The 230,686-nt window shown below is 43.9% G+C and carries 254 protein-coding genes, 1 other RNA gene, 5 pseudogenes and 3 riboswitches (2 of these 263 cut by a window edge); of the genes and pseudogenes, 217 read left to right on the forward strand and 43 right to left on the reverse strand.

From position 1 onward, the window contains the following. The 11 genes from nusB to spo0A all read left to right on the forward strand — a co-directional run. On the forward strand, window positions 1-374 hold the 3' portion of the coding sequence (gene nusB / locus H7F27_RS08860) for a transcription antitermination factor NusB (RefSeq protein ID WP_024122013.1). It extends 22 nt beyond the left edge of the window; only the last 374 of its 396 coding nucleotides appear in the window; its start codon lies beyond the left edge, outside the window; it ends in the stop codon at window positions 372-374. A gap of 11 nt (window positions 375-385) precedes the next feature. Further along, window positions 386-1,237 (forward strand): bifunctional methylenetetrahydrofolate dehydrogenase/methenyltetrahydrofolate cyclohydrolase FolD, encoded by an 852-nt coding sequence (gene folD / locus H7F27_RS08865; protein ID WP_024122012.1) that lies wholly within the window; start codon window positions 386-388, stop codon window positions 1,235-1,237. Window positions 1,238-1,375: 138 nt separating this feature from the next. After that, the gene (gene xseA / locus H7F27_RS08870; protein ID WP_024122011.1) at window positions 1,376-2,722 is read left to right on the forward strand and encodes an exodeoxyribonuclease VII large subunit; all 1,347 of its coding nucleotides are present in this window, start codon (window positions 1,376-1,378) and stop codon (window positions 2,720-2,722) included. Continuing rightward, a complete protein-coding gene (locus H7F27_RS08875; RefSeq protein ID WP_024122010.1) occupies window positions 2,719-2,973 on the forward strand; it encodes an exodeoxyribonuclease VII small subunit in 255 nt (84 codons plus the stop codon). Before xseA ends, H7F27_RS08875 begins: the two co-directional genes overlap by 4 nt. Further along, window positions 2,963-3,853, forward strand: a complete 891-nt coding sequence (locus H7F27_RS08880) for a polyprenyl synthetase family protein (RefSeq protein ID WP_185848839.1) — start codon at window positions 2,963-2,965, stop codon at window positions 3,851-3,853. The genes H7F27_RS08875 and H7F27_RS08880 overlap by 11 nt, the downstream gene beginning before the upstream one ends. A 177-nt stretch (window positions 3,854-4,030) precedes the next feature. Continuing rightward, entirely contained in the window at window positions 4,031-5,932 is a 1,902-nt protein-coding gene (dxs, locus tag H7F27_RS08885; protein ID WP_024122007.1) for a 1-deoxy-D-xylulose-5-phosphate synthase, read from the forward strand. Next, a complete protein-coding gene (locus H7F27_RS08890) occupies window positions 5,929-6,774 on the forward strand; it encodes a TlyA family RNA methyltransferase (protein ID WP_024122006.1) in 846 nt (281 codons plus the stop codon). Before dxs ends, H7F27_RS08890 begins: the two co-directional genes overlap by 4 nt. Before the next feature lie 96 nt (window positions 6,775-6,870). Next, window positions 6,871-7,320 carry an arginine repressor ArgR gene (gene argR / locus H7F27_RS08895; RefSeq protein WP_010334883.1) on the forward strand — a complete coding sequence of 150 codons (450 nt, stop codon included), beginning with the start codon at window positions 6,871-6,873 and terminating at the stop codon, window positions 7,318-7,320. Window positions 7,321-7,355: 35 nt separating this feature from the next. Further along, complete coding sequence (recN, locus tag H7F27_RS08900) at window positions 7,356-9,086, forward strand: DNA repair protein RecN (RefSeq protein ID WP_101861022.1); 1,731 nt, start codon at window positions 7,356-7,358, stop codon at window positions 9,084-9,086. Window positions 9,087-9,260: 174 nt separating this feature from the next. After that, on the forward strand, window positions 9,261-10,538 hold the full coding sequence (gene spoIVB, locus H7F27_RS08905) for a SpoIVB peptidase (RefSeq protein ID WP_101861021.1): 1,278 nt from the start codon (window positions 9,261-9,263) through the stop codon (window positions 10,536-10,538). 275 nt (window positions 10,539-10,813) lie between these two features. After that, window positions 10,814-11,617, forward strand: coding sequence for a sporulation transcription factor Spo0A (gene spo0A, locus H7F27_RS08910; protein ID WP_010334880.1), 804 nt, complete (start codon window positions 10,814-10,816; stop codon window positions 11,615-11,617). 563 nt (window positions 11,618-12,180) lie between these two features. Here the strand turns inward: spo0A and H7F27_RS08915 are convergent. Both H7F27_RS08915 and H7F27_RS08920 read right to left on the reverse strand, forming a co-directional pair. Then, entirely contained in the window at window positions 12,181-13,299 is a 1,119-nt protein-coding gene (locus H7F27_RS08915; RefSeq protein WP_103672295.1) for an NADH-dependent flavin oxidoreductase, read from the reverse strand. Window positions 13,300-13,371: 72 nt separating this feature from the next. After that, on the reverse strand, window positions 13,372-13,506 hold the full coding sequence (locus H7F27_RS08920) for a hypothetical protein (RefSeq protein WP_024122000.1): 135 nt from the start codon (window positions 13,504-13,506) through the stop codon (window positions 13,372-13,374). 328 nt (window positions 13,507-13,834) lie between these two features. On the opposite strand from H7F27_RS08920, the gene H7F27_RS08925 reads away from it, so the two are divergent. From H7F27_RS08925 to prpB, 9 genes are all read left to right on the forward strand, one after another. Next, complete coding sequence (locus tag H7F27_RS08925) at window positions 13,835-14,125, forward strand: hypothetical protein (RefSeq protein ID WP_024121999.1); 291 nt, start codon at window positions 13,835-13,837, stop codon at window positions 14,123-14,125. A 22-nt stretch (window positions 14,126-14,147) separates the two neighbouring features. Beyond that, window positions 14,148-14,768 carry an N-acetylmuramoyl-L-alanine amidase family protein gene (locus H7F27_RS08930; RefSeq protein ID WP_095713255.1) on the forward strand — a complete coding sequence of 207 codons (621 nt, stop codon included), beginning with the start codon at window positions 14,148-14,150 and terminating at the stop codon, window positions 14,766-14,768. Window positions 14,769-14,857: 89 nt separating this feature from the next. Then, the gene (locus tag H7F27_RS08935; protein ID WP_185848840.1) at window positions 14,858-15,601 is read left to right on the forward strand and encodes a glycerophosphodiester phosphodiesterase; all 744 of its coding nucleotides are present in this window, start codon (window positions 14,858-14,860) and stop codon (window positions 15,599-15,601) included. Window positions 15,602-15,724: 123 nt separating this feature from the next. Continuing rightward, window positions 15,725-16,906 carry an acetyl-CoA C-acetyltransferase gene (locus tag H7F27_RS08940; protein ID WP_095713253.1) on the forward strand — a complete coding sequence of 394 codons (1,182 nt, stop codon included), beginning with the start codon at window positions 15,725-15,727 and terminating at the stop codon, window positions 16,904-16,906. A gap of 25 nt (window positions 16,907-16,931) precedes the next feature. Continuing rightward, on the forward strand, window positions 16,932-17,798 hold the full coding sequence (locus H7F27_RS08945; protein WP_185848841.1) for a 3-hydroxybutyryl-CoA dehydrogenase: 867 nt from the start codon (window positions 16,932-16,934) through the stop codon (window positions 17,796-17,798). 28 nt (window positions 17,799-17,826) lie between these two features. Continuing rightward, the gene (locus H7F27_RS08950; protein ID WP_024121994.1) at window positions 17,827-18,966 is read left to right on the forward strand and encodes an acyl-CoA dehydrogenase; all 1,140 of its coding nucleotides are present in this window, start codon (window positions 17,827-17,829) and stop codon (window positions 18,964-18,966) included. A gap of 31 nt (window positions 18,967-18,997) precedes the next feature. Further along, window positions 18,998-20,122, forward strand: coding sequence for a citrate synthase (gene mmgD, locus H7F27_RS08955; RefSeq protein WP_185848842.1), 1,125 nt, complete (start codon window positions 18,998-19,000; stop codon window positions 20,120-20,122). A gap of 14 nt (window positions 20,123-20,136) precedes the next feature. Beyond that, a complete protein-coding gene (locus H7F27_RS08960; protein WP_101861013.1) occupies window positions 20,137-21,555 on the forward strand; it encodes a bifunctional 2-methylcitrate dehydratase/aconitate hydratase in 1,419 nt (472 codons plus the stop codon). A gap of 16 nt (window positions 21,556-21,571) precedes the next feature. Then, a complete protein-coding gene (gene prpB, locus H7F27_RS08965) occupies window positions 21,572-22,477 on the forward strand; it encodes a methylisocitrate lyase (RefSeq protein WP_101861012.1) in 906 nt (301 codons plus the stop codon). A gap of 35 nt (window positions 22,478-22,512) precedes the next feature. Here the strand turns inward: prpB and H7F27_RS08970 are convergent, their stop codons facing one another. Further along, window positions 22,513-22,755 carry a DUF2627 domain-containing protein gene (locus H7F27_RS08970; RefSeq protein WP_024121990.1) on the reverse strand — a complete coding sequence of 81 codons (243 nt, stop codon included), beginning with the start codon at window positions 22,753-22,755 and terminating at the stop codon, window positions 22,513-22,515. A 151-nt stretch (window positions 22,756-22,906) separates the two neighbouring features. On the opposite strand from H7F27_RS08970, the gene H7F27_RS08975 reads away from it, so the two are divergent. The 8 genes and pseudogenes from H7F27_RS08975 (at window position 22,907) to H7F27_RS09010 (ending at window position 32,967) form a co-directional block, all read left to right on the forward strand. Further along, a complete protein-coding gene (locus H7F27_RS08975) occupies window positions 22,907-24,985 on the forward strand; it encodes a sigma-54 interaction domain-containing protein (protein ID WP_185848843.1) in 2,079 nt (692 codons plus the stop codon). A gap of 124 nt (window positions 24,986-25,109) precedes the next feature. Continuing rightward, window positions 25,110-26,009, forward strand: a complete 900-nt coding sequence (gene yqiS / locus H7F27_RS08980) for a phosphate butyryltransferase (RefSeq protein ID WP_059293634.1) — start codon at window positions 25,110-25,112, stop codon at window positions 26,007-26,009. Window positions 26,010-26,020: 11 nt separating this feature from the next. Continuing rightward, a pseudogene (bcd, locus tag H7F27_RS08985) lies at window positions 26,021-27,116 on the forward strand (branched-chain amino acid dehydrogenase). A gap of 23 nt (window positions 27,117-27,139) precedes the next feature. Beyond that, the gene (gene buk, locus H7F27_RS08990) at window positions 27,140-28,225 is read left to right on the forward strand and encodes a butyrate kinase (RefSeq protein WP_185848844.1); all 1,086 of its coding nucleotides are present in this window, start codon (window positions 27,140-27,142) and stop codon (window positions 28,223-28,225) included. Window positions 28,226-28,244: 19 nt separating this feature from the next. After that, window positions 28,245-29,669, forward strand: a complete 1,425-nt coding sequence (lpdA, locus tag H7F27_RS08995; RefSeq protein WP_185848845.1) for a dihydrolipoyl dehydrogenase — start codon at window positions 28,245-28,247, stop codon at window positions 29,667-29,669. A 21-nt stretch (window positions 29,670-29,690) separates the two neighbouring features. Next, complete coding sequence (gene bfmBAA / locus H7F27_RS09000) at window positions 29,691-30,683, forward strand: 3-methyl-2-oxobutanoate dehydrogenase subunit alpha (RefSeq protein WP_024121984.1); 993 nt, start codon at window positions 29,691-29,693, stop codon at window positions 30,681-30,683. A 13-nt stretch (window positions 30,684-30,696) separates the two neighbouring features. Further along, on the forward strand, window positions 30,697-31,680 hold the full coding sequence (gene bfmBAB / locus H7F27_RS09005) for a 3-methyl-2-oxobutanoate dehydrogenase subunit beta (protein WP_185848846.1): 984 nt from the start codon (window positions 30,697-30,699) through the stop codon (window positions 31,678-31,680). Between the two features lie 21 nt (window positions 31,681-31,701). After that, on the forward strand, window positions 31,702-32,967 hold the full coding sequence (locus tag H7F27_RS09010; RefSeq protein WP_103672248.1) for a dihydrolipoamide acetyltransferase family protein: 1,266 nt from the start codon (window positions 31,702-31,704) through the stop codon (window positions 32,965-32,967). Between the two features lie 61 nt (window positions 32,968-33,028). On the opposite strand, the gene H7F27_RS09015 is transcribed toward H7F27_RS09010, so the two are convergent. From H7F27_RS09015 to H7F27_RS09025, 3 genes are all read right to left on the reverse strand, one after another. After that, complete coding sequence (locus tag H7F27_RS09015; RefSeq protein WP_185848847.1) at window positions 33,029-33,865, reverse strand: MerR family transcriptional regulator; 837 nt, start codon at window positions 33,863-33,865, stop codon at window positions 33,029-33,031. 69 nt (window positions 33,866-33,934) lie between these two features. Further along, window positions 33,935-35,104: a multidrug efflux MFS transporter Bmr gene (gene bmr / locus H7F27_RS09020; protein WP_024121980.1), complete on the reverse strand. Its 1,170-nt coding sequence runs from the start codon at window positions 35,102-35,104 to the stop codon at window positions 33,935-33,937. Window positions 35,105-35,227: 123 nt separating this feature from the next. Further along, window positions 35,228-36,121 (reverse strand): YegS/Rv2252/BmrU family lipid kinase, encoded by an 894-nt coding sequence (locus H7F27_RS09025; RefSeq protein ID WP_024121979.1) that lies wholly within the window; start codon window positions 36,119-36,121, stop codon window positions 35,228-35,230. Between the two features lie 161 nt (window positions 36,122-36,282). Between H7F27_RS09025 and brxB the strand changes: the two genes are divergently transcribed. From brxB to H7F27_RS09055, 6 genes are all read left to right on the forward strand, one after another. After that, a complete protein-coding gene (gene brxB / locus H7F27_RS09030) occupies window positions 36,283-36,720 on the forward strand; it encodes a bacilliredoxin BrxB (protein ID WP_024121978.1) in 438 nt (145 codons plus the stop codon). Between the two features lie 266 nt (window positions 36,721-36,986). After that, window positions 36,987-37,754: an arginine ABC transporter substrate-binding protein ArtP gene (gene artP / locus H7F27_RS09035; RefSeq protein ID WP_024121977.1), complete on the forward strand. Its 768-nt coding sequence runs from the start codon at window positions 36,987-36,989 to the stop codon at window positions 37,752-37,754. 80 nt (window positions 37,755-37,834) lie between these two features. Further along, window positions 37,835-38,494: an arginine ABC transporter permease ArtQ gene (artQ, locus tag H7F27_RS09040; protein WP_014664528.1), complete on the forward strand. Its 660-nt coding sequence runs from the start codon at window positions 37,835-37,837 to the stop codon at window positions 38,492-38,494. Beyond that, the gene (gene artR, locus H7F27_RS09045) at window positions 38,487-39,209 is read left to right on the forward strand and encodes an arginine ABC transporter ATP-binding protein ArtM (RefSeq protein ID WP_024121976.1); all 723 of its coding nucleotides are present in this window, start codon (window positions 38,487-38,489) and stop codon (window positions 39,207-39,209) included. Before artQ ends, artR begins: the two co-directional genes overlap by 8 nt. Window positions 39,210-39,280: 71 nt before the next feature. Then, the gene (locus H7F27_RS09050; protein ID WP_095713307.1) at window positions 39,281-40,249 is read left to right on the forward strand and encodes an aromatic acid exporter family protein; all 969 of its coding nucleotides are present in this window, start codon (window positions 39,281-39,283) and stop codon (window positions 40,247-40,249) included. A gap of 51 nt (window positions 40,250-40,300) precedes the next feature. Beyond that, on the forward strand, window positions 40,301-40,831 hold the full coding sequence (locus H7F27_RS09055; RefSeq protein ID WP_103672246.1) for a L,D-transpeptidase: 531 nt from the start codon (window positions 40,301-40,303) through the stop codon (window positions 40,829-40,831). A gap of 19 nt (window positions 40,832-40,850) precedes the next feature. On the opposite strand, the gene prli42 is transcribed toward H7F27_RS09055, so the two are convergent. Beyond that, a complete protein-coding gene (gene prli42 / locus H7F27_RS09060; RefSeq protein WP_003226489.1) occupies window positions 40,851-40,943 on the reverse strand; it encodes a stressosome-associated protein Prli42 in 93 nt (30 codons plus the stop codon). 89 nt (window positions 40,944-41,032) lie between these two features. Between prli42 and mce the strand changes: the two genes are divergently transcribed. The 3 genes from mce to H7F27_RS09075 are packed head-to-tail and all read left to right on the forward strand — an operon-like array spanning window position 41,033 to window position 44,105. Then, entirely contained in the window at window positions 41,033-41,455 is a 423-nt protein-coding gene (gene mce, locus H7F27_RS09065) for a methylmalonyl-CoA epimerase (protein WP_101861003.1), read from the forward strand. Next, window positions 41,448-42,971, forward strand: coding sequence for an acyl-CoA carboxylase subunit beta (locus tag H7F27_RS09070; RefSeq protein WP_103672294.1), 1,524 nt, complete (start codon window positions 41,448-41,450; stop codon window positions 42,969-42,971). Before mce ends, H7F27_RS09070 begins: the two co-directional genes overlap by 8 nt. A gap of 18 nt (window positions 42,972-42,989) precedes the next feature. Then, on the forward strand, window positions 42,990-44,105 hold the full coding sequence (locus H7F27_RS09075; protein WP_185848848.1) for a tripeptidase T: 1,116 nt from the start codon (window positions 42,990-42,992) through the stop codon (window positions 44,103-44,105). Window positions 44,106-44,154: 49 nt separating this feature from the next. Here the strand turns inward: H7F27_RS09075 and H7F27_RS09080 are convergent, their stop codons facing one another. From H7F27_RS09080 to mifM, 3 genes are all read right to left on the reverse strand, one after another. Further along, complete coding sequence (locus tag H7F27_RS09080; RefSeq protein WP_185848849.1) at window positions 44,155-44,883, reverse strand: YqjF family protein; 729 nt, start codon at window positions 44,881-44,883, stop codon at window positions 44,155-44,157. Window positions 44,884-45,010: 127 nt separating this feature from the next. Further along, the gene (locus H7F27_RS09085) at window positions 45,011-45,838 is read right to left on the reverse strand and encodes a membrane protein insertase YidC (RefSeq protein ID WP_185848850.1); all 828 of its coding nucleotides are present in this window, start codon (window positions 45,836-45,838) and stop codon (window positions 45,011-45,013) included. A gap of 29 nt (window positions 45,839-45,867) precedes the next feature. Next, entirely contained in the window at window positions 45,868-46,155 is a 288-nt protein-coding gene (gene mifM, locus H7F27_RS09090) for a membrane protein insertion/folding monitor MifM (protein ID WP_081638334.1), read from the reverse strand. A 72-nt stretch (window positions 46,156-46,227) separates the two neighbouring features. Between mifM and H7F27_RS09095 the strand changes: the two genes are divergently transcribed. The 3 genes and pseudogenes from H7F27_RS09095 (at window position 46,228) to H7F27_RS09105 (ending at window position 49,728) form a co-directional block, all read left to right on the forward strand. Continuing rightward, window positions 46,228-47,472, forward strand: a complete 1,245-nt coding sequence (locus H7F27_RS09095; RefSeq protein WP_024121967.1) for a DNA polymerase IV — start codon at window positions 46,228-46,230, stop codon at window positions 47,470-47,472. Between the two features lie 109 nt (window positions 47,473-47,581). After that, on the forward strand, window positions 47,582-48,991 hold the full coding sequence (gene gndA / locus H7F27_RS09100; RefSeq protein WP_044154734.1) for an NADP-dependent phosphogluconate dehydrogenase: 1,410 nt from the start codon (window positions 47,582-47,584) through the stop codon (window positions 48,989-48,991). Window positions 48,992-49,055: 64 nt separating this feature from the next. Further along, window positions 49,056-49,728: pseudogene (locus H7F27_RS09105) on the forward strand (DUF3885 domain-containing protein). Window positions 49,729-49,772: 44 nt separating this feature from the next. On the opposite strand, the gene zwf reads toward H7F27_RS09105, so the two are convergent. Beyond that, entirely contained in the window at window positions 49,773-51,242 is a 1,470-nt protein-coding gene (gene zwf, locus H7F27_RS09110) for a glucose-6-phosphate dehydrogenase (RefSeq protein ID WP_024121965.1), read from the reverse strand. 223 nt (window positions 51,243-51,465) lie between these two features. Between zwf and rnz the strand changes: the two genes are divergently transcribed. The 3 genes from rnz (at window position 51,466) to H7F27_RS09125 (ending at window position 53,881) form a co-directional block, all read left to right on the forward strand. Next, entirely contained in the window at window positions 51,466-52,389 is a 924-nt protein-coding gene (gene rnz, locus H7F27_RS09115) for a ribonuclease Z (protein ID WP_101861000.1), read from the forward strand. A gap of 79 nt (window positions 52,390-52,468) precedes the next feature. Then, the gene (gene rpmG / locus H7F27_RS09120; RefSeq protein ID WP_003226511.1) at window positions 52,469-52,618 is read left to right on the forward strand and encodes a 50S ribosomal protein L33; all 150 of its coding nucleotides are present in this window, start codon (window positions 52,469-52,471) and stop codon (window positions 52,616-52,618) included. A gap of 112 nt (window positions 52,619-52,730) precedes the next feature. Further along, window positions 52,731-53,881 (forward strand): IS3 family transposase gene (locus H7F27_RS09125; protein WP_185848851.1). Its coding sequence is split into 2 segments (ribosomal slippage): window positions 52,731-53,004 and window positions 53,004-53,881, totalling 1,152 coding nucleotides; the frame shifts between segments, so codons are not numbered across the junction. A 61-nt stretch (window positions 53,882-53,942) separates the two neighbouring features. Here H7F27_RS09125 and H7F27_RS09130 read toward each other — a convergent pair. Beyond that, window positions 53,943-54,713 (reverse strand): alpha/beta fold hydrolase, encoded by a 771-nt coding sequence (locus tag H7F27_RS09130; RefSeq protein ID WP_185848852.1) that lies wholly within the window; start codon window positions 54,711-54,713, stop codon window positions 53,943-53,945. Between the two features lie 117 nt (window positions 54,714-54,830). Further along, window positions 54,831-55,847, reverse strand: coding sequence for an NADPH dehydrogenase NamA (namA, locus tag H7F27_RS09135; RefSeq protein WP_044154738.1), 1,017 nt, complete (start codon window positions 55,845-55,847; stop codon window positions 54,831-54,833). 170 nt (window positions 55,848-56,017) lie between these two features. Between namA and H7F27_RS09140 the strand changes: the two genes are divergently transcribed. Beyond that, window positions 56,018-57,649, forward strand: a complete 1,632-nt coding sequence (locus tag H7F27_RS09140; RefSeq protein WP_105955074.1) for a M20/M25/M40 family metallo-hydrolase — start codon at window positions 56,018-56,020, stop codon at window positions 57,647-57,649. A 47-nt stretch (window positions 57,650-57,696) separates the two neighbouring features. Here H7F27_RS09140 and proC read toward each other — a convergent pair whose 3' ends face one another. Further along, window positions 57,697-58,533 (reverse strand): pyrroline-5-carboxylate reductase, encoded by an 837-nt coding sequence (gene proC, locus H7F27_RS09145; RefSeq protein WP_185848853.1) that lies wholly within the window; start codon window positions 58,531-58,533, stop codon window positions 57,697-57,699. Between the two features lie 402 nt (window positions 58,534-58,935). On the opposite strand from proC, the gene H7F27_RS09150 reads away from it, so the two are divergent. From H7F27_RS09150 to H7F27_RS09170, 5 genes and pseudogenes are all read left to right on the forward strand, one after another. Continuing rightward, window positions 58,936-59,895, forward strand: coding sequence for an MBL fold metallo-hydrolase (locus H7F27_RS09150; protein ID WP_185848854.1), 960 nt, complete (start codon window positions 58,936-58,938; stop codon window positions 59,893-59,895). A gap of 5 nt (window positions 59,896-59,900) precedes the next feature. Further along, window positions 59,901-60,680: an SDR family NAD(P)-dependent oxidoreductase gene (locus tag H7F27_RS09155; RefSeq protein ID WP_105954889.1), complete on the forward strand. Its 780-nt coding sequence runs from the start codon at window positions 59,901-59,903 to the stop codon at window positions 60,678-60,680. A 92-nt stretch (window positions 60,681-60,772) separates the two neighbouring features. Next, a complete protein-coding gene (gene dsdA / locus H7F27_RS09160) occupies window positions 60,773-62,131 on the forward strand; it encodes a D-serine ammonia-lyase (protein ID WP_185848855.1) in 1,359 nt (452 codons plus the stop codon). A 75-nt stretch (window positions 62,132-62,206) separates the two neighbouring features. Next, on the forward strand, window positions 62,207-63,166 hold the full coding sequence (coaA, locus tag H7F27_RS09165) for a type I pantothenate kinase (RefSeq protein ID WP_024121956.1): 960 nt from the start codon (window positions 62,207-62,209) through the stop codon (window positions 63,164-63,166). A gap of 5 nt (window positions 63,167-63,171) precedes the next feature. Continuing rightward, window positions 63,172-63,511, forward strand: a pseudogene (locus H7F27_RS09170) (VOC family protein). Here the strand turns inward: H7F27_RS09170 and H7F27_RS09175 are convergent. Together H7F27_RS09175 and H7F27_RS09180 are read right to left on the reverse strand one after the other, a co-directional pair. Beyond that, window positions 63,508-63,669: a hypothetical protein gene (locus H7F27_RS09175; protein ID WP_024121954.1), complete on the reverse strand. Its 162-nt coding sequence runs from the start codon at window positions 63,667-63,669 to the stop codon at window positions 63,508-63,510. The pseudogene H7F27_RS09170 and the gene H7F27_RS09175 sit on opposite strands and share 4 nt — an antisense overlap. Window positions 63,670-63,722: 53 nt before the next feature. Next, the gene (locus H7F27_RS09180) at window positions 63,723-64,952 is read right to left on the reverse strand and encodes an MDR family MFS transporter (protein WP_185848856.1); all 1,230 of its coding nucleotides are present in this window, start codon (window positions 64,950-64,952) and stop codon (window positions 63,723-63,725) included. Window positions 64,953-65,081: 129 nt separating this feature from the next. Between H7F27_RS09180 and H7F27_RS09185 the strand changes: the two genes are divergently transcribed. Then, the gene (locus H7F27_RS09185; RefSeq protein ID WP_185848857.1) at window positions 65,082-65,357 is read left to right on the forward strand and encodes a hypothetical protein; all 276 of its coding nucleotides are present in this window, start codon (window positions 65,082-65,084) and stop codon (window positions 65,355-65,357) included. Window positions 65,358-65,472: 115 nt separating this feature from the next. Here the strand turns inward: H7F27_RS09185 and H7F27_RS09190 are convergent, their stop codons facing one another. Then, window positions 65,473-65,679, reverse strand: a complete 207-nt coding sequence (locus tag H7F27_RS09190) for a YqzH family protein (RefSeq protein ID WP_024121951.1) — start codon at window positions 65,677-65,679, stop codon at window positions 65,473-65,475. Window positions 65,680-65,846: 167 nt separating this feature from the next. Here H7F27_RS09190 and H7F27_RS09195 point away from each other — a divergent pair, with 167 nt between their 5' ends. From H7F27_RS09195 to H7F27_RS09225, 7 genes and pseudogenes are all read left to right on the forward strand, one after another. Further along, window positions 65,847-67,085 (forward strand): DNA polymerase IV, encoded by a 1,239-nt coding sequence (locus tag H7F27_RS09195; RefSeq protein ID WP_081638333.1) that lies wholly within the window; start codon window positions 65,847-65,849, stop codon window positions 67,083-67,085. Next, entirely contained in the window at window positions 67,082-67,420 is a 339-nt protein-coding gene (locus tag H7F27_RS09200) for a YolD-like family protein (RefSeq protein WP_185848858.1), read from the forward strand. Before H7F27_RS09195 ends, H7F27_RS09200 begins: the two co-directional genes overlap by 4 nt. A gap of 183 nt (window positions 67,421-67,603) precedes the next feature. Next, the gene (locus tag H7F27_RS09205) at window positions 67,604-68,074 is read left to right on the forward strand and encodes a GNAT family N-acetyltransferase (RefSeq protein ID WP_024121948.1); all 471 of its coding nucleotides are present in this window, start codon (window positions 67,604-67,606) and stop codon (window positions 68,072-68,074) included. A gap of 12 nt (window positions 68,075-68,086) precedes the next feature. Continuing rightward, window positions 68,087-68,444 (forward strand): annotated as a pseudogene (locus tag H7F27_RS09210) (antibiotic biosynthesis monooxygenase family protein). After that, a complete protein-coding gene (locus H7F27_RS09215) occupies window positions 68,422-69,453 on the forward strand; it encodes a bifunctional GNAT family N-acetyltransferase/GrpB family protein (protein ID WP_185848859.1) in 1,032 nt (343 codons plus the stop codon). The pseudogene H7F27_RS09210 and the gene H7F27_RS09215 overlap by 23 nt, the downstream one beginning before the upstream one ends. Next, entirely contained in the window at window positions 69,450-69,773 is a 324-nt protein-coding gene (locus tag H7F27_RS09220) for an iron-sulfur cluster biosynthesis family protein (protein WP_024121945.1), read from the forward strand. Before H7F27_RS09215 ends, H7F27_RS09220 begins: the two co-directional genes overlap by 4 nt. Window positions 69,774-69,786: 13 nt before the next feature. Continuing rightward, on the forward strand, window positions 69,787-70,026 hold the full coding sequence (locus H7F27_RS09225) for a DUF2552 family protein (RefSeq protein ID WP_024121944.1): 240 nt from the start codon (window positions 69,787-69,789) through the stop codon (window positions 70,024-70,026). A 36-nt stretch (window positions 70,027-70,062) separates the two neighbouring features. Here the strand turns inward: H7F27_RS09225 and H7F27_RS09230 are convergent, their stop codons facing one another. Next, window positions 70,063-70,968 (reverse strand): alpha/beta hydrolase, encoded by a 906-nt coding sequence (locus tag H7F27_RS09230; RefSeq protein WP_185848860.1) that lies wholly within the window; start codon window positions 70,966-70,968, stop codon window positions 70,063-70,065. A 170-nt stretch (window positions 70,969-71,138) separates the two neighbouring features. Here H7F27_RS09230 and H7F27_RS09235 point away from each other — a divergent pair, with 170 nt between their 5' ends. Beyond that, a complete protein-coding gene (locus H7F27_RS09235; protein ID WP_101860570.1) occupies window positions 71,139-71,363 on the forward strand; it encodes a YqkE family protein in 225 nt (74 codons plus the stop codon). A gap of 29 nt (window positions 71,364-71,392) precedes the next feature. Here the strand turns inward: H7F27_RS09235 and H7F27_RS09240 are convergent, their stop codons facing one another. Both H7F27_RS09240 and mciZ read right to left on the reverse strand, forming a co-directional pair. After that, the gene (locus H7F27_RS09240; RefSeq protein ID WP_101860339.1) at window positions 71,393-72,313 is read right to left on the reverse strand and encodes an aldo/keto reductase; all 921 of its coding nucleotides are present in this window, start codon (window positions 72,311-72,313) and stop codon (window positions 71,393-71,395) included. Window positions 72,314-72,375: 62 nt separating this feature from the next. Continuing rightward, window positions 72,376-72,498 carry a Z-ring formation inhibitor MciZ gene (mciZ, locus tag H7F27_RS09245; protein WP_010334819.1) on the reverse strand — a complete coding sequence of 41 codons (123 nt, stop codon included), beginning with the start codon at window positions 72,496-72,498 and terminating at the stop codon, window positions 72,376-72,378. Between the two features lie 73 nt (window positions 72,499-72,571). On the opposite strand from mciZ, the gene nudF reads away from it, so the two are divergent. Both nudF and H7F27_RS09255 read left to right on the forward strand, forming a co-directional pair. Then, on the forward strand, window positions 72,572-73,123 hold the full coding sequence (nudF, locus tag H7F27_RS09250) for an ADP-ribose pyrophosphatase (RefSeq protein WP_044154761.1): 552 nt from the start codon (window positions 72,572-72,574) through the stop codon (window positions 73,121-73,123). 2 nt (window positions 73,124-73,125) lie between these two features. After that, the gene (locus H7F27_RS09255; protein ID WP_185848861.1) at window positions 73,126-74,289 is read left to right on the forward strand and encodes a TIGR00375 family protein; all 1,164 of its coding nucleotides are present in this window, start codon (window positions 73,126-73,128) and stop codon (window positions 74,287-74,289) included. A gap of 7 nt (window positions 74,290-74,296) precedes the next feature. On the opposite strand, the gene H7F27_RS09260 is transcribed toward H7F27_RS09255, so the two are convergent. Continuing rightward, entirely contained in the window at window positions 74,297-74,647 is a 351-nt protein-coding gene (locus tag H7F27_RS09260) for a helix-turn-helix domain-containing protein (RefSeq protein ID WP_024121939.1), read from the reverse strand. A gap of 182 nt (window positions 74,648-74,829) precedes the next feature. On the opposite strand from H7F27_RS09260, the gene ansA reads away from it, so the two are divergent. From ansA to lysA, 23 genes are all read left to right on the forward strand, one after another. After that, on the forward strand, window positions 74,830-75,819 hold the full coding sequence (gene ansA, locus H7F27_RS09265) for an asparaginase (RefSeq protein WP_024121938.1): 990 nt from the start codon (window positions 74,830-74,832) through the stop codon (window positions 75,817-75,819). Between the two features lie 45 nt (window positions 75,820-75,864). Continuing rightward, window positions 75,865-77,292 carry an aspartate ammonia-lyase gene (gene aspA / locus H7F27_RS09270; RefSeq protein WP_010334814.1) on the forward strand — a complete coding sequence of 476 codons (1,428 nt, stop codon included), beginning with the start codon at window positions 75,865-75,867 and terminating at the stop codon, window positions 77,290-77,292. A gap of 140 nt (window positions 77,293-77,432) precedes the next feature. Next, window positions 77,433-78,839 carry a malate-H+/Na+-lactate antiporter MleN gene (gene mleN / locus H7F27_RS09275; protein WP_024121936.1) on the forward strand — a complete coding sequence of 469 codons (1,407 nt, stop codon included), beginning with the start codon at window positions 77,433-77,435 and terminating at the stop codon, window positions 78,837-78,839. A 15-nt stretch (window positions 78,840-78,854) separates the two neighbouring features. Further along, window positions 78,855-80,177, forward strand: coding sequence for an NAD-dependent malic enzyme (locus H7F27_RS09280; RefSeq protein ID WP_059293661.1), 1,323 nt, complete (start codon window positions 78,855-78,857; stop codon window positions 80,175-80,177). A gap of 114 nt (window positions 80,178-80,291) precedes the next feature. Continuing rightward, window positions 80,292-80,513 carry a hypothetical protein gene (locus H7F27_RS09285; RefSeq protein ID WP_059336651.1) on the forward strand — a complete coding sequence of 74 codons (222 nt, stop codon included), beginning with the start codon at window positions 80,292-80,294 and terminating at the stop codon, window positions 80,511-80,513. A gap of 97 nt (window positions 80,514-80,610) precedes the next feature. Beyond that, window positions 80,611-81,255, forward strand: coding sequence for a stage II sporulation protein M (gene spoIIM / locus H7F27_RS09290; RefSeq protein ID WP_024121933.1), 645 nt, complete (start codon window positions 80,611-80,613; stop codon window positions 81,253-81,255). Between the two features lie 112 nt (window positions 81,256-81,367). Further along, window positions 81,368-81,817 (forward strand): ferric iron uptake transcriptional regulator, encoded by a 450-nt coding sequence (gene fur, locus H7F27_RS09295; RefSeq protein WP_024121932.1) that lies wholly within the window; start codon window positions 81,368-81,370, stop codon window positions 81,815-81,817. 124 nt (window positions 81,818-81,941) lie between these two features. Beyond that, a complete protein-coding gene (locus H7F27_RS09300) occupies window positions 81,942-82,169 on the forward strand; it encodes a YqzK family protein (protein WP_010334808.1) in 228 nt (75 codons plus the stop codon). Window positions 82,170-82,176: 7 nt separating this feature from the next. After that, a complete protein-coding gene (gene xerD, locus H7F27_RS09305; RefSeq protein ID WP_095713215.1) occupies window positions 82,177-83,067 on the forward strand; it encodes a site-specific tyrosine recombinase XerD in 891 nt (296 codons plus the stop codon). Window positions 83,068-83,228: 161 nt separating this feature from the next. Then, window positions 83,229-84,413 carry a phosphopentomutase gene (gene deoB, locus H7F27_RS09310; protein WP_024121929.1) on the forward strand — a complete coding sequence of 395 codons (1,185 nt, stop codon included), beginning with the start codon at window positions 83,229-83,231 and terminating at the stop codon, window positions 84,411-84,413. A gap of 12 nt (window positions 84,414-84,425) precedes the next feature. Then, window positions 84,426-85,241, forward strand: coding sequence for a purine nucleoside phosphorylase I, inosine and guanosine-specific (locus H7F27_RS09315; protein WP_024121928.1), 816 nt, complete (start codon window positions 84,426-84,428; stop codon window positions 85,239-85,241). A 157-nt stretch (window positions 85,242-85,398) separates the two neighbouring features. Then, window positions 85,399-86,568, forward strand: coding sequence for a D-alanyl-D-alanine carboxypeptidase family protein (locus H7F27_RS09320; protein WP_105991705.1), 1,170 nt, complete (start codon window positions 85,399-85,401; stop codon window positions 86,566-86,568). Between the two features lie 95 nt (window positions 86,569-86,663). Beyond that, window positions 86,664-87,017: an anti-sigma F factor antagonist gene (gene spoIIAA / locus H7F27_RS09325; protein WP_010334804.1), complete on the forward strand. Its 354-nt coding sequence runs from the start codon at window positions 86,664-86,666 to the stop codon at window positions 87,015-87,017. Next, window positions 87,014-87,454, forward strand: coding sequence for an anti-sigma F factor (gene spoIIAB, locus H7F27_RS09330; protein ID WP_010334803.1), 441 nt, complete (start codon window positions 87,014-87,016; stop codon window positions 87,452-87,454). Before spoIIAA ends, spoIIAB begins: the two co-directional genes overlap by 4 nt. An 11-nt stretch (window positions 87,455-87,465) precedes the next feature. Next, the gene (sigF, locus tag H7F27_RS09335; protein ID WP_024121925.1) at window positions 87,466-88,233 is read left to right on the forward strand and encodes an RNA polymerase sporulation sigma factor SigF; all 768 of its coding nucleotides are present in this window, start codon (window positions 87,466-87,468) and stop codon (window positions 88,231-88,233) included. A gap of 127 nt (window positions 88,234-88,360) precedes the next feature. Continuing rightward, window positions 88,361-88,981 (forward strand): stage V sporulation protein SpoVAA, encoded by a 621-nt coding sequence (spoVAA, locus tag H7F27_RS09340; protein WP_044154790.1) that lies wholly within the window; start codon window positions 88,361-88,363, stop codon window positions 88,979-88,981. Then, on the forward strand, window positions 88,971-89,396 hold the full coding sequence (spoVAB, locus tag H7F27_RS09345) for a stage V sporulation protein SpoVAB (RefSeq protein ID WP_024121923.1): 426 nt from the start codon (window positions 88,971-88,973) through the stop codon (window positions 89,394-89,396). The genes spoVAA and spoVAB overlap by 11 nt, the downstream gene beginning before the upstream one ends. A gap of 12 nt (window positions 89,397-89,408) precedes the next feature. Next, complete coding sequence (spoVAC, locus tag H7F27_RS09350; protein ID WP_024121922.1) at window positions 89,409-89,861, forward strand: stage V sporulation protein AC; 453 nt, start codon at window positions 89,409-89,411, stop codon at window positions 89,859-89,861. Between the two features lie 12 nt (window positions 89,862-89,873). Then, window positions 89,874-90,890 carry a stage V sporulation protein AD gene (gene spoVAD / locus H7F27_RS09355; RefSeq protein WP_024121921.1) on the forward strand — a complete coding sequence of 339 codons (1,017 nt, stop codon included), beginning with the start codon at window positions 89,874-89,876 and terminating at the stop codon, window positions 90,888-90,890. Continuing rightward, window positions 90,891-91,241 carry a stage V sporulation protein AE gene (gene spoVAE, locus H7F27_RS09360; RefSeq protein ID WP_003230467.1) on the forward strand — a complete coding sequence of 117 codons (351 nt, stop codon included), beginning with the start codon at window positions 90,891-90,893 and terminating at the stop codon, window positions 91,239-91,241. Between the two features lie 7 nt (window positions 91,242-91,248). Continuing rightward, the gene (gene spoVAEA, locus H7F27_RS09365; protein ID WP_101860344.1) at window positions 91,249-91,866 is read left to right on the forward strand and encodes a stage V sporulation protein SpoVABEA; all 618 of its coding nucleotides are present in this window, start codon (window positions 91,249-91,251) and stop codon (window positions 91,864-91,866) included. Continuing rightward, on the forward strand, window positions 91,811-93,298 hold the full coding sequence (spoVAF, locus tag H7F27_RS09370; protein WP_024121919.1) for a spore germination protein SpoVAF: 1,488 nt from the start codon (window positions 91,811-91,813) through the stop codon (window positions 93,296-93,298). The genes spoVAEA and spoVAF overlap by 56 nt, the downstream gene beginning before the upstream one ends. 105 nt (window positions 93,299-93,403) lie before the next feature. Continuing rightward, a complete protein-coding gene (lysA, locus tag H7F27_RS09375; protein WP_185848935.1) occupies window positions 93,404-94,723 on the forward strand; it encodes a diaminopimelate decarboxylase in 1,320 nt (439 codons plus the stop codon). Window positions 94,724-94,751: 28 nt separating this feature from the next. Here lysA and H7F27_RS09380 read toward each other — a convergent pair whose 3' ends face one another. Beyond that, window positions 94,752-95,624, reverse strand: a complete 873-nt coding sequence (locus tag H7F27_RS09380; protein ID WP_185848862.1) for a DUF1002 domain-containing protein — start codon at window positions 95,622-95,624, stop codon at window positions 94,752-94,754. Between the two features lie 257 nt (window positions 95,625-95,881). Here H7F27_RS09380 and H7F27_RS09385 point away from each other — a divergent pair, with 257 nt between their 5' ends. The 9 genes from H7F27_RS09385 (at window position 95,882) to ribT (ending at window position 102,672) form a co-directional block, all read left to right on the forward strand. Then, window positions 95,882-96,313, forward strand: a complete 432-nt coding sequence (locus H7F27_RS09385) for a peptidylprolyl isomerase (RefSeq protein ID WP_003223931.1) — start codon at window positions 95,882-95,884, stop codon at window positions 96,311-96,313. A gap of 525 nt (window positions 96,314-96,838) precedes the next feature. After that, a complete protein-coding gene (locus H7F27_RS09390; RefSeq protein ID WP_010334793.1) occupies window positions 96,839-97,045 on the forward strand; it encodes a zinc ribbon domain-containing protein in 207 nt (68 codons plus the stop codon). A gap of 154 nt (window positions 97,046-97,199) precedes the next feature. Further along, on the forward strand, window positions 97,200-97,754 hold the full coding sequence (gene sipS, locus H7F27_RS09395) for a signal peptidase I sipS (protein WP_103671741.1): 555 nt from the start codon (window positions 97,200-97,202) through the stop codon (window positions 97,752-97,754). A 236-nt stretch (window positions 97,755-97,990) separates the two neighbouring features. After that, window positions 97,991-98,335 (forward strand): hypothetical protein, encoded by a 345-nt coding sequence (locus H7F27_RS09400; RefSeq protein ID WP_024121915.1) that lies wholly within the window; start codon window positions 97,991-97,993, stop codon window positions 98,333-98,335. A gap of 120 nt (window positions 98,336-98,455) precedes the next feature. Next, a riboswitch (FMN riboswitch) is annotated at window positions 98,456-98,603 on the forward strand. Between the two features lie 131 nt (window positions 98,604-98,734). After that, window positions 98,735-99,820, forward strand: coding sequence for a bifunctional diaminohydroxyphosphoribosylaminopyrimidine deaminase/5-amino-6-(5-phosphoribosylamino)uracil reductase RibD (gene ribD, locus H7F27_RS09405; RefSeq protein ID WP_024121914.1), 1,086 nt, complete (start codon window positions 98,735-98,737; stop codon window positions 99,818-99,820). Between the two features lie 10 nt (window positions 99,821-99,830). Continuing rightward, a complete protein-coding gene (ribE, locus tag H7F27_RS09410) occupies window positions 99,831-100,478 on the forward strand; it encodes a riboflavin synthase subunit alpha (RefSeq protein WP_024121913.1) in 648 nt (215 codons plus the stop codon). 14 nt (window positions 100,479-100,492) lie between these two features. Then, window positions 100,493-101,689 (forward strand): bifunctional 3,4-dihydroxy-2-butanone-4-phosphate synthase/GTP cyclohydrolase II, encoded by a 1,197-nt coding sequence (locus tag H7F27_RS09415; protein WP_024121912.1) that lies wholly within the window; start codon window positions 100,493-100,495, stop codon window positions 101,687-101,689. 32 nt (window positions 101,690-101,721) lie between these two features. Further along, entirely contained in the window at window positions 101,722-102,186 is a 465-nt protein-coding gene (gene ribH, locus H7F27_RS09420) for a 6,7-dimethyl-8-ribityllumazine synthase (RefSeq protein ID WP_024121911.1), read from the forward strand. A gap of 111 nt (window positions 102,187-102,297) precedes the next feature. Beyond that, window positions 102,298-102,672, forward strand: a complete 375-nt coding sequence (ribT, locus tag H7F27_RS09425; protein ID WP_003223910.1) for a GNAT family N-acetyltransferase RibT — start codon at window positions 102,298-102,300, stop codon at window positions 102,670-102,672. 13 nt (window positions 102,673-102,685) lie between these two features. Here the strand turns inward: ribT and H7F27_RS09430 are convergent, their stop codons facing one another. Further along, on the reverse strand, window positions 102,686-103,210 hold the full coding sequence (locus H7F27_RS09430; protein WP_103671743.1) for a DUF309 domain-containing protein: 525 nt from the start codon (window positions 103,208-103,210) through the stop codon (window positions 102,686-102,688). Between the two features lie 87 nt (window positions 103,211-103,297). Continuing rightward, window positions 103,298-103,387 carry a YjcZ family sporulation protein gene (locus H7F27_RS09435; RefSeq protein ID WP_024121909.1) on the reverse strand — a complete coding sequence of 30 codons (90 nt, stop codon included), beginning with the start codon at window positions 103,385-103,387 and terminating at the stop codon, window positions 103,298-103,300. Between the two features lie 214 nt (window positions 103,388-103,601). On the opposite strand from H7F27_RS09435, the gene scpA reads away from it, so the two are divergent. The 15 genes from scpA (at window position 103,602) to aroD (ending at window position 117,478) form a co-directional block, all read left to right on the forward strand. After that, window positions 103,602-104,357 carry a segregation/condensation protein A gene (scpA, locus tag H7F27_RS09440; RefSeq protein ID WP_024121908.1) on the forward strand — a complete coding sequence of 252 codons (756 nt, stop codon included), beginning with the start codon at window positions 103,602-103,604 and terminating at the stop codon, window positions 104,355-104,357. After that, window positions 104,347-104,940 (forward strand): SMC-Scp complex subunit ScpB, encoded by a 594-nt coding sequence (scpB, locus tag H7F27_RS09445; RefSeq protein WP_044154877.1) that lies wholly within the window; start codon window positions 104,347-104,349, stop codon window positions 104,938-104,940. Before scpA ends, scpB begins: the two co-directional genes overlap by 11 nt. A gap of 57 nt (window positions 104,941-104,997) precedes the next feature. Continuing rightward, window positions 104,998-105,537 carry a YpuI family protein gene (locus H7F27_RS09450; protein WP_185848863.1) on the forward strand — a complete coding sequence of 180 codons (540 nt, stop codon included), beginning with the start codon at window positions 104,998-105,000 and terminating at the stop codon, window positions 105,535-105,537. Between the two features lie 120 nt (window positions 105,538-105,657). Next, the gene (locus H7F27_RS09455) at window positions 105,658-106,806 is read left to right on the forward strand and encodes a D-alanyl-D-alanine carboxypeptidase family protein (RefSeq protein ID WP_059293674.1); all 1,149 of its coding nucleotides are present in this window, start codon (window positions 105,658-105,660) and stop codon (window positions 106,804-106,806) included. Continuing rightward, window positions 106,794-107,384 carry a spore maturation protein SpmA gene (gene spmA, locus H7F27_RS09460; protein ID WP_024121904.1) on the forward strand — a complete coding sequence of 197 codons (591 nt, stop codon included), beginning with the start codon at window positions 106,794-106,796 and terminating at the stop codon, window positions 107,382-107,384. Before H7F27_RS09455 ends, spmA begins: the two co-directional genes overlap by 13 nt. Window positions 107,385-107,388: 4 nt before the next feature. Next, window positions 107,389-107,925 (forward strand): spore maturation protein SpmB, encoded by a 537-nt coding sequence (gene spmB / locus H7F27_RS09465; protein ID WP_010334782.1) that lies wholly within the window; start codon window positions 107,389-107,391, stop codon window positions 107,923-107,925. Window positions 107,926-108,016: 91 nt separating this feature from the next. Then, window positions 108,017-108,751 (forward strand): 23S rRNA pseudouridine(2605) synthase RluB, encoded by a 735-nt coding sequence (rluB, locus tag H7F27_RS09470; protein WP_024121903.1) that lies wholly within the window; start codon window positions 108,017-108,019, stop codon window positions 108,749-108,751. A gap of 93 nt (window positions 108,752-108,844) precedes the next feature. Continuing rightward, entirely contained in the window at window positions 108,845-109,384 is a 540-nt protein-coding gene (resA, locus tag H7F27_RS09475; RefSeq protein WP_024121902.1) for a thiol-disulfide oxidoreductase ResA, read from the forward strand. Next, entirely contained in the window at window positions 109,381-111,009 is a 1,629-nt protein-coding gene (resB, locus tag H7F27_RS09480) for a cytochrome c biogenesis protein ResB (protein WP_185848864.1), read from the forward strand. The genes resA and resB overlap by 4 nt, the downstream gene beginning before the upstream one ends. Before the next feature lie 19 nt (window positions 111,010-111,028). Beyond that, window positions 111,029-112,204, forward strand: a complete 1,176-nt coding sequence (gene ccsB / locus H7F27_RS09485; protein ID WP_185848865.1) for a c-type cytochrome biogenesis protein CcsB — start codon at window positions 111,029-111,031, stop codon at window positions 112,202-112,204. An 82-nt stretch (window positions 112,205-112,286) separates the two neighbouring features. Then, complete coding sequence (resD, locus tag H7F27_RS09490; RefSeq protein ID WP_010334777.1) at window positions 112,287-113,009, forward strand: DNA-binding response regulator ResD; 723 nt, start codon at window positions 112,287-112,289, stop codon at window positions 113,007-113,009. Further along, window positions 113,006-114,772, forward strand: a complete 1,767-nt coding sequence (gene resE, locus H7F27_RS09495; protein WP_185848866.1) for a sensor histidine kinase ResE — start codon at window positions 113,006-113,008, stop codon at window positions 114,770-114,772. Before resD ends, resE begins: the two co-directional genes overlap by 4 nt. Window positions 114,773-114,975: 203 nt before the next feature. Then, on the forward strand, window positions 114,976-115,560 hold the full coding sequence (gene sigX / locus H7F27_RS09500) for an RNA polymerase sigma factor SigX (RefSeq protein ID WP_024121898.1): 585 nt from the start codon (window positions 114,976-114,978) through the stop codon (window positions 115,558-115,560). After that, complete coding sequence (locus tag H7F27_RS09505; RefSeq protein WP_185848867.1) at window positions 115,496-116,605, forward strand: sigma-X negative effector; 1,110 nt, start codon at window positions 115,496-115,498, stop codon at window positions 116,603-116,605. Before sigX ends, H7F27_RS09505 begins: the two co-directional genes overlap by 65 nt. A 111-nt stretch (window positions 116,606-116,716) precedes the next feature. After that, complete coding sequence (gene aroD / locus H7F27_RS09510; protein WP_101860352.1) at window positions 116,717-117,478, forward strand: type I 3-dehydroquinate dehydratase; 762 nt, start codon at window positions 116,717-116,719, stop codon at window positions 117,476-117,478. A gap of 58 nt (window positions 117,479-117,536) precedes the next feature. Here the strand turns inward: aroD and serA are convergent, their stop codons facing one another. Next, window positions 117,537-119,114, reverse strand: coding sequence for a phosphoglycerate dehydrogenase (serA, locus tag H7F27_RS09515; protein ID WP_101860353.1), 1,578 nt, complete (start codon window positions 119,112-119,114; stop codon window positions 117,537-117,539). A gap of 206 nt (window positions 119,115-119,320) precedes the next feature. Then, window positions 119,321-119,455, forward strand: a riboswitch (FMN riboswitch). A 156-nt stretch (window positions 119,456-119,611) separates the two neighbouring features. Here serA and fmnP point away from each other — a divergent pair. Further along, a complete protein-coding gene (fmnP, locus tag H7F27_RS09520) occupies window positions 119,612-120,184 on the forward strand; it encodes a riboflavin transporter FmnP (protein WP_024121894.1) in 573 nt (190 codons plus the stop codon). A gap of 39 nt (window positions 120,185-120,223) precedes the next feature. Here the strand turns inward: fmnP and H7F27_RS09525 are convergent, their stop codons facing one another. After that, on the reverse strand, window positions 120,224-120,472 hold the full coding sequence (locus H7F27_RS09525) for a ferredoxin (protein WP_003225461.1): 249 nt from the start codon (window positions 120,470-120,472) through the stop codon (window positions 120,224-120,226). Between the two features lie 265 nt (window positions 120,473-120,737). Here H7F27_RS09525 and H7F27_RS09530 point away from each other — a divergent pair, with 265 nt between their 5' ends. The 17 genes from H7F27_RS09530 to fni all read left to right on the forward strand — a co-directional run bounded on the left by H7F27_RS09530 (window position 120,738) and on the right by fni (window position 136,617). Next, the gene (locus tag H7F27_RS09530) at window positions 120,738-121,796 is read left to right on the forward strand and encodes a YpbB family protein (protein ID WP_185848936.1); all 1,059 of its coding nucleotides are present in this window, start codon (window positions 120,738-120,740) and stop codon (window positions 121,794-121,796) included. Continuing rightward, window positions 121,789-123,279: a RecQ family ATP-dependent DNA helicase gene (locus H7F27_RS09535; protein ID WP_185848868.1), complete on the forward strand. Its 1,491-nt coding sequence runs from the start codon at window positions 121,789-121,791 to the stop codon at window positions 123,277-123,279. Before H7F27_RS09530 ends, H7F27_RS09535 begins: the two co-directional genes overlap by 8 nt. A 14-nt stretch (window positions 123,280-123,293) precedes the next feature. Continuing rightward, the gene (locus H7F27_RS09540) at window positions 123,294-123,875 is read left to right on the forward strand and encodes a CPBP family intramembrane glutamic endopeptidase (RefSeq protein WP_308457293.1); all 582 of its coding nucleotides are present in this window, start codon (window positions 123,294-123,296) and stop codon (window positions 123,873-123,875) included. After that, a complete protein-coding gene (locus tag H7F27_RS09545; protein ID WP_103671754.1) occupies window positions 123,859-124,599 on the forward strand; it encodes a LysM peptidoglycan-binding domain-containing protein in 741 nt (246 codons plus the stop codon). The genes H7F27_RS09540 and H7F27_RS09545 overlap by 17 nt, the downstream gene beginning before the upstream one ends. Window positions 124,600-124,663: 64 nt before the next feature. After that, the gene (locus H7F27_RS09550) at window positions 124,664-125,107 is read left to right on the forward strand and encodes a YpbF family protein (RefSeq protein WP_095713195.1); all 444 of its coding nucleotides are present in this window, start codon (window positions 124,664-124,666) and stop codon (window positions 125,105-125,107) included. Between the two features lie 85 nt (window positions 125,108-125,192). After that, a complete protein-coding gene (locus tag H7F27_RS09555; protein ID WP_024121888.1) occupies window positions 125,193-125,972 on the forward strand; it encodes a metallophosphoesterase in 780 nt (259 codons plus the stop codon). Window positions 125,973-126,123: 151 nt separating this feature from the next. After that, entirely contained in the window at window positions 126,124-126,708 is a 585-nt protein-coding gene (locus H7F27_RS09560; protein ID WP_010334765.1) for a genetic competence negative regulator, read from the forward strand. 156 nt (window positions 126,709-126,864) lie between these two features. Continuing rightward, window positions 126,865-128,139 carry an NAD-specific glutamate dehydrogenase gene (gene gudB, locus H7F27_RS09565; RefSeq protein ID WP_024121887.1) on the forward strand — a complete coding sequence of 425 codons (1,275 nt, stop codon included), beginning with the start codon at window positions 126,865-126,867 and terminating at the stop codon, window positions 128,137-128,139. Between the two features lie 108 nt (window positions 128,140-128,247). Next, entirely contained in the window at window positions 128,248-129,222 is a 975-nt protein-coding gene (locus tag H7F27_RS09570) for a YpdA family putative bacillithiol disulfide reductase (protein WP_024121886.1), read from the forward strand. 120 nt (window positions 129,223-129,342) lie between these two features. Then, a complete protein-coding gene (gene prsW, locus H7F27_RS09575) occupies window positions 129,343-129,999 on the forward strand; it encodes a glutamic-type intramembrane protease PrsW (RefSeq protein ID WP_185848869.1) in 657 nt (218 codons plus the stop codon). 143 nt (window positions 130,000-130,142) lie between these two features. Further along, a complete protein-coding gene (gene sleB / locus H7F27_RS09580) occupies window positions 130,143-131,057 on the forward strand; it encodes a spore cortex-lytic enzyme (RefSeq protein ID WP_024121884.1) in 915 nt (304 codons plus the stop codon). Window positions 131,058-131,093: 36 nt separating this feature from the next. Then, window positions 131,094-132,446, forward strand: coding sequence for a germination protein YpeB (gene ypeB, locus H7F27_RS09585; protein WP_024121883.1), 1,353 nt, complete (start codon window positions 131,094-131,096; stop codon window positions 132,444-132,446). Between the two features lie 93 nt (window positions 132,447-132,539). After that, window positions 132,540-133,196: a cyclic di-GMP receptor DgrA gene (locus H7F27_RS09590; RefSeq protein ID WP_101860357.1), complete on the forward strand. Its 657-nt coding sequence runs from the start codon at window positions 132,540-132,542 to the stop codon at window positions 133,194-133,196. Between the two features lie 44 nt (window positions 133,197-133,240). Then, a complete protein-coding gene (locus H7F27_RS09595; RefSeq protein WP_095713192.1) occupies window positions 133,241-133,417 on the forward strand; it encodes a YpfB family protein in 177 nt (58 codons plus the stop codon). Between the two features lie 78 nt (window positions 133,418-133,495). Next, window positions 133,496-134,170, forward strand: a complete 675-nt coding sequence (gene cmk / locus H7F27_RS09600; RefSeq protein ID WP_101860358.1) for a (d)CMP kinase — start codon at window positions 133,496-133,498, stop codon at window positions 134,168-134,170. Window positions 134,171-134,406: 236 nt separating this feature from the next. Then, window positions 134,407-135,555, forward strand: coding sequence for a 30S ribosomal protein S1 (gene rpsA / locus H7F27_RS09605; protein ID WP_024121879.1), 1,149 nt, complete (start codon window positions 134,407-134,409; stop codon window positions 135,553-135,555). Window positions 135,556-135,567: 12 nt separating this feature from the next. Beyond that, window positions 135,568-136,617, forward strand: a complete 1,050-nt coding sequence (fni, locus tag H7F27_RS09610; protein ID WP_101860572.1) for a type 2 isopentenyl-diphosphate Delta-isomerase — start codon at window positions 135,568-135,570, stop codon at window positions 136,615-136,617. 49 nt (window positions 136,618-136,666) lie between these two features. Here the strand turns inward: fni and H7F27_RS09615 are convergent, their stop codons facing one another. Next, window positions 136,667-136,798, reverse strand: a complete 132-nt coding sequence (locus H7F27_RS09615; protein WP_010334754.1) for a YpzI family protein — start codon at window positions 136,796-136,798, stop codon at window positions 136,667-136,669. Window positions 136,799-136,875: 77 nt separating this feature from the next. On the opposite strand from H7F27_RS09615, the gene H7F27_RS09620 reads away from it, so the two are divergent. From H7F27_RS09620 to ypjB, 36 genes are all read left to right on the forward strand, one after another. Further along, the gene (locus H7F27_RS09620) at window positions 136,876-137,478 is read left to right on the forward strand and encodes a YphA family membrane protein (protein ID WP_059336631.1); all 603 of its coding nucleotides are present in this window, start codon (window positions 136,876-136,878) and stop codon (window positions 137,476-137,478) included. Further along, entirely contained in the window at window positions 137,475-138,368 is an 894-nt protein-coding gene (locus H7F27_RS09625; protein ID WP_185848870.1) for a YIEGIA family protein, read from the forward strand. Before H7F27_RS09620 ends, H7F27_RS09625 begins: the two co-directional genes overlap by 4 nt. Next, the gene (locus H7F27_RS09630) at window positions 138,365-138,559 is read left to right on the forward strand and encodes a capping complex subunit for YIEGIA (RefSeq protein ID WP_024121875.1); all 195 of its coding nucleotides are present in this window, start codon (window positions 138,365-138,367) and stop codon (window positions 138,557-138,559) included. Before H7F27_RS09625 ends, H7F27_RS09630 begins: the two co-directional genes overlap by 4 nt. A 153-nt stretch (window positions 138,560-138,712) precedes the next feature. Further along, window positions 138,713-140,023, forward strand: a complete 1,311-nt coding sequence (engA, locus tag H7F27_RS09635) for a ribosome biogenesis GTPase Der (protein ID WP_010334750.1) — start codon at window positions 138,713-138,715, stop codon at window positions 140,021-140,023. A 16-nt stretch (window positions 140,024-140,039) separates the two neighbouring features. After that, window positions 140,040-141,077 (forward strand): NAD(P)H-dependent glycerol-3-phosphate dehydrogenase, encoded by a 1,038-nt coding sequence (locus H7F27_RS09640; RefSeq protein ID WP_101860359.1) that lies wholly within the window; start codon window positions 140,040-140,042, stop codon window positions 141,075-141,077. Between the two features lie 333 nt (window positions 141,078-141,410). Further along, window positions 141,411-141,614 carry a DUF2768 domain-containing protein gene (locus H7F27_RS09645; RefSeq protein ID WP_024121873.1) on the forward strand — a complete coding sequence of 68 codons (204 nt, stop codon included), beginning with the start codon at window positions 141,411-141,413 and terminating at the stop codon, window positions 141,612-141,614. A gap of 21 nt (window positions 141,615-141,635) precedes the next feature. Then, entirely contained in the window at window positions 141,636-142,370 is a 735-nt protein-coding gene (locus H7F27_RS09650) for a hypothetical protein (protein WP_101860360.1), read from the forward strand. Between the two features lie 182 nt (window positions 142,371-142,552). Next, window positions 142,553-144,031: a stage IV sporulation protein A gene (spoIVA, locus tag H7F27_RS09655; protein ID WP_010334746.1), complete on the forward strand. Its 1,479-nt coding sequence runs from the start codon at window positions 142,553-142,555 to the stop codon at window positions 144,029-144,031. 372 nt (window positions 144,032-144,403) lie between these two features. Further along, window positions 144,404-144,682, forward strand: coding sequence for a non-specific DNA-binding protein Hbs (gene hbs / locus H7F27_RS09660; RefSeq protein ID WP_003153447.1), 279 nt, complete (start codon window positions 144,404-144,406; stop codon window positions 144,680-144,682). 175 nt (window positions 144,683-144,857) lie between these two features. After that, the gene (gene folE / locus H7F27_RS09665) at window positions 144,858-145,430 is read left to right on the forward strand and encodes a GTP cyclohydrolase I FolE (protein ID WP_010334745.1); all 573 of its coding nucleotides are present in this window, start codon (window positions 144,858-144,860) and stop codon (window positions 145,428-145,430) included. Between the two features lie 21 nt (window positions 145,431-145,451). Next, complete coding sequence (mtrB, locus tag H7F27_RS09670; RefSeq protein ID WP_024121871.1) at window positions 145,452-145,679, forward strand: trp RNA-binding attenuation protein MtrB; 228 nt, start codon at window positions 145,452-145,454, stop codon at window positions 145,677-145,679. A 165-nt stretch (window positions 145,680-145,844) separates the two neighbouring features. After that, entirely contained in the window at window positions 145,845-146,600 is a 756-nt protein-coding gene (gene hepS, locus H7F27_RS09675; RefSeq protein WP_024121870.1) for a heptaprenyl diphosphate synthase component 1, read from the forward strand. Between the two features lie 5 nt (window positions 146,601-146,605). Next, window positions 146,606-147,307: a demethylmenaquinone methyltransferase gene (gene menG / locus H7F27_RS09680; protein ID WP_024121869.1), complete on the forward strand. Its 702-nt coding sequence runs from the start codon at window positions 146,606-146,608 to the stop codon at window positions 147,305-147,307. A 25-nt stretch (window positions 147,308-147,332) separates the two neighbouring features. After that, window positions 147,333-148,295, forward strand: a complete 963-nt coding sequence (hepT, locus tag H7F27_RS09685) for a heptaprenyl diphosphate synthase component II (RefSeq protein ID WP_024121868.1) — start codon at window positions 147,333-147,335, stop codon at window positions 148,293-148,295. A gap of 115 nt (window positions 148,296-148,410) precedes the next feature. After that, window positions 148,411-148,860, forward strand: a complete 450-nt coding sequence (gene ndk, locus H7F27_RS09690) for a nucleoside-diphosphate kinase (protein WP_081638330.1) — start codon at window positions 148,411-148,413, stop codon at window positions 148,858-148,860. A 233-nt stretch (window positions 148,861-149,093) separates the two neighbouring features. Further along, the gene (gene cheR, locus H7F27_RS09695) at window positions 149,094-149,864 is read left to right on the forward strand and encodes a protein-glutamate O-methyltransferase CheR (protein ID WP_185848871.1); all 771 of its coding nucleotides are present in this window, start codon (window positions 149,094-149,096) and stop codon (window positions 149,862-149,864) included. A 74-nt stretch (window positions 149,865-149,938) separates the two neighbouring features. After that, window positions 149,939-151,111 carry a chorismate synthase gene (aroC, locus tag H7F27_RS09700; RefSeq protein ID WP_024121865.1) on the forward strand — a complete coding sequence of 391 codons (1,173 nt, stop codon included), beginning with the start codon at window positions 149,939-149,941 and terminating at the stop codon, window positions 151,109-151,111. Continuing rightward, complete coding sequence (gene aroB / locus H7F27_RS09705) at window positions 151,111-152,199, forward strand: 3-dehydroquinate synthase (RefSeq protein WP_024121864.1); 1,089 nt, start codon at window positions 151,111-151,113, stop codon at window positions 152,197-152,199. Before aroC ends, aroB begins: the two co-directional genes overlap by 1 nt. Beyond that, window positions 152,196-152,579: a chorismate mutase gene (gene aroH / locus H7F27_RS09710; protein WP_024121863.1), complete on the forward strand. Its 384-nt coding sequence runs from the start codon at window positions 152,196-152,198 to the stop codon at window positions 152,577-152,579. The genes aroB and aroH overlap by 4 nt, the downstream gene beginning before the upstream one ends. 217 nt (window positions 152,580-152,796) lie before the next feature. Further along, window positions 152,797-154,344 (forward strand): anthranilate synthase component I, encoded by a 1,548-nt coding sequence (gene trpE, locus H7F27_RS09715; RefSeq protein ID WP_101860364.1) that lies wholly within the window; start codon window positions 152,797-152,799, stop codon window positions 154,342-154,344. Further along, the gene (gene trpD / locus H7F27_RS09720) at window positions 154,316-155,332 is read left to right on the forward strand and encodes an anthranilate phosphoribosyltransferase (protein WP_185848872.1); all 1,017 of its coding nucleotides are present in this window, start codon (window positions 154,316-154,318) and stop codon (window positions 155,330-155,332) included. Before trpE ends, trpD begins: the two co-directional genes overlap by 29 nt. Beyond that, window positions 155,325-156,077, forward strand: coding sequence for an indole-3-glycerol phosphate synthase TrpC (gene trpC, locus H7F27_RS09725; RefSeq protein WP_185848873.1), 753 nt, complete (start codon window positions 155,325-155,327; stop codon window positions 156,075-156,077). The genes trpD and trpC overlap by 8 nt, the downstream gene beginning before the upstream one ends. 4 nt (window positions 156,078-156,081) lie before the next feature. Then, the gene (locus H7F27_RS09730) at window positions 156,082-156,735 is read left to right on the forward strand and encodes a phosphoribosylanthranilate isomerase (protein ID WP_185848874.1); all 654 of its coding nucleotides are present in this window, start codon (window positions 156,082-156,084) and stop codon (window positions 156,733-156,735) included. Continuing rightward, a complete protein-coding gene (trpB, locus tag H7F27_RS09735) occupies window positions 156,716-157,918 on the forward strand; it encodes a tryptophan synthase subunit beta (protein ID WP_185848875.1) in 1,203 nt (400 codons plus the stop codon). The genes H7F27_RS09730 and trpB overlap by 20 nt, the downstream gene beginning before the upstream one ends. Continuing rightward, entirely contained in the window at window positions 157,911-158,714 is an 804-nt protein-coding gene (gene trpA / locus H7F27_RS09740; protein ID WP_185848876.1) for a tryptophan synthase subunit alpha, read from the forward strand. Before trpB ends, trpA begins: the two co-directional genes overlap by 8 nt. Before the next feature lie 11 nt (window positions 158,715-158,725). Next, a complete protein-coding gene (hisC, locus tag H7F27_RS09745; RefSeq protein WP_024121856.1) occupies window positions 158,726-159,808 on the forward strand; it encodes a histidinol-phosphate transaminase in 1,083 nt (360 codons plus the stop codon). Window positions 159,809-159,856: 48 nt separating this feature from the next. Next, a complete protein-coding gene (locus tag H7F27_RS09750) occupies window positions 159,857-160,972 on the forward strand; it encodes a prephenate dehydrogenase (RefSeq protein WP_101864442.1) in 1,116 nt (371 codons plus the stop codon). A 10-nt stretch (window positions 160,973-160,982) separates the two neighbouring features. Next, the gene (aroA, locus tag H7F27_RS09755; RefSeq protein WP_024121855.1) at window positions 160,983-162,269 is read left to right on the forward strand and encodes a 3-phosphoshikimate 1-carboxyvinyltransferase; all 1,287 of its coding nucleotides are present in this window, start codon (window positions 160,983-160,985) and stop codon (window positions 162,267-162,269) included. Between the two features lie 349 nt (window positions 162,270-162,618). After that, window positions 162,619-163,890: a tetratricopeptide repeat protein gene (locus H7F27_RS09760; protein WP_103671821.1), complete on the forward strand. Its 1,272-nt coding sequence runs from the start codon at window positions 162,619-162,621 to the stop codon at window positions 163,888-163,890. A 69-nt stretch (window positions 163,891-163,959) separates the two neighbouring features. After that, on the forward strand, window positions 163,960-164,499 hold the full coding sequence (locus tag H7F27_RS09765; protein ID WP_185848877.1) for a ReoY family proteolytic degradation factor: 540 nt from the start codon (window positions 163,960-163,962) through the stop codon (window positions 164,497-164,499). 58 nt (window positions 164,500-164,557) lie between these two features. Continuing rightward, entirely contained in the window at window positions 164,558-165,004 is a 447-nt protein-coding gene (locus H7F27_RS09770) for a YpiF family protein (RefSeq protein WP_185848878.1), read from the forward strand. Window positions 165,005-165,145: 141 nt separating this feature from the next. Continuing rightward, entirely contained in the window at window positions 165,146-165,649 is a 504-nt protein-coding gene (locus H7F27_RS09775) for a Rieske (2Fe-2S) protein (RefSeq protein WP_010334725.1), read from the forward strand. A gap of 1 nt (window position 165,650) precedes the next feature. Then, a complete protein-coding gene (gene qcrB / locus H7F27_RS09780) occupies window positions 165,651-166,325 on the forward strand; it encodes a menaquinol-cytochrome c reductase cytochrome b subunit (RefSeq protein ID WP_003225560.1) in 675 nt (224 codons plus the stop codon). A gap of 32 nt (window positions 166,326-166,357) precedes the next feature. Next, a complete protein-coding gene (locus H7F27_RS09785) occupies window positions 166,358-167,125 on the forward strand; it encodes a menaquinol-cytochrome c reductase cytochrome b/c subunit (RefSeq protein WP_010334724.1) in 768 nt (255 codons plus the stop codon). 110 nt (window positions 167,126-167,235) lie between these two features. Beyond that, entirely contained in the window at window positions 167,236-167,829 is a 594-nt protein-coding gene (locus tag H7F27_RS09790; protein WP_185848879.1) for a lipoprotein heptaprenylglyceryl N-acetyltransferase LhaT, read from the forward strand. A 68-nt stretch (window positions 167,830-167,897) separates the two neighbouring features. Beyond that, window positions 167,898-168,692, forward strand: a complete 795-nt coding sequence (gene ypjB / locus H7F27_RS09795) for a sporulation protein YpjB (RefSeq protein WP_101860373.1) — start codon at window positions 167,898-167,900, stop codon at window positions 168,690-168,692. 43 nt (window positions 168,693-168,735) lie between these two features. Here ypjB and H7F27_RS09800 read toward each other — a convergent pair whose 3' ends face one another. Next, window positions 168,736-169,608, reverse strand: a complete 873-nt coding sequence (locus H7F27_RS09800) for a YitT family protein (RefSeq protein ID WP_024121850.1) — start codon at window positions 169,606-169,608, stop codon at window positions 168,736-168,738. A 139-nt stretch (window positions 169,609-169,747) separates the two neighbouring features. Here H7F27_RS09800 and H7F27_RS09805 point away from each other — a divergent pair, with 139 nt between their 5' ends. The 18 genes and pseudogenes from H7F27_RS09805 (at window position 169,748) to H7F27_RS09890 (ending at window position 185,975) form a co-directional block, all read left to right on the forward strand. Beyond that, entirely contained in the window at window positions 169,748-170,083 is a 336-nt protein-coding gene (locus H7F27_RS09805) for a nucleotide pyrophosphohydrolase (RefSeq protein WP_095713174.1), read from the forward strand. A gap of 11 nt (window positions 170,084-170,094) precedes the next feature. After that, on the forward strand, window positions 170,095-170,898 hold the full coding sequence (gene dapB, locus H7F27_RS09810; RefSeq protein WP_095713173.1) for a 4-hydroxy-tetrahydrodipicolinate reductase: 804 nt from the start codon (window positions 170,095-170,097) through the stop codon (window positions 170,896-170,898). Window positions 170,899-170,913: 15 nt separating this feature from the next. Next, the gene (gene mgsA / locus H7F27_RS09815) at window positions 170,914-171,327 is read left to right on the forward strand and encodes a methylglyoxal synthase (RefSeq protein ID WP_044155160.1); all 414 of its coding nucleotides are present in this window, start codon (window positions 170,914-170,916) and stop codon (window positions 171,325-171,327) included. Then, window positions 171,320-172,030, forward strand: coding sequence for a bacillithiol biosynthesis deacetylase BshB1 (bshB1, locus tag H7F27_RS09820; protein WP_024121847.1), 711 nt, complete (start codon window positions 171,320-171,322; stop codon window positions 172,028-172,030). The genes mgsA and bshB1 overlap by 8 nt, the downstream gene beginning before the upstream one ends. Then, window positions 172,027-173,160, forward strand: a complete 1,134-nt coding sequence (gene bshA, locus H7F27_RS09825) for an N-acetyl-alpha-D-glucosaminyl L-malate synthase BshA (protein WP_024121846.1) — start codon at window positions 172,027-172,029, stop codon at window positions 173,158-173,160. The genes bshB1 and bshA overlap by 4 nt, the downstream gene beginning before the upstream one ends. Window positions 173,161-173,164: 4 nt before the next feature. Further along, window positions 173,165-174,358: a CCA tRNA nucleotidyltransferase gene (locus H7F27_RS09830; protein WP_101860375.1), complete on the forward strand. Its 1,194-nt coding sequence runs from the start codon at window positions 173,165-173,167 to the stop codon at window positions 174,356-174,358. Further along, window positions 174,343-175,326, forward strand: coding sequence for a biotin--[acetyl-CoA-carboxylase] ligase (locus tag H7F27_RS09835; RefSeq protein WP_101860376.1), 984 nt, complete (start codon window positions 174,343-174,345; stop codon window positions 175,324-175,326). The genes H7F27_RS09830 and H7F27_RS09835 overlap by 16 nt, the downstream gene beginning before the upstream one ends. A 240-nt stretch (window positions 175,327-175,566) precedes the next feature. Further along, window positions 175,567-176,400: a 3-methyl-2-oxobutanoate hydroxymethyltransferase gene (panB, locus tag H7F27_RS09840; protein ID WP_010334716.1), complete on the forward strand. Its 834-nt coding sequence runs from the start codon at window positions 175,567-175,569 to the stop codon at window positions 176,398-176,400. A gap of 1 nt (window position 176,401) precedes the next feature. Further along, window positions 176,402-177,262 carry a pantoate--beta-alanine ligase gene (panC, locus tag H7F27_RS09845; protein WP_101860377.1) on the forward strand — a complete coding sequence of 287 codons (861 nt, stop codon included), beginning with the start codon at window positions 176,402-176,404 and terminating at the stop codon, window positions 177,260-177,262. Between the two features lie 2 nt (window positions 177,263-177,264). After that, entirely contained in the window at window positions 177,265-177,648 is a 384-nt protein-coding gene (gene panD / locus H7F27_RS09850; RefSeq protein ID WP_044156733.1) for an aspartate 1-decarboxylase, read from the forward strand. A gap of 125 nt (window positions 177,649-177,773) precedes the next feature. Then, window positions 177,774-180,570: pseudogene (gene dinG, locus H7F27_RS09855) on the forward strand (ATP-dependent DNA helicase DinG). Window positions 180,571-180,712: 142 nt separating this feature from the next. Next, window positions 180,713-180,883 (forward strand): YpmA family protein, encoded by a 171-nt coding sequence (locus tag H7F27_RS09860; protein WP_003225588.1) that lies wholly within the window; start codon window positions 180,713-180,715, stop codon window positions 180,881-180,883. 8 nt (window positions 180,884-180,891) lie between these two features. Next, window positions 180,892-181,377 (forward strand): cell wall elongation/penicillin-binding protein regulator TseB, encoded by a 486-nt coding sequence (gene tseB / locus H7F27_RS09865; protein WP_101860379.1) that lies wholly within the window; start codon window positions 180,892-180,894, stop codon window positions 181,375-181,377. Window positions 181,378-181,399: 22 nt separating this feature from the next. After that, a complete protein-coding gene (aspB, locus tag H7F27_RS09870) occupies window positions 181,400-182,581 on the forward strand; it encodes an aspartate transaminase AspB (protein ID WP_185848880.1) in 1,182 nt (393 codons plus the stop codon). Between the two features lie 140 nt (window positions 182,582-182,721). Then, entirely contained in the window at window positions 182,722-184,014 is a 1,293-nt protein-coding gene (gene asnS / locus H7F27_RS09875; RefSeq protein WP_185848881.1) for an asparagine--tRNA ligase, read from the forward strand. Window positions 184,015-184,107: 93 nt separating this feature from the next. Continuing rightward, the gene (gene dnaD / locus H7F27_RS09880) at window positions 184,108-184,806 is read left to right on the forward strand and encodes a DNA replication protein DnaD (protein WP_185848882.1); all 699 of its coding nucleotides are present in this window, start codon (window positions 184,108-184,110) and stop codon (window positions 184,804-184,806) included. A gap of 18 nt (window positions 184,807-184,824) precedes the next feature. Next, window positions 184,825-185,484: an endonuclease III gene (gene nth / locus H7F27_RS09885; protein WP_010334708.1), complete on the forward strand. Its 660-nt coding sequence runs from the start codon at window positions 184,825-184,827 to the stop codon at window positions 185,482-185,484. Beyond that, the gene (locus H7F27_RS09890; RefSeq protein ID WP_103671772.1) at window positions 185,481-185,975 is read left to right on the forward strand and encodes a YpoC family protein; all 495 of its coding nucleotides are present in this window, start codon (window positions 185,481-185,483) and stop codon (window positions 185,973-185,975) included. The genes nth and H7F27_RS09890 overlap by 4 nt, the downstream gene beginning before the upstream one ends. A gap of 72 nt (window positions 185,976-186,047) precedes the next feature. Here the strand turns inward: H7F27_RS09890 and H7F27_RS09895 are convergent, their stop codons facing one another. Beyond that, complete coding sequence (locus tag H7F27_RS09895; protein WP_185848883.1) at window positions 186,048-188,792, reverse strand: PBP1A family penicillin-binding protein; 2,745 nt, start codon at window positions 188,790-188,792, stop codon at window positions 186,048-186,050. A gap of 21 nt (window positions 188,793-188,813) precedes the next feature. Then, complete coding sequence (recU, locus tag H7F27_RS09900; protein WP_095713165.1) at window positions 188,814-189,434, reverse strand: Holliday junction resolvase RecU; 621 nt, start codon at window positions 189,432-189,434, stop codon at window positions 188,814-188,816. Window positions 189,435-189,474: 40 nt separating this feature from the next. On the opposite strand from recU, the gene H7F27_RS09905 reads away from it, so the two are divergent. Continuing rightward, window positions 189,475-190,437: a DUF2515 domain-containing protein gene (locus H7F27_RS09905; RefSeq protein WP_095713164.1), complete on the forward strand. Its 963-nt coding sequence runs from the start codon at window positions 189,475-189,477 to the stop codon at window positions 190,435-190,437. A 25-nt stretch (window positions 190,438-190,462) separates the two neighbouring features. Here H7F27_RS09905 and sspM read toward each other — a convergent pair whose 3' ends face one another. Continuing rightward, the gene (gene sspM, locus H7F27_RS09910; RefSeq protein WP_010334703.1) at window positions 190,463-190,567 is read right to left on the reverse strand and encodes an acid-soluble spore protein SspM; all 105 of its coding nucleotides are present in this window, start codon (window positions 190,565-190,567) and stop codon (window positions 190,463-190,465) included. A gap of 197 nt (window positions 190,568-190,764) precedes the next feature. Here sspM and H7F27_RS09915 point away from each other — a divergent pair, with 197 nt between their 5' ends. Together H7F27_RS09915 and H7F27_RS09920 are read left to right on the forward strand one after the other, a co-directional pair. Next, entirely contained in the window at window positions 190,765-191,010 is a 246-nt protein-coding gene (locus H7F27_RS09915; protein WP_095713163.1) for a DUF5446 family protein, read from the forward strand. A gap of 45 nt (window positions 191,011-191,055) precedes the next feature. Further along, window positions 191,056-191,427, forward strand: coding sequence for a YppE family protein (locus H7F27_RS09920; RefSeq protein WP_185848884.1), 372 nt, complete (start codon window positions 191,056-191,058; stop codon window positions 191,425-191,427). Window positions 191,428-191,461: 34 nt separating this feature from the next. Here the strand turns inward: H7F27_RS09920 and H7F27_RS09925 are convergent, their stop codons facing one another. Further along, a complete protein-coding gene (locus tag H7F27_RS09925) occupies window positions 191,462-191,650 on the reverse strand; it encodes a YppF family protein (RefSeq protein ID WP_185848885.1) in 189 nt (62 codons plus the stop codon). A gap of 187 nt (window positions 191,651-191,837) precedes the next feature. On the opposite strand from H7F27_RS09925, the gene H7F27_RS09930 reads away from it, so the two are divergent. Further along, the gene (locus H7F27_RS09930) at window positions 191,838-192,212 is read left to right on the forward strand and encodes a YppG family protein (RefSeq protein ID WP_024121828.1); all 375 of its coding nucleotides are present in this window, start codon (window positions 191,838-191,840) and stop codon (window positions 192,210-192,212) included. Window positions 192,213-192,233: 21 nt separating this feature from the next. Here the strand turns inward: H7F27_RS09930 and H7F27_RS09935 are convergent, their stop codons facing one another. Then, window positions 192,234-192,653 (reverse strand): Hsp20/alpha crystallin family protein, encoded by a 420-nt coding sequence (locus H7F27_RS09935; RefSeq protein WP_185848886.1) that lies wholly within the window; start codon window positions 192,651-192,653, stop codon window positions 192,234-192,236. A 136-nt stretch (window positions 192,654-192,789) separates the two neighbouring features. Between H7F27_RS09935 and H7F27_RS09940 the strand changes: the two genes are divergently transcribed. The 9 genes from H7F27_RS09940 (at window position 192,790) to H7F27_RS09980 (ending at window position 200,162) form a co-directional block, all read left to right on the forward strand. Next, window positions 192,790-193,296 carry a PTS sugar transporter subunit IIA gene (locus tag H7F27_RS09940; RefSeq protein WP_044155315.1) on the forward strand — a complete coding sequence of 169 codons (507 nt, stop codon included), beginning with the start codon at window positions 192,790-192,792 and terminating at the stop codon, window positions 193,294-193,296. A gap of 104 nt (window positions 193,297-193,400) precedes the next feature. Next, a complete protein-coding gene (mrfA, locus tag H7F27_RS09945) occupies window positions 193,401-195,650 on the forward strand; it encodes an ATP-dependent helicase MrfA (protein WP_185848887.1) in 2,250 nt (749 codons plus the stop codon). 16 nt (window positions 195,651-195,666) lie between these two features. After that, window positions 195,667-196,908, forward strand: coding sequence for a ribonuclease H-like domain-containing protein (locus H7F27_RS09950; RefSeq protein WP_185848888.1), 1,242 nt, complete (start codon window positions 195,667-195,669; stop codon window positions 196,906-196,908). Between the two features lie 100 nt (window positions 196,909-197,008). Next, window positions 197,009-197,137 carry a hypothetical protein gene (locus tag H7F27_RS09955; protein WP_003230707.1) on the forward strand — a complete coding sequence of 43 codons (129 nt, stop codon included), beginning with the start codon at window positions 197,009-197,011 and terminating at the stop codon, window positions 197,135-197,137. Between the two features lie 84 nt (window positions 197,138-197,221). After that, window positions 197,222-197,449 carry a spore coat protein CotD gene (cotD, locus tag H7F27_RS09960; protein ID WP_081638329.1) on the forward strand — a complete coding sequence of 76 codons (228 nt, stop codon included), beginning with the start codon at window positions 197,222-197,224 and terminating at the stop codon, window positions 197,447-197,449. A gap of 89 nt (window positions 197,450-197,538) precedes the next feature. Then, complete coding sequence (locus tag H7F27_RS09965) at window positions 197,539-198,084, forward strand: SLOG family protein (protein WP_024121823.1); 546 nt, start codon at window positions 197,539-197,541, stop codon at window positions 198,082-198,084. A gap of 78 nt (window positions 198,085-198,162) precedes the next feature. Further along, a complete protein-coding gene (gene gpsB / locus H7F27_RS09970; protein WP_010334692.1) occupies window positions 198,163-198,459 on the forward strand; it encodes a cell division regulator GpsB in 297 nt (98 codons plus the stop codon). Window positions 198,460-198,525: 66 nt separating this feature from the next. Continuing rightward, window positions 198,526-198,907, forward strand: an RNA gene (gene rnpB, locus H7F27_RS09975) — RNase P RNA component class B. A gap of 97 nt (window positions 198,908-199,004) precedes the next feature. Then, a complete protein-coding gene (locus H7F27_RS09980) occupies window positions 199,005-200,162 on the forward strand; it encodes a THUMP domain-containing class I SAM-dependent RNA methyltransferase (protein WP_095713153.1) in 1,158 nt (385 codons plus the stop codon). A 52-nt stretch (window positions 200,163-200,214) separates the two neighbouring features. Here the strand turns inward: H7F27_RS09980 and H7F27_RS09985 are convergent, their stop codons facing one another. Then, entirely contained in the window at window positions 200,215-200,367 is a 153-nt protein-coding gene (locus tag H7F27_RS09985; RefSeq protein WP_003153548.1) for a YpzG family protein, read from the reverse strand. A 161-nt stretch (window positions 200,368-200,528) separates the two neighbouring features. Between H7F27_RS09985 and H7F27_RS09990 the strand changes: the two genes are divergently transcribed. Further along, window positions 200,529-200,723: a hypothetical protein gene (locus H7F27_RS09990; protein WP_024121821.1), complete on the forward strand. Its 195-nt coding sequence runs from the start codon at window positions 200,529-200,531 to the stop codon at window positions 200,721-200,723. Between the two features lie 102 nt (window positions 200,724-200,825). Then, window positions 200,826-202,751, forward strand: coding sequence for an ATP-dependent DNA helicase (locus H7F27_RS09995; RefSeq protein ID WP_185848889.1), 1,926 nt, complete (start codon window positions 200,826-200,828; stop codon window positions 202,749-202,751). A 45-nt stretch (window positions 202,752-202,796) separates the two neighbouring features. Here H7F27_RS09995 and kduD read toward each other — a convergent pair whose 3' ends face one another. After that, a complete protein-coding gene (kduD, locus tag H7F27_RS10000) occupies window positions 202,797-203,561 on the reverse strand; it encodes a 2-dehydro-3-deoxy-D-gluconate 5-dehydrogenase KduD (RefSeq protein WP_024121819.1) in 765 nt (254 codons plus the stop codon). Between the two features lies 1 nt (window position 203,562). Continuing rightward, window positions 203,563-204,390: a 5-dehydro-4-deoxy-D-glucuronate isomerase gene (gene kduI, locus H7F27_RS10005; RefSeq protein ID WP_101860386.1), complete on the reverse strand. Its 828-nt coding sequence runs from the start codon at window positions 204,388-204,390 to the stop codon at window positions 203,563-203,565. A 221-nt stretch (window positions 204,391-204,611) separates the two neighbouring features. Here kduI and H7F27_RS10010 point away from each other — a divergent pair, with 221 nt between their 5' ends. From H7F27_RS10010 to H7F27_RS10075, 14 genes are all read left to right on the forward strand, one after another. After that, window positions 204,612-205,631 carry a LacI family DNA-binding transcriptional regulator gene (locus H7F27_RS10010; RefSeq protein WP_185848890.1) on the forward strand — a complete coding sequence of 340 codons (1,020 nt, stop codon included), beginning with the start codon at window positions 204,612-204,614 and terminating at the stop codon, window positions 205,629-205,631. Between the two features lie 34 nt (window positions 205,632-205,665). After that, a complete protein-coding gene (gene kdgK / locus H7F27_RS10015) occupies window positions 205,666-206,640 on the forward strand; it encodes a 2-dehydro-3-deoxygluconokinase (RefSeq protein ID WP_185848891.1) in 975 nt (324 codons plus the stop codon). Between the two features lies 1 nt (window position 206,641). After that, complete coding sequence (gene eda / locus H7F27_RS10020) at window positions 206,642-207,232, forward strand: bifunctional 4-hydroxy-2-oxoglutarate aldolase/2-dehydro-3-deoxy-phosphogluconate aldolase (RefSeq protein ID WP_024121815.1); 591 nt, start codon at window positions 206,642-206,644, stop codon at window positions 207,230-207,232. Between the two features lie 49 nt (window positions 207,233-207,281). Next, window positions 207,282-208,274, forward strand: a complete 993-nt coding sequence (gene kdgT, locus H7F27_RS10025) for a 2-keto-3-deoxygluconate transporter (protein ID WP_095713147.1) — start codon at window positions 207,282-207,284, stop codon at window positions 208,272-208,274. Window positions 208,275-208,386: 112 nt separating this feature from the next. Next, window positions 208,387-209,892 (forward strand): carboxypeptidase M32, encoded by a 1,506-nt coding sequence (locus tag H7F27_RS10030; protein WP_101860390.1) that lies wholly within the window; start codon window positions 208,387-208,389, stop codon window positions 209,890-209,892. Between the two features lie 143 nt (window positions 209,893-210,035). After that, window positions 210,036-210,135: riboswitch (purine riboswitch) on the forward strand. Window positions 210,136-210,226: 91 nt separating this feature from the next. Further along, a complete protein-coding gene (xpt, locus tag H7F27_RS10035; protein WP_095713157.1) occupies window positions 210,227-210,811 on the forward strand; it encodes a xanthine phosphoribosyltransferase in 585 nt (194 codons plus the stop codon). Next, on the forward strand, window positions 210,808-212,124 hold the full coding sequence (pbuX, locus tag H7F27_RS10040; RefSeq protein WP_101860391.1) for a xanthine permease PbuX: 1,317 nt from the start codon (window positions 210,808-210,810) through the stop codon (window positions 212,122-212,124). Before xpt ends, pbuX begins: the two co-directional genes overlap by 4 nt. 72 nt (window positions 212,125-212,196) lie before the next feature. Then, window positions 212,197-213,294, forward strand: a complete 1,098-nt coding sequence (locus tag H7F27_RS10045; protein ID WP_185848892.1) for a type III polyketide synthase — start codon at window positions 212,197-212,199, stop codon at window positions 213,292-213,294. Window positions 213,295-213,297: 3 nt separating this feature from the next. Beyond that, complete coding sequence (locus H7F27_RS10050) at window positions 213,298-213,804, forward strand: isoprenylcysteine carboxyl methyltransferase family protein (protein WP_024121809.1); 507 nt, start codon at window positions 213,298-213,300, stop codon at window positions 213,802-213,804. A gap of 70 nt (window positions 213,805-213,874) precedes the next feature. After that, entirely contained in the window at window positions 213,875-213,964 is a 90-nt protein-coding gene (fbpC, locus tag H7F27_RS10055; protein WP_100069434.1) for a Fur-regulated basic protein FbpC, read from the forward strand. A gap of 178 nt (window positions 213,965-214,142) precedes the next feature. Beyond that, window positions 214,143-217,721: a dynamin GTPase gene (locus tag H7F27_RS10060; protein ID WP_185848893.1), complete on the forward strand. Its 3,579-nt coding sequence runs from the start codon at window positions 214,143-214,145 to the stop codon at window positions 217,719-217,721. A 64-nt stretch (window positions 217,722-217,785) separates the two neighbouring features. Continuing rightward, the gene (locus tag H7F27_RS10065) at window positions 217,786-218,043 is read left to right on the forward strand and encodes a YpbS family protein (protein WP_044155446.1); all 258 of its coding nucleotides are present in this window, start codon (window positions 217,786-217,788) and stop codon (window positions 218,041-218,043) included. Window positions 218,044-218,117: 74 nt separating this feature from the next. After that, entirely contained in the window at window positions 218,118-218,264 is a 147-nt protein-coding gene (locus tag H7F27_RS10070) for a hypothetical protein (protein ID WP_003230761.1), read from the forward strand. 97 nt (window positions 218,265-218,361) lie between these two features. Next, window positions 218,362-219,249, forward strand: a complete 888-nt coding sequence (locus H7F27_RS10075; protein ID WP_103671787.1) for a 5'-3' exonuclease — start codon at window positions 218,362-218,364, stop codon at window positions 219,247-219,249. Window positions 219,250-219,257: 8 nt separating this feature from the next. Here the strand turns inward: H7F27_RS10075 and sspL are convergent, their stop codons facing one another. From sspL to H7F27_RS10090, 3 genes are read right to left on the reverse strand one after another with little or no spacing between them, the layout of a single operon-like run. After that, window positions 219,258-219,386, reverse strand: a complete 129-nt coding sequence (gene sspL / locus H7F27_RS10080) for a small, acid-soluble spore protein L (RefSeq protein WP_010334670.1) — start codon at window positions 219,384-219,386, stop codon at window positions 219,258-219,260. A gap of 41 nt (window positions 219,387-219,427) precedes the next feature. Next, window positions 219,428-219,826, reverse strand: coding sequence for a reverse transcriptase-like protein (locus H7F27_RS10085; protein WP_024121805.1), 399 nt, complete (start codon window positions 219,824-219,826; stop codon window positions 219,428-219,430). Next, complete coding sequence (locus H7F27_RS10090; RefSeq protein ID WP_024121804.1) at window positions 219,826-220,515, reverse strand: queuosine precursor transporter; 690 nt, start codon at window positions 220,513-220,515, stop codon at window positions 219,826-219,828. Before H7F27_RS10090 ends, H7F27_RS10085 begins: the two co-directional genes overlap by 1 nt. Before the next feature lie 82 nt (window positions 220,516-220,597). Between H7F27_RS10090 and H7F27_RS10095 the strand changes: the two genes are divergently transcribed. Both H7F27_RS10095 and H7F27_RS10100 read left to right on the forward strand, forming a co-directional pair. Then, window positions 220,598-221,278 (forward strand): ribonuclease H family protein, encoded by a 681-nt coding sequence (locus H7F27_RS10095; protein WP_024121803.1) that lies wholly within the window; start codon window positions 220,598-220,600, stop codon window positions 221,276-221,278. Next, window positions 221,271-221,453, forward strand: a complete 183-nt coding sequence (locus tag H7F27_RS10100) for a zinc-finger domain-containing protein (RefSeq protein WP_024121802.1) — start codon at window positions 221,271-221,273, stop codon at window positions 221,451-221,453. The genes H7F27_RS10095 and H7F27_RS10100 overlap by 8 nt, the downstream gene beginning before the upstream one ends. Before the next feature lie 26 nt (window positions 221,454-221,479). On the opposite strand, the gene H7F27_RS10105 is transcribed toward H7F27_RS10100, so the two are convergent. Beyond that, window positions 221,480-221,749, reverse strand: a complete 270-nt coding sequence (locus H7F27_RS10105; protein WP_185848894.1) for a DUF2564 family protein — start codon at window positions 221,747-221,749, stop codon at window positions 221,480-221,482. A 156-nt stretch (window positions 221,750-221,905) separates the two neighbouring features. Here H7F27_RS10105 and degR point away from each other — a divergent pair, with 156 nt between their 5' ends. Next, window positions 221,906-222,088, forward strand: a complete 183-nt coding sequence (gene degR, locus H7F27_RS10110) for a transcriptional regulator DegR (RefSeq protein WP_010334663.1) — start codon at window positions 221,906-221,908, stop codon at window positions 222,086-222,088. Window positions 222,089-222,131: 43 nt separating this feature from the next. On the opposite strand, the gene cspD is transcribed toward degR, so the two are convergent. The 3 genes from cspD to metA all read right to left on the reverse strand — a co-directional run bounded on the left by cspD (window position 222,132) and on the right by metA (window position 224,862). Further along, window positions 222,132-222,332, reverse strand: a complete 201-nt coding sequence (cspD, locus tag H7F27_RS10115) for a cold-shock protein CspD (RefSeq protein ID WP_003153604.1) — start codon at window positions 222,330-222,332, stop codon at window positions 222,132-222,134. Window positions 222,333-222,577: 245 nt separating this feature from the next. Then, window positions 222,578-223,726: a diglucosyl diacylglycerol synthase gene (locus H7F27_RS10125; protein WP_185848895.1), complete on the reverse strand. Its 1,149-nt coding sequence runs from the start codon at window positions 223,724-223,726 to the stop codon at window positions 222,578-222,580. Between the two features lie 230 nt (window positions 223,727-223,956). Next, window positions 223,957-224,862 carry a homoserine O-acetyltransferase MetA gene (gene metA, locus H7F27_RS10130; RefSeq protein WP_024121799.1) on the reverse strand — a complete coding sequence of 302 codons (906 nt, stop codon included), beginning with the start codon at window positions 224,860-224,862 and terminating at the stop codon, window positions 223,957-223,959. 351 nt (window positions 224,863-225,213) lie between these two features. Between metA and H7F27_RS10135 the strand changes: the two genes are divergently transcribed. The 6 genes from H7F27_RS10135 to H7F27_RS10160 form a co-directional block, all read left to right on the forward strand. Further along, a complete protein-coding gene (locus H7F27_RS10135; RefSeq protein ID WP_024121798.1) occupies window positions 225,214-225,696 on the forward strand; it encodes a glutathione peroxidase in 483 nt (160 codons plus the stop codon). Window positions 225,697-225,727: 31 nt separating this feature from the next. After that, window positions 225,728-226,333, forward strand: a complete 606-nt coding sequence (locus H7F27_RS10140) for an HD domain-containing protein (RefSeq protein WP_101860574.1) — start codon at window positions 225,728-225,730, stop codon at window positions 226,331-226,333. A 59-nt stretch (window positions 226,334-226,392) separates the two neighbouring features. Further along, the gene (locus tag H7F27_RS10145) at window positions 226,393-227,523 is read left to right on the forward strand and encodes a conserved virulence factor C family protein (RefSeq protein WP_101860398.1); all 1,131 of its coding nucleotides are present in this window, start codon (window positions 226,393-226,395) and stop codon (window positions 227,521-227,523) included. Between the two features lie 292 nt (window positions 227,524-227,815). Further along, window positions 227,816-229,492, forward strand: coding sequence for a dihydroxy-acid dehydratase (ilvD, locus tag H7F27_RS10150; RefSeq protein WP_024121795.1), 1,677 nt, complete (start codon window positions 227,816-227,818; stop codon window positions 229,490-229,492). 105 nt (window positions 229,493-229,597) lie between these two features. Continuing rightward, window positions 229,598-230,032, forward strand: coding sequence for a bacilliredoxin BrxA (brxA, locus tag H7F27_RS10155; RefSeq protein ID WP_024121794.1), 435 nt, complete (start codon window positions 229,598-229,600; stop codon window positions 230,030-230,032). A 39-nt stretch (window positions 230,033-230,071) separates the two neighbouring features. After that, window positions 230,072-230,686, forward strand: partial view of a class I SAM-dependent methyltransferase gene (locus tag H7F27_RS10160; protein WP_185848896.1) — the 5' portion only. It continues 171 nt past the right edge of the window; 615 of the gene's 786 nt are visible here — the first part of the coding sequence; the start codon lies at window positions 230,072-230,074; its stop codon lies off the right edge, out of view.

Below are 230,686 nucleotides of genomic sequence, written 5' to 3' on the forward strand. Positions count from 1 at the left end.
AAAAAGCTTTGCAGGCACTATTTCAAATTGATGTCAGCGATATTGCAGTGAATGAAGCCATTGAACACGCATTAGATGAAGAAAAGACAGATCCTTTCTTTGAAAAGCTTGTATACGGTGTACTTGAACACCAGGTTCAGCTGGATGAAATGATTTCGAAACATCTGGTGAATTGGAAGCTTGACCGGATTGCCAATGTTGACCGTGCTATTTTGCGTCTGGCAGCATACGAAATGGCATATGCCGAAGACATTCCGGTAAATGTCTCCATGAACGAAGCGATTGAGCTGGCGAAACGGTTTGGTGATGACAAAGCGACAAAATTTGTAAACGGGGTTCTTTCTAACATTAAATCTGATATTGAACAATCATAGGAGGAAAGAAAATGACTGCAACAATCATCGACGGAAAAGAAACGGCAAAAGAAAAACGCGAACAATTGGCAAAAGAAGTAGAAGAGCTTAAAAAGCAAGGCGTCACTCCCGGCCTGGCGGTTATTTTGATTGGAGATGACCCAGCTTCTCATTCTTACGTGCGGGGAAAGAAAAAAGCAGCAGAAACAATGGGCATGAATTTTAAGCTTGATCAATTCGACAGCAGCCTCACAGAAGCTGAACTGCTTTCGATTATTGACAAATACAATGAAGACCCTGAGTTTCACGGAATTCTCGTTCAGCTTCCGCTTCCAGACCATATTTCTGAAAAAGCGGTGATTGAACGTATTTCTCCTGATAAGGATGTAGACGGTTTTCATCCGTTAAATGTAGGGAAAATGCTGCTTGGCGAAGATACATTTCTTCCTTGCACGCCGCATGGAATTGTTGAGCTTTTGAAGAAAACCAATATTGACCTTTCCGGTAAAGAGGTTGTTGTAGTCGGCCGAAGCAATATTGTCGGTAAACCTGTCGGCCAGCTTTTATTAAATGAAAACGCGACAGTAACATACTGTCATTCAAGAACAAAAGATATATCTGAACATACGAAAAAAGCGGACATCCTGGTGGTGGCGGTCGGTAAAGCCAACTTCATCACTGCTGACCAGATGAAAGAAGGCGCCATCGTTATTGACGTCGGCGTTAACCGTTTGGAAAGCGGAAAGCTTTGCGGAGACGTTGAGTTTGAAGGTGCGAAGGAAAAAGCATCCTTTATTACACCTGTTCCGGGCGGAGTCGGTCCTATGACCATCACGATGCTTGCGCATAATACTGTTAAATCTGCGAAACGTACGTTATCATAGATCTTTGGAGATATTCAGAGACAGGCTAAAACCCTGCCTCTGGATAATGAGCACGATACCCGCTTCTTCAGGCTCCTTAAGCCAGAGCGGGTTTTCTTTAGTTATGGTGCAGGAATGCTTACGAGAGGAGTTTGAGACATGGGTGAAACAGCGTATGTTACTGTCTCAGCGCTGACAAAGTATATAAAACGAAAATTCGATGTAGATCCTCACCTTGAAAATATTTGGATTAAAGGCGAATTATCGAATGTAAAGATACACACGAGAGGCCATATTTACTTCACGTTAAAAGACGAAAACGCCCGGATGCAGTCGGTCATGTTCGCCAGACAGAGCGAGCGTCTTCCTTTTAAACCTGAAAACGGTATGAAAGTGCTGGTGAGAGGCGGAATTTCCGTATACGAACCGAGCGGAAACTATCAATTATATGCAAAAGAAATGCAGCCTGACGGGGTCGGAGCGCTTTATTTAGCGTATGAAGAATTAAAAAAGAAGCTAGCCGGAGAAGGTTTATTTGACGAACGCTACAAAAAACAAATCCCCGCATTTCCAGCCACAATCGGGGTTGTGACATCACCCACAGGTGCTGCTGTCAGAGATGTCATTACAACTCTAAAAAGAAGATATCCCCTTGTAAAAGTCATTGTTCTTCCAGCGCTCGTTCAGGGTGAAAATGCGAGCAGATCAATCGTTAGGCGCATTGAAGAGGCGAATGAAAAACAGGCGTGCGACGTATTAATTGTCGGAAGAGGCGGCGGATCGATTGAGGAACTGTGGGCGTTTAACGAAGAAATCGTAGCGCGTGCGATCTTTGCTTCCAACATACCGATCATTTCGGCAGTCGGGCATGAGACGGATTTTACCATCAGTGATTTTGTTGCGGATATCAGAGCGGCGACACCTACAGGAGCAGCTGAGATTGCAGTGCCCCATACCACTGATTTAATTGAACGGACGAAAACGGCGGAAGTCAGAATGACAAGAGCGATGCAGCAGCATCTCATCCAAAAAAAAGAACGGGTTCAAACACTTCAATCCTCATATGCATTTCGCTTTCCTAAGCGGCTGTTTGAGCAAAAAGAGCAGCAGTTTGACCTTGCATACCAGCAGTTTCAAGCTCAGCTTACCGCGCTGTTGGACCGGAAAAGCAGACAGCTTGAGCGCGAAACATACAGATTAGAGGCGCTGCATCCCCATGAACAGCTGAAACAGGCGAGAAAACGGTATGAGGATCAGACGAATCAGCTGAAAAAAAATATGAATATCCAAATGAAGCAGCTGCATTCTCAGTTTCAAACCGTTCTTGGCAAGCTGAACGCGCTAAGTCCCCTTCAAATTATGGAAAGAGGATACAGCTTGGCTTATAAGGAAGATGAACTCATAAAAAGCGTCAGTCAGATCGAAGAGAAAGACCAGCTGGAGGTAAAGCTGAAGGATGGCGTGCTGACCTGTGAAGTATTAAATAAGAGAGGGGAAGAAAAATGACAGACATGAAAAAAAATGAAAGCATGACGTTTGAAGAAGCGATGAAAGGCTTAGAAAGCATTGTATCAAAGCTTGAAGAAGGCGATGTGCCTCTGGAGCAAGCAATTAACTACTTTCAAGAAGGAATGGCTCTTTCAAAAATGTGCCATGAAAAGCTTCAAAAAGTAGAAAAGCAAATGGACTTCATTTTAAAAGAAGACGGCGAACTGGCACCTTTTAGTGTTCAGGAGGAAGACGAAGGTGACAAATAAATTAGCTAGCTTTCTGGCGGAGCGTAAAAAAGCGGTTGAAAAACAGCTCTTTGTATATACAGAAAACCTTAATATCCCGGATTCATTAAAAAAATCTATGCTGTATTCCCTTGAGGCCGGAGGGAAACGGCTGCGGCCTCTCATCGTGCTGGCGGTTTTGAATGCGTACGGAAAAAGTGAAAAAGACGGTATCCCAGTCGGGTGCGCTGTTGAAATGATTCACACGTATTCATTAATTCATGATGATCTGCCTTGCATGGATGATGATGATCTGCGCCGCGGAAAGCCGACAAACCATAAAGTATTTGGTGAAGCCACGGCTGTTTTAGCGGGAGACGGGCTGCTTACGGAAAGCTTTAAGCTGATTACATCACATGTGTCAGACGAAGTATCCGCAGAAAAGCGGCTTCGTCTTGTGAATGAACTGATTTCAGCAGCGGGAACCGAGGGCATGGTCGGGGGGCAGATCGCCGATATGGAAGCAGAAAACCGTCAGGTCACGCTTGAAGAACTTGAATCCATTCATGAACGGAAAACAGCCAAACTGCTCGGTTTTGGCGTCATCGCCGGCGCTATTTTGGCGGATGCGCCTAAGGAAGAAATTGAAACATTGCGCGTCTTCAGCAGCCACATTGGAATCGGTTTTCAAATCAGAGACGACATTTTAGATGTAGAAGGCAGTGAAGAGAAAATCGGCAAACGTGTCGGCTCGGATACAACGAACGACAAATCGACTTATCCGTCACTTCTGTCACTGGAAGGGGCCAAAAAGAAATTGGACGGTCACATAAAAGAAGCAAAGCGCTTGATCGACGGGCTCTCCCTTCAAAAAGACCTTTTGTATGAGCTTTGTGATTTAATTGCGGCAAGAGACCACTAAAACGATCCTTATTTGAAGCGGCTGCACGACATATGGTAAAATGTAAGCAGTTTCGATGAAAATCAAAAGGAAGAGCGCGTTTGTCTTTTTTTATGCCTGAGAAATGATCTGAGTTCAGCTCGGCATTTAAGACATATATCAATGCAGAAATTCATGCTGAAAGTGAGTTGATCCGCTTTGGATCTTTTATCAATACAGGACCCGTCGTTTTTAAAAAACATGTCCATTGATGAATTAGAGAAATTAAGTGATGAAATCCGTCAGTTTCTGATTACGACTTTATCGGCTTCTGGCGGTCACATTGGCCCTAATTTGGGTGTCGTTGAGCTTACCGTTGCATTGCATAAGGAATTTAACAGCCCGAAAGACAAGTTTTTGTGGGATGTAGGCCATCAGTCTTATGTCCATAAGCTGCTGACGGGACGGGGAAAAGAATTTGAGACCCTTCGTCAGTATAAAGGGCTTTGCGGATTCCCGAAGCGGAGCGAAAGCGAACATGACGTATGGGAAACCGGTCACAGCTCAACTTCCTTGTCAGGTGCGATGGGGATGGCGGCCGCTCGCGATATTAAAGGAACGGATGAGTTTATCATTCCGATTATCGGTGATGGTGCGCTGACCGGCGGAATGGCGCTTGAAGCGCTGAACCATATCGGTGACGAGAAAAAAGACATGATTGTTATCCTCAACGATAATGAAATGAGTATCGCTCCGAATGTCGGTGCTATTCATTCCATGCTCGGACGGCTGCGAACAGCCGGGAAATACCAATGGGTGAAAGATGAGCTTGAATACCTGTTTAAGAAGATTCCGGCTGTTGGGGGCAAGCTTGCCGCCACGGCAGAACGTGTCAAAGACAGCCTGAAGTATATGCTTGTATCAGGCATGTTTTTCGAGGAACTCGGATTTACTTATTTAGGCCCTGTGGACGGACACTCTTATCATGAGCTGATTGAGAATCTTCAATACGCTAAAAAAACAAAAGGCCCTGTCCTGCTGCATGTGATCACCAAAAAAGGAAAAGGGTACAAACCTGCTGAAACCGATACGACCGGTACGTGGCACGGAACCGGCCCATATAAAATTAATACAGGTGACTTTGTAAAACCAAAAGCCGCAGCGCCTGCATGGAGCAGCCTTGTCAGCGGAACAGTGCAGCGAATGGCACGTGAGGACGGGCGAATTGTGGCGATAACACCGGCAATGCCTGTCGGTTCGAAGCTTGAAGGCTTTGCGCAGGAATTTCCTGACCGAATGTTCGATGTCGGAATTGCAGAGCAGCATGCCGCTACAATGGCCGCCGCTATGGCATTACAAGGGATGAAGCCGTTTCTGGCTATCTATTCAACGTTCCTGCAGCGTGCATATGACCAGGTTGTTCATGACATCTGCCGTCAAAACGCCAATGTGTTTATCGGAATTGACCGTGCCGGATTAGTCGGTGCAGATGGCGAGACGCATCAAGGCGTATTTGATATCGCATTTATGCGCCACATTCCAAATATGGTCTTAATGATGCCAAAGGATGAAAATGAAGGGCAGCATATGGTTCATACAGCGCTCAGCTATGACGACGGTCCGATCGCCATGCGTTTTCCGCGCGGAAACGGCCTCGGCGTCAAAATGGATGAACAGCTTAAAACGATCCCAATCGGCACGTGGGAGGTGCTGCGTCCGGGTAGCGACGCGGTCATCTTAACATTTGGAACAACAATTGAAATGGCGCTTGAAGCTGCTGAAGAGCTGCAAAAAGAAGGCCTTTCCGTACGCGTCGTCAACGCGCGATTCATTAAGCCGATTGATGAAAAGATGATGAAGGATATACTAAATGAAGGCTTGCCGATTCTAACGATTGAAGAAGCGGTCTTAGAAGGCGGATTCGGAAGCGCGGTTTTAGAATTCGCTCATGATCAGGGAATGTATCATACGCCGATCGACAGAATGGGCATACCGGATCGATTTATAGAACATGGTAGCGTAACGGCGCTTCTTGAAGAAATAGGATTAACGAAACAGCAGGTGGCAGACCGAATTCGATTGCTGGCACCGCCGAAGACACATAAAGGAATTGGATCATGACGGCTAAGAAAGAACGATTAGATGTATTACTAGTGGAAAGAGGGCTTGCGGAAACGCGGGAAAAAGCGAAACGGGCCATTATGGCAGGGATCGTGTATTCGAATGAAAACCGCTTGGACAAGCCTGGAGAAAAAATTGACCGCGAGCTTCCGTTGACCATCAAAGGAAACCCGCTGAAATATGTGAGCAGAGGCGGCTTAAAGCTTGAAAAAGCGCTGAAAGAATTTCCTGTCTCTGTTCAGGACAAAATTATGATTGATATCGGTTCCTCCACCGGCGGCTTTACAGACTGTGCTCTGCAAAACGGCGCAAAACAGTCGTACGCGGTGGATGTAGGCTATAATCAGCTTGCATGGAAGCTAAGACAGGATGAACGCGTCGTCGTGATGGAGCGCACGAATTTCCGTTATGCGACTCCGGCAGACTTCACAAAAGGCATGCCGGAGTTTGCTACGATTGATGTATCCTTTATTTCACTTCGGCTGATCCTGCCCGTTTTAAAAACATTGCTTGTACCGGGCAGCGATTGTATTGCGCTTGTCAAGCCTCAGTTTGAAGCAGGCCGGGAATCTGTCGGCAAAAAAGGCATTGTCAGAGATCCGAAGGTGCATGCGGATGTTCTGCGGCGTATGATCAGTTTTTCGGCTGGCGAGGGCTATATCTGCAAAGGCCTGTCATTTTCTCCAATTACGGGAGGAGACGGAAATATTGAATTTCTCCTTCATTTGCACTGGCTGGGAGAAGGTCAAGAAGGTGCAGGTTTGCCTGAGGAGGAAATCAGCCGTATAGTGGAAGAAGCACATAAGACGTTAAAAGAAAAAAAAGCAGATGTACCGGAATAATAGGGCGCTATTATTCCTTTTTTCTGCATTCATGTACTTTTTGCGGAGAATCATATACCATATAAGAACAGATAAGCTGGAAATAGAGGTGCTTACATGAACAAAGGCCAGAGGCATATCAAAATCAGAGAAATCATTACAAGCAATGAAATCGAAACCCAAGATGAATTGGTCGACATGCTGAAGCAGGATGGATACAAGGTGACACAAGCCACGGTTTCACGTGATATTAAAGAGCTTCACCTTGTGAAGGTGCCGACAAATAACGGCTCATATAAATACAGCCTACCGGCGGACCAGCGTTTCAATCCGCTGTCTAAGCTGAAACGGTCACTGATGGATGCTTTTGTGAAAATAGACTCAGCAAGCCATATGATTGTGCTGAAAACCATGCCGGGCAATGCCCAGGCAATCGGAGCGCTTATGGACAATCTGGATTGGGACGAAATTATGGGGACCATTTGCGGAGATGACACTATTTTAATTATTTGCCGGACTCCTGAAGATACCGACGGCGTAAAAAGCCGGCTCCTAGAGCTGCTGTAAAGGAAATCTAACAAAGATAAGAGGTGTAATGCTGTTTGTTAGCTGAATTATCGATTAAAAACTTTGCCATTATTGAGGAACTGACGGTTTCTTTTGAACGCGGGCTTACGGTTTTAACAGGAGAAACCGGAGCCGGCAAATCCATCATCATAGATGCCATTTCACTTTTGGTCGGTGGCCGCGGTTCATCTGAATTTGTCAGATATGGAGAAACAAAAGCCGAGCTTGAAGGGCTGTTTCTGTTAGATAGCGGCCATCCCGTTTTTGACGTTTGTGCTGAACAGGGGATTGACGTTTCAGATGAAATGATCGTCATGAGAAGGGATATCAGCACGAACGGAAAAAGCGTATGCCGGGTTAATGGCAAACTTGTAACGATTGCGTCGCTTAGAGAAATCGGCAGGCTTTTATTAGATATTCACGGGCAGCACGATAACCAGCTGTTAATGGAGGACGAAAACCATCTTCAGCTTTTGGACAAGTTTGCGGGAGCCGAAGTGGAAAGCGCACTTCAAGCGTATCAGGAAGGCTATCAGCGATATATGAAGCTGCTTAAAAAGTTGAAGCAGCTTTCTGAAAGTGAGCAGGAAATGGCACACCGGCTTGATCTGATTCAATTTCAGCTGGAAGAAATCGAATCAGCAAAGCTTGAACTGAACGAAGATGAGCAGCTGCAAGAAGAGCGCCAGCAAATTTCAAATTTCGAGAAAATATTTGAATCACTGCAAAATGCTTATAACGCGCTGCGCAGCGAGCAGGGCGGGCTGGACTGGGTCGGAATGGCGTCGTCTCAGCTTGAAGATTTATCCGATATTAACGAACCGCTGCAAAAACTTTCTGAGAGTGTTTCAAACTCCTACTACCTTTTAGAGGACGCTACATTTCAGATGAGAAATATGCTGGATGAGCTTGAATATGACCCCGAGCGCTTGAATTTTATTGAGACGCGTCTTAATGAGATCAAGCAGCTGAAGCGGAAATACGGGGCAACCGTTGAGGATATTTTAGAATATGCTTCTAAAATTGAAGAAGAGATTGATCAAATTGAAAACAGAGACAGCCATCTGCAAAGCCTGAAGCAGGAGCTGGATTCGGTTGGTAAAGATGTTGCAGTAGAAGCGGCAAACGTATCCCGAATCCGAAAAACGTGGGCGAAAAAGCTGGCTGAGGAAATCCATCGTGAACTGAAAAGCTTATATATGGAAAAGTCGACTTTCGATACGGAGTTTAAGGTCAGAACGGCGACCCGCGATGAGGAAGCGCCGGTCGTAAACGGACAGCCTGTTCAGCTCACTGAACAAGGGATTGATCTGGTGAAGTTTTTAATTTCCACCAATACGGGCGAGCCGCTGAAATCTCTTTCTAAAGTCGCTTCCGGCGGAGAGCTGTCGAGGGTCATGCTTGCCATTAAAAGCATTTTTTCCTCACAGCAGGACGTTACCTCGATTATATTTGACGAGGTAGATACAGGCGTAAGCGGCAGGGTCGCTCAGGCTATTGCTGAAAAGATTCACAAAGTATCGATGGGATCACAAGTGCTATGCATTACGCACCTGCCTCAGGTAGCAGCCATGGCCGATACCCATCTTTACATTGCGAAAGAATTAAAAGACGGAAGAACGACGACGCGTGTAAAGCCGCTGACTAAACAAGAGAAGGTGACGGAAATCGGACGCATGATAGCAGGAGTCGAAGTCACAGACTTGACGAAACGCCATGCGAAAGAGCTGTTAAAACAAGCGGATCAAGTCAAAACAACTGGGTAAGCTGCGCGATATGCGCAGCTTATTTTTTTGTATACACATCCATTCGTTCATCAGTATATCCAATGTTTTTCTTTATAAGACAGTTATAAATAAGGGCTGAGAAGGCAAAAGTAATGATGTAGCAGCAATTCATAAAGAAGGTGTGGGGTAGGAGCGAGGAGAGTGAAGTAGTGAATGCCGGATAACATCAGAAAAGCAATAGGTTTAATTCTCCTTGTTTCGTTATTAAGTGTAGGTTTATGCAAACCATTAAAAGAGTATTTACTGATTCCAACGCAAATGAGAGTATTTGAAACCCAAACACAAGCCATTGAAACGAGTTTATCGGTAAACGCCCAGGAAAAATCATCAGAAGCGTTTACAGTTGAGAAAGACCCGCATGAAATCAAAGTCACAGGCAAAAAATCAGGCCAGTCAGAATTAGTATATGATCTTGCCGGATTTCCAATTAAAAAAACAAAAGTGCAAGTTCTTCCGGATTTAAAAGTCATACCGGGCGGGCAATCCATCGGTGTCAAACTTCATTCCGTGGGAGTCCTTGTCGTCGGATTTCATCAAATTAACACAAGCGAAGGGAAAAAATCCCCTGGTGAATCGGCAGGTATTACAGCAGGCGACATTATTATTGAGATGAATGGACAGAAAATTGAAAAAATGAATGATGTTGCCCCGTTTATTCAAAAGGCGGGAAACACCGGAGAGTCACTTGATTTGCTGATCAAACGTGATAAACAGAAGATCAAAACAAAGCTGATTCCTCAAAAGGATGAAGCTGAAGGCAAATACCGAATCGGTTTATATATCAGGGATTCTGCCGCGGGCATCGGCACGATGACTTTTTATGAGCCGAAAACAAAAAAATACGGAGCGCTTGGCCACGTGATCTCCGATATGGATACGAAAAAACCAATCGTCGTGGAAGATGGAGAAATTGTCAAATCGACTGTGACATCAATTGAAAAAGGGACAGGCGGAAATCCTGGAGAAAAACTGGCGCGATTTTCCTCTGAACGCAAAACGATCGGGGACATTAACAGAAACAGCCCATTTGGAATCTTCGGCACGTTACATCAGCCGATTAAAAACAAAATATCAGATAAGGCGCTGCCGGTTGCCTTTTCAAGTGAAGTGAAAAAAGGGCCTGCGGAAATCTTAACGGTCATTGATGATGATAAGGTAGAAAAATTTGATATCGAAATCGTCAGCACGACACAGCAAAAGTTTCCGGCTACAAAAGGAATGGTCTTGAAAATTACCGATCCGAGACTGCTGAAGGAAACAGGCGGCATTGTACAAGGCATGAGCGGAAGCCCAATCATTCAAAATGGAAAGGTCGTCGGCGCTGTCACCCATGTGTTTGTCAACGACCCGACAAGCGGTTACGGTGTGCATATTGAATGGATGCTGTCTGAAGCAGGAATCGATATTTACGGAAAAGAAAAAGCAAGCTGACTGCCGGATCTCCGGCAGTTTTTTTGCTTTTCTCCCTCTTCACTTCTCATCATACATACGTTAAAATGAACAAAAGAAGATTTTTCGACAAATTCACGTTTCCTTATTTGTCAAATTTCATTTTTAGTCGAAAAATAGAGAAAAACATAGAATAACGAAGATATGCCACTATTATTGTTAGTTATGATTTTTTTTAGAGGGTATATAGCGGTTTTGTCGAATGTAAACATGTAGCAAGGTGGAATCCTGTTAACTACATTGGGGGAGGAAGAAACGTGGAGAAAATTAAAGTTTGTGTTGCTGACGATAATCGAGAGCTGGTAAGCCTGTTGAGTGAATATATAGAAGGACAGGAAGACATGGAAGTCATCGGAGTTGCGTATAACGGACAGGAATGCCTGTCGCTATTTAAAGAAAAAGATCCTGATGTGCTCGTCTTGGATATTATTATGCCTCATTTGGACGGACTTGCTGTTTTAGAGCGACTGAGAGAATCCGATCTGAAAAAACAGCCAAACGTCATCATGCTGACAGCCTTCGGGCAGGAAGATGTCACGAAAAAGGCCGTCGATTTAGGAGCGTCCTACTTTATTCTCAAACCGTTTGATATGGAAAACCTTGTCGGCCATATTCGCCAGGTCAGCGGAAATGCCAGCAGTGTGACGCATCGCGCGCCGTCATCACAAAGCAGCATTATACGCAGCAGCCAGCCTGAACCAAAAAGGAAAAATCTCGACGCGAGCATCACAAGCATTATCCATGAAATCGGCGTCCCTGCACATATTAAAGGCTATCTCTATCTGCGTGAAGCGATCTCAATGGTGTACAACGACATCGAACTGCTCGGCAGTATTACAAAAGTCCTCTATCCGGACATCGCCAAAAAATTCAACACAACCGCTAGCCGTGTAGAAAGAGCGATCCGCCACGCGATTGAAGTGGCATGGAGCAGAGGGAATATTGATTCCATTTCCTCATTGTTCGGCTATACAGTCAGCATGACGAAGGCAAAACCTACAAATTCAGAGTTCATTGCGATGGTTGCAGATAAGCTGAGATTAGAGCATAAGGCTTCTTAAGCATGATCAGCAAAAGCACTTAAATCAAACGTCTTTTATTTATTGGTTTCCGCTGATAAATAGGAGGCGTTTTGTTTTTGGATAAATCTGTTATAATGAATGCGGTAGATGGGTGAATATTTGTTTATACGCTTGGAGTGATCGAAAATGTGTGAAAAGTACGGGCTGCTGATGGCTATATTTATCCTTTCGCTTTGTGTCAATTCAAACATCATCGTGGAGTCACACAAAATAGGTATGCTGATTGACTTCATTTCATTTGCTGCAATGGTCGTATGTATATTCGTTGGTTGGACCATGAGAAACAGAAAGTCAAAAACGGATTGAAACCTTTTCCGCTGTATGTTCGTAGCAAAAAGAGCAATTGAGGTATAAAGAAGACATATCATGAAAAAGAGAAAACGTGACGGACTGCTGTTCGATTTTCTAACCGAAGGAATTGGTCAGCTTCTCATTTTGCCACTTAAATATGTGCACAAACTATTCGATTGACGAAAAGGCCCTTTCCTAAGGGTCTTTTTTTATAAAAAAGACTGCCGAAACATTTCGGCAGTCACATCAAATTAATCTTTATAAGGAACCCATCCAGGTGTGTTCACAATCGCTTGCCATAGCGGCTCAGGCAAGTGATATTTTTCTTTGTCTGTCCCTTTTATCACAGTTTCAATTTGTTTTTCGCGTCCTTCTTTTACTTTTACAGCCCAATCAGGATCAACTAAAATTTCACGCCCCATCGCCACTAGCGGAATACCGTTTTCAATCACAGCAAGCGCGTCATCAGCAGAATGGATGGAACCAACAGCAATCAGAGGCACCTTGTGTCCGACACGTTCATTCAATAAGTCCATGCGCGTACGTGTCGGGTCTGCCCCGCGGCGCGCTTTGGAGTTGACGTCCATCAATGAAATATGGAGGTAATCCAGTTCTTTTTCTACTAAGGCATCAACAAGCGTGAAGGTTTCTGTCATTGTCAGTCCCGGTGTATCTGGCTCTTCCGGAGACAGGCGGTAGCCGACTAAAAATTCATCTTTCGCGTGATCGGCAATTGCTTGTTTCACCTCATCCACAATAGCAAGCGGGAAGGCTAATCGTTTCTCATCGCTTCCTCCCCAGCGGTCTGTGCGCTGATTTGTTTTTGGGGAATAAAACTGCTGAATTAAGTAGCCGTTTGCACCGTGAATTTCGACACCGTCAAAGCCGGCTTCAATGGCGCGTCTTGTCGCTTCTCCAAAAGCTTTCACAATGTTTTCAACCTCTGCTTCTGTCAAGGCGCGGGCCATTTGTTTGCCGTTATCAGACACGTCACTTGGCGCGACAACGTCCTGATTCGGAACGAGCTCAGCAGGGCATTCAATTCCGCCGTGATGAATTTGCACAATCGCTTTTGACCCTTGTGCTTGAATGGCTTGGGCTAATCTTTTTAGCCCGGCAATATTTGAATCGTCATGGATGGCCGGCTGTCCGGAAAACGCTTTTCCATCAGGCGTGACGTTTGCGCATGCTGTAATCACCATTCCCATTTCTTTTGAACGGGGGATGATATAGTCCAGCTCCGCTTCAGAAATCGTGCCATCCTCATTGGAAGAATAATGGGTCATTGGAGCAACCGCGATCCGGTTGTCAATCGTAACGCCGCTTCGAAATGTAAATGATTCAAAGAGCGGTTTGTACTTTGGATTCATAAGATCATCTTCTTTCGTTTGGATTCGCACATATTCTAGCCTATATGTAAAATTTGATGCATTCAATCTGCTTCACCGGCTGAATATCTTGAGTGCCGAATGTGGTTTTCTTCGCTCTTTTTCGGGGCTTTTGTAGCCGCCTTTGATTTGATGGCCAATGGAGCAAGTGATGACCGCCGCGGCTAGCAGCAGAACGAATTTTTTCATGAGCTGTAACTTCTTTCTGTAAAGTAAATATTCTTTAAAAGCTTACGCCTGCCCAACCCTTCCGTCAAACCATCTGCTCATCGTATTCATCAATTTTTTTAAAAATGAATATAAAGTTGTTTCTTTCAGCTAATTTTTTCTAAAATGCTGCTCTTTTAGAGACATCCTCATAGACAGATCCGCTTGCTTTCTTTCTAACAACAGGAAATCAGCAGGTCAGATAGCCCTTTTGAAAATCATGGAAATGTTGTGCCGGCTTTTGTGCAAGCTTTACAAATCCGCCATTCTGGTCAAAGATAAAAGCCAAACATCAGGAAGAGGTGATCATGTGAAACAAGCTGGTCTATTTCTGTTTACTGTACTGCTGCTTTCCGGATGCAGTATTGCAAGCGCGGATGAATCAGCCCCGAGGTTTACAGAAGAGGGCAAATACATCGGCTCGGCCGATCCTCATACAATCGCTGTTTCCCTTAACGGAGAAGAAACCATGATACAAGTTCCAAGAGACAAGCGCGATGATTGTGAGGATCTGCCAGATCACACAAATGTCCAGGTGAAATATATAAAAAAAGAGAACGGAACCTTACAGCTGGAAGATATTCAGCAAAAGAATTCGTAATGACAGACCGGAGGGAGAAACGTTGAGAATGTTATGGAGGAGTTTAGCGATATGCGGATTGGCTTTTATGCTCGCACCCTGTGCGCAAGCGGCAGAGCCGGTAGCAGGGAAGACGGTATATATTGATGCCGGCCATGGCGGCAAAGACAGCGGGGCAGTCGGAAACGGGCTCTTAGAGAAAAATATTAATTTGGCTGTCTCCCGTCATGTTGTGGACAAGCTGAAAGCGGAAGGAGCGAATCCTATCGCTACAAGGACAGATGATCATTTTCTGACCTTGGAGGAAAGAGTGGCAAAAGCAAGTGCAAACCATGCCGATCTTTTTGTCAGTATTCATGTGAATTCGGGCGTTTCCTCCGCTTCAGGCACGGAAACGTACTTTCAGTCTGATTATGAAGCGGAAAACAGTCAGCGGCTGGCATCGGATATTCAGTCAGAGCTGGTATCATCCTTGCAAACAAGAGACAGGGGTGTGAAAGAATCAGATTTTTATGTCATTACATATTCACAAATGCCGAGCGTGCTGGCTGAGCTTGGATTTATTACAAACAGCTCTGATGCGGACAAGCTTGGGAGTGAAGTATATCAGGAAAAAGCTGCAGACGCGATTGTCGCGGGGATCGATTCTTATTACGCACAATAGTCTGAGTACAAGAAACCTTAATTCTAGAGTGACAAGGCCAAAATCAGTATAATGAAGAAAACGGGCAACTTTAGGCTTGAGGTGAAACAATGACAAAGATTTTTGCCCATCGGGGGGCATCAGGTCATTATCCCGAAAATACAATGATTGCATTTGAAAAAGGGATTGAAGACGGAGCAGACGGAATAGAGCTTGATGTTCAGCTGACAAAAGACGGACGTATTGTCGTTATTCATGATGAAAGGCTCGACCGGACGACATCCTTAAAAGGTTTCGTAAAGGACACGGTGTACGATGTCTTGAAATCCGCGGATGCGGCTGCCGGTCATCATCAAACAGTCGGCGATGTAAGGGTGCCGCTGCTTGAAGACGTGCTCTCGTGGGCTGAAAAAAAGGATTTTCTGATTAACATTGAATTGAAAAACAGCGTGATCCGCTATGAAGGAATGGAAGAAAAAGTGCTTGAGGCAGTAAAGCGATTTAAAATAGAAGAAAGAACGATTCTGTCCGCATTTAATCATGAAAGCTTAGCGTTATGCGGCCGGCTGGCACCCCATATTGAGCGGGCGGTACTAACCTCAGATGTGCTTTATCAGGCTGATCAATATGTAAAATCTATTCCGGCAGCCGGCTACCACCCAAAGCTGCATAGTCCGGCGGTAACGGATGAAATGCTGGAGCAAATGCGGAACAGTTCGATTAAGGTAAGGCCTTTTACAGTCAATCGGCCAGACGATATGGAGCATTTGATGAAAATGGGAGCAGACGGCATTTTCACAGATTTTCCTGAGCGAGCTGCTGCCATCGCTAAGAAATTGAATAGAAGAAATTAGTTTTCAAGAAGGCTGCCGGAGCAGCCTTCTTTTTTCATTCATTCATACCTGTTTCAAAGCATACATTCATAGAAGACATCAAGAAATGTAAGCGCTGTCTATCTTCTGATTTGAGGTGACACTATGAGGAAAACAGTTATTGTAAGTGCTGCGAGAACCCCGTTTGGTAAATTTGGCGGGGCATTAAAAGAAGTAAAAGCTGCTGAACTCGGGGGCGCTGCTATGAAAGAGGCGTTAAAGCGTGCCGGAGTCTCTGGAGATCAGGCGGAAGGCGCGGTCATGGGTATGGTTGTCCAAGCCGGTGCGGGCCAGATACCTTCCCGGCAAGCTGCCCGTATAGCCGGACTGCCTTGGAGTGTGCCATCGGAAACGCTGAATAAAGTTTGCGCCTCCGGCCTTCGCGCTGTCACTCTATGTGACCAAATGATTCGGGCGCATGATGCGGACATTCTTGTTGCCGGAGGTATGGAGAGCATGAGCAATATTCCGTATGCTGTTCCCGCTGGCCGCTGGGGCGCGCGGATGGGTAACGGTGAGCTAAGGGATTTAATGGTTTATGACGGATTAATGTGCGCCTTTGATGAAGTGCACATGGCCGTTCACGGAAATACGGCGGCCAAGGAATATGGAATTTCACGTAAAGAGCAGGATGAATGGGCCCTTCGAAGTCATAAGCGGTCGGCCGAGGCGGCTGATGAAGGAAAGTTTGATGAAGAAATTGTTCCTGTCAGCTGGTTTGACCGGAAAGGAAAAACAAACATTGTTGACAAAGATGAAGCGATTCGCCGCGATACCACTCTCGATCAGCTTGCGAAACTATCTCCGATATACTCGAGTGACGGATCCATTACAGCCGGCAATGCGCCGGGAGTCAACGACGGAGCGGGAGCATTTGTATTAATGTCTGAGGAAAAAGCCGCTGAACTTGGAAAGCGTCCTCTTGCAACCATTCTTGGTTTTTCAACAGCCGGAATGCAAGCGCATGAGCTTGCGGCTGCTCCGGGATATGCAATAAACAAGCTGCTGAAAAAGACCGGTTTTACATTACAGGATATTGATCTTTTTGAAGTCAATGAAGCATTTGCATCTGTTGTATTAACATGTGAAAAAATCGTCGGGTTTGATCTTGAAAAAGTAAACGTAAATGGCGGAGCAATTGCGCTGGGCCATCCGATCGGCGCTAGCGGTGCGAGAATTTTGATGACACTTGTGTACGAATTAAAGCGCCGGGGAGGCGGACTGGGTATTGCTGCTATTTGCAGCGGGGCGGCTCAGGGAGACGCTGTGTTGGTTCAAGTTCATTAAAACATTGACGGAGAAGGGGATTTGCATGGAAATCAAACATATCATGGTAGCCGGCGCCGGACAGATGGGAAGCGGAATTGCCCAAACAGCGGCTGAAGCCGGCTTTTATGTGCGGCTGTATGATTTAAATCCTGAGGCAGCGGAAACGGGGTTTCAGCACATAAAAAAGCATTTGACCCGCGATGCTGAAAAAGGAAGAAAGACGGAGGCTGAAGTGAAGGCTGTTATCAGCCGTATTTCGCTTTCCCCGGCGCTGGAGGAGGCGCAGCATGCGGATGTTGTGATTGAAGCAATTGCAGAAAGCATGACGGCAAAAACTAAATTGTTCAAAAACCTTGATCATATTTGCCCGGCTCATACGCTTTTGGCCAGCAATACATCCTCCTTGCCTATAACAGAAATTGCAGCTGTCACAAATCGTCCAGAACATGTCATTGGCATGCATTTTATGAACCCCGTCCCTGTTATGAAACTGGTTGAAGTCATTCGCGGCCTGGCGACATCAGATGAAACGGCATTAACCATTACGGCATTAGCGGAAAAAATGGGGAAAACACCGGTCGAAGTCAATGATTTTCCCGGATTTGTCTCCAACCGTGTGCTTCTCCCAATGATTAATGAAGCCATCTATTGTCTTTATGAGGGGGTAGCTGAGCCAAACGCAATAGACCAGGTTATGAAACTTGGCATGAATCACCCGATGGGTCCGCTTAAATTAGCTGATTTTATCGGGCTGGACACGTGTTTGTCGATAATGGAAGTCCTTCACTCCGGGCTTGGAGACTCCAAGTACCGTCCTTGCCCGCTGCTTCGTAAGTACGTCAAAGCAGGGTGGCTCGGCAAAAAGAGCGGACGCGGCTTTTATCATTACGGCGAGGAGAAGAATACCTGAAGTCAATTCCAATCCGGGGGTGGCCGAGTTGCATTTAACCCAAGAGCAAGTCATGATGCGAAAGATGGTGCGTGATTTTGCCCGAAAAGAAATTGCTCCTGCTGCGGAGGTCATGGAGAAAACAGATGAATTTCCATTTCAGCTAATGAAGAAAATGGGTGAACACGGCTTGATGGGAATACCAGTGCCGGAACAGTATGGCGGCGCTGGAGCGGACGTTGTTTCTTATATTTTGGCCATTCATGAGATTTCTAAAATCAGCGCGGCGGTCGGTGTCATTCTTTCGGTTCATTCCTCAGTGGGCACAAATCCGATTTTGTACTTCGGAAACGAAGAGCAAAAAGTGAAATATATACCGAAACTCGCCTCAGGCAACTACTTGGGTGCATTTGCGCTGACTGAGCCTTACTCTGGATCGGATGCCGGGAGCCTTCGCACCACAGCAATCAAAAAGAACGGCAAATATATTTTAAACGGATCGAAAATTTTCATAACAAACGGCGGTGCCGCTGACCTCTATATTACGTTTGCTTTAACTGCTCCAGGCCAAAACAGGAGCGGGATTTCGGCTTTTATTGTTGAAAAGAACACACCGGGTTTTACAGTCGGCAAAAAAGAAAGAAAGCTGGGGCTTCACGGGTCCAATACAACAGAGCTGATATTTGAAAATGCGGAAGTGCCGGAAGAGAATTTGCTGGGCGAAGAGGGCGATGGATTTAAAATTGCGATGGCGAATCTGAATGTGGGGCGCATCGGCATTGCAGCACAAGCGCTGGGAATCGCAGAGGCTGCCCTAGAATATGCGGTTGCTTACGCGAAACAGCGTGTCCAATTCAACAGGCCTATCGCAGCCAATCAAGGCATATCGTTTAAGCTCGCCGATATGGCGACAAGAGCAGAGGCGGCAAGGCACCTTGTCTATCATGCGGCAGATCTCCATAACCGCGGCCTGGCCTGCGGAAAGGAAGCGTCCATGGCTAAACAATTTGCTTCCGATTCAGCGGTGAAGGCTGCCCTTGAGGCAGTCCAGATTTATGGAGGATATGGTTATATGAAGGATTATCCGGTCGAACGGCTGCTTAGGGATGCAAAGGTAACACAAATTTATGAAGGTACAAATGAAATTCAAAGACTCATTATTTCCAAGCACCTGCTTGGCGCAATCTGACAGATAATAACGCAAAGCGGAGGTTGAGAATATGGATGGTAAACAGCATTTTTCTCCAGGTCTGGACGGGGTCGTCGCGGCAGAAACGGATATTTCTTATCTTGACACACAGTACAGCCAGATATTGATTCGAGGCTATGATTTAATTGATCTTTCAAAAACCAAAAGCTATCTAGAACTGGTGCATCTATTGCTGGAGGGGAGGCTGCCGGATGAAAATGAAACGGAAACGGTCAAAAGGAAGGTCAACAGCGCTTCAAACCTGCCTGCTGACATTGTCCGTCTTCTTGAGCTGCTGCCTGAATATACTCATCCGATGGATTGTCTGCGAACCGGGGTATCGGCTCTTGCCGGCTACGACCGCCAAATTGACGATCGGTCGCCTTCTGCAAACAAGGAGCGCGCCTATCAGCTTTTAGGGAAAATGCCTGCGCTCACAGCAAGCAGCTATAGAAAGATAAATAAAGGAAAACCGATTCCCCCGCTTCAGCACCTTTCCTACAGCGCGAATTTCTTATACATGATGACAGGGAAAATACCGTCCGCATTGGAAGAGCGGATCTTTGACCGTTCACTCATTCTGTACAGTGAGCATGAGATGCCGAATTCAACCTTTACGGCCAGGGTGATTGCTTCAACACAATCGGATCTTTATGGCGCATTGACAGGAGCTGTAGCTTCTTTGAAGGGGAATCTTCATGGAGGCGCAAACGAAGCGGTCATGTATATGCTTTTGGAGGCTAAAACAAAGCCTGATTTTGAACAAATCCTGTTATCAAAACTGAGAAAAAAAGACAAAATCATGGGCTTCGGCCACCGAGTGTACATGAAAAAAATGGACCCGAGAGCGCTAATGATGAAAGAAGCGCTTAAGCAATTATGCGATCGAGCCGGAGATCACCGTTTATACGAAATGTGTGAAGCAGGGGAGCAGCTGATGGAGCGGGAAAAAGGGCTTTATCCGAATTTGGATTATTACGCCGCCCCGGTGTATTGGATGCTTGGCATACCAATTCCGTTGTATACACCTGTCTTTTTCAGTGCGAGAACGGCAGGCTTATGCGCACATGTGATTGAACAGCATACCAATAACCGCTTGTTCCGCCCGCGTGTCCGCTATACCGGCCCGCGATATGAGAACAAATTCAAATCATGAAAGGAATTGGTCGAATGCTGAAAACGGATCATGTCATTGAAGAAATAACAGACTATGTGCTTGAGAAAGAGATTACGAGTTCGGAAGCGTTTACAACGGCAGGTCACGTTTTGCTGGATACACTCGGCTGCGGGATTTTAGCGCTCCGCTATCCCGAATGCACCAAGCTGCTCGGCCCGATTGTGCCAGGAACCAGTGTGCCAAACGGAAGCAGAGTGCCGGGAACGTCATATGTTCTTGATCCTGTACGGGCAGCATTTAACATAGGGTGTATGATCCGCTGGCTTGATTACAACGATACATGGCTTGCGGCGGAGTGGGGGCATCCGTCAGATAACTTGGGGGGCATTCTTGCGGCGGCTGATTATGTATCAAGAGTGAGGCTGTCTGAAGGAAAAGAGCCATTAACGGTTCGCGACGTCCTTGAAGCGATGATCAAGGCTCACGAAATTCAAGGTGTGCTGGCTTTAGAAAACAGCTTAAACCGAGTCGGGCTTGATCATGTGTTGTTTGTCAAGGTGGCAACGACGGCTGTAGCCGCAAAGCTGCTGGGCGGCGGAAGGGAAGAAATCAATCATGCGCTTTCGAATGCTTGGATTGACAATGCAGCCTTGAGGACATACCGGCATGCGCCTAATACAGGCTCGCGCAAATCGTGGGCCGCAGGAGATGCGACCAGCAGGGGCGTTCATCTCGCACTGATGGCATTAAAAGGGGAAATGGGTTACCCGACAGCTTTGACCGCTCCGGGCTGGGGCTTTCAAGACGTATTATTCAACAAGAAAGAGATCAAGCTCGCCCGCCCGCTTGACGCTTATGTCATGGAACATGTGTTGTTCAAAGTCTCTTATCCTGCGGAATTCCACGCCCAGACAGCGGCAGAGTGTGCCGTCATTCTTCATCCGCATGTCAAAGACCGTATCGATGAAATTGACCGTGTTGTTATCAGAACGCATGAATCAGCTATTCGCATCATTGATAAAAAAGGCCCGCTGCATAATCCCGCGGATCGCGATCATTGTCTGCAATACATCACAGCGATTGGTTTAATATTCGGTGATATCACTGCACAGCATTATGAGGCTGATACGGCAAGTGATCCAAGAATAGATAAACTTCGAGAAAAAATGGAAGTGACTGAAAACAAAGCATATACGGAAGATTATCTCAAACCAGATAAACGCTCCATTTCAAATGCCGTTCAGATTTATTTTAAAGACGGAACGAGTACAGAGATGGTTGAATGTGAATTTCCGCTGGGCCATCGTTTTCGAAGAGGCGAGGCTGTGCCAAAATTGTTAGAAAAGTTTTCTGCGAATCTCAAAACCCATTTTTCTGAGAAGCAGCAAAAACATATTTACAAGCGCTGCACCAGCTCTGAAACATTACAAACGATGCGTGTAAACGATTTTGTCGATATGTTCTGTATGTGAAAGGAGGACTCATATCTTGGCTTGGATCGTCAATAAGCAATCGTCACAAGAAGAGCTTGCTGAACGCTTCCGCAAGCTGATGTGTGCGCCGGAAATATTGCAAATTACCGGTGTTCATGACGGGATGGCCGCCTTGCTTGCGAAGGAGGCCGGTTTTTCTGCCTTATACTTATCGGGTGCGGCTTATACGGCCAGCAGGGGGCTGCCTGATCTCGGAATTGTTACGTCGGCAGAAATGGCCGAACGGGCAAAAGATCTTGTCCGCGCAGCAGACCTGCCTTTGCTCGTTGATATCGATACGGGCTTTGGCGGGGTATTAAACGCTGCCCGCACCGCCCGCGAGATGCTGGAAGCAAGGGTGGCAGCTGTGCAAATAGAGGACCAGCAGCTTCCGAAAAAATGCGGGCATTTGAATGGCAAACAGCTTGTCCCGGCTCAGGAATTGGCGCAAAAAATAAAAGCCATTAAACAAGCGGCACCATCACTTGTGATTGTCGGCCGTACAGATGCAAGAGCGCAAGAAGGACTTGAATCCGCAATAAAACGCGCTTTGGCATACATTGAGGCGGGAGCGGACGCAATTTTCCCTGAAGCGCTTCAAACGGAAAACGAATTTCGCCAGTTTGCTGAACAGATCCCTGTCCCGCTTCTTGCCAATATGACTGAGTTTGGGAAAACCCCGTATTATCATGCAGATGAATTTGCTGCTATGGGGTTTCAGATGGTGATCTATCCGGTCACCTCGCTCAGAGCTGCGGCAAAGGCTTATGAACGGATGTTTAGCTTGATAAGGGAGCGCGGATCGCAAAAAGAAGGGCTTGATGATATGCAGACGCGTAAGGAGCTGTATGAAACGATTTCTTATTATGATTATGAAGCGCTGGACAAAACGATTGCCAAGACCGTCTTGCCTGATAAATAATGCGAACAAAAAAGCCGGAGCATTCTCCGGCTTTTTTACATCTTTTGTTTTCTGAATCGCGGACTGACTTGATTGCGTTTTCTGTCTCTGTACAAGATGAACCCGGCCAGCACATACAGGCCGAAAACGAAAAAGATTAATCCTGATAAACCTTGGAGCCAAAGAGAAGAAAATGGCTTTACCGTATGGCCGAAAAGCATATCTCTCATCAGTTTAATGCCTAAAGCAGAAATGGCGCCGGGGAGCACTAAAATCAAAAGCGCAAGAAGTCGGCTCATGTTCAGAAAACCCCTTTATTTTTCATTTCCTTTATTGTCCAGCGGAAAAAATATTTTGTCAAGAGAAGAAAACGTGGTAACATAGGGTTGTGCAAATTATTGCAACGGAAAAAACAGGTATGCAAATTTTTTCATACAAAGGGGTATCGGGATGCAGAAGGTACTGATCGTAGGTGCCGGTAAAAGGGGAACGGCGTTATTACAAATTCTCATTAAAACAGCCATCATAGACATTATTGCCGTGGTTGACAAAAACCCCGAAGCGCCGGGATTAAAAGAAGCAAAACATTATGGAATTGCCGTTTCATCTGATTGGAAACCATACATACAACAAAAGCCGGATATCGTCATTCATACAACGGGTGATCAAGCTGTACTTGACGAACTCCTTCAGGAAAAACATGAGCAGACCATTGTTATGCCGGGAAAGATGGCTTACATTGTGTTTCAGCTTATGGAAGAAAAACAGCAGCTGATTCAAATGCTAAAAGAACAAACATACAAACATGACCGAATCTTTAATTCCACCCACGACGGAATGATTTTTATTGATATCAATGAAGAGATCATTCTGTTTAATCATATGGCTGAAAATATGGTGGGAAAACAACGTGAGGAAGTCATTGGACGCCCGATCAAAGAAGTCATCCCGAGCACAAAGATGCCTCGGATTTTAAAAACGAGAGAGCCTGAATACAATCAAAAACAGCTCTTGGGAGAAAATTTGCAAATTGTAACAACAAGGCTGCCAATCATTGATGAAGGCGGACGTCTGCTCGGAGCACTCAGTGTATTTAAGGATATTACAGATGCGGTCGAGCTGGCGGAGGAAGTGACAAATTTAAAACAGGTGCGCACGATGCTGGAGGCGATTATACAATCCTCCGACGAGGCGATTTCTGTCGTTGATGAAAACGGCATTGGCCTGTTGATCAATAAAGCATACACAAAAATGACTGGGCTTTCTGAAAAAGAAGTCATCGGCAAGCCGGCGAGCACTGATATTTCTGAAGGGGAAAGCATGCATTTAAAGGTGCTTGAGACAAGACGCCCAGTGCGCGGCGTCAGAATGAAGGTCGGCCCGAATGAAAAAGAGGTCATCGTCAATGTAGCGCCGGTGATTGTGGATGGCATTTTAAAAGGCAGTGTCGGCGTGATCCATGACGTGTCAGAAATTAAAATGCTGACCGCGGAGCTTAACAGGGCCAGGCAGATTATCCGCACGCTCGAAGCGAAATATACCTTTGACGATATTATCGGCAAAAGTGAGCAAATGCTGGTTGCGCTTGAGCAGGCGAAGCTTGGAGCGAAAACGCCGGCAACGATTTTGCTGCGCGGAGAATCGGGCACGGGCAAAGAGCTGTTTGCCCATGCCATCCATAACGAAAGCGACAGGAAATACAATAAATTCATCCGCGTAAATTGCGCCGCTCTTTCAGAAAATCTTCTGGAATCAGAACTGTTTGGCTACGAGGAAGGCGCGTTTTCGGGAGCGAAGCGCGGCGGCAAGAAGGGCTTATTTGAAGAAGCCAATAACGGCAGCATTTTCTTAGACGAAATCGGCGAGCTGACGCAAAATATGCAGGCGAAACTGCTGCGCGTCCTTCAAGAAAAAGAGATCGTCAGAGTGGGAGGCACGAAGGCAATCCCTGTTAATGTGAGAATTATTGCAGCCACAAATGTAAATATCGAAAAAGCAATGGCGGATGGGACGTTCCGTGAAGATCTGTATTACCGCATCAATCGCTATCCCATCTCTATCCCTCCTTTGCGTCAGCGGATTGAAGACATTGAAGCGCTCAGTGAAAGGCTCATTCAAAAAATTAACCGCGATTACGGCCGGAATGTAAAGGGACTGACCCAGCAGGCTTTGCGGGCATTGTCGGCTTACCATTGGCCGGGAAATGTCCGCGAGCTGGAAAATGTCCTTGGACGAGCAATGATTTTTCTGAAGCCGCACATGGAATGGATTGAAAAAGAGCATTTGCCTGTATTTGAAATAGAACAAAAAGAAAGCAGCGCAGAACAGGGAGCCGGTTTTGATTTTCCTGACATCGAAGGCGAAAAGCTGTCTAAGGCCGTTGAAAAATTTGAAGCGCACTTGATTCAGCAAACGCTGGAAAAGCATCATTTTAACCGTACGAAAACAGCGAAAGCCCTCGGCGTCAGCATTCGAAATTTATATTACAAAATGGATAAATACGGCCTTGCAAATGAAGGCATGCAATAATTTGCAGAATAAGCGCAAACGTCTGCACGAATCTTTCTTCGCATCCATCATGACAGCATCGCACCGAGCTGGCATAGAACTTGCATAATAAAAAGCGGAGTCGAGACAAGAAAGGTGGTAACTGATGAAGCTGAAAGATTTGATCGGCAAAGCGTCGATGTACAAAAACAAGACCATTGCGGTTGCTCATGCTGAGGATGAGGAAGTGATCCGGGCTGTGAAACTGGCAGCCGAGCATTTGTCCGTCCGTTTTTTATTAGTGGGCGACAGCAAAAAACTGAACGACCTGACATCCTCCATGCAAGGGCATCAAGTGGAAATCATTCATGCCAATACGCCGGAGGAATCGGCGAAGCTAGCGGTTCGCGCTGTTCATCAAAAAAAAGCAGACGTCTTAATGAAAGGGAATGTGCCGACTTCTGTTTTGCTTAAAGCGGTATTAAACAAACAGGAAGGGCTGCGGAAATCCCGTGTCCTTTCTCATGTGGCCGTGTTTGATATTCCTGACTTTGAGAGACTCATGTTTGTGACAGATTCGGCTATGAATATTGCCCCTTCGCTGGAGGAGCTTCAGCAGATTCTTCAAAATGCTGTTCATGTCGCGCGTGCAGTAGGGAACAATATGCCAAAAGCGGCTGCCCTTGCAGCGGTAGAAACGGTAAATCCGAAGATGGAAGCGACGGTCAATGCAGCTGCTCTCGCCCAAATGTGCAAAAGAGGGCAGATTAAAGGGTGCATTGTAGATGGACCGCTTGCCTTGGATAACGCAGTATCGCAAATCGCCGCGGCTCAGAAAAAGATTTCGGGAGACGTAGCGGGCAGCGCCGATATCCTTCTTGTCCCTTCGATTGAAGCGGGAAATATTTTATATAAATCACTGATTTATTTTGCGAAAGCACACGTGGCGGCTGTCATTACGGGGGCCAAAGCGCCGATTGCATTAACGAGCAGAGCGGATTCCGCTGAAAACAAACTGTATTCGATCGCGCTGGCATTATGCGCATCTGAAGAATACACACTTTAGGAGGAACTGATATGGAACTTTTTAAATATATGGAGCAATACGATTATGAGCAATTGGTTTTCTGCCAAGACGAACAATCAGGATTAAAGGCAATTATCGCAATTCATGATACAACACTGGGACCAGCGCTCGGCGGAACGAGAATGTGGACGTATGAAAATGAAGAAGCTGCGATTGAAGACGCACTGAGACTTGCAAGAGGCATGACCTATAAAAACGCGGCGGCAGGCTTAAACCTGGGTGGCGGAAAAAACGGTTATCATCGGCGATCCGCGCAAGGATAAAAATGAAGAAATGTTCCGCGCGTTCGGCCGTTATATTCAAGGGCTTAACGGCAGATATATTACGGCTGAGGATGTCGGCACAACGGTTGAGGATATGGATATCATTCATGATGAAACAGATTTTGTCACAGGTATTTCCCCAGCATTCGGCTCTTCAGGAAATCCGTCTCCTGTTACTGCTTACGGGGTGTATAAAGGCATGAAGGCTGCCGCTAAAGCTGCATTCGGCACGGACTCTCTTGAAGGAAAAACCATCGCTGTACAGGGTGTTGGCAACGTGGCTTACAATCTATGCCGCCACCTTCATGAAGAAGGAGCAAGCTTAATCGTTACGGATATCAACAAGCAATCAGTTGAACGTGCGGTACAAGATTTTGGCGCTCGTGCGGTTGATCCAGAAGATATTTATTCACAAAACTGCGATATTTATGCGCCGTGTGCTCTTGGTGCAACCATCAATGACGATACTATTAAGCAGCTGAAAGCTAAAGTGATTGCAGGCGCGGCTAACAATCAGCTGAAAGAAACTCGCCACGGCGATCAAATTCACGAAATGGGCATTGTTTACGCACCGGACTACGTCATCAACGCGGGCGGCGTTATCAACGTTGCGGATGAGCTTTATGGCTATAATGCGGAACGTGCACTGAAAAAGGTTGAGGGCATTTACGCTAACATTGAACGTGTCCTTGACATTTCCCAGCGTGACGGCATTCCGACGTATTTAGCGGCTGACCGCTTGGCTGAAGAACGAATTGAACGCAATCGCCGCTCAAGAAGCCAGTTTTTGCAAAACGGCCACCATATATTAAGCAGACGCTAAGAAATTGATCTGGAGGTTTTGAAATGCTACATGATGAAAAACGCATTCTCACCATTAATCCAGGCTCAACTTCAACGAAAATCGGTGTTTTTCATAATGAACGCAGTATTTTTGAAAAAACACTGAGACACGACATAGAAGAGCTGCAGCAGTTCGACCATATTATTGACCAGTATGAGTTTCGAAAAAAGCATATCCTCGAATCGCTTCATGAACAGGGCATCAATATTTCAAAATTTGATGCTGTCTGTGCCAGAGGGGGTCTTCTCCGTCCGATAGAAGGCGGGACATATGAAGTGAATGACGATATGATTGAGGACTTGAAAAGCGGTTATGCAGGACAGCATGCCTCCAATTTAGGAGGCATTATCGCAAGAGAAATTGCTGACGGCCTCAACATTCCATCTTATATTGTAGACCCTGTTGTAGTTGACGAAATGTCAGAGCTCGCTAAAATATCAGGTATGCCGGAAATTGAACGGAAAAGCATTTTTCATGCTTTAAACCAAAAAGCTGTCGCCCGTAAGGCGGCAGACTCTCTTGGCAAACGATATGAGAATATGAAATTGATCATTACTCATTTGGGCGGCGGCATTACAATAGGTGTACATGACCGGGGCCGGGTGGTCGATGTCAACAACGGCCTTCACGGAGAGGGGCCGTTCAGTCCTGAACGCGCAGGAACAGTGCCTGCGGGGGATCTCGTCGATTTATGCTTTTCAGGAGAATATACAAAAGAAGAAATGATGAAAAAACTGGTGGGAACCGGCGGGCTCTCCGGTTATCTCGGTACAAATGACGCTGTGAAAGTAGAACAAATGATTCAGGAGGGCGATGAAAAAGCCCGCTTAATTTTTGACGCCATGGCGTATCAGGTAGCGAAAGAAATCGGAGCAGCAAGCGCCGTTTTAAAAGGCGAAGTCGAGGCCATTGTTCTGACAGGAGGTCTGGCTTACGGCAAAAGCTTTGTTTCCAGCATCAGATCATACATAGATTGGATTTCGGACGTATTAGTATATCCGGGAGAAAACGAACTGCAATCTCTGGCCCAAGGAGCGCTCAGGGTATTGCAGGGCGAAGAGCAATCCAAACAATATCGCATTGAATAGACAGACAGGAGTGAGTCAGATGGCAACTGAGTATGATGTAGTCATTCTGGGCGGCGGTACAGGCGGTTATGTCGCGGCGATCAGAGCGGCGCAGCTCGGCTTAAAAACAGCCGTTGTAGAAAAAGAAAAGCTCGGCGGAACATGCCTGCATAAAGGCTGTATTCCGAGTAAAGCGCTGCTTAGAAGCGCGGAAGTGTACCGGACAGCCCGTGAAGCCGATCAATTCGGAGTCGAAACGTCCGGCGTTTCCCTCAACTTTGAAAAGGTACAGCACCGTAAGCAGGCTGTTGTTGATAAGCTTGCAGCAGGCGTCAATCATTTAATGAAAAAAGGAAAAATTGACGTGTATGACGGATATGGGCGCATCCTCGGACCGTCTATTTTCTCTCCGCTGCCGGGAACGATTTCTGTTGAACGGGGAAATGGCGAAGAAAATGACATGCTGATCCCGAAGCAGGTCATTATAGCTACAGGTTCAAGGCCGAGAATGCTTCCGGGTCTGGAAGCGGACGGAGAGTTTGTTTTGACCTCAGATGAAGCGCTCCAAATGGAGGAGCTTCCAAAATCAATGATCATCGTCGGCGGAGGGGTCATTGGAATCGAATGGGCATCCATGCTTCATGACTTTGGCGTAAACGTAACGGTTATCGAATATGCGGACCGGATATTGCCGACTGAAGACCAGGACATTTCAAAAGAAATGCAAAGCCTTTTTACGAAAAAAGGAATTCAGTTTGTCACAGGAGCTAAAGTGCTGCCTGATACGTTAAAAAAATCATCAGACGAAATCAGTATACAGGCGGAAAAAGACGGAGAAACCGTCACTTATACATCGGAAAAAATGCTTGTTTCCATTGGCAGACAGGCAAATATCGAAGGCATCGGTTTGGAAAACACCGATGTTGTCACTCAAAATGGCGTCATCTCTGTTAACGGCAGCTGCCAGACGAAAGAATCTCATATTTATGCGATCGGGGATGTCATCGGGGGCCTTCAGCTTGCTCATGTGGCGTCACATGAAGGAATCCTTGCAGTGGAGCATATCGCAGGCCTCAATCCGCACCCGCTTGACCCGGCACTTGTACCGAAGTGCATCTATTCCAGCCCGGAAGCAGCTAGTGTGGGTTTAACGGAAGAAGAGGCAAAGGCGAAGGGACACGATGTCAAAATAGGAAAGTTCCCATTTATGGCGATCGGAAAAGCACTTGTGTACGGGGAAAGCGATGGCTTCGTAAAAATCATAGCTGATCGTGCCACAGATGATATTCTCGGCGTGCATATGATAGGCCCGCATGTCACTGACATGATATCAGAGGCAGGTCTTGCAAAAGTGCTGGATGCGACGCCATGGGAGATCGGACAAACGATCCACCCGCACCCGACGCTGTCTGAAGCGATTGGAGAAGCAGCGCTTGCTGCAGATGGCAAAGCCATTCATTTTTAAAAGCATAAAGGAGGCGCTTGAATGAGTACAAACCGACATCAAGCATTAGGGCTGACTGATCAGGAAGCCGTTGATATGTATAGAACCATGCTGTTAGCAAGAAAAATCGATGAAAGAATGTGGCTGTTAAACCGCTCTGGTAAAATCCCGTTTGTTATCTCTTGTCAAGGACAGGAAGCAGCACAAGTAGGAGCAGCTTTCGCCCTTGACCGTGAAACGGATTATGTGCTGCCTTACTATAGAGACATGGGTGTCGTGCTCGCGTTTGGCATGACCGCGAAGGACTTAATGATGTCCGGGTTTGCCAAAGCAGCAGATCCAAACTCAGGTGGCCGCCAAATGCCGGGGCATTTCGGTCAAAAGGAAAACCGGATCGTGACGGGGTCTTCTCCGGTAACAACGCAAGTGCCGCATGCGGTCGGCATTGCGCTGGCTGGACGCATGGAGAAAAAAGACATTGCAGCTTTTGTCACATTTGGAGAAGGATCTTCAAACCAAGGCGATTTCCATGAAGGGGCAAACTTTGCCGCTGTTCATAAGCTTCCGGTTATTTTTATGTGCGAAAACAACAAATACGCGATTTCGGTCCCTTACGATAAGCAAGTGGCCTGTGAAAATATTTCAGATCGTGCCGTAGGCTATGGAATGCCTGGTGTAACGGTGAATGGAAACGATCCGCTAGAAGTTTATCAAGCGGTGAAAGAAGCGCGTGAACGGGCGCGCAGAGGAGAAGGCCCTACCTTAATTGAGACGATTTCTTACCGCCTGACACCGCATTCCAGCGATGACGACGACAGCAGCTACAGAGGCCGTGAAGAAGTAGAGGAAGCGAAAAAAAGTGATCCCCTGTTTACTTATCAAGCTTACTTAAAGGAAATAGGCCTGCTGACCGAAGAGATAGAACAAACCATGCTGGACGAAATCATGGCAATCATAAACGAGGCGACAGATGAAGCGGAGAACGCTCCTTATGCAGCTCCTGAGTCAGCGCTCGATTATGTGTATGCGAAGTAGGGAGGAAGTACAAATGTCAGTAATGTCATATATTGATGCGATCAATTTGGCGATGAAAGAAGAAATGGAACGAGATTCACGTGTCTTCGTTCTTGGGGAAGATGTAGGGAAAAAAGGCGGTGTATTTAAAGCCACAGCCGGCCTGTACGAACAATTTGGAGAAGAGCGTGTCATGGATACGCCGCTTGCTGAATCGGCGATCGCCGGAGTCGGTATCGGAGCGGCTATGTACGGCATGAGGCCGATTGCTGAAATGCAATTTGCAGATTTTATTATGCCGGCGGTAAACCAGATTATCTCCGAGGCTGCTAAAATCCGTTACCGCAGCAACAATGACTGGAGCTGCCCGATCGTTGTCAGAGCGCCGTACGGTGGCGGCGTGCACGGAGCGCTTTATCATTCTCAATCAGTCGAAGCAATTTTTGCCAATCAGCCCGGACTGAAAATTGTGATGCCTTCAACGCCATATGACGCGAAAGGACTCTTAAAAGCTGCAGTTCGTGATGAAGATCCGGTGCTGTTTTTTGAGCATAAACGCGCGTACCGTCTGATCAAAGGAGAGGTTCCGGCAGATGATTATGTACTTCCTATCGGCAAGGCTGATGTAAAAAGGGAAGGCGATGACATCACGGTGATCACATACGGGCTTTGTGTCCACTTTGCTTTACAGGCTGCAGAACGTCTCGAAAAAGACGGCATTTCTGTATATGTGGTGGATTTAAGAACGGTATACCCGCTTGATCAAGAAGCGATCATCGAAGCGGCATCCAAAACCGGAAAGGTCCTTTTGGTCACAGAAGATACAAAAGAGGGCAGTATCATGAGTGAGGTGGCTGCCATTATATCCGAGCATTGTCTGTTCGACTTAGACGCGCCGATCAAACGGCTTGCAGGTCCTGATATTCCGGCTATGCCTTATGCGCCGACAATGGAAAAATACTTTATGCTCAACCCTGATAAAGTAGAAGCGGCGATGAGAGAATTAGCGGAGTTTTAAAGACGTAAGGAGGATACGATCATGGCAATAGAACAAATGACGATGCCGCAGCTTGGCGAAAGCGTAACGGAGGGCACGATCAGTAAATGGCTTGTCGCCCCTGGAGATAAGGTGAACAAATACGATCCGATTGCGGAAGTTATGACAGATAAGGTAAACGCGGAGGTTCCGTCCTCTTTTACCGGTACAATAACAGAGCTTGTGGGAGAAGAAGGCCAGACCCTGCAAGTCGGAGAAGTGATTTGCAAAATCGAAACAGAAGGCGCAAAGCCGGCTGAACAAAAACAAGATCAGGCGGAAGCGCCAACTGCCGGGCAAGCTGCTCCTGAAAGCCGCACTGAAGCAGCCAGTCAGGCCAATAAGAAACGTTTTTCTCCAGCCGTACTTCGTTTGGCCGGAGAGCATGGCATTGACCTTGAGCAAGTGAAAGGAACGGGCGCCGGCGGAAGGATCACGAGAAAAGATATTCAGCGTATCATTGATTCAGGCGGCGTTTCAGAACAGACTGAAGAGCCAAAAGCAGCAGCTCCTGCACCAGCGCAAAAACAGGAGACGAAAGAAAACGTTTCTCATCCTGCTGCAGCAGCCGGAGATAAAGAAATTCCTGTCACAGCTGTTAGAAAAGCGATCGCTTCAAATATGAAACGAAGCAAAACAGAAATTCCTCACGCTTGGACGATGATGGAAGTCGATGTCACAAACATGGTGGCATACCGAAACAGTATAAAAGATTCCTTCAAGAAAACAGAAGGCTTTAATTTAACTTTTTTCGCCTTTTTCGTAAAAGCGGTCGCTCAGGCGTTAAAGGAATTCCCGCAAATGAACAGCATGTGGGCGGGGGACAAAATCATTCAGAAAAAAGATATCAACATTTCAATCGCGGTTGCCACGGAAGATTCTTTATTTGTTCCGGTGATCAAAAACGCTGATGAAAAAACGATTAAAGGCATTGCGAGAGAAATTACCGACCTTGCCAAAAAGGTAAGAGACGGAAAACTGTCAGCAGACGATATGCAGGGAGGAACGTTTACCGTCAACAATACAGGTTCATTCGGATCTGTTCAGTCGATGGGAATCATCAATTATCCTCAGGCTGCGATTCTTCAAGTGGAATCGATCGTCAAACGCCCGGTTGTCATGGATCATGGCATGATTGCGGTCAGAGATATGGTCAATCTGTGCCTGTCTTTAGATCACAGAGTGCTTGATGGCCTCGTGTGCGGAAGATTCCTGGCACGTGTCAAAGAAATTTTAGAATCGATAGATGAGAAGACCTCTGTCTACTAAACAAACAGAAAGAGCATTTTTTGAACGATAACTTCAAAAAATGCTCTTTTTCTATGTACCATTATTCTGCGATTCGGATTTTCATTTCAACCCGATATTCTTCTTGTTTTTTCGGAGAATAATGAATCGGTATGATTAACTCGTAAACATCACTGATAACCGTTAATTGACGGTCCGTGATATACTTGATCAGCTTTTGTAAGTTGAGAAAATAATGCTCTGGCGAGAAATTATAAGCGATACAAACATATTTGCCTTTTGGTATTGTTGTGATTTCCATATCCGGCGTAATCGCAGAAATTTGTTTATTCGTTAAGACAGGCGTAAAAATATGACGGTAAGTCATTTCATCAATGTTGTTGTACGGCTGAAACGAGAAAGTAGCACCGTAGCTATTGTTCGAAAAACCATCAGCTGATTCGATAAATGTTTTTAGTTTGCTGTATGAGGCGTTGAGCACGTTTTCAGGCCCGATTCCCTCTGCCTCTGTCTGTATAATCCGTGTTTCTTCCTCATGTAGAACAAACACCTCACCGAGCGCAGGATATTCCATCTGCCGTTTCATTCGCTTTTTCACCAGAGAAATGGTCTGCTCCAATGTTGATAAAAAATCTAATTTCTCCCTGATTTGCTTTTCCTGCTCTGTATAAAAAGCAAACAGTTCCTCCATCTCTAATTCCTGTGCCTTTTTCATCTCTTCTAAAGGTGTGCCAATATATTTTAATGATTTGATCAAATCAAGATGATAGAGCTGGGAGTCAGTATAATAGCGGTAGTTCGTATCCGGGTCGACGTAGGCGGGTTTGAATAAATCAATCTTATCGTAGTAACGAAGCGCTTTAATCGACACATTTGCCAGTTTTGAAACTTCTCCAATTGAGTAAAACGAGTCCTTCATGCCATCCCCCCTTATGATCAGTATAATGAAAAAGCGCATCCTTTGCAGTACACAAAGAATACGCTTTTTTTACATGCTGGCTTTTATATGGGCAGGGGCTTTCCAGGCAATGGTCAGCGCAATGCCTATGGCTAAAGCTACTGTTGCAAAATAAAATGGATAGTTTAAGTCAATATCGAATAGCATTCCCCCGATAATAGGGCCGAACACATTGCCGATACTCGTAAACATTGAATTCATCCCGCCGGCAAACCCCTGTTCATTTCCCGCAATTTTTGACAGATAGGTTGTTACGGCCGGCCGCATAAGATCGAATCCGACAAATACGGTGAAGGTAACTAATAAAATCGCAGCATATGAATTTACGATGGTCAGCAAAAACACAAGACTAGTTGAGAGAATTAAGCTGTAGCGGATTAAACGGATTTCCCCAAACCACCTTGTGAAGCGGTCGAATAAGACGACTTGCGTGATGGCTCCGACAATTGCTCCCCCAGTTATCAAAATGGCAATGTCACTGGCCGTAAATCCGAATTTATGATCAACGAATAACGCAAATAAAGATTCAAACGATGCTAATCCAAAAGACGATATTAAAATGATGAGAAAAGCAATGAAATACATAGGTGCAAAAATCCGCTTGAATCCTGTCTTTTGGCCCTCTATTTTCTCATTCTCAGGATTTCGCTCCGGTTCCCGAAGCGTTAGCATCGATAAAATGGCTGCTATTAACGCAAAGGCTGCCGCAAAGAAGAAAGGCAGACGGGAATGGATTTCCGCTAAAAATCCGCCAATGCCGGGACCGATAATAAAACCTGTTGAAATAGCGGCTGACATATAGCCGAGCGCTTTCGGCCGTGTTTTAACAGTAGTGATATCGGCGATAAAAGCCGTGACCCCGGGCATAATGAAAGCAGCACTGATACCGCCAAGCATACGGGATATAAATAAAATGTCAACTGTTTTTCCGATGCCGAATAAAAACTCTGAAACACTAAAAAACAACAGGCCAATCACGATCATAATTTTGCGTCCGAAGCGGTCAACCCAGCGTCCGGCGATTGGTGACACAATAAGCTGCGTAACAGCGAAGCATGCAACCATATAGCCGACCGCGGTACCGGATAAATGCAATTCATTCATAATCGCGGGCGTTACCGGAATCACAAGCCCGATCCCTAAAAAGGCAATGAATAAATTGGTTAATAATATAGCTAATGTGATGTTCTGTTTCTTCATGTGACTTCCCCTTTTTACGAAAGTGTATCCCTTATACTGTAAGACCTCCTCTTAGGGGAGAGTCAACGGATTTCTTTCTATGAAGCTGTTCGCTCTTTATAAACGTCCTTTACCAGCGGACAGTTATTCATTGCGGGGAATAAGCATGTCAATGTGCTGCGGAAGGACTTGAATCACAGCGGGTGTATGTGTGTACACTTCTCCATCTGTATCAGCCTTTTTGACGGTATCCGTTTCAATTTCGACGCGAGAGGCCTGAACATAGGACAGCTCACCGGTGAACCGCTCTATTGTGCCCTGTTCCATATTCATCAGCTCGCGCAAAGCGGAGAGATTGGTGCTGCGGCAAATGAGGATATCAAGTAATCCGTCACTTATACTGGCATCTGGCAGGGGAATTCGATTCGTTCCAATGTATTGTCCGTTCATGACAAGCAGCATAACGGCTTCATCTTTTATCTCTTGCCCATCGATTGTCAATGAAATAGGAAAGGACTCAGCGGATGAGACGGTACGTAACGCGCTTGTAAAATAGCTGATTTTTCCTAATAACGCTTTTTCCGTTTCGTTGATTTGATTCGATGTTTCTGCGATCAGGCCGATCCCCCAGAAATTCAAAAAATAACGATCGTTCATCTGGCATACATCAACCTTGGATTTTTTTCCTGACACGAGTGCTTCGGCTGCCTTTGCAAGATTTTGAGGAATGCCCAGCACTCTTGAAAAGTCATTGCACGTTCCGCCGGGCAAAATACCGACAGCTGGCCTTCTTTCTAAAGTACTGATGCCATTGATGCATTGATGGACTGTACCGTCGCCGCCGAGAATAAAGACAGTCTCGATAGAATCATCTATTGAACGGCAAAAATGATAGGCATCGTCTTTTTTCTTTGTCTGTTTAATGATCACCTCATCTAACGATTGTGATAAAACCGGCACAACAGCTCCTAATGCTTTTTCTATATTTTTGTTGCCGGCGTTTCCGTTATGAATAAGTAAAGCTTTCCGGTGGCTCATACAAAACTGCTCCTTTATTTATACATCTGATTATATAATTCCCTTATCTTGTAAGGAGTAAACGGAAAGCAAAAAATCCTCCGATATAAGCGGTAGCATTTGCCGATAAGGCGGTTTCCTTGCTATCATAAGAACAGATGATGAAAAAGGAGAGGTCTTCATTGAACATGGACTTTAATTTATTTATGAATGATGTTGTCCGCCAAGCGAGACAAGAAATTACAGCTGCCGGATATACCGAACTGAAAACAGCTGAAGAGGTGGACGAGGCACTTACGAAAAAAGGAACGACGCTTGTCATGGTCAATTCTGTCTGCGGATGCGCGGGCGGGATCGCAAGACCGGCTGCATACCATTCCGTTCATTATGACAAAAGACCTGACCAGCTCGTGACTGTGTTTGCGGGACAGGATAAAGAAGCGACGGCAAGAGCGCGCGAATATTTCGAAGGATATCCGCCATCCTCTCCGTCATTTGCTATTCTAAAAGACGGGAAAATCATGAAAATGGTGGAGCGTCATGAGATTGAAGGCCATGAGCCGATGGCAGTTGTCTCTAAACTGCAGGAAGCCTTCGAAGAATATTGCGAAGAAGTATAAGATAAAACCCCGGATGCCCGAGCGGCACGGGGTTTTTTTGTGCATAAAATTCCAAGTCATGATGAATAAATATTAGAGTTTATTCAATGGATGCGCTATAAAAGATGTCCTTTTGCCTAGTGATAGGAGAAGAGATTGCTGGAAAAATAAGCTTCGAGATAATTTTTAAAAATAGTATTGCATAAAAATAAGAAAGTGTTTAAAATACAAATTAACGAATAAATATTCAAATATGATAAAAGTAATGAATATGGGGGAAATGGATCATGAAAAAATGGCTCTTATTACTGGTAGCTGCGTGCATCACCTTTGCATTATCTGCTTGCGGCTCAAGCAATTCAGGTTCAGAAAGCGGGAAGAAAAAGATAATTATGGGAACTTCGGCGGATTACAAACCGTTTGAATATAAAGATGGCGATAACATTGTCGGTTTTGATGTAGATTTGGCAAAGGCCCTTGCGAAGAAAACCGGCTACGAAATTGAAGTGCAGGATATGGACTTTAACAGCTTAATTACAGCACTGAAATCAAAACAAGTTGATTTGGTTTTGTCAGGAATGACACCGACGCCTGATCGTAAAAAACAAGTTGATTTTTCCGATGTATATTACACAGCGAATCATATGATTGTCAGCAAAAAAGACAGCGGCATTAAGTCTTTAAAAGATTTGAAAGGAAAAACAGTCGGCGTTCAGCTTGGCTCCATTCAGGAAGAGAAGGGGAAAGAGCTTTCTCCGGAATATGATTTTAAAACTGAAGACCGCAACAGAATTTCTGATTTGGTGCAGGAAATCAAATCTGACCGTTTTGATGCTGCGATTATTGAAGACATGGTGGCAGAAGGGTATTTCAAATCAAATGATGACCTGCAGGGCTTCGTGATTCCTGATGCGAAAGCGGAAGAAGCCGGTTCTGCGATTGCTTTCAGAAAAGACAGTGAACTGACGGACAAATTCAATAAAGCGCTCAAAGAAATGCAAGATAACGGAGAGCTCGATAAATTGAAGAAAAAATGGTTCACTGGCGAGAAGTAAAAAAAGCGGCTCAACTTTTTCGTTGAGCCTTTTTATTGAATAGGAAATTTTTTTTCCTGTAAGAAAAGGAGACAAAGGCTATGAATTTGGATTTTTCAGCAACGATCCCCCAAATTCCTTTTATATTAGAAGGCTTAGCAATCACATTAAAAATTGTTGTTGTATCTGCTATTATCGGACTTATATTAGGGATTGTGCTAAGCTTATGCAAGATCAGCACATTCCGCCCGCTGATCTGGATTGCTGATTTTTACACATCAGTATTTCGCGGCACGCCTTTAGTGCTGCAGCTTATGATTGTTTATTTCGGGCTCCCGCAGCTGCTCGGCTTTCAAATTGACCAGTTTTGGGCGGCGGTTGTCGCATTGTCACTGAATTCCGCTGCTTATGTATCGGAAATTATCAGAGCGGGAATCAACGCAATTGATAAAGGGCAAAAAGAGGCTGCTGTCGCACTGGGTGTTCCGTACGGCAAAATGATGAAGGATCTGCTTTTGCCGCAGGCCTTCAAAAATATATCACCTGCCATTGTAAATGAATTAATTACGTTAACAAAAGAATCAGCGATCGTTACAGTTATTGGTCTTGGCGATGTTATGAGACGGGCGTATCAAGCTGGCGCCGCCACTTACAATTACCTTGAGCCGCTGATTATCGCCGGATTGATTTATTATGTGCTTGTCCTTATTTTAACGTTTATCGGCAAGGCTGTAGAAAGGAAGCTGAAATCCAATGATTAAGGTTGAAAAGCTGTCAAAATCATTTGGGAAACATGAAGTATTAAAAAACATTTCAACAAACATCGCTGAAGGTGAGGTTGTTGCCGTCATCGGCCCTTCAGGCTCAGGCAAATCAACATTTCTTCGCTGTTTGAATCTCTTGGAGAAACCTAACGGCGGAACCATCACAATTAAAGACAAAGAGATTACGCAGCCGAAAACCAATACATTAAAGGTACGGGAAAACATCGGAATGGTATTTCAGCATTTTCATCTTTTTCCGCACAAAACGGTTCTCGAAAATATCATGTACGCACCTGTAAATGTCAAAAAAGAATCCAAGCAGACTGCACAGGGAAAAGCCGAAGAGCTGCTGCGCAAAGTCGGATTGTTTGAAAAGCGAAATGACTATCCAAACCGTTTATCAGGCGGACAAAAGCAGCGTGTCGCCATCGCTCGTGCTTTGGCAATGAATCCTGAAATCATGCTGTTCGACGAGCCGACATCCGCGCTTGACCCTGAAATGGTCAAAGAAGTGCTCCAGGTCATGAAAGAACTGGTTGAAACCGGTATGACCATGGTAATTGTTACACATGAAATGGGCTTTGCAAAAGAAGTAGCCGACCGCGTGTTATTTATGGATGAAGGGATGATTGTCGAGGACGGCAATCCGAAAGAATTTTTTCTTTCGCCAAAATCCAAAAGAGCGCAGGACTTTTTAGAAAAAATATTATAGAATATAGGGAAAAAGAAGAAGGCTTGTGCTTCTTCTTTTTTGTTGAAGAAACAAATAGAATGGAGTCCGACATGTTTAAAATTGGTTACCGCACAATAAAGACCGCACTTGGAACAGCTTTGGCTATTTATATAAGCCAGCTTTTACATCTGCAAAACTTCGCATCAGCAGGAATTATCACCATTTTGTGCATACAAATCACACAAAAACGGTCGCTTCAAGCGTCATGGGCCCGATTTGCAGCATGCTGTCTGGCAATTCTCTTTTCCTATCTCTTTTTCGAACTGATTGGCTATGATCCGTTTGTCATTGGATTGCTTTTGCTGATTTTCATCCCGACAACTGTTGTTTTAAAAATAAACGAAGGAATCGTCACCAGCTCAGTTATTATTCTTCATCTGTATATGTCCGGCGGCATTACGCCCCAATTCATCTGGAATGAAGTCCAGTTAATTACGGTGGGAATCGGCGTTGCTCTTTTAATGAATCTGTATATGCCGAGCCTTGACCGGAAGCTGATCGCCTATCGAAAAAAGATAGAGGACAATTTTGCTGTCATTTTCGCAGAAATCGAACGGTATTTGTTAACTGGTGAGCAAGATTGGACAGGAAAAGAAATTCCGGAAACACACCAGTTAATCACTGAAGCCAAAAACCTGGCGTACCGAGATGTACAAAACCACATTCTGCGCCACGAAAATCAGCACTATCATTATTTTAAAATGAGAGAAAAACAATTTGAAATCATCGAGCGCCTTCTCCCTAAAGTGACATCGATTTCCATTACGGTGGATCAGGGAAAAATGATTGCTGAATTTCTTCGCGATCTGCGGGAAGCAATTCACCCGGGGAATACAGCCTACAAATTTTTGAAAAGACTTGCTGACATGAGAAAAGAATTCGAAGAGATGCCGCTTCCTGCGACAAGAGAAGAATTTGAAGCGAGAGCCGCACTCTTTCATCTTCTTGGGGAAATGGAGCAATATTTAGTGATCAAAAGTTATTTCAAAGGAATCAAAGCAGAAAAATCGCTCGCTTAACTCGCATGAGCTCATCCTACATTGGTCAACCTAATGGAAAAGGAGGAGCTTATGCGTTTTTTCTTATGTTCAATATTTATGATTATTTCTCCGATATGGCCGCTTGGTGAAAATCCTCTTCCGGGTGACCCGTATGTCATCGTCAACAAGAAAACAAATGAGCTTGCTGTCATCATCGACAACAAAATTGAAGGCGTTTATCGTGTGGCAACCGGAAAGTCGGATGATCTGACGCCTGAGGGAGAATTTTCGATTACAGTAAAAGCGGCGAATCCTTATTACAGAAAGAAAAATATTGAAGGCGGAGCTTCTGAGAACCCGCTTGGGGCAAGATGGATTGGGTTTGATGCGAGAGGGACAGACGGCCGGATCTACGGAATTCACGGGACAAACCGGGAAGAATCTATCGGTCAATTTGTATCTAACGGCTGTATACGTATGCATAACGATGAAGTTGTCCATCTGTTTCAAGAGATTCCGGTGGGGACGAGAGTGCTGATCACGAAAGACTCCCGGGCTTTTGAGGAGATTGCCATTGAGCATAAAGCCCTGATAAAAAAGCAGGATGTTCCTGTTCAATAGGCCGCCTGCTTTTTTATCATTATAAAAACATAACGATTCCTGAGAGTACTGTTGAAAGAATAAAAACTCCCAAAATCACGATTAAAACGCTTTTCATCAGTTTTTGAGACATGGTTTCACTCCTTAGACAATCTGATTATATTTTATCGTGTTTTGTATGGGCGGACAAGCGATATCTATTGCCGGAAAGCAGGGATGAAAATGACCGGACTTGACCATATTGGGATTGCCGTTTATTCCATAAACAAGGCCAGAGCTTTTTATGAAGATGTATTGGGATTAACGTTTCTTCATCAAGAAACGGTTGAAGAGCAAAAGGTGACCATTGCTCTTTTCCAAGCGGGAGGCGTTTATTTGGAGCTGATCGAGCCGTTAACGCCTGACAGCCCTGTCCGTACATTTTTAGATAAAAAAGGAGAGGGGCTGCACCATGTTGCGTTTTTATGCAGCGGCTTAACAGATCAGCTTCAAGCATTATCAAACCGGCAAATTGATGTAATAAACAGGCACCCGAGACAGGGAGCAAACGGGAAACAGATCGCGTTTATTTCTCCGCGGGAAACAAATGGCGTGCTTGTAGAGCTCTGTGAACCGAAAGGAGATCAAGACATTGAACATGAATGAGCATATCGGTCATCTATACAACAGGCGCAGGCAGGCGGAAGAAGGCGGGGGACATGCGAAGCAAGCTGAACAGCGGAAAAAGGGAAAGCTCACAGCGCGGGAAAGGATCGCCTATCTCTTGGATGAGGATAGTTTTATCGAATTATATCCCTTCATGGAGAGCCGAAGCTTAACGAGGGAGCAGCGTATATTGGGAGATGGAGTCGTGACGGGTTACGGTACGATTGACGGCCGCTCTGTATATGTGTTTGCGCAGGATTTTACCGTATTCGGCGGGGCGCTTGGCGAAACCCATGCGAAAAAGATTACCTCTCTTATGGATCTTGCAGCAAAAAATAAAGCCCCGATTATCGGGCTGAACGACTCAGGTGGTGCGAGAATTCAAGAGGGTGTGGTATCATTAGATGGATACGGTCACATATTTTACCGAAACGTCTTATATTCCGGAGTCATTCCGCAAATCTCGGTTATATTAGGGCCGTGCGCTGGAGGCGCTGTGTACTCTCCGGCACTTACTGATTTTATCTTTATGGCAGAACAGACGGGCCGAATGTTTATTACCGGTCCGAAGGTCATTGAAAAAGTAACAGGAGAACAGGTTGATGCGGAGAGCTTAGGAGGAGCGGGAATACATAATGCCGTCAGCGGAAATGCCCACTTTTCCGGAAAAACGGAAGAGGAGGTTCTGGCAGGAGTGAAGAAGCTGCTGTCTTATTTGCCGCTCGACAAACAGATATCACTACCTTCATCTGTGGATGAGGCCTCCAGCTCGTTAATAAACCGCCTCGTGCCGGCTGACAGCACAAAGCCGTATGATGTTCGGGCGGTGATTCAGGAATTGGCTGATCCGCAGTCTTTTTTTGAGATTCAGCCGTATTTTGCGAAAAATATAGTCATCGGATTTGCAAAGCTTGGCCAAAAAACGATCGGAATTGTGGCAAACCAGCCGAAACATTTAGCAGGAAGCCTGACGATTGACGCGGCTGATAAAGCAGCGAGATTTATCCGGTTTTGTGACGCCTTTGACATCCCGCTGTTAACTGTCGAAGATGTTCCGGGGTTTTTGCCCGGCATTCAGCAGGAGCATAACGGCATTATCAGACACGGAGCCAAATTGCTGTTTGCTTATGCAGAAGCGACGGTCCCAAAAGTAACGCTCATTATAAGAAAAGCGTATGGCGGGTCGTATGTCGCCATGAACAGCAAATCCATCGGAGCGGATCTCGTGTTTGCTTGGCCAAATGCCGAAATCGCAGTGATGGGTGCTGAAGGTGCGGCATCTATTTTGTATGATAAGGATATTGAAGCGTCAGCTGACCCGCAAAAGACAAAACGCGAAAAAACAGCTGAATACAAAAAACAAAACGCCAGCCCTTACAAAGCGGCGGCATGCGGAATGGTCGATGACATCATTTTGCCGGAAGAATCAAGGAAAAGACTCATCCAAGCTTTTCACATGCTTGCACATAAGACAGAAGAGAGACCGAAAAAAAAGCACGGTAACATACCGCTTTAACATGGAGGGGACTTACAAATGGTGAATGAAAAACGCCTGCTGGAAGAATTTTTAGAGCTTGTTCAAATCGATTCAGAAACGAAGCACGAAGCTGAAATCTGCAAAGTGCTGAAACAAAAATTTTCTGATTTAGGTGTAGATGTAAAAGAAGACGATACGATGGGTATCACTGGCCACGGAGCAGGAAACCTAATCTGCACATTAAAAGGAACGAAAAAGACAGATACAATTTATTTTACATCTCATATGGACACAGTCGTACCCGGAAACGGCGTAAAACCGGTTGTTGAGGACGGGTATGTTAAAACAGACGGCACAACAATTTTAGGCGCCGATGACAAAGCGGGATTGGCTGCCATGTTTGAAGCAATTAAAGTGCTCAAAGAAGAAAACATTGAGCACGGCACGATTGAATTCATCATCACAGTAGGTGAAGAATCAGGTCTTATCGGGGCAAAGGCGCTGGACCGTTCCATGATAACAGCATCCTACGGTTATGCTCTTGATTCAGACGGAAAAGTCGGCAATATCATTGTTGCGGCACCGACTCAGGCGAAGGTAAGAGCGGCGATTTATGGTAAAACTGCACACGCTGGAGTTGAACCAGAAAAAGGTATATCAGCGATTACAATCGCAAGCAAGGCCATTTCAAAAATGCCTTTGGGCCGCATCGATGAAGAAACAACAGCAAACATCGGCCGATTTGAAGGCGGCACACAAACAAACATTGTGTGCGACGAAGTTCACATTCTCGCTGAAGCCCGTTCTTTAGTTCCAGAAAAAATGGAAGCGCAGGTTCAAAAAATGAAAGCTGCTTTTGAAGAGGCAGCGGCTGATATGGGCGGACGTGCAGATGTCGAAATCGAAGTCATGTATCCAGGGTTTAAATATCAAGATGGCGACCAAGTCGTTGAAATCGCGAAAAAAGCGGCAGCGAAAATCGGACGCACGAGCGAGCTGCAAACGAGCGGCGGCGGAAGCGACGCAAACGTAATCGCAGGCCACGGCATCCCAACGGTCAATCTTGCTGTCGGGTATGAGCAAATTCATACGAAGAACGAAAAAATGCCGATTGAAGAGCTGGTGAAAACAGCAGAAATGGTTGTTGCCATTATTGAAGAAGCAGCAAAATAATGAAGAAAAACCCGAGTGCGGATCTGGCATTCGGGTTTTTTTCTGACAGTCAGCGCCATTGTCGAAGCGGCCAAAATAACACGTCTTGTTTTTTGGCATAATGAAGCAGCGGTTCTGAGTCTGGTAAAGTGATTTCGTGAGCATCAGCCACTGTATTGATTGAAAACTGGGCCTCGGCTCTTTGAAGAAGCCAAGGATGATGGTGAATGTCCTCATAATAGAGCTTGTCATGATGGGCGGTGTAGAGTCTGTAGCGCTCCGTCAGCCAGTAATCAAGCGAATCCTCTTGCGCTGTAAAAGGCGCAGAGAGCGGCCGGTACTTGGCGCCGAATTCTGCTTTTCCGGCGTCTCTCCGTTTGCTTCTATATTCCATATCAGCCCCATTTTTTTCGGCTTTCATATCGGCGTAAAAATAAGGCAAATGAAAGAAAGTCCGTGCACCTTGAACTGCCAGCCGATGATCAGCATCTAAGCTGAAGAAATAAATGCCCGGCTTGCCTTTATAGGTGACATAAGTGCGCAGGTTAAGCTCTGGAAAGGACTGGGCTCCGGGAATAGGAGGGAGAAAACGCGCGCGAAGGTTTGTGAGCATAAAGGGAAGCACGCTGACCCAAGCTTGTCCGTTGTATGTATCTATGTCCAATATCGGCGGAATCTTAGCTCGAAGGGTAGAGTAATCAACCGGCCAATGAGCAAATAAGACATCATTCCATGTTTGTTTCATGATCCAAATTCCCTCAGGCACAGAAATATTTTTTTGTTGAGACTGTTCCGTCACGACACCAGCTCCTTTCCTTTGGATGTGAGTAAAGGTATTCCCGATTTTCTTCTTTTTAAACGGATGCAGGTTCTAAAAAGTGATGGAAATAAAAAAACAACTCCGAACAAAAGTCGGAGTTGTTTTTTTATTTCACCGGCTCTGTAAGAGCGGCTGTTTTTTTATGTTTATGGTGTGTCATCTGAAGTACGACGTTTTGCACTGTCAAGAACAGGCCGCTGGTGAACCAGTACAGCGGAAGGGCCGCAGGTACATTAAGCGAGAAAATCGTCATCATCACAGGGAAGATAAACACCATTAGCTTTGCAGATTGCTGCGCTGCCGGATTTTGCGGGACAGCGGAATATTTCGCACTCAGCTTTTGAGCGACATAGGCTTGGACAAAATACATAATCCCTGCACTGAGGGACACGAGAATATCAGATTGTCCTAAACTGAACCATAGAAACGAGTGCGACGCAATTTCAGGTGTTGAACGAATTGCGTAATAAAACCCAATCATAATCGGAAACTGAATCAGCATTGGAAGACAGCCCATCGCAAGCGGGTTGATATTATGCTCCTGATACAGCTTCATCATTTCCATTTGAAGTTCTTTCTGCTTTTCCGGGTCCTTTGTCTTTTTGATTTTGGCTTGAATGCTGTCTACTTGCGGTTTAATAACTGCCATTTTCTCTTGGAACACACGCTGTTTTTTAAACTGATTGACAAACAAAGGCAGTACCACAACGCGCACAATAACGGTTACAAGAATGATAGACAACCCGTACTCTCCGTGAAACAGTCCGGCAACGCCTTTCAGCAGCGAGGAAAACGGCTCAATTAAATAGTCGTGGAAAAAACCGACGTTACCGAGACCTCCCACCTGATTTGTTGCAGCAAAAGCTGCGTTGCCCGAGCATAATACGATCAAAAAGGCCCCTAAAGCCAAAAGTTTCTGATGTGTTTTTAACAATTTGTTCTCCTCCTTTTTATAAATGCGGTTTATAAAAGAAGGGAACTGACGTCTTCATCATCATTCACAGGTGAATTCATGCGGAAGACTTTACGTATCCAAGTTGTAATGCGATGATATATAATAATAAGAAAGTCTGTTCGGTTTATTCGAAAGACCGTCTGATGTTCATCTGTTCGTTTTGATTTCCACTGCTCGCCGGCACGGCACTCTCGCAAGAGAAAAGCAATCCCGATGGCGGTCAGAGCCGGAAGAATAATTGTGAAAAAATCGACTAAGAATAAAACGTCATTTATCGATTCCACAAACATTGTAATCACATCCATTCAATACCTTCATTTTACTATATGTACAAGCCGTTGTCTAATGAACGGAAAGGAGATATGTTTATGCCGGGGAAGGGCCGAATTATTTTCCATATTGATATGAACAGTTTCTATGCATCGGTGGAAATGGCATATGACCCGGCTCTCCGAGGAAAGCCGGTTGCAGTTGCCGGAAACGTCAAAGAACGCAAAGGCATCGTTGTCACATGCAGCTACGAAGCAAGGGCGCACGGCGTGAAAACAACCATGCCGGTTTGGGAAGCAAAGCGTAACTGTCCTGAGCTCATCGTCCTTCCTCCGAACTTCGACCGCTACAGAAGCTCTTCAAGAGCGATGTTTAGCATCCTCCGTGAATATACAGATTTGGTGGAGCCTGTATCCATCGACGAAGGCTATATGGATATGACGGATACACCATACAGCCGCAATGCCTATGAGACGGCAAAAGAAATACAAAGCAGACTGCAGAAAGAGCTGCTGCTTCCGTCAAGCATCGGAATTGCCCCTAATAAATTTCTCGCTAAAATGGCATCCGATATGAAAAAACCGCTTGGGATCACCATCCTGAGAAAAAGAGAAGTGCCTGATATCCTTTGGCCTCTCCCAGTTGGAGAAATGCATGGCGTAGGTAAAAAGACGGCGGAAAAACTGAACGGGCTCAGTATTGATACGATTGGAGATTTAGCAGCCGCTGACGAACACTCGCTAAAACGGCTGCTCGGCATCAACGGGCCCCGTCTAAAAAATAAAGCGAACGGCATTCACCATGCTCCTGTTGATCCGGAGCGCATTTATGAATTTAAAAGCGTAGGCAATTCATCCACACTTTCTCATGATTCTGCCGATGAGGATGAGCTGTTAGCTGTTTTTCGCAAACTGTCCGCATCAGTTAGCGACCGTTTGCAGCGTAAGGAAGTAATGGCTTCAAAGCTGTTTATTATGATCAGATATGCGGACTGGAAAACCATTACGAGAAGCATCACACTGAAGAATCCGATAGATCAAAAAAACGAAATATATAATGAAGCAGAACATCTCTTCTTTAAGCATTGGAACAAAAACCCCATCAGGCTGCTCGGCATTACCGGAACGGATTTGGTAGAAAAAGAGCAGGCCTATAAGCAGCTCGATTTGTTCAGCTTTACAGAGGATGCGAAGGATGAACCGATTCAGCAGATGATGGAAAAACTGAATGAAAAGTACGGCTCCAAGCTGATCAGAAAAGGTGCAAAGGTTAAAAAAGACGAGAGCAAAACAAGCGGGACAAGCTTTAATAAAGATTTTTTTCAAGATGAAAAGAAAAGCTGAATGTCTTGAAATAAGGGGGTGAAGTATGGTAATTTCAATAGTATAAATATCATTTTATTTTAATGTAAATTTTAAAATGGTTAAACGTTTGCAGAAGGGACGTTAGAATATGTCAAAACAACAAATCGGAGTTATCGGACTTGCGGTAATGGGTAAAAATCTGGCTTTAAATATTGAAAGCCGAGGATTTTCTGTTTCTGTTTACAACAGATCAAGCAGCAAAACCGAGGAATTTTTGCAGGAGGCTAAAGGCAAAAACGTTGTCGGCACCTACAGCATTGAAGAATTTGTTCAATCCTTGGAAACACCGCGCAAAATTTTGTTAATGGTTAAAGCGGGAACTGCTACAGATGCGACAATTCAATCTCTTCTTCCTCACTTAGAGAAGGACGATATTTTAATTGACGGCGGAAATACATATTATAAAGATACACAGCGCCGAAACAAAGAGCTTGCTGAAAGCGGCATTCATTTTATCGGCACAGGCGTTTCAGGCGGAGAAGAAGGAGCGCTTAAAGGGCCTTCTATCATGCCTGGCGGACAAAAAGAAGCTCATGAACTTGTGAAGCCAATTCTTGAAGCAATTTCTGCAAAAGTTGACGGTGAGGCGTGTACGACATATATCGGTCCGGACGGTGCCGGCCATTATGTAAAAATGGTGCACAACGGTATTGAATACGGGGATATGCAGCTGATCTCTGAATCTTATTTCATCCTGAAGCAGGTACTCGGTCTTTCAGCTGATGAGCTTCATGAAGTATTTGCTGAATGGAATAAAGGCGAGCTTGACAGCTATCTGATCGAGATTACTGCTGATATCTTCACGAAAAAAGATGAAGAAACAGGCAAACCGCTTGTTGATGTAATTCTTGATAAAGCGGGTCAAAAAGGAACAGGAAAATGGACAAGCCAAAGTGCACTTGACTTAGGTGTTCCGCTTCCGATTATCACTGAATCTGTATTCGCACGTTTTATTTCAGCGATGAAGGATGAGCGTGTGAAAGCAAGCGGCCTTCTTTCAGGGCCTGAAGTGAAGCCTGTTACAGAAAATAAAGAAGAGCTGATCGAAGCAGTCAGAAAAGCGCTGTTCATGAGCAAAATCTGTTCTTACGCCCAAGGATTTGCCCAAATGAAAGCAGCTTCTGAAGAATACAACTGGGATCTCAATTACGGTGAAATCGCTATGATCTTCCGCGGCGGCTGCATCATCCGCGCGGCATTCCTGCAGAAAATCAAAGAAGCTTACGACCGCGATCCTGAGCTTGATAACCTGCTGCTTGACAGCCACTTCAAGAACATTGCAGAAAGCTACCAAGGAGCGCTTCGCCAAGTGATTTCACTTGCAGTTGCCCAAGGTGTGCCGGTACCTTCATTCTCAAGCGCACTAGCTTATTATGACAGCTATCGCACAGCCGTGCTGCCTGCAAACTTAATCCAAGCGCAGCGTGACTACTTCGGCGCCCATACTTATGAGCGCACAGACAAAGACGGTGTCTTCCATACTGAATGGATGAAATAATGATGTGGAAATCCCGCAGCCTGACAGCTGCGGGATTTTTTTGAAATAGAGTGCCGATGAAAGGATGTATGTTTTGCCTGTAAATGAGTATCTACTTGAAAATTTTCCTGGTTTACGACTTATGCCTCCTTTGTTTTATAACTGGCAGATTGGAATCCGGTTTGAAATAGGTGTAGGGTATAATGTGAACGATGCCTATCTACACGCCCCTTATTTAGATAACGCATATAAGAGAGCTGTCACTTTATTTAAATCTCTACATGCCGAAGATGATGATATATTTGTTATAGCTGATGCTGTTGGTTTGTGAAGGGAGAAGGAGATATAAGAGCAAATTGTATATTTTCTCACGGTACATTCGAGAAAAAGCTGTGTTGAAAAAACTGCAGCACATTGCTGTTCCTTATACTTGTTTTGATGATTATGATGATAAAACGCATAGATTTTTTCTTAGATGCAAAGCTGGTGATATAAGATATATCCCAATGCTGAGAGCAATATGTAATCAAGATATGGGGATAAAACCAAGCATTTCTCAAAAAATTTACTTTATCAATATAAAAAAGAGAACCATTTTTTATCTTTATGATGATCGAGGCTGCGATATTTTAGCTGCTGCAGCTGAAACAATACGGGATATGTATGATACATATAACAGTTGGATATTAGATTACGACAGAGAGAGAATCAATCGTCTTTTTGAGCCGCTTAGAGGCAGAAAGCTTGATACAACATAAATAAAAGGCTGAAAATGCTTTACAAGCACTTTCAGCCTTTTTCTTTATATATTCCACCAATGCAAGCCGTCTTTCGCCAAAAGATCATCTGATTCTTTTGGACCCATAGAACCTGCTTCGTAGTTTGGCGATAGGGTTTTGTTGGCTGCCCATGTTTCAGAAATGGAATCGACAAAGCTCCAAGAAAGGGCAACTTCATCCCAGTGTGCGAAGTTCGTCGCATCGCCGAGAAGACAGTCGTGAATCAATTTTTCATATGCTTCAGGAGTGTTCAGCTCGTCATTGCAATTGCTGCAGTAATCCAGTTTGATTGGCTGCGCGTGTGCTGCTCCTCCGAGTTTTTTAGCGTTTAAGTAAAGTGTAATGCCTTCGTCAGGCTGAATATGAATGACGAGTAAGTTCGGATTCATGTTGTTTTCATTGCCGTAGTACAGGTTCATCGGAATGTCCTTAAATTGAACGACAATTTTTGTAGACTTTTCTTTCATTCGTTTTCCGGTACGGATGTAGAATGGAACACCAGCCCATCTGAAGTTGTCGATCAGAAGCTTTCCAGAAACAAAGGTTTCTGTATTTGAGTCAGGAGCGACGTTATCTTCATCTGTATAAGCAGGGACTGGCAAACCGTCAATTTCACCGGCTTGATATTGTCCGCGCACAAAATACTCATCCACTTCGTCTTTTGCAATAGGGCGGAGGGCTCTAAGCACCTTCACTTTTTCGCTGCGGATTTCTTCTGTGTTCAGTTTAATCGGCGGCTCCATTGCGAGAAGCGCAACCATTTGCATAATATGGTTTTGGACCATGTCGCGAAGGGCGCCTGATTTTTCGTAATATCTAGCACGGTCTTCAACACCAAGTGATTCGCTTGATGTGATTTGGATATTTGAGATGTAGCGGTTTGTCCATAGCGGTTCGAAAATCGCATTGGCAAATCGAATGACCTCAATATTCTGCACCATTTGTTTTCCTAAATAGTGATCGATTCTGTAAATTTGATCTTCTGTAAATGCTTCGCGAATTTCTTGATTTAATGCTTGCGCGCTCGGCAAGTCATGGCCGAACGGCTTTTCAATCACAAGGCGGGACCAGCCTGTAGTTGCTGTAACACCTTCTGATTTTAATGTCTTTGCAATTGTTCCAAAGAATTCTGGGGCCATTGCCAAGTAGAACATTCTGTTGTTCGGAATTTGATATGTATCTTCCAGCTGGTTGAGCAGTACGTTAAGCTCTTGATAAGAACCAGGGTTTGTCACGTCAAACGGGTGGTAATAGAAGTGAGACGTGAAATCATCTAATTGTTTATCAGCAGCTGTGGAAATAGATGTTTTGACGGTTTGGCGAAGATCCTCATTGGACCAAGGCCTTCTTCCGACTCCTACAACTGCAAACTCTTCTCCGATTTGTCCGTTTTTATATAAACGGTGAATGGACGGATAGAGTTTTCGTTTTGCTAAATCTCCCGTTGCACCGAATATGACAATTACTGCTTTTGGTTGTTGGTTTGTTTTCACTAAAAGTACCTCACTTTATTCGAAGCTTTATTTTAGTACCCCGCATATTTCCTTCATTTTAAATCTAAAATTCAACGAAAGCAAACATTTAAGACCTTTTTTTGCAGAATGGCGCGAAAATATTTCTAGAACGAAAGGGTTGCACGAATGAGAGGCGAGATTCACATTTTACGCATGATCCTGTATTCTTGTAGGTAACTAGTTCTAGTAGGAGGAAGGAAATGTGGAATTACTTTTTTTAGGGACGGGAGCCGGAATTCCCGCTAAGTCGAGAAACGTGACGTCGATCGCATTAAAGCTGCTTGAAGAAAGGCGATCTGTATGGCTGTTTGACTGCGGGGAAGCCACACAGCATCAAATTTTACATACATCGATTAAACCTCGAAAAATAGAAAAAATCTTCATTACTCACATGCACGGCGATCATGTATACGGTCTTCCAGGGCTTCTTGGCAGCCGTTCTTTTCAGGGCGGTGAGGACGAGCTGACGGTCTACGGACCGAAAGGCATCAAGGCGTTTATTGAAACAAGTCTTGCCGTCACGAAAACCCACCTAACATATCCGCTTGTGATACAAGAGATTGAAGAGGGAGCCGTATTTGAGGACGACCAGTTTATCGTCACAGCTGTATCCGCGATTCATGGTGTAGAGGCCTTCGGGTACCGCGTACAGGAAAAAGATGTGCCTGGTTCTTTAAAGGCGGCGTTATTAAAGGGAATGAATATTCCGCCTGGACCTGTATATTCGAAAATAAAAAAAGGTGAAATCGTGACGCTTGAAGACGGACGCACCATAAATGGGGAGGATTTTCTGGAGCCTCCTAAAAAGGGAAGAGCTGTCGTGTTTTCCGGGGATACGAGAATGAGCGATAAGATAAAAGAGCTTGCGCAGGACTGTGATGTGCTTGTGCATGAAGCCACCTTTGCTAAGGATGATGTGAAGCTTGCATTTGATTATTTTCACAGTACAACAGAACAAGCAGCTATTACTGCCAAAGAAGCTGGGGCAAAGCAGCTCATTTTAACTCATATCAGCGCGAGATATCAGGGAGAGGCTTCTTTAGAGCTCCAAAAAGAAGCGGCAGCCGTTTTTCCGAACAGCATCACAGCGTATGATTTCTTAGAGGTTCAAGTTCCGAGAGGCTGAGAAAGAGATGGTGTTTGACAATCTGTTGTTAAGCTGTATAATAAAACGTAACCATTACGTTTTATAAGGAGATGTTAACATGAGAGTAAATGTTACTTTGGCTTGCACTGAAACAGGGGACAGAAACTACATCACAACCAAAAATAAACGCACAAATCCTGATCGTTTAGAGCTGAAAAAATACTCACCGCGGTTAAAGAAATATACCCTTCATCGCGAAACAAAATAATAAAACCCCCGGCTGCTGGGACTGACCCCATAAGATGAGACAAATAAAAAACACCTTCAAGTTTGAAAACGGATAGTTGTTATCCGAAATAAGACTTGGAGGTGTTTTTTGTATGGGAACAAGAATGAGTTATCCGATTGAAGTCAAACAGAAGGCTGTAGAAATGAGATTGGCAGGCGTGCCTATGAAAGCGATCATGCAGGAATTGAATATCAGGAATAAGACGCAGGTTCAGACATGGGTTAGATGGCATAAAGCTGGGGATACACATCGATTTGAACAGCCTGTTGGTAAGCAATACACTTACGGAAAAGGTCCGGAGTATTCTTCCGAATTAGAGAAACTACAGGCAGAGAACCGTTATCTGAGACAACAGAATGAAGTTTTAAAAAAGTACAACGAATTGGAAAGGAAGTTGATAGCGAAACGTCAGTCGAACTTGTAGAAGGATTGCACAGCACAATGACCGTACAGAATATCTGTGTTCATTTAGGTATCTCACGAGCGTCTTATTATCGTTGGAAGAAGAACCTGACGAAAGATCAATCCAAGTGCCATTTGGAAAAACAAATCGGCACGTTGTGCCGAGAGCACAAGTATCGATATGGATATCGAAAAATTACAGCTATATTAAAAAAGGAAATGCGTATTAACCATAAAACGGTTCAGCGTATCATGCAGAAAAATCAGTGGCAGTGCCGGGTTAAGGTGAAAAAGCGCAAGAAGAATGGGCAGCCATATGCCGTGGTCGATAACATATTGAATCGGAACTTTCAGTCTGATCGTCCTCTTGAAAAACTAGTAACGGACATCACATATTTGCCTTATGGACAGAAACAATTGTACCTTTCCAGTATATTGGATGTATACAATGGAGAAGTGATTGCTTTCACGATTGGAGATAAGCAGGACACAGACTTTGTCTTAAACACACTTGAGCAACTGCCAACACTGCCTCAGAACTGCGTGTTACATAGTGACCAAGGATCTGTGTATACATCTTATGAGTATCAGAAAGCTGTTAAAACAAAAGGCATTACCATGAGCATGTCCCGCAAAGGGACGCCCGCTGATAATGCCTCCATCGAATCGTTTCATTCCTCACTAAAGTCTGAAACGTTCTATCTTAACAGCATTGATCGAACCACGACCGCCATCGTAGAACGCACTGTCAAAGAATACATTTATTATTATAACAACATTCGTATTCAAACGAAACTAAACAGCCAATCACCGATAAGCTATCGGCAATTGGCTGTATAAAAGTGTTTTGATCCCTGTCTCAAAAACAGGGGTCAGTCCCTGCTTTAGCCGGGGTTTTTGTTTAATTGATTGCCTGGTATATCGGGGCGGCCTGCTTGCAGGCCGCGCACCAAACATCATAAATCGCCAGATGGACGATATGAGGTTCATCATGATGAATGTTATGTGAGCTGTTTTTAGCTTGTATCCAGCCGCTTTGATCGGATAGAGACAAAATGCTGCTATGCAGGTTTCTCCAGTCCTCTTCACCGGAGGCGAATTTCTCAGTGCGTTCACCTGATGACAGTACAATAAGCGGCATGTTCCCTAAATGGACTTGCTGCTGTTTGAACTGCCGCAGACTTTTCGAAAAGTCTGCATGTGTCTCCTCGAGCATCATCTGCTTTCTGTATGCTGTATGCATTTCTTCAGGAATAAATGTAAAGCCGCCATTGCCGTAATCTCCTAAAGCGGGATCAAGGAGCACCATGCCGATAATATCCTGTCGGTTTTTACAGGCCCATAAACTGCTGATAACCGATCCGTATGAATGTGAAACAGCCAGATAAGGCGGTCTTATACCTGCTGCCTTAAGCAAGCTTTCTAATTCTCTCACCTTTTGGTCGGCTGTTCGTTCTGCCTTGCTTTGTCCGCTTTTCCCAATGCCCGCTCTATCATATGTGAATATGCCAAATTCGTCATCAATGTCCGCTGTTAGTGGTTTCCACGTCTCTGAAGAAGTGCCATAGCCGGCTTCAAAGACAATGGTTACACCGCTAAATCCTTTTCGGTGTTTTGTATGAAATTCACAACCGTCAACCGTATAGGTCCTTTCGATCCATGCTGCATTCATTGGAGTCATCTCCTCTAATTGGTTCTACTAGGGAGACGGAGAACGTCAGCTGATCGTTTCTCCAAAAATAAAAAAAGAGATATCCGGCGGCGGAGCCGCGGATATCTCGGATCAAGATTACCAGCCTCTTTCGTATTGAACAGGGGCTTGAATGTCTGTATTCAGCTGTTTTGCAGCAGTTCTTGCAAAGTAAGGATCGCGTAATAGCTCTCTGCCGATAAAGATGAGGTCTGCACGGTTATTTTGAAGAATTTCTTCAGCCATTGAACCATTTGTAATCATCCCGACAGCTCCAGTCGCCATGTCAGCCTGTTCGCGGATTTTCTCGGCGAAGCTGACCTGATAGCCAGGGAATACGTTAATGTCTGCCTGAACAAGGGCACCTGAGCTGCAGTCAATTAAGTCAACGCCCTGCTCCTTCATCCATTTTGCAAAACCGATATGATCAGCGATATCTAAGCCTTTGTCTGTATAGTCAGAAGCCGATACACGGACAAATAAAGGACCGTCCCACACTTGTTTGACTTCATCAATGATTTCTCTTAAGAAACGGTAGCGGTTTTCTGGTGAGCCGCCGTATTCATCTGTGCGATGGTTAGAAAGCGGAGATAAAAATTCATGAATTAAGTAACCGTGTGCTGCATGAATCTCAATCACATCAAAACCTGCTTCTTTTGCACGGGCAGCCGCTTGTTTGAACTCCTGCACGGTTTCTTTCACTTTTTCAGTTGTCATTTCAACCGGCGTGCTTGATTGCTCGTCAAACGCGATCGCAGACGGAGCGAAAATATCTCCTTCAAGCTCTGCTTTACGTCCTGCGTGGGCAAGCTGAATTCCGATTTTTGAGCCTTGCGCTTTTACCTGCTCAGTCAGCTTTGCGAAACCTTCGATATGCTCGTCGCCCCATATCCCTAAATCTTGGTCTGTGATTCGTCCTTGAGGATTAACTGCCGATGCTTCCACAATAATCAATCCGACTTGGCCGACTGCGCGCGTTATGTAGTGAGCCATGTGGAACGGCTGTAATTTTCCGTCCTTTTCGTGAGAAGAGTACATGCACATTGGTGACATCACAATGCGGTTTTTTAACGTTACATCTTTAATTGTAATAGGTGTGAATAATTTTCTGGCCATTTCTTTCGCCTCCCGTAAGGTTTTTAGAGATTGATTATAACAAGTCATTTCTTTCACGTCATATAAACTGCTCAAACGATCCGAATTTGTCAAATATTTCTGTATAATAGACAGGGAATCATTTTATTTTTTAGGATCGAAGCGTTTTTATACATAGGAGGGCTGAAATGATGAATTGGCAGACTAAGGATGATTTGCTTACCCTTTTAACTTCTCTTGTCCAGTACGAAAGTGTCACCGGTTCGAAAGGAGAGGCCGCACTTGCAGAATATCTTTATTATCTTTTAAAGGACAAGCCTTATTTTCAAAATAACCCTGATCATGTAATACTCCATCCGATGGAAGACGGCAGAACGTTTTTGACAGCGCTTGTCAAAAAGAAAGATGTCAAACAGACGGTGCTCTTGCTGAGTCATTTTGACGTCGTGGACATAGAGGACTACGGAGAATTCAAACATATGGCTTGTAAGCCGGCTGAGCTTTTGAACTCCTTTTTAGAGAAAAAAGAGTTGCTTCCTAAACGTGTGAGAACAGACGCGGAAAGCGGCGACTGGCTGTTCGGGAGAGGCACGATGGATATGAAAGCGGGGCTGGCTGTTCAGCTGTCGATGCTTGAGCGGGCAATGAATGGTCATTTTGATGGGAATGTGCTTTTGATTACGGTTCCTGACGAGGAAGTGAACTCAAGGGGAATGATCGAAGCCGTTCCTGCGCTGAAAGAAATGGAGAAAAAATATCATCTTACATACACTGCTTGTTTGAATAGCGAACCGATGTTTGAAAAGTTTCCGGGCGACCAGCAGCAATATGTGTATTCAGGAAGCATCGGCAAGGTTCTCGCAGGGTTTTTCTGCAAAGGGATAGAGACGCATGTCGGAGAGCCGTTTTCCGGTTTAAATGCAAATTTAATGGTTTCTGAGATCAACCGTTTGCTGGAACTGAACGTGAATTACTGCGAAATGGCTGACGGGGAAGTCACCCCGCCGCCGGTAAACTTAATGCAAAAGGACTTGAAAGAGGCATATTCCGTCCAAACACCGCATACGGCCGTTACGTTATTTAATGTACTGACAATGAAGCGCTCCGCGAGTGAGCTGCATAACATGCTGCGGAAAACCGCAGAGCAGGCGGCAGAGAAGATTTCAAACCATATTCAGCAGAAAACACATGATTTCCAGAAGTTTGAGCCATTTCATCCAATTGAACGAACTGTCTCTGTTTTTACATTTGATGAGCTGCTTGCACGTGCGAAACGGCGTGTCGGAAGCTCGGAAACAGAACGGGTGCTGAATTTCACTTATGCAAACAGGGGAGATCTTGGAGACAGGGATTTTTCGACTAGAATTGTATCAGAGCTCGCAGCGCTGTGTAAGGAAGATGCGCCGCTCATCGTTCTCTTTTACAGCCCTCCATTTTATCCGGCAGTGTCATCAAAGAACGATCAGATAATCAAGAATACTGCTGGCAAGCTCATTCAATATGCAGCTGACAGGTACGGCATTGCTTTACGGGAGGTTCAGTATTTCCCAGGACTCTCGGATTTGAGCTATCTTCAGCTGGAAAAACAGGAGGTTGGTGCATACACAAGCAATATGCCGCTCTTTAACAGAGGATATTCACTTCCCAGCAGTAAAGACAAGGCGCTGTATGTCCCGGTATTAAATGTCGGCCCGGCTGGAAAAGACCCGCACAAATGGACAGAAAGACTGTATGTGCCTTATTCCTTTGAGGTGCTTCCCGACTTGCTTTCCTTTACAATCTCTGCATTATTAAAACAATCAGAAGCTGCCAGCCAGCCTTAAGATAAAAGAAGACAGAAAGCGCTTTGCCTTCTGTCTTGTGTTTTTTTCTATAAATGCTTCTTTAAGGCGGCTCCGGCAAATTGCTCTTTGATTTCAGCGCTTCGTTTGGCTGTTTCTTCAATACAATGAATGATCGCTTCTTCAAAGCGGGCTTCCGTTAAAGCGCGAAGGCCTGCCTCTGTTGTTCCCCCTGGGCTCGTAATCTCCCTGCGCAGCTGTGCGGGCTGTTTTCCGCTTTGACGAAGCATGTCTGTTGCGCCTGCCATTGTCTGCAGGATCAATTTTTTAGCCGTTTCCTCCTCTAAACCGACCGTTTGCGCCGCTTTTTCCATCGCTTCGATATAGCGATACAGGTAAGCGGGACCGCTGCCTGCTATCGCGGTAACGGCATCAAGGTGCTGCTCCTCAACCAATGTGGCGTCACCGATTGTTTCTAGCAATGCTGTAGCCGCCGTGATATCGTCTTGGCTTGCTTCAGCGCTTACGGAAAATCCGGTTGCTGATTTTCTGATGGCAGCTGAAGTATTCGGCATCACCCGTATGACAGCAAGCTTTCTGCCGAAATAATGCTGAATGGTTTCGATGGTAAGGCCTGCAAGCACAGAAATGACAAGCTGATCCTTCATGTAAGAACGAATGCTGTCAATGCTCTCTGCCGCATCCTTAGGCTTAAAAGCGAGAACGACGATATCTGTTTGTGTGAAAAACTCGCTCTTATCCCTGCATGGACGCACGCCGTACATTTCCTTTAATTCATTGAGTCTCTCTTCGTTTGACCTGTTTGTGATATAAATATTTTCAGGTTTTGTAATGCCGCTTTGCAAAAAGCCGTTGATCATTGCTTCAGCCATGGACCCGGCGCCGACAAATCCTATCTTTTTCATGGATATCCTCCTTCTATCAGAACAACAAAAAACCTTTTCATCACGTAAAGGACGAAAAGGTTCGCGGTACCACCCTCATTAGCACAACTTGTGCTCAGCTCAAATCCCGTAACGCGGGAAACGTTTAGGTTTTCCTAACCGCGACTTGAGGGCAGGTTCTACAAACAAGCGGGCCGCGATACCTTTCAGCCTGGGGATATCGCTCTCTCTGGCCATTGCCTGTATACTATTCCTCGTCATAGCGTTCCAATGGTTCTCATTTTAGTTGTTGTTCATTATGCAATGGGGGATAAGCTAATGTCAATAGCTTTTTCAAAAAGGGACATTCTCATACGGCAATAATGACACAGGACCGAGAAAAAGCTAAAATATGAGTAATGAATGAAGACAAGGAGCAAAAGAATGACAACTGCAGATATCATTCCGATTCGCGTCCCGACACCGTTTGCCGTCGGTGATGTCATCGTTTACTTAGTAAAAGGTGACGCGCTGACACTGATCGATGCCGGACCGAACACTAAAGAAGCAGCTGAAGTCCTAAAAGAGCAGCTTGCTAGTATACATATAGAAATGTCAGATATTGAGCAGATCGTGCTGACTCACCATCACGCGGATCATGCGGGGTTGCTTGATGTTTTTTCTGATGATATTAAAGTGATTGGACATCCGTTTAACGAACCATATATCAGTAGAGACAAGGCATTTATGGAGTGGCAAAAACATTTTTTTCAAAAGCTGCTGCCTGAGTTAGGCGTTCCATTTGATGATGTGAAAGCAGAAAGGCTCATCCGGTCGGCGTACGCATTTTCCTGTACAAGATCCTTGACCCAAACGGTTACGGAAGGGATGAAAATTGACGGGATGGGTGACTGGACTGTTCTGGAAATGCCCGGACATGCAGAGTCGCATATTGTTCTCTTACATGAAAAGACCGGAAGAATGCTTGGCGGTGATTTGCTGCTGGCGAACAGCTCGTCTAACCCGATTCTTGAAGCGCCAAAAACGGGAGAAAAAAGATCGGAGCCTTTACTGGATTATCAGCGGTCGTTGCGGAGGCTGTCTGAACTTGCCCCGAACACAGTGTTTCCCGGTCATGGCGAGACGATTGGCAATGTACGAGCACTGATCAAGAAGCGGTTTGACAAGCAGAGCAGCCGAACCGAGGATGTGCGTCATATACTGTCGGAAAAACCGCTTACCGCTTTTCAGGTCTGTCAGCAGCTCTTTCCTGCCGTTTATGCAAAAGAGTTGTTTTTAACGATGTCAGAAACGGTTGGGCATCTTGATATATTGGCAGCCGAAGCAGGCATCACGTCATATTGGGATGGAAAAACCGCATACTTTAGAGCAATAGAGAGGTGAACAGGGTGAAAAATATAGCTGGCAAGCGTATTTGGATTACAGGTGCTTCAGGAGGGCTTGGTGAAAGAATCGCTTATTTATGTGCGGCTGAAGGAGCCCATGTTTTGCTGTCGGCAAGACGTGAGGATCGTTTGAAGGAAATCAAAAGAAAAATGACCGAGGAATGGAGCGGACAGTGTGATATTTTCCCTCTGGATGTCTCCCGTCTTGAAGATATCACCCTCGTCCGTGATCAGATCGGTCCGGTTGATGTGCTGATCAATAATGCAGGCTTCGGTATTTTTGAAACGGTTTTAGACTCTACACTTGATGAGATGAAATCAATGTTTGATGTCAATGTTTTCGGTCTGATCGCCTGTACAAAAGCTGTTCTTCCGCATATGCTTGAGCAAAAAAGCGGCCATATCATCAATATTGCCTCTCAAGCAGGGAAAATTGCCACGCCGAAATCCAGCCTTTATTCAGCGACAAAACATGCTGTGCTCGGCTATTCAAACGCTTTGCGTATGGAGCTGGCGGGCACGGGCGTCCATGTGACGACAGTCAATCCAGGACCGATTCAGACTGACTTTTTTTCTATTGCTGACAAAGGCGGAGACTATGCCAAAAATGTCGAACGCTGGATGCTTGACCCAGATGATGTGGCAGCACAAATCGCGTCTGCCATTATGACGAACAAACGTGAAATCAACCTTCCTCGTTTGATGAATGCCGGCACAAAGCTATATCAGCTGTTTCCAGCCCTTGTGGAAAAGCTGGCTGGACGGGTGTTCATGAAAAAATAAGCATGGAACTGCCTGTGTGAGGCGCCTTTTGGTGTGTTTGCAGGCAGTTTTTTATAAACATATACATTTGTTAAAGGAAGGAGAAATGGCTGATGTCGATAAATCAAGAAACTTTGCGTAATCTGATAAAAGATCCATTTATTCAGAAATTGATTGATGCACGACCGGTATTCTGGGCTAATCCCGGCAAGAAAGAGGGGATGGTTCTACAAGCGGCTGAGTGGGAAAGCGAGATAGCCGAGGCGGACAAAAGACTTCGGCGGTTTGCTCCTTATATTGCCGAGGCGTTTCCGGAAACAAAAGCTGCCGAAGGGATGATTGAATCGCCGCTTTTTGAAATACGCCATATGAAAAAGAAGCTGGAGGAAGTGTATGGCGCAACGTTTCCGGGGAGATGGCTTTTAAAGTGCGATCATGAGCTTCCGATTTCGGGATCGATTAAAGCACGCGGCGGTATTTATGAAGTGCTGAAACATGCGGAGGAGCTTGCGCTTCAAGAAGGAATGCTTAAGGAAACAGATGATTACCGCATCTTGCACGAAGAGCGGTTCACTTCATTTTTCTCACGCTATTCCATTGCTGTCGGCTCAACAGGCAATCTTGGTTTAAGCATCGGCATCATTGGCGCCAAACTAGGTTTTCGAGTGACGGTGCATATGTCCTCCGACGCTAAACAGTGGAAGAAGGATTTACTTCGCAAAAAGGGCGTCACCGTAATCGAGTACGAATCAGATTACAGTGAAGCGGTTAAAGAAGGACGGCGGCAGGCGGAACAAGATCCATTCTGTTATTTTATTGATGATGAACATTCCCGCCAGCTGTTCCTAGGATATGCGGTAGCGGCCAGTCGTTTAAAAACACAGCTCAGCTTTATGGATATCGAGCCTGGTCCTGAAACACCGCTGTTTGTGTATTTGCCTTGCGGAGTCGGCGGAGGGCCGGGCGGTGTGGCATTTGGACTGAAGCTATTGTATGGAAACCATGTCCATGTATTTTTCGGGGAGCCTACCCATTCACCGTCTATGCTCTTAGGTCTATATTCCGGCCTGCATGACCAGATCTCTGTGCAGGATATCGGCTTGGATAATGTAACGGCTGCTGACGGGCTTGCCGTAGGGCGTCCGTCAGGATTTGTCGGCAATCTGATAGAACCTTTGCTGAGCGGCTGTTATACAATTGAAGACGAAACGCTGTATACCTTGCTTCATTTGCTGGCTTTATCTGAAAATAAGCATTTAGAGCCGTCTGCGCTTGCCGGCATGTTCGGGCCTGTTCAGCTGTTTTTATCGGAAACCGGGAAACACGACATGTCTGAAAATGATCTGCGTCTCAGCATGAAAAATGCCGTACATGTTGTCTGGGGAACGGGAGGCAGTATGGTTCCGAAAGAAGAAATGGCTGCATATAACCGAATCGGTGCTGACTTGTTAAAAGGTAAATTGAAAAAATAAGCAGACAGTAGGAATGTTTTCCGTTACAATCTTTGTAAGCGTTTGTTTAAAGCTACAGAGAGTCAGGTGTAAACAGTGAAAAATAAAGAGCTTAATTTACATACTTTATATACACAGCACAGCCGGCAGTCTTGGTCAGGATTTGGGGGCCATTTGTCGATTGCTGTTTCTGAAGAAGAGGCAAAAGCTGTTGAAGGGCTGAATGATCATCTATCCGTAGAGGAAGTGGAGACGATCTATATTCCGCTTGTTCGCCTGCTTCATTTGCATGTCAAGTCGGCTGCCGAACGAAATAAGCATGTGAATGTTTTTTTGAAGCACCCTCATTCAGCCAAAATTCCGTTTATCATCGGCATTGCCGGCAGTGTTGCAGTCGGGAAAAGCACGACAGCGCGGATTTTGCAGAAGCTGCTTTCGCGTTTGCCGGATCGCCCCAAGGTCAGCCTGATCACGACAGACGGCTTTTTATTTCCTACAGCTGAGCTGAAGAAGAAAAACTTGCTGTCAAGAAAAGGATTTCCTGAAAGCTATGATGTGAAAGCGCTCCTCGAATTTTTGAATGACGTAAAGTCAGGAAAAGAAAGAGTAAAGGCCCCGGTATATTCTCATTTAACCTATGACCGCGAGGAAGGTGTGTTCGAGGTTGTAGAACAGGCTGATATCGTGATCATCGAAGGGATTAATGTTCTTCAATCGCCGACCTTGGAGGATGACCGGGAAAATCCCCGCATCTTTGTTTCCGATTTCTTTGATTTTTCAATTTACGTCGATGCGGACGAAAGCCGGATTCTTACCTGGTATTTAGAGCGTTTCCGCCTTCTTCGGGAAACAGCCTTTCAAAATCCTGACTCGTATTTTCATAAATTTAAAGACCTGTCTGACCAGGAGGCTGACGAGATGGCAACCTCGATTTGGGAGAGTGTCAACCGCCCTAATTTATATGAAAATATTTTGCCGACTAAATTCAGGTCAGATTTAATATTGCGAAAGGGAGACCGGCATAAGGTAGAAGAAGTGTTAGTCAGAAGGGTGTGATCATTATGCACCATATTGAACTGTATGTCTCCGGTTTGGAAGCGGCTATAAAGAGTTTCAAAAATGGAGTTCCGGCATCAGCTGGAAGAATGATCACTTTTACCTTGTGATTGTTCAGGCAAAAGAAGAATGGCTAGAGCCGAAATATCACAGGTGCCGTGTCGGCCTGAACCATCTCGCGTTTCATGCTGAAATCAAGCTTCAAGTCGACCTGATGACTGAAAAACTGTTGGCAAAAGGCTGTACCGAGACCGGCATCCTTTTGCCGGAGGAGACGGGCATTATGCAGTCTATTGTGAGGACCCTGACCGGATCAAGGTAGAGCTCGTTGCCCCAAGCGGTTAATCGTTTTGGTCTTCGGACATGCTGTTAAGCTTTTTTTCGATTCGGTCCAGCTGTGCTTTACGGTTTTTCGCATATGTAGAGCCGATCACAGCCGCCGAGATAACAGCGGCAAACATGAAAAATACGATCAGCTGAAACATGATATCACCTATATTCATATTTCATCACCTCGTTTTTGCGGGAGAGAGCGATTCTCTCCCGTCTTCTTGTGTTAAAGCGGCTTCCCCAGTTCGGATTGCTGCTCAGTAATTCCCGCTTTCATCCTCCGATAGGCAAACACTAAAAACGGCAGGCCAAGCAGGGTGATGCCGCTAAGGACAGAAAAAATGGAACTTGGATGCCCGGCACCAAATGCATCTATACATAAGCCGCCGGCCCAAGGGCCAATCACATTCCCAAACTGCGAAAAGCCGATCGCTCCGAAATACGTTCCTTTTAATCCGGGTTTTGCAATCTGGTCTACAAACAAATCCATCATACAGAATAAGAGCACTTCTCCAATTGTAAATGCAATCACAATGATAACAAGTGAAGAAACCCCGTGTGACATGGTAAGGATCATCATGCTGGCGCTGATCATGATATTGCCGAGCATCAGGGAGCAAAGCGGCGAAAACCGTTTACCAAGGTGGACGATGGGAAACTGTGTTGCCAAAACAACAATTGCGTTTAATGTCAGCATCAAGCCGTACAATTTTGTCCCATTTTCGATAAAAGGATTTTGCGCCATATATTGCGGGAATGTAGAGCTGAACTGTGAATAGCCGAAGCTGCATAGTGTAATGCCGATAAGAGCAACTGTAAAAAGACGGTCCTTTTGCGTTACCATAAACGCTTCCCGAACGTTCAGATTTCTGGATTGTTCTAATGTCGCGGGTGGATGCTTTTTAAATTGGATGGCAAGGATGACACCGTATATCCCATAAATCACCGCGGGCACCAAAAAAGGAGCGGTAGATTGTGATGAACCAAAGTACAGACCGAGCACAGGGCCGAAGACAACGCCGATATTAATGGCTGCATACCGTAAATTAAAAACCAGCAATCTTGTTTTTTCTTCTGTCATATCTGACAGCAAAGCTTTTGAAGCAGGTTCAAACAGTGATTTACAAAGTCCGTTTAACGCATTTACCACAAAAAATACCCAGAGGTGAGAAGCGGCCGCAAACCCTGCAAACACCAGCATCCAGCCGAAAATGGATACAAGCATCATGTTCTTTCTGCCGAATTTGTCCGAGATATATCCGCCATAAAAGCTTGCAATGATACCGACTGATGAGCTCGCCGCAATGACAAGCCCCGCGTAGGACGCTGATGCGCCTTGGACAGCTGTTAAATAAATCGCTAAAAACGGAATGCTCATCGATGTTGCCATCCTGCCAAAAATGGTTCCGATAATAATTGTCCAGCTGATTGGGTGGATATCTTTCCATGTCTTCATGTCTATTGTTCTCTCCTGTTAGTAAGATCTTTTTCTATCATACATGAAAAAATTTCCTTATCCAACGGGGGATTAAATATTTTTACTTACCGGTTTATATGGGATTGTATTACACTATGTGTGCGCAGGATGACCTTTGTTTTTGAATGGTTCATGTTTCACGTTGACGATGGCGTTTACGCCGTTGAAGCGGAGGTTGAAGTACACGGATTTTTTGTCCGGCGCTTATATCATGAAAGTGCAATTCTCATTGAGCAGAAATGCCCGGGCAGTTTAAAGACATCAGGAAGGCGGGAGAAGCAAACGGATTTCCGTTTAAAGACGTTGACCCATCAGGCTGTAGCTCATATCGTCGGGGTTCCTGAAATGCTGAGTCAGACGGGGCATCAGGCTAAAGTTTATTGATGGGCTTGAGCGTCCGTATATGAGAAGGGGCGCTTTCCGTCGATATCAGCCGCGTCCCTTCTGGCCATACGAAAACAGATATACGAAATTTCTCCAACAATGAAGGTGCATGACATTAAGAAAACAGCCCTTGGTTTGTGACGTAGTCATAAATGATATCCTCTATATGCGCATGCAGGTCCTCGTCTGGATCTTCATTTTGCCTTTCCTCTAAAGCAGCTTTCAGGCTTTGTTTTTCATACGGGCTTAACGGATCAACGGCGACATTTCGGCCGTATTGACGCAATGCCTGTCCCAGCATTTTTTCGACAAATTTCTCCATTTTGACTCTCCTATCTTTATGGTTCGCTTTCATTCTACTAAATGTTTTCCTTCTCTCAAACCCTTGCATCATATTTTCTGTCAGACAAGAATCATTTACCAGTATAAATCGAACATATTTTCGCATATAATAGTGAAAGCGAACATAAGTTCTTTTTAGAGGTGTGTATGATGAAAGAAAAAGTGATTTTTCTCGTTGACATGCAATCGTTTTATGCATCTGTAGAGAAAGCGGAAAATCCACATTTAAAAAATCAGCCGGTGATTGTTTCGGGTGATCCGGAAAGGCGGGGCGGAGTTGTATTGGCTGCATGCCCGCTGGCGAAACGAAAAGGGGTAGCCAATGCCTCACGCCTGTGGGAAGCGCAGGAAAAGTGCCCTGAAGCTATTGTGCTCCGGCCTCGTATGCAGCGGTATATTGATGTATCGCTGCAAATCACCGCCATTTTAGAGGAATATACAGATCTTGTGGAGCCCTATTCCATTGACGAGCAGTTCATGGATATCACAGGCAGCCAGAAGCTGTTTGGGGCGCCCGAGGAGATTGCCAAAAGCATTCAGGACAGAATCATGCGGGAGGTCGGCATTTATGCCCGGGTCGGAATCGGCCCTAATAAAGCGCTTGCCAAAATCGCGTGTGACAATTTTGCCAAAAAGAATAAGAACGGTATTTTCACGTTAACGAAAGAAAATATGAAAACCGAGATGTGGCCGCTTCCGGTGGGGAGTATGTTTGGCGTCGGGAGCCGGATGAAACATCATTTAAATCGAATGGGCATCAGCACGATCGGCGGGCTTGCGGTTTTTCCGCTCGAGCTTTTAAAAAAGAAATGGGGCATTAACGGACACGTGCTGTGGATGACGGCGAACGGAATCGACTATTCTCCTGTGTCAACGGCATCGCTGGACGGACAAAAAGCGATTGGCCACGGAATGACACTCCCGAAAGACTATGAACACTTTGACAAAGAAATAAAGGTCGTTCTGCTGGAGCTGAGTGAAGAGGTATGCAGGCGAAGCCGAAACGCCGGGATGATGGGGCAGACGGTTTCGGTGAGCTGCAGGGGGGCTGACTTTGATTTGCCGACCGGCTTCAACCGGCAAGTGAAGCTGGCGGAACCGACCAATTCTACGCAGGATGTGTACCAGGCTGTATGCAGACTGTTTCTCAAGTTTTGGGACGGGAAGCCTGTCCGCCGCCTCGGGGTCAATCTCTCTCAGCTCTCATCTGATGAAGTATGGCAGCTTAATTTATTTCAGGATTATGCAAAGAAGATGAGCCTCGGCTATGTGATGGACGGGATTAAAAACCGGTTCGGCGACACGGCGATCATCAGGGCGGCCTCACTGACAGCGGCAGGCCAGGCGTTTGAACGTGCGGCTAAAATAGGAGGGCATTATAAATGAATGAGCATTTAAAAAGAGGCAATCTGCTGTGGGAAGGAAGCCGAATGTTTCTGCCTGAACATAAACAAAGCCTGCTTGAGAGAAAACACCATAAACAGAAGCTGCAAAGGCCAATCCTTGATTCGGATAAGCTGGCGGAGATGAACCAAACGCTTTGCATGGCAATGGAATTTGCTCAGGATATTACTGTCAGCTGCTTTCAAGATGGCGAAATTGTCACCTGCAGCGGGAAAATCTGCCGCTATGAGGAATTTGAAAAAACAGTGTGGATAAAAGGGGACGCCGGCAAGCTCTGTAAGCTGAGACTTGATCAGGTGCTTGATATTTTTCTGTAAATATCCCCCCTCCTGGAGGGGGAGATCTAGATGTGAAAATAGCAAACATTGTTCCGTCAGCAGTCTGGAAACGTATGATACAGAAAAGAAGGCATTTACAATTCCAGTCAGGCAAAATATAATTTTTATATTGTGAGAAAAAAGAGACATTCGTTTTGCCAGACGGAGGGAGATCAAAGCGTAATGGATATTCGAACAATCACGTCTTCAGATTATGAAATGGTAACGTCTGTAATGAATGAATGGTGGGGCGGCAGGCAGCTGAAAGAAAAGCTCCCGCGATTATTTTTTGAACATTTTCAGGACACCAGCTTTATCACACATGAACATAACAGCATGACTGGATTTTTAATCGGATTTCAATCGCAATCAGATCCTGTAACGGCATACATCCATTTTTCCGGTGTGCATCCGGATTTCAGAAAAATGCAAATTGGAAAACAATTATACGATGTGTTTATTGAAGCAGTTAAGAAGAGGGGATGCACCCGGGTAAAGTGCGTCACGTCCCCGGTAAATAAGGTGTCAATCGCGTATCATACAAGACTGGGTTTTGAAATTGAAAAAGGCAGCAAAACAGTGAATGGCATCTCAGTATTTGCAAATTACGATGGACCGGGCCAGGACAGGGTTCTTTTTGTGAAAAACATATGAGGAGGAACCGCTATGGATTTTTTGTCAAAAACACCTGAGCCTCCTTATTATGCTGTTATCTTTTCTTCTGTCAAAAGTGAAAATGACGAAGCATATGGAGAAACAGCAGAGCGGATGGTTTCGCTTGCGGCGAGCCAGCCCGGATTTTTAGGTGTGGAAAGCGTTCGCGAAGCGGATGGAACCGGCATCACAGTTTCCTATTGGGAGAGTATGAACGCAATCAATCATTGGAAGCATCACACCGAACACCAGGCAGCGAAAGAAAAAGGAAAAAGCGTATGGTATGAATCGTATGCGGTCCGCGTCGCCAAAGTCGAGAAGCAGCGGCTGTTTTCAGGAGAAAACAAATGATTGCATTTCTTCAGCATAAGGAAGAGGATGTATCGCGTGAGATTATTGACGTTCAAAAGCCAGCTTATGTAAAAGAAGCGGAGCTTATCGGTTTTGACGGAATCCCTGCTTTACACGAAAAAGCTGAGGATATCAGAGCCTCTCAGGAGCGATTTGCGGGATACCTGGAAGACGGGAAACTGCTCGGTGTCATTTCATACGAGAAGTTTATGCATGAGCTGACCATTTGCAGGCTTGTTGTGCATCCCGACGGTTTCAGAAAAGGCATCGGACGAGCACTCGTGCAATTTGTTATTGATCAGAACGAAGACGCTGAGAAAATCGAGGTAGTAACAGCCGAGAAAAACAACCCTGCCGTATCGCTGTATACGCAGGCAGGATTTGTAAAGACGAAAACCGTCAAAGCGTCAGAGGGGCTTTTGCTGTCAGTCTTTCATCTCTATCCGAAAAGAAAGGTTGAAGTCGTTCACTACAATGAAGAATGGGTAAGGCTGTTCAGTGAGGAAAAAGATCGTCTGAAGCTTGTGCTCGGCCCGGAGATCATTGACGTGCATCATGTCGGAAGCACATCGATACCAAATATGGCGGCAAAGCCGGTCATTGATATCCTGATTGCAGTAAAGGATATCGCGGCCGTGAACCAATATGATTCGAAAATGGCGGAGCTCGGCTATATGCCGAAAGGAGAAAACGGCATGATTGGCAGACGCTATTTTCAAAAGGGCGGAAATAAGCGTACCCATCATGTCCATATTTATGAGGGAGGGCATCCTGCTATTGAACGGCATTTGGTGTTCAGAGATTATCTCACAGCTCATCCGGAAATAGCGAATGAATACGCCGCGCTCAAAAAACAGCTGGCGGCCCAGTACCCGGACAATATCAAGCAGTACATACAGGGAAAAACCGATTGGATCAAGGCTGCAGAAGAAAAAGCGAAGCGGTGGAAAAAAGGCAGAAACAATGCGAACGGACGCGTGGTGTGCTACAATAGCGAAAATGAAAAAAACGGGGGTTTCACCTTATGAACATTCATGTGACAGATGCAGCAAAACAGGCACTGCAGCAGGCGCTTGACGCCAACCCGGGAAAAAAGGCACAGCTCCGTTATGACGCTGAAGGATGCGGCTGCGCAGTAAGCGGTGTACCGACCATCTGGGTGACAGAGGAATTAGCGGGACAGTGTGAGCAGCTGGAAACGAACGGCATTCCGCTATATATCCAGTCGTCGCAAAAAGTGTTTTTTGACGATCAAATGACAATCGATTACAATGAAAAAGCCAAAACGCTGGCGCTGAAAAGTCCGGCTCAAATGCTCAGTCCAAGAATGAGCATATTAGTAAAGTAGGGAGACACGAAACGTGGAACAAAAGCTGAAGTCAATTAAGAATACAGCACAGAATAAAACGTGGGTATCCTTTCTGAACAAAAACCATCCCTACACCCTGCTGCATTGGTCAATCGGAGGAGCGCAATCCGTCGAGAAGGATGTTTGGCTTTTGCAGGATGAAATGACATTTGAAGCGCAGGAGTTTACTACGATAGACCTTGCGATTGAATGGATCAGTGAAAATATGGATGGCATCACCGACGTTTTATGATGGAAAAGCGAAAGGCCAAAAGGGGCCTTTCGCTTTTTACGTTATTTTGTCTAAAAAGGCTTGCACGGTTTTTCGATACGTGTCCCGATTTTTTGTATACGACATGGCGTGTTCTCCAGCTTCAGCAATATAGAGTTCCTTTGGACCGGGCTTTTTTTTATAAAGCCGCTCGGTTGCAGAAACAGGAATATAATCATCGTGCCTGCTGTGAATAAAGAGGACCGGCTTTTCGATCGTTTCGATGACGGCAAGCGGAGATACATCGCGTGCGCGGTAGCCGTCCCTGAACCGCAAAAAGGAGTCGGCAATGGGAAGAATCGGCCAGGAAGGCAGCCGGTATTCCGCTTTCAGACGATACGCAAGCTGTTCCTCGAAGCTTGCAAACGGGCAATCGGCAATATAAAAATCAGCGCCATCGTCAGGATGTGCGCCTGCATACAGCAGAGCAGTCACTGCTCCCATTGATTCACCATGAATTCCGACCAATCCGCGGTTGCAGGTTTTGTCTTTGACCCATTTGACGACCTCGTTTAAATCATCCTTTTCATAAAAACCATAGCTTGTAGTCTTTCCGCCGCTTTGTCCGTGCCGGCGATGATCGTAAATCAGCACATTCCAGCCGAGATCAAGAAATAAATCCATATATTTGAGAGAATTCAATACATTCACGGTCACACCGTGGCAGATGATCATTGTATTTGATGTATCGTGCGGTGCAGCATAGTAGCCTTTTATATCATATCCGTAAGCCGATGGAATCACAAAAGCCGTTTTCTCCATGCGTTCAAACGATTCAAATACATCATGCCCGTCATCTGTTTCTCTTTTCATAATCTCTTCGTCGGTTTTTTTCTTTATAAACATAATGATATTTGTGAAGCAAATACCGATAGCAGCTACAGCTGCCAAGACAGCGCCGACGGCTAAAAGGAATCTTTTCAAAAGACACAGCACCTTTCAACTCTATTATGGATAACCTTCTAAAACCATTATACCTAAACGCTGCTGAGCCGGCAGAAAAATATGACAGCGTTTTTCCGAAGAGAGTCTGCTTGTTCAGCCTGAATCTCCATGATAAACTGGCTTCAAAACAAAACACGGGGGAAGCGAGCATGAAAAAACAAAAATCCGCTGACAAACACCAGTTAAAAGACGATCTTCAATCCGATATAAAAGAAAAGCTGATGCAGATGAAAAGCCAATTGAAGGAAGAGGATCAGGAGAGACAGAAAAGAGAAAAAGCAGAACAGATCAGAAAGAAAAAGGAGATCGAAAAAAACAAAAGCTTTGAACAGCTCCTCGATGAAAGCCAGCTTGATTGGCATCAATACAAATAAACCAGCACCCGGTCAGGTGCTGGTTTTCTTTATGAACGGTGCGCTTCGTAAACGTCTTGTTTCGTATGAGATTGGAGCGCTTTGATTTCCTCTTCACTTAAACGCCGTGCGTTTGCAGCATAAACGTTTTCCCGTAACTGCTCAATCTTACTGGCGCCTGTAATCACTGAGGCGACAGCAGGCTGTGCTAACAGATACTGCAGCGACTTTTCTGTCATAGACAGATCTGGCGCGACATTCTCCATCGCTTTGCGGGCATTTGTCAGTGTCTCGAACGAATAGGATAAGTACCCGTTTTGTTTGATACTGTCAGCCGATTGTTCAAGCGGTTTCTCAGTCAGCAGCCCTTTAGCGACAGGTCCTCTGGCTACGACACTGATCTGATGTTCCTCTAAAAGCGGGAGCCATTCCTCCGGCCGTCTGTCAAACAGGCTGAATTGCATCATAATGCTGACGATGTTTGACTTTTTCACATATTCTTTAATGACGTTCGGGCGAATAGAAGAAATTCCATAATAACGAATGACACCTTCTTGTTTTAATTCTTCAAATGCTTCAATCGTTTCGTCAATGTTGTCTTCTATTGTGCCGCCGTGAAGCTGATACAGGTCGATATAATCCGTTTTCAGACGTGACAAGCTCTTTTTCACAGCTTCTTTTATGTAAGCTTTTGAAGGGTCCCAATACCAGCCTTCACTTTCGTCACTCCAGCGGTTTCCGGCTTTTGTGGCCAAAATGATATCCTGGCGTCTGTTTTGAATCGCTTCGCCGACGATTTCTTCATTGCGGCCGCGGTCATACAAATCAGCTGTGTCCAGATAGTTGATGCCAAGCTCAATGGCTTCATCAAGGATCGACAGCGCTTTATTTTTTTCGGTTCCAAGGGACATACAGCCAAGTCCGACTTCGCTTATTTCTATATCAGATGAACCTAGTTTGCGCTTTTTCATGTGCACACTCCTTTTTTAGGCTTTGTAATGACCGTAATATAAAGGAGCGGAGTTTTCAACTTTTACGGCTCGGAAATCCAATCTTTCACATACCGGAATGTGCGCCCGTATTCCTTGAGCTTCGCCCGCACCTCCCACGCTTTTCCCACTAAAACGACGCCCTTTTGCATACGGTACACTTTCATAAAGAAGCCCCCTTTTCTCTAGTATGATAAAATGTATGGGGCATGATATAGAGACAGAACGGGAGATGAGGAAATGAAACACTTAGAAGAAAAAACAATTGCTAAAGAACAGATTTTTTCGGGTAAAGTTATTGATCTTTATGTAGAGGACGTCGAGCTCCCAAACGGAAAAACGAGTAAACGCGAAATTGTAAAACACCCGGGTGCGGTAGCGGTGCTGGCTGTCACAGACGAAGGGAAAATCATAATGGTGAAACAATTCCGGAAGCCGCTGGAGCGGACGATCGTTGAAATACCGGCCGGAAAGCTGGAAAAAGGAGAAGAGCCGGAGTATACGGCGCTTCGGGAGCTGGAAGAAGAAACAGGCTACACAGCGAAAAAGCTGACTAAAATCACAGCATTCTATACATCGCCCGGTTTTGCCGATGAAATTGTCCACGTTTTTCTTGCGGAAGAGCTGTCTGTGCTTGAAGAAAAACGGGAGCTTGATGAGGACGAGTTTGTTGAAGTGATGGAGGTGACGCTTGAAGACGCACTGAAGCTGGTTGAGTCGCGTGAGGTATATGATGCAAAAACAGCCTATGCGATTCAATATCTTCAGCTGAAAGAAGCGCTGCAAGCATAAAAATGAAAAAGATTTACGCGGATTTACACATTCATATCGGCCGGACCTATACAGGAAGGGCTGTCAAAATAACAGGTGCAAAAACCCTGACGCTGGACCGGATTTTGGTTGAGGCCAGTGAATATAAAGGGATTGAACTTCTCGGGATTATTGACTGCCATTCCCCGGAAGTCATAATAGAGCTTGAGGAAGGCATTGCTTCAGGCAGGTATCACGAGCTTGAGGGCGGCGGAATCCGTTATCGCAGCACAACTCTTTTATTGGGAAGCGAGCTGGAGATTTACGATGAAGCCTGCAGCGGGCCGATTCATGTGCTCGCTTTTATGCCGACACTCGCTGATATGAAACAATTTTCAGCCTGGCTTTCAGCGCGGATGAAAAATATTCACTTAAGCTCGCAGCGGATATACGAAACAGGCTTGAACCTTCAAAAAAAAGTAAAGGAAATGGGCGGATTGTTTATCCCCGCCCATATTTTCACGCCCCACAAAAGCTTGTACGGAAAAGGGGTTAAGTCAAGTTTAACTGAAGTTTTTGATTCTTCTATGATAGATGCGGTCGAGCTTGGTTTAAGCTGTGACACACCTATGGCTTCACGGGTTTCCGAATTAAATAAATATTTATTTTTAACAAATTCTGATGCGCATTCCTTAGGGAAGATCGGCAGAGAATATAATGAAATATATGTGCAGTCAGCTGATTTTTCTGAGTTTGCTCTTGCATTAAAGGGGCAGGACAACAGGAAAATTACTGCAAATTACGGATTAGATCCGCTGTTGGGGAAGTATTATCAAACGGCTTGTGAAGTATGCGGGGAGCGTACAGTGAGCGGGGCAACGGCGTGCGCGGAATGCGGAAGTGCCAGATTGACAAAGGGTGTCAGCGAGAGACTGCGCGAACTGAGTGATCAGTCTGGAAAAGGCATAACGCGTCCTAGATATGTCCATCAGATACCGCTGCAATTTGTTCCGGGTGTCGGACCGAAAACCCTTGACAAGCTGAAGACTGCCTTTGGCACAGAAATGGCTGTTCTCCATGAGACTTCAGAGGAGGATCTGGCGCGGGTTGTTCCGCCGAAAACCGCCGCTCTTATTGTGAAAGCGAGATCAGGAAAGCTTGAACTGAAAGCCGGAGGAGGAGGAACCTACGGGAAAGTTAAGTCGTGAGTGAAAATTAACTCAGTTCCTCCTGGACTTTTCTCTTTGTCCGGATAAAGGTGATCAGCTGTATAATTTCGTCTTCAGACAGCGGCTTGCCGTCAACAGCAATATCAATGTCAAGGCTGCTCCACGTGGTCAATTCAATGGTCTGAGGAGCAGTCTGCTTTTGCTTTGGGCGGCCTAAGAGGTCATCGCAGGTTGTGTCAAAAAGGTCTGCCAGCATTGCCAGCGCCTCAAGTGAAGGGCGGCGGTAGCCGGACTCGTATCCCGCGTATGTGCTTTTTGCAATGCCCAGGAGGTCAGCCGTATATTGAAGCGACCAATTTTTCTTTTTTCTCAATTCAGTTAAACGATCTAAATTCATGGACTTCCGCTCCTTTTTCAACTTGAGCTGATTATATCATATAGGTATTCGGAAGTGTACGCGAATTGAATAATAATGTCTTGCGTATTTTATTTTCCGTGTCTATAATTGCATTAAAAGTATGCGAAAAGCGAATGCCTTCTCGCAAACCCATCTTTAGATATAGTGAAGAGGTGTATGGTATGAAAAAATTATTGATGTTGACAACTGGGGGAACGATCGCTTCAGTTGAAGGGGAAAACGGGCTTGCCCCGGGGGTGAAGGCTGACGAGTTGTTAAGTTACGTATCAAAACTTGATAACGATTACACGATGGAAACCCAATCGCTTATGAATATAGACAGCACCAATATGCAGCCTGAATACTGGGTAGAGATAGCGGAAGCCGTTAAGGAAAATTATGATGCCTATGACGGGTTTGTTATTACCCATGGTACAGATACAATGGCCTATACATCTGCCGCATTATCTTATATGCTGCAGCATGCTAAAAAGCCGATTGTGATTACAGGCTCGCAAATTCCGATTACCTTTCAAAAGACAGATGCCAAAAAAAATATTACAGATGCCATTCGCTTTGCCTGTGAAGGCGTAGGTGGGGTTTATGTTGTGTTTGACGGCAGAGTCATTCAAGGAACACGTGCGATCAAGTTAAGAACGAAAAGCTATGACGCGTTTGAAAGCATCAATTATCCATATATCGCTTTTATTACAGAAGACGGGATTGAATACAACAAACAAGTAACGGAACCTGAGAACGACTCCTTCACGGTTGACACGTCACTATGCACAGATGTTTGTCTGCTTAAGCTGCATCCGGGCTTAAAGCCGGAAATGCTGGACGCTCTGAAAAGCATGTACAAAGGAATTGTCATCGAAAGTTATGGCAGCGGAGGCGTTCCGTTTGAAGGCAGAGACATTTTGTCCAAAGTAAATGAGCTGATTGAAAGCGGCATCGTTGTCGTCATTACGACTCAATGCTTGGAAGAAGGCGAAGATATGAGTATTTACGAAGTCGGCCGCAGAGTCAATCAGGACTTGATTATCCGCTCAAGAAACATGAACACTGAAGCAATCGTTCCTAAATTAATGTGGGCACTCGGCCAATCCTCAGATCTGCCGGTCGTGAAAAGAATTATGGAAACACCGATTGCCGATGACGTTGTCCTGTAAAAAAGCTAAAACTATAACCATTATAGAGAAAGTAGGTTAAAGATTATGTTAAACGGCCAAAAAGAATACCGCGTGGAAAAAGATTTCCTTGGAGAAAAACAAATTGAAGCAGATGTCTATTACGGCATCCAAACGCTGCGTGCTTCAGAAAACTTTCCGATTACGGGATATAAAATCCATGAAGAAATGATTAACGCGCTGGCGATTGTAAAAAAAGCTGCCGCTCTTGCAAACATGGATGTAAAACGGCTGTATGAAGGAATTGGCCAAGCTATCGTACAAGCCGCTGACGAGATTCTGGAAGGCAAGTGGCACGACCAGTTTATCGTCGATCCGATTCAAGGCGGCGCTGGTACATCCATGAACATGAATGCGAACGAGGTCATCGGAAACCGCGCGCTCGAAATCATGGGTCATAAAAAGGGAGAATACATCCATTTAAGCCCTAACACACACGTTAATATGTCTCAGTCAACAAACGATGTATTTCCGACAGCCATTCATATATCCACACTGAATCTGCTGGAAAAACTGCTTAAGACAATGGAAGACATGCATGGTGTGTTTAAACAAAAAGCACAGGAATTTGATTCTGTCATTAAAATGGGACGGACTCACCTCCAAGACGCTGTTCCGATTCGTCTCGGCCAGGAATTTGAAGCATACAGCCGTGTTCTTGAGCGTGATATTAAACGCATTAAACAATCCCGGCAGCACCTGTATGAAGTCAACATGGGCGCTACTGCTGTCGGCACTGGACTGAACGCCGATCCGGAATATATCAAACAAGTCGTTAAACACCTTGCTGATATTAGCGGACTGCCTCTTGTCGGCGCTGACCATCTTGTCGATGCAACGCAAAATACAGATGCTTACACAGAAGTTTCTGCATCATTAAAAGTCTGCATGATGAACATGTCGAAGATCGCAAACGACCTTCGTTTAATGGCATCGGGACCGCGCGCCGGACTTGCGGAGATCTCTCTGCCTGCCCGCCAGCCGGGATCTTCCATCATGCCGGGTAAAGTCAATCCGGTTATGGCGGAGCTCATTAACCAAATTGCGTTCCAGGTGATTGGAAACGATAATACCATCTGCCTAGCTTCAGAAGCAGGTCAGCTTGAGTTAAACGTTATGGAGCCAGTGCTCGTCTTTAATCTGCTGCAATCAATCAGCATTATGAACAATGGTTTCCGTTCCTTCACTGACTATTGCTTAAAAGGCATCGAAGCTAATGAAAAACGCTTGAAACAATACGTAGAAAAAAGCGCTGGCGTTATTACCGCTGTGAATCCGCATCTTGGCTATGAAGCGGCTGCCCGAATCGCCAGGGAAGCGATTATGACAGGCCAATCCGTCCGTGATCTTTGCCTTCAGCATGATGTGCTGACAGAAGAAGAATTGGATATCATTTTAAATCCATACGAAATGACAAAGCCAGGGATTGCCGGAAAAGAGCTATTAGAAAAATAAAATTTAAACAAAATGCAGCTTATTCACCTCTGGATAGCCGGTGAATAAGCTGTTTACAAGCATAGGGATGAGGAAGTATAGTATACGTGTTGCACTATTTATTGAAAGCGTTTTAGCTTTTTCATTAAGGGGGACTTCTTTTGAAGGATGTAAGATTGCCAACACTATTTGAAATTATTATCGTACTAGGAGCATTTTTAGCACTTGTTCTGTCGTTTACAGTCTTTTTAGACTTGCCAATACAGCTAGCGCTTTTTGTTTCTTGGTTTATTGCAATGATTCTCGGAATCAGACTGGGTTATTCATATAAAGATCTGCAAAACGCGATTGTCCATGGGATATCTAATGGTCTTGAAGCTGTTCTGATTCTCGTTTCAGTCGGAGCGCTCATTGGAACATGGATTGCCGGAGGCGTCGTGCCGACCTTGATTTATTATGGATTAGAATTTATTCATCCTAGTATCTTTTTACTCGCAACATTAATTATTTGTTCTATTATGTCTGTGGCAACAGGAACGTCATGGGGAACAGTAGGAACAGCCGGCATCGCCATGATCGCAATTGGTGAAGGCCTCGGAATCCCGCTTCCTCTTGTAGCTGGAGCCATTCTTTCCGGAGCTTACTTCGGGGACAAGCTGTCTCCTTTGTCTGACAGCACAGTCCTGGCTTCTTCATTATCAAAAGTGGATGTATTGGCTCACGTCAGAGCGATGCTTTATTTATCAATACCAGCATATGTGATTACGGCTATTCTCTTTACAGCTGTTGGATTTATGTACGGCGGGAAAAATATTGATCTCGACAAAGTTGAATTTTTGAAATCTTCATTGCAGAATACATTTGACATTCATATTTGGATGCTGATTCCGGCTGTTGTCGTAATCGTCTTATTAGCGATGAAAAAGCCGTCTATGCCGGTTATCGTAATTGGTGCATTGCTTGGGGCTGCTTGGGCTGCTATTTTCCAAGGCATGAATATTGCCGATGCGATTGCAACTGCGTACAACGGCTTCTCTATTAAAACAGATGTTGAGTTTTTAAACGGCCTCTTAAACCGCGGAGGCATCGTCGGTATGCTTGACTCTCTCGTCGTGATTATCTTTGGTCTCGGCTTTGGCGGATTGCTTGAAAAACTCGGTGTATTAAAAGTGATTGTCTCTACTTTTGAAAAGAAATTAACATCAGCAGGCAATGTGACATTATCTACGCTGATTGTAGCATTTTTGGCGAACATCTTCGGGTGTGCCATGTATGTATCTCTTATTTTGACACCGAAGATTATGGAAGACAGCTATGACCGTTTGCATCTGGACAGAAGAGTTCTATCCCGTAATTCAGAGGTCGGGGGAACTTTGACTTCAGGTATGGTCCCTTGGTCTGATAACGGCATTTACATGGCCGGAATTTTAGGAGTTTCTACCTTCTCTTATCTGCCGTTTATGTGGCTCAGTTTTGTCGCAATAGGTCTTGCCATTATCTATGGTTATACAGGAAAATGTATATGGTATACGAAAAACGATACAGCTCAAGCTGAAAAACTAGGCTAAGGGGAGGATCACTGAATGATAGCGAAACACATGATTCGGACACTGATGATAGAAACGCCTTCGGTTCCCGGAAATCTCGGAAGAGTGGCTACAGCAATCGGCCTTCTGGGCGGAGACATTGGTGATGTGGAGACGGTAAAAGTCGGACCCAATTACACGATGCGCAATATTACTGTACAAGTGGAAAATGAAGAACAGCTTCAGGAAGTGATCATGGCTGTTCAGGCTCTTGGCGAAGGGATCAGGCTTCACACGGTATCTGATGAAGTCCTGTCTGCCCATGAAGGCGGAAAAATCCAAATGAAAAGCAAAATGCCAATCCGTTCGCTGGCAGAGCTCGGGCGTGTCTATACCCCAGGTGTAGCAGACGTCTGCAGACTGATCGAGAAAGAACCTCAGAAGGCTGATATCTATACAACAATCAGCAACTCGGTCGCAATTGTAACCGATGGAACAGCGATTCTCGGCCTTGGTAACATCGGCTCTGTGGCGGGAATGCCTGTTATGGAAGGAAAGGCAGCGCTGTTTGATCAGCTGGCAGGGATCAGCGGTATCCCGATTTTGCTGGATACAAGTGATCCTGAAGAAATCATCAATACGGTAAAACATATTTCACCAGGATTTAACGGCATCCTGCTTGAGGATATCGGGTCACCGCATTGCTTCGAAATTGAAGATCGCCTAAAAGAGGAGCTCAATATCCCTGTCATGCACGATGATCAGCATGGGACAGCTGTCGTCACGCTGGCAGCTGCCATTTCGGCATGTAAAAGCGCGGGCGTTGACTTGAAAGAAGCAAAAGTGGGGCAGATCGGCCTCGGCGCAGCGGGCGTAGCCATCTGCCGGATGTTTATGGCTTACGGCGTCAAAGCTGTATGCGGTACAGATAAATCAGAGGCGGCGATGAGTCGTCTTGAGCAATATGGCGGACAGACAGCTGCCAGCATTGAAGAGTTAATGGAAACATGTGATATTGTCATTGCCACCACAGGAGTTCCTGGTTTAATTAAACCTGAATTCGTACGATCTGGTCAGGTCATATTGGCTTTATCCAATCCGAAGCCGGAAATTGAGCCTGAGGCTGCTTTGCAGGCCGGCGCAGCGTATGCGGCTGACGGGCGGTCTGTGAATAATGTGCTTGGCTTCCCGGGTATATTCAGAGGAGCACTGAATGCCAAAAGCAAGGAGATCAATCACGATATGCTTGTGGCGGCAGCAGAGGCCATTGCAGCCTGCACAAAGCCAGGCGATGTGGTTCCGCAGCCGCTGGATTCAAAGGTCCATCACGAAGTGACAGCTGCGGTTGAACGCGCAGCTCTTACAGCGGTCAAACATTAAAATGAAAACAGCGCCTGGGACGACAGGTGCTGTTTTTTATTGACAGGTTCAAAACATTTTAATAACAAGTTCCATTTGCTATAATGAACCAAAATGAAACAGGGAGTGATCAGCATGGCAAAAAGCCGAGCGAAAAGAAAACGGGAGCATCTGCTTAGAAACAGCGGACGGGACGCCTTATTATCAAGAGGCAGTTCTCCATCCTTCAGCACCCATGAAAGAATGACAAAAAGCAAAAAAGACATATTGAATAAAAGAAAGCATAAACACAAAAATCCTTATGATCATAATGCATTTGATGATAGGGATTTTTTTATGCCCGAAACAGCCGCCTAGCAATCTCTATCGTTTCTTTTTGAAAAAGAGCATGTTTTTTCGTTTCTTTCATACAATCTATTAAATCAAATCAATAGAGCGGGCGGGAGGAAACGATATGCGGAAAATTTCTTATAAGGACATGTTTCTCGGGCATGTAAAGGATCATCTCTCTCTTTATATATTTGTGTCTGTCCTGTTTTTCATGGGTGTGATTTTTGGCGCTATTATTGTCAACAGCATGACGATCAGCCAGAAAGAAGATTTATATTATTATTTAAGCCAATTTTTCGGACAGCTATCAGACGGAAAACAGGCCAGCTCATCCGATATGTTTTGGCAAAGCATTTTTCATAATGTAAAGTATTTAGGGCTGATGTGGATTTTAGGCATTTCTGTGATTGGTATGCCGATCATTTTTATTATGATCTTTCTAAAAGGAATTGTCGTCGGATTTACTGTGGGATTTCTCGTCAACCAGATGGGAATCAGCGGTTTTTTCTTATCCTTTGTCTCGGTTTTGCCGCAAAATGTGCTGCTTATTCCGGCTTACCTCATTATGGGCACGTGTGCGATTGCATTTTCTTTAAAGCTGATCAGACAGCTGTTCGTCAAACGAAGTCTGCATGATGCGCCGATCCAGTGGTTCGGGCGATATGCTGTTGTTCTCCTGATCATTTTATTTTTAGCGCTGATCTCGTCTCTCTTTGAAGCATACATGTCGCCTGTTTTGATGGAAAAGCTGACATCGCGACTTTTTTAAAAACATTATTAAAAGAAAATCATTTTATTTATCAGTTTATAATAATTATAGTTGGAACTCCGCGCTTATTTTGTTATAATGAGTCATGGAATGCGGCGTAGGAGGGAAAGACATGGAAAACCGTATTGATCGAATTAAGAAACAGCTGCACTCATCCAGCTACAAACTTACGCCTCAGCGTGAAGCGACAGTAAGAGTGCTGCTTGAAAACGAAGAAGACCATTTAAGCGCAGAAGATGTATACCTCCTCGTAAAAGAGAAATCTCCTGAGATCGGTCTCGCAACAGTATACCGTACGCTTGAATTACTAACTGAATTAAAAGTCGTTGATAAAATTAACTTTGGAGACGGCGTGTCCCGTTACGATCTTCGTAAGGAGGGGGCAGCTCACTTTCATCACCACTTGGTGTGCATGGAGTGCGGAGCCGTTGATGAAATTGAAGAAGATTTGCTTGAAGACGTAGAAGAAGTCATTGAACGTGATTGGAAATTTAAGATCAAAGATCATAGATTGACGTTTCACGGCATTTGCCACCGCTGTAACGGAAAAGAAACTGAATAGACGATGCCGGGCTCGAACCTTTTCTCTTGGGGAAAGGGTTTTTTGCTGTTTCGACGTATAAATCCTTTCTGATTTGGCATATGGTTTAAATAACTGGAACCATAGAGAAAGGATCGATTGGGACATGGGAAGATTCCTGAAAACGGCTGTTGATACATTGAAGGTTTTTATTCTGTTCACAGGTTTTACCGCTCTCTTCTATTATGCTATGATATGGGTAAATCAAGAGTATGAAAACTATCATCGGTACGATAAACCGGAAGGCTCTGCCGTAAAAGTTGTTGAAATGGATGCGGAAGAAAAAGGCGGATGGTTTGACCGGTTAATCTTTTTTTACCAAAATGGGGAGTAGATCTAGAGTGAAAGATCAAATAAAGGATTTCATCCACTACGTCATGGTAGAGAGAGGGCTTTCTCAAAATACGGTGGTCTCCTATGAGCGTGACTTGAAAAGCTATTCTCTTTATTTAACAGAAACCCTTCATATCAACAATTGGAACGATGTGACCCGTATACATATTATCCAATATTTGAAGCACTTGAAGGACTCGGGGAAATCCGGAAAGACATCAGCGCGGCATTTGGCATCGATTCGCTCTTTTCATCAATTTCTGCTTAGGGAAAAGGTGACGGACAAAGACCCTTCCGTACATATCGAAACACAAAAAACCGAACGGACGCTTCCAAAGGTGCTGGCGCTGAACGAGGTTGAGCGGCTGTTGGACACGCCTAAGCTTACGAGTCCTTTTGGCTATCGGGATAAAGCGATGCTGGAGCTGCTCTATGCCACAGGTATCCGAGTCAGTGAAATGATTGAATTGAAAACGACAGATGTCCATTTGTCAATGGGATTTGTCCGCTGCTTCGGAAAAGGAAGGAAAGAGCGGATTGTGCCGATCGGTGAAACCGCTGCTTCTGCTATTGAAGAATATATGATGAAAGCCAGGGGGAAACTGCTGAAGAACAAAGTGTCTGACGCACTCTTTTTAAATCATCACGGCAAGCAGATCAGCCGCCAGGGGTTTTGGAAAAATCTGAAGAAAATCGCGCTCGAAGCCGGAATCAAAAAAGAGCTCACCCCGCATACACTCAGGCATTCCTTTGCAACGCATCTGCTTGAAAACGGGGCTGATTTAAGAGCGGTGCAGGAAATGCTCGGACATGCGGATATATCTACGACGCAAATCTATACGCATGTGACGAAAACAAGGCTGAAGGATGTGTACAAGCAGTACCATCCGCGTGCCTAGCCGCAGCAGGCTGCGGCTTTTTTCTTTAGGCCAGACAGAAAATAATGAAGTTTCTCATTATTTTCAAATGCATTGTCAACAGGAATGAAAACGGTTTATACTTGAGTTGTCAGACCTCTAGGCGATACAATAGACGTATAGAAAAAAAGGAGGCTTTTATGATGCCTGCATACAAATATAATCGCGTGTTTTTAATCGTAATGGATTCAGTCGGAATTGGCGAAGCGCCTGATGCCGCCGACTTTAATGACGTAGGCGCCAATACGCTCGGGCATATTGCCGAGCACATGAACGGATTACATATGCCGAATATGGCAAAACTCGGCCTTGGCCTTATTGGTGATATCAAGGGCGTTGAAAAAACAGAACAGCCGCTCGCGTACTTTGGAAAAATGCAAGAAGCGTCAAACGGCAAAGATACAATGACAGGCCATTGGGAGATCATGGGCTTATACATTGATAAACCGTTTAAAGTGTTCCCTGAAGGCTTTCCTGATGAACTGCTTCAGGAGCTTGAGAAAAGATCGGGCCGCAAAATTATTGGAAACAAGCCGGCTTCTGGCACAGCTATTTTGGATGAACTCGGCAAAGAGCATATGGAGACAGGCGCTTTAATTGTGTACACTTCAGCTGACTCTGTTCTGCAAATTGCCGCTCACGAAGAAGTTGTTCCGCTTGAAGAACTGTACCGCATTTGTGAAACGGCGAGAGAGCTGACGCTTGATCCGAAATATATGGTAGGCCGTATTATCGCACGGCCGTTCGTCGGCGAGCCGGGACATTTCAAACGGACGCCAAACCGCCACGACTATGCGCTTAAGCCGTTTGACCGCACTGTGATGAATGAATTGAAAGACAGCGGCTTAGATGTCATTTCAATCGGAAAAATTTCTGATATTTATGATGGAGAAGGAATTACGTCTTCCCGCAGAACGGTATCCAATATGGATGGAATGGACAAGGTGGTTGACACGCTCGGAGAAGACTTTACGGGTCTGAGCTTTGCAAACCTTGTTGATTTTGACGCCTTATACGGCCATCGCCGTGATCCAGAAGGCTACGGACGCGCGCTTGAAGAATTTGATGCTCGTCTTCCGGAAGTATTCGAACAAATGAAAGAAGATGATCTGTTAATCATTACAGCCGATCACGGCAATGATCCGATTCATCACGGAACAGACCATACACGTGAGTATGTGCCGATTCTTGCATACAGCAAAAAACATGAGAAAGCGCAAATGCTGCCGCTCGCAGATACATTTGCCGATATCGGCGCAACCATCGCCGATAACTTCCAAACAAAAAAACCGAAATACGGTAAAAGCTTTTTATCTTTATTACAATAGGGGGACTGTTTCTTGAAAGACAGAATCGAACGCGCAGCCGCTTTTATTCAACAAAACTTGCCTGAATCACCAAAGATCGGCCTTATTTTAGGCTCAGGTCTTGGTATTTTGGCTGATGAAATCGAAAATCCTGTTAAGCTGAAATATGAGGATATCCCGGAATTCCCGGTATCAACGGTTGAGGGACACGCCGGACAGCTTGTGCTTGGCACACTTGAGGGAGTTACCGTCATCGCCATGCAGGGCCGCTTTCATTTCTATGAAGGCTATTCAATGGAAAAAGTCACTTTTCCTGTTCGCGTCATGAAAGCGCTCGGAGTCGAGGCTTTGATCGTGACAAATGCGGCAGGGGGCGTAAACACTGAATTCCGTGCGGGAGACTTAATGATCATTACAGATCACATTAACTTTATGGGGACAAACCCATTAATCGGGCCAAACGAAGCAGATTTCGGCGCCAGATTTCCTGATATGTCTTCAGCCTATGATAAAGATCTTTCCAGCCTGGCTGAAAAAATGGCGAAAGACCTTAACATTCCAATTCAAAAAGGTGTGTATACCGCTGTGACAGGTCCTTCCTACGAAACACCGGCGGAAGTGCGCTTTTTAAGAACAATGGGTTCTGATGCAGTCGGCATGTCTACCGTACCGGAAGTGATTGTGGCAAACCATGCGGGTCTCCGCGTACTCGGCATTTCCTGCATTTCGAACGCAGCAGCCGGAATTTTGGATCAGCCTTTATCTCACGATGAGGTCATGGAAGTGACAGAAAAGGTGAAAGCCGGATTCTTGCAGCTTGTGAAAGCGGTAGTTGCTAAGTACGAATAAAAATGGAATTCAGAAAAAATAAGAAGACAGCTGTTTCTAATCGAAACAGCTGTCTTTTTTTATGTCGAAAAAGTCCCGAAACATTTTCCAACAGTGGTGTATAAAACCATTCAGCTTGGAAAAAATAAAAAGGATTATGAAATGGAGGGCTTTTGAGATGAAACGTCTTTTATCCACTTTGTTGATTGGTATGATGCTGCTTACATTTGCACCGTCCGCATTTGCAAAACAAGACGGAAAACATACATCGGAGCTTGCTCATGAAGCCAAGTCTGCGGTGCTGATTGAACGTGATACTGGAAAAGTGCTTTACAACAAGAACAGCCGTGAGAGACTGGCGCCTGCAAGCATGACAAAAATCATGACGATGCTTTTAATCATGGAAGCCTTAGACGAAGGGAAAATCAAGATGAGTGATAAGGTCCGTACGAGCGAACATGCTGCTTCAATGGGCGGATCACAGATTTTCCTTGAGCCCGGGGAGGAAATGACAGTTACAGAAATGCTGAAGGGCATTGCGATTGCATCAGGAAATGACGCATCCGTAGCGATGGCTGAATTTATTTCAGGCTCCGAGGATGAATTTGTGAAAAAAATGAACAAAAAAGCGAAAGAGCTGGGTTTAAAAGATACATCCTTTAAAAACCCGACCGGCTTGACTGAGGAAGGGCATTACAGCTCGGCTTATGACATGGCAATTATGGCTAAGGAATTATTGAAATATGAATCAATCACCAAGTTTACAGGTACGTATGAGGATTATTTACGTGAAAACACAGATAAAAAGTTTTGGTTAGTGAATACAAATAGGCTTATCAAATTTTATCCCGGTGTAGACGGCGTCAAAACAGGCTATACAGGAGAAGCGAAATACTGCCTGACCGCTTCGGCTAAAAAAGGGAACATGCGGGCGATTGCCGTTGTGTTCGGGGCAAGCACACCTAAGGAAAGAAATGCTCAAGTCACAAAGATGCTTGATTATGCTTTCAGCCAATATGAGACACATCCTTTATACAAACGAAATGAAACGGTAGCAAAAGCAAAGGTCAAAAAAGGCAAACAAAAAGTGATAGAACTCACCACTTCTGAGCCGATTTCTGTATTGACGAAAAAAGGCGAGGATATGAAACATGTGAAAAAAGAAATTAAAATGAACAACAATGTAAGCGCTCCGGTTCAAAAGGGCCAAGAGCTTGGCACGCTGGTGTTGAAAAAGGACGGAAAAGTGCTTGCTGAAAGTCCTGTCGTCGCTAAAGATGATATGGAAAAAGCCGGATACTTAACGTTTTTAAAGAGGGCAATGGGAGATTGGACAAAATTTAAGTAATTATGCCGAATGATCACTAGTTTTGTCACGGTGAAGGAATTCATTCCTGCGAAATCGAAACACTCATTATCCGATCATATCAAGGAGGAATGAGCATGAGCCTTGGAATTGACATGCATGTCAAAGAATCAGTGCTTTGTATTCGATTAACAGGCGAACTCGATCACCATACGGCTGAAACGCTGAAACAAAAAGTAACGGAATCATTGGAAAAGGATGATATTCGTCATATCGTGCTGAATCTGGAGGACCTTTCCTTTATGGACAGCTCGGGGCTTGGCGTTATTTTAGGCAGATACAAACAAATTAAGCAAATTGGCGGGGAAATGGTCGTTTGCGCCATCTCTCCGGCAGTGAAACGGCTGTTTGATATGTCTGGCCTGTTTAAAATTATTCGCTTTGAACAATCTGAGCAGCAGGCACTGCTCACACTGGGGGTGGCATCATGAAAAATGAAATGCACCTTGAATTTTCCGCCCTCAGCCAAAATGAATCGTTTGCGCGTGTGACAGTTGCTTCATTTATTGCACAGCTTGACCCGACCATGGATGAACTCACCGAGATCAAAACCGTGGTGTCAGAAGCGGTGACGAATGCCATCATCCATGGGTACGAAGAAAATGGCGACGGAAAAGTATATATTTCGGTGACGCTGGAAGATCATGTCGTATATATGACCATCCGTGATGAAGGGCTCGGCATTACAGATCTGGAAGAAGCCCGGCAGCCTTTATTCACAACAAAGCCTGAGCTGGAGCGTTCTGGAATGGGCTTTACCATTATGGAAAATTTCATGGATGATGTCAGTATCGATTCATCACCCGAAATGGGGACGACGATTCGCTTAACAAAGCACTTATCAAAAAGCAAAGCGCTTTGTAATTAAGGAGATTTGTTATGGATGTGGAGGTTAAGAAAAACGGTAAGAACGCTCAGCTGAAGGACCATGAAGTAAAAGAATTAATCAAACAGAGCCAAGATGGCGACCAGCAGGCAAGAGACCTCCTCATAGAAAAAAACATGCGTCTTGTTTGGTCTGTCGTACAGCGGTTTTTAAACAGAGGATATGAGCCTGATGACCTCTTTCAGATTGGCTGCATCGGGCTGTTAAAATCTGTTGATAAATTTGATTTAACCTATGATGTGCGCTTCTCGACATATGCAGTGCCGATGATTATCGGCGAAATCCAGCGTTTTATCCGTGATGACGGAACTGTCAAGGTGTCAAGATCATTAAAAGAGCTTGGCAACAAAATCCGCCGAGCGAAAGATGAACTTTCAAAAACACTGGGCAGGGTGCCGACCGTACAGGAAATCGCCGAACATTTGGAGATTGAAGCTGAAGATGTCGTGCTTGCCCAAGAGGCAGTAAGAGCCCCGTCTTCGATTCATGAGACAGTTTATGAAAATGACGGAGATCCGATTACCCTGCTTGACCAAATCGCCGATAACTCAGAAGAGAAATGGTTTGATAAAATTGCGCTGAAAGAAGCCATAAGCGATTTAGAAGAAAGGGAAAAATTAATCGTCTATCTTCGGTATTATAAAGATCAGACGCAGTCAGAAGTTGCTGAGCGGCTGGGGATATCTCAGGTGCAGGTATCCAGGCTTGAAAAGAAAATATTAAAGCAAATCAAGGTTCAAATGGATCATACGGAAAGCTAGTCTGTCACTGCAGGCTGGCTTTTTGTTTTGCAAAAGCATGGTAATTTATGGTCTTTTCAAGCGGATGAATGAGAACAAAATCGAACCACATACTACATATATAACCACCGAAAGATGGTGATCAATGATGGAACGACGACTATTTATCAGGCTTCGCCACCGCGTTTTGGCACATCCGGGGGATATCATAACGGTCGGGGATGCCGCGCAAATAGAAGGGCAGCATCAGCTGAAAAAGAAACTGTCGGCTATGCCGCTGTATCAGGTGAGCGAAAAAGATAAAAATATCGTAATTCTGGATATCATAAAAGTGCTCAAAGCCATTTATCAGCAGGATCCCACACTTGATGTTCAAACTGTGGGCGGAGCTGAAACCATTGTTGAAATTCAGTATCAGAAACGGCACATATCAACCGTTCTTTTTATTGGTGTCTGGCTGCTGCTGTTTATCGGATCGTGCCTCGCCATCATGAACTTCCATGAGGATGTCAGCATGGGAGATGTTCATATTGCGCTATATGAAATCATAACCGGAGAGCGGAATGACTATCCATATTTACTTCAAATCCCTTACAGCATTGGTTTGGGACTGGGGATGATTGTGTTTTTTAACCACATTTTTAAAAAGCGCCTTAATGAAGAGCCCAGCCCGCTGGAGGTTGAAATGTTTAACTATCAGCTTGATCTCGATCAATATGTGGCCATGCATGAAAATGAAGAAACAATAAAGGACCTGCATGATCGTTAGTGTATTGTTCATCATTTTTGTCGGGCTCGGCGGAGGCATCACAGTCGGGGCAGGTTTCGTGGCTTTTTTAACCGTGATGGGAATCATTCCGCGTCTGATGCAGCTCACCAAAACGATGAGATTTGTTCAAGCTTATGAAGCGGCTGTTATTCTCGGTGCGGTTTGCGGGGGCTGGGAAACACTTCATATGCACCATCTCTTTTTATCAAAGTGGATTGCCGTGCCGGTCGGGCTGTTGGCCGGAGTATTTGTCGGGATGCTTGCAGCCGCGCTGACAGAAGTGTTAAATGTCCTGCCGATCTTGGCTAAACGAATCGGCCTCAGAAGTAAAATCATTATTTTATTAATGGCCATTGTCATTGGAAAAATCGCGGGATCTTTATTTCATTGGCTGTATTTTATTCATCATTCATAAGGAGGTTTTAATATGACAAACATAAAAGAAAACTACAAATCAAAAGTAAAAACATATCAGCCAAAGCCGCCTTACGTATGGAACTGTGTAAAAGCCTTTCTTGTAGGCGGTTTGATCTGCATGATCGGACAAGGTCTGCAGAATTTTTATATCCATTTTTTTGATTTTAACGAAAAAACAGCAGGAAACCCTACGGCGGCAACGCTGATCCTATTATCAGCGTTGCTCACCGGATTCGGCATTTATGACAGAATCGGTCAGTTTGCAGGCGCAGGATCAGCTGTACCTGTCACCGGCTTTGCCAACAGTATGGCAAGCGCGGCTCTTGAGTATAAAAGCGAAGGTTTAGTATTGGGAGTAGCGACAAACATGTTTAAACTGGCGGGAAACGTCATCGTATTCGGTGTTGTGGCTGCTTACATCGTCGGAATGATTCGGTTTGCTTTTGAGAAACTGATGTCATAGGAGGAGAAAGAAATGAAATTAACAGGAAAGCAAACCTGGGTGTTTGAGCATCCCTTATTTGTCAATGCAGCGGGAACAGCAGTAGGGCCTAAGGAAAAAGACGGTCCGCTCGGGTCTTTATATGATAAAACCTATGACGACATGCACTGTAATCAAAAAAGCTGGGAAATGGCTGAAAGGCAGCTAATGGAGGATGCCATCAATACCGTGCTGCAAAAAAACAATTTGAAAAAAGATGATATTGATCTTTTGCTTGCAGGCGATCTGTTGAATCAAAATGTCACAGCCAACTATGTGGCAAGGCATCTGAAAATCCCGTTTCTTTGCATGTTTGGCGCATGCTCAACATCAATGGAAACAGTTGCTGTTGCATCTGCCTTAGTCGACGGCGGATTTGCAAATCGGGCGATTGCTGCTACAAGCAGTCACAATGCCACGGCCGAAAGACAGTTCCGCTATCCGACGGAATACGGCGGGCAAAAACCGGATACTGCGACATCTACTGTAACTGGGAGCGGTGCGGTTGTTATCAGTCAGACACCGAGTGATATTCAAATTACAAGTGCAACTATAGGGAAGGTGGCTGACTTAGGAATTACCGACCCGTTTGATATGGGATCAGCCATGGCTCCTGCTGCTGCTGATACCATTAAACAGCACTTTCAAGACATGAACCGCACAGCAGACGACTACGATCTGATCCTGACGGGAGACCTTTCCGGCGTCGGATCTCCTATTGTCAAAGATATCTTGAAAGAAGAGGGATATCCGGTCGGCACAAAACATGATGATTGCGGGCTTCTGATTTACACACCAGATCAGCAAGTGTTTGCCGGAGGAAGCGGCTGCGCTTGTTCCGCAGTTGTAACCTACTCACATATTTTCAAGCAGCTGAAAGAAGGAAAATTAAACCGTGTGTTTGTAGTAGCAACCGGGGCGCTGTTAAGCCCGACTATGATCCAGCAAAAACAAACCATTCCGACCATCGCACACGGGGTTGTATTTGAACGTGCAGGAGGTGCATCTTAAGTGGACTATCTTTTGGCTTTTGTTTGCGGAGGCGCCATTTGTATTGTCGGGCAGCTGCTGCTGGACATATTTAAATTGACGCCTGCCCACGTCATGACATCCTTTGTCGTCATCGGGGCGATTTTAGATGGTTTTGGCATTTACGATAAATTTATTGAGTTTGCTGGAGGAGGCGCCACGGTTCCGATTGTCAGCTTTGGCCACAGCCTTCTGCACGGTGCCATGCATCAGGCGCATATACACGGATTTATCGGAATCGGTATGGGGATATTCGAGCTGACATCTGCCGGTATCTCAGCCGCCATTCTATTCGCCTTTATCGTCGCTGTTATTTTTAAACCGAAAGGATAATGCCGAGATGACGACAAAACGCAAGGTCATACTGGTAACAGACGGAGACGTGTATGCCGCTAAAACAATTGAATACGCCGCAAGAAGAGTTGGAGGGAGATGTATTTCTCAATCAAAAGGCAATCCCTCCACCCGCAGCGGCGCCGAGCTTGTCAGGCTGATTGCATCGGCACCGTATGACCCTGTATTTGTCATGTTTGACGACTCCGGCCTTCAAGGAGAGGGACCGGGAGAAACCGCTCTGACCTATGTGGCCACTCATCCGGCAATTGAAGTGCTCGGTGTGATTGCGGTAGCGTCGAAAACCCATCAGGCTGAATGGACCAGGGTTGACGTAAGCATTGACCGCAATGGAGAGATAACAGAATACGGTGTGGACAAAATCGGAGAGAGGGAATTCGATGAACACAGAATGAACGGGGATACGGTCTATTGCCTTGATAAACTTGATCTGCCGCTTATCGTTGGTATCGGGGATATCGGCAAAATGGGCAGGAAAGACGATATATCGAAAGGGTCGCCAATCACCATGAAAGCGGTCGAGTTTATTTTAGAAAGGAGCGGGTATCATGCCGGACAAACAGGAAGAGAAAATCCGGGTTTATCGGAATCCAGACAAAAATGAAGCTTATTTTAAAAATCGCGTCGGAATGGGAATCAGCTATGATGTAGGTGTTCGCAAGCTTACCATTTTAGACAGAGAAGTTCAGCTGTACTATTTGAATGGATTATGTGACACTGCCTTTATCATTCACTTAATGAGAGAGCTAGTTGCCATTAACAACCGGACAGGAAAAGAGGACCCTGAAGAGCTGGTCGATATCGTTGAAAACAGGCTGCTCAACGCCCAGGTCGAAAAAGTAAAAACGCTGGATGAAACCACCGACCAGGTGCTGTCCGGGTTAGTCGCAGTTATTGTTGAAGATGCAGGATTTGCTTTTATCATTGATGTCAGAAGCTATCCGGGAAGAAATCCGGAAGAACCGGATACGGAAAAGGTGGTAAGAGGCGCCAGAGACGGATTTGTTGAAAATATCGTCGTCAATACCGCGCTTCTCAGAAGACGGATCAGGGACGAACGCCTTCGCGTCAAGATGACAAAGGTCGGCGAGCGTTCAAAAACGGATCTGAGCATTTGTTATATCGAAGACATTGCAGATCCGGATCTTGTTGACATCGTGGAAAAAGAAATTGCCGCCATTGATGTCGACGGATTAACAATGGCAGACAAAACAGTCGAAGAGTTTATTATCAAACAAAGCTACAACCCGTTTCCGCTCGTCCGTTATACAGAAAGGCCCGATGTGGCGGCCAATCACGTACTTGAAGGCCATGTCGTGATTATGGTTGATACATCGCCAAGTGTAATCATAACGCCGACAACCTTATTCCATCATGTTCAGCATGCTGAAGAATACAGACAGGCTCCTTCTGTGGGAACTTTTTTAAGATGGGTACGATTTTTCGGCATTCTTGCTTCTACTTTATTTCTCCCCATCTGGTTTCTCTTTGTTCTTCAACCGGAACTGCTGCCAGAGAATCTAAAATTTATCGGGTTGAATAAAGATATGCACATCCCGATCATTCTGCAGATTTTCTTAGCTGATTTAGGAATTGAGTTTCTCAGAATGGCGGCTATTCACACACCGACCGCTTTATCTACCGCAATGGGATTAATTGCCGCGGTTCTAATCGGGCAAATTGCCATTGATGTGGGGCTGTTCTCTCCTGAGGTCATACTGTATGTCTCGCTTGCCGCTATTGGAACATTTACGACGCCAAGCTATGAATTAAGCCTGGCAAATAAAATGGCCCGTCTTACACTTATGATATTAGTAGCACTCTTTCATGTAAAAGGGCTCGTTATAGGATTTACTGTTCTGATTATTGCCATGGCCAGCATAAAATCCCTTCAAACCCCATACCTATGGCCGCTCATTCCGTTTAACGGAAAGGCGCTGTGGCAGGTGCTGATTCGCACGGCGAAACCTGGTGCGAATGTAAGACCAAGCATTGTTCACCCAAGAAATCGCTTAAGACAGCCTACCAATTCATAATCGCATTGAAACTGACTGAAGAGTATGATAATGTATGTCTTAATTATGAAAGGACAGTCCATAAAACTGTCCTTTCACCCATAAGCGGAGAAAGAGGGAATGACATTGTTCTTACACGGCACTAGCAGACAAAATCAACATGGGCATTTGGAAATCGGAGGTGTGGACGCTCTCTATTTAGCTGAAACATATGGCACGCCTCTTTACGTATATGATGTGGCTTTAATACGTGAGCGTGCTAAAAGCTTTAAGCAGGCATTTATAACTGCAGGATTGGCAGCGCAGGTCGCGTATGCGAGCAAGGCATTCTCTTCTGTTGCGATGATTCAGCTTGCCGAGGAAGAAGGGCTTTCCTTAGATGTCGTGTCTGGAGGAGAACTTTACACAGCTGTTGCAGCAGGATTTCCGGCGGAGCGCATTCACTTTCACGGAAATAACAAAAGCAGGGAAGAGCTGCGAATGGCGCTTGAACACCGTATCGGCTGCATTGTGGTTGATAATTTCTATGAAATCTCGATACTTGAAGACCTGTGCAAAGAAACTGGGCACTCAATTGATGTTCTCCTGCGGATTACCCCCGGAGTAGAGGCGCATACACATGACTACATTACAACGGGACAGGAAGATTCAAAGTTTGGTTTTGACCTTCATAACGGACAAACTGAACAGGCGATTGAACAGGTTTTACAATCAGAACACATTCAGCTGCTAGGTGTTCATTGCCATATCGGTTCGCAAATTTTTGATACAGCCGGTTTTGTGCTAGCGGCAGAAAAAATCTTCAAAAAACTTGACGAATGGAGAGAAGCTTACTCATTTGTTTCAAAGGTGCTGAACCTTGGAGGCGGTTTTGGCATTCGTTATACGGAAGAAGATGAACCGCTTCAGGCCACTGAATATGTAGAAAAAATTATCGAAGCAGTAAAAACAAATGCAGCCCGCTATGGATTTGACATACCGGAAATTTGGATCGAACCGGGCCGCTCGCTTGTAGGAGACGCAGGCACAACACTTTATACAGTCGGCTCCCAAAAAGAAGTGCCGGGTGTCCGGCAGTATGTAGCTGTTGACGGAGGAATGAACGACAATATCCGTCCGGCTCTCTATCAGGCAAAATATGAAGCTGTTACAGCTAACCGTATCGGTGAAGCGCACGATAAAACGGTATCGATTGCCGGCAAGTGCTGTGAAAGCGGAGATATGCTCATTTGGGATATTGACCTGCCGGAAGTAAAAGAAGGAGATCTGCTTGCTGTTTTCTGTACAGGCGCTTATGGCTACAGCATGGCCAATAATTATAATAGAATTCCAAGACCTGCCGTTGTATTTGTAGAAAACGGAGAGGCTCATTTAGTCGTAAAAAGAGAAACGTACGAGGATATTGTAAAACTGGATCTGCCATTTAAAACGAGTGTGAAGCAATGAAAAAAGCGCCGGGAATTCGGCGCTTTTTTTATTTGAATATAGAAACAATCGCGTTCCAGATGGAAACGAAGAAATCAATGACTTTCTGGATAAAGTTCTTGCCTTCATCTGAGTCTAAAAATTTACTAATCTTATCTTTCGCTTTATCAAGCTGGTCACCGACCTGTCCCCAGTCGATATCAACATTTTTCATCTTATTGAACAAGGATACAAGCTGATCCTTTTGGCTGTCTGTCAGTGTGACGTTTAAATCGGAAGCCGCATCATCCACTTTTTTCTCAATATCGGCTTTATTGTCAGGCACACCGTTTTTAGCAAACTCTTCTTTTATTTTTGCAATCAGCGCAGCCGCATTTTCGTCACCGATTTTGTCTCCAAGCTCTGAGGTCGTCACAAGCTCTTGGTTGGCGACTTGCTTAACGTCTTCAGAAATCGCTTCGTCAGAAGAAACTTCATATGCTTTAATCAAGCCTGTCAAAGCCGCAGTACCGGACACTTCAAACGGAGCGGTAATATAAACCTTCGCGTCCTTAACGCCGGCTGTCATCAAGGCATTGAGGTACATTTCATCCGTAATGCCGCTGATATTATGTGTCTCAACATTTAATCCGGAGCCTTTTTTGGCAATGGTAATAGACGATGATGAAATCGCTCTTGAGCCAATTTGCGCGCTTGGTATATATTTTCCTAAATATTCGTGTTCTTCCTTATTGGTAACGGTCACGGTTGTGGCATTATCAGGGACATTCATTTCATCAAGCACTTTTTGCTTATCTGATTCTGACAAATTTGCACCAAGTGTCACGATGACATCTCCGACTGCGGCATCCGCGAGACTGACTTTCGGAATCGTCAGCAGCAAAACGGCCGCTGCCAGCATTCCAATCCATATTTTTTTCAAAGCAGTTGACCTCCTTCATTTCACAAGCAGCAGTTAAAGCTGCTTTGCGAGGACCTGAATCATGATGAAAAATACAGTTCCGATAGGTTAGACGGAGATAGAGAGGTTCAGGTTTCATTTTTATTTTGGAGAAAAGCCGGGAGAGTCGTTTTCCCAAAAAAGGTGTGGTATAATAGCCGCGACAAGGAGAGACAAGCCATAATGATGATACATAAATTTCTCCTTTGAAAATTAAAATAAAGAAAGTGGGCATACAATTGAAAACAGGTTACTTTTTATTAGAAGACGGCAACAAAATTGAATTTGAACTTTATCCGGAAGCAGCACCGGGTACAGTTGCAAACTTTGAAAAGCTTGCAAACGAAGGATTTTACGACGGACTTACATTCCACCGAGTAATTCCAGGCTTCGTCAGCCAAGGCGGATGCCCGCACGGTACTGGCACAGGCGGTCCCGGATACACAATCAAATGTGAAACAGAAGGAAACCCGCACACACATGAAGCGGGCGCGCTCTCTATGGCACACGCAGGAAAAGATACTGGCGGCAGCCAATTTTTCATCGTCCATGAGCCGCAGCCTCATTTAAACGGTGTTCACACTGTATTTGGCAAAGTAACAAGCGGTCTAGAATTCGCGAAAAACATGTCTAACGGTGACGTGATGAAAGAAGTTCGCGTAGAAGGCTAATAGGCAGGCAGAAAGCTCCCCGATATGAGGGAGCTTTTTCTTTTCGCTCACAGCCTGATCTGGTTGTGACAGTTAACAAACAGACGTTTTTAAGGTAGAACGAGGAGGCATAGAGAGATTTGAGTTAAATCCTATAGCTATGTTTCAAATCATAAGTGTTCAATCACAATTGTATTCAATCCGACGGAACCAAAACACTGATTTTTGATACGTTCAGCGGGCTTATAGAAAATGCATTGCCTACGCTGTTCCCTTCAATATGATTCAACGTAATAGGAAAATCATCCCTATCTCTTCTTCTCTTTATACATATTAGAGATCGTATGAAATAGCTTAAACGAACCAGTAAAAAACAAAATGAGATTGTAAGCTAGTCCGCGTTTGTATGGGTGGAGCATTCCTTACAGTCACACTCATCAGGGAAAAATTAAACAAATTTTAAAGCTGACATGCTTCATCCCAAACGGCATTTGTAGTAAAATGAAATAATATCGATGTCATTTTTTTGAAAAGGGGCTGCGTTTGATGAACAACAAGGGCTGTATAAAATGCGGAAGCACTGAAGCTGGCCAAAAAGAAATTGCCACAACTGGAACCGGATTGTCAAAGTTGTTTGATGTGCAGCATAACCGTTTTCTCGTCGTCTACTGTAAGAAATGCGGATATTCGGAGTTTTATAATAAAGAAACTTCAACTGCCGGCAATATATTGGATTTGTTCTTTGGAGGCTGATTGATTCTTCTCCCAATTTCATTAGGAAATGGAACAAATTGATTCTGGCAGTAGAATGAATAGATGTGAAAATTTTCTTCAATGGTCCTAATGGGATTTCTTATCGATTCGTGATAACATAAATTGAAGACCGTTGTTTATTGGAGGAACTCAGTTGAAAGCGGAAACCGTTTCTAAGAAAAAATCAATATTTGAATGGGCCAAAGCGATTATTATCGCAGTTGTTCTGGCATTACTCATCCGCAATTTTATTTTTGCGCCGTATGTCGTTGACGGTGAGTCCATGGAGCCTACCCTTCATGACCATGAAAGGGTATTTGTCAATATGACAGTTAAGTACATAGGCGAGTTTAAGAGAGGGGATATCATCGTGCTAAACGGGGATGATGTCCACTATGTCAAGCGGCTGATCGGCTTGCCGGGAGACACAGTCGAAATGAAAAACGACCAGCTTTATATCAATGGAAAAAAAGTGGCTGAGCCTTATTTGAAGGCAAATAAAAAGCAAGCAAAAGAAGATGGATATGACCATCTAACTGATGATTTCGGCCCGATCAAAGTGCCTGATAACAAATATTTTGTGATGGGTGATAACCGCCGATACTCAATGGACAGCCGAAACGGGCTTGGACTCTTTACGAAAAAACAAATTGCGGGTACGTCAAAGTTTGTTTTCTTCCCATTTAACGACATTCGTAAAACCAACTAGGTATAAGCAGTTTCCTGAAAAGGAGCTGCTTTTTTATTCTTTTTCTCATGCATCCCCTAAAACCAGAACATAAATTCGTATATCTATAGAAAAGAAATTTTTGCAGAAATGCGAAACATATTCCCGTTATGCATCGTTATATTAATAATTTACGAGAATTTACGGTTTTTTATTCATGAAAAAAAGGAATAACTCATATGAATGAATAGATTCATATTGGCTGGAGGTTTTTTAAAATGGGAAGAATAAAAACCAAGATTACCATTCTGTTAGTGCTACTGGTTTTACTTGCAGGGGGGTATATGTACATAAATGATGTTGAACTGAAAGACGTTCCGACAGCGATTGGACAAACCTTGTCCTCCGAAGAAGAAGAGTATACAATCGAGGAATATCAAGTGACAAAAATTGACGGCACCGAATATCATGGAGAAGCAGAAAACGGCACGAAGATCATCTTCAACGGAAAAAAGTTAAATCAAGATTTGTCTGATATAAAAGAAGGCGATAAGATTAAGGCGTACTTCAGCAAATCAAAGCGGATCGACGGTTTAATCAAGGTTGCAAAAGTAAATGATTAAGTGAAAAAACACCTTTCGGAACGATGGGTGTTTTTTTGATTTCTCAAATTGTAAGTTTATTTCATTGCGTACTTAAGAAAGGATCGCTATAATAGCCATTAAGGACAAATGAATAAAGATTGTATCCTTCGGGGCAGGGTGGAAATCCCGACCGGCGGTAGTAAAGCGACATGCGCTTTAGAGCCCGTGACCCGTGTGCACATATGTACGCGGTGGATTCAGTTTAAGCTGAAGCCGACAGTGAAAGTCTGGATGGGAGAAGGATGAAGAACCGCTATGCAAAATGTATCAACATGCATAGTGTTATTTCCTATTGCGTAAAATACCTAAAGCCCCGAATTTTTCTTAAATTCGGGGCTTTTTTGACGGTAAATGAATAAAGAAGGGAGGGGAAAACAGATGGAAGAGTATTATATGAAACTGGCGTTGGATCTTGCGAAGCAGGGTGAAGGACAGACCGAATCGAATCCGCTCGTAGGCGCTGTTGTGGTGAAGGACGGACAGATTGTCGGGATGGGCGCCCATTTAAAATACGGTGAAGCTCACGCGGAAGTCCATGCTATTCATATGGCAGGCGCACATGTGAAAGACGCTGATATTTATGTCACCCTTGAACCATGCAGCCATTACGGAAAAACACCGCCTTGTGCCGAACTGATTATCAAGTCCGGGATAAAGAGAGTATTTGTCGCAATGAGAGATCCTAACCCGCTTGTGGCCGGACGGGGAATCAGCATGATAGAAGAAGCCGGCATCGAAGTAAAGGAAGGCATTCTGGCAGATCAGGCGGAACAGCTGAATGAAAAATTTCTGCATTTCATGAGGACAGGCCTCCCTTACGTCACATTAAAAGCTGCCGCAAGCCTAGACGGAAAAACAGCGACCAGTACAGGTGACAGCAAATGGATCACATCAGAAGCTGCAAGACAGGATGCTCAGCAATACAGGAAATCACATCAAAGCATTTTGGTCGGAGCAGGCACTGTGAAGGCTGACAATCCAAGCTTAACCTGCAGGCTCCCGAATGTTTCAAAACAGCCGGTCAGGGTGATACTTGATACCGAACTTTCGATTCCCGATGACGCCAATGTGATTTGCGATCAGGCAGCGCCGACTTGGATTTTTACAACAACACGTGCTGATGAGGAGAAGAAAAAACGGTTTTCCGCTTTTGGCGTGAAAATATTTACTCTGGAAACAGATCGTATACCAATTTCCGATGTACTGAAAATCCTTGCGGAAGAAGGCATCATGTCGGTGTATGTGGAAGGCGGATCAGCTGTTCACGGAAGCTTCGTCAAAGCAGGCTGTTTTCAAGAGATCATCTACTATTTTGCCCCTAAATTAATCGGAGGAACGCTTGCTCCCAGCTTAATCTCCGGTGAAGGTTTTCAATCAATGAAAGATGTCCCCTTATTACAATTCACAGATATAACCCAAATTGGCCGTGATATCAGACTGACGGCAAAACCGAAAAACGAGTAGGATGGTGACCATGTTTACAGGAATTATAGAAGAAACAGGCACAATCGAATCTATGAAAAAAGCTGGCCCCTCTATGGCCTTAACAATTAAATGCTCAAAAATATTAGAGGATGTTCATTTGGGCGACAGCATTGCAGTAAATGGCATTTGTCTGACTGTTACTGATTTCACGAAAAGTCACTTCACAGTTGATGTCATGCCTGAAACAGTCAAAGCAACGTCGCTGAACGATTTATCAAAAGGCAGCAAAGTGAATCTGGAAAGAGCCATGGCGGCAAACGGGCGTTTTGGAGGCCATTTCGTTTCAGGCCATGTCGACGGAACCGCAGAAATCACGCGTATTGAAGAAAAAAGCAACGCAGTTTACTATGATTTGAAAATGGATTCGTCATTAACAAAAACGTTGGTTTTAAAGGGATCTATTACCGTGGACGGCGTCAGTTTAACCATCTTCGGGCTGACAGATGATACCGTGACGATTTCTTTAATCCCTCACACCATCAGCGAAACGATTTTTTCAGAAAAAACAATCGGCTCTAAAGTGAATATCGAATGCGATATGATCGGAAAATATATGTATCGATTTTTGCATAAAGCCAATGAAAATAAGAACCAACAAACCATAACAAAAGCCTTCTTAAGCGAAAACGGCTTTTAGAGAGGAAGATTTGCATGTTTCATCCGATAGAAGAGGCATTAGACGCTTTAAAAAAAGGCGAAGTCATCATTGTTGTGGATGATGAAGACAGAGAAAACGAAGGAGACTTTGTGGCTCTTGCGGAGCATGCGACTCCTGAAGTGATTAACTTTATGGCGACGCACGGAAGAGGGCTGATTTGCACGCCTCTCAGTGAGGAAATCGCTGACAGGCTCGATCTTCATCCTATGGTTGAGCACAATACAGATTCCCACCACACTGCTTTTACAGTAAGCATTGACCACCGTAAGACAAAAACGGGAATCAGCGCACAGGAAAGATCATTTACTGTCAAAGCTTTGCTGGACAGCGGTTCAGTGCCGGCAGATTTTCAGCGTCCAGGGCACATTTTTCCGCTGATTGCGAAAAAGGGAGGTGTCCTGAAAAGAGCGGGCCATACAGAAGCGGCAGTTGATCTTGCTGAAGCCTGCGGTTCTCAGGGAGCTGGCGTCATTTGTGAAATAATGAATGAAGACGGAACGATGGCAAGGGTACCTGAGCTCATTGAAATTGCGAAAAAGCATCAATTAAAACTGATCACCATTAAGGATTTAATTGAGTACCGCTACAACTTGACAACACTTGTAGAGCGGGAAGTCGATATTACCTTGCCTACTGATTTTGGCACATTTAAGGTGTACGGATACACAAATGAGATCGATGGAAAAGAGCATGTCGCATTTGTGATGGGAGATGTGCCGTTTAATGAAGAACCAGTATTGGTTCGGGTTCATTCAGAGTGTCTCACAGGTGATGTGTTTGGGTCTCATCGCTGTGACTGCGGCCCGCAGCTTCACGCCGCGCTGACGCAAATTGCCGCAGAAGGCCGGGGAGTGCTTTTGTATCTCCGCCAAGAAGGCCGGGGCATCGGTCTGATCAATAAGTTAAAAGCTTATAAGCTTCAGGAAGAAGGGTATGACACCGTAGAAGCTAATGAAGCGCTCGGCTTTTTGCCTGATTTGCGCAATTACGGCATTGGTGCTCAAATTTTACGCGATCTCGGCGTGCGGAATATGAAGCTCTTGACGAATAATCCGCGAAAAATTGCTGGACTTGAAGGGTATGGTCTCAGCATTACAGAAAGAGTGCCGCTTCAAATGGAGGCCAAAGAGCACAACAAAAAATATTTGCAAACAAAGATGAATAAACTAGGTCATTTACTTCATTTCTAATAACAAAAATCACAAAAAAGGATGGGAATCATATGAATATCATACAAGGAAATTTAGTTGGTACAGGTCTTAAAATCGGAATCGTAGTAGGAAGATTTAATGATTTTATTACAAGCAAGCTGCTGAGCGGGGCAGAAGATGCTTTGCTCAGACACGGCGTGGATACAAACGATATTGATGTGGCTTGGGTTCCGGGCGCATTTGAAATTCCTTTCGCTGCTAAAAAAATGGCGGAAACAAAAAAATATGACGCCGTTATTACACTCGGCACTGTCATCAGAGGCGCGACGACTCATTACGATTACGTCTGCAACGAAGCTGCAAAAGGCATCGCGCAAGCAGCGAACACAACAGGCGTACCTGTGATCTTTGGAATTGTCACTACGGAAAACATTGAGCAGGCCATTGAACGGGCTGGAACAAAAGCAGGCAATAAGGGCGTAGATTGTGCTGTTTCTGCCATAGAAATGGCAAATTTAAACCGTTCATTTGAATAATTTGCTGAAAACAGTTTAAAAATATGGCGAAAATGATATAATGTGAGAAAACGGATCACCTATACTTATCCGTTTGATAGAACTGGACATTTAGGATATAGAGGGGTTTTTATGTTAATTCGTTATAAAAAATCGTTTGAAAAGATTGCGATGGGACTTCTTTCATTTATGCCAAATGAAAAAGATCTTAAGCAGCTTCAGCAGACAATTAAGGACTACGAAACGGATACAGACCGCCAGCTCTTTCTTTGGAAAGAGGACGAGGATATCGTCGGAGCAATCGGAGTTGAAAAAAAGGATTCCGAGGTTGAAATCCGGCATATCAGTGTGAATCCTTCTCATCGCCATCAAGGAATCGGAAAACAGATGATGGATGCTTTAAAGCATTTATTCAAAACGCAGGTACTGGTTCCGAATGAATTAACGCAGAGCTTTTTCGAACGCTGTCAAGGTCAGCAGGATCAAGACATTTCATACAATAATTAAGCAGAGGCTGTTATCAGCCTCTGCTTTTTTTTCTTCGTTCAATTTCTTTCTCGCGTTCGCGGATGACATCAGTCCGATCCCGCAAACGATGTTTATGAATTAGAAATCTATCAGTGAGTGTGCTGGGCTGTCCCCAAGTGTAAGCTTTTTGCTTGCATTCAATGCGGCATGCTTCCTTCAGCCTCTCATCTTTAATTGGCAGCATGATGCTTTTATAGGAAGATCCCAGTTCAATTTGTTCGTAAACCGACTGCATAAGCTCCAGTAAACGGGTATGATCAAGCCCCAAATCTTCCACCGCTTGTCTTTCCGCTTGAAGAATCCGTATGCTGTTTGCCAGCAATCTTTTGGCCCCGGCTGTATTCTGTCTTCTGTGATGATACAAAGCAACAGCAAGCTGGATAAAGCCGACCCAAAGTATGTTTCGTTTGTTCGGAGGATCTTCCTTCCAATATTCTTCTAGTATTTCATGGCATTCAAAATAATCCCGTGTTGCGTGAAATTCAACGAGATAATCGATATAAGCTTTCGGGTACAAGATGCTTCCTCCTTTTAATCCGCCTTTAGTGTAACACAGGACAGATAAAAGGAAAAAACAGCGCATTGGATTCGCTCATTTTTAGTTCTAGCAAATCCAAGCGGCACCTACGATAATCAGCAGAATAAACAAAACGACAATTAAAGCGAAACCGCCGCTGAAGCACTTTTCTCCCATGAACATTCAGCCTCCTTTGTTGTGGTCTACGCGAGCATCCTATGTACACCTGCCCTTTTTTGTGTAGGCGGATATCTTGTTATTTGAATATTCAGCACAAATCTCTTGAAATGCAGGAAATGAAATAGTATTGGACGAGAGCTTTTTGGTGGCTTATACTAAAGGGTAGCCAGTTTATCCGGCAATGAGAGTGATACTTGAAAATGGTGAGATGATGGAAGAATATCAAGTAAAAATTGATACGTTTGAAGGCCCATTGGACCTGCTGCTTCATTTAATCAATCGTCTTGAAATTGACATATATGATATACCTGTGGCGAAGATTACTGAACAATATTTATTATATGTACATACGATGCGTGTGCTTGAGCTTGATATCGCCAGCGAGTATTTGGTGATGGCTGCCACACTGCTCAGTATTAAAAGCAGAATGCTGCTCCCGAAGCAAGAGGAAGAGCTGTTTGAGGATGAATTGCTTGAGGAAGAAGACCCGCGGGAGGAACTGATTGAAAAGCTGATTGAGTATAGAAAATATAAAGACGCGGCGAAGGAATTAAAGGAACGGGAAGAAGAAAGACAAAAATCATTCACGAAACCGCCGAGTGACTTGAGCGAATATGCAAAAGAAGTGAAACAGTCGGAGCAAAAGCTGTCAGTCACAGTCTACGATATGATTGGCGCTTTTCAAAAAGTGCTGAAGCGAAAAAAAATAACAAGGCCGATGGAAACAACAATTACAAGACAGGAAATACCAATCGAAGACAGAATGAATGAAATCGTGCACAGCCTGAAATCAAAAGGGAAAAGAATCAATTTTATGGATCTTTTTTCATATGAGCAAAAAGAACATTTGGTTGTCACCTTCCTGGCGGTTTTAGAACTGATGAAAAATCAGCTGATTTTGATTGAGCAGGAGCAAAATTTTTCAGATATTTACATTATGGGGAGTGAATCCATTCATGGGGCTTGATATCGTGAATTGGAAAGCTATAGTGGAAGCCCTTCTATATGCGGCAGGCGATGAAGGACTGACCAAAAAACAGCTGTTAACAGTGCTTGAAATAGAAGAGCCTGAACTGAACACCATTATGGCGGATGTGGCAGACGATTACCGTCATGATACAAGAGGCATTGAACTAATTGAATATGCAGATACGTACATGCTTTCCACCAAAAAGGACTTTGCGCCGTACTTGAAAAAACTGATCGAAGTACCGTCGAAAGGCCTTTCCCAGGCATCTTTGGAGGTGCTGGCGATTGTTTCATATAAACAGCCGATTACGAGAGCGGAAATTGAAGATATCAGAGGCGTGAAATCAGAAAGAATTTTACACAGCCTTGTCGCCAAGGCGCTGCTGTGTGAAGTCGGACGCGCTGACGGTCCGGGACGGGCCATTTTATACGGCACGACGCCGACTTTTCTTGAGCAATTCGGCTTAAAAACGCTGGACGAGCTTCCGCCGCTGCCTGAAAATGCGGAAGATGACGTTCTTCAAGAAGAAGCGGATTTATTCTTTGAAAACTTTAACCAAACCTTTGAAGACATAAAATAGAGATTTAATGAATCGCGCTTTTTCATCAACATAAGATATAAGGAAGAAGTAGCTATCATGAAAGAAGCAAAATGTGAGAGACAAAGACATGAGGGGAAGATACCAAACGAAATGGGACATTCGATTGTGCGAGTGCAGACTCAAAAAACAGGCGAATTCTTATCAATGGTTGTCAATACCGTTAATGATTATTTAAATGAAACCACACTGGCGTCTATGCAGGCTGAATTGCCTGTTGAAGAGGCATACTGCTGTGATGTGCTGAGCACGCTGAGAAGAATGACAGTATTTTGTGAAGGAGGCGCTGAAGCATGCCGCCGTCTCCTTATGCAAGAGCCATTTCAGGAAACCAGAGCGGAAAAAACACTTTACAATGTGTATCATCAATGCATTGAAGAGTTCTTTATGCCAAAGAAAGACACCTGGTGTGAAAACAGCCGGGCGTCATATACCGGAGTCAGCGCAATTGAGTTCTACCATGCTGTTCCGCAGTCTCTGGAGCAATTATTATTGCCGCTGAGCGCAGCGTTTCTGAAGATGAGGGAAGAACTGGCTCATTACGAAGCGTCCGGATCTAGCATGGCATCAATCAGATAACACTTACTCTCCCTTTATGGGAGAGTTTTTTTATGTTTGCAGGCCAAGACACAATTGTTATTCATAACTGATGGACATGCGCATAAACTTGTACAAACCACCACAAGGACGTGAACAAACATGCGCATTTTTAAAAAAGCTGTATTAATAGTCATCATTTCTTTTCTATTTGCAAATGTAAATGTGAACACAGCACATGCAGCTATAAATGTCAGTGCGAAGAGCGCCATTGTCATTGACGGCACATCAGGAAGAGTGTTATTTGCCAAGGACGAGCATGAAAAAAGGCGGATTGCCAGTATTACAAAGATCATGACCGCTGTTCTCGCCATTGAATCCGGAAAAATGGAAGAAACCGTGACTGTTTCTGCAAATGCGGTCAGAACAGAGGGCTCGGCCATTTATTTAACCGAAGGGCAAAAAGTAAAATTGAAGGATCTTGTGTATGGCCTGATGCTGAGATCCGGGAACGATGCTGCTGTTGCGATTGCTGAGTATGTCGGGGGAAGCCTCGATGGATTTGTCTATATGATGAACCAAAAAGCAGAACAAATCGGTATGGAGAATACCCGTTTTCAAAACCCGCACGGATTGGACGACCATGAAAATCACTACTCAACAGCTTATGACATGGCTGTTTTAACGAAATACGCCATGAAGCTCAAAGACTATCAAACCATCTCCGGCACAAAAATATACAAAGCAGAAACAATGGAAAGCGTATGGAAAAACAAAAATAAATTGCTGACGATGCTGTACCCATACAGCACAGGGGGGAAAACAGGCTATACCAAGCTTGCAAAACGCACACTCGTTTCAACCGCTTCAAAGGACGGCGTTAATCTGATAGCCGTTACCATTAATGACCCCGACGATTGGGATGATCATATGAATATGTTTAACTATGTATTTGATCATTATCAAACATATTTAATCGCAAAAAAAGGAGATATTCCTAAGCTCAAAGGTACATTTTATGAGTCTAAAGCTTTCATCAAACGGGACATCACCTATTTGCTTACCGAAGAAGAAAAAGAAGATGTCAAAATCAACACTACCCTGCTCAAACCGAAAAAAGCCTGGGAAAAGGATGTCTCAAAAATTCCGGATATTGTAGGACATATGAAAGTCATGTTCAACGATGAAACCATCGCAAAAGTGCCGATCTATTACGAAAACGAACGAAATCAAAAACCGAAAAAAAAGTTTTTTGAAACGTTTCAATCCATTTTTCTGAATGCGGCTGGCGGGGCAAAATGGTCAATATAATCTGGGTCAGCTTAACTGTGATCGGGCTAGTATTTGCGATGTGCAATGGAACGCTGCAAGATGTAAATGAGGCGGTGTTTAAAGGAGCCAAAGAAGCTGTCACAATCTCATTTGGACTTATGAGCGTGCTTGTTTTTTGGCTGGGTTTAATGAAAATAGCTGAACAGTCAGGATTGCTGGATATTTTCAGCCGTATGTGCAGGCCTTTTATTTCTAAGCTGTTCCCTGACATACCGCCGGATCATCCCGCAATGGGCTACATTTTATCAAATCTCATGGCGAACTTCTTCGGTCTCGGGAACGCGGCCACACCTCTTGGCATTAAAGCAATGGAGCAAATGAAAAAGCTGAATGGAAACCGTTCGGAAGCGAGCCGTTCCATGATCACTTTTTTAGCTGTTAATACTTCCTGCATTACTCTCATCCCGACGACGGTTATCGCCGTGCGAATGGCCTATTCCTCCAAAACGCCGACAGATATCGTCGGACCGAGCATTTTGGCGACACTCATTTCTGGAATCGGCGCCATTATTATTGACCGTTATTTTTATTACCGCCGTAAAAAGAAGGGGAGGTAAGCCGATGGAAATTATCAACTGGCTGTCTTTAGCCATGATCCCTATCATTATTGCCGGCATTCTACTTTATGGAACAATCAAAAAGGTGCCGACATATGAATCCTTTGTTGAAGGCGGAAAAGAAGGAATTGAGATCGCATTTTCGATTATCCCCTACTTAGTAGGGATGCTTGTTGCGATTACCGTTTTCAGATCATCAGGCGCGCTTGACTTTTTTATGGATCTTTTAAAGCCGGCCTTTTCCGCCATCGGCATACCGGCTGAGGTGGTTCCGCTTGCGCTGATCCGTCCGATCTCCGGTACGGCTGCTCTGGGTATGACCACCGATTTAATTGCAGTGTATGGACCGGATTCCTTTATTGGCAGGCTGGCATCGGTGATGCAGGGATCAACGGATACAACACTTTATGTGCTGACGGTGTATTTCGGAGCGGTCGGCATTAAAAAAATGGGTGATGCGTTAAAGGTGGGACTTCTTGCTGATTTAATCGGTGTAGTTGCATCTATCATCATCGTTACGTTATTATTTGGGAGCGCCTGAAAATGGCGTTTTTTTAGATAAAGCATGCGAAATCTGAAAAAGCTTGTTTGTTCAGGTTGAAAAAAGTAAGATAATACTTGAGGTGAAAGACATGGAAAGACTGCAAAAAGTAATTGCTCACGCCGGAGTTGCATCGCGCAGAAAGGCAGAAGAGCTGATTAAAGAAGGAAAAGTAAAGGTGAACGGCAAAGTAATAACAGAGCTTGGTGTTAAAGTCACCGGTTCTGATCAGATTGAAGTAAACGGCTTGAAAGTGGAACGTGAAGAGCCTGTTTATTTTCTGCTATATAAACCAAGAGGCGTGATCTCCGCAGCGGATGATGACAAAGGGCGCAAAGTCGTGACGGACTTTTTTAGAGAAGTGCCGCAGCGCATCTATCCGGTCGGACGTCTGGATTACGATACAAGCGGTCTTTTGCTTTTAACCAATGACGGCGAGTTTGCCAACAAGCTGATGCACCCTAAATATGAAATAAACAAAACATATGTAGCAAAGGTAAAAGGCATACCGTCTAAAGAGCTGATCAGAAAGCTGGAGCGCGGCATTATGCTAGAGGAAGGCAAAACAGCGCCTGCCAAAGCGAAGCTGCTTTCATTGGATAAGAAAAAACAAACAAGCATTATACAGCTGACCATCCATGAAGGACGGAACAGGCAAGTGCGCCGCATGTTTGAAGCAATCGGACATGAAGTAATTAAGCTGAAGCGGGAAGAATACGCATTTTTAAATCTGAGAGGCTTAAATACGGGAGACGCAAGAGAGCTTACGCCGCATGAAGTCAAAAGACTCAGAGCGCTAGCGGAACACGGTAAAAACGCTTTCTAAGTTTCACATAACCTTCAAAAAGTTAGAAATGTGAAATGATTGTGAAATGATATAATTGAATGGATCTGCAATAGGGGAAGGGGGCAGTGGACAATGAAGAAAAAAAGGCGTTTATTCATTCGGACCGGCATCCTTCTCGTTTTAATCTGCGCGCTGGGCTATACAATATACAATGCTGTATTTGCCGACAAAGAGAGCATATCCGAAGGGTCCGAGGCACCGAATTTTGTCCTTGAAGATACGAATGGGGAACGTATTGAGCTGAGTGACTTAAAAGGAAAAGGTGTTTTTTTGAATTTCTGGGGCACCTGGTGTGAGCCGTGCAAAAAAGAATTTCCTTATATGGCGAACCAATACAAATATTTTAAAGACCAAGGCGTTGAAATTGTCGCGGTAAATGTTGGGGAGTCAAAGATAGCAGTACATAATTTTATGAAATCCTACGGAGTGAATTTTCCGGTTGTCCTGGATACAGATCGTCAGGTGCTTGATGCCTATGGCGTATCTCCGCTTCCGACAACCTTTTTAATCAATCCGGAAGGAAAAGTTGTCAAGGTGGTGACCGGCACTATGACAGAAAGCATGATCCATGACTATATGAATCTGATAAAACCCGGAGCGACTTCGGGATGAAGCAGGTAAAATGTGAATGCGGACATATCAACCCGGTAGGAACCGTTTTATGTGAATCGTGCGGCAGGGCGCTTCAGGAAACGCAGCCCCCGCTTGCTGATATGAGATACGATGGAAGTGCGAGACGTTCACAAACCTATAACAAAACGTTCATTGATAAAATATGGAACTTCTTTTCTTCGGTTAAGGTCGGAATATGGCTTATCGTCATAACCCTTGCAGCATCAGCATTCGGGACTATATTTCCTCAAGAAGCCTATTTGCCCCCCGGCGCTCAGGCTGATACATATTATAAAGAACAATACGGCACGTTTGGCCAGCTTTATTATTTACTCGGGTTCCATCATTTATATGGATCTTGGTGGTACTTGCTGCTGATTGCCTCTATCGGCATTTCTCTTGTCATCTGCAGCCTTGACCGCGTGATTCCCCTGTACAGGGCATTGAAAAATCAGGGGGTCAGGAGAAGCCCTGTTTTCTTAAAAAGACAGCGGCTGTTCAGTGAAACGGAGACCGAGCTCAACCTTGAAGAAAAAGAAAAGATTGTGACTCTCTTAAAGAAAAAGCGTTATAGAATACGAGAACAAGAGGGCAGCATTCTGGCGGAAAAAGGGCGTTTTTCCCGCTGGGGTCCGTATGTCAATCACATAGGACTAATCATTTTCCTGATTGGCGCAATGCTGAGATTTGTGCCGGGCATGTACGTCGATGAAACGCTCTGGGTCAGAGAAGGCGAAACTGCGGCAATTCCAGGCACAGACGGAAGATATTATTTGAAAAACAATCAATTCAGCGTAGAGACTTATAACAGCGAGACAGAAAAAAAGGTGTTCGCTGATGCCATTGACAGAGTCGGAAGCGGAAAGGTCGCGAAAAACTTTCAAACAGACGCGGTTCTCTATAAACGGGAAGGCAAAATTGTCTATGGAGAGAAGCCGAAGCTGAAAAAAGTAAAAGAAGAAGATATTCGTGTCAACCAGCCGCTGCGCTTTGATTCGTTTTCTGTTTATCAGGTGGATTATAAAGAGAATCAGCTCGATCAGATGGTGTTTCAGCTGATTGACAAAAAATCAAAAAAATCCTTTGGGAGCTTAAAGATCAACCTATTGGATCCAGATTCGGTTTATGATCTTGGCAACGGTTACAAAGTTGAGGTCGCCAGCTACCTTCCTGACTTCTATTTTAATCAGGACGGAGAGCCGAGCACAAAAACAAAAATCCCTAACAATCCGGCGTTTGTTTTTAATATCATAACGCCAGATAAGCCAAAAGGCGAAAAAAGCTTTGTTGCCATTCAAGAAACAATTGAAGGGTCGGGCAGCAATAAGTACAAGTTGAAATTTGACCATGTCGAAACGAAAAACATAACCGGTCTGACAGTCAGAAAAGATCTGACGCTTTGGGTGCTTGCCATCGGCGGAGCCATTTTTATGATTGGCGTCATTCAAGGAATGTACTGGCAGCACCGCAGAATCTGGCTGCATACACAGGAAGGTGCAGTCATGGTTGCCGGCCATACCAATAAAAACTGGTACGGACTAAAGCAGGATTTAAAATTTGTTTTAGCCGATACGGGGCTGACTGAACCAGCAGACCAAAAAGAATTAATGAAAACACAGAAATAGGCGAAAAGGGAGTGGTGTCATGGCGGAGCTGAGCGGAAATTTTCTTTATGCGGCCTTTCTCGTGTATTTAATTGCGGTCCCGATTTTCGGCGGGGCCATACGCGGAAGGAAAAATAAAAAAGACAGGGCAAACCGGTGGGCGACGATCGGGATTACCCTTTCGATTACCGGTTTTCTCTGCCACCTGGGCTATTTTATTACAAGGTGGGCTGCCAGCGGCCATGCGCCTGTCAGCAACATGTTTGAATTTACAACGGCCTTTGGCATGATGCTTGTGCTTGCGTTTATTATCCTTTATTTTATCTATCAATTGCCTTCATTAGGTCTGTTTACATTATCGATCGCTTTATTGCTGATTGCATACGCCAGCATGTTTCCGACGGACATTTCGCCATTAATTCCGTCATTGCAGAGCAATTGGCTGTATATCCACGTAACCACGGCCGCGCTGGGGCAAGCTATACTCGCCATCAGTTTTGTCGCAGGCGTCATTTTTCTTTTGAAGCATGTTGACCAGACAAAACCAAGCAAAAAAACCTTTTGGCTTGAAGCTATCATGTTTATTATGGTGACGGCAGTTGCCTTTATTGTGATAACATCTGTGTTTCGTTTTGCCGGCTATGAAGCTGAGTTTAACTGGGTGGATAAGAATAAGGAAAAAAGCGTGATGGTCTATGAAATGCCCGCACTTGTAGGTCCGCATGAGGGTGAGCTTATCACCGAGGGGAAAATGCAGCCCATTGCAGAGCTTCCGGCCCTTTTCTCAGGCAGAAAGGTAAACACAGTGATTTGGTCGTTTGGAGCTGGACTCCTATTGTACGGAGCGCTTCGCCTGATCGTCAGAAAAAGAATCAGTGCCTGTTTACATCCTCTGGTGAAAAACGTGAATCTTGATCTGGTGGATGAGGTTGGCTACAGAGCCGTTTCCATCGGTTTTCCGATTTTTACACTCGGCGCGCTGATCTTTGCCATGATTTGGGCTCAGCTTGCTTGGACGAGATTTTGGGGCTGGGACCCGAAGGAAGTATGGGCGCTGATCACGTTTTTGTTTTACGCCGCATATTTGCATTTAAGGCTGTCAAGAGGATGGCACGGTGAGAAATCAGCATGGCTGGCCGTAATCGGTTTTGCTATCATTATGTTCAATTTAATATTCGTAAATCTTGTGCTTGCCGGACTTCATTCTTATGCATAGTCCAGAACAAAGCGATACAGTTCTCAAACTTTCTCACGATTTGATAAAATGAAAGTAACAGAAGGAAAGCAGGGGGAAAACGATGGACCAAACCAATGAAACCAAAATATTAGTAGTTGATGACGAAGCCAGAATTCGCCGCCTTTTAAAAATGTATCTTGAACGTGAAAATTATGTGATTGAAGAAGCGGAAAATGGTGATGAAGCCATTGCCAAAGGCCTCGAAACCAATTATGACTTAATTTTGCTTGACCTAATGATGCCTGGCACAGACGGAATTGAGGTCTGCCGCCAAATTCGCGAAAAAAAAGCTACACCAATTATCATGCTGACCGCAAAAGGAGAAGAAGCAAACCGGGTGCAGGGGTTTGAATCGGGAACAGATGATTACATTGTCAAACCGTTTAGTCCGAGAGAAGTTGTGCTGCGGGTAAAAGCGCTTCTGAGAAGGGCATCTCAAAACTCTTATTTCAATGCGAATACGCCGACGAAAAACGTATTGGTGTTTTCTCATCTGTCAATCGATCATGATGCCCATCGGGTAACTGCTGACGGAACTGAAGTGAGCTTAACACCGAAAGAGTATGAGCTCCTTTACTTCTTAGCGAAAACACCTGACAAAGTGTATGATCGGGAAAAGCTTCTCAAGGAAGTGTGGCAGTATGAATTTTTTGGCGATCTGCGTACAGTAGACACACACGTCAAACGTCTCCGGGAAAAGCTCAATAAAGTATCACCGGGAGCTGCCAAAAAAATCGTCACCGTATGGGGCGTCGGTTATAAATTCGAGGTAGGCGCTGAATGAAATTTTGGAAAAGCGTAGTAGGCAAGCTGTGGGCTACGATCCTTTCTCTTGTCCTGATCGTATTATTTATTTTAACGGTGCTTTTACTCGAGTTTATCGAAAATTATCATGTGGAAGAAGCCGAAAATGATTTAACCCAGCTTGCAAATAAAGTCGCAGTCATCTTAGAAAAACACGAGGATCAGGCGCTGGCAAGGTCGATCACCTGGGAGCTCGCTGATAACTTAACAAGCATTGCGATCATACAGGATGAGAAAAAATACTGGTATTCGCCGAACGATAAAAATCGGCTCTCATCTATCACGCTTGAGCAAATACAGCGGGACAAGGATTTATATCAGGCTCTGGACAACCATAAAAAAGTCAGTAAACGCACGGGCCTGAGTGGCAGAGACACGGATAATGAACGCCTGATTGTGGGTGTTCCGTATGAAAAAGACGGAAAAAAAGGCATGGTCTTTTTATCTCAATCTCTGCTTGCTGTCAAAGACACAACAAAACACACGACCCGTTATATATTCCTTGCCGCAGGCATTGCGATTGTGCTGACCACATTTTTTGCTTTCTTTTTATCAAGCAGGGTCACGTATCCGCTTCGAAAAATGAGAGAGGGCGCACAGGATTTGGCAAAGGGCAAGTTTGACACGAAAATCCCGATTTTAACCCAGGATGAAATCGGTGAGCTGGCAACCGCCTTTAATCAAATGGGACGGCAGCTTAACTTTCATATCAATGCGCTCAACCAAGAAAAAGAACAGCTTTCAAACATATTAAGCAGTATGGCTGACGGAGTGATTACCATCAATATCGACGGCACGATTCTCGTGACAAACCCGCCGGCCGAACGTTTTCTGCAGGCTTGGTATTATGAGCAGAATATGAATATTAAAGAAGGCGACAATCTTCCGCCAGAAGCAAAAGAACTGTTCCAAAATGCTGTCAGCACAGAAAAAGAACAAATGATTGAAATGACGCTGCAGGGCAGATCGTGGGTGCTGCTGATGTCGCCGCTGTATGCGGAATCGCATGTCAGAGGCGCGGTTGCCGTTCTTCGAGATATGACCGAAGAACGCCGCCTTGATAAATTGCGCGAAGACTTTATCGCAAATGTCAGCCATGAATTAAGAACGCCGATCTCCATGCTTCAAGGGTACAGTGAAGCCATTGTCGATGACATTGCGAGCTCCGAAGAAGACCGAAAAGAGATTGCTCAAATTATATATGACGAGTCGCTGCGAATGGGCCGCCTTGTCAACGATTTGCTTGATTTAGCGCGAATGGAATCAGGCCATACTGGATTGCATTATGAACAAATCAATCTTAATGAATTTATAGAAAAGATCATGCGCAAATTTTCCGGCGTTGCCAAAGAAAAAAATATTTCTTTGCATCAGGACATTTCTCTCACTGAAGAGGAATTTATGTTTGATGAAGATAAGATGGAGCAGGTGTTTACCAATTTAATTGATAACGCGCTGCGTCATACTCAATCAGGCGGCAATGTCTCCATCTCCGTTCATACGGTTAAGGATGGAATAAAAATAGACGTCAAAGATTCCGGCTCCGGGATACCGGAAGAGGATCTGCCGTTTATTTTTGAGCGATTCTATAAAGCAGATAAAGCACGGACAAGAGGCAGAGCAGGAACCGGACTGGGACTGGCTATTGTTAAAAATATTGTGGAAGCTCACAACGGTACCATTACGGTGCACAGCCGGATGGACAAAGGAACGACGTTTACGTTTTATATTCCGACAAAATGATCAAGTCGAGTCTGAATTTGCCGAAGAATCTTGTTCCATAAGAAACACCCGCTGATCCAAGCGGGTGTTTTTTAAAAGGTTTTTCTTAATAAAATTTAAGGATATGTTAATATAAATTCCCTTCCAAATTCCAGTTTCTCGTAATATAGTTGTAATGTAACTTTTAAGCTATTATTACGACTAAAGGAACGGAGGGGTTTCCTATGGAAGAAACCTTTCAAGCGTTATATAAAACTTACCATCAAGATTTATATCAATTTTTATTTTATATGGTAAAGGATAAAAGCCAGGCTGAAGACCTTCTTCAGGAGGTTTATATTCGTGTATTAAATTCATATCATACGTTTGAAGGAAGAAGCAGTGAAAAAACATGGCTTTTGTCGATTGCACGCCATGTGGCGATAGACTGGTTCCGTAAGCAGCAGACGATCAGACAGCGTGTACTCGGGACATTTGATTGGGACACACAGGATGTCAGAGATCAGCAATTGCTTCCGGACGAACTCGCGGTTCAACATGAAAATGTCCGGGAAATTTATGCTGCGCTCGATCAATGTACGATCGATCAAAGAGCTGTGATTATCTTACGGTTTATTCAGGGATATTCAATACAGGAAACAGCCAATGCTCTGCGCTTCTCGGAAAGCAAAGTGAAAACGACCCAACACAGAGGGCTCAAAGTACTTCGGAAACATATGGAGCTTTTGAGGGAGGAGCTAATGGATGATGAAGTCAGATTGGAACGAAGAACAGATAAAGGAGTTGTTAAGTCAACTGCCGGCAGTTAAAGACCATCGTTCTCCGCAAGACATATACAAGCGGCTTTCGATGGCAAAAAGCAAAAAAAAGTCCGCTGTTAGGTGGATTGGCCCCGCATGTGCCACTGCGGTTGCGGTTTATATCGCCTTCATTATTTCTCCTCATTTCTTTGATCAGGCACAGCCTCAACAAAAAGAAGCGTCCCAAGAAAACGCTATAACGAAAACTGAGACAGCAGACAGCAAAAAAGCTGCATTATCCCTGGATCAGTCATCGTTAGTTGTTCCTGAAAAGGAGCAGAACAACTATACGACTGTAGCAATTGCCGATGCCGAAACATCCACAATTATACCCGTCAGCATTAAAAAAACGAAATCAAACCAAACCATACAGGAGGTGCTGTTTGAAAGTGATCAATTGGATATCCTTGATCACGCCATCACAATTCCCTCCTTCATGGATGAAGTGGAGGTAAAGGAAAACCAAAATCATAAGGAATTAAATATACAAGTCGATCAGCCCATTGAGGCTTTTTCTGTAAAAGACGACGCAATACTAAAAAAATTGCTGAAAGAATCATTAAAATGGAGTCCTTATGAAAAAATCAAAATTTTTTCATCGGAGCAGAAAAAGGACGGCGCCAGTATTGGCTCAAATGGTACTTTTACTGAAATTCCTATTCCTAAACAGTCGAACAGAGCCTACTCCTTGTACCAAAATGAACAAGGACAAGACTTTCTCGTTCCAACAGAAAGAACATTTAATACTGTAAAAGAAGCTATTAAGGAAATGGAATCGAGCAATCAAACAAATACTGCACCTCTTATTCAAGCGGGTGCCGTCAAATCTGTAACGGAGAAACAGAATCACTTATATATCCATTTCTCAAAACACTCGGGGGTTGAGGATTCTATTGCCGGCATCTTAATGCTGGAGGGACTTCTTTTAACAGCAAAGGAGTTTGGCTTTACAGAAGTGACCTTTGCGGAAACGGGAACAAAAAAAATCGGCAGATACGATGTATCAGAAGCTATTCCGGTTCCTGCTGCTCCAAATCCGATTTCCTTACATTAAAAGAGCCTTTTTTCAGGCTCTTTTTTCGTTGCTTTTCATATAATAGAAATTTTCAAAAAAACTTGTCCGTGTATAATAAAACAAGGTAAAGATTGAAAGGATTTGAGACGAGTGAACGTGTTAACAATCAAAGGAGTTTCCATCGGTGAAGGGATGCCGAAAATCATCGTTCCGCTGATGGGGAAAACAGAAAAGCAAATTTTAAAAGAAGCAGAAGCTGTGAAATTACTGGATCCGGATATTGTCGAGTGGCGAGCCGATGTATTTGAAAAAGCAGACGACAATGAAGCAGTCATAAAGATGATCTCAAAGCTGCGAGAGTCTTTGAGAGACAAGCTGTTTCTATTTACATTCAGATCGCTTAAAGAAGGCGGGAGCAAAGAAATGGATGTAAGTTCCTACATCGCTTTGCTGGAAACGGCTATCCGCACAAAAGATATAGACTTTATCGATATTGAATTATTTTCAGGAGAGGCAAACGTTGAAGCGTTAGTATCTTTAGCAGGAGAAAATGGTGTCTACGTGATTATGTCTAATCATGACTTTCAGAAAACACCTGCAAAGGACGAGATCATTTCTCGGCTTCGTAAAATGCAGGAGTTAGGAGCGCATATTCCGAAAATAGCCGTAATGCCGAAGGATGCAGGAGATCTTTTAACCTTGCTTGATGCGACGTATACGATGAAGACAAAATATGCGGACCGACCGATGATCACAATGTCAATGGCGGGAACGGGATTAGTCAGCAGGCTGAGCGGTGAGGTATTTGGATCAGATTGCACATTCGGCGCAGGAGAAGAGGCTTCAGCACCTGGGCAAATACCTGTATCCGAACTGAGAAACGTGTTAGAAGTACTGCACAAACATACATAAACAGGAAACCGTTAAAAAGCAGAAAAAAACTCAAGCTGCAGAGCTTGAGTTTTTTTCATTATGGAAGATCAATAAGTTTCACAGACACGATATCAGGAACATCTGTTAGTTCTTTCACAATTTTATCTTCTAAATGTCTGTCAAAAGAAAGCATCATGATGGCTTCTCCGCCTTTTTCTTTACGGCCAACCTGCATGGTTGCAATGTTAATATCGTTATCTCCGATAATACGTCCCACTCGGCCGATGACCCCCGTCGTATCCTGATGCTGGATGTAAACCAGGTGGCCTGTTGGATAAAAGTCGATATTAAACCCGTTGATTTCGACAATGCGTTCTCCGAAATGAGGGATATAGGTAGCTGTAACGGTAAAGGTGCTGCGGTCTCCTGTCACTTTTACGCTAATGCAATTATCGTATCCAGATTCAGAAGTGGAAATCTTTTCACTAAAGCTAATGCCGCGTTCTTTTGCGACACCGCCCGCATTTACTTCGTTAACTGTTGAGTCAACGCGTGGTTTTAAGAAGCCTGACAGAAGGCTTTTTGTAATAAACGATGTTTCAAGTTTAGCAATTGTGCCTTCATATTGAATCGCGACATCCTGTACCGGCTCTTTCATGCATTGTGATACGAGGCTGCCGATTTTTCCTGCGATTTGGTGGTACGGCTTAATCTTAGCGAATTCATCTTTTGTCATGGCAGGCAGGTTAATGGCTGACATAACAGGAAGACCTTTTGCGAACTGCAGAACTTCTTCTGATACTTGCGCTGCAACATTCAGCTGCGCTTCTTTTGTCGATGCCCCTAGGTGAGGAGTGGCAATCACTAACGGGTGGTCAACGAGTTTATTATCAACTGGCGGTTCAACTTCAAAAACGTCAAGAGCCGCACCGGCAACATGGCCGCTTTCTAAAGCTTCAAGAAGAGCTGCCTCATCGATAATGCCGCCTCGTGCACAGTTAATTAAGCGAACACCTTTTTTCGTTTTTGCAATTGTTTCTTTGTTTAATAAGCCTTTGGTTTCTTTTGTTAACGGTGTATGCACAGTGATGATATCTGCGCTTTCCAAGACTTCTTCGAACGTACGGCTGTTTACACCGATTTTTTTCGCTCTTTCTTCTGTTAAGAAAGGATCAAAAACGTGCACGGTCATACCGAAGGCTCTCGCACGCTGTGCAATTTCGCTTCCGATTCTTCCTAATCCTACAATTCCAAGTGTTTTGCCGTAAAGTTCCGAACCGACATATGCTGTGCGGTTCCATTCTCTGGATTTTACAGAAATATTGGCCTGAGGGATGTGTCTCATTAAAGATGAGATCATCGCGAATGTGTGCTCAGCTGTGGAAATTGTGTTTCCGTTTGGCGCATTAATAACAATTACCCCATGTTTCGTCGCTTCGTCAATGTCGATATTATCCACACCGACACCGGCTCTTCCGACGATTTTTAAAGAAGTCATTTTTTGAAAAAGGTCTTCTGTTACTTTTGTCGCGCTTCGCACCAATAGAGCATCAAAGGTATGTAATTCATCCTCTGCATCTGCTACGTTTTTTTGGACGATTTCAATAAAGTCTGATTCAATAAGTGGTTGTAAGCCGTCGTTGCTCATTTTGTCTGAGACCAATACTCGAAACATCGTAAGATTTCCTCCTAAATTGACAAACTAAATATCTGATAATTTAACATATTCTCAATAGAGTGTCAATGTGTATTGACGCAGTAAAGGATAAAAGGAAAGCGAGGAATTGACCAGTTTTAGAGACTTTTGGCGTTATATTTAATTTGAAGCAATTATCTATACAACCAACCGTTTATCGTTTATAATGGAACCAAATTCATATGATCAATCTTCGGGGCAGGGTGAAATTCCCTACCGGCGGTGATGAGCAATGGCTCTAAGCCCGCGAGCTGTTTTTGACAGCAGGATTCGGTGCGATTCCGAAGCCGACAGTATAGTCTGGATGGGAGAAGATGGAGGTTCAGCAGCGTTTTGAAAGAAAGGTTTTCAAACGTTTCTTTACCAAGCCAAATTTTTGAAACCCCGCTTTTATATCATAGAGCGGTTTTTTTATTGGCTGGAAAAAGAACCTTTCCGCTTTTCGAGTAAGATGTGATCGAAAAGGAGAGAGCAAATTGAAAGTAAAAAAATTAGTCGTGATCAGCATGCTGAGCAGCATCGCATTTGTTTTGATGCTGTTAAATTTTCCGTTTCCGGGGCTTCCTGATTATTTAAAAATTGATTTCAGTGATGTCCCTGCCATTATTGCGATTCTTATATACGGACCTTTAGCGGGTATTGCCGTTGAAGCAATAAAAAACGTTCTTCAATATATCATTCAGGGGAGCATGGCTGGAGTGCCTGTAGGACAAATTGCAAATTTCATTGCCGGAACACTCTTTATTTTGCCGACTGCTTTCTTATTTAAAAAGCTGAACTCAGCAAAAGGCCTGGCAGTAAGTCTTCTGCTTGGAACTGCAGCTATGACGGTGCTGATGAGCATTCTGAATTATGTTCTGATTCTTCCGGCCTACACATGGTTTTTACACTCCCCGGCATTATCCGACAGTGCGCTGAAAACAGCGGTAGTCGCTGGTATCCTGCCATTTAACGTCATAAAAGGCATTGTCATTACGATTGTGTTCACACTTATCTTTATCAAGCTTAAACCGTGGATTGAACAGCAAAGAAGCGCGCATATTCATTAAATAAAAAAAGCTCCCGCAGGGGAGCTTTTTCAATTACTTCTATTCAAATTTAAGCGGGTCGCCCTCAAACGGCTCATCCGCCACTTTGATGGAATCAGTAGGGCATCCTTCAAATGCGTCAATCATATCTTCTTCCAGTACTTCAGGAACTTCGACAACGCCTTTGTTTTCGTCAAGCGTTACGAACGCGATGCCTTCATCATCGTAATCGTAAATGTCTGGTGCAGCCGCTCCGCAAGCGCCGCATGCAATGCATGTATCTTTGTCTACGATTGTGTACTTTGCCATGAATAAAACCTCCCAGATTGTTCTTGGTGGAACAAATGGATCAATCTTTATATTTAATCAATTTAACACCTATTCCTCTTACTTATTGTAATGATGTTGATGCCACATTTCAACAGAAAAATGATTGAGAATGCTTATCACATAAGGGGTTATCTACATAACATCCCCCCTAATGATGACTTTAAACGTCGATTTCTGTTTAAAATCTGTTAAAATAAAAAGAACAAACCGGCGATTTTTGTCAGGAAGAATGTGGGTGGATAGGTTGTCATTAAATTACTTTGATATCATGGTTCTCGATTGCCTTTCTAAAATAAACGGGGAACGGACAGGAAGTGCCGTTTTTCACTTATTCAAAGGAAAAAGATCGTCACAAACCATTCAAGATGCCGGCTTATTTCAGACTGCAAGATATTTTGGAATGGCTCCGCAATGTTCAAGAAGCGACATTTCAGCCTCACTTCGCAAGCTTGAACAGCAGTCATTTCTGGAACCGATGTCAGAAACAGATACATACAGAGTGACTATTAGAGGCGAAAGCAAGTTGAGGCAGGCGCTGAGTGAACGGCCTTGGCCAGCCCATTGCCACGGCGCTTATTTTCAGCAGGCCGCAAGCGTGCTTTGGAAAAGACTTTCCCTTCTCGTACAGGGATTGTCAAATAAGCAGCACAGCAGCAGACAGTATATTCCCGTCACAAAAGATTATAAGACGCTTCACTGGGTCAAGCGATACATGCACAAGCAAAAGGATCATGAAAAACTGGCAAGAGGCTTGCAGGATATGCTGGAGAATCATTTGCAAAAGCTTGACGAGAAAGCAGCTCTTATCTTTGTCTACTCATTAACTTCATATAATAGGATCGGTTATACGAGCAGGCAGCTTGCTGACAATCTGAAAGAAGACGAGTGGTACGTTTATGTCTTGTTTTGGGCTGCGGTACATTATTTTATTCATTCCTTGCCGCAATGTGAAGATTCTATATTAAAGGGTCTTCTTTCTGATGTGCATTTGGAGAACGCACTGACTGAGTCTACGAGAAAAACATGGCAGATGGTCAGACAAGGGATTCCGATTCAGCGAATTGCTGAAATCAGAAAGCTGAAAACCGCCACAATTGAAGACCATATCGTCGAAATTTCTCTTCATGAGCCGGCTTTTGTGATTGATGGATATATTTCGGCTGAAGATCAGCTCCAAATTGCTGAGTTCGCCAAACGCATGCGGACAAACAAGATCAAACAAATTCGAGAAGGCCTAGAGCAGCGGTTCAGCTACTTTCAAATCAGGCTGGCATTGGCAAAGCAGGTGAAACAGTATGACTAAATTACAGCAAGCGTTATATCAGTTTTTTGGTTTTCATTCCTTCAAAAAAGGGCAGGAGGACATCATCAGAAGCGTACTCAGCGGAAAGGATACCATTGCAATGCTTCCCACAGGGGGAGGAAAGTCTCTTTGCTATCAGTTGCCCGGTTATATGCTTGACGGTATGATATTAATCGTTTCTCCTTTGCTTTCTTTAATGGAGGACCAGGTGCAGCAGCTGAAAGCGCGGGGAGAAAAACGAGCTGCCGCATTGAATAGCATGCTCGGCAGGCAGGAAAGACATTTCGTTTTGGAGCATATCCACCGCTACAAATTTTTGTATCTGTCGCCCGAAGCTTTGCAGTCGTCATATGTCCTGGAAAAATTAAAGAGCGTTCCGATCAGTCTTTTTGTTATTGATGAAGCGCATTGTATATCGGAATGGGGACATGATTTTAGACCTGATTATTCAAAGCTTGGACAGCTGAGAAAAAAACTAGGGCATCCGCCGGTGCTTGCTCTGACGGCTACGGCGACGAAGGATACGCTGCATGATGTCATGAATTTGCTTGATCTGCAGCATGCCGAACAGCATCTTAACTCAGTTAACCGGCCGAATATTGCGCTCAAAGTTGAAAATACCGCGGATACTGCCGAAAAAATAGATAGGGTCATTCAGCTGGTTGAAAACCTGCAAGGACCGGGAATTGTCTATTGTCCGACAAGGAAATGGGCAGAGGAATTAGCGGAGGAAATTAAAAATAAAACAAGCAGCAGGGTTGATTATTACCATGGCGGCATGGATTCTGGTGACAGAATGTTAATTCAGCAGCAATTTATCAATAATCAGCTTGATGTCATTTGCTGTACAAATGCGTTCGGCATGGGTGTTGATAAATCTGATATCAAATATGTCATCCATTTTTATCTCCCGCAGACGGCTGAAGCTTTTATGCAGGAAATCGGCAGAGCAGGGCGTGACGGAAAACCGAGTGTCAGCATTTTGCTCAGAGCGCCTGGAGATTTCGAATTGCAGGAGCAGATTATCCAAATGGAGCGCCTTGCGGATGGAGAAATCGCCAATGTTATTCGCGTGCTGGAAGAAACGGAAGAACGGGACGAAAGAAAACTGCGCGAATTATTCATGCAATATGGTATCACAGAGACGCAGTCGCGAATGATCATCCATCTCTTTATGCAGGGGAAAACATCAATTGATCTGATCAAGCGGGAAATCACGTATCGCATGGAGCTGAAACTTGAAAAAATGCGTCACGTGGCAGCTTTACTTCATCGCGATGGCTGTTTAAGACAATCGCTGTTAGCCTATTTTGATGAAACATACGAGCCCGATAAAGGAAGCATGCCATGCTGTTCACATTGCGGTTTTGATCTTTCGCTGTATGAACAAAAAGAGGAGCGCGTCCAAAAAGCGCCATTAGACGGCTGGAGATCGGAATTGCATCGTATATTCAGTCTAGCGACTGTAGGTGAGCCGAACTGAAACAGCAAAAGGATTTGATCCAGCATCTATCTGACCGTGATATACTGAAGCAGCTATACATGACACAGCTTCTGATCATCATGGTGTCCGCTGCTGCCGTTTTGTTCTTTTTTCAGGATGCAAGTGATTTTTTCAAGCTCTGGCATATTAGGGATACAAGAATCATTTGGTATGGTGTTTCTTTGGCGGTTATTGTCATTTTAGCCGACATGGCAATCATGAAATGGTGTCCGCCTCATTTATATGATGACGGCGGAATCAATAAAAAGTTATTCAGTAAAAGGCCAATCCCTCATATTATATTTTTAACGCTTCTGATTTCTTTTGCTGAAGAAATGTTATTCAGGGGAGTGCTGCAGACCCATATTGGTTTATGGGCGGCCAGTCTTGTATTTGCTGTTCTTCATTTTCGGTATTTGACAAAATGGCTGCTATTTATCATGGTGACGGCAATCAGCTTTTTGCTTGGACTGATTTATGAATGGACCGGCAATCTATTTGTTCCGGTAACGGCGCATTTTATTATTGATGCCGTGTTTGCCTGTCAGATTCGTTTTGAACATGTTAGGAGGGATACACATGACGAACATGTCTAGAGTAGAGAGAAGAAAAGCCCAGAATCTTTATGAAGACCATAAAACCGCATTGGCGGACGACCTTTTCGAAGATGATGAAGAAAGCCTTCCGACAAGACAATCTGTAAAAAATCAAAGAGAGAAGAAAAAAAAGCAAGGTAAAACAAGAACGCCGTTATTTACCACTCTCGCAGTACTGTTTGTATTTGTGCCGGTTATCGTCTTTGTCACCTTATTTTATCTAATGAAAAGCCATCCGGAAAATCCCGATGATTATGAAGATGTTTTTATAAACAGCAGCCAGAGTAAATACGAGGTGGTCCAAAAACCAGAGGCCAAAAAAGAAACGGCAGAGACAGTTCTGCGCGAAGAGTCAAAAAAAAAATCTGAAGGCAAAAAGACAGAGAAACAAACAGAAGCAACAACTGATAAGAAGCAGCCTGCTGTAGCGGAAAAAGAGGACACAGCAAACAAACAGGAAGCAAAAAGCGCGGCTGCTTCCCCTTCCCCGGAAAAAACAGTCCAAAAAGAGCAGGAACAGGTACAGCAGCAGTCTGAACCAGTTCAAGATACGGAGGCAAAACGTATCGTTCAGCACACCGTTCAAAAGAAAGAAACGCTGTACCGCATTTCCATGAAATATTATAAAAGCAGATCAGGAGAAGAAAAGATCCGTGCCTATAACCATTTGAACGGAAATGACGTTTATACCGGGCAAATTTTGGACATCCCTTTGACTTATTAGCGGGCATCTTTTTGATCGCAGGCTCATATATTGTAGCAATGAAAAGGGACAAGGTGTGAAGCGTATGGAATCCTTATGGAACCAGCTGGACCGATTTACGGACGCGCCGACCAAACAGATGCTACAGGCGTTGGTGAAACGAAAACAAAAATACGAAAACTATGCTGCGCAATGCCGCAGGTGGCGGTGGACCTCACTCATTTGCCTGGGCTTATTATGTCTTTTTATGATGATCAAAAGTCCGGCGCCTCAGCTCATTCTTCAAGAAATGCTCAGCCATACCTTTTATTTATTTTGGATGATGGCAACTGCTTTTGCATACTGCACTTCATATTATTTTAAGAAAAAAGAAGAAAAAGCCGAGGGTGATTTCCATAAACTGAGATGTGAAATTATTCAGAAAAGCACTGATCTTTGGCCGCAGCCTGATAAATGGAAGGCGAGAGAATCTGTTTTTCAATTGATGAAGCACCAATACGATATTAATCTATATTTTGAAAGTAAATAAAATGGGGCGTTTTCTCAAACGATAGAAACGTCTTTTTTTTATTGTCCGTCTTATTGATAAGTTCTAAAAGAATGGAGAGTTTTTAATGAAGCGATCAATGAAAATTGCCGGTGCATTGGCTATTGCAGCAGTGGCAATGACGGCAAAAATGTATTCAGTGGCAAAAGGCAATCACCTAAAAATCCATACATTTACGTTATCAAAAATGAAGGGGAAGCCGCCTCTTACGATCTTTTTTATATCTGACATTCATAAACGTATTGTTGATCACGGTCTTTTGGAGGAAGCGCAGGGCCATCAGCCGGATTTGGTTATAATCGGCGGTGATTTAGCTGAGGGCGGGGTGCCCTGCTCGAGAATTGAGGAAAACGTCAGAAGGCTTGCGGGTTTGGGAGTCCCTGTCATGTTTGTCTGGGGAAACAATGATTATGAAATCAGTCAGCGGGAACTGTATGCTATATTTAAAACGCACCGTATTATTACGCTGCGAAATGAATCGGTTCCTTTTACGTATAACGGACATACCATCACCATAGCCGGAGTGGATGACATCAGGATGGAGATGGATGATTATGAAGAAGCGATTAAAGAAATTGACGGGAACCAGGTGAACGTTCTGGTTTGCCATAACCCTGAGATCCATCAACAAATCAATGAAACTGACGGTATTGATGTGATATTCAGCGGGCATACCCATGGCGGGCAGATTCGATTTGGGAAATTTGGCCCTTATGAGCTTGGTACAACCGGTTTTGTTAAAAATGCTGCGTACCTCATCAGCAATGGGTACGGCACAACAAAAGTGCCCCTTCGTTTAGGGGCGGAGCCTGAGGCACACATCGTGACACTTGCAGCACCTGAATGACTTCCCTAAAGAGTGTGTCAATAAAAAACTGCATTGTGCTTGTCTTACTAGTGAACTCAGTGTAAACTGATAACAATTAAGAACCTATGACTCATCATCTCATATAATGTGTTATATGATTTGTGTGCAAGTAGAGGCAGGAGGGAACGTTATGCGGCTTGAGCGTCTGAATTATAATAAGATCAAAATCTTCTTGACCCTCGATGATTTAACTGATCGTGGATTAACAAAAGAAGACCTCTGGAAGGACTCATTTAAAGTCCACCAGTTATTTAAAGATATGATGAATGAAGCAAATACAGAGCTCGGCTTTGAAGCGAATGGACCGATTGCAGTGGAAGTGTATTCTCTCCAAGCACAAGGGATGGTTGTGATCGTAACAAAGAACCAAGAAGCGGATTCAGAAGAAGATGAGTATGATGATGATTACATCGAAATGCAAGTCAAGCTTGACGAAAGCGCGGACATCATATATCAATTCCATTCCTTTGAAGATATCATTCAGCTTTCTGAAAGCTTACAGCGGATCGGTATCACAGGAGGAACTGTCTACCACTATGAAGGACAGTACTTTCTGAGCCTTGAAGACTTGGGATCACAGACTGCCGAGGGTGTTGTGGCGGTCCTGGCTGAATACGGCAATCCGACAACATTAACGATTTATCGCTTACAAGAGTATGGTAAGCTCATTATGGATGGAAATGCTGTAGAGACAATCCAAACTCATTTTTCATAAGAATGGAAGAAAAACTGCTGTTTTTTACAGCGGTTTTTTTTGTTAAAAAACATGGAAAAACATAACGTTTATCCTATGCATAGATCATATGAAGGTGTATACTATTCTCTGAAAGGGAGCATGTGAGAAACAGAAGATTCTAGGAGGTTAACTCAAATGGCAGCCGATCGAAACACCGGTCATACAGAAGAGGACAAACTTGATGTATTAAAATCAACCCAAACCGTAATACATAAGGCTCTGGAAAAATTGGGATATCCTGAAGAAGTATACGAACTGTTAAAAGAGCCGATGAGATTATTAACGGTAAAAATACCAGTTCGTATGGACGACGGTTCAGTCAAGATTTTTACGGGTTATCGTGCCCAGCACAATGACTCTGTCGGTCCGACAAAAGGCGGGATACGTTTTCACCCGAACGTAACTGAAAAAGAGGTGAAGGCACTTTCCATTTGGATGAGTTTAAAATGCGGTATCATTGATCTTCCATATGGCGGTGGTAAAGGCGGAATTGTTTGTGATCCAAGGGATATGTCGTTTAGAGAGCTGGAGCGTCTAAGCAGGGGTTATGTCAGAGCTATCAGCCAAATTGTCGGTCCGACGAAAGACGTGCCGGCACCGGATGTATTTACAAACTCACAAATCATGGCTTGGATGATGGATGAGTATTCAAGAATTGATGAATTTAATTCGCCTGGGTTCATTACAGGCAAACCGCTTGTGCTTGGCGGATCTCACGGGAGAGAATCAGCGACAGCAAAAGGTGTAACCATCTGCATAAAAGAAGCGGCGAAGAAAAAAGGCATCGATATTAAAGGTGCGCGAGTTGTCGTTCAAGGCTTCGGAAACGCCGGAAGCTATTTGGCAAAATTTATGCATGATGCAGGAGCAAAGGTTGTCGGCATATCCGATGCATACGGCGGACTGTATGACCCTGAAGGCCTGGATATTGATTATTTACTCGACCGCCGCGACAGTTTTGGCACAGTGACAAAGCTTTTCAACGATACCATTACGAACCAAGAGCTGCTGGAACTAGATTGTGATATTTTAGTTCCTGCCGCGATTGAAAACCAAATTACAGAAGAAAATGCCCATAACATTCAGGCGAAAATCGTTGTTGAAGCAGCAAACGGCCCAACTACGCTTGAAGGAACAAAAATTCTTTCAGACCGTGACATTCTGCTTGTTCCGGATGTACTGGCAAGCGCGGGAGGCGTAACGGTTTCTTATTTTGAATGGGTTCAGAATAACCAAGGCTTCTACTGGAGCGAGGAAGAAGTAGAAGAGAAATTAGAAAAAATGATGGTAAAATCATTCAACAATATTTATGAAATGGCCAACAACCGAAGAATCGACATGAGACTTGCCGCTTATATGGTAGGCGTGCGTAAAATGGCGGAGGCTTCGCGCTTTAGAGGCTGGATATAAGTTGATGATTTGCATAAAAAATAAAAATCTCCTATGATAAAATAGGAGATTTTTTTATTTGGAAATAGAAAAATGTGAATCGAATGCCAATCGCAGGAGTTGACGGAAATGATTGAAGAAAAAGCAATAATTATTGGCGGAGGTCCTTGCGGGTTATCTGCGGCCATTCACCTAAAACAAATTGGCATTGATGCCCTCGTCATTGAAAAAGGCAATGTCGTTAACAGTATTTACAATTATCCGACGCATCAAACCTTTTTCAGCTCAAGTGAAAAGCTTGAAATCGGTGACGTGGCATTTATTACCGAAAACAGAAAGCCTGTCAGAATTCAGGCTTTGTCGTACTACAGGGAAGTCGTGAAGCGGAAAAAGATCCGTGTGAATGCATTTGAAATGGTTCAAAAAGTGACAAAAGCAGAAAACAATTCATTTGTTATCGAAACGTCAAAAGAGACGTATTCAACACCATACTGCATTATTGCCACAGGTTATTATGATCATCCAAACTATATGAACGTACCCGGTGAGGATTTGCCGAAAGTATTCCATTATTTTAAGGAAGGACATCCGTATTTCGATAAAGACGTCGTCGTTATCGGCGGGAAAAATTCAAGTGTAGATGCTGCGCTTGAACTCGTAAAATCAGGAGCGCGTGTCACCGTTTTATACAGGGGCAATGAATATTCTTCTAGCATTAAGCCATGGATTCTGCCAGAATTCGAATCTTTAGTAAGAAACGGTACAATCCGAATGGAATTTGGCGCTTGTGTAGAAAAAATCACTGAAGATAAAGTCGTTTTCCGCTCCGGCCAGCAGGAACTGATTACCATTAAAAACGACTTTGTATTTGCCATGACGGGTTATCATCCTGATCATCAATTTTTGAAAAAAATCGGTGTGAAAATCGATGAGGAATCAGGACGTCCGTTTTTTAACGAAGAAACGATGGAAACCAATGTGGAAGGCGTTTTTATTGCAGGGGTCATCGCTGCCGGAAACAATGCAAATGAAATATTTATTGAAAACGGAAGATTTCACGGCGGCCACATCGCAAATGAAATCGCAAAAAGAGAAGATAAGTGAAAAGAGGAGAGCATATGAAGGATTCGTATGCTCTTTTTGTTTTTTTAAGGGCAGACAGATGTAAATTCATACACAACATGGTAGGATAGACATAGGAATATAAAGGAAAGAGGTTGCCTGATGTTTGCAATCATCTCTGCAGGAATTGCTCCCGGCATCGCGCTGTTAAGTTATTTTTATTTAAAAGATCAGTATGATAATGAACCTGTACATATGGTGCTTCGGTCATTTTTTCTTGGGGTTGTTCTTGTATTTCCCACCATGTTTATCCAGTATGTGCTTGAAAAAGAGAATGTGGGAGGCGGAAGCTTTTTTGTTTCTTTTTTGTCTTCTGGCTTTTTGGAGGAATCATTAAAATGGTTTATTTTAATGATCAGTGTTTACCCGCACGCCCACTTTGATGAACATTATGACGGAATTGTATACGGCGCAAGTGTATCGCTCGGTTTTGCGACATTCGAAAATATTCTTTATTTAATCGGTCATGGCGTGGAGCATGCGTTTGTCAGAGCGCTGCTGCCCGTTTCATGCCATGCCTTAATTGGAGTGATTATGGGGTTTTACCTAGGGAAAGCGCGTTTTTCCGCTGAAAAAGCACGTGTAAAATGGCTTTTCCTTTCGTTGGCCGTACCTTCACTTTTACATGGGTCGTATGACTTTATCCTGACAGCCCTCAGTAATTGGATCTATTACATGTTTCCATTTATGTTATTTTTATGGTGGTTTGGTTTGCGAAAAGCAAAAAAAGCCCGTTCCGTCAATATGATGCAGATATAGAAGAGCCGCACAGCGATAGTGCGGCTTTTTGATTTGCTGAAATTTTTAAGCTGTGAGGGATAAGAAGGAAAGAGTGTATAAAAATAACCTCGTTACAGAAAATACGATTACACTCAAAAATTTGCTGTAGGAGGCTTGAAAAGATGAAGTCCAAAGGATCGATTATGGCATGTCTCATCTTATTTTCCTTTATAATTACGACGTTTATCAATACTGAAACAATTTCAGCCTTTTCTAATCAAGTCATTCAAAGAGGGGCAACAGGGGACGATGTGATCGAGCTGCAGGCGCGTCTTCAATATAACGGATATTATAATGGGAAAATTGACGGGGTTTATGGATGGGGGACATACTGGGCAGTACGGAACTTTCAGGATCAATTCGGCTTAAAAGAGGTAGACGGTCTGGTCGGAGCCCAAACCAAACAGACCTTGATATCTAAGTCTAAATATTACCGTGAATATGTCATGGAGCAGCTCCAAAAAGGAAATAAATTCACGCATTACGGAAAAATACCGCTGAAATACCAAACGAAACCGTCAAAAACAGCGACTCAAAAAGCAAGGCAGCAAGCAGAGACGCGGCAGAAACAGCCTGCTGAAAAAATAACACAGCAGCCGCAAGCGAATAAACAGCAAAACAACAACACGCCTGCAAAAACCAGAAAACAGGATGCGGTTGCAGCTAACATGCCGGGCGGTTTTTCCAATAATGATATTCGGCTGCTTTCTCAAGCGGTTTACGGGGAAGCGCGTGGCGAGCCGTACGAGGGACAGGTTGCTATTGCAGCAGTTATCTTGAATCGTTTAAACAGTCCGTTATTTCCAAATTCAATAGCAGGTGTTATTTTTGAACCGCTTGCCTTTACAGCGGTGGCTGACGGACAAATTTATATGCAGCCGAACGAAACAGCAAGAGAAGCAGTATTAGACGCCATTAATGGCTGGGACCCTTCCGAGGAAGCGCTGTATTACTTTAATCCGGATACAGCTACCAGCGCGTGGATTTGGGGGCGCCCGCAGATTAAGAGAATCGGTAAACACATTTTCTGTGAGTAGCAGGACATAAGAAAGCATAAAAATGAGGTGTGATAAATGATCAGAGCTATTTTAATCGCAGTGCTCGGTATTGCAATTGTCGGTACTAGTTACTGGGGATACAAAGAGCACCAGGAAAAAGACGCTGTCCTTCTTCATGCTGAAAATAACTATCAGCGGGCGTTTCATGAGCTCACCTATCAAGTAGACCAGCTGCATGATAAAATTGGCGCAACGCTTGCCATGAACAGCAAAAAATCACTGTCCCCCGCATTGATAGATGTTTGGAGAATTACATCAGAAGCCCATAACAGTGTCAGTCAGCTGCCGCTTACATTAATGCCGTTTAACAAAACGGAAGAGCTGTTATCCAAGATCGGTGATTTCAGCTATAAAACGTCAATCAGAGATTTGGATCAAAAACCGCTCGACGAAAAAGAGTATACTTCGTTAAATAAGCTTTATCAGCAATCAGAAGATATACAAAATGAACTGCGCCACGTTCAGCACCTTGTCATGAGCAAGAACTTGCGCTGGATGGATGTAGAGATGGCGCTGGCCTCTGATGAAAAACAGAGTGATAACACGATCATCAACAGCTTTAAAACGGTTGAAAAAAATGTCGGATCCTTCGCCTCAGGAACAGATCTTGGGCCAAGTTTCACCAGCACCAAAAAAGAGGAGAAGGGTTTTGCCCATCTGAAGGGAAAAGAAATTTCTGCACAGGAAGCCAAACAAATTGCCCAACGCTTTGCACCTGATGACAATTATGCAATCAAAGTGATAAAGAGCGGAAAAAAAACAAACCGTGACGTCTACAGTATCAGTATGAAAGATCCTGATCATAAAGCAGCGATATATATGGATATTACAAAAAAAGGCGGACACCCGGTTTATTTAATCCAAAACAGAGAAGTGAAAGATCAGAAAATCAGCTTGAATGACGGATCGAATCGAGCCCTTGCTTTTCTAAAGAAAAACGGATATGAAACAAAAGATCTGGAAATCGATGAAAGTGCGCAATACGATAAAATCGGTGTATTCTCATATGTTCCAATAGAAAATAATGTCCGGATGTATCCAGAAGCCATCCGTATGAAAGTTGCCTTGGATGACGGCGAGGTTGTCGGCTTTTCAGCACGAGATTTCTTAACATCCCACAGAAAAAGAGACATACCAAAGCCGGCTATCTCTGAACAAGATGCGAAAGCAAAATTAAACAAAAGTGTAGAAGTGAGAGAAACAAGGCTTGCTGTGATCACAAATGAATTAGGACAGGAAGTATTATGCTATGAAATGCTGGGTACGATTGAAAATGATACATTCAGAATGTATATAAATGCTAATGACGGAACGGAAGAGAAAGTTGAAAAACTAAAAAATGCTGAACCTATATATAAAGACCTATAAAAACTAGGAGGAAAGGACTAAAAGTCTTTTCCTTTTTTTCATTACATGATTTAATAAAAAAGTGAGTATATTGAATGCGAAAGAGTGAAGTCAATGATAGAGATTGGGGAAACTGTACACTTAGAATACATAGAAGAAAATGATTTAAAAATAGCAAAGAGCAAAGCCGTGAGTATAGAAAACGGAGAGCTCCTGATCGCATATCCGGTTGATGTAAACACAGGAAGAACCGTGATTTTACATCATGATACTGAAGTAACGGTAGAGTTTGTCGGTAAAGACGAAGTGCCTTACCGCTTCTCAAGCCGAATTAAGGGAAAAGTGAAGGATAAGCTTCAAATGATCTGCCTTGAAGTGCCTCCTCGTGAAAAAATGAAGCGAATTCAGCGCCGGCAATATGTAAGAACTGACGCGGTATTGGATGTGCTGGTCGAGCCGGCAGATGAAAAAGACAGGTTTCAAACACTTTCGTACAATATCAGCGCCGGCGGTATTGCTTTGATTGTGACAGATGGCTATTCTTTTCAGCACGGGGATACGCTGCGCCTGTTCATCAGCCTTCAGGATGAGGAAAAAACGCATCAAATAGAGGCTGACGCGGTTGTCAGGCGTGTGTTTAATGATTCAAAATCAGGCAAACGTAAAATGACCTTGGAATATTCGGAGATTTCAGCCAGTGATCAGCAGCTCCTTCTTCAGTATTGCCTTCGCCGCCAGTTAAACAAGAGAAGAAAGGGACGATTGGAATAAACATCGGCAAACACTTCCATACTATTTGTGATGGAGGTGGGCCGATGAAGACCTTTGAACGGCTGCTGCTCAAATTATTGTTCATTCAGGCAGTGATTTTAATTGGTATCCAGTTTCTTTTTCACTATCAGCATATTGAACCTTATGTCTCAAAAGTGATTCAATATGAAGGGGTGGATAAAATGGAAGTTAATGATTGGGTAGAAACGTTCAAACATTAATTATTCATGAATTTTTCACCCTTTTTCATAAAGTTCATGATACAATCCATAGAGGAGAAAAGAGCAAGGAGAGGAATTATGGAAAAGAAATTATCGATTGCGATCGACGGCCCGGCTGCTGCGGGGAAAAGCACCGTTGCCAAAATTGTGGCTGAGAAAAAATCGTACATATATATTGATACGGGAGCGATGTATCGGGCCATTACATATGTGGCTTTACAAGAAAAAGTTGATTTGACAGATGGAGCAAAATTGGCTGAGCTGTTAAAGCAAACCGATATTGAGCTGATTACAACAAAAGAAGGACAAAAGGTGCTTGTCAACGGCACAGATGTGACTGAGGACATCAGAAAAGACGAGGTCAGCAATCAAGTCTCAATTGCTGCCAAGCACAGAAGCGTCAGGGAAGAAATGGTGAAACGCCAGCAGCAGCTCGGGGAAAAAGGCGGCGTTGTCATGGACGGACGTGATATCGGAACTCATGTGCTTCCAAATGCCGAAGTGAAGATCTTTCTTTTGGCATCTGTTGAAGAGAGAGCGAAACGCCGTTATGAAGAAAATGTAAAAAAAGGCTACGATGCCAACTACGAAACATTAATTGAGGAAATTGCAAGAAGAGATAAACTCGATTCAGAGCGCGAAGTTTCTCCGCTTCGAAAAGCAGATGACGCGCTTGAAATCGACACGACTTCTCTCTCCATTCAGGAAGTTGCTGAAAAAATCCTTGATGTAGTGGAGCAAAAGTCCCGCTGATACCGGCGGAGGCCACTTTTTTTGAATTTTTCAACAAAGAAAGAATGTTATTGCTTGACAAACCTGTCCTTTTATTAGAAGTTAATACTAATAAAACTTTTTATTGATCATTCAAAATCTTTTTTGGATGATTCTTTAATACATATTCGGCTAAAAGCGGACATGCATGATACGTGTTCAGCTTTCAAACCGTTTTTAATTAAGCTGTGTAGGTTTGGACCAAGGAGGTTATTCAAATGACAGAGGAAATGAATCAAATTGATGTTCAAGTACCAGAGGTTGGAGATGTAGTAAAAGGGATTGTGACAAAGGTAGAGGACAAGCATGTGGATGTTGAAATTATCAATGTCAAACAGTCCGGTATTATTCCAATCAGTGAATTATCAAGTCTTCATGTAGAGAAAGCATCGGATGTCGTAAAAGTAGACGACGAGCTTGACCTGAAAGTAACAAAAGTGGAAGACGATGCTTTGATTTTATCTAAACGTGCTGTTGATGCAGACCGCGCTTGGGAAGACCTTGAGAAAAAATTTGAAACAAAAGAAGTGTTTGAAGCTGAAGTGAAAGATGTCGTAAAAGGCGGTCTAGTCGTTGATATCGGCGTTCGAGGCTTTATTCCGGCATCACTTGTAGAAGCGCATTTTGTAGAAGATTTTACCGACTATAAAGGAAAAACACTGTCTCTGCTCGTAGTAGAGCTTGACCGTGATAAAAACCGCGTCATCCTTTCACACCGTGCGGTTGTTGAAAGTGAGCAGGCGAATAAAAAACAAGACCTTCTTCAGTCTCTAGAAGTTGGAAGTGTGCTCGATGGTAAAGTGCAGCGCCTGACTGACTTTGGCGCGTTTGTTGATATCGGCGGTATCGACGGGCTTGTGCACATTTCACAGCTTTCCCACTCCCACGTTGAAAAGCCGTCTGATGTTGTGGAAGAGGGACAGGAAGTGAAAGTGAAAGTATTATCGGTTGACCGGGATAATGAGCGTATTTCTTTATCTATTAAAGAAACTCTGCCTGGGCCTTGGAGCCAAATTGGCGAGAAGGTCAAGCCGGGTGATGTGCTTGAAGGAAAGGTTCAGCGCCTCGTGAGCTTCGGTGCGTTTGTTGAAATTCTTCCTGGCGTAGAAGGTCTCGTTCATATTTCTCAAATTTCTAATAAACACATCGGCACGCCGCATGAAGTCCTTGAAGAAGGACAGACTGTAAAAGTGAAGGTTCTTGATGTGAATGAAAATGAAGAGCGCATTTCATTAAGCATGCGTGAGCTTGAAGAAGCTCCTAAAGCCGATCAAGAGGATTACCGCCAATATCAGGCGAAGGAAGAAACAAGCACTGGCTTCCAGCTTGGAGATCTGATCGGAGATAAGCTTAATAAACTAAAATAATTGGTGATAAACGTGACTCGAGCAGAACGGAAAAGAGAACACATCAATCATGCCCTGTCTACCGGCCAAAAGCGGGAGACGGGTCTTGATGATATTACGTTTGTTCATGTCAGTCTGCCCGATCTTGCATTAGAACAAGTAGATATTTCCACAAAAATCGGCGAACTTTCAAGCAGTTCGCCGATTTTTATCAATGCAATGACTGGCGGCGGCGGACAACTTACATATGAAATTAATAAGGCGCTTGCTAGAGCAGCTCGTATAGCTGATATTCCTCTCGCTGTCGGCTCACAAATGTCGGCGTTAAAAGACCCGTCTGAACGCTATTCGTATGAAATCGTCCGAAAGGAAAATCCGAATGGGCTGATTTTTGCCAACTTGGGCAGTGAGGCGACAGCTCGTCAGGCGAAGGAAGCTGTCGAAATGATTGAGGCGGATGCGTTGCAGATTCACCTGAATGTGATTCAGGAAATTGTCATGCCTGAAGGCGACAGAAGCTTTAGCGGCGCTCTTTCCCGTATTGAACAGATCTGCAGCGAAATCAAAGTGCCTGTCATAATAAAAGAAGTAGGCTTCGGAATGAGCAAAGAATCAGCAAGAAAGCTGTATGAAGCTGGTGCGGCAGCTGTTGATATCGGCGGTTACGGAGGGACAAATTTCTCGAAAATAGAAAATCTCCGAAGACAGCGGAAGATCACTTTTTTCAACTCATGGGGGATTTCAACAGCAGCGAGCCTGGCGGAAATCCGCTCTGAGTTTCCCGGTAAAACAACGATTGCGTCCGGCGGCCTTCAAAATGCGCTTGATGTCGCGAAGGCGATAGCTCTTGGGGCTTCCTGTACCGGAATGGCAGGGCACTTCTTAAAAGCGCTGACTGAAAAAGGCGAAGAAGGGCTGCTTGAAGAGATTCAGCTGATCCTAGAGGAATTAAAAATGATTATGACTGTGCTTGGCACCAGTACGATTTCTGATTTGCAAAGGGCTCCTCTTGTCATAAAAGGTGAGACTCATCACTGGCTGACTGAGAGAGGCATTCATACTTCCAATTACAATGTGCGTTGACAGCTGTATAAGAAAAGCCCAAAACGGTGTGAGTTTTGGGCTTTTTGTATTATGATTTACGCTTTTTAAATTTGCCGTTTTGTTCAAGGCTGGTGGCTCCGTCATAGTGAATCGATTGGTCCCGGTCTGATTCCACTCTGCCCGAAGCCTTGAGTTTTTTCTCCTGTCTGTCTTTTCCCATGATCATTCTCCTTTACGTGAAGCGGTTTGTTTAAAAAAAGTGTTTAGACTCCATACTGGGAGTATGGAGGAAGCGAAATGGAACAATTTTATTATTATTGGTCAATGTGGTTTTTGTGGGTGCTGACAACCTTTATTCTTGGAAAGACGAAAAGGCGCTTTGCCGTCTCAGTATTTATTTTGACTAATATCATCTTAAGCATACATCACTTTACTTTATATTTTTCTCTGAATGCGGCGTACGTGATGTTTCTCGTTTGCGGGTGCGTCTATGCCGGATATTTAGGGATGTATAAACGATTTCGCTATATCATGGTGCACCTGACGCTTGTTTCCGGGTATGCGTTTGTTTATCTTTTTGCATTATATGATCCGGTTTGGTTCATCATAAAACCTGAGTGGACCGCTGTTGTATTATGTGTGCTTTTGACTGCTTCTGTTGAAAGGGATTTTCAGATGCAGCTTGCCTTATATGTTCTAGGAATGTGCCAAGGTGAACTGGTGTATTCTTTTGTCATTCAACAATTGGCAGGGCATACGGCTGTCGGAGGTTTTCAATGGCTTAACGCGTGCTCTGCAGGAACGATATTGCTGTTTGGCATATCAAAGTATGAACAGCTCGCCAGTCAAATTGGCCAGAGAGGCAAAAGATCAAACAAAGGAGCTACTAAAATGTCATGAGTGATTACATCTATCCGATTATTGCGGGGGTCGTAGCAGGAGTCGCCACAAGGCTGTATATGCTGAAAACAGATTACCGTCAGTATCCGACCTATATTCACGGAAAAGTCATTCATATTGCACTTGGGCTTATTGCGGCAGGGTTAGGGGCCATTATTATGCCTGCGCTATTACAGGAGGAGTTTACGGCCATCACGTTTTTGACACTTGCAGCCACTCAATTCAGAGATGTCAGAAATATGGAGCGGAATACGCTGACACAAATGGATTCGTACGAACTTGTCTCAAGAGGAAGCACATATATTGAAGGAATCGCCATTGCGTTTGAAAGCAGAAATTATATCGTAATTTTTACTGCTCTTTTGACAACATCGGCGTACGTGTTTTTCTCAATCTGGGCTGCTGTCATCACCGCTGTTGTTTGTTTTTTGTTGGCAATGAAATTTATGTCCGGCAGTGTATTGAAAGATATTGTGGATATTGAGTACATAGAGCCTCACTTCGAAGGGCCGGGTCTGTTTATAGATAATATTTATATGATGAACATCGGACTTCCGGAGAAACAGGAGCTGATTTTAAAGCATGGAATGGGGTTTATTTTAACCCCTAAAAATTTTAATTCAGCTGCAACCATTGCCAACCTGGGTCAGCGCCAGGCCATTTTATTTGATGTCTCCAATGTGCTGGGGGTGTATCGGGACTCAGGAGAGCCGTCCCTGACGCCAATCGCGAAAAGGGATCTTAATGACGGAAGAGTGGGCGTTTTTGTCCTGCCGCAAATTCATCACCCGGAAACAGCTGTTCAGATTATCAGTAATGTTCCGACCTTGGAAAACGCGATCAGAATGCCTACGGAATTTATCAAAAAACAGGATAAGGTGATAGGATGAGTGAATCGCTGACGAAAGTGATTTTGTCTGTTATCACGACAAACCGGAACCGTGCTTCAGGAGGGACACCCATCTTTTTTTGTAATGACCAAAAAGAGATGGAGCTTTTCGCTAAAAACCTTGAGGCGATCCTTGACGGAATTGCCCATAGAATTGGGGAAGATGTTTATTTGATCGTGAAACATTTTTAAGAATAGTTGTGATCCCAGTAAAAACTGATATAATAAATGAGTTAAGCCCTTCCTCTGAAGGGTTTCTTTTCATAAAAGTGAATGAGATGATTTAAATAACCGGTTGAGAATTTATGTAAAAATGAAAGCGGCTGGATCGAAAGGAAGGGTACTATGGGTAAACCTGTCGTAGCCATTGTCGGGAGACCGAATGTAGGAAAATCCACAATCTTTAACCGGATTGCGGGTGAAAGAATTTCAATAGTGGAAGATACCCCTGGTGTGACAAGGGATCGGATATACAGCTCGGCTGAATGGCTGAATTATGATTTTAATTTGATTGATACGGGCGGTATTGATATCGGTGATGAGCCGTTTCTAACACAGATACGCGAGCAGGCCGAAATCGCCATGGATGAAGCGGATGTCATTATTTTTATGGTGAATGGCCGTGAAGGTGTGACTGCTGCTGATGAAGAAGTAGCGAAAATTTTGTACCGCACGAAAAAGCCTGTTGTTTTAGCGGTAAATAAACTGGATAACACAGAAATGAGAGCGAATATTTATGATTTTTATTCGCTGGGCTTTGGTGAACCGTATCCGGTTTCAGGAACACACGGGCTGGGACTCGGAGATTTACTGGATGCCGCAGCGGAGCATTTTAAAAATATCCCTGAAACAAAATACGATGATGAAGTCGTTCAATTTTGCCTGATCGGACGCCCGAATGTAGGAAAGTCTTCTCTGGTAAACGCGATACTTGGCGAAGATCGTGTCATTGTGAGTAATGTGGCGGGAACAACAAGAGATGCCGTTGATACAACTTTTACTTATAACCAGCAGGATTTTGTCATTGTAGACACTGCCGGCATGAGAAAAAAAGGTAAAGTGTATGAAACGACTGAAAAGTACAGCGTGCTGCGGGCGCTGAAAGCCATCGACCGCTCTGAAGTTGTTGCGGTGGTGCTTGACGGCGAGGAAGGCATTATCGAACAGGACAAGCGAATCGCGGGTTATGCACATGAAGCAGGCAAGGCTGTCGTGATCGTAGTGAATAAATGGGATGCTGTTGACAAAGATGAAAGCACGATGAAAGAATTTGAACAAAATATCCGCGACCACTTTCAATTTCTTGACTATGCACCGATTCTGTTCATGTCAGCATTAACGACAAAACGGATTCATACGCTCATGCCTGCAATCATTAAAGCAAGTGAAAATCACTCACTTCGTGTCCAGACGAATGTTTTAAATGACATCATTATGGATGCTGTGGCAATGAATCCGACACCGACTCATAACGGGTCGCGCTTGAAAATTTATTATGCGACTCAAGTTGCGGTGAAGCCGCCGAGTTTTGTTGTGTTTGTAAACGATCCGGAACTGATGCATTTTTCATACGAACGATTTTTAGAAAACCGAATCAGAGACGCGTTCGGTTTTGAGGGGACACCAATCAAAATATTTGCAAGAGCTAGAAAATAAAAAGGTGTGAATCAAAATGAAAAAAGTAACAATGCTTGGAGCAGGGAGCTGGGGAACCGCGCTGGCTTTGGTTTTAACCGATAACGGAAATGAAGTATGCGTTTGGGCTCACCGTGCAGAGTTAATACATCAAATCAATGAGCTGCATGAGAATAAAGACTATTTGCCAAATGTTAAGCTGCCTACAACTATGAAAGGGACAACCAATATGAAAGAAGCTGTGTCAGACGCAGATTTCATCATAGTTGCTGTTCCGACCAAAGCGATTCGGGAAGTGTTGAGACAGGCAGTGCCTTTTATGACGAATAAAGCAGTTTTTGTTCATGTGAGTAAGGGGATAGAGCCGGATTCGCTCCTGCGTATTTCTGAAATTATGGAATTTGAGCTCCCGAGTGATGTCAGAAAGGACATTGTCGTGCTCTCCGGGCCGAGCCATGCTGAAGAAGTAGGACTCCGGCATCCGACAACCGTCACTTCCTCTTCAAAGAGCATGCAGGCGGCAGAAGAGGTGCAGGATCTGTTTATAAACCACAATTTTCGGGTGTACACAAATCCTGACGTTATCGGTGTAGAAATCGGAGGCGCTCTGAAAAATATTATCGCCCTTGCTGCTGGCATCACAGACGGCTTAGGATACGGCGATAATGCCAAAGCTGCTTTGATTACGCGGGGTCTTGCTGAAATTGCGAGACTCGGCACAAAAATGGGCGGGAATCCGCTAACGTTTTCCGGATTGACAGGTGTCGGAGACCTGATTGTTACGTGCACAAGTGTTCACTCCAGAAACTGGCGTGCCGGTAATTTACTCGGAAAAGGGTACAAGCTTGAGGACGTTCTCGAAGAAATGGGAATGGTCGTTGAGGGAGTGCGCACGACAAAAGCGGCTTACCAGCTTTCAGAAAAATATCAGGTGCAAATGCCGATTACAGAAGCCCTTCATCAAGTTCTGTTTAATGGACAAAAGGTAGAAACCGCTGTTGAATCCTTAATGGCGAGAGGGAAAACCCACGAGATGGAGGACTTGGTGAATACATTTGATAACCAAGTTAAATAGTGTCAACGGAATAGAAATCCGCATATTCTAATTGCACGAAAGCCCGAAACACAGAAGAATACCCATGCCTTGGGATCTCCTGAAACATTTTGCCGATTTAGGCAAGAGAGGATGCATCTGTATGCAAAGTCGCATACTATAGCATCGAAGTCCAAGAGAGTGTTTCTTAAACGTAGGTGAATATAGTCAATTTGACTGAAGCAAAGTCCCCCTCTTTGCTTCAGTTTTTTTATTCTATCAAAGGATGGAAAATCTGGTTGATCTTTTCAAGCGCTGTATATTAAAATAAAATGTAACGCTTACAAAACAAATGTCGGAGGGGGCGCGGGTCATTTGAGTCTGGCATTGATCAAAATGTGGTTTGCCCTTGGTTCCATGGGGCTGATGTTTCTGGCCGTAGCATGCATCTATTTAAGCCGTTTTAAATGCCGAAACCGTTTTCTGAAGATTGCGGTTTCATCGTTTGCTTACATGTGTGTATTGATTTCAGGAATTATTGTATTTGTGGTGGTATTCAGCGGCCCTGTTAATGAATAAAGCTGTAAAAGGAAGTGCTGTATGGGTAAACTGAAGTGCGCTATGATTTTTGTAGCAGTGATTTTCTTATCTGGATGTTTATATCCACATGAGCGGAAAAGCAGTGTACAAGCCACTCCATATCAGGACCAATTAAAGCTGGTTCAATCAGCCGTTGATGAATTTCAAAAGGCAAACGGAGGACTGCTTCCGATTCAAACAAAAGATATGTCAACACCGCTTTATCAAAAATATCCGATAGATTTTAACCGTTTAGCGCCGAGATATATGGCTGAACCTCCAAGCACGGCATATGAAAGCGGCGGAGACTATCAATACGTGCTTGTCGATGTAGAGAATAATCCGACTGTTAAACTGATTGATGTAAAGATGGCGGAAAAAATACGTGATATCAAATTACGCGTTCAAATGTACCGCCAAGAGCATAAATATCCGCCATATCAGAATGTATTAGCGCGTGACTTGTTTACGCTTGATGGGAAAAAACTAGGGGAAGCTGACTCTCTTTCTGTCACAAGCCCAATCTCAGGAAACTCCCTGCCGCTTATGATTGACGGAGACGGAGAAATTCATGCCGACTATCGGACAGAGCTCGTTTCCTGTCTCAAAAAAAGCAAAAAAACTTTTAAACCCGGCACGGAAATACAGGACATAATATGGGAAGAGACGCCTTTCGTCCCCGCATTTTCAGTGAAATATACCGTTAATGACAAACAAGAACCTGTTTTTTTAGAAAATGATATAAAAAAGGAATGAACCTTTCTCCCTTGCATACAAATAGGGAGAAAGGTTTTTTTATACTTTAATAGATTAAGGATGGAAAATTTTCTAAAGATGTCATATTGAAATAGGACAACGTCATACACATATAGTGTCCTGTGTTTGATTGAAAAAGGTTAATAAAATTGATAAGGATAGGAAGTCCGGGAGGGGATCACTTGGAAAAGGTCGATATTTTCAAGGATATCGCTGAACGAACAGGAGGCGATATATACTTAGGAGTCGTTGGTGCTGTCCGTACAGGGAAATCTACGTTTATTAAGAAATTTATGGAGCTTGTGGTGCTCCCGAATATCAGTAATGAAGCAGACCGGGCACGTGCGCAGGATGAACTGCCTCAAAGCGCAGCCGGAAAAACGATTATGACTACAGAGCCTAAATTTGTTCCGAATCAGGCGATGTCTGTTCATGTATCAGACGGACTCGATGTCAATATAAGATTAGTAGATTGTGTAGGCTACACAGTGCCGGGTGCAAAAGGATACGAGGATGAAAACGGCCCGCGGATGATTAATACACCTTGGTACGAAGAACCGATCCCATTTCATGAGGCTGCTGAAATCGGAACGCGGAAGGTGATTCAAGAACATTCGACCATCGGAGTGGTTATTACGACAGACGGCACGATTGGTGATATCGCCAGAAGTGACTATATAGAGGCAGAAGAAAGAGTCATTGAAGAGCTGAAAGAAGTCGGAAAACCCTTTATTATGGTCATTAACTCAGTAAAACCGTATCACCCGGAGACAGAGGCGATGCGCCAGGATTTAAGCGAAAAATACGATATCCCTGTTTTGGCAATGAGCGTAGAAAGTATGCGGGAAAACGATGTACTGAATGTTCTCAGAGAGGCTCTTTATGAGTTTCCTGTGCTTGAAGTAAATGTAAATCTTCCAAGCTGGGTCATGGTGCTGAAAGAAAACCATTGGCTGCGCGAGAGCTATCAGGAATCAGTGAAGGAAACTGTTAAGGATATTAAACGGCTCCGTGATGTCGACAGGGTTGTCGGTCAATTCAGCGAGTTTGAGTTTATTGAAAGTGCCGGATTAGCCGGGATTGAGCTCGGCCAAGGGGTTGCAGAAATTGATTTGTATGCGCCCGACCATTTATATGATCAAATCCTAAAAGAAGTGGTAGGCGTTGAAATCAGGGGCAGAGACCACCTGCTTGAGCTGATGCAGGATTTTGCCCATGCAAAAACGGAATATGACCAGGTGTCCGACGCTTTAAAAATGGTCAAACAGACGGGATACGGCATTGCAGCGCCTGCTTTAACTGACATGAGTCTGGATGAGCCGGAAATTATACGGCAAGGCTCCAGATTCGGCGTAAGATTGAAAGCTGTCGCACCGTCAATCCATATGATCAAAGTGGATGTCGAAAGCGAATTTGCGCCGATTATCGGAACTGAAAAACAAAGCGAGGAACTGGTGCGTTACTTAATGCAGGACTTTGAGGATGATCCGCTTTCAATTTGGAACTCTGACATTTTTGGAAGATCGCTCAGCTCTATCGTGAGAGAAGGGATTCAGGCTAAGCTGTCACTGATGCCTGAAAACGCACGATATAAATTAAAAGAAACATTAGAAAGAATCATAAACGAAGGATCAGGCGGCTTAATCGCCATTATCCTGTAATGCGGGGAGACCTCTTTATAGAATAGGAGGTCTTTTTTCTTTGCTCTTAATATTGGAAAAGGATCAAGGAATAGGATGAAAAAAGGAAAAAAAGGAATATTTGTTCGATAAATCACGTTAAATCCTTGACGAGCAAGGGGTTGACGCTTTAAAATGCTTGATATGGCTTTTTATATGTGTTACTCTACATACAGAAATTCTTCACTCTGATGGACAAACATTCCTTGGAGTGCAGTTTTTCTTAAAAGCCGTTTAATTGTCTTTCTCTTGCTTGTCTGATTTTTTTCTCAGGCAGGTTTAGAATCAGACTGAACTGTGAAGAAATGATAATAAACGAACTGAGCTTATTCCTTTTGGGAGGAGGTGAAAGGCATGAACAAAACAGAACTTATTAATGCGGTTGCGGAAGCAAGCGAATTGTCTAAAAAAGACGCGACAAAAGCAGTTGACTCTGTTTTTGATACGATCTTAGATGCACTTAAAAACGGTGATAAAATCCAACTGATCGGTTTTGGTAACTTCGAGGTGCGTGAACGTTCTGCACGTAAAGGACGCAACCCTCAAACAGGTGAAGAAATCGAAATTCCAGCAAGCAAAGTACCTGCTTTCAAACCAGGTAAAGCGCTTAAAGACGCAGTTGCCGGAAAATAATTGTGAATATAGATCGTGTATGCATCTAGATTACATACACTTTATTTCTTCACAGAAAAGCCCCTTCTTAAGGGGCTTTTCATTTTTTTAGGAGCGTGTGCATTCACTTTGCTTTTAGCGGGGCATGTGTGCTAGAATCGAAATTAAATGTATTCATTGGTGGAGGACACAGAACATGAAAGAAGTTAATAAAGAACAAATCGAACAAGCTGTTCGTCAAATTTTAGAAGCGATCGGAGAGGACCCAAACAGAGAAGGGCTTCTTGATACTCCGAAACGAGTCGCAAAGATGTATGCCGAAGTATTCTCCGGCTTGAATGAAGATCCAAAAGAACATTTCCAGACTATCTTCGGTGAAGACCATGAGGAGCTTGTTCTAGTAAAAGATATCGCGTTTCATTCTATGTGTGAGCATCACCTTGTTCCTTTTTACGGAAAAGCACATGTTGCATATATACCGCGGGGCGGAAAAGTCACAGGGCTCAGCAAATTGGCGCGTGCTGTTGAGGCAGTTGCAAAGCGTCCGCAGCTTCAGGAGCGCATCACTTCTACAATTGCAGAAAGCATCGTAGAAACGCTTGATCCGCATGGCGTAATGGTTGTTGTTGAAGCAGAGCATATGTGCATGACAATGCGGGGCGTAAGAAAGCCGGGCGCCAAAACAGTCACTTCAGCTGTCAGAGGCATTTTCAAAGATGATGCTGCTGCACGTTCAGAAGTATTGGAACATATTAAACGCCAGGACTAATAAAGATAGAGGGTGCTATAAATGAACGAAAAGCATTCAAGCGATTTTGTCGTCATTAAAGCAATTGAGGATGGAGTGAATGTGATCGGCCTGACAAGGGGAACGGACACAAAGTTTCACCATTCCGAAAAACTCGACAAGGGAGAAGTGATCATTGCTCAGTTTACAGAGCATACTTCTGCCATTAAAGTCAGAGGAGAGGCGCTCATTCAAACCGCATACGGAGAAATGAAAAGCGAAAAAAAATAAGCTGGCTGTCCCCGCTGTTTTAAAGCAAATGCTCGCAAACAGCGGGAGGATACAGCCAATTTGTTTTTTTTATGCTATAATGATACCTGCGTAATCTTATGACAAAATAAAACTCATACATATGATTTAGAAATAAATGTGAATTTGGGGACAAGGGTGATATTTTTGCAAGACATCTACGGAACTTTAGCCAATCTGAACACGAAAATAAAACAAAAGCTGTCTCATCCTTATTTAGCGAAGCATATTTCTGCGCCTAAGATCGATGAGGATAAGCTTCTTCTTTTTCATGCATTATTTGAGGAAGCCGACATAAAAAACAATGACAGAGAAAATTATATTGTAACAGCGATGCTTGTACAAAGCGCCCTTGATACCCATGATGAAGTAACGACAGCCAGAGTCATAAAACGAGACGAAAACAAGAACCGTCAATTGACTGTTCTTGCAGGCGATTATTTCAGCGGACTGTACTATTCATTACTATCTGAAATGAAGGATATCTACATGATTAGAACGCTCGCTACAGCAATTAAAGAAATTAATGAACATAAAATTCGTCTGTATGACCGATCTGTAAAGGACGAACACCATTTTTTCGAAAGTGTCGGCATCGTTGAATCAGCTCTATTCCATCGGGTGTCTGAACATTTCAATCTCCCGCGCTGGAAGAAGCTATCGAGTGATTTTTTTGTATATAAGCGGCTTATGACCGGAAATGATACATTTTTAGATGTGATCGGCAGTGTTATACAGCTGGGGAAAACAAAAGAAGAGATGCTGGAAGAGTGTTTTAAGAAAGCAAAGAACAGCATTGAGTCACTTCTGCCTCTAAGCTCACCTATTCAGCAAATTTTATTAAACCGCCTGAAGACAATCAGCCAAGACCAAACTTATCATCAGAAAGTGGAAGAAGGGTAACCATTATGCAGGACTCAAAAGAACAGCGCGTACACGGAGTATTTGAAAAAATATATAAAAACTACGACCAAATGAACTCTGTCATCAGTTTTCAGCAGCACAAAAAATGGCGTGATAAAACGATGCGCATCATGGGTGTAAAAGAAGGCGCCAAAGCTCTTGATGTTTGCTGCGGAACAGCTGACTGGACGATTGCTCTTGCAAAAGCAGCCGGTAAAACCGGTGAAATAAAGGGTTTGGATTTCAGCGAAAACATGCTGAGCGTCGGCAAACAGAAAGTAAAAGACGGCGGTTTCAGTCAAATCGAACTGCTGCACGGAAATGCAATGGAGCTCCCTTTTGATGATAATACATTTGATTTTGTAACAATTGGCTTCGGACTGCGTAATGTGCCGGATTATTTGACCGTACTGAAAGAAATGAGACGTGTGGTGAAGCCTGGCGGACAAGTAGTATGCCTGGAAACCTCACAGCCTGAAATGTTTGGATTTAGACAGGCTTATTTTATGTACTTTAAGTATATTATGCCGTTTTTCGGGAAGCTGTTTGCGAAAAGCTATAAAGAATACTCGTGGCTCCAAGAGTCAGCCAGAGAATTCCCTGGTATGAAGGAACTGGCAGGCCTGTTTGAAGAGGCGGGTCTGAAAAATGTCAAGTATCATTCGTTTACTGGCGGAGTTGCTGCCACGCATATCGGATGGAAATGAAAACACAGATGTTTGGGTGAATGATATGAAATTTAAAATGGCCTACTCTTTTTTAAATGACGATATTGATGTAATTGAAAGGGAGCTTGAACAAACCGTACGCTCCGATTATCCGCTTTTGAGCGAGGCGGGTCTTCATCTATTGCAGGCAGGAGGCAAACGGATTCGGCCTGTCTTCGTTCTGCTTTCCGGCATGTTTGGCGATTACGATATCAATAAGATTAAATATGTCGCTGTCACTCTGGAAATGATTCATATGGCATCGTTGGTTCATGATGATGTCATTGACGATGCGGAGCTTCGCCGGGGAAAGCCGACGATCAAGGCCAAATGGGATAACCGAATTGCGATGTATACAGGCGATTATATGCTTGCCGGATCTCTTGAAATGATGACGAGAATTAATGAACCGAAAGCTCATCGGATCTTGTCGCAGACCATTGTTGAAGTGTGTCTTGGAGAGATTGAACAAATCAAAGACAAATACAACATGGAACAGAATCTCAGAACGTACCTGCGGCGCATAAAGAGAAAAACGGCGCTTCTTATCGCTGTCAGCTGCCAGCTGGGGGCTATTGCTTCCGGAGCTGAAGAAAAGATTCATAAGGCGCTCTACTGGTTTGGATATTATGTCGGCATGTCTTATCAAATCATTGATGATATTCTTGATTTTACTTCAACTGAAGAAGAACTGGGTAAACCGGTTGGAGGCGATTTGCTTCAAGGAAATGTTACATTGCCTGTCCTATATGCATTAAAAAATCCAGCTTTAAAGAATCAGCTTAAATTAATTAACAGCGAGACGACACAAGAACAGCTTGCGCCCATTATTGAAGAAATCAAAAAGACAGATGCAATTGAAGCATCGATGGCAGTGAGCGAGATGTATCTGCAAAAAGCTTTCCAAAAACTTAACACGCTTCCGAGAGGGCGTGCGCGTTCTTCTCTTGCAGCCATCGCAAAATATATCGGCAAAAGAAAATTTTAATTTTTTGTAGATATTAAGAAATTTCTCCGCCCCGGATTGATTAATTATCTGAAAGATGTTACGATTTCGGTGTGCAATGTGAAAGCCTATACATACATATGATGGGGTGGAGAATGTGATGGAAAAGACTTTTATCATGGTGAAACCGGACGGTGTCCAACGGCAGCTGATCGGGGAAATTTTATCTAGATTCGAACGTAAGGGCTTACAATTAGCTGGCGCAAAGCTGATGAGAGTAACTGAACAAATGGCTGAGAAACACTATGCCGAACATCAAGGAAAGCCTTTCTTTGGAGAACTTGTTGAGTTTATTACTTCCGGACCAGTTTTTGCGATGGTGTGGGAAGGCGAAAATGTCGTTGAAGTGACCAGGCAGCTGATTGGAAAAACAAACCCTAAAGAAGCATTGCCAGGCACCATTCGCGGGGATTTCGGCATGTTTGTCGGAAAAAATATTATCCACGGCTCTGATTCTCTGGAAAGCGCTGAGCGTGAGATTAATATTTTCTTTAAGGATGAAGAGTTAGTATCATATCAACAACTCATGACAGGCTGGATCTATTAATCATTGTTGAAAAAGCCGAGAGAAGAGCCGGCATCTGCACTCCGCCGGTTCCGGCTTTTTTGTAAAGGTTTACATTGACTTGAATATATGGCTAAAACGGCAGGGGATCCACCACTGTCTTTACCAATCATCTGAAATCAGCTGAAAAGCTGATTTTTTTATTTGAAACAATACAATTTCCTGATAAAACAAGCTATACTAGGACAAAAGACAGCGAGACTGGGAGAGAAGAGATGGATACATACAGCGTATTTACAACCAAATGGAAGCAATTAACCGGAGTTGATTTAACTTTATATAAAGAAGCGCAAATGAAGAGAAGGCTGACATCTCTTTATGAGAAAAAAGGTTTTCAAAGCTTTAAAGATTTTGCAGCGGCACTAGAAAAGGATCAGACGCTTTTAAATGAAACATTGGACAGAATGACGATTAATGTTTCAGAATTTTATCGAAATTATAAAAGATGGGAAGTTCTTGAAACAGCTATTTTGCCTTTAATCAAACATTCAAAGCCTTTAAAAATATGGAGCGCGGCATGCTCTACAGGGGAGGAGCCTTATACGCTCGCAATGATTTTAGATCAGCAGAAAGGGCTCCCAGGCTATCAGATTTTGGCGACTGATATAGATGATAAGGCACTGGAAAAAGCGAAAAAAGGCGTGTATCAGGAGCGGTCTTTGCAAGAAGTGCCGTCTTCTGTGAAGGATCGTTATTTTACTCAAAACGCTGATAAGAGCTATGAAGTGAAACATGACATAAAGAAGAACATTAGGTTTCAAAAACATAATCTGCTTGCGGATCGCTACGAGCAAGACTTTGATTTGATTGTGTGCCGCAATGTTTTTATTTATTTTACAGAAAACGCAAAGGAAGAGCTGTACTTAAAAATGGCGCATAGCTTAAAAAAGAATGGGGTTCTCTTTGTCGGCAGCACAGAGCAGATCTTCAATCCGGAGAAATTCGGCCTTTCTCCTGCGGATACATTCTTTTATCAAAAAAGATAGACTGACTTTTTGCTGAAAAATATGTTATAGTAGTTTTACTTAAAAGCGTTAATGCGATGAAGGGAGAAGAAGTCATGAGATATTTAACAGCCGGTGAATCACACGGCCCCCAATTGACAACCATTATTGAAGGTGTGCCTGCGGGGCTTTACATAACTGAGGAAGATATCAACTTTGAGCTTGGCAGACGCCAGAAAGGCCATGGCCGCGGGCGCCGCATGCAGATCGAAAAGGATCAGGCGAAAATTATGAGCGGGGTGCGCCATGCCCGCACTCTCGGTTCACCAATCGCGCTTGTCGTAGAAAATAACGATTGGAAACACTGGACTAAAATTATGGGTGCGGCTCCGATTACTGAAGAAGAAGAAAAGGAAATGAAACGCCAAATTTCCAGACCGAGACCGGGACACGCAGATTTAAACGGTGCGATTAAATATAACCACCGCGATATGAGAAATGTGCTTGAGCGCTCTTCAGCTCGTGAAACGACCGTAAGAGTGGCGGCAGGCGCTGTCGCTAAAAAGATCCTTTCTGAGCTTGGTATTAAGGTAGCGGGCCACGTATTACAGATTGGGGCAGTTAAGGCTGAAAAAACGGATTATACTTCAATTGATGACTTGAAGCGTGTGACTGAAGAGTCTCCGGTCAGATGCTACGATGAAGAAGCAGGCAAAAAAATGATGGATGCCATTGACGAAGCGAAGGCAAACGGAGATTCCATCGGCGGAATTGTGGAAGTGATTGTTGAAGGAATGCCGGTGGGCGTGGGCAGCTACGTTCATTATGACCGTAAACTGGACAGCAAGCTTGCTGCGGCAGTACTGTCTATTAATGCATTTAAAGGTGTTGAATTCGGCATCGGTTTTGAAGCGGCCGGAAGAAACGGAAGCGAGGTTCATGACGAGATCATTTGGGACGAAGAAAAAGGATATACGCGTGCTACGAACAGACTTGGCGGATTGGAAGGCGGCATGACGACAGGAATGCCAATCGTTGTCCGCGGAGTCATGAAGCCGATTCCGACATTATATAAACCGCTGAAAAGTGTGGATATTGAAACGAAAGAACCATTTTCTGCCAGCATTGAACGTTCAGACAGCTGCGCAGTGCCAGCAGCAAGTGTAGTGGCGGAAGCTGCTGTTGCATGGGAAATTGCTAACGCTGTTGTTGAACAATTCGGCTTAGACCAAATTGACCGCATTAGAGAAAACGTGGAGAATATGAGAAAACTGTCGAGGGAATTTTAATGAGAACACTGCATGTTCAAACCGCTTCCTCTTCGTATCCTGTATTTATCGGACAAGGAATCAGAAAAAAGGCTTGTGAACTATTAACCTCGCTAAACAGGCCATTAACACGCATTATGCTTGTTACCGATGAAGAAGTGAATCGCCTGTACGGTGATGAAATGCTTCACCTGCTGGAAGAAAAATGGCCTGTGAAAAAAGTGACGGTGCCGAGCGGAGAGCAGGCGAAATCAATGGATATGTACACGAAGCTGCAGAGTGAAGCGATTCGATTTCATATGGATCGCTCCTCATGCATCATCGCTTTTGGAGGCGGTGTTGTAGGAGATCTTGCTGGATTTGTGGCTGCCACTTTTATGCGCGGCATTGATTTCATTCAAATGCCTACAACGCTTTTGGCGCATGACAGCGCGGTCGGAGGAAAAGTAGCGGTGAATCATCCGCTTGGAAAAAATCTGATCGGCGCATTTTATCAGCCCAAAGCCGTGCTTTACGATACGGACTTTCTCCGTTCCCTACCGGAAAAAGAGCTTCGGTCCGGGATGGCAGAAGTGATTAAGCATGCTTTTATTTATGACAGAGAATTCCTGAAAGATCTGCTGGACATTCACTCATTGAACGATATCACCAGTGAGCAGCTGAATGACATGATTTTTAAAGGTATTTCGATTAAAGCGTCTGTCGTTCATCAGGATGAAAAGGAAGAAGGAATCAGAGCCTATCTTAACTTTGGGCATACGCTAGGACACGCAGTTGAGGCGGAGTATGGCTACGGACAGATCACCCACGGTGATGCGGTAGCACTCGGTATGCAGTTTGCTTTATATATAAGTGAACAGGAAGCCGGCTGTGAAATGGACAGAAATCGATTAGTCAGCTGGCTTAAGAATCTAGGCTATCCAAGCCGCATTAAAAAAGAAACGGCAACTTCCGTGCTTTTAGACCGTATGATGAATGATAAAAAAACCCGCGGCGGTATGATTCAATTCATCGTTCTCAAAGAATTAGGAAAAGTCGCCGACCATACGTTTTCAAGAGATGAACTTGAGAGCTGGCTGAACAAATGGCGAATGGAGGAGACATCATGATGATTCGTGGAATTCGCGGAGCAACTACAGTAGAAAAGGATACTGAAGAAGATATTTTACAAAAAACCAAACAGCTGTTAGAAAAAATGATAGAAGAAAACAAAACAAAGCCGGAAGATGTTGTTCAAATGCTTCTATCGGCGACGCCTGACCTGCACTCTGTTTTCCCGGCAAAAGCTGTCCGTGAGCTTTCTGGCTGGCAGTATGTGCCGGTGACATGTATGCAGGAAATGGATGTTACAGGCGGTCTGAAAAAATGTATAAGGGTCATGATGACTGTTCAGACTGAAGTTCCTCAGAATCAAATCAGACATGTCTATTTAGAAAAAGCGGTTGTATTAAGACCCGATTTATCATTGACAAAAAATAATGAATTGTAATACGATTAGAACAGCTTAGAAATACACAAGAGTGTGTATAAAGCTTAGTGAATGAGTTGAGTTAGAGAATAGGGTAGCAGAGAATGAGTGTAGTTGAGCTGAGACATGTATGTTTATTCTACCCAAAAGAAGCCTTTCTTTTGGGTTTATTTTGTTATATCTTGATTTTCCCTCTCATGCCTTCTTCTCATTCTCCTTGCCAAAAGGAGTGAGAGCAATGAATTTCCAATCAAACATTTCTGCATTTTTAGAGGACAGTATGTCCTACCGCACCATACCGATTGTGGAGACATTCACAGTTGACACACTGACACCTATCCAAATGATCGAGCAGCTGGACAGGAAGATCACTTACCTTCTTGAAAGCAAGGATGACACATCAAATTGGTCCAGATATTCGTTCATCGGCCTTCAGCCATTTCTAACGATCAAAGAACAGCAAAATGATTTTACTGCTCAAGATGAGAATGGACGATCCCTTTACACTGGAAAAGAATTAAAAGAGGTTCTGGATTGGATGAATGCAGCATACAAAATCAAAACGCCAGAGCTTGCCATTCCCTTTGTAGGCGGAGCTGTCGGGTATTTAAGCTATGACATGATCCCGATGATTGAACCTTCTGTTCCTCGCCACAGGAAGGAAACGGAATTTGAAAAGTGTATGCTGTTTGTTTGCAGCACATTAATTGCTTATGATCATGAAACAAAAAACGTCCATTTTATTCAGTATGCTAGATTGAATGGACAAGAAACTGAAGCTGAAAAAATTGCTGTGTTCAATAAAAATCACCGAGAGCTACAAGGCCTCATTGATAAGATGATGGATCAAAAAAACATAAAAGAACTGTTTCTTTCATCTGAGTCATATAAGACACCAGGTTTCGATTCAGTATCTTCAAATTACGAAAAATCTGCGTTTATGGCAGATGTAGAAAAGATCAAAGAATATATAAAAGCAGGTGACATCTTTCAAGGTGTCCTGTCACAAAAATTTGAGATTCCGATAACAGCAGATTCCTTCGAATTGTACAGAGTGCTGCGAATCGTCAATCCTTCGCCGTATATGTATTATATAAAACTCCCGGACAGAGAGATTGTCGGCAGCTCTCCGGAACGGTTAATCCACGTTCAAGACGGGCATTTGGAAATCCATCCGATTGCCGGAACAAGAAAAAGAGGCGCAGACAAAGAGGAAGATGAAAAACTCAAAATTGAGCTGATGAAAGATGAAAAAGAAAAAGCGGAGCATTATATGCTCGTTGATCTAGCTCGAAACGATATCGGCAGAGTGGCAGAGTATGGATCGGTTGCTGTGCCGGAGTTCACAAAGATCGTCTCATTTTCACATGTTATGCACATCATTTCAGTCGTCACAGGGAGGTTGAAAGAGGGAGTTCACCCTGTTGATGCGCTAATGTCGGCTTTTCCTGCGGGAACTTTAACCGGGGCCCCAAAAATCCGTGCCATGCAGCTTTTAAATGAATTGGAGCCGACACCGAGAGAGACATACGGCGGCTGCATCGCCTACATCGGATTTGACGGGAATATCGACTCCTGTATTACGATCCGCACCATGAGCGTAAAAAACGGTGTCGCATCCATACAGGCTGGAGCAGGTATTGTTGCTGATTCTGTGCCGGAAGCCGAATATGAAGAAAGCTGCAACAAAGCGGGCGCACTGCTGAAAACCATTCATATTGCTGAAGACATGTTTCGTAGCAAGGGGGATGAAGCCGATGAACCAATTTCTGCAAACGTGCGTTGACGGTAAGACACTTACTGCTGTTGAAGCGGAAGCGCTTATGAATATGATGATGACAGCAGAAATGACTCCTTCTGAAATGGGCGGTATATTGTCTATCCTGGCTCATCGGGGCGAAACTGCAGAAGAGCTGGCGGGCTTTGTGAAGGCCATGCGGACACATGCCCTTACGGTAGACGGACTTCATGATGTGGTTGACACATGCGGTACAGGCGGTGACGGCATCTCTACCTTTAATATTTCAACGGCATCGGCAATCGTTGCTTCAGCAGCAGGAGCTAAAATTGCTAAGCACGGCAATCGCTCCGTATCCTCTAAAAGCGGAAGCGCCGATGTTCTAGAAGAGCTTGGGATACCAATCCAAACCACACCTGAAGAAGTCAGAATCAGCATTGAAACAAATAACATGGGATTTCTCTTTGCGCCGCTTTATCATTCGTCCATGAAACATGTAGCGGGTACAAGAAAAGAGCTCGGATTCAGAACGATTTTTAATCTGCTCGGACCGCTCAGCAATCCTTTGCGGGCGAAGCGTCAGGTGATCGGTGTCTATTCTGCTGAAAAAGCGGGATTGATGGCAAGCGCACTGGAAATGTTCCAGCCGAAGCATGTACTATTCGCAGCAAGCCGTGACGGTTTAGATGAGCTTTCGGTTACATCACCGACCGATGTGATTGAAATAAAGGATGGAGAGCGCCGGGAATATACTGTTTCACCCGAAGACTTCGGCTTCAAAAATGGCAGACTTGAAGATATACAGGTGCAGTCACCGACAGAAAGCGCTCATCTGATTCAGAATATTTTTGAAAATAAAAGCAGCAAATCGGCTTTATATATTACAGCCTTTAATGCCGGCGCTGCGATATACACGGCGGGTATTGCTGAAACACTGAAAGAAGGAACAGAGCTTGCGTTAGAAACAATTGCAAGCGGAGGTGCCGCAGCGCAGCTCAATAGACTGAAACAGAAAGAGGGAGAGATCTATGCTTGAAAACATAATCAATCAAAAAAAAGAAGAAGTCAAAACTCTCATCCTGCCAGAAGAGCAGCCTTTTGAAAAACGGTCTTTTAAAGAGGCGCTGGCTAACCCGAACCGTTTTATCGGATCGATAGCCGAAGTCAAAAAAGCGTCGCCGTCAAAAGGACTCATTAAAGAAGATTTTGTTCCGGAGCGGATTGCAAAAGACTATGAAGCTGCGCATGCAGACGCGCTTTCTGTTTTAACTGACTTTCCGTTTTTCCAAGGGAAAAACAGTTATTTATCAGACATAAAGCGTGCTGTTTCGATTCCGGTGCTGAGAAAAGATTTTATTATCGATTCTATTCAAGTGGAGGAATCAAAGAGAATTGGAGCAGATGCCATATTGTTAATCGGAGAGGTGCTTGATCCTGTACAGCTTCACGAGTTGTATCTCGAAGCAGGGGAAAAGGAAATGGACGTGTTAGTGGAGGTTCATGATCAAACGACGCTGGAACAAATAGTGAAGGTATTCACCCCTGATATTCTCGGTATTAATAATCGAAACTTAAAAACGTTTGAAACTTCGCTTGAACAGACGAAACAGATTGCATCCCTAGTTCCGAAAGAATGCTTGCTTGTCAGTGAAAGCGGCATTGGTTCTTTAGAACATTTAACATTTGTCAAAGAACATGGAGCACAAGCTGTTCTAATCGGAGAGTCATTGATGAGACAGCATTCACAGCAAAAAGCAATCCATGCTTTGTATGGGGAGTGAGGTTGTGAAAAAACCGGCATTAAAGTATTGCGGTATACGGTCACTGCAGGACCTGCGGCTTGCAGCGGATTCACAGGCAGATTATCTGGGTTTTATTTTTGCTGACAGTAAACGAAAAGTATCTCCGGCAGATGTGAGAAAGTGGCTGAGCCAAGTTCGTACCGAGAAACAGATTGCAGGCGTTTTTGTGAATGAATCGCTGGGAACGATTGCCCGTATAGCAGGCGATTTGCAGCTTGACGTCATTCAGCTTCATGGTGATGAGACTCCAAAGGATGCTGAAGTCCTCCGTCTGCTGACAAATTGTGAAATATGGAGGGCGCTCCATCATAACAGCACAGCAATTCAGGACTTGGACCGCTTTAACGGTTCTGTAGACGGTTTTGTGATTGACTCATCTGTAAAAGGGGCAAGAGGCGGGACTGGAGTGGCTTTTGCTTGGGAGTGTGTGCCTGAATATCAGCAGAAAGCTGAACAAACGGGGAAACGGTGTTTCATCGCAGGCGGTGTGAATCCCGACACAATCGCAGACTTATTGAAATGGAAACCGGGCGGAGTCGATCTTGCCAGCGGAATAGAAAAGAACGGGCAAAAAGATGACAAACTGATTAGGCTCTTAGAAGAAAGGATGAACCGATATGTATCCATATCCGAATGAAATAGGCAGATACGGCGATTTTGGCGGGAAATTTGTTCCGGAAACTCTTATGCAGCCGTTAGAAGAAATTGAAACAACATTTAAGGAAATAAAGGATGATCCTGTTTTTAGGGGAGAATATCATAAGCTGTTAGCTGAATATTCCGGCAGGCCGACCGCATTAACATATGCCGATCGAGTCACAGAGCATTTAGGCGGCGCTAAAATTTATTTGAAAAGAGAAGATTTAAACCATACAGGTTCCCATAAAATCAACAATGCTTTAGGCCAGGCATTGCTTGCAAAAAAAATGGGCAAAACGAAAATCATTGCAGAAACAGGTGCCGGACAGCATGGAGTAGCCGCCGCCACAGTTGCTGCAAAGTTTGGTTTTTCCTGCATTGTATTTATGGGTGAAGAGGATGTCGCCCGCCAGTCTCTGAACGTATTCCGAATGAAGCTTCTTGGAGCAGAGGTTGTGCCGGTCACAAGCGGAAACGGGACACTGAAGGATGCGACAAATGAGGCTATCCGCTATTGGGTTCAGCATTGTGAGGATCATTTTTACATGATCGGATCGGTTGTCGGACCGCACCCTTACCCGCAAATTGTCCGGGAATTTCAAAAAATGATCGGAGAGGAAGCGAAGGATCAGCTGAAAGACATTGAGGGAACACTGCCTGATAAAGTCGTTGCCTGCGTAGGCGGCGGAAGTAATGCGATAGGCATGTTTCAGGCATTTTTAGACGAAGATGTTGAACTGATCGGTGCTGAAGCGGCAGGAAAAGGAATTGACACTCCGCTTCATGCCGCTACCATTACGAAAGGAACTGTCGGTGTGATTCACGGTTCACTCACTTACCTCATTCAAGACGAGTACGGTCAAATTATTGAGCCTTATTCAATTTCAGCAGGACTTGACTATCCGGGAATTGGTCCGGAGCACGCTTATTTGCATAAAAGCGGCCGTGTCACATACGATAGCATAACTGATGAAGAAGCAGTAGATGCGTTAAAACTATTGTCAGAAAAAGAAGGGATTTTACCAGCGATCGAATCTGCTCATGCATTAGCGAAGGCATTTAAAATCGCAAAAGAGATGGGGCGGGATCAAACTATCCTTGTCTGTTTATCAGGAAGAGGAGATAAGGATGTCAACACATTAATGAACGTATTGGAAGATGAGGTGAAAGCGCATGTTTAAAGTAGACCTGCAGCAGTCGGGAAAGTTGTTTATCCCGTTTATTACAGCGGGTGATCCGTTGCCGGAAGTTTCAGTCGAACTGGCTAAGTCTCTTCAAAAAGCGGGTGCCACGGCACTTGAGATCGGTGTAGCATATTCAGATCCGCTGGCAGACGGTCCGGTGATTCAGCGGGCTTCAAAACGGGCGCTTGAGAACGGGATGAATATTGTAAAAGCGATTGAATTAGGCGGAGAAATGAAAAAAAATGATGTCAATATTCCCATTATCCTCTTTACGTATTATAATCCTGTGTTACAATTGAACAAAGAATACTTTTTCGCTTTACTGCGGGAAAATCATATAGACGGCCTGCTTGTTCCGGACCTGCCTTTAGAAGAGAGCGCCAGCCTTCAAGCGGAATGCAAAACCCATGAGGTAACGTATATTTCTTTAGTTGCACCGACAAGCGAAAGCCGTTTGAAAACGATTATTGAACAAGCCGAGGGCTTCGTCTACTGTGTATCTTCGTTAGGTGTGACCGGTGTCCGAAATGAGTTCAATTCATCAGCTTATCCATTTATCCGGACAGTGAAGAATCTCAGTTCTGTGCCGGTTGCTGTAGGGTTTGGTATTTCCAGCCGCGAGCAGGTGGTCAAGATGAATGAAATCTGTGACGGTGTCGTAGTGGGAAGTGCGCTCGTCAAAAAGATAGAAGAATTAAAGGAACGGCTCATCAGCACTGAGACGAGAGATCGTGCAGTGCAAGAGTTTGAAGATTACGCGAAGACGTTTGGCGGTTTGTACAGTTTAAAATGAGGTGACTGGATTTGCGTATCAAAGAACATTTAAAACAACTGAAGCCTTATCAGCCGGGTAAACCGATTGAAGCAGTAAAAGCAGAATATGGCTTGGATAAAGTCGTGAAGCTTGCATCAAACGAAAATCCGTACGGCTGTTCGGAAGCTGCAAAAGAGGCACTTCATCATGAAATTCAACAGCTTGCGCTTTATCCCGATGGATATAGCGCCGCTTTGCGGACAAGGCTCAGTGAGCACCTCAATGTGAGCGAAACATCACTTATTTTCGGCAATGGTTCAGATGAAATCATCCAAATTATATGCCGGGCTTTTTTAAACGACAAAACAAACACGATTGCAGCAGCACCGACTTTTCCGCAATATAAGCATAATGCGGTGATTGAAGGCGCTGAAGTTCGTGAAATTGCCCTTCGTTCTGACGGCTCTCATGATTTAGACGCGATGCTTGAAGCGATTGACGAACAGACTCAAGTCGTTTGGATTTGCAGCCCGAACAACCCGACTGGCACTTATACAGCTGAAGGAGAATTGATTTCATTTCTGGAACGTGTTCCTTCTCGTGTCCTCGTTGTTCTTGATGAAGCATATTATGAATATGTAACAGCTGAGGATTACCCGGAAAGCATACCGCTTTTGAATACGTATTCTAACTTGATGATATTGCGTACGTTTTCAAAGGCATACGGTCTGGCGGCGCTTAGAGTCGGATACGGTATTGCTGACGAAAAATTGATCCGCCAAATAGAGCCGGCAAGAGAGCCGTTTAACACCAGCCGTCTTGGCCAGGCTGCAGCGATTGCAGCGCTTGACGATCAAGAATTTATCGCTTCTTGCATCGAGAAAAATCAAGCAGGCCTTCAGCAGTATTATGATTTTGCGGAAACACACGGATTAAAATGCTACCCTTCACAGACAAACTTTGTTTTAATAGATTTTAACCGCCCGTCTGATGAATTGTTTCAGGCATTGCTGCAAAAAGGTTATATTGTCCGATCAGGAAATGCATTAGGGTTCCCGACTTCACTCCGGATTACGATCGGCACGAAAGAGCAAAACGAGGAAATTCTCGCAACTTTAGCTGAAATTTTATAAGAGGTGGTCAAGAATCACCTCTTTAGTCTATGAACCAGGTGATGACGAATGAATCAAATCAAAGATACAATATTGCTCGCCGGTCTCGGATTGATAGGCGGTTCTATTGCGTTAGCCATCAAAAAAAAACATCCGGAAAAACGCATTATTGGGGTCGATATCTCAGATGAGCAGGTAGTGGCTGCGTTAAAATTAGGTGTGATAGACGAGAGTGCTGATTCGTTTATTGACGGCGCGAAAAAAGCTGCAACCGTTATTATTGCAACACCTGTTGCGCAAACGCTGCTTATGCTTGAAGAGCTGGCCCATTCAGAAATTAAGCATCCGCTTTTGATTACTGACGTAGGAAGCACAAAGCAAAAAGTGGTTCATTACGCCGATCAAGTGCTGCCTGCCGGCTACCAATTTGTCGGAGGGCATCCGATGGCGGGCTCGCATAAATCAGGAGTTGCCGCTGCAAAGGAATTTCTGTTTGAAAATGCTTTTTATATTTTAACCCCGGGCCGTAAAACGGACAGACAAGCGGTCAATCAGTTAAAACATTTGCTGCAAGGGACGAATGCCCAATTTGTAGAAATGTCGCCTGAAGAGCATGATGGCGTAACAAGCGTGATCAGTCATTTTCCGCATATTGTTGCAGCCAGTCTTGTGCATCAGACCCATCACTCGGAAGAGCTTTATCCGCTTGTGAAGCGGTTTGCTGCCGGCGGTTTTCGGGATATTACCCGGATTGCATCAAGCAGTCCTGCAATGTGGCGTGATATTCTGTTACATAATAAAGATAAGATTTTAGATCGTTTTGATGAGTGGACTCGTGAGATTGAAACGATCCGGACATATGTAGAGCATGGAGATGCGGAAAAACTATTCAATTATTTTAAAACGGCAAAGGACTACCGTGATGGACTGCCTCTCCGCCAGAAGGGCGCAATACCGGCATTTTATGATTTATACGTAGACGTGCCGGATCATCCTGGTGTGATTTCCGAGATAACGGCTATACTTGCTGCGGAACGCATCAGTATAACGAATATCCGCATTATTGAAACGAGAGAAGATATTAACGGGATTTTAAGGATCAGTTTTCAATCCGATGATGACCGCAAACGGGCCGAACAGTGCATAGAAGCCCGGGCAGAATACGAAACTTTTTATGCTGATTGAGGTGGAAACAATGAAAAGAGAAAAGGTGCAGGCGTTAAACGGCGAAATACATATTCCCGGTGATAAATCTATTTCTCACCGCTCTGTTATGTTTGGCGCGCTTGCGAAAGGCACAACAACTGTTAAAAATTTTCTGCCGGGAGCAGACTGTCTGAGCACCATCGATTGCTTTAGTAAGATGGGTGTTCAAATTGAGCGAAACGGCAGTGATGTAGTCATTCACGGGAAAGGGATGGATTCCCTGCGAGAACCAGAAAGTCTGTTAGACGTCGGTAATTCAGGCACAACGATTCGTCTGATGCTCGGAATCCTTGCGGGCCGCCCTTTTTACAGCGCGGTAGCTGGGGATGAAAGCATTGCGAAACGCCCAATGAAGCGTGTAACAGAGCCTCTGAAACAAATGGGCGCTAAAATTGACGGCAGAGCCGGCGGGGAATTTACACCGCTGTCAGTAAGCGGCGGTACATTAAAAGGCATTGACTATGTATCACCTGTGGCCAGCGCGCAAATTAAATCAGCTGTTCTGCTTGCCGGGTTGCAGGCTGAGGGAACTACCACTGTCACCGAGCCTCATAAATCCAGAGATCATACTGAACGGATGCTGTCGGCTTTCGGAGTGAAACTGGCAGAGGACAAGACAAGCGTTTCCATAAAAGGCGGACAGCAGCTTACGGCTGCAGATATTTTTGTTCCCGGAGATATTTCTTCAGCCGCGTTTTTCCTTGCAGCTGGCGCAATGATTCCAAACAGCAGAATTGTACTGAAAAACGTGGGGTTAAATCCGACTCGGACCGGTGTCATCGATGTGCTTCAAAACATGGGGGCAAAGCTTGAAATCATACCATCTGTTGATGAAAGCGCAGAGCCTTATGGAGATTTGATCATTGAAACGTCATCTCTTAAAGCGGTTGAAATTGGCGGAGATATTATTCCGCGTTTGATTGATGAGATTCCTATTATTGCCCTTCTTGCGACTCAGGCGGAGGGAACAACAGTTATTAAGGATGCCGCAGAGCTTAAAGTGAAAGAAACGAATCGTATCGACACAGTTGTTTCAGAGCTTCGAAAGCTCGGTGCTGAGATTGAACCGACTGAAGACGGAATGAAGGTATACGGCAAACAAACTCTCAAAGGCGGCGCGAAAGTATCCAGTCATGGAGATCATCGGATCGGGATGATGCTAGGCATAGCTTCCTGTTTAACAGAAGAGCCGGTTGAGATCGGACAGACAGACGCCATTCATGTGTCATATCCAAACTTTTTTGATCATTTAAATAAGCTTTCAAACAAATCCTGAAGTTTATGCTTCAGGATTTGTTGTGTGAGCGTTTATCAGTCATAAACTGAAGGGGAAAAACATAGCCTGTCTTATAAAGGAATATAAAAACTAAAAAAGAGGGAGGGGTGCTTTACTTACAAGTCGGCAGGTCAAGGGCTGCTTTACTGTAATAGAGGGCTATCTTCCTTTTTTTATTTGCTATCGCAGGATCTTTTGATAAACTAATAAGACTCAGAAATTCCTTGACGTACAGTGTAAGCATCTTATTTGCCGAGGGCTTTCCTCTGAATTATGATAAGGTTAACCCGAACAAATAAGACTTTTATGTATGATTGATGTTGTTAGGAAAAGAAAGGACCGGTCCGATTTGAATACATTAATTCAAGAAGCCATAAAATTAGTTGAAGCAGGAGAAACAGAAAAGGGACTCAACACCCTCTCGAAGGCCGAAAAACAGCTTCATGATGAAGATAAAGCCATCGCAGCACAGCTTTATTACGAGTGGGGAAATGTAGAGAAAGCGATCTCACTGATCAGTGATTTGCATGATTTATATCCGAATGAAACAGAACTGACGAATTTTTATGCTGAACTTTTAATAGATATTGACGAAGAAGAAAAAGCGCTGGCTGTGCTGGAAACGATCCCGGAATCAGACCCATCATATCCGGAAAGCCTGCTGCTCATGGCTGATCTTTATCAGATGCAGGGGCTGTTCGAAGTAAGTGAGCAAAAGCTTTTACAGGCAAAGTCTATTCTTGAAAATGAACCAATCATTGATTTTGCGCTAGGCGAGCTTTACTTTACTCAAGGAGCCTATGCAAAAGCTGTTCAATATTTTAAAAGAACGGCTGGGGAGCAGAGTGAGATCGGAGGCGTTAATGTCCACCAAAGACTGGCGGAATCGCTAAGTGCATCAGGAGATTTTGAGGAGGCCATTCCGTGGTATGAAAAAGCTGTAGATGAGAATCCTGACCCTAATACAATTTTCGGCTATGGATTTACAGCCTCGCAGGCGGGACTGATCAAAACGGCTATTAAACAGCTGTCCGATTTAAAGGAGCTTGATCCATCCTATTCATCACTTTATATGCCGCTTTCAAAGAGCTATGAGGCTGAAGGGATGTATGAAGAGGCATTAAAAACGGCAAAAGAGGGTATCAGGTATGATGAATATAACAAAGAACTTTTCCTCTATGCCGCAAAGATGGCGTTAAAAATCGGGAAGTCAGAAGAAGGGAAAAAACTTCTTCAGGAAGCGCTTGCTCTTGATCCTGGTTTTGTCGAAGCACTTCATACTCTCCTTGCTGTGTATCATAAGGAAGAGGATTTTGAGCAAATTATTGATCTGATTCAAGAGGTGCGGGGCTACGGGGAAGAAGATCCGAAATACAATTGGTATCTGGCCAGCGCTTACACCGAATTAGAGCAGTATGAACAAGCAAAACAATCCTTTGAAGCAGCTTTTCTTCACTATCGTGATGACAGAGATTTCTTATACGAATACGCAACCTTTTTATTAGAAGAAGGCCTCCAACAAGAAGCGCTGCCGCTATTGAAAAAGGTACTCGAAATAGACGGAGCCAATGAAGAGTTGGAAGAAATAATCTTGCGGATCGAGGATGAATTTTCGAGATAAGCAGGAAATTTAACCGCTTATGTGGAACATATAAGTATAGATTATACGAACGATAGAGGAGGGAATTACATGCAGACCCCTGTTTCTGTCAATGAGAAAAAGGATTTTATCCGTTGGTTTTTAAACCATTATCAGCTAAAGCGCAGAGAGTGCGTATGGATCTTGAACTATTTAATGAGCCACGATTCTTTAATGGAAAAGGTTCATTTTGTAGAGCAGGCAGAATTTTGCCCTAGAGGCATTATAATGTCAACACATTGTGTTGAAGAAGTTCCGTTTCGGTTTTATAAAGAGAGTGTTATGACAACCGACGCGGAAAAATCTTTTCATGATATTAGATTAAATAAACAGCAGGATTTGTTTATCCAGCTTAATTTCCGTTCAGCCTACAGTTCTCCTGAGTATGCGGCGGTGCTGGAGTCCAACCCTCACATTCCGAAAGATCTGTTTGAAAACAAAAAAGATCAGGGGCTGGCTGAACAAATCCTGGAGCACGCCATTTCTACATTCCAAAGAGAAAAATTATTAAAAGACATTGACGATGCGCTCGATCGTCACGATAAAGAAGCATTTGAACAATTATCGCGCCAATTGAATCAGCTCACATAACATGACCAGCCTTGCAGTGTAATGCAAGGCTTGTTGTCGTAAAAAGGGGAGAACGATGATGAGGTGGAAAATGCCTGATGCTAAGGACTATTTACAATCTAAAGATTACATTGATACCGCTGTCATACCATTAATTAACATAAAAATGGGGAGCCAATTAAAAATAGCAGCTGAAAGAGGCGAATTTACGCAGCTTCTAGCTGATGAATTGGAAAGGCAGTTAAAAGGACGGGTATATTTATTGCCTGCTTATACATATGTTGATAGAAATGAAAATACCGTTCAAGGGCTGAAAGATTTACAGGAGGAGGTCAAATCAGATTTTCAGCATGTTGTACTGCTGACAGCTGATGATCATTGGAGTTGCGAAGAGTCATTGGGGAAGATAATTGTTGCGCCTTCTGTTCCGTTAGAGCACTTAAATGACTCCATAAAAAGAAAAATGTTAGATGAACGCACAGCTGAAATTTTGAACGTTTTGTTACAGTTGTGGAACGCTTCGTAAAAACACTTACATTTCCTTATAAACAATATTTTGGCTATATTGACCTTGCTGAGAGATTCATATATTATGAGGGTGTCTAGAGTTATGAAATATTTTCTATTTTAGTCAGTTTGCAGGGTTGACCTTGAGGGGGGAGAAGAGATGGGCGGAAGACATGATATATCGAGACGTCAATTTTTAAATTATACGCTTACAGGCGTAGGGGGGTTTATGGCGGCTAGTATGCTCATGCCTATGGTTCGCTTTGCACTCGACCCGGTATTAAAATCGACAGGAAAGCAGGACATGGTTCAGGTTGTCAGCGTAGATGAGCTGACAAAAGAGCCGCAACGCTTTGATTTCAAAATTAATCAAGTCGATGCCTGGTATGAGTCGGAAGAATCGAGATCAGCTTGGGTTTTCAAAAATGGGGATGAGATTGTAGCACTTTCACCAATTTGTAAGCATTTGGGGTGTACGGTGAACTGGAACAGCGATCCTAAAAATCCGAATAAATTTTTCTGTCCTTGCCACTACGGACTCTATGAAAAAGACGGCACCAATGTCCCGGGCACGCCGCCGCTTGCGCCTCTTGATCATTACGAGCAAGAAGTTAAAGACGGCTTCCTGTATCTTGGAAAAGCAAAGCCTAAGGGGGAAGGGTGACATGCTGAACAAAATTTATGACTGGGTAGATGAACGGCTTGATATTACACCGATGTGGAGGGATATTGCCGATCACGAAGTACCGGAACATGTGAATCCCGCTCATCATTTCTCTGCGTTTGTGTACTGCTTTGGGGGACTGACGTTTTTTGTAACCGTTATCCAAGTGTTGTCTGGGATGTTTTTAACGATGTACTATGTGCCTGATATTAAAAATGCCTGGGAATCGGTATATTATTTGCAAAATGAAGTTGCATTCGGCCAGATTGTCAGGGGAATGCACCATTGGGGCGCCAGCTTGGTCATTGTGATGATGTTTTTACATACGCTGAGGGTCTTTTTCCAAGGGGCGTATAAAAAGCCGCGGGAACTGAATTGGATAGTCGGTGTGTTAATCTTTTTTGTCATGCTTGGGCTTGGGTTTACAGGCTACTTGCTACCTTGGGATATGAAGGCTCTGTTTGCCACAAAAGTCGGGCTGCAGATCGCTGAAGCCACTCCTTTGATCGGGACGCAAGTCAAAACACTCCTGGCAGGGCATCCGGATATTGTAGGCGCCCAAACGCTGACTAGGTTTTTTGCGATCCATGTATTCTTTCTTCCTGCCGCCTTGTTTGGATTGATGGCCGCACACTTTATTATGATCCGCAAGCAGGGGATTTCAGGACCGCTTTAAACTTGATCTGCGAATAAAAGGGAGGGGATGACATGCACCGGGGCAAAGGGATGAAATTTGTAGGAGACTCAAGGATACCGGCTGAGAAAAAGCCGAATATACCGAAGGATTACTCAGAGTATCCCGGTAAAACAGAAGCCTTCTGGCCAAATTTCCTATTGAAGGAATGGATGGTCGGAGCTGTCTTTCTGATCGGTTTTCTTGTTTTGACGATTGTACACCAGCCGCCTTTGGAGCGGATGGCGGACCCGACGGATACAGGTTATATTCCGCTGCCGGACTGGTATTTTCTTTTCTTATATCAGCTTTTGAAATATGAATACGCCGCTGGGAGCTTTACGGTGGTCGGCGCTATGATTATGCCGGGGATTGCCTTTGGCGCTCTGCTTTTGGCACCATTTCTCGACAGGGGAACGGAAAGAAGGCCTTGGAAGCGTCCCGTGGCTGTCGGGATGATGCTCTTGGCTATTTCCGCGGCTGTATTTTTGACCTGGCAGTCCGTAGCTACTCACGACTGGGCAAAAGCGGAGGAGCAGGGGAAAATCACAAAAGAAGCGGATATCGATACCAGTGCCGAAGGATATAAAATTTTTCAGGAGCAGGGCTGTATTTCATGTCACGGGGATAATCTTCAAGGCGGAGCGGCCGGGCCTTCATTGGTAGACACCGGACTGAAGCCGGAAGAAATCAAAAAGATCGCTGTTGAAGGAAAAGGCCAAATGCCGGCAGGTGTGTTCAAAGGAAATGATAAGCAGCTTGAAGAACTTGCGAAATTTATTTCCGAAACAACGGCAAAATAACGTATTGTGAATTGCGAAACGGAAGGATATACTTTTATTATCAAAAGCTGACCAGGCGTCAGCTTTTTTATATGGACACATTATTTTTACAGACTGAGAGTTGATTTGATGTGAAATGGTTTCAATATGTATTAGGACAGCGAACGATGCTTATTCTTGTCTTAGCGATCAATTTTCTGGGAACGGTTTACGGATACTATTGGTACTTGCCTCAGCTTTTGGAGACGCCGGCCCGTTTCCTCATCTTTGTTCCGGACAGCCCGACAGCAACGTTTTTCTTTTTGTTTGTGCTGCTGGCCTTTCTCATGAAGCGGAATGCTCCGCTTTTTGAAGCGCTTGCGTTAGTGACGCTCGTGAAATATGGCTTGTGGGCGGTCGCCATGAATCTTCTCGTATTGGCTGTAACGGGTGATTTGCCATGGGAAGGCTATATGCTGATTGCCTCGCATTTTGCAATGGCTGTCCAGGGGGTGCTGTACAGCCCGTATTTTCGATTTTCATTATGGCATCTTGTTATCGCTGCGGTCTGGACGCTTCATAATGATGTCATTGATTACCTGTTTGGGATGATGCCGCAATACTCCATGCTTTCTGAATATATGACTGACATAGGATACGGAACGTTTTGGCTGAGCATCTTTTCAATCGGACTTGCCTTCTATCTCGTCATTTCGAAAAAGCAAACAAAGCTTCAACTGACGTAAAGACAATCTTGGTCTATCCTTGTCCTTTCCTTCATATTCTGTAAGGAGAGAGAGTGGGAGGGACCTGCATGAAACGAAAGCTGACGATCTGTTTGTTGATTGCTCTTATTTTTTATAATGGGAATGCCAAGGCTGAAGAGCGGGGAAGCCTCAAGGAATTGAATGATTTATCCGATACGGTTTTTCAAATGACCCGCCAGTCGAAATATGAAGAGGCGCTGCAAGTCTTATCTTATTTTGAAAAAACATTAAAATCCGCTGAAAAACAGAAGCAAGACAGCATGTTAACTGGAGCCCAAATTCGCCAAATTACTTTGGGCTATAACGATATGGTACGGAGTTTAAAACAGGCTGATGCATCAGACACACAAAAGCTCAGAGCAGCCGCGCAGTTCAGAATGCTGATGGATGCTGTTGACAATCAGTCTGATCCCCTTTGGGGGTCACTGGAGAAGCCGATTATGGAGGTCTTTGCCGCACTCAAGCAGGATGTCCAAAAAAATGAAAGTACGAGCTTTCATGAAAAGTGGAACGAATTTATCAGCTTGTATGATTTGATTTATCCAAGTCTTACAATCGATATATCAGAAGATCAACTTGATACAGTCGGAAAACATATTGAAGTGATTGAGCAAGAGGGGTTTCAGCAAATGACCGAGAGTACGAAGCTTGAACGGCTTTCCCTACTCCAGAACGATCTGAAGAGTGTATTTGACAGGGTGGAAGAGGATGATGCAGATCCATCTTTGTTATGGGTGATGATCACTACAGGCGGTATCATCATTACTGCACTTACTTATGTCGGTTACAGAAAATACAGAGCGGAGAAAAAGAAACTAAAAAAGCGGGATTATCCAAAATGAGTAAGAGGGGCGGCGGCAGCCGCCTTTTGTTATCAAAAAAACATTAGCGCGGGAGCGGATTTTTATTTTCATCGAGTGTAAATCCTTCTCCAAGCACATCGTGGACATCGCTGACCGCGACAAAGGCATGAGGGTCAATAGAGTTAATCACACTTTTCAGCATGACCAGTTCGTTTTTGGGCACTACACAATACAGCACGTCTAGATCCTCTTTCGTGTAGGATCCCTGTCCTTTCAAAATGGTAACGCCCCGTTCCATTTCCTCAAGAATTTTCTTCTGAATCTGATCGTTTTTCGCAGAGATGATTGTTGCACCTTTAGCTGCGTATCCGCCTTCCTGAATAAAATCAATCAGTCTTGCCGCCACAAAAACGGCAACCAATGTGTACATGGCTTCTTTGTAAGAGAGATAGGTAAGCAATGATAAAATGATCACGCAAGCATCGAAAGCAAACATCGTTCGGCCCATTGGTATCCCAAAATACTTATTGACCAAACGGGCAATGATATCAACCCCGCCCGTCGTACCGCCGAACTTAAAAATAATGCCTAAGCCGGCTCCAATGAATACGCCGGCAAATAAAGCGGCAAGCGCAAGATCATGCTGAAGGGGCATATGTATTTCATATCGCTGAAAAATGCTGAGGAATAAAGACAGTGCTACAGTACCGATTAGGGTGTATACAAACATTGTCTTGCCCAGCAAACGCCAGCCGATAAAAAAGATCGGGATATTCAAAACCAGGTTTGAAATAGAAGGACTAATATGGAAAAGGGCATAAAGCAATAGTGTAATTCCCGTGAATCCACCCTCTGCCAGATTGTTTTGCATATTGAAATGAACCAGGCCAAATGAAAAAATTGCTGCACCGATTAAAATAAAAAATATGTTTTTTAATCTAATTTCTCCAAGCATCACACAAAACCCCTTTTCCTTCCATTAGATAGCGTTTATATTATAGTGGATGCAAAAGAAAACAGCAAACGTGCTTAAACATTTGTCAAACGTATCCGAATTAGCTAACATGTAAGAGGATGATAGGAGGTTTCGTGCAGTGAGTGATAAAACAATGAAAGATATACAGGCTGAGGTGGACCGCTACATCGGCCAATTTAAGGAAGGGTATTTCAGCCCGCTTGCCATGATGGCAAGATTAACCGAAGAACTGGGCGAGCTTGCAAGAGAAGTCAATCATCGTTTTGGAGAAAAACCAAAAAAAGCGACTGAAGATGATAAAAGCATGGAAGAGGAAATGGGCGATGTGCTGTTTGTATTGGTTTGTTTAGCCAACTCACTTGATATTTCATTAGAGGAAGCCCATGACCGAGTCATGCATAAATTTAATACAAGAGATAAAGACCGCTGGACTAGAAAAGAAGAAGGAAAGTAGAGGAGATCAAGATGTCAAACGAAACAATTAAAGTAGTCATTGCAGGACCGCGGGGAAGAATGGGGCAAGAAGCTGTTAAATTGGCGGAAAAAACACCTCATTTTGACCTAGTCGGAGCAGTTGACCATACATACGATCAGCACAAATTATCTGATGTGATGTCTGTTGAGTCTGATGCTCTTATTTACACAGATATCCATGCCTGCTTTACTGAAACAAAACCAGATGTATTGATTGATTTAACTACACCCGAAATCGGGAAAGTACATACAAAAGTTGCATTAGAACACGGTGTCCGCCCTGTAGTGGGTACGACCGGTTTCTCTGAAGCTGATTTGAAAGAACTTACATCTCTGACAGAAGAAAAAGGGATCGGGGCTATCATCGCTCCAAATTTTGCATTGGGTGCGGTACTCATGATGAAATTCTCAAAAATGGCTGCCAATTACTTCGATGATGTTGAGATTATTGAGCTTCACCATGATCAGAAGCTTGACGCGCCAAGCGGAACGGCTCTCAAAACCGCTGAAATGATTTCCGAGGTTCGAAAAGAAAAACAGCAAGGACATCCAGATGAAAAAGAAATCCTTCCAGGAGCAAGAGGTGCGGAGCTAAACGGAATCCGTCTGCACAGTGTTCGTCTTCCAGGGTTGATCGCCCATCAAGAAGTGATGTTCGGCATGGACGGCCAAACGCTGCAGATCCGTCACGATTCTTATAACCGTGCTTCCTTCATGTCCGGTGTAAAACTGTCTGTAGAACAAGTCATGAAGATTGATCAGCTTGTCTACGGATTGGAAAATATCATTGATTAGACAGGGGGATAAATGATGAAAATTGCTTTGATCGCGCATGACAAGAAGAAACAGGATATGATCCAATTTACAACCGCTTATCAAGAGATTTTGAGTCATCATGATCTATATGCAACGGGAACAACGGGATTGAAAATTCAAGAGGCGACCGGCCTTCAAATTCAGCGTTTTCAATCCGGCCCTTTAGGCGGAGACCAGCAAATCGGCGCATTAATTGCCGCTAACGCACTTGACCTAGTTATCTTTTTGCGCGACCCGCTGACCGCACAGCCGCATGAACCGGATGTCTCGGCATTAATCCGTTTATGTGATGTTTATTCGATTCCGCTTGCCACCAATATGGGAACTGCAGAAATACTTGTTCGCACACTTGATGAAGGCGTTTTTGAATTCCGCAATCTTCTTCGGGGAGAAGAACCTCATGTATAATGCTGACGTTCTTGCTTTTGGCGCCCATAGTGATGATGTCGAGATCGGTATGGGCGGCACAATAGCAAAGCTTGTCAAACAGGGAAAAAAAGCTGTGATATGCGATTTGACTGAAGCGGAGTTGTCTTCAAACGGAACAGTCAGTTTGCGAAAAGAAGAAGCGGCCGAAGCAGCCCGTATATTAGGTGTGGACAAAAGAATTCAGCTGACGCTCCCTGACCGCGGGCTGATGATGAGTGATGAGGCGATTCGGGCGATTGTCACAGTCATTAGAACCTGCCGGCCGAAAGCGGTGTTTATGCCATATAAAAAGGATCGTCATCCGGATCACGGCAATGCTGCCGCACTGGTAGAAGAAGCGATCTTTTCAGCAGGAATTCATAAATATAAAGATGAAAACAGCCTGCCTGCGCATAAAGTAAGTAAGGTCTACTATTATATGATAAATGGTTTTCATCAGCCTGATTTTGTTATTGATATCTCGGATACAATAGAGGATAAAAAGAAAAGCCTCAATGCCTACAAAAGCCAGTTTGTACCGTCACAGAATTCTGTTTCAACACCATTGACGAACGGTTATATCGAGATCATTGAAGCAAGAGAAAAGCTGTACGGCAAAGAAGCGGGTGTAGGGTACGCCGAGGGCTTCTTTTCCAATCGGATGCTGATGCTGGATCATGATGTGCTTGGGGGCGAACAATGAAAAAGTTAAAGATAGGCATTACATGCTATCCGAGCGTCGGCGGCTCAGGTATCATTGCGACAGAACTCGGGAAACAGCTTGCTGAAAAGGGTCATGAAATCCATTTTATAACATCGAGCATCCCGTTTAGATTAAATACATACCATCCTAATATTCACTTTCATGAAGTTGAAGTTAACCAATATGCCGTTTTTAAATATCCGCCGTATGATTTAACATTGGCAAGCAAAATCGCTGAGGTTGCAGAACGGGAGAATTTAGACATCATCCACGCTCACTACGCTCTGCCGCATGCGGTTTGCGCTTATCTCGCAAAGCAGATGCTGAAACGGAATATCGGCATCGTAACAACTTTGCATGGAACGGATATTACAGTATTAGGCTACGATCCATCCTTAAAAGATCTTATCCGTTTTGCGATAGAGGCTTCAGACAGGGTGACAGCGGTCTCATCAGCCCTTGCTGCTGAAACGTACGATTTAATTAAGCCGGAGAAAAAAATAGAAACGATTTATAATTTCATAGATGAACGTGTATATCTTAAGAAAAACACAGCGGCCATTAAAGAGAAACACGGCATACTGCCGGATGAAAAAGTCGTGATCCATGTGTCCAACTTCAGAAAGGTCAAACGTGTGCAGGATGTCATCCAGGTGTTTCGCAATATAGCCGGCAAAACAAAAGCAAAACTGCTCTTAGTCGGAGACGGTCCTGAGAAATCAGTGGCCTGTGAGCTTGTCAGAAAATATGGACTGGAAAAACAAGTGCTGATGCTTGGAAATCAAGACCGTGTCGAGGAACTTTACTCAATCAGTGATTTGAAGCTGCTGCTGTCTGAAAAAGAAAGTTTCGGCCTTGTCCTGCTTGAAGCGATGGCATGCGGAGTGCCTTGCATCGGAACGAATATTGGCGGTATCCCTGAAGTGATAAAAAACAATGTGAGCGGGTTTTTGGTGGATGTCGGCGATGTCGAAGCCGCTTCAGCCAAAGCGGTTCGCATTTTAGAAGACGAACAGCTGAGCAAGCGGTTTACCGAAGCGGCCATGGAAATGCTCAATAATGAATTTTCGTCACAAAAGATTGTCAGCCAGTATGAACAGATATATGCCGATTTAGCAGAACCGGAGTGATGACATGGAACAAGTTTTTATTAAAGCACTTCCCGTGCTCCGCACATTAATTGAAGCAGGCCACCAAGCTTACTTTGTCGGAGGCGCAGTTCGTGACAGCTATATGAAACGAACAATTGGAGATGTCGATATTGCGACAGATGCGGCACCGGACCAAGTAGAACGGCTTTTTAAGCGGACAGTTGATGTCGGCAAAGAGCACGGGACCATTATCGTGCTCTGGGAAGATGATACCTATGAAGTCACTACATTCCGGACTGAATCAGATTATGAAGATTACAGAAGACCGTCAGAAGTGCACTTTATCACCTCATTAAAAGAGGATTTGAAACGCAGGGATTTGACGATTAATGCGATGGCCATGACAGCTGACGGTCAAGTTCTTGATTATTTTGGCGGCAAGAAAGACATTGATCAGCAGCTGATTCGAACGGTTGGAAAACCGGAGGACCGCTTTCAGGAGGATGCGCTTCGCATGCTGAGAGCGGTGCGATTTATGAGCCAGCTCGGATTTACGCTTTCGAAAGAAACAGAAGAAGCGATCATAAAAGAGAAAACACTTCTGTCTCATGTATCAGTCGAACGGAAAACAATAGAGTTCGAGAAGCTTTTACTGGGAAAAGCGTCACAAGAGGCCATTCAAATGCTTGTACATACGGGGCTTTATGAAGAACTGCCTGGTTTTTATCACAAACGAGAGAACCTGCTGACGGCGAGTGAGTTTCCGTTTTCTCTTCTCGCTTCTCGTGAGGAGCTTTGGGCAGCGCTTTTAATTGATCTTCAGATAGACTTGAAAGAAGCGATGCTTTTCCTGAAAGCCTGGAAGCTCCCTGGAAAAGTGATGAAGGAAGCCGCTCACATTGCCGATACGTTTGGCCAGAGCCATGACGCTATGTCCATGTACAAGGCTGGTGAAAAAGCGCTTTTATCCGCGGTCAAAATATCAATGCTCCGGCAAACCAAGCAGCTGAACGGCGAGAGACTGAAGGAAGTTAGAGAAGCTTATCAAAGCCTGCCCATCAAAAGTCTGAAGGATCTTGCCATCACAGGGCGGGACTTACTTGCACTGCGAAACCAGCCCGCTGGAAAATGGGTGTCTGAAGAATTACAGCGGATAGAGCAGGCTGTTGTAACGGGAAAGCTCTCCAATCAGAAGGAACACATAGAGGAGTGGCTGAAGACATGCGATCAACCTTAAGAAACGATCTTATTGAATTATTTTCTCAGGCCGGAAGCGAGTTTATTTCCGGCCAAAAAATCAGTGATGCTCTCGGATGCTCGAGAACAGCTGTATGGAAGCATATTGAGGAGCTTCGCAAAGAAGGCTATGAAGTGGAAGCTGTCAGAAGAAAAGGGTATCGGCTTATCAAAAAGCCTGGAAAACTCAGTGAAAGTGAGATACGGTTTGGGCTGAAAACAGAAGTGATGGGCCAGCATCTTTTTTATCATGACGTCCTTTCATCCACTCAAAAAAAGGCTCATGAGCTTGCTAATGATAACGCGCCCGAGGGCACTCTCGTTGTCGCGGATAAACAAACAGCCGGCAGAGGGCGTATGTCAAGGGTGTGGCATTCTCAAGAAGGAACAGGCATCTGGATGAGCCTGATTTTGCGTCCAGACATTCCGCTTCAAAAAACACCGCAGCTTACGCTTCTTGCTGCGGTAGCTGTTGTGCAAGGAATAGAGGAGGCAACAGGCCTTCAAACGGATATTAAATGGCCTAATGACATATTAATTCACGGAAAAAAAGCAGTCGGCATTTTAACTGAAATGCAGGCGGAAGAAGACCGTGTCCGTTCAGTCATTATCGGTACAGGCATAAACGTTAATCAAGAGGCCGGCGATTTTCCCGAGGAGCTTAAGGAAATCGCGACGAGCCTTAGCTTGGCAGCCGGGGAAAAAATAGATCGGGCGAGCGTTATGCAGCATATTTTGCTTTCTTTTGAAAAACGGTACCGCGATTATTTGACGCATGGTTTCACGCCAATTAAGCTTCTGTGGGAAAGCTATGCGCTTGGAATCGGCAGTGAATTAAGAGCAAGAACGCTAAACGGAACATTTTATGGGAAAGCCCTAGGAATAGACGAAGAGGGTGTTCTTCTTTTAGAAACGAAGGAAGGCATAAAAAAAATCTATTCGGCAGATATCGAAATGAGTTCATTGTAGTTGGTACAACCCTGTTGATTTTGATATACTTCCATTGGGCAGTATCGCCTGCGAACTGCACCTATTCATAAAAAATAGATAGACATTGCAGCAGTCTGCCTTGATCCAAAAAGGACTGGGACAGAGGGATGAAACTCGCCGAACTTTAGAAAGTGAAGAATCCTTCTCGTGTAGCGGAAGGTTTTTTGGCTTGGATAAGAAACGGCAGCTCATCTCCTCTAAAAATGAGGAGGAGAAAAAGTGAAAACAAAACTTGATTTCTTAAAAATGAAAGAGAATGAAGAACCGATTGTCATGCTAACGGCTTACGATTATCCGGCAGCAAAGCTTGCTGAACAAGCGGGAGTGGATATGATTTTAGTCGGCGATTCACTAGGAATGGTCGTGCTAGGCCTTGATTCAACTGTCGGCGTGACAGTTGCGGATATGATCCATCATACGAAAGCGGTCAAAAGAGGTGCGCCAAATACATTTATCGTAACCGACATGCCGTTTATGTCCTACCACTTGTCTAAAGAGGATACGCTGAAAAATGCCGCAGCTATCGTTCAGGAAAGCGGAGCTGACGCGCTGAAGCTGGAGGGCGGTGAAGGGGTGTTTGAATCCATCCGCGCCTTGACGCTCGGTGGCATTCCTGTTGTCAGTCATTTAGGGCTGACACCGCAATCAGTCGGTGTATTAGGCGGATATAAAGTCCAGGGCAAAGATGAACAAAGCGCAAAGAAATTAATAGAAGACAGTATAAAATGTGAGGAAGCGGGAGCCATGATGCTTGTGCTTGAATGTGTGCCTGCAGAACTCACGGCAAAAATCGCAGAGACATTAACCATCCCTGTCATTGGAATCGGAGCTGGTGTAAAAGCGGACGGACAGGTTCTTGTTTATCATGATATTATCGGTCATGGTGTTGTTAGAACACCTAAATTTGTGAAACAATATACGCAAATTGACGGCACTATAGAAACAGCAATCAGTGGATATGTCCATGATGTAAGACGTCGTGCTTTCCCTGAACAAAAGCATTCCTTTCAGATGAATCAGTCAGTCCTAGAAGGCTTGTACGGAGGAAAATAAGATGAAGCAGATTACAGATATCTCACAGCTGAAAGAAATCATTACACAATATCAGTCAGAAGGCAAAACAATCGGATTCGTTCCGACGATGGGATTTCTTCATGAAGGGCATTTAACCTTGGCAGACAAAGCCAGACAAGAAAATGACGCCGTCGTGATGAGTATTTTTGTAAATCCGACGCAATTCGGTCCCGGTGAGGATTTTGAAGCGTATCCGCGCGATCTGGAACGTGATGCCGCCCATGCGGAAAACATCGGCGTGGATATTCTTTTTACCCCTGATGCCCGTGACATGTATCCCGGTGAAAAAAATGTAACGATACATGTTGAGAGACGTACAGATGTTTTATGCGGGCGTTCAAGAGAAGGACATTTTGACGGAGTTGCCATCGTGCTGACGAAGCTGTTCAACCTTGTTAAACCGACACGCGCTTATTTTGGTTTAAAGGATGCACAGCAGGTGGCAGTTGTTGATGGTTTAATCAGTGATTTCTTCATGGATATTGAACTGGTTGCTGTAGATACGGTCAGAGAGAAAGATGGGTTAGCTAAAAGCTCCCGGAATGTGTATTTAACGGCTGAGGAAAGAAGAGAAGCACCTAAGCTTTACCAAGCCCTTCAGACGAGTGCCGAGCTGATCAGAGCAGGTGAGAGAAATCCTGAAACGATCATCAATGCTGCAAAAGACATCATTGAAACGACAAGCGGCAGAATTGATTATGTTGAGCTATATTCTTATCCGGAACTTGAGCCTGTGAACAAGCTCGAAGGAAAGATTATTCTGGCTGTAGCAGTTGCATTTTCAAAAGCGCGTTTAATAGACAATATCATTATTGATATTCGAGAAATGGAGAGAATATAATGATGTATCGCACGATGATGAGCGGAAAGCTTCATAGGGCAACAGTTACAGAAGCAAATCTTAACTATGTGGGCAGCATTACAATTGATGAAGATCTTATTGATGCGGTAGGAATGCTTCCTAATGAAAAAGTGCAAATTGTGAATAATAACAATGGAGCACGCCTGGAAACGTACATTATTCCCGGTCAGCGCGGAAGCGGAGTCATCTGTTTAAACGGAGCTGCCGCACGCCTTGTACAGGAAGGCGATAAGGTTATTATTATTTCTTACAAAATGATGTCTGATCAAGAAGCGGCAAACCATCAGCCGAAAGTTGCCGTTTTGAATGACCAAAACAAAATTGAACAAATGCTTGGACAAGAACCTGCCAGCACCATTTTGTAGATATACCGCCCCCTTTATCGGGGGTTTTCGTTTAAGATTTTCAGCGTAAAACGGTTTTGCCGCTCCATTTCCGTACAAAACGTGTTACACTTTTGTCGTATGCAAGAATTGAGGTGTCCATTTTAATGAATAAGCAACGGTTCGTTGTTATAGATGTAGAAACAACAGGGAATTCGCCAAAAAAGGGCGATAAAATCATTCAAATCGCAGCGGTTGTAATTGAAAATGGACAAATTACTGAGCGGTTTTCAAAATATATTAATCCAAATAAATCCATTCCGGTTTTTATTGAACAGCTTACGGGAATCACGAACCAAATGGTAGAAAATCAGCCGCCGTTTGAAGCAGTGGCTGAAGAAGTGTTTCATTTGCTTGACGGCGCTTACTTCGTCGCCCACAATATCCATTTTGACCTCGGGTTTGTGAAGCATGAGTTACATAAAGCGGGTTTCCAGCTCCCAGATTGTGAAGTGCTGGATACTGTTGAGCTTTCCCGTATCGCATTTCCGGGATTTGAGGGATATAAGCTGACTGAATTAAGCGAAGAGCTTCAGCTGCGGCATGATCAGCCGCATCGAGCTGACAGCGACGCTGAAGTCACAGGACTTATTTTTTTGGAAATTCTTGAAAAGCTAAGGCGGCTTCCTTACCCGACATTAAAGCAGTTAAGAAGGCTGTCACAGCATTTTATCAGTGATCTGACGCATTTGTTAGATATGTTCATTTATGAAAACAGACATACAGATATGCCAGGCTTTACGCGTTTTTCATCTTTTTCTGTCAGAGAACCTGAACCTGTGGTTGAACGTCTCAAAGAAGATGAAGAATTTCTATTTGAGATAGAAAATTGGGCAGCAGGAAATGAAAAAGCGCTCTCTGAGTTCATGCCCCAGTACGAAAAAAGAGAAGGCCAAATGCTGATGATGAAAGAAGTGGCTGAGGCCTTTGCCAATCGTGAACACGCGCTGATTGAAGCTGCTCCGGGAATCGGAAAAACGATCGGCTACCTGATTCCGGCTGCGCTTTTTGCGAAAAAATCAAAAAAAACCGGTCGTCATCAGCACGTATTCAACCCTTCTTCAGCAGCAGATTTTGACGAAGGATTTGCCGATCATCAAAGATATGTTCCCTTTTTCGGTGACTGCGGCTATTTTAAAAGGGCAAACGCATTATCTGTGCCTTTATAAGTTTGAGCAGGTGCTTCATGAGGAAGACGATAACTATGATGCCGTTTTGACAAAAGCCCAGCTTCTTGTTTGGCTGACAGAGACAAACACGGGAGATGTAGCAGAACTGAATTTGCCGTCAGGCGGAAAACTGCTGTGGGACAGATTGGCATATGATGATCATTCTTATAAACGAAATCAGAGGGATCAAGTGATTGGTTTTTATGAACGGGCCAAACAAAGTGCCATGCGGTCTGATCTGGTGATTACGAATCATTCTCTTCTGCTAACCGATGAGGCAAGCCGGAAAAAAAGACTCCCGGATAGCGGGACTTTTGTCATTGATGAAGCACACCATTTTGAACGTGCTGCAAGCGAACATTTAGGAAAAAGAGCAACTTACATAGAACTGCATACAAAATTGAGCAGAATCGGAACGCTGAAAGAGCAGGGGCTTCTGAAAAAAATGAGACAGCTTTTTCAGCGCCACAGCCTGCCGGTGGATTCATTTTTCGAAGTGGAGGAGTGGATTCAGCATATTCAGGCGGAAAGTGATGCGTTTTTCAGCTCTCTGCATTCTTTTGTCAAACGAAGAAAACCTAAAGAAGACTTAAACCGTCTTGTCTTTAATGTGAACAAAAAAAGTCACGATAAAGGATGGCCTATTTTAACAGATGGAGCGGAAAGGCTCTGTTCTATGCTGGCGCATTTGCAGCAGCTTTTTGAGACCCAGACGGCTCTGATGGAAGAACATCTGACGGTTATGAAAAGCAAAAATGCTTTTTTGGCCGATGAATATAATAGAAGCATGAATGATTTGGGGGAGTACTGCCAGACTCTAAATCAGCTGTTCTTTGGCTCAGATGACAATGAAGCGGTTTGGATTGAGATAGATGCTAAAGGTGCGAAGAATGCAGTAGCTATATATGCGCAGCCGCTGGAACCGGGCGAGCTTCTTGCTGATCAGTTTTTTGCCCGGAAAAACAGTGTCGTTCTTACATCTGCAACCCTAACGATAGAAAATTCGTTTCAATTTATCATTGAGCGTTTGGGGTTAAGCGACTTTTTCCCCCGCACAATGAGGATCGCGTCGCCTTTTTCTTATGATGAGCGGATGCAGGTAATGATTCCAAAAGAAATAAAATCGATCCAAGATACGGGGCAGACTGAATTTATACAGGATACCGCACGTTATATCGAACTGATGGCAAAAGAAAAACAGCCGAAAATCCTTGTGCTGTTTACGTCTCATGACATGCTGAAAAAAGTGCATCAGGAACTCAAGCTCGCCATGAGTGTTTCAGGCATTCAGCTTTTGGCTCAGGGCATAACCGGCGGCAGTCCCGGAAAACTGATGAAAACGTTCAAAACAGCCAATCAGGCCATTTTGCTTGGAACGAATCATTTTTGGGAAGGCGTTGATTTCCCTGGTGATGAGCTGACGACAGTGATCATCGTGAGACTTCCTTTCCGGGCTCCGGATCATCCGCTGCACGCTGCAAAATGTGAGCTGGCGAGGAAAAAAGGGCGCAATCCGTTTCAAACGGTCTCACTGCCGGAAGCGGTGCTGACGTTCAGACAAGGAATTGGGCGCTTACTCCGGACAGCCGGAGACAAAGGAACGATTGTCATATTAGACAGACGGGTCAAAACCGCTGGTTACGGGCGCCTGTTTCTTGACGCTCTGCCGACGTCCGCAATATCTGAAGTGACTGACAGTGAGATTGAAGCTTATGTTGCCGGAAAAAGTGAATAAAAGCCGCATAAAGCGGCTTTCCGGTGTGGGAGTAGGACGTGTTTTATTTGTAAAAGCGGTTTTTCCGCTCTGTGGTACTAGTATGGCGCGTCCTGAAAAGGAGTATGACTAACAATATTTGTTCAATTTGGAGGATGAAAAAATGGAAAGCAAAATCGAAATTCTTTCAACAATTAATGTAGAGCATTCGGATGACCTTTATAAAATTGTAGACACGCTGAATCGGACACTGAAAAGAGATAATCTGATGTTCGGTCTTGCACTTGATGAAGAAAACAAAAACCAAGCCGTTTTTACCATTTATCGTACGTAGGTGAGAAGATGAGAAAAAAAGCATTAATATTTACCGCCATATTTGGTATTATTTTTTTAGCAGTACTTCTTGTCTCGGCAAACATTTATAAATCAGCCATGGCACAAAAGGAAAAGGGGCACGAAGCAGCAGCTGCTGAAGCGAAAAAAGAAACCGACCTCACCAGCGTTGATCAAGTCGAAACATTTGTCGGAAAAGAAAAATATTATATCGTAAAGGGAACTGACAAAAAAGGCATCAAATTATATGTATGGGTTCCTGAAGATAAAAAAGTAAAAATTCTCTCAAAAGAAGCAAAAGAGGGAATCACCGAGGACAAAGCGGCGAAAATCATACAAGATGAAGGGCTGGTTTCAAAGCAAAAAGAGGTTCACCTGGCAAGAGAAGGGAACGTCCTGCTTTGGGAAGTAACGTACTTAGACAAAGAAGGACAATACAGTTTAAGTTATGTGGACTTTACAACTGGAAAGATTCTCAAAAATATCACGCCTTAAGACGAATTAGGGGGAGTTCAAGTTGAAACTGGCAAAAAGAGTATCCGCATTAACACCGTCTACCACACTGGCCATTACAGCGAAAGCGAAAGAACTGAAAGCGGCAGGCCATGATGTCATCGGCCTTGGAGCGGGCGAACCCGACTTCAATACACCGCAGCACATTATTGATGCAGCTGTACGCTCAATGAACGAAGGACATACGAAATATACGCCTTCAGGCGGTTTGGCTGAATTAAAGAACAGCATTGCAGAGAAATTTAAACGTGACCAGAATATTGAATACAAACCGTCTCAATTGATTGTCTGTACTGGTGCCAAACATGCACTGTATACCCTTTTCCAAGTGATTTTGGATGAAGGAGATGAAGTGATTATCCCAACGCCGTACTGGGTAAGCTATCCGGAACAGGTGAAACTCGCTGGCGGTCAGCCTGTTTATGTGGAAGGGCTTGAGGAAAATCACTTTAAAATTTCTCCTGAGCAGCTGAAAAAAGCGATTACAGAAAAAACAAAAGCAATCGTTATTAATTCACCAAGCAATCCGACTGGCGTTATGTATACGGAAGAAGAGCTGGCCGCGCTTGGCGATGTATGCCTTGATCATGACATCCTGATAGTATCTGACGAAATTTATGAAAAACTTACATACGGCGGAAAAAAACACGTTTCCATCGCACAGCTGTCTGACCGTTTGAAAGAGCAAACGATCGTCATCAACGGCGTATCAAAATCACACAGCATGACAGGCTGGAGAATCGGTTATGCGGCTGGAGCAGAAGAGATCATCAAAGCGATGACAAACCTTGCAAGCCACAGCACATCAAATCCGACATCTATTGCACAATACGGAGCGATTGCCGCATACAACGGACCTTCTGAGCCAATGGAGGAGATGAGAAAAGCATTTGAGCATAGATTAAACACGATTTATGATCAGCTCGTTGAAATCCCGGGCTTCAGCTGCGTGAAGCCGGAAGGTGCTTTTTACTTATTTCCGAATGCAAAAAAAGCAGCTCAAACTTGCGGTTTCAAAGATGTAGATGAATTTGTCAAGGCGCTTCTTGAAGAAGAAAAAGTCGCGATTGTTCCAGGTTCCGGATTCGGCTCTCCTGATAATGTCCGGTTGTCCTACGCGACATCATTAGACCTTCTAGAAAAAGCGGTGGAACGAATCAAACGTTTTGTAGAAAAACATAGCTAACGGATCAGAAAGCGGCTGACAAAAAGCCGCTTTTTATCTGCATTGACCCGGTCAGTTAAGACCGGGTATAATAAAGTGATGATAAAAGAGTTCGCGGGGCAAAAGCTTCCGAATGTCTTCTTGTTTTGGAGGGAAATATTTTGAAAACAACAATCAACCAAGTGTACAAGCACGTAGGTGAGGAAGTAACGATCGGAGCTTGGATCGCTAATAAGCGTTCAAGCGGGAAAATCGCGTTTTTACAGCTGAGAGACGGTACAGGTTTTATTCAAGGTGTCGTTGTAAAAGCGGAGATTGAAGAAAGCATTTTCCAAACGGCTAAATCTGTGACGCAGGAAACGTCACTCTATATAAAAGGAATTGTCAAAGAGGACGAGCGTTCTCCGCTTGGTTATGAATTAGCTGTGACAGATATTGAAGTCATTCACGAAGCGACTGATTATCCAATTACGCCAAAGGAACACGGTACGGAATTTTTGATGGATCACAGACACTTATGGCTTCGTTCAAAGCGCCAGCATGCGATCATGAAAATCCGCAATGAAATCATTCGCGCGACTTACGAATTCTTTAATAACGAAGGCTTCGTAAAAGTAGATCCGCCGATTTTGACTGGAAGCGCGCCTGAAGGAACAACTGAGCTCTTTGCGACAAAATACTTCGATGAAGATGCTTACCTTTCTCAAAGCGGACAGCTGTACATGGAAGCTGCGGCAATGGCATTAGGAAAAGTATTCTCCTTCGGACCGACGTTCAGAGCAGAAAAGTCTAAAACAAAACGTCACTTAATCGAATTCTGGATGATCGAACCGGAAATGGCGTTTGTAGAATTTGAGGAAAACCTTCAGGTACAGGAAAATTACGTTTCTTTCATCGTGCAATCAGTTCTTAAGAACTGCAAAATTGAATTAAACACACTAGGAAGAGACACGTCAAAACTTGAGCAAATCAAAGCGCCGTTCCCAAGAATTACGTATGACGAAGCGGTTGATTTTCTGAAAGAAAAAGGCTTTGACGATATCGAGTGGGGAGACGATTTTGGAGCGCCTCATGAAACAGCGATTGCCGAGCACTATGACAAGCCGGTTTTCATCACTCGCTATCCGACGTCCTTAAAACCGTTCTATATGCAGCCGGCATCTGACCGCGAAGATGTAGTGCTTTGCGCAGATCTGATCGCGCCTGAAGGCTACGGAGAAATCATCGGCGGTTCTGAACGGATTCACGATATGGAACTTTTGGAAGCGCGCCTTAAAGAACATGGACTGGATTCTGACGCATATAAATGGTATGCTGAACTTAGAAAATATGGATCAGTTCCACATTCCGGATTCGGCCTTGGATTAGAGCGTACAGTAGCTTGGATCAGCGGAGCGCCTCACGTACGTGAAACAATTCCGTTCCCAAGACTGTTGAACCGTCTGTATCCGTAATACATTTAAATGAAACAAAAAAAGAGTCTCCTGTAAGGGAGACTTTTTACAGTAAAGGGGAAAACACTATCCTTTACAGTAAGAGGTGTAACGATGAAAAAACAGCAATTTATTGATATGCAGGAGATGGGGATGTCGACGATCCCCAATCTTCTGCTGACCCATTATAAACAGCTTGGACTTAATGAAACAGAACTGATTCTGCTGTTGAAAATCAAAATGCATTTAGAAAAGGGATCTTATTTTCCTACACCGCATGAACTGCAGGAAGGTATGACGATTTCTGTTGAAGAATGCACAAACAGATTGCGTATGTTTATCCAAAAGGGTTTTCTGTTTATTGAGGAAGGCGAAGACCAAAACGGCATCAAGTTTGAGAAATATTCGCTCCAGCCTTTATGGGGCAAGCTCTATGAGTATATAGAGCTTGCACAGAATCAAACACAAGAAAGAAAAGCAGAAGGGGAACAAAGAAGCCTTTATACGATTTTTGAAGAAGAGTTTGCAAGACCGTTATCTCCTTTGGAGTGTGAAACGCTGGCCATTTGGCAGGATCAGGATCAGCATGATGCACAGCTGATTAAACACGCTTTAAAAGAGGCTGTATTATCAGGAAAACTCAGCTTCCGCTACATTGACCGGATTTTGTTTGAATGGAAGAAAAACGGGCTGAGAACAGTGGAGCAGGCCAAAATCCACAGCCAAAAATTCCGGCGTGTTCAAACAAAACAGAATGAACCGCAAAAAGAGTATAAGAGGCAGGTTCCTTTTTACAATTGGCTTGAACAATAAAGTGAAAAGGTGACAATCGTGTTAAATCTAAAACAAATTGAATTCTGTTTAGAGAAGATAGGCGACATGTTTCCCCACGCGGAGTGTGAACTTGTTCATTCCAATCCCTTTGAATTAGTGGTGGCAGTCGCATTATCTGCGCAATGTACAGACGCACTTGTAAACAGGGTGACCAAAACATTATTTCAAAAATATAAACGGCCGGAAGACTATTTATCTGTTTCTCTGGAAGAGCTTCAGCAGGATATCAAATCAATCGGTTTGTACCGTAATAAAGCAAAAAATATTCAGAAACTGAGTAAAATGATTATTGAAGATTATGGCGGAGAAGTACCGAAGGACCGTGATGAGCTTGTGAAACTTCCAGGAGTTGGCCGGAAGACCGCCAATGTTGTCGTATCTGTTGCCTTTGGCGTACCGGCCATTGCAGTGGATACACACGTCGAGAGGGTCAGCAAGCGTCTGGGAATCTGCCGGTGGAAGGATTCGGTGCTGGAAGTCGAAAAGACACTGATGCGCAAGGTTCCTAAAGAAGATTGGTCCGTTACCCATCATCGTCTCATATTCTTCGGAAGATACCACTGTAAGGCACAATCGCCGCGCTGTGCGGAATGTCCATTGCTTTCTCTGTGCAGAGAAGGGCAGAAGAGAGATAAAAAAGGGCTGGTGAAACGATGACGGCAGCGAATGAATTGTTAGCTTCTTATGAGCAATATTTGCGCAGTCTAGGACACATTGGCTTCTCTGATATCAAGGAACCATTAAGGATTAATCCTTTGTATTTTGACTTCTGCGAGGCCACGCAGGACATATTGCCATGGGAAAACAGCGGCAAGTACGTTCCGTATCTATTTCAAGTGTGGGAAGAAACAAAAGAATCACTTCTCCCTGTATTTCAAACAAGAAAGTCCAGATGCGACCAAAACGACATGCTTAAAGGGATTGTATGTTTACTGGCTTCATTTCATTGGACAGCGGGTGAGCGGGTGATATCGCTGAATTGGTCAGAACTGACAAAGAAATCATTTCCGGCTAAGCCGATTAATTGGGCTGAACGAGTGGAGTTCATTTTGCTGAAGCCGACCCAGTATCATTGCTTTATCCAGCTAGATGAACTTTTTACAGAAATGAAGAAGCATTTCTATAAGCATCACGCGATGAAACGATAAAACCTCCCCTAAAAAGGAGGTTTTTTTGTGCAGAAAAAAGCCACCACCTTTTAAAGGGTGATGGCTTTGTCTTTAATTCGTTTTTTCAGTTGATGATGAATTCGTTTGTGTATTGTCAGATGTATTTGTTTTGTTTTTATCTGTATTAGATCCTGATGAATCATCCGTTGAGTCACCATCTGACGCGTCCTCTTCTTTGCGGCCGTTGTTATTGCTGCTGTTATCGTTAGATTGGTCTTGGTTGCTGTTGTCGGACGGATTGGTGTTCGTGTTGTCTTGTTTTTTGTCTTGATCGTTTGTTGAATCATCTGTCTGATCTTGATCTGTCTGACTGTCATCTGTTTGAGAATCATCAGTTTGTGTGTCATCCTGAGTCTTCTCATCATCTTGATTTTCATCATCCGTTTGCTGCTGGTCTTCTTTATCTTCATCCTCTTCGGCTTTTGGCACTTCATAGGATGTCGACGCTGAACTTTTGCCATCATCACTGACGGCTGTCACTTCGAATTTGTATACAGAGCCTGGCTGCACGCCCGAAATGACTGCTTCTTTTGCAGAGCTGTTTTGAACTTCAGAGTAGCTGCCGCCATCAACAGATTGCTTAACAGCAAAGGTCGCATCTCCGTCGTACTTCCAGCTTAATGTCAATGATTGATTATCTTTATCATATTTCACATTTAAACCAGACAGTTTTGCTGTTTCTTCTTTCTCTTCTTTCTCATATGTTTTAGAAACAGTAGAAGGAGATGTACCTTTTACAAAGTACTCTGTGACCTTTTTATCGCTTGGCGTATTCGGCCCTGCCAGTTTTGCCGGATTAGAGCCTTTTTCCACAGTCGCTTCCACTACGCTATCAGGTTTCTCAAATGATCCGCTTCCGTCATCGACATCGGCAATGAGCTGGGCGAAGATGCGTTTTGCAACTTTTTGCTCTTCTGCTGAAAGAGATTTCTTTCCAGCTTCGTTTTCTCCCATACCTGTCCAGACGGCTGCTGTATATTGCGGTGTGTAGCCGACAAACCAAGAATCTCGGGCACCGTCGCTTGCGATATTGTACCTTTGGATTTCACTTTCTTCAAAGTTGGTCGTCCCTGTTTTTCCTGCTACTTCCACACCGGGTACTTGTGCAAGCTGTCCAGTACCTGTCTTAACAGCTGTTTTCAGCATATCTGTAATCATAAACGCAGTATAATCGCTCATTGCTGACTTTGATTTTGGTGTTAAGTCAAGCTTCGTGCCATCGTTAAATTCAATAGACTTTACAAAATGCGGTTCATTATATGTTCCGTTATTTCCGAAGGCGCTGTATGCTCCTGCCATCGTCAGTGAAGAGACACCAACATTGCCTTTTCCGAATCCACCGATAGAATACGATTCATATACTTTATCTTTATCTAATCCTAGTCCCAATCCGTTAGCAAAGTCTACAGCAGCATCTCTACCCACTGCTTGGTATGCTTTTAAAGCAGGAATGTTCCGAGATTGCGCAAGTGCTTCACGCATAGACATTAGTTCTTTATATTTGTGGTCAAAGTTACGGATCGGTGTTCCATCAGAATACGTATAAGCTGAGTCATCAATTTGTTCGTATGTGGACCATTTTTTATTTTCAATAACTGGACCGTAGTCGAGAATAGGCTTAATGGTAGACCCAGGCTGTCGCTGAGCTTGGGTCGCGTAATTGTAGCCACCAACCGTAGAATTTCTTCCCGCACCAATCGCGCGGACTTCTCCGGTTTTTGTATCGAGAAGCGTTACACCGCCCTGCATGCCTTCAGTAAATCCGACAGTGTCTCCGTCCATTAATTCATCAAGTTTGTCTTGTGCTTTTGTATCTAATGTCGTATAAATCTTTAATCCGTCAGTACCTGGATTGACATCAGATTTTTCTTCAATTTCTTTCATGACTTCTTCAACAAACGCACTGTATTTATTTGAATTTGTTTTTTCATATTCTTTCTGTGATACAACGCCTTCATCTTTCACTGCCACTTTTTTCGCTTTGTTATATTGAGAATCAGAAATGAATCCTTGTTTTTTCATGAGACTGAGTACGATGTTCCGTCTTTTTTCCGCTTTATCCGGGTTTTTAACGGGATTGTACGCCGTTGGGCTTTGCGGCATACCCGCAAGTGTCGCAGCCTGTTCCACAGTCAATTTGCTTAAATCTGTGACGCCGAAAAATTCTTCCGCCGCTTTTCCGATTCCGTATGCTCTAGGAGAAAAATAAATCCGGTTTAAATACATTTCTAAAATTTCATCTTTAGAGTAATTGCGTTCAAGCTGAATCGATAGCCAAACTTCCTGCACCTTCCGTTTCAGCGTCTTTTGATGAGAAAGAAGGGAGTTCTTGACGACTTGCTGTGTGATCGTACTTCCGCCTTCAGCCCCGAAGCCATCTGTAAAGTTGGCGACTAAGGCGCCTCCGATACGGACAGGATCAATCCCGTGGTGCTCATAAAAACGGGCATCCTCTGTCGCAATAAAGGCTTCTTTTACAACATCGGGAATTTCATCTATCGAGACATAGGACCGCTTTTCGGAGCCGTATTCAGCGATTTCTTTTCCGTTTTTATCATAAATTGTCGATGAATAAGGCGTCTTCAATTTGTTTTCGTCCAGTGATGGCGCATCAGAAACCATGACGGCAAATGTTACAGCACCGCCGACTACGCCTAAAACAAACAGAATGAGTAAAGTGAATAGCGTCTTTTTAAACAATCCGCCTTTTTTTCGTTTCTTGCCTTTTTTCGGTGAAGGGCTCGACTTGCTGTTCGCTTTACGTCGAGCTTCACGACTCGTAAATTGATCTGACATAACATCTCAACCTTTCGTTAATCAACCTTTCGCACTTGATGATGGCGAAAAATAAAGCTGCTCAATAATACTAATATAATCAATTCTTGGCGCGTATCCAAGAGAAATCGGATAAGCTGCTTCCTCTAACTCATCTTTTCGAATGGATTTTCTGCCGTTTTTTTCTTTTCTTTCCCAGAAATAAAACAGCCTATCGGCTTCTAAAAAATAAACCTGGCCGAAAGCGGATATAATAACAAAACAAATACCGTCTTGAGCCTTTACCTGCTTCATATGCTCAATTTGATGGTCATGGAAATTCTGCAGGGGGAAAGAGGTTTTGTTTTTTGTCTCTTTCGCCTCAAAGTCAATGTACCGCCCTTTATAAATTCCGTTATAATCTGTTGTCGATGATTGTTTAAAATAGGCTTCTTTTATGACTGCAGCGCTTCTTTTTGGATAATGGACATTTACAATTTGAACAGGTGTCGGCTTTTTGTGTATCACGGCAATTTGGTTTGTCAGATAATACTTATTCGTTTCGTTTAAGTCATCTTCGAGGGTCATTCCGCGATTACTGTAAGATGGCGCTCTTTTATGACTGTTTTGGGATGAAACCGGATGTTTCGGCTGAAACGTTTTTCCGTTAGGATACCGAATCACTTTCTCATCCTCCTTATTAAACTATTAGTGACGGAAGTGAATGAACGTGCAAGAACAACAGGCCATCAGAAAGCTTCTTCGCCGGATTGAGCGGCAGACGGCAGTCGAAAACGCCGATAATATTTCAAGAACGAATGCTTACAAAGCATTCTATGACCGCCATCCAGAAATTAAATGGTCACTCTTAGCTTCCTTCGTTTCACGCAATGCCGGCTGGTCAATGACTGATTTAAAGGGCAGTCTGTTTCAGCTTGGTCTGCGTGAGTCACAGCAAAGGTGGTTCTTTTTGGCCTACGAGAGAGCGAATTGGCTCATCTTTTCAGATGCCTATCCGCAGCTTCTTTTGTACCACTGGTCTGTAAAAACCGGGAAGCCCCTGTTCAACTATCTGCAATTGTTTGGCGTATCACAATTTATGACAGAAGAGTGGACCCGTTTTTGGCATGAACGAAACACGGAGCGGCTCATGTATGCTCTCATTATAAATGAACAAAACACTATCCAAACACCTATTATACAAAATCCTTCGTTCAAAAAGAACGTTTTTGGCACGATTCCTTTTTATTTAAGTGACTGGTTTCATTTCAACACCGTTATTTTTCCTTCTTCAGACGGCATTCTCTACGGTATTTCGGCCAAGCGTTTTTCTAAAACCGAAGAAAGGATAAGGCTTGGAAAACAGCTGTCACAATTGCTGTTCAGTCCGGAACTGTTTTCTTCTTTTTATGACTTTTTGCACACAGTGCCGCATACAGGCTCCCGTTTTGATATGGAAAAAATGATCGGAATCACAAAAAGGACATCTCCTATGCTAAGGACATGCTACCCTGAATTAACTCACTCATTAGACGGAAAGAAAACAGATTGGTTTCATGGAAAGATAAAGAAAGGCCTCTTTGCACGGGAGGCATTGCCGCGGCAGATAGAATTGACCGACTGGTATGTAAATAAAAAACGTCAGCTGCATGCGCTCTTTGCGGTGGAGCATTGGCTGAAGAAATAAAAGAAGCAAGGAATTTCCTTGCTTCTTACGTAGAAGGACGGTTCGGGCCGCCTAGTTTTTTATCTAAAGAATCAACTGCTTTTGATTCCGTCTTTTTTTGCTGGCCGGCTTTTTTCGGTCTGGATTTCATACGGCACCTCCTCACAAGTATCGTGTGCATTAAGCGTGAGGATCATACAATTTTTGCGTGTCTTTTTGTCGAAAACTTCAGCTTTTCGTGGAATACCTGTTTGTTTGGCGATTTGCTTCTAGTTTTGTCATGCGGAAGGATTGCGCCGTGCGAGCAAAGAATTTAACCGGGAGAGAAGAGTAAAGGGAGGAACACAAATGTCCGGTTACGTAAGCAAGACAGATATTCTCCGAATGCTTTCTGATATAGAAACTGAAATAAACTGTGCTGAACAGAGCCTTAGCCGTTCTATAGATGTATTCGAGGCTGAAATGCGTGAAACGGAGGACGAACGTTTGAGTGTTCTGGAAGAAGAAATCATGGATCTTCATATATGTATAAACGAACTGTACCGATCCCCTCAAGAGAGGTATGCTGTGGACAAGGTATACCGTATCGGCTGAATTTATGAGCAAAATTTGGTACGATAAGCTTTGAGGTGAAGGATGTTGCAACCACAAACATTGCTGAAAGTTACCGAGCAGATGATTGAAGCCGCTGAAACAGGTGCTGCACGATATCAGGAAGGGAAAGAAAATAACCATTCGTACGATTTTTTTGAGACGATAAAGCCTGCTGTGCAGGAGAATGATGCCCTGGCAGCTCACTGGGCGGAAGGGACGCTTGAATTTATAAAGGCTCGCCGCCCGAAATATGTGCATGCTGAGCAAATAGAGACCGCAAAAGATAATTTCCTGGAATTGATTCTTCAGTCATATGTTCATCACATTCATAAAAAGCGATTCAAAGACATCACTGAATCAGTCATTTACACATTGCAGACAGTGAGGGATGAAATTGCAAGTGAAGACAGCCAATAAGGCTGTCTTCATTTTTATTATAGGGGGCCGGACATTAATTCAGCTCATATGCCGGGCTTTCTGCTCCATTTGCTTCCAGAACCTTCAGACTGTTACGAAATTCAGTTGCGTTGAAGTGTCCTTGAATATAGAGGAACTTGGCAAAGTCCATCAGTTTATTCACACAGTCTGTTTCATATTTCTTCATTTCTGCAAAACGTTTGCTTAAGTATGATACGTTCATTATGGTGCATCCCCTCTCATCTGTATTGAAAATATGGTATCATAATGATTCGACTTTTTTCTGTTTTTAAAAAATTTAAACTTTCGACACAATTTGACAAACACGCTTGATGGCATCAGACACAAACAAAAGAAATGATTCATACATATATAGGAGAGAAACTGTTGAGTCTAGGGGGGAAATCGCAATGAAAAGGAGACCTCAAAACGATCCTCGGCAATTGGGTTATTATTACCCTCAGCAAGTGCAGGGATATTATCAGCAGAATGCGCCTGTTCATTCTGAACAGTACGTTCCGCAGCATTACGGACAACAGGAGTTTTATCAGCCGTATATTCCGCCTCAGTCTATGCCTATGCAGCCGCCGGTATTTCCTAATCCTTATCCTATTCCGAGACCGAATCAGCAGCAGCCTTCACAGGTTCAAAGTATTATGTCACAATTCAAAAAAGCGAACGGGCAGTTTGACTTTAATAAAATGATGGATACGACAGGCCAAGTCATGAGTGCCATGAATCAAGTCGGCTCATTAATAAAGGGATTTACCAGCTTTTTCAAATAACAGAAGCATGAATGAATCAAATCATTCATGCTTATTTGTTGGGAAGAAAAGCGTCATTGTCTGCTCACTCCATGACGTTACCATTTCTTCCTGGTGTACCTCATAAGGCAGCTGTACGGTTCTTGTCATGCTTGTTAATGTGGAGGCGTTTTGCTCCTTCTGTTTTTCCTGAAGCGTTACATGGAGGTACCGGGACTTAATGTCGATGAGAATCTCGCCGTCTCGAAACGTTGCTGGAATTGTGATATCGACATACAGCCCGTCATCACTTTTTCTGACGTCTATCGTTGTCTGTACATCTTTGAAACTAGAATCGATCAAGTTTTGGAAACCATGTAAAAGATTTCCTAATGCAGAAGACTGAAACAGATGGTCCATTGCTTGATTGATGATCTCTTCTTTCTTAGACAATTCATTCTTTTTGTCATCTTTACATTCCAAATGAGCCACCGCCTTTTTTTATCAGACTATGCGTTTGTGCCGGATGTTGTTATAAATTGAAGCGAAATTGAAAGTGTGGTTAAATAGGTGGTGAATGAAGGGATAACGGTTGATGAATTGGAAGGGAGATAACACATTGCTGAAAAAATTATTCGGAATGGGAAAATCAGAGGAAAAAATTACGGAAGAGGTCATCTATTCTCCGGCAGACGGGACGGTAATGGATCTGACAGATGTGCCGGATCCTGTTTTTTCACAAAAAATGATGGGCGAAGGAATTGCAGTTGAACCCTCTAATGGTGAAATTGTTTCACCTGCTGAAGGTGAAGTGATTCAGCTGTTTCATACAAAACACGCCGTGGGCATCCGGACACGTTCGGGAATCGAGCTGTTAATTCACGTCGGATTAGAAACCGTAAATATGAATGGAGAAGGATTTACCGCTCATATTAAAGAAGGTGACAAAGTAAAGGTCGGCGACCCGCTCATCACGTGTGATTTGGAGTTAATAAAAGAAAAAGCGAGCAGCACAGTCATCCCAATCGTCATTATGAATGGGGAAGCAGTGGAAACAATAGAGCCTGCAGGCGAAAAGGCTGCACACAAAGGCGAAACAAAGCTGCTCACAATAAGAGCGAAATAAGCAGGGCGGATGCCTTGCTTTTTTGTTGTCCGATTGTATAAAATTTGCACCTAGCCATGCAAACAAATATTCGGTAAACTGTACTTGATAAAGAGGTGTAAAGAATGAAAAAGAAATCACTGACTGAACTCATTTCTGAATTGAAAGGAAATGAAAACGTTGTGAACTGGCATGAAATTGAGCCTCGTGAAGCAAGGACAAGGCCGATGCCTGAACGTATAGATGAGAGACTCAAAACAGCCCTTTCCAAAAGGGGAATTGATGCCTTATATACCCACCAATATGCCGCTTTTCAATATGTGCAAAAAGGTGAAAGCATTGTAACTGTAACGCCTACGGCATCCGGGAAGACATTATGCTACAACCTGCCTGTCCTGCAATCTATCGCTGAGGACGATACAAACCGGGCGTTATATTTATTTCCTACTAAAGCGCTGGCTCAGGATCAAAAAAGTGAACTCAATGAAATCATTGATGAGATGGGCATTGATATTAAAAGTTTTACATATGACGGAGATACATCTCCAGCGATCAGACAAAAAGTCAGAAAAGCAGGGCACATTGTGATTACAAACCCTGATATGCTCCACTCGGCCATTCTTCCGCATCATACAAAATGGGTGAGTCTGTTTGAAAACCTTAAATATATTGTGATAGACGAGCTGCACACGTATCGCGGTGTATTCGGAAGCCATGTGGCAAATGTAATCCGCCGGCTGAAACGGATCTGCCGGTTTTATGGAAGTGACCCGATCTTTATTTGTACCTCGGCAACGATCGCGAATCCGAAGGAATTGGGAGAGCAGCTGACCGGAAACTCAATGAGGCTGGTCGATGACAACGGTGCGCCAAGCGGACGGAAGCACTTTGTATTTTATAATCCTCCAATTGTTAATCAGCCGCTTAACATCAGAAAAAGCGCAACAGTAGAAGTAAACGAGCTGGCGAAAGAGTTCCTGAAGAACAAAGTGCAGACCATTGTTTTTGCCAGAAGCAGAGTCCGGGTGGAAATTATTTTAAGCCATATTCAAGAGCTTGTGAAAAAAGAGATCGGGACAAAGTCAATCAGAGGCTATCGGGGAGGCTATCTTCCGAAAGAGCGGAGAGAAATCGAAAGAGGACTGCGAGATGGCCAAATTCTTGGGGTTGTCAGCACAAATGCGCTGGAGCTCGGGGTTGATATCGGTCAGCTGCAGGTCTGTATCATGACCGGTTATCCCGGAAGTGTGGCAAGTGCATGGCAGCAGGCGGGACGAGCCGGCAGAAGGCACGGTGAGTCTTTGATTATCATGGTCGCCAATTCAACACCGATTGACCAATATATTGTGCGCCATCCTGAATACTTCTTTAACCGTTCGCCGGAATCGGCAAGAATCAACCCAGAGAATCTAATTATTTTAGTTGATCACTTAAAATGCGCTTCTTATGAACTTCCTTTTAAAGCCGATGAAGAGTTTGGGCCGCTGGACGTCAGTGATATTCTCGAGTACCTTCAGGAAGAAGGTGTCCTGCACCGCAATGGGGAACGTTATCATTGGGCAAACGAATCGTTTCCTGCTTCCAATATCAGTCTGCGTTCGGCTTCACAAGAAAATGTGGTCATTGTCGATCAAACGGATATTGCGAATGTGAGAATCATCGGTGAAATGGATCGGTTTAGTGCGATGACGCTTCTTCATGATGAAGCGATTTATTTGCATGAAGGCGTGCAATTCCAAGTGGAAAAGCTTGATTGGGATCATAAAAAGGCTTATGTCAGAAGAGTTGATGTGGAATATTACACGGATGCCAATCTGGCAGTCCAGCTGAAGGTGCTGGAGATTGACAAAACAAAAGAGAGGAGCCGTACATCCCTACATTACGGCGATGTTACGGTAAATGCATTGCCCACTATTTTTAAAAAGATTAAGATGACTACTTTTGAAAATATCGGATCAGGCCCTATCCATTTACCGGAAGAAGAACTCCACACGAGTGCGGCTTGGCTTGAAATCAAAACAATTGATGAAGACATTGGAGAAAAGACACTCGAACAGCTGCTTCTCGGCATATCGAATGTTTTGCAGCATATTGTCCCTGTGTATATTATGTGTGACCGAAATGATGTCCATGTCGTTTCACAAATCAAAGCTGCCCATACCGGTTTGCCAACGGTATTTTTGTATGACCATTATCCGGGCGGAATCGGCTTGGCAGAGGAAGTCTTTACACGGTTTGCTGACATTAATGAAGCGGCTAAGCGGCTGATAAAACAATGTCCTTGTCATGATGGCTGTCCGTCTTGTATAGGTACTGAAATAGAAGGAATAAAAGCCAAGGAACGAATTTTGCAGCTGTTGGACCAAATGTCATAAGGAAAGGAGGTTAGGCATGTCGTTAAAAGGAAAACTCCAGCGTATGAAAAAGCATATGGTGCTGGAGGAAGCAGAACACAAGATAGAAGAGAATGGGACCTCAGACATTCGCTCTGATATACCGTTTCTTAAAGAGTGGGAGGCTTATGGCGTGAAGCCTTTCTTCTTTGAGGATGAATACTGTCTGATCAGGAAAGTAGAATATCCGCTCTCCCATCGGCACGGACATTACTGTTTTTCCGAGCTTGATGAAGTCATCGCGTTATGGAATAAAAGCAGCCTGTCGCATACACTATCTGCAAAAGGATATGAAAACAACAGCCTCTTTTTCTTTGATACAGAAACAACAGGTCTTGGCGGTGGAGCCGGCAATACGATTTTTTTGCTCGGCCATGCAAGGGTATATAAAGATCGAGTGGTAATCAAACAGCATCTTCTGCCCAAACCGGGGAATGAAGTCGCCTTGTATCAGAGCTTTTTAAGCGAGGTTGATATTACATCACTTGTTACCTACAACGGAAAAGCTTTTGATTGGCCGCAGGTAAAAACAAGGCATACACTGATTCGTGACAGAGTTCCGAAGCTCCCGGAATTCGGGCATTTTGACCTCTTGCATGGAGCAAGGCGTTTGTGGAAGCACAAAATGGAACGCGTGTCGCTTGGCTCAGTTGAAAAAGAAGAGCTCGGCGTACGCAGAAAAGAAGACACCCCGGGCTATTTGGCACCGATGCTGTACTTTCATTTTATTAAGGCACAGGAACCGGATCTTTTAAAGGGTGTGCTGCACCATAACGAGATGGATGTGCTGTCGTTAATTTCACTGTACATTCATATGTCAAAGAAAATTCTTTCCGCTTCTGATATGCCAAAAGAGCATGATGAAGCTTACGCAATGGCGAAATGGTTTATGGCCCATAAGGAAACAGGCCAAGCAGTCAATCAGCTTGAAAGACTTAAAGAAAAGTCATTTGAAAATAAAGACAGAGCCCTTTTAGATTTATCAATGCTGTACAAAAAACAAAACCGCCTAGAAGATGCAGTCCCGCTTTGGGAGAAACTATTCCATTCTCAGCACCAGAAATGCAGGTACACTTCAGCGATAGAGCTTGCGAAATATTTTGAGCATAAGAAAAAGGAATTCGGGAAAGCTTTACATACAGCTGAACAATTACTTGCCGATGAGGCATCCTTATCAGAAAAAGAAACGGAAAATCTGCACGTGAGAATTGCCCGTCTGAAGAGGAAATATTCCTCTTAAATATTCCCCGGGAAAGCGCAAAAGACGACTTCTTTCGCCATGAAATTTTTTTGCTGGATTCACATCGATTTTGTTGTAGAATACCGGCGAATCCTGTAAAATGACGTTAGTTATTTTTAAAGGGAGAGTTGGTATGTATAAGGGTGTTTTTTATTTGTTCTTCGTCGTTGTGTTTTTGATTGCTTTCGTATTTTCAAACTTTAAAGACAGCTTAATTGCACACTTTTAAAATAGGTCTTTGCATCAGAACATGTACCCTCTATTTTTCATAGCTTAGTATTGTAATAAAGTTTATGGAAAGGGGATTTAAATCATGCATCACTGCAGACCGCACATGATGGCGCCGATTGTCCATCCTACTCATTGCTGTGAACACCATACGTTTTCAAAAACAATCGTGCCGCACATTCACCCACAGCACACAACAAACGTAAATCACCAGCATTTCCAGCACGTTCACTACTTTCCACACACTTTCTCAAATGTTGATCCGGCTACGCATCAGCATTTTCAAGCAGGAAGACCTTGTTGCGATTACTAGTATGGAAACGTGCAGCTTGATGGTGTAAACCAACGCAGCACATAAAATGGGGCCCAATGGGAGCCCCATTTTTTAAAGCAGGTGAAAAGATGAAAGTATTAGCAATAACAGGATATAAACCGTTTGAACTCGGGATATTTAAACAGGATGACAAGGCGCTGTATTACATAAAAAAAGCCATTAAGAACCGGCTGATTGCTTTTTTGGATGAAGGATTAGAATGGATTTTAATTTCAGGGCAGCTTGGAACGGAACTCTGGTCGGCCGAAGTTGCATATGATTTGCAAGAAGAATACCCTGACTTAAAGGTTGCTGTCATCACACCATTTTACGAGCAGGAAAAGAACTGGAAAGAGCCGAATAAGGAACTGTATGAAGCTGTTCTGGCCCAGGCGGACTACGAGGAAAGCCTGACTCATCGTCCGTATGAAAGCCCGCTTCAGTTTAAACAAAAAAATCAGTTCTTCATTGATAAGTCTGACGCGCTTATGCTTTTATATGACTCTGAAATGGCAGGTTCCCCAAAGTATATGCTTGAGACAGCTGAAAAAAGACGCGAACAGGATGGCTATCCGATCTACTTTATCACAATGGATGATCTGAGAGTGACAGTAGAGGAAGACAGCTTCTCATAACAAAGAAAGAGAAATTTGACAATCGTCCAGATTTCTGAAAAAATATAAGATGATGATTCACGATACGAGGTGAAAAAGATGCTTGCTGATAAAGTAAAGCTTTCTGCGAAAGACATTTTGGAAAAAGAATTTAAAACAGGCGTTAGAGGTTACAAACAAGAAGACGTTGACAAATTTTTAGATATGATCATTAAGGATTATGAAACCTTCCATCAAGAAATTGAAGAACTGCAGCAGGAAAATTTGCAGCTGAAAAAACAGCTTGAAGAAGCCAGCAAAAAACAGCCAGTGCAATCAAACACCACGAACTTTGATATCTTAAAACGGCTGTCTAACTTAGAAAAGCATGTTTTTGGCAGCAAGCTTTATGATTGATCTGCGCTTGTAAAAAATGGCGCTTGTAAATGACAATCAGTTGTTATATAATAATTCATGTTCTTAACGTTCGGGTAATCGCTGCAGATCTTGAATCTGTAGAGGAAAGTCCATGCTCGCACGGTGCTGAGATGCCCGTAGTGTTCGTGCCTAGCGAAGTCATAAGCTAGGGCAGCCTTGATAGGCTGACGGCAGGAAAAAAGCCTACGTCCTTTGGATATGGCTGAGTATCCTTGAAAGTGCCACAGTGACGAAGTCTCACTAGAAATGGTGAGAGTGGAACGCGGTAAACCCCTCGAGCGAGAAACCCAAATTTTGGTAGGGGAACCTTCTTGACGGAATTCAACGGAGAGAAGGACAGAATGCTTTCTGTAGATAGATGATTGCCGCCTGAGTACGAGGTGATGAGCCGATTGCAGTACGATGGAACAAAACATGGCTTACAGAACGTTAGACCATTAAATTAAATGATGAAATCAAGCTCTCCCGTATAAGGAGAGCTTTTATCTTGATGAGAGAAAAGTTTTAAAAGACAGGGTGATACGATGAAGAAGTATACACTAATTGCAACAGCGCCAATGGGCATTGAAGCTGTAGTTGCAAAAGAAGTTCGTGACTTAGGATATGAATGCAAGGTTGATAACGGAAAAGTTATCTTCGAAGGGGATGCGCTTGCGATTTGCCGTGCGAATCTTTGGCTGAGAACGGCGGACCGTGTAAAAGTTCAAGTTGCTACATTTAAAGCAAAAACATTTGATGAGCTGTTTGAAAAAACGAAAGCGGTTAACTGGCGTTCATTTATACCGGAGAACGGGAAATTCCCTGTCATCGGTAAATCCGTTAAATCAACACTTGCAAGCGTTCCCGATTGTCAGCGGATCGTCAAAAAAGCGATTGTTGAAAAGCTGAAGCTGCAGTCCGGCAAAGCCAATGACTGGATCGAAGAAACAGGCGCCGAATATAAGGTGGAAATTTCTTTATTGAAAGATCAGGCGGTTATTACACTTGATACGTCAGGGACAGGCCTCCACAAACGGGGATACCGCGTGGATCAGGGAGGAGCGCCCATTAAAGAAACGCTTGCTGCCGCTTTGGTGCAATTAACAAATTGGACTCCGGACCGTCCATTTGTCGATCCTTTTTGCGGTTCCGGAACGATCGCGATTGAAGCCGCATTAATCGGCCAAAATATCGCCCCGGGATTTAACCGCGATTTTGTCTCAGAGGATTGGGAGTGGATCGGTAAAGATCTGTGGGACAAAGCACGTCTTGAAGTCGAAGAAAAGGCAAACTATGATCAGCCGCTTACGATTTTCGCCAGTGACGTAGATCACCGCATGGTGCAAATCGCAAAAGAAAATGCAGAGGAAGCGGGACTGAGCGAATTAATCGAATTTAAACAAATGCAGGTAAAGGACTTCACTACAAAACATGAGTTTGGCGTGATTGTCGGAAACCCGCCGTACGGAGAACGTCTCGGCGAGAAAAAAGCCGTTGAGCAGATGTACAAAGAAATGGGACAGGCGTTCGAACCGCTTGATACGTGGTCTGTGTATATGCTGACTTCAAATGAAAATTTTGAGGAAGCATATGGAAGAAAAGCAACGAAGAAACGAAAGCTCTTTAATGGATTTATTAAGACGGATTACTATCAGTACTGGTCTAAAGTAAGACCTCAGCGTAATAAAACGGAACACGCATAAAAAGAAGACGCTCTGGATGCGTCTTCTTTCATCTTTCAGCCATATTCTATCGTTACCAACGGTGCGCTTTCGCGTTACTTCTTAATATAATGTTGGTTTGGGACATTTCGGTGTGACCGTTTACTTGAGACTTAGAACGTTTAGGCCGCGTCCAATTGTGATGAAACAGTTCAGAATGCTGATCTAATCGGTCTTTATAACTCATGTCAACATCACTCCCTGATAGAATATTGTTGATAAGACGGATAGTCCATGACGGAGTATCGGATGTAGTTTGTGCACATTTCAGTGATAACATGCGGAAAGCATGTATATAAAATGAAAAGTTCGCATACAATGATGATTATTTCAATTAGAGGTGATCTCATGCTGAACAGCGAACATTTTAATCTCATTCAAAGGGCGCTTGACGCAACCGCAAACGAGCTGAAGGAGCTCAGAGCTGATGATGCGTCTCCGTCTGTGATTTCACATGCGCAAAATAATTTAGAAAAAGCGGTGGAACATATTCATTCAACAGACCATCCTTTTTTATCCTCGCATGTGATCAACCGAAAGTAAGTCACAAAAAGCTTGGCACTGCCAAGTTTTTTTATTGTATTCAGCGGCGGGAAATGATAATATTGATGGTCTGAATGCCGAATAGTTGGGGGTTGGAACTGGGTGACAACATCACGTTTGCCTTTTTCTTTAACAAAAACAAAGAATTTTTATGAAGAATTGAACAATTGGATTGGTGACGTGTTTTACGATATTCTTCCCGAAAAAGGGTTTGATCTTCGAGATGAGCAAGTGTTCATGGCTTTTCAGCTGGAACGGGCGTTTAAAGAGAAAAAAGTCATGTTTGCCGAAGCCGGAGTAGGAACGGGGAAAACACTTGTTTACCTTCTTTTTGCGATCAGTTATGCAAGATATGTCGGAAAACCCGCTATTATCGCTTGTGCTGATGAAACGCTAATCGAACAGCTCGTGAAAAAAGAGGGAGACATTTCGAAGCTGGCTGAACATTTGGATCTTAAGATTGACACAAGGCTATCGAAATCACATGAGCAGTATCTATGCTTGAAAAAGCTTGAAAAAACAATGCAGCGATCTGATGATGAAAAGTGGCTTGATCTTTATGAAGCTTTACCGTCATTTGTCCATGAGTCACAGGCCATGCAGCGGTTTTATCCATATGGTGACCGAAAGCAGTACGCTAACCTTTCGAATGAAGAATGGTCGCAAGTAAGCTACGACTCGTTTCAAGATTGCCTGACATGTGATATGAGACATAGATGCGGCTTGACGCTATCAAGAGATTATTATCGCAAGTCAACAGACTTGATCATTTGTTCTCATGATTTCTATATGGAACATGTATGGACGGAAGAATCGCGCAAACGGGAGGGACAGCTGCCGCTCTTGCCTGATCATAGTGCGGTTGTATTTGATGAAGGGCATCTGTTAGAGTTTGCTGCGCAAAAAGCATTAACCTACAGAGTCAAGCAATCAACTCTTGAATTATTTTTAGAACGTTTGCTTCAAAATGACATTAGAGAAGAATTTGCTGAATTGATAGAAGACGCACTTGCTGCAAACGACGAGTTTTTCTATGTTCTTTCTGAAGAATCAAGAGAAGTTGCCGGGTCGCACCGTTTGGAAATAAAGAATGATCAGCGTGTCAAAAAGGCGGCGGACGAGCTGTGCCGTTTGCTTGATAAAATTGGTGAAGCACTCGTATTTGAGTCAGAAATGTACACCATTGATCAATACGAGCTGTCAGTCGTAGAGGAATACGTTGAGCAAATGGCGTATTCATTATCTTTATATCAAAAGGATGCGATCAGCTGGCTGGAGCAAAAGGAAGCGGAATCCACTTTTGTCGTGATGCCGAGAACAGTAGCAGAAGTGCTTGGCGAGAAAGTGTTTTTAAAGAAAATTCCGTATATCTTTTCTTCTGCAACGCTGTCAGAAGGCGGTTCGTTTGACTATATTGCGGACAGTCTGGGGATTCACGATTACTTATCGTTAACGGTTGATTCTCCTTATGATTATGACGAACAAATGACCGTTACCCTTTATGGGAAAACAGAAATGAGCGCAGAACAAAAAACAGCTCAAACAATAGAGACAATTAAGCACTATAAAGGCAGAACGCTGGTGCTCTTCCCGTCTTTTGAGGAATTAAACGAGTTTAAGGAGCTCGCAGCTGCTTGGGAGCTGCCGTATCCGATTTATTTTGAAGGCGACGAAGAAATCAGCAGCTTAGTAGAAAAATTCCAAGGGGAAGAGGAAACGGTTTTATGTTCAGTTCACCTATGGGAAGGGCTTGATATTCCTGGTGACGCATTGAAGAATGTCACGATCTGGTCATTGCCGTTTCCGCCTCATGACCCTGTATTTACGGCAAAACGCAACAGTGCGAGAAAAGACCCGTTTGAAGAGGTTGACCTTCCGTATATGCTGTTGCGAGTGCGGCAGGGGATTGGCCGTCTGATTCGCTCAAATCAAGACAGCGGCTCGATTCATATTTATGCGGGCGGAGAAAATGAACGCATCATTGATGAAGTGAAAAAGGTCTTACCTGTTGAACCGCATATGATGTAATCACGAAAAAGCTGATGATCCATGATCATCAGCTTTTTCATTTTGTCAGCGGGCAAGCCAGCCGCCGTCTACTGCTAAAATATGTCCATTGACATAATCAGAAGCGCGAGATGCCAGAAAAACAGCCGTCCCGCCGATATCATCAGCTTTGCCCCAGCGTCCGGCAGGAATCCTTTTTAAAATGTCTTCATTTCGCTTTTTATCATCCCGGATAGGCTGTGTATTGGCAGTTGATATATAGCCAGGCGCTATCGCGTTAACTTGTACGCCGGATGCGGCCCACTCATTTGCAAACGATTTTGTTAAACCAGCAACGGCATGTTTGCTTGCTGTATAGGCTGGAACAAGAATGCCGCCTTGAAAAGAGAGGAGAGAGGCAATATTGATAACCTTCCCATGACCTCTTTTCAGCATGTGTCTGCCCGCTAGCTGGGTCAGGATAAATAAGCTGTTTAGGTTCACATTCAGCACGTTATGCCAGTTCTCTTCAGCGAAAGTGTCCGCTTTTTCCCGGTGAATAATCCCGGCGTTATTGACAAGGATATCGATTTGCTGTGTTTCAAACAGTTCAGCCGCTGTATCCTTTATTGCATCAGGCTTACTCATATCCAATGTAAAGGTAGTGAATGTGCGGCCTTCTTGTTCCACAAGCTGCTGTGTTTCAGAGAGGCTGCTTTTATGTGATGTGCCGATAATATCAGCACCGGCGCCTGCCAGCGCTTTGGCGATTCCTTGGCCGATTCCCGTACCCGGCCCTGTCACCAGTGCCGTTTTTCCTTCTAATGAAAATGCCTCTTGCAGATAACTCATCTTATTTCAGCCCATCCATCGGCACAAGATCCATGTCCGTAAATGTGTAGTTTTCACCAGCCATCGCCCATACAAAACTGTAGTTAGTTGTTCCTGCGCCAGAATGAATGGACCAGGCAGGAGAAAGGACAGCCTGCTCGTTTCCGACGACAAGGTGGCGTGTTTCATCCGGCTGACCCATGAAGTGAAAAACCTTCGAATCCTTCTCAAGATCAAGGTAGAGATAAGCCTCCATCCGGCGATCATGAACGTGTGCCGGCATGGTGTTCCAGTTATTGTTTTCGTCTAGCATCGTGATCCCCATCATCAGCTGACAGCTTTGAATGCCATCTTGATGAATGACTTTGTACAAGCTTCTTACATTTGATGCTGCTGCGTCACCGAGCCGGTCCGGTTTCAGTTCAGAAAGAGCGGCTTTTTGCGTCGGATAGCTTTGATGCGCGCCCGAGGAGACGAAGTAAAACTTTGCTGTTTCTCCGTTTAGGCTTTTAAATGCTACATCCCGATTGCCCATCCCGATATATAGAAAATCCTTTGTTTGAAGCACATATTCATCATCGCCAACTTTAACCGCACCAGGCTGGCCGACGTTAATAATACCGATTTCACGCCGTTCCAGAAAAAAGTCCGTTTTAAGAAAGTCTCCGGCATCAAGCTTCAGTTCGCTCTGTCCGGGTGCTGCACCGCCGATCACAACGCGGTCTTCATGGGAGTAATACATGGTCAGCTTATTTTCCGTAAATAACGTATCCATTAAAAAATGACTGCGAAGCTCCTCGGTTGTAAAGCGTTTTACTTGTTCAGGGTGTACAGAGTAACGATTTTCCATTGGATTTCCCCCTTGGTTAGGATTTCAGCATCATGAATGAAAATATTTTGGTAACGGTTTCAAAGAAAATTTTAGGATAAATAGAGAAAAGAGTCAACGGGAATTTTGTGAATAAGTACATTATTAAAAAAATACTTTTCAATTTTAAAAAATATGGTATTCTTGTGTTGTAACGGTTTTGAAATCGGTTTCAAATTATAAGACGATACAGGAGCACTTGAATGAAAAAGAAAACAACAGGCCATATCACCATCAAAGACGTAGCTGAATTTGCAGGAGTATCAAAATCAACTGTTTCTCGTTATATTAACGGGAAAATTGACGCGATTTCTCCTGAAAAGGTAAAAAACATAAAAAAGGCAATCACTGAATTGAATTATCGGCCGAGTAAAATGGCACAAGGTTTGAAAATAAAAAAAAGCAAATTAATCGGATTTGTTGTTGCCGACATTACAAATCCCTTTTCAGTCGCAGCATTTAGGGGAGTTGAAGAGGTTTGTGATCAATATGGCTACAGCATAATGGTGTGCAACACTGATAACAGTCCTGAAAAAGAACGGGAAATGCTGCTAAAGCTCGAAGCACACTCTGTAGAAGGGCTGATTTTGAATGCAACCGGGGAAAACAAGGATATTTTATATTCCTTTGCCGAACAGCAGGTGCCGACAGTATTAATTGACCGCAAATTGCCGGATCTGAAACTGGATACCGTAACGACTGACAACAGAAGGATAACTGAAGAGATCCTTCAGCAGATTTACAAAAAAGGGTACACAGATGTCGCGCTGTTTACCGAACCGATTGCATCCATCAGCCCCCGGGCGGAAAGAGCGGCTGTTTATCAGGAGATTGCTGCGGTGCGAAATGTGAATGGACTCAGGCGAATGTATGAAATTGACGTCAAAGACAAAGAGCAGCTTGAGAAGGCGCTGCGTTCTTTTATGAATGAGATGCCTGAGCAAAAAAAAGCGATTCTTGCTTTAAATGGGTTGATTATGCTGAAAATTATTAGCTGTATGGAAGAAATAGGGCTGCGCATTCCCGAAGATACGGGGATTGCCGGATTCGATGATACGGAATGGTATAAACTCATCGGCCCGGGCATTACAACAATCGCCCAGCCGTCACATGATATGGGCAAGACGGCGATGGAACGCGTATTAAAAAGGATTGAAGGTGACGAGGGAGCGCCTCAAACTATCGAATTAGAGGCAAAAGTCATCATGAGAAAGTCACTTTAATCCAAGGTGCCCTCAACTAAGGGGAGGTTGGGAAATGAAGCTTGATGCGATTACTTTCGGCGAATCGATGGCCATGTTTTACGCAAATGAGTACGGAGGCCTTCATGAAGCTTCCACATTCTCAAAAGGACTGGCCGGGGCAGAAAGCAATGTGGCTTGCGGCCTGGCCAGACTTGGCTTTCAAATGGGCTGGATGAGCAAAGTCGGCAATGATCAGCTCGGAACATTTATTCTTCAGGAGCTGAAAAAAGAGGGAGTGGATGTGTCTCGCGTGATTCGGTCTCAGGATGGCAATCCAACCGGGCTGCTGCTAAAGTCCAAAGTGAAAGAAGGCGATCCTGAGGTAACCTATTACAGGAAGAACTCGGCTGCAAGCACTTTAACAGCTGCTGAATACCCAAGAGACTATTTTCAAAGCGCAGACCATCTGCATGTTACCGGTATTCCCCCGGCTTTGTCCGCCGATATGAAAGAATTCGCCTATTATGTGATGAAAGACATGAAACAGGCTGGAAAAACCATCTCATTAGATCCTAACCTAAGACCCGCACTTTGGCCTGATCAAGCTACAATGGCACATACGATTAATGATTTGGCGGGACTTGCGGATTGGTTCTTCCCTGGAATCGCAGAGGGAGAGCTATTGACTGGTAAAAAAACGCCTGAAGGCATTGCAGATTTTTATCTGAAAAAAGGTGTCAGCTTTGTCGCTATTAAACTTGGAAAAGAAGGCGCTTACTTTAAATCAAAGGAAAGTGAAGGATATACAGAAGGCTTCTGGGTTGATCAGGTTGTTGACACAGTCGGCGCCGGAGACGGATTTGCTGTCGGCGTCATCAGCGGAATTCTTGATGGCTTGCCGTACAAGGATGCAGTGCAAAGGGGTAATGCGATCGGCGCATTGCAAGTTCAGGCACCGGGGGACATGGACGGTCTGCCGACAAGGGAAAAATTAGCCGCATTTCTATCTGCTCAAAGAACAGTTCACCACAAGAAAGGGGATTGTTAATATGGAGTCCAATGTAGTAGAAAACCGTCTGAAAGAAGCCAAGCTGATTGCAGTCATTCGTTCAAAGGATAAACAGCAGGCCTGTCAGCAGATTGAGAGTTTGATAGATAAAGGGATTCGGGCAATTGAAGTCACTTATACGACACCTGGAGCTTCTGCTATTATTGAGTCCTACAGAAATCGGGAAGATGTCTTAATCGGAGCGGGCACGGTCATCACTGCGCAGCAGGCGGGAGAAGCTGCGGAAGCAGGAGCACAATTTATTGTCAGTCCGGGTTTTTCAACAGATCTTGCTGAACACCTATCGTTTATGAAGACGCATTATATCCCTGGCGTACTGACACCGAGCGAAATTATGAAAGCGTTGACATGCGGATTTACTACATTAAAGCTGTTTCCAAGCGGTGTATTCGGCATCCCTTTTATGAAAAATTTAGCGGGCCCTTTTCCGCAGGTTACTTTTATACCGACTGGCGGGATCCATCCGTCTGAGGTTCCGGAATGGCTCAAGGCAGGGGCAGGTGCCGTCGGAGTCGGAAGCCAGCTGGAAAGCTGTTCAAAAGAGGATTTACAGGCTGTTTTCCAAGTGTAGCCACATAAGGGGTATTGTTTTTCCATAACCGGAGGATGGGAGAATATATATGAAAATCAAAGCGACAATTGAACGGGTACCTGGCGGAATGATGATTATTCCGCTGTTTCTGGGAGCAGCGCTTAATACGTTTGCGCCTGGAACAGCAGAGTTTTTTGGAGGGTTTACGGGTGCGCTTATTACAGGAACCCTTCCCATACTAGGCGTTTTTATCTTTTGCGTTGGAGCGACGATTGATTTCCGTTCTTCAGGCTATATTGCGAGAAAAGGGATTACCTTATTATTGGGAAAGATCGGGTTTGCGGCACTGCTCGGTGTGATTGCGGCTCAATTTATACCCGATGAAGGCATACAATCCGGATTCTTTGCAGGTCTTTCTGTTCTAGCCATTGTTGCAGTGATGAATGAAACGAACGGCGGCCTCTATTTGGCGCTCATGAATCATATGGGCAGAAAAGAAGATGCCGGCGCATTCGCGTTTATCAGTACAGAATCTGGACCTTTTATGACCATGGTTACATTCGGTGTTACCGGACTGGCTGCTTTTCCGTGGGAAACGCTGGCGGCAACAGTCATCCCGTTTTTGCTCGGCTGCATACTTGGAAATCTTGATCATGATCTGAGAGACTTATTCAGCAAGGTAGTGCCGGCAATCATTCCGTTTTTTGCATTTTCACTTGGGAACACTTTAAATTTTGGAATGCTGATTCAGTCAGGGTTATTAGGCATTTTGGTCGGTGTCTCTGTTGTCATCTTATCCGGCGGTTCCTTGTATTTGCTTGATCGTTTCATTGCCCGGGGAGATGGTGTCGCGGGGGTGGCAGCTTCATCAACAGCGGGAGCGGCCGTCGCCGTGCCATACGCCTTAGCGGAAGCGAATTCTGCGTTTGCACCCGTTGCTGAATCTGCAACTGCAATCATTGCGACAAGCGTTATTGTCACCTCTTTGTTAACACCTCTGGTAACAGTGTGGGCGGATAAAAAAATCAATGCGAAAAAACGAAAAACACCGCCGCCAAACAATCAAATGACGATAAACTGAGTGATGAAGGCTGCCGATAACTAGACCGGCAGCCTTTTATACAAACAATTTGACTTTCAAACACCCTTCCAGTAGCCTGTAATGGAACGGCTAGAATAGGGAGGGAATGGATATGGAGATACATACATACGAAAAGGAATTTTTTGATCTTTTAAAAAGAATCTCACATTATAGTGAAGCGGTTGCACTGATGCATTGGGACTCCAGAACAGGCGCGCCGAAAAACGGCTCAGAGGACCGTGCTGAAAGCATCGGTCAGCTTTCGACAGATATATTCAATATCCAGACATCAGATCGGATGAAGGAGCTTATTGATGCGCTTTATGAACGGTTTGATGATTTGGCTGAAGATACGAAAAAGGCTGTAGAGCTGGCTAAAAAAGAGTATGAAGAAAACAAAAAAATTCCTGAAGCAGAATACAGGGAATATGTTATTCTTTGTTCAAAGGCTGAAACAGCATGGGAGGAAGCGAAAGGCAAATCTGATTTCAGCTTGTTTGCCCCTTATTTGGAGGAGCTGGTCGAATACAATAAACGATTTATTGAATATTGGGGTTATGAAGAGCATCCTTATAATGCATTGCTTGATTTGTTTGAACCAGGTGTGACAGTCAAGGTGCTTGATCAGCTGTTTTCTGAGCTGAAAGAAGCGATCATTCCTCTTATCAAACAAGTGTCAGCCTCAGAGAATAAACCGGATACAAGCTTTATCAGTGAAGTGTTCCCTAAGGAAAAACAAAAAGAACTCAGCCTTTATTTCCTGCAAGAGCTCGGCTACGATTTTGACGGCGGAAGGCTTGATGAAACCGTTCATCCATTTGCGACAACAATGAACCGCGGGGATGTTCGGGTGACGACGAGATATGATGAAAAAGATTTCCGGACAGCTATTTTCGGCACAATTCATGAATGCGGTCACGCGATCTACGAGCAAAATATTGACGAAGCGCTGAGCGGGACGAATTTATCAGACGGTGCTTCAATGGGAATTCATGAATCTCAATCATTATTTTACGAGAATTTTATTGGACGCAACAAGCATTTCTGGACACCATACTATCAGAAAATACAAGAAGCGTCTCCTGAACAGTTCGGCAACATATCGCTTGATGATTTTGTTAGGGCTGTCAACGAATCAAAACCTTCATTAATCAGAGTTGAAGCGGATGAATTGACGTATCCTTTGCATATTATTATTCGTTATGAAATTGAAAAAGCGATTTTCAGCAATGAAGTATCTGTGGAAGAACTGCCTTCACTTTGGAATCAAAAATATCAGGATTATTTAGGTATTACTCCTTCTGAGGATGCAGAGGGAATCCTGCAGGATGTTCACTGGGCGGGTGGAGATTTTGGCTACTTCCCATCGTATGCACTTGGTTATATGTATGCAGCACAGCTGAAGCATAAAATGCTCGATGATCTGCCTGAATTTGATACTCTCTTGGAAAGAGGAGAGTTTCATCCGATTAAACAATGGCTGACGGAAAAAGTGCATATTCACGGAAAACGGAAAAAGCCATTAGACATTATTAAAGAAGCAACAGGTGAAGAACTGAATGTACGCTACCTGATTGATTATTTGCAAAATAAATACTCAAATCTGTATTTATCTTAATAAAAAAGCCTGGCGTTTTAAACGTCAGGCTAACTTATTAACAAAATATTCATAAAAAACGAATGATTTTTTCAAAAAAAGAATTAAAGTTCGGAAATTTTTATTTTTGTCTATGCAAGACCTTAGAATCTTGATATAATTTGTAACAATATGATAGGAACACTCATATAATCGCGTGGATATGGCACGCAAGTTTCTACCGGGCACCGTAAATGTCCGACTATGAGTGAGCAATGAGACCGGACGTGTACGGTTTTTTGTTATTTCAGCATTGCTTGCTCTTTGTTTTGAGCGGGTAATGCTTTTTTTATTATCTAAACGGAGGTATGACAGGATGGAAGCACTGAAACGAAAAATAGAGGAAGAGGGCGTCGTTTTATCAGATCAGGTATTGAAAGTGGATGCTTTTTTAAATCATCAAATTGATCCGCTGCTCATGAAGAAAATCGGTGACGAGTTTGCCGCCAGATTTGAAAAAGACGGAGTAACAAAAATTGTTACAATCGAATCATCCGGAATTGCTCCGGCCGTAATGGCTGGTTTACAAATGGGTGTGCCAGTCGTATTCGCGAGAAAACATAAGTCTTTAACGCTCACTGACAATTTGCTGACATCGTCTGTTTATTCCTTTACGAAGCAAACAGAAAGCCAAATCGCAGTATCAGGAAACCATCTGTCAGATCAGGACCGCGTTTTGATTATTGATGACTTTTTGGCAAATGGACAAGCCGCACTTGGGCTGGTATCGATCGTACAGCAAGCTGGAGCTTCTGTCGCGGGACTTGGCATTGTCATTGAAAAATCGTTTCAGCCGGGAAGAGAAGAACTTGTGAAGCTTGGCTATCGGGTGGAATCTTTGGCAAGAATTGAATCTTTAGAAAAAGGAAAAGTATCCTTTGTACAGGAGGTTCCTTCATGAAAAACGGATTCGGCAAAACGCTGTCACTAGGGATCCAGCATGTACTCGCCATGTACGCCGGCGCCATTGTCGTTCCCCTGATTGTGGGGAAGGCGATGGGGCTGACGGCGGAGCAGCTGACCTACTTGGTGTCGATTGATATTTTTATGTGCGGTGTTGCTACACTTCTCCAAGTTTGGAGCAATCGGTTTTTCGGCATCGGGCTTCCAGTTGTGCTTGGCTGCACATTTACCGCTGTGTCACCAATGATTGCGATAGGCTCCGAATACGGGGTTTCCGCTGTTTATGGAAGTATTATCGCCTCAGGTATTCTTGTGATTCTCATTTCGTTTTTCTTTGGAAAGCTCGTCTCGTTTTTCCCGCCTGTTGTTACAGGTTCTGTCGTTACCATCATTGGCATTACGCTTATGCCGGTGGCCATGAATAATATAGCCGGCGGGGAAGGCAGTCCGGACTTCGGTGATCTTTCTAATCTTGCTCTCGCTTTGATCGTTTTAAGCATCATCGTGCTTCTATACCGCTTTACAACAGGATTTATCAAGTCCATCTCCATTTTGATCGGTATTTTGATCGGGACATTTATTGCGTATTTTATGGGGAAAGTTCAGTTTGATAATGTTTCAGACGCTGCCTTTGTGCAAATGATTCAGCCGTTTTATTTCGGCACACCGTCTTTTCATGCTGCCCCTATCATTACAATGTCCATCGTTGCCATCGTCAGCCTTGTGGAGTCAACGGGCGTTTACTTTGCTTTAGGCGATCTGACCAACCGCCGTCTGTCAGAAAAGGACTTATCCAGAGGATATCGTGCAGAAGGACTTGCTGTTTTGCTGGGCGGTATATTTAACGCATTTCCTTACACTGCATTTTCTCAAAACGTCGGTCTTGTCCAGCTGACAGGAATCAAGAAAAATACAGTGATTGTGGCGACAGGGGTGCTTCTAATGGCTTTTGGCCTGTTTCCCAAAATTGCTGCTTTTACGACAATCATTCCATCTGCCGTGTTAGGCGGAGCGATGGTGGCCATGTTTGGGATGGTCATTGCTTATGGCATCAAAATGCTCAGCCGAATTGATTTTGCAAAGCAGGAAAATCTGCTGATCGTTGCCTGCTCAGTGGGGCTTGGGCTCGGTGTGACAGTTGTGCCGGACATATTTAAACAGCTTCCAAGTGCCTTAACGCTTCTTACAACAAACGGCATTGTTGCCGGCAGCTTTACGGCTGTTGTCTTGAATGTGATATATAATATGTTTTCGAAAACTGAAAAAACAGAACAGAAAGCTGATGTCAATCAGCAAAAAACAGCAGTGTAAACTCCGCTTCGGCGGGGTTTTTTGCATATAAAAAAGAAAGTTGCGGCACAATGTATGCTAAGAGGTGATCAAATGGCGTTTGTTTTGTCGATCGGGACAAGTCTTCCTGAGAATGATGTGAATCAAGAAAAGGCGGCGGAGTTTGCAAGATATATGTTTCAGCAATCCTTTAAAGATATAGAACGGCTGTTAACCTCCTTTAAAAACGGGCAAATTGAATCGAGACAATTTGTGAGACCGATTGAATGGTATAAAGGAGGGCACAGCTTCGAAGAAAAAAATCAAATTTATATAGAGGAAACACTCAGGCATAGCGTCAGTGCTGTTCAAACGTGTCTCGCAAATGCAGCTTATCTTCAAGAACCCATTCCTTATGAAAAAGTGGATGCTGTTTTTTTCGTCTCCAGCACGGGTCTTTCCACACCAAGCATTGAGGCGCGGCTGATGAATGAACTCCCGTTTTCCCCTTATACGAAGCGAATTCCGCTTTGGGGGCTCGGCTGTGCAGGAGGGGCGAGCGGGCTTGCGCGCGCTGCTGAGTACTGTAAAGCGTATCCGGAGGCTTTTGTTCTTGTCATTGCTGCTGAGCTGTGCAGTCTGACATTTCAGCCTGAAGATAAAACGAAAAGCAATTTGATCGGCACATCACTTTTTGGCGACGGCATTGCAGCGGCATTATTATGCGGGGAGAAGGCGGACCGCCGGCTGACAAAGCTGCAGCTTTTGCCGAATATATCGGATTCGCAATCTGTATTGATGAATCAATCTGAAGATGTTATGGGCTGGGACTTTACCGATCGTGGTTTCAAAGTCGTTTTTTCAAGGGATATTCCGACTTTGGTTGAAAAATGGCTGAAGACAAATGTCCAGGCTTTTTTGAATGGACATCAGCTTTCATTCAGCGATATTACGGTCTTTCTGGCTCATCCAGGCGGAAAAAAAGTCATTGATGCATACATTAAATGTCTTGAACTGTCACCTGAGCAGCTTGCGTCTTCGCAAACTATCCTTAAAAAACACGGAAATATGTCATCAGCCACCATTCTGTATGTAATCGACCACCATCTGCAGAACGGAAGCAAAAACGAAGCAGAACGGGGGCTGATCGGTGCATTGGGGCCGGGATTTTCATCAGAATTGCTGCTGTTCAGCTGGGAAAAGGGGGCATAACTCATGTTTTGGATGCTAATCACTGTGCTCACTGCTCAAAGAGCAGCGGAAATGGCTGTGGCGAGACGAAACGAACAAAAGGTGAAAAAACAAGGTGCGATAGAGTTCGGAGAGGGTCATTATCCGTATATCATCACCATGCACATTCTTTTTTTTCTGTCTTTAATTGCCGAAGTACTATTGCTGCACAAACAGCCTTCAAACTGGTGGTCAGGCATAGCAGCGGCTATATTAGCAGTACAGGCGATTCGATATTGGGCGCTTTGTTCCTTGGGGGCATACTGGAATACAAAAATTCTTGTTGTTCCGGGTGTTGAACTTGTCAAAAAAGGGCCATACAAATGGCTGAAGCACCCAAACTATACAGTTGTCGTATTAGAAATCATCCTGATTCCGCTCTTGTATCAAGCGTACTTTACCATGTGTCTGTTTTCACTTTTAAATGCCGTTATGCTGTCTGTCAGAATACGTGCAGAGGAGCAAGCATTACGAGAATATACAGCAAAATAGAGATTGAATATCATTCTCATCCATGTTAGAATGAACTTGAAAAAGATTCTCAATCAGGATGGTGAAGCAAATGACAATGCTGTTTTTGCTTGGGGCAGTTTGTACATATAGTGTATTAATTGGTTTTGTATTGAAAGGAATCTCTAATAAATCTGTTTAAAGAATCTGGAACTTGTAAAAAAGTTGCAGATTTTCTTTTATAGAAGCTGCCGTCTTCGGCAGCTTTTTTCTATTCTCATAAAGAAATTTGGGTCATTCTTGTGTAAAATGGAAGTGGGATTTATTCAGATCTTTCAAAAAAGATTCATAATTGAAACGGCACAAAGGGGTTCAGACTTATGACAGAACGCAGCAGACAAGAACTTTTGTACAAAACTGGGGCACTTTATGAACAATTGATTGAGAACCAGGATGAAAAAAGGGCGGCTAAACTGGCTTCAGTTGTTAAGAAAGCCGCAGATGAAGAAATTTATATCGCGTTTACAGGGCATTATTCAGCGGGGAAATCGTCATTGCTGAACTGCCTGTTAATGGAGAATATTCTGCCGACAAGTCCAATTCCGACCAGCGCTAACCTTGTTGTGATCAGAAACGGAGAAAAGCGTGTTCGTCTTCATACAACAGACGGAGCGTGTGCGGAGCTGGAGGGTGCCTATCATAAAGACAAGGTGCAGCAATATTGCAAGGATGGGGAGCAGATTGAAACCGTAGAAATTTTTGACCGGTATACTGAAATCGAACCAGGAGTTGCGTATATTGATACCCCCGGGATTGACTCAACAGATGAGGCTCATTTTTTATCGGCGGCATCTATTCTTCACCAGGCAGATGCGCTGTTTTACGTCGTACACTATAACCATGTCCACTCTGAGGAAAATGTACTGTTTCTTAGGTCAATCAAAGACAGCATTCCGAATGTCTATTTTATCGTTAATCAAATTGACAGACATGATGAGACTGAGACACGCTTTGAAGATTACAAAGCGCAAGTGGAGGAGATGCTTTGTCAAGAAGGAATTCCGAAGGATGCACTCTTTTTTACGTCGGTGACGGAACCGAATCACCCATTCAATCAAATCGGTATCCTGCGAAAAGAGTTAAAAAGAATTGAACAGCATTCAAAAAGAAATTTGCATTCCATTACTGAACAAAAAGTACAGAATTTACTGAGAGAGCACACAGAGATGCTCATAGAAGATACGGACAGTCCAAGTTCTGGAGAACAGCTTGAAAAGCAAGCTAGGCTGGTGAATTCCCTGCAGCTTCAATCAACCGAAGCAGCAAATAAACCGATTGAGGCAGAAAGCATGATGCAGGAGGAAGTCAATCGAATTTTAAGAAACGCTAATTTGACGCCTTTTGAAATGCGTGAGCTGGCAGCAGCTTACTTAGAATCACGTGAACCCTCTTTTAAGACCGGTTTTTTCTTTTCTAAAGCAAAGACTGCACAGGAAAGAGAAAAAAGGAGAAATGAGTTTTTCTCGGATGTGAAAAAAAGAACGGAAGCTGAAGCGGATTGGCATATCATAGATATTTTGCATAAACACGCCAAGGGATTCGATATTCAATCAGCTGAAAGTGAGAAGCTGATCCAGGCCTATCGCACGCCGCTTCATATTGATATCATTGAACGCGCAGTCAAGCAAGGTGCAGCATTTTCTTCTGAATATGTCTTGCAATATACAAAAGATTTGGCGGAGCTGATCCGTAAAGAGGCGAAAGCTGAAGCGTCAGACATCATCAAAACACTTACCTCCACGGTAAAAGAGAGTACTTCTATAGAACAGGAATCGATCAATGGCCGGCTCGCGCAGGAATCGGAAAAGCTGGCTTATCTTCAAGAACAGGCCAGTCATGAACAATATGCCCGTGAGAAAGCCGACCGGATGTGGGCGATCTGGGAAGAGAAGTCTGCAAGCCCAATAAACATAGATCCGGACTGGTTTAGAACGAAGAAAAAAAAGGTCGAGGCTCCAGAACAGAAACAAAGCCAAGCACAGCATACAAAGCAGCAGACGCTAAAAACAGAAGTGAAAAGCGGGAAAGAGCTGCCGCTTCAAGAGCAGATAAAACGCTTTTACACACTGTCTGATCTATTGGGTGGATATCGTATGCTGTCCAAACAAACCTCAGCTTTTCGTGAAAGGATTAAAAGGCTGGAAGACCGAAAATTTACACTTGCTCTATTTGGCGGATTCAGTTCAGGAAAATCCTCATTTGCCAATGCGCTGGTTGGTGAAAGAGTGCTGCCGTCATCACCGACACCGACAACAGCAACGATTAACAAAATAACGAAACCGGCAAACGGCAAATCTCACAAAACAGCGGATGTCATGTTTAAGACGGAGGGTGACATAACAGCTGAAATCATGCAGCTCACAGGAATGCAAGAGGAACCACAAGGTCGGTCATTTGTGGAAAAATGGAAAAAGGCAATCAAAAAAGAGCGTCTGCAAGAAGAACAAATCAATATGATCAGTCATTTCCTGCTTGCATATGAAAAATATCAGCAATATATTCAGGCCCAAAAGATATTAACGATTCCGCTCTCCGAATTAAAACCGTATGTAGCTGAGGAGACAACGGCTTGTGCTGTAAAGGAAGTGACCGTTTATTATAAAAGCCCGCTGACTGAAAAAGGGATTACGATCGTTGATACACCTGGAGCCAGCAGTCTGAATAAACGGCACACAGAACTTGCGTTTCAATATATCAAGGATGCCGATGCGTTTTTTTACATGACTTATTATCAGCATTCTTTCTCGAAAGGAGACCGCTCATTTTTACGGAAGCTGGGACTCGTGAAAGAATCGCTTAGCATGGATAAAATGTTTTTTGTCATTAATGCCGCTGATCTTGCGAAAGATAAAGCAGAGCTCGAAACGGTCACGGATTATGTCAGATCAGAGCTTTTAAAAGAAGGAATTCATGATCCGCAGCTCTTTTACGTGTCAAGTAAAGAAGAGCTTTTAGGAAAACCGGAAACGTATCATAATCAGTTCTCAAAAGCAAGAGCACATTTAGACCAGTTTATTGAGGTCGATGTAAAGAAAGCGGCTGCGGCCCAGCTTAGCTCAGAAGCAGACAAACTATGTGAGACGGTCTTACAGCTTCATCAATCTCAGCATCAGTCCAAAGAAGAAAAGGAAGCGCAAAAAAAGCGCCTTCTGTTATCGTTTGAGCGGGCAGTTGCTGATATCAAGGAACGCCGCAATTCAGAAACCATTATTGAGAAAGTAAAAAAGGATACAAGGGAGCAGCTTTATCACATTACACAGCGTTTGTCCTTTTTTGCGAATGATTTGTTAAAATCTGCATTTCATCCGGGTCTTCAAAATGGAGATTGGAAAAAGAATATCAGTGCGGCGATGAAAAGCGCATTACATGATTATCAATTTGAATATATTCAGGAGATCAAAACGCTCGACATTCGAATGAGCGGTTTCATCGAACGGCATATCACTGAAGAGTGGCTGGAAAGCTGTCAAAAAACAGTAGAAGAAGACGGATATTTCTCCATTTATGCGGATGATCAGCTTTCTAACAGCATACAGCTGAAAGAAGTTGAACCTGAAATCGATGAACGTGCCTTTGAACAGGAGCAAAAACAAATCAAATCTCCGAAGCAGTTTTTTGAACAGAAAGGAAAAGCAGGCTTCATTGAAGCAGTGCGGACGAAGCTTATGAAAATAACGGAGGCCTGGATTAGAAGTGAAGAAGAAAGCCTTATATCTCATTATGCTGAATATGTCAGACACCAGCAGTATGGAATGGCGGAAAAAGCATTGGCGCAAATAGAGGGCCAAAGAGATACGTATGCAGAAGGATACGCAGAAGGGGAACATGTGAAAGAGATAGAAGATGCATATCAAGCATGTATTTCTTGGCAGAGAACAGGCGATACAATCAAAATGTAAAAATTCAGTTGGCTTGCATTTCAAGTCATGATAGACTAAATAGAAAAAGCGAGATGAACGATTGATGTCAGAGGTACATAAAGCAATTTCTGCACATTCTGCAAAACAGCACGAGCATATTAAAACATTTATGCAGCTTGAACACCTTCGTGAAATGGCGATTGAAGAAGCTGTTGCTAAATGCAAAAACGATGAGCCATTTTCAACAGATGCCATTAATGAAATTACAGAAAAGATGAATCAGCTGGCCAAAAAAGGCATCGTACCGACTAGACGTCTGGTATCAAAAGAAATGGTCAAAGAATACGTCAGCCGCACATAAGCTGGATGATCCTGCCTCGAGTGCAAATCCTCCGTTACGCGCATACTATATGTATAAGACGTAAGGGGGGATTTATGTTGGGCAGAACAAAGCTGGGTAACAGAAATGCACAGGCCAATAACAATGCCAAAAAGAAAAACGGGTTTCAAACCCATTTCGACTCTTACGCAGGACGCGAAGCTGAAAAGCTGATTGCCAGCAATAAAAGACACAACGATTAATTTAACCGCAAACAGTATCTCTATACAGAGATGCTGTTTTTTATTTTCGCGGCACTTATGGTAAAATAGATCGACTGATAGAAAAAGGAGTTATCATATGAAAAATAAATTATTGCTTGTTGACGGCATGGCTCTATTATTCAGGGCATTTTTCGCCACAGCCGTGCATCGCAACTTTATGATAAATGACAGCGGGGTTCCGACAAACGGCGTTAACGGTTTTTTGAAACATTTAATCACAGCCGTGGAAACATTTCAGCCTACACATGTTGTATGCTGCTGGGACATGGGCAGCAAAACGTACCGGAATGATCTGTTTCAGGATTATAAGGCGAACCGAAGCCAGCCGCCGGTTGAGCTGATCCCGCAATTTGATCTGGCAAAGGAAGCGGCCGCTGAACTTGGCATCATGAATATTGGCCTTGCCGGGTACGAAGCGGATGATTGTATTGGAACACTTGCAGCTTTGTTTTCTGAAGAAACGGATATTACGATCGTAACAGGCGACAGGGATTTACTTCAGCTGTTAACGGACGAAGTAAGCGTTGCGCTGCTTCAAAAAGGAATCGGCAATTATAAAATGTATACAAAAGATGTATTTTACGAAGAAACAGGTGTCCTGCCCAAGGCTTTAATTGACATCAAAGCGCTGATGGGCGATTCCAGTGATAATTATCCCGGAGTAAAAGGCATTGGAGAAAAAACCGCGTATAAACTGATTCGTGAATACGAAACAATTGACCGCTTGCTGGAGAATCTGTCTCTTCTTCCAAAGGGACAGCAGGGGAAAATTCAGCAAGGTTTAAGCGACTTGGAAATTTCGAGGAAGCTTGCTGAGATTAACTGCTCTGTGCCGTTAGCCTGTACGCTGACAGAAGCCGTTTTTACATTGAATATGGAGCAGGCGGCTGTCATGCTTCGCCGCCATCAGATCAAAGGAATAGAGCGTATGCTTGAAAAACTGAACGCTAGAGAGATCGTTTAAGATCTTCTCTAGCGTTTTGTATTGCTTTTTTTAGCTCTTTCCTCAAGCTCTGTTTTAGGGTCATTATGTGTATTTCCTTCTAAATCGCCTTGCGGGGAAACACCGCCGGTCAGCCGGCCCTTATCTTTCTTTTTCATGTTTGTTCACCTCATCAATAGGATGAACCATTCAGCTTGATTTAATTCTTATCATTCATCCGAATCGCTTCTTTTGCCAGCTGGTCGGCTTTTTGGTTTTGCTTTCCCGGAATCCATTTGATGAAAAAAAGAGGGAAGGCCATTTTTAATCGGATGATTTCTTCGACAAATGACTGAAACGCTTTATTTTTCACGATTTCAAGATCGGCTGCGCGTTCCACGATATCCGAATCAGTTCGAAAGGAGACCGATTGATACCCGCGCGCTGCACACAGTTTCATGCCTTCAATTAACGCCAGAAATTCCGCTTCCTGGTTGGTATGCATTCCAATTGGAATCGAGAAAGATTCTGCTTTTCCTTCATGTTTGATAAAAATTCCGATGCCGGAAGGCCCTGGATTACCGGCGCTCGCTCCGTCAACATATATTTCTGTAGGCATCATGTACTCCTTTCGTCACTCGGAATCATTTTTTTCGCCGCATAAGCATATGGCAGAGAAATCAGAGATACCGCAAACTTAATCAAATATGTAGAAATAAAAATATGAAGCCAAACATCCGCCGGATATGTGCCGAAAAAAGCGACTCCGGTAAAAATGAATGTATCAAACAGCTGGCTGACTGCTGTACTGCCGCCGTTTCTCAGCCATAGAAGCCGATCGGAAGGAAATATCCTTCTAATTGCCGAATATACATAAACATCCAGTGTTTGGCTGAAGATAAAGGCAAGCAGACTTCCCAAAGCAACTCTCGGGAGAAAACCGAAAATCGTTTCTAGCGCTGTTTGTGAAATATCGCTCGAAGCGGGTTCGAAAAGCAGAACGCCCTGCATAACAAAAGTCAGTGTCAGGAGAGTCGAAAACCCGAGCCATACAGCTTTTCTCGCTTCAGCTGGCCCATATTTTTCATTCAGCACATCTGTAGCAAAAAAGATTGTGCCGTACATCACATTCCCGAGCGTTGCTGTTAAGCCAAACAGTTCAACCGTTTTGACGACTTGAAGGTTGGCACAGACTGTTGCAAAGCCGATCCACACAAATAAACCCATTTTGCCAAATCCTTTATAAAATAAAAGAACAATGATAAAATGAATGATCGCAAAAAAGATCCAAAAAGAGTTATTAAACAAAATGAAGAAGCTTCCTTTCCGGGTTAAGAATGGTTTGATTATAGCACAAGCCCGGCAACTAATGAATGGTAAGGTGATTATATTGAATCTCAGACCGCACATGAAAATAGAAGCAAAAGGGACAGGGCCTGTCTCGTTTTTGGGCGAAAACTGGCTGACTGTTCAGGAAGCACGTATGCTCGCGAGGGAACTCGGCCGTTTTCCTTATATGAAGGAACTTGAATTCGAAGATGAGAAGGGCGGCGTCTGGACGCTGAAGGAATTAGAAAAGCTGACTGAGGAGCTTGCGCATGAACCTGATGATATTACCGTTTATTTTGACGGCAGTTTCGATAAGGAAAGCCAGCTGGCCGGGCTCGGAATCGTCATTTATTATTCATTGGGAGGGGCGCGCCACCGCTTAAGAAAAAATAAAAGCTTCCGTCTGAAAACCAATAACGAAGCTGAATATGCCGCTCTTTATGAAGCGATAAGAGAAGTAAGAGAGCTCGGAGCTAGCAGAAATTCAATCACGATCAGAGGGGACTCTCTTGTTGTGCTGAACCAGCTTGACGGCAGCTGGCCTTGCTATGATCCCTCCCATAATGAATGGCTGGATAAAATAGAAGCGCTTCTTGAGTCACTAAAGCTGAGTCCGACATTCGAAACGATACAGCGAAAAGAAAATCAGGAAGCTGATGGCCTCGCAAAAAAAATCCTATCTCATCAATTCGTAGAAAGCCACATGAAATTAGACTGTAACGGAGATGACAATATTGGATAAGAAAGCTATATATAAGGAACTGACAGAACTGCAAGATGAATATTGCAAAGACTGTTTTATTAAGAAGCAGTTTCGCAAGGAATTTGGCAAAACATACGCACATTCATTTTGTATCAATAAATGTACCGTGGGGGAAAAGCTTAAATCATATGGAGATGTCTTAACCAAGCACTAAAAAATAAAACCGCAGCTTCTGCGGTTTTATTTTTTAAATTCATCCAGCTGATGCTGGCAGGCATCTAACAGCTGCTGTTGCTGCTGTACAAATTCAGGATCATCAAGAGCTGCCAGTTCTTGAGACATTGAAAGCTCCCTGGCGTCCTCGATGGCTTGGTATGCGGAATTGAGTAATGTTGAGCTTCGGCCTCTTGTGGCGGCGCCGGTCGTTTTCTGCGCTGTTTCCACCGCTAGCTCCAGCTGCCGTTTATCGGTAAATCCAGTCTGATCCTCTTCATGAAATTCTGAGTTCACAAAAAAACACCTCCGCAACTATTTTGCAGAGTTTTTTAAAATTTATGTGCCAAAATAGAAAATAAAATAAAAAATAAGCCGATATAACTATTGAACCTGAATGAGTAGGTCTGTTTTACTATTTGAGGTATCTTGGTAGAGAAGGGGAGCACAGCTATGGATGATAAAGACTTAAAATCGATCCTTCACAAAACATTTATAGAAATATACAATGATTTAGAAGAACTTGCGGATATTGCGAAAAAAGGAAAGCCGTCAATGGAAAAGCATATTGAAGAGATTGAGCAGAGGTGCAAACAAAACATTTTAGCGATCGAAATTCAGATGAAAATCAAATAGGAGAGGCATTTGCCTCTCCTCTATTTGTCAACTTATATTGAGTTTAGAGTTTTACAACATTAGAAGCTTGAGGTCCACGATTACCTTCGACAATTTCAAAAGAAACTTCTTGTCCTTCTTCTAATGATTTGTATCCTTCTCCTTCGATAGCTGTGAAGTGAACAAATACATCGTCTCCGCCTTCAACTTCAATGAAGCCGAATCCTTTTTCGTTGTTGAACCATTTTACTTTACCGTTTTGCATATTGCTTAATTCCTCCTAGTACTGTAGCACCTATGTGCTAAAAAAAATTTTGTACCATTTAACTTCGTTTCGTTGTTAAATGATGGTTCAACTATACACCATCTGGCAGCACGCGTCAAGTTGCGAAACTGCTTATTTTTCAAAAAAAGGGCAAGTTTCTCAAAAAAATGTAACCGCTTTTACGAAAAGATGAATGCGAATAAAAAGAGCACACGATTTTTCGTGTGCTCCTGCAAGAACATCAGTTAAGAAAGCGCCTTGGCTTTTTGTTTGGTCGTCATCATTTCTGATTCCTTCAAAATATCCTCCAAAATCACTTCAGAGGAGTGTGCCAAATGAAGACTCTTAATGTTTTTCTTCATTCGCTGTAAGGTATCTTCATCTGAAAGAAGGGAGGTGACAGACTCGAGAATCTCTTCATGCCGGTTCACGACAATGGCAGCTCCGTGGTCCTCAAAGAAATTTGCATTTTCTTTTTCTTGTCCGGGCACTGGTTTGTACAGAATGACAGGCACGCCGATAGCCGTGGCTTCTGTCAACGTAATGCCGCCTGGTTTTGTAATCATGCAATCTGTGACCCGGAAGAGCTCGTCAATTCGCTCTACATAGCCGAGAACCTTTAAGTTATCGCTGTTTTCTGCTTCAAGTATGCTCAAGGATTCTTTTAAAGCCGTATTTTTTCCGCATACGACCACCACTTGCACCTGATCATCCATAACAAGGTTTTCGCACAGCTCTTTTACGTTCTTTAATACACCGTGTGCGCCAGCCATGATGAGCAGCACTTTTTTATCAGGCGAAAGATCGTACTTTTTATAAATCGGCTCAACCGGCAGCGATTCTTCAAATTGAGGCCTGATCGGAATTCCCGTAATTTTTACGTTGCTGGGATGGGTCCCGATCTCAATCAGTTTTTCCTTCACATAATCTGTCGCCACATAATATTTATCCACATTTTCGTGAACCCAAATTTTATGAAGACAAAAATCAGTCATGACGTTGAAGGTAGGAATAACTCTTCCTGTTCTCCGTCTGTATTCGGGTACGACGATCATCGGAAATGTATTAATAATGATGTCGGGCTGATGTTCATCGACAAGTTCGCCCAATCGTTTATTTCCCATTTTAAAGTAAATATTAAATTTACGTTTATTATAGATTTTGTCAACTCCGTAATAAAACAAACGATAAAACTGTTTTCCGATTGAGAAGCTTTTTAAATAAAGGTACTGAGTTACCTCTGAAACAATCGGATTTGACTCTTGATACAAATTAGAAACTGTTACATGCTGAAAGCCGAGACGTACACATTGTTCATAAAGCGTTTTGGCTACCTGTACATGTCCATTTCCGTAATTTGCAGTCAAAATTAATACTCTTTTATTGGTATTCAAGTAAATTCACCTCAATGTAATCAACAACAAGCAAGCTTCATGCATCGTAAGGAGTTATTGTCTATACATAAACATAACACAAATACATAATCGAATTATTAATGCAGTGAAAAAATTAAACTAATTTTAAAAGATTCGGATTCCAGTATTTTAAATTTTTGTTATACGCATACTGAATCAGATGTATTTTATCATATTTTTTGCTCAGCGTATCACTTTAAAAAGAAAAATTAGTCCCATTCATAAGGAGTTTCTTGGTAAACATAATAATTAAGCCAGTTCATAAACAATAATGTCGCATGTGCTTTCCAGCGATTGACAGGTTCTTTGCTGTCTTCTGCGAAATAATGTTTCGGCGCCTCGACAGTCGAAAGGTTTCGTTCCAGATCTCTTTCATACTCTTGAAGCAACGTATTTGTATCATATTCAGGGTGTCCTGTTAAAAAGACTTGTTTTTCGTCTTTTGACACAATTAAGCAAACCCCAGCTTCCTTTGATGCAGTAAGAATGTTTAACTCGGGCACTGCTTGCAGTTGTTCCATATTTATATCTGTATGCCGGGAATGCGGCACGTAGTATAGCTCGTCAAAACCTCTTACCAATCTTTCGTGCTTGGAAAGAACAGTATGTTCAAACACACCAAAGATTTTTTTCGGCATTTCAGTTTTTTCCACGCCGTAATGATAATACAAACCTGCCTGAGCACCCCAGCAAATATGCAAGGTTGACGTGACATTCGTTTTGCTCCATTCCATAATCTCTTTGAGCTCTTCCCAATAAGAAACATCTTCAAACGCCAAATGCTCGATCGGCGCACCGGTGATGATCATGCCGTCAAATTTCTTATGACGGATATTGGAGAATGTCGTATAAAACTCATCAAGGTGTTCCCTTGCTGTATTTTTCGGTGTATGAGTGCTTGGGATTAAAAATGTAAAATGAACCTGCAAAGGCGAATTCCCAAGCAGTCTGAGCAGCTGAGTTTCCGTTTGGATTTTTTTCGGCATTAAATTTAAAATAATAATTTTCTGCGGCCGGATATCCTGATGAAATGCTCTGCTTTCATCCATTACAAAGATATGTTCACTCTCAAGCACCTGTTTTGCCGGCAGGTGTGTAGGTATATTAATAGGCAACGTGCCACCTCCATCATTTCCCCGTTAATTTTCTTCATTATAGGAATTTTCCCGCCAATTTTCAATCTATCTATAAGGGTTTGAAGGGGAACAGCAGAAAATACTATATAATAAACGCAAACATATGACTTTTGGTTTCACTGTAATGAGTTTTCCAGGTGTCATGCAATAAATAGAAATAGCTCCTTCTCAAGAGATGTTTCTGTTCATAAACAAATGATCCGATGAGGGAAGAACATCCGTTGAACACGATGTCTGTACAATTGATAAACCTAGAGCTTCCGTTTTGTTTTGAAACAGGAAAAAAGGTAAAATAATCACAGCACTCAGGTTCATTAGGAGGGAATTTCAATGTCTATATACAATATGAGGGTCCGCACCATTACAGGCAAAGACATGACACTTCAGCCATTTGCCGGAAAGGTGTTGTTGATTGTTAACACAGCCAGTAAATGCGGTTTTACTCCTCAATTTAAGCAGCTTCAGGAGTTGTATGATACATACCAACCGGAGGGCCTGGAGATTTTAGGGTTTCCCTGCAATCAATTTATGAATCAGGAGCCTGACGACGAGGAAGGCATACAGGAATTTTGCGAAACAAATTACGGTGTGACGTTTCCCATGTTTTCAAAAGTCGAGGTGAACGGAAAAAATGCCCACCCGCTTTTTGCGTATTTGACAGACAATGCGAAAGGCATGCTTGGAACAAAGGCAATCAAATGGAATTTCACTAAATTTGTAGTGGACAGAAACGGAGAAATAGCCGGACGCTATTCACCAAACACAAATCCGAAAGAACTGGAAGACGTTATTGCGAAGTTATTAGGACAATAAAGAGGGTGTTTTGGTGCGGGATCGAAAACTGATGCAGACAGAGCAAATCAGGACATGGGTCAAATCTGTTCTGAGCGGGGAAAGCACGGGTCATGATTGGCTTCATGTGTCAAGAGTTGCAGAGCTTGCTTTATCTATTGGAAAAAAGGAAAATGCGGATTTGTTCGTCGTTGAAGCGGCAGCCTTGGTTCATGATTTGATTGATGTGAAGCTGCCTGACGCAATCAGGCTTTCAGTCAGTGAGGTGGACGAACGGCTGGTTTCTTTAGGAGCCGGAAAAGATGAGGCTGAAAGAATTATTCACATTATTACTAGAATGTCCTTTCGGGACAGGGAAAAGCTCGGAAAAGAACCGCTTTCACTTGAGGGGAAAATCGTACAGGATGCTGACAGGCTGGATGCGATCGGCGCAGTTGGTATAGCACGGACGTTTATGTTTGCGGGAGCAAAGGGACATAGCCTTTATGGAAATGATAAGAGTGCCTATACCCACTTTTTCAGCAAGCTGCTGCTCCTAAAAGATATGATGAATACAGATACCGCAAGAGAAATGGCTGACGAGAGGCATAAATTTATGCTTCATTTTGTCAGTCAATTAGAAAAAGAAATTCCCGGAATTGATATTGAAACATCGTAATAGAAGGCGCGGGGCGACTATGTTAGAATAAGTCACAGATAGGCTATAGGAGGACAATCATGAAGATAAAATCAATTGAACCGACGCCAAGCCCGAATACAATGAAGGTCATCTTAACGGAAGAGCTTCCGGCGGGCAAAAGCAATAATTATAAACCGGATCAGGCAGAAGGCGCCCCGCCTGTTGTCGTGGAAATCCTAAATATTGAAGGAGTTAAAGGGGTATATCACGTTGCCGACTTTCTTGCGGTTGAACGGAACGCCAGATATGACTGGAAAGACATTTTACCGCAAGTCCGGACGGCATTTGGAATGGAGAGCGCTGAGAGTGCAGAAAACCGCTCGGATCAGGAGTCATTTGGAGAAGTGAAAGTTTTTGTACAGATGTTCAGCGGAATTCCTATGCAAGTCAAATTAACAGATGGTGAGCGTGAAGAGCGGTTCGGGCTTCCTGACCGTTTTCAGCAGGCGATCTTAAAACTCAGATCTGAAGCGTCAAATGTTGTGTTTGAACGAGCTTGGAAAGAACAAGGCGTCAGATTCGGCGATTTTACTGAAATCGGCCATGACGTGACAGAAGAGCTTCAGGCCGCTTACAGTGATGAAAGGCTGAAACGGCTAACGGAAGCAGCGGCCCAAGGTAAAGGCGAAACGAAACAAACAGCACAGCGCAATGCCTATAAAGTAACGCTTGACATGCTGGATGATGAGGATTGGAAGCAGCGGTACGCACACTTGGAGCAGATGGATCCGAAAGAAGAGGACATCCCGGTTTTGCAAAAAGCATTGGATGATCCGAAGGTGTCCATTAGAAGACAGGCTGTTGTGTATTTGGGAATGATTGAATCACCTGATGTTCTTCCTCTATTGTATAAGGCGCTTGAGGATAAGTCTGTATCGGTGAGAAGGACGGCTGGAGACTGCCTGTCTGATATCGGCGATCCTCAAGCCATCCCTGCGATGATAAAATCGTTAAGCGACTCAAGCAAGCTGGTCCGCTGGCGCGCCGCTATGTTCCTTTACGAAGTCGGTGATGAAAGTGCAATAGAAGCTTTGCGGGCTGCTGAAGATGATCCGGAATTCGAAGTCAGCCTTCAAGTGAAAATGGCGCTGGAACGAATCGAACATGGGGAAGAGGCAAAAGGTTCAGTCTGGAAGCAAATGACAGAGAGCAGAAAAAAAGGCGAATAAAAAAGAAGATGAAGGTGCAGATCATGCACCTTTTTTGCTTGAATTCACTTTTTATAAAAATTATTTCGAATATTGTTGAAAAATAATCAAAAACTATATATAGTAAGTAACAATATTAATAGTTGGAGGGTTCACATCGACAGAAAGCTATATAAATATAAAAACATGAATCAAACAACAGAGGAAAGGGCGGCCTGAATTCATGCGATTTAGCTAAAACGGCCCACAAATAAACTGAAAATTGTTAAAATAAAATTCAATCTAACAATTGAGACTATTTAGGAGGATCACCATGGCAGAATTACGCAGTAACATGATCACACAAGGAATCGATAGAGCACCGCACCGCAGTTTGCTCCGCGCAGCAGGTGTAAAAGAAGAGGATTTTGGTAAACCGTTTATTGCGGTTTGTAACTCATATATTGATATCGTTCCCGGTCATGTTCACTTGCAGGAGTTTGGAAAAATCGTAAAAGAAGCAATCAGAGAAGCCGGAGGCGTACCGTTTGAATTTAATACAATCGGTGTAGATGACGGAATTGCGATGGGGCATATCGGAATGAGATATTCGCTCCCGAGCCGTGAGATCATCGCGGACTCAGTGGAAACTGTCGTATCAGCGCACTGGTTTGACGGAATGGTCTGTATTCCGAACTGTGATAAAATCACGCCGGGAATGCTTATGGCGGCTATGCGCATCAACATTCCGACCATTTTTGTCAGCGGAGGACCGATGGCGGCAGGAAGAACAAGCGACGGCCGCAAAATCTCTCTTTCTTCAGTATTTGAGGGAGTCGGTGCTTATCAAGCTGGAAAAATCGGCGAAAGCGAACTTCAAGAATTAGAACAGTTCGGCTGCCCGACATGCGGATCTTGCTCAGGAATGTTTACAGCAAACTCAATGAACTGTCTGTCAGAGGCGCTTGGATTGGCTTTGCCTGGTAATGGAACCATTCTCGCGACATCACCGGAACGAAAAGAGTTTGTCAGAAAATCAGCTGCGCAATTAATGGAAACCATTCGCAAAGACATCAAACCGAGAGATATCGTTACAGTAAAAGCGATTGATAACGCGTTTGCGCTTGATATGGCGCTCGGCGGTTCAACAAATACTGTACTTCATACGCTTGCCCTTGCAAATGAAGCTGGCGTTGAATACTCTTTAGAACGCATCAATGAAGTCGCAGAGCGCGTGCCGCATTTGGCTAAGCTGGCGCCTGCATCTGATGTATTTATTGAAGATCTTCATGAAGCGGGCGGTGTGTCTGCAGCATTGAATGAGCTTTCCAAAAAAGAAGGAGCACTTCATTTGGACGCGCTGACAGTTACAGGTGAGACGCTTGGAGAAACCATTGCCGGACATGAAGTGAAGGATTATAACGTGATTCATCCGTTAGATCAGCCATTCACTGAAAAGGGCGGCCTTGCCGTATTATTCGGAAATCTGGCTCCGGACGGCGCTATCATCAAAACCGGCGGCGTACAGAACGGAATTACGAGACACGAAGGGCCGGCTGTCGTATTCGACTCTCAGGATGAGGCGCTAGACGGCATTATCAACCGGAAAGTAAAAGAAGGCGATGTCGTCATCATTCGTTACGAAGGGCCAAAGGGCGGGCCGGGTATGCCTGAAATGCTTGCACCTACATCACAGATTGTCGGAATGGGGCTTGGTCCGAAAGTAGCGCTGATTACGGACGGACGTTTTTCCGGAGCATCCCGAGGCCTTTCAATCGGACACGTATCACCAGAGGCAGCAGAAGGCGGACCGCTTGCCTTTGTTGAAAACGGTGATCATATCATCGTTGATATTGAAAAACGCATCCTGGACGTTCAAGTGCCTGAAGAAGAATGGGAAAAACGGAAAGCAAATTGGAAAGGCTTTGAGCCAAAAGTGAAAACCGGCTATTTAGCCCGTTATTCTAAACTTGTGACAAGTGCCAATACGGGCGGTATCATGAAAATCTAGACACAAGGATCACATTCTTTTGATTTAAGACGTGAACATTTGAAATCCGGCGCTCTCTATAGTATCCTTTACTTCAGATGAAGGATAATAGAGGGGGCTTTTTTTATGTCAATGGCTTATGAAGAATATATGCGCCAGCTTGTCGTTCCGATGCGCCGCGAGCTGACTGGGGCCGGTTTTGAAGAATTAACAACGGCAGAAGAAGTGGAGAATTTTATGGAAAAGGCAGAGGGCACAACTCTCGTAGTCGTTAACTCTGTTTGCGGTTGTGCAGCTGGTCTTGCGCGTCCTGCGGCAACTCAGGCAGTCCTGCAGAACGACAAAACACCTGACAATACGGTGACAGTATTTGCGGGCCAAGATAAAGAAGCCACTGCAAAAATGCGGGAGTATTTTACAGGCCAGGAGCCTTCTTCGCCGTCAATGGCTCTTTTGAAAGGCAAAGAAGTCGTGCATTTTATTCCGCGTCATGAGATTGAAGGGCACGAAATGGAAGAAATCATGAAAAACTTAACTGACGCCTTTGATGCACACTGCTAAATGCCCGTTTTCCGGGCATTTTCTTTTGGAGTATAGATCATGATTACAACAAGCTATAGACCGTCTGACCACACGATAAAGATCGCAAAAATGCTTTCGGAAGAGCTGGGTATACGATATTGCGACCGAAATAAACAAACGGTTGAAAATATGCTGAAGTCAGCTAAGCGTGATTTGCTCGTGATTGGAAAAGAGCGGTTCGAACTTTATACAAAACAAGGCGGTAAATTCTTTTTTCATCCGAATACAGCGATGTTCAGAGCTAAACGGTTTATGCGCGGCGAGCAAGAGCCAATGCTTCGGGCAGCCGGCTTAACGGCCGGAGATTCTTTTTTGGATTGCACGCTCGGTCTGGCTTCCGACGCAATTATCGCAAGTATGGCCGTTGGCGAAACAGGGTCGGTGATCGGGCTGGAAAAAAACAAGCTTGTGTCCGTTCTGGTGAATACGGGGCTCCATTCGTGGGAAACCGGTATAGAACAGCTTCAAGCTGCCATGAGAAGAATACAAGTGAATCATGCGGATTGCTTTGACCATCTAAAGCAGCTGCCTGACAAATCAGTAGATGTCATTTATTTTGATCCGATGTTTCATGAGCCTGTAGAGTCGTCTGATGGCATCGCGCCATTACGAGAGCTGGCTGAGGATTCTGCA

Source organism: Bacillus sp. PAMC26543, from assembly GCF_014250375.1.
Lineage (GTDB): Bacteria > Bacillota > Bacilli > Bacillales > Bacillaceae > Bacillus > Bacillus halotolerans.

Coding starts and splice junctions, on each gene's coding strand:
- H7F27_RS09925 (WP_185848885.1), bottom strand. CDS start 191,650: ATGAACGTATCATACTTAAGCAAACGTTTTGCAGAAATGAAGAAATAT.
- bshA (WP_024121846.1), top strand. CDS start 172,027: ATGAAAAAGTTAAAGATAGGCATTACATGCTATCCGAGCGTCGGCGGC.
- H7F27_RS09905 (WP_095713164.1), top strand. CDS start 189,475: ATGAACGTGCAAGAACAACAGGCCATCAGAAAGCTTCTTCGCCGGATT.
- H7F27_RS09240 (WP_101860339.1), bottom strand. CDS start 72,313: ATGAAAAAGCGCAAACTAGGTTCATCTGATATAGAAATAAGCGAAGTC.
- H7F27_RS09895 (WP_185848883.1), bottom strand. CDS start 188,792: ATGTCAGATCAATTTACGAGTCGTGAAGCTCGACGTAAAGCGAACAGC.
- H7F27_RS09185 (WP_185848857.1), top strand. CDS start 65,082: ATGACCTTTGTTTTTGAATGGTTCATGTTTCACGTTGACGATGGCGTT.
- H7F27_RS09950 (WP_185848888.1), top strand. CDS start 195,667: ATGTCGTTAAAAGGAAAACTCCAGCGTATGAAAAAGCATATGGTGCTG.
- H7F27_RS09140 (WP_105955074.1), top strand. CDS start 56,018: ATGAATTGGCAGACTAAGGATGATTTGCTTACCCTTTTAACTTCTCTT.
- H7F27_RS09415 (WP_024121912.1), top strand. CDS start 100,493: ATGTTTCATCCGATAGAAGAGGCATTAGACGCTTTAAAAAAAGGCGAA.
- H7F27_RS10060 (WP_185848893.1), top strand. CDS start 214,143: ATGACAGAACGCAGCAGACAAGAACTTTTGTACAAAACTGGGGCACTT.
- dsdA (WP_185848855.1), top strand. CDS start 60,773: ATGTCGATAAATCAAGAAACTTTGCGTAATCTGATAAAAGATCCATTT.
- aroB (WP_024121864.1), top strand. CDS start 151,111: ATGAGAACACTGCATGTTCAAACCGCTTCCTCTTCGTATCCTGTATTT.
- fbpC (WP_100069434.1), top strand. CDS start 213,875: ATGACAATGCTGTTTTTGCTTGGGGCAGTTTGTACATATAGTGTATTA.
- brxA (WP_024121794.1), top strand. CDS start 229,598: ATGTCAATGGCTTATGAAGAATATATGCGCCAGCTTGTCGTTCCGATG.
- tseB (WP_101860379.1), top strand. CDS start 180,892: ATGAGAAAAAAAGCATTAATATTTACCGCCATATTTGGTATTATTTTT.
- H7F27_RS10145 (WP_101860398.1), top strand. CDS start 226,393: ATGAAGATAAAATCAATTGAACCGACGCCAAGCCCGAATACAATGAAG.
- resB (WP_185848864.1), top strand. CDS start 109,381: ATGAAGCAGGTAAAATGTGAATGCGGACATATCAACCCGGTAGGAACC.
- sigX (WP_024121898.1), top strand. CDS start 114,976: ATGGAAGAAACCTTTCAAGCGTTATATAAAACTTACCATCAAGATTTA.
- trpA (WP_185848876.1), top strand. CDS start 157,911: ATGTTTAAAGTAGACCTGCAGCAGTCGGGAAAGTTGTTTATCCCGTTT.
- H7F27_RS09010 (WP_103672248.1), top strand. CDS start 31,702: ATGGCAATAGAACAAATGACGATGCCGCAGCTTGGCGAAAGCGTAACG.
- dnaD (WP_185848882.1), top strand. CDS start 184,108: ATGAAAAAACAGCAATTTATTGATATGCAGGAGATGGGGATGTCGACG.
- deoB (WP_024121929.1), top strand. CDS start 83,229: ATGCCTGCATACAAATATAATCGCGTGTTTTTAATCGTAATGGATTCA.
- H7F27_RS09640 (WP_101860359.1), top strand. CDS start 140,040: ATGAAAAAAGTAACAATGCTTGGAGCAGGGAGCTGGGGAACCGCGCTG.
- mgsA (WP_044155160.1), top strand. CDS start 170,914: ATGAAAATTGCTTTGATCGCGCATGACAAGAAGAAACAGGATATGATC.
- H7F27_RS09555 (WP_024121888.1), top strand. CDS start 125,193: ATGAAGCGATCAATGAAAATTGCCGGTGCATTGGCTATTGCAGCAGTG.
- spoVAF (WP_024121919.1), top strand. CDS start 91,811: ATGCCGGACAAACAGGAAGAGAAAATCCGGGTTTATCGGAATCCAGAC.
- trpD (WP_185848872.1), top strand. CDS start 154,316: ATGAACCAATTTCTGCAAACGTGCGTTGACGGTAAGACACTTACTGCT.
- ribT (WP_003223910.1), top strand. CDS start 102,298: ATGTTAATTCGTTATAAAAAATCGTTTGAAAAGATTGCGATGGGACTT.
- H7F27_RS09075 (WP_185848848.1), top strand. CDS start 42,990: ATGGTGAATGAAAAACGCCTGCTGGAAGAATTTTTAGAGCTTGTTCAA.
- H7F27_RS09400 (WP_024121915.1), top strand. CDS start 97,991: ATGGGAAGAATAAAAACCAAGATTACCATTCTGTTAGTGCTACTGGTT.
- panD (WP_044156733.1), top strand. CDS start 177,265: ATGTATCGCACGATGATGAGCGGAAAGCTTCATAGGGCAACAGTTACA.
- fur (WP_024121932.1), top strand. CDS start 81,368: ATGGAAAACCGTATTGATCGAATTAAGAAACAGCTGCACTCATCCAGC.
- nudF (WP_044154761.1), top strand. CDS start 72,572: ATGAAACACTTAGAAGAAAAAACAATTGCTAAAGAACAGATTTTTTCG.
- hbs (WP_003153447.1), top strand. CDS start 144,404: ATGAACAAAACAGAACTTATTAATGCGGTTGCGGAAGCAAGCGAATTG.
- xpt (WP_095713157.1), top strand. CDS start 210,227: ATGGAAGCACTGAAACGAAAAATAGAGGAAGAGGGCGTCGTTTTATCA.
- H7F27_RS10045 (WP_185848892.1), top strand. CDS start 212,197: ATGGCGTTTGTTTTGTCGATCGGGACAAGTCTTCCTGAGAATGATGTG.
- trpB (WP_185848875.1), top strand. CDS start 156,716: ATGTATCCATATCCGAATGAAATAGGCAGATACGGCGATTTTGGCGGG.
- trpC (WP_185848873.1), top strand. CDS start 155,325: ATGCTTGAAAACATAATCAATCAAAAAAAAGAAGAAGTCAAAACTCTC.
- H7F27_RS09595 (WP_095713192.1), top strand. CDS start 133,241: ATGAAGACCTTTGAACGGCTGCTGCTCAAATTATTGTTCATTCAGGCA.
- ccsB (WP_185848865.1), top strand. CDS start 111,029: ATGGCGGAGCTGAGCGGAAATTTTCTTTATGCGGCCTTTCTCGTGTAT.
- H7F27_RS09860 (WP_003225588.1), top strand. CDS start 180,713: ATGGAAAGCAAAATCGAAATTCTTTCAACAATTAATGTAGAGCATTCG.
- gndA (WP_044154734.1), top strand. CDS start 47,582: ATGTCAAAACAACAAATCGGAGTTATCGGACTTGCGGTAATGGGTAAA.
- H7F27_RS09990 (WP_024121821.1), top strand. CDS start 200,529: ATGCTGAACAGCGAACATTTTAATCTCATTCAAAGGGCGCTTGACGCA.
- H7F27_RS09890 (WP_103671772.1), top strand. CDS start 185,481: ATGACGGCAGCGAATGAATTGTTAGCTTCTTATGAGCAATATTTGCGC.
- H7F27_RS08940 (WP_095713253.1), top strand. CDS start 15,725: ATGAGGAAAACAGTTATTGTAAGTGCTGCGAGAACCCCGTTTGGTAAA.
- mrfA (WP_185848887.1), top strand. CDS start 193,401: ATGAAAAAGAAATCACTGACTGAACTCATTTCTGAATTGAAAGGAAAT.
- H7F27_RS09175 (WP_024121954.1), bottom strand. CDS start 63,669: ATGAATATAGGTGATATCATGTTTCAGCTGATCGTATTTTTCATGTTT.
- sleB (WP_024121884.1), top strand. CDS start 130,143: ATGAAGTCCAAAGGATCGATTATGGCATGTCTCATCTTATTTTCCTTT.
- argR (WP_010334883.1), top strand. CDS start 6,871: ATGAACAAAGGCCAGAGGCATATCAAAATCAGAGAAATCATTACAAGC.
- H7F27_RS10065 (WP_044155446.1), top strand. CDS start 217,786: ATGTCAGAGGTACATAAAGCAATTTCTGCACATTCTGCAAAACAGCAC.
- H7F27_RS09800 (WP_024121850.1), bottom strand. CDS start 169,608: ATGCTTGGAGAAATTAGATTAAAAAACATATTTTTTATTTTAATCGGT.
- ribE (WP_024121913.1), top strand. CDS start 99,831: ATGTTTACAGGAATTATAGAAGAAACAGGCACAATCGAATCTATGAAA.
- H7F27_RS09770 (WP_185848878.1), top strand. CDS start 164,558: ATGAGGTGGAAAATGCCTGATGCTAAGGACTATTTACAATCTAAAGAT.
- prsW (WP_185848869.1), top strand. CDS start 129,343: ATGTTTGCAATCATCTCTGCAGGAATTGCTCCCGGCATCGCGCTGTTA.
- engA (WP_010334750.1), top strand. CDS start 138,713: ATGGGTAAACCTGTCGTAGCCATTGTCGGGAGACCGAATGTAGGAAAA.
- bmr (WP_024121980.1), bottom strand. CDS start 35,104: ATGAAGAAACAGAACATCACATTAGCTATATTATTAACCAATTTATTC.
- H7F27_RS09835 (WP_101860376.1), top strand. CDS start 174,343: ATGCGATCAACCTTAAGAAACGATCTTATTGAATTATTTTCTCAGGCC.
- cotD (WP_081638329.1), top strand. CDS start 197,222: ATGCATCACTGCAGACCGCACATGATGGCGCCGATTGTCCATCCTACT.
- aroH (WP_024121863.1), top strand. CDS start 152,196: ATGATGATTCGTGGAATTCGCGGAGCAACTACAGTAGAAAAGGATACT.
- kdgK (WP_185848891.1), top strand. CDS start 205,666: ATGAAGCTTGATGCGATTACTTTCGGCGAATCGATGGCCATGTTTTAC.
- H7F27_RS10075 (WP_103671787.1), top strand. CDS start 218,362: ATGAAAAATAAATTATTGCTTGTTGACGGCATGGCTCTATTATTCAGG.
- folD (WP_024122012.1), top strand. CDS start 386: ATGACTGCAACAATCATCGACGGAAAAGAAACGGCAAAAGAAAAACGC.
- H7F27_RS09980 (WP_095713153.1), top strand. CDS start 199,005: ATGAAGAAGTATACACTAATTGCAACAGCGCCAATGGGCATTGAAGCT.
- H7F27_RS09280 (WP_059293661.1), top strand. CDS start 78,855: ATGATAGCGAAACACATGATTCGGACACTGATGATAGAAACGCCTTCG.
- H7F27_RS09590 (WP_101860357.1), top strand. CDS start 132,540: ATGATAGAGATTGGGGAAACTGTACACTTAGAATACATAGAAGAAAAT.
- H7F27_RS09260 (WP_024121939.1), bottom strand. CDS start 74,647: ATGAATTTAGATCGTTTAACTGAATTGAGAAAAAAGAAAAATTGGTCG.
- artQ (WP_014664528.1), top strand. CDS start 37,835: ATGAATTTGGATTTTTCAGCAACGATCCCCCAAATTCCTTTTATATTA.
- mmgD (WP_185848842.1), top strand. CDS start 18,998: ATGGATGGTAAACAGCATTTTTCTCCAGGTCTGGACGGGGTCGTCGCG.
- spoIVB (WP_101861021.1), top strand. CDS start 9,261: ATGCCGGATAACATCAGAAAAGCAATAGGTTTAATTCTCCTTGTTTCG.
- H7F27_RS08890 (WP_024122006.1), top strand. CDS start 5,929: ATGACGGCTAAGAAAGAACGATTAGATGTATTACTAGTGGAAAGAGGG.
- H7F27_RS10030 (WP_101860390.1), top strand. CDS start 208,387: ATGGAGATACATACATACGAAAAGGAATTTTTTGATCTTTTAAAAAGA.
- spoVAA (WP_044154790.1), top strand. CDS start 88,361: ATGGAACGACGACTATTTATCAGGCTTCGCCACCGCGTTTTGGCACAT.
- H7F27_RS09550 (WP_095713195.1), top strand. CDS start 124,664: ATGGAATCCTTATGGAACCAGCTGGACCGATTTACGGACGCGCCGACC.
- H7F27_RS10135 (WP_024121798.1), top strand. CDS start 225,214: ATGTCTATATACAATATGAGGGTCCGCACCATTACAGGCAAAGACATG.
- H7F27_RS08875 (WP_024122010.1), top strand. CDS start 2,719: ATGACAGACATGAAAAAAAATGAAAGCATGACGTTTGAAGAAGCGATG.
- bfmBAB (WP_185848846.1), top strand. CDS start 30,697: ATGTCAGTAATGTCATATATTGATGCGATCAATTTGGCGATGAAAGAA.
- H7F27_RS09015 (WP_185848847.1), bottom strand. CDS start 33,865: ATGAAGGACTCGTTTTACTCAATTGGAGAAGTTTCAAAACTGGCAAAT.
- H7F27_RS09985 (WP_003153548.1), bottom strand. CDS start 200,367: ATGAGTTATAAAGACCGATTAGATCAGCATTCTGAACTGTTTCATCAC.
- kduI (WP_101860386.1), bottom strand. CDS start 204,390: ATGGAAAATCGTTACTCTGTACACCCTGAACAAGTAAAACGCTTTACA.
- yqiS (WP_059293634.1), top strand. CDS start 25,110: ATGAAGCTGAAAGATTTGATCGGCAAAGCGTCGATGTACAAAAACAAG.
- dapB (WP_095713173.1), top strand. CDS start 170,095: ATGTCAAACGAAACAATTAAAGTAGTCATTGCAGGACCGCGGGGAAGA.
- resD (WP_010334777.1), top strand. CDS start 112,287: ATGGACCAAACCAATGAAACCAAAATATTAGTAGTTGATGACGAAGCC.
- H7F27_RS09200 (WP_185848858.1), top strand. CDS start 67,082: ATGAATGAGCATTTAAAAAGAGGCAATCTGCTGTGGGAAGGAAGCCGA.
- qcrB (WP_003225560.1), top strand. CDS start 165,651: ATGCTGAACAAAATTTATGACTGGGTAGATGAACGGCTTGATATTACA.
- prli42 (WP_003226489.1), bottom strand. CDS start 40,943: ATGTCTCAAAAACTGATGAAAAGCGTTTTAATCGTGATTTTGGGAGTT.
- ribH (WP_024121911.1), top strand. CDS start 101,722: ATGAATATCATACAAGGAAATTTAGTTGGTACAGGTCTTAAAATCGGA.
- spmB (WP_010334782.1), top strand. CDS start 107,389: ATGGAAATTATCAACTGGCTGTCTTTAGCCATGATCCCTATCATTATT.
- H7F27_RS09435 (WP_024121909.1), bottom strand. CDS start 103,387: ATGGGAGAAAAGTGCTTCAGCGGCGGTTTCGCTTTAATTGTCGTTTTG.
- sspL (WP_010334670.1), bottom strand. CDS start 219,386: ATGAAAAAGAAAGATAAGGGCCGGCTGACCGGCGGTGTTTCCCCGCAA.
- H7F27_RS09915 (WP_095713163.1), top strand. CDS start 190,765: ATGTCCGGTTACGTAAGCAAGACAGATATTCTCCGAATGCTTTCTGAT.
- spoVAC (WP_024121922.1), top strand. CDS start 89,409: ATGACAAACATAAAAGAAAACTACAAATCAAAAGTAAAAACATATCAG.
- artP (WP_024121977.1), top strand. CDS start 36,987: ATGAAAAAATGGCTCTTATTACTGGTAGCTGCGTGCATCACCTTTGCA.
- spoIIAB (WP_010334803.1), top strand. CDS start 87,014: ATGAAAAATGAAATGCACCTTGAATTTTCCGCCCTCAGCCAAAATGAA.
- H7F27_RS09300 (WP_010334808.1), top strand. CDS start 81,942: ATGGGAAGATTCCTGAAAACGGCTGTTGATACATTGAAGGTTTTTATT.
- H7F27_RS09965 (WP_024121823.1), top strand. CDS start 197,539: ATGAAAGTATTAGCAATAACAGGATATAAACCGTTTGAACTCGGGATA.
- spoVAD (WP_024121921.1), top strand. CDS start 89,874: ATGAAATTAACAGGAAAGCAAACCTGGGTGTTTGAGCATCCCTTATTT.
- namA (WP_044154738.1), bottom strand. CDS start 55,847: ATGGCCAGAAAATTATTCACACCTATTACAATTAAAGATGTAACGTTA.
- ypjB (WP_101860373.1), top strand. CDS start 167,898: ATGAAACGAAAGCTGACGATCTGTTTGTTGATTGCTCTTATTTTTTAT.
- resE (WP_185848866.1), top strand. CDS start 113,006: ATGAAATTTTGGAAAAGCGTAGTAGGCAAGCTGTGGGCTACGATCCTT.
- sigF (WP_024121925.1), top strand. CDS start 87,466: ATGGATGTGGAGGTTAAGAAAAACGGTAAGAACGCTCAGCTGAAGGAC.
- panC (WP_101860377.1), top strand. CDS start 176,402: ATGAAGCAGATTACAGATATCTCACAGCTGAAAGAAATCATTACACAA.
- folE (WP_010334745.1), top strand. CDS start 144,858: ATGAAAGAAGTTAATAAAGAACAAATCGAACAAGCTGTTCGTCAAATT.
- H7F27_RS09205 (WP_024121948.1), top strand. CDS start 67,604: ATGGATATTCGAACAATCACGTCTTCAGATTATGAAATGGTAACGTCT.
- H7F27_RS08945 (WP_185848841.1), top strand. CDS start 16,932: ATGGAAATCAAACATATCATGGTAGCCGGCGCCGGACAGATGGGAAGC.
- kdgT (WP_095713147.1), top strand. CDS start 207,282: ATGAAAATCAAAGCGACAATTGAACGGGTACCTGGCGGAATGATGATT.
- spoVAB (WP_024121923.1), top strand. CDS start 88,971: ATGATCGTTAGTGTATTGTTCATCATTTTTGTCGGGCTCGGCGGAGGC.
- H7F27_RS08970 (WP_024121990.1), bottom strand. CDS start 22,755: ATGAGCCGACTTCTTGCGCTTTTGATTTTAGTGCTCCCCGGCGCCATT.
- H7F27_RS08920 (WP_024122000.1), bottom strand. CDS start 13,506: ATGAAAAAATTCGTTCTGCTGCTAGCCGCGGCGGTCATCACTTGCTCC.
- H7F27_RS09025 (WP_024121979.1), bottom strand. CDS start 36,121: ATGAGCCACCGGAAAGCTTTACTTATTCATAACGGAAACGCCGGCAAC.
- H7F27_RS09450 (WP_185848863.1), top strand. CDS start 104,998: ATGAAAGAAGCAAAATGTGAGAGACAAAGACATGAGGGGAAGATACCA.
- serA (WP_101860353.1), bottom strand. CDS start 119,114: ATGTTTCGAGTATTGGTCTCAGACAAAATGAGCAACGACGGCTTACAA.
- gpsB (WP_010334692.1), top strand. CDS start 198,163: ATGCTTGCTGATAAAGTAAAGCTTTCTGCGAAAGACATTTTGGAAAAA.
- ribD (WP_024121914.1), top strand. CDS start 98,735: ATGGAAGAGTATTATATGAAACTGGCGTTGGATCTTGCGAAGCAGGGT.
- mce (WP_101861003.1), top strand. CDS start 41,033: ATGACCGGACTTGACCATATTGGGATTGCCGTTTATTCCATAAACAAG.
- H7F27_RS09130 (WP_185848852.1), bottom strand. CDS start 54,713: ATGAATGCAGCATGGATCGAAAGGACCTATACGGTTGACGGTTGTGAA.
- H7F27_RS09180 (WP_185848856.1), bottom strand. CDS start 64,952: ATGAAGACATGGAAAGATATCCACCCAATCAGCTGGACAATTATTATC.
- H7F27_RS09560 (WP_010334765.1), top strand. CDS start 126,124: ATGCGGCTTGAGCGTCTGAATTATAATAAGATCAAAATCTTCTTGACC.
- H7F27_RS09215 (WP_185848859.1), top strand. CDS start 68,422: ATGATTGCATTTCTTCAGCATAAGGAAGAGGATGTATCGCGTGAGATT.
- degR (WP_010334663.1), top strand. CDS start 221,906: ATGGATGATAAAGACTTAAAATCGATCCTTCACAAAACATTTATAGAA.
- sspM (WP_010334703.1), bottom strand. CDS start 190,567: ATGAAATCCAGACCGAAAAAAGCCGGCCAGCAAAAAAAGACGGAATCA.
- H7F27_RS09095 (WP_024121967.1), top strand. CDS start 46,228: ATGCCGGGGAAGGGCCGAATTATTTTCCATATTGATATGAACAGTTTC.
- H7F27_RS09930 (WP_024121828.1), top strand. CDS start 191,838: ATGAAAAGGAGACCTCAAAACGATCCTCGGCAATTGGGTTATTATTAC.
- H7F27_RS09255 (WP_185848861.1), top strand. CDS start 73,126: ATGAAAAAGATTTACGCGGATTTACACATTCATATCGGCCGGACCTAT.
- eda (WP_024121815.1), top strand. CDS start 206,642: ATGGAGTCCAATGTAGTAGAAAACCGTCTGAAAGAAGCCAAGCTGATT.
- spoIIAA (WP_010334804.1), top strand. CDS start 86,664: ATGAGCCTTGGAATTGACATGCATGTCAAAGAATCAGTGCTTTGTATT.
- H7F27_RS09570 (WP_024121886.1), top strand. CDS start 128,248: ATGATTGAAGAAAAAGCAATAATTATTGGCGGAGGTCCTTGCGGGTTA.
- H7F27_RS08915 (WP_103672295.1), bottom strand. CDS start 13,299: ATGAATCCAAAGTACAAACCGCTCTTTGAATCATTTACATTTCGAAGC.
- mciZ (WP_010334819.1), bottom strand. CDS start 72,498: ATGAAAGTGTACCGTATGCAAAAGGGCGTCGTTTTAGTGGGAAAAGCG.
- hepT (WP_024121868.1), top strand. CDS start 147,333: ATGAAATTTAAAATGGCCTACTCTTTTTTAAATGACGATATTGATGTA.
- pbuX (WP_101860391.1), top strand. CDS start 210,808: ATGAAAAACGGATTCGGCAAAACGCTGTCACTAGGGATCCAGCATGTA.
- ilvD (WP_024121795.1), top strand. CDS start 227,816: ATGGCAGAATTACGCAGTAACATGATCACACAAGGAATCGATAGAGCA.
- rpmG (WP_003226511.1), top strand. CDS start 52,469: ATGAGAGTAAATGTTACTTTGGCTTGCACTGAAACAGGGGACAGAAAC.
- H7F27_RS09070 (WP_103672294.1), top strand. CDS start 41,448: ATGAATGAGCATATCGGTCATCTATACAACAGGCGCAGGCAGGCGGAA.
- buk (WP_185848844.1), top strand. CDS start 27,140: ATGCTACATGATGAAAAACGCATTCTCACCATTAATCCAGGCTCAACT.
- H7F27_RS09750 (WP_101864442.1), top strand. CDS start 159,857: ATGAATCAAATCAAAGATACAATATTGCTCGCCGGTCTCGGATTGATA.
- scpB (WP_044154877.1), top strand. CDS start 104,347: ATGGGGCTTGATATCGTGAATTGGAAAGCTATAGTGGAAGCCCTTCTA.
- H7F27_RS09615 (WP_010334754.1), bottom strand. CDS start 136,798: ATGGGAAAAGACAGACAGGAGAAAAAACTCAAGGCTTCGGGCAGAGTG.
- aroC (WP_024121865.1), top strand. CDS start 149,939: ATGAGATATTTAACAGCCGGTGAATCACACGGCCCCCAATTGACAACC.
- H7F27_RS09190 (WP_024121951.1), bottom strand. CDS start 65,679: ATGGAGAAATTTGTCGAAAAAATGCTGGGACAGGCATTGCGTCAATAC.
- H7F27_RS09830 (WP_101860375.1), top strand. CDS start 173,165: ATGGAACAAGTTTTTATTAAAGCACTTCCCGTGCTCCGCACATTAATT.
- H7F27_RS09055 (WP_103672246.1), top strand. CDS start 40,301: ATGCGTTTTTTCTTATGTTCAATATTTATGATTATTTCTCCGATATGG.
- H7F27_RS08960 (WP_101861013.1), top strand. CDS start 20,137: ATGCTGAAAACGGATCATGTCATTGAAGAAATAACAGACTATGTGCTT.
- H7F27_RS09625 (WP_185848870.1), top strand. CDS start 137,475: ATGAGTGATTACATCTATCCGATTATTGCGGGGGTCGTAGCAGGAGTC.
- lpdA (WP_185848845.1), top strand. CDS start 28,245: ATGGCAACTGAGTATGATGTAGTCATTCTGGGCGGCGGTACAGGCGGT.
- H7F27_RS10050 (WP_024121809.1), top strand. CDS start 213,298: ATGTTTTGGATGCTAATCACTGTGCTCACTGCTCAAAGAGCAGCGGAA.
- artR (WP_024121976.1), top strand. CDS start 38,487: ATGATTAAGGTTGAAAAGCTGTCAAAATCATTTGGGAAACATGAAGTA.
- H7F27_RS09235 (WP_101860570.1), top strand. CDS start 71,139: ATGAAAAAACAAAAATCCGCTGACAAACACCAGTTAAAAGACGATCTT.
- cspD (WP_003153604.1), bottom strand. CDS start 222,332: ATGCAAAACGGTAAAGTAAAATGGTTCAACAACGAAAAAGGATTCGGC.
- H7F27_RS10140 (WP_101860574.1), top strand. CDS start 225,728: ATGCAGACAGAGCAAATCAGGACATGGGTCAAATCTGTTCTGAGCGGG.
- H7F27_RS09150 (WP_185848854.1), top strand. CDS start 58,936: ATGACAACTGCAGATATCATTCCGATTCGCGTCCCGACACCGTTTGCC.
- H7F27_RS09650 (WP_101860360.1), top strand. CDS start 141,636: ATGGGTAAACTGAAGTGCGCTATGATTTTTGTAGCAGTGATTTTCTTA.
- H7F27_RS09545 (WP_103671754.1), top strand. CDS start 123,859: ATGACGAACATGTCTAGAGTAGAGAGAAGAAAAGCCCAGAATCTTTAT.
- ansA (WP_024121938.1), top strand. CDS start 74,830: ATGAAAAAATTATTGATGTTGACAACTGGGGGAACGATCGCTTCAGTT.
- kduD (WP_024121819.1), bottom strand. CDS start 203,561: ATGAGTTATCTGCAAGAGGCATTTTCATTAGAAGGAAAAACGGCACTG.
- H7F27_RS09390 (WP_010334793.1), top strand. CDS start 96,839: ATGAACAACAAGGGCTGTATAAAATGCGGAAGCACTGAAGCTGGCCAA.
- aroA (WP_024121855.1), top strand. CDS start 160,983: ATGAAAAGAGAAAAGGTGCAGGCGTTAAACGGCGAAATACATATTCCC.
- ypeB (WP_024121883.1), top strand. CDS start 131,094: ATGATCAGAGCTATTTTAATCGCAGTGCTCGGTATTGCAATTGTCGGT.
- H7F27_RS09285 (WP_059336651.1), top strand. CDS start 80,292: ATGGCAAAAAGCCGAGCGAAAAGAAAACGGGAGCATCTGCTTAGAAAC.
- H7F27_RS09620 (WP_059336631.1), top strand. CDS start 136,876: ATGGAACAATTTTATTATTATTGGTCAATGTGGTTTTTGTGGGTGCTG.
- spmA (WP_024121904.1), top strand. CDS start 106,794: ATGGTCAATATAATCTGGGTCAGCTTAACTGTGATCGGGCTAGTATTT.
- H7F27_RS09195 (WP_081638333.1), top strand. CDS start 65,847: ATGATGAAAGAAAAAGTGATTTTTCTCGTTGACATGCAATCGTTTTAT.
- cmk (WP_101860358.1), top strand. CDS start 133,496: ATGGAAAAGAAATTATCGATTGCGATCGACGGCCCGGCTGCTGCGGGG.
- spoVAEA (WP_101860344.1), top strand. CDS start 91,249: ATGACGACAAAACGCAAGGTCATACTGGTAACAGACGGAGACGTGTAT.
- H7F27_RS09630 (WP_024121875.1), top strand. CDS start 138,365: ATGAGTGAATCGCTGACGAAAGTGATTTTGTCTGTTATCACGACAAAC.
- H7F27_RS09775 (WP_010334725.1), top strand. CDS start 165,146: ATGGGCGGAAGACATGATATATCGAGACGTCAATTTTTAAATTATACG.
- scpA (WP_024121908.1), top strand. CDS start 103,602: ATGGAAGAATATCAAGTAAAAATTGATACGTTTGAAGGCCCATTGGAC.
- H7F27_RS09785 (WP_010334724.1), top strand. CDS start 166,358: ATGCACCGGGGCAAAGGGATGAAATTTGTAGGAGACTCAAGGATACCG.
- H7F27_RS10070 (WP_003230761.1), top strand. CDS start 218,118: ATGTTGGGCAGAACAAAGCTGGGTAACAGAAATGCACAGGCCAATAAC.
- H7F27_RS09535 (WP_185848868.1), top strand. CDS start 121,789: ATGACTAAATTACAGCAAGCGTTATATCAGTTTTTTGGTTTTCATTCC.
- H7F27_RS09050 (WP_095713307.1), top strand. CDS start 39,281: ATGTTTAAAATTGGTTACCGCACAATAAAGACCGCACTTGGAACAGCT.
- H7F27_RS10085 (WP_024121805.1), bottom strand. CDS start 219,826: ATGCCTACAGAAATATATGTTGACGGAGCGAGCGCCGGTAATCCAGGG.
- H7F27_RS09455 (WP_059293674.1), top strand. CDS start 105,658: ATGCGCATTTTTAAAAAAGCTGTATTAATAGTCATCATTTCTTTTCTA.
- H7F27_RS09765 (WP_185848877.1), top strand. CDS start 163,960: ATGCAGACCCCTGTTTCTGTCAATGAGAAAAAGGATTTTATCCGTTGG.
- aspA (WP_010334814.1), top strand. CDS start 75,865: ATGTTAAACGGCCAAAAAGAATACCGCGTGGAAAAAGATTTCCTTGGA.
- H7F27_RS09220 (WP_024121945.1), top strand. CDS start 69,450: ATGAACATTCATGTGACAGATGCAGCAAAACAGGCACTGCAGCAGGCG.
- cheR (WP_185848871.1), top strand. CDS start 149,094: ATGGATACATACAGCGTATTTACAACCAAATGGAAGCAATTAACCGGA.
- proC (WP_185848853.1), bottom strand. CDS start 58,533: ATGAAAAAGATAGGATTTGTCGGCGCCGGGTCCATGGCTGAAGCAATG.
- rluB (WP_024121903.1), top strand. CDS start 108,017: ATGGAAAGACTGCAAAAAGTAATTGCTCACGCCGGAGTTGCATCGCGC.
- trpE (WP_101860364.1), top strand. CDS start 152,797: ATGAATTTCCAATCAAACATTTCTGCATTTTTAGAGGACAGTATGTCC.
- xseA (WP_024122011.1), top strand. CDS start 1,376: ATGGGTGAAACAGCGTATGTTACTGTCTCAGCGCTGACAAAGTATATA.
- H7F27_RS08975 (WP_185848843.1), top strand. CDS start 22,907: ATGCAGAAGGTACTGATCGTAGGTGCCGGTAAAAGGGGAACGGCGTTA.
- bshB1 (WP_024121847.1), top strand. CDS start 171,320: ATGTATAATGCTGACGTTCTTGCTTTTGGCGCCCATAGTGATGATGTC.
- H7F27_RS09505 (WP_185848867.1), top strand. CDS start 115,496: ATGATGAAGTCAGATTGGAACGAAGAACAGATAAAGGAGTTGTTAAGT.
- spoIIM (WP_024121933.1), top strand. CDS start 80,611: ATGCGGAAAATTTCTTATAAGGACATGTTTCTCGGGCATGTAAAGGAT.
- menG (WP_024121869.1), top strand. CDS start 146,606: ATGCAGGACTCAAAAGAACAGCGCGTACACGGAGTATTTGAAAAAATA.
- H7F27_RS09525 (WP_003225461.1), bottom strand. CDS start 120,472: ATGGCAAAGTACACAATCGTAGACAAAGATACATGCATTGCATGCGGC.
- H7F27_RS09320 (WP_105991705.1), top strand. CDS start 85,399: ATGAAACGTCTTTTATCCACTTTGTTGATTGGTATGATGCTGCTTACA.
- H7F27_RS10010 (WP_185848890.1), top strand. CDS start 204,612: ATGAAAAAGAAAACAACAGGCCATATCACCATCAAAGACGTAGCTGAA.
- H7F27_RS09955 (WP_003230707.1), top strand. CDS start 197,009: ATGACGTTAGTTATTTTTAAAGGGAGAGTTGGTATGTATAAGGGTGTT.
- mtrB (WP_024121871.1), top strand. CDS start 145,452: ATGAACGAAAAGCATTCAAGCGATTTTGTCGTCATTAAAGCAATTGAG.
- H7F27_RS08935 (WP_185848840.1), top strand. CDS start 14,858: ATGACAAAGATTTTTGCCCATCGGGGGGCATCAGGTCATTATCCCGAA.
- rpsA (WP_024121879.1), top strand. CDS start 134,407: ATGACAGAGGAAATGAATCAAATTGATGTTCAAGTACCAGAGGTTGGA.
- bfmBAA (WP_024121984.1), top strand. CDS start 29,691: ATGAGTACAAACCGACATCAAGCATTAGGGCTGACTGATCAGGAAGCC.
- resA (WP_024121902.1), top strand. CDS start 108,845: ATGAAGAAAAAAAGGCGTTTATTCATTCGGACCGGCATCCTTCTCGTT.
- gudB (WP_024121887.1), top strand. CDS start 126,865: ATGGCAGCCGATCGAAACACCGGTCATACAGAAGAGGACAAACTTGAT.